We start from the raw sequence: 230,686 nt of genomic DNA, 5'->3' as shown, positions 1-230,686 counted from the left end.
CAATATTCAAATAGAAATTCCCTTCCAGTGATCTTTCTGGATTTCACCTTTTGAATTCCTTCAGCAGAATCTTCGAGAAATGTTTTTTCTAATAGATTGTTGTCAATAATCCAATTCAAGTACATTCCAATATGTGTTCCACCGTTTTCTTTTGGAAGACCTTTAGGGAAATCCCCGCCATAATGCCAATTGGCTTGATCAATCGATGCCATTTAGTTTGATTTAATGTGTTATTTTTTTTCTTTTGTCAATTTCAAATTCATCGCAATAATAGTTTTCTGAAACTCCTTCGTATTCCAATCCGTAATAAAAGTCTGAATACCACTCCTGAAAGCTTTTTGACAGATAAAGATTTTTGCTTTTTATCATGCAGAATAAAGAGTTTCCGCCCTTTTCGTACCCAGAGAAAAGGCACCCGAAGCAGCAACGCAAGTGTTTTTTGAGCGGAGTATATATTCTGTTGAGTTGTCGAAATATCTCCTCCAACCCCTGCCAATCTTCTTTTATATCGATATTTTCAGATTCATTGAAAAAATGGATTTCCTGACTCAATTCCGAGTAGTTAACTACAAAAGTGAATGAAGTTTCTTTGACTGCATCTTGTTCAATGGTAAAAATCGGGAGTTTAAATTCCAGCTCAAAATCGGTTATTTCGTCGAATTGAGTCAAGTCAAAATCGAATTTATTTCCAAATTGATCAAAAGATTCTTCCGAAATTTCCCAATGCTGGTTAAGTTTAATACTATTCTCCAACGTATATCCATCAATGTTCAGGGTAAGGGAGGACCTATCTTCAAATTCCAGTTTTGCATTTAATGGACCATTTTTAGTTCGGATAATAGCGTTTGGGTCTAGCAGCATGGGTGCATTTTTAAATCAACAGAGTTTATTTTCATCGCTTATTCAGCATCAAACAACTCGTCAATCATCGTTTGAATTTCTTCACCTCGTTCAAGTGGAACAAGGGCAATTGGGTTGCTATCGCTGTCCAGGGGGAATTGCACAATTGCAAAGTCGTATTCTTCTAAACGCTCTTCTGCGTCAAAAATGAGCTCAAACATACCATCTGCGTCTTCGGCATCTTCTTCAGAAAACAAATCAGTCTCTATTTTCCCTTTGGAAAGTAGCTTAAGGGCGTAGTTTAATTCGTCCGAATCTGCTTTCCAATCTAATTCATAGAGAAAATCTTTTTCATCTAATTTGTCTAATAGGTAACACACCGTTTGCTCTTTGTTTCCGGGAACACTGATTCCTCGGTTGCTGAAATATTCCTCCTGATGCTTGTTGAAAAAGTCGCTGGGATTGGTATCTGATTCTAGTAATTCACTTGCTAAATGCTTGCTGAAGGATTCATCATTTGTAAGAGCGATCAACAGATTGAAGTAGTTTTTTTCGGTATTCATCGATTCGAGATTTCTAATTTGATTTAACTGTTTGGTTGGATTTTAATGCAATTCATTGTTAACCATACTAATATAGATAAAAAAGAAATAAACGACGTTATTCTGCTAAGTAAATTGGGTTCATAGCAAGATAAGACGTCTATCCTTGCAGATAAATCGATTTAAACTATTCAAAGCCAATTTTCAATAGAATGTTAGATTAAACTATCTGGAGCAGATTTTTTAGCATCCATTTTGAGCTGATACTCTTTTCGGATTTTCTGTGCTTCAAGAATTTCAGAAAAGAAAGGTTCGGTTATTTTTTTGATTTCATCTTCAGAAATATCAAGTAGATGTGCATTGTGAACCAATTGGAACCAAGGTCTATATCCTTTAAAGTCATAATTTCCAAAAATGATTACAGGCGTGCCTTTTATGTAAACGGTCGTTTTATCAGCAAGCACCCATTGGTTTGCCCAAGTGTATAAATACTTGGCATCTTCTTCACGAAGTCTTAAACAAGAATGAGAGGAAGGATATCCGGGTAAATCGTATTGATGCCAACCGATTCCTTCTTTGTTCATGATGTTGAAATTCCAGCGTAATTCCCACTCGTCGTTAAAGGTACTGATTGTCTTTTTAGCTTTCCAATTGGTAGAGAAAAGTCCCCTTGGCGTCTGATCTCTCTCTCGTCCCATATTTGTAGGTCCTGTATACACCAATTCCCCTTTTTCGTATGCTCCGAAAGTCTGTGTAGGGTATGAAAAAAAGATGATTTTGTCAATTTCCTTTAATGAAGAAACTTTCAATGGAAATGGAAGGTAATATACCAAATCACCACTTAAATCGACTGGTAAAATGACAGAATCCATTTTTAAAAAATTCAAGCTATCGGTTCTATTTACTGCAAACACAATTGCTCGTTGTTCGGAGGTAATAGTAGAATCTTGCAACCAGTATTTTGCATCACTTATTTTATAAGCGATTGTTTTCGGTTGTTTCCATCTTTGCAAAGTGGTTTTATCATTCGTTTCATCCGATTTTTTATTCGGCTGACATGAAACGAGAAAAGCAGTAATACTAATAACAAGGCCCCAATTTTTCATAGTTGATCTCTCTTTGATCTAAATCTCAGGCAAATTGTTTTAAAAAGTGTTACATAATTATTGGAATAGTGAATTGTTTGGTTAAAAATGATTAATTGTTGGGTGATTGGATTCTTTCAAATCAAAAATTATTTTACTTATTTTCATTCCATGAAATAGATTTACTTTATTCTTTTTGTTCTTTGTCTGTAAAGTGTTCGTTTACATTCGCTGCCGAAATCAGTAAGAATGGAGGATAATAGTATTTTCTTTAAGAAAGGTGTTTATAAAGTGTTTTTCAATGATCCGATAGACCGACTTCATGAAGTCCAGTTGGAGCATCCAGGAGTTGTATTTGAACTTACTTTGTGCCAATTGGAATCGGAACCTCGCGATTTGTCAGCAAAGAGACGTAAAATTCTAATTAAATCATTTCATCAGGCAGGATTGGATATGAATCGGATAGTTTTCGATTCTAAAACAGTTTATGTGAAAAATTTCAAAGATCATCAGCTTTCTCTTGAAGCAAATGTATTGGATTCTGTAGGAGCTATTCTGGAAGGGAAAGTACTTTCGCTAGATTAGTCTAGTAACTTAATAGAATATTAACATTTGTTTTTTCAACATTCGCCAATCAATTTCTTTTTTTTCACTAATTTCGCACCCATAAATTTTATACTCAAGGACTATGTCATACTTGTTTACCTCAGAATCAGTTTCTGAAGGACACCCGGATAAAGTAGCGGATCAAATTTCAGATGCGCTAATTGATAACTTTATGGCTTTTGACCCAACGTCGAAAGTCGCTTGCGAAACCTTAGTAACGACTGGACAAGTTGTCTTAGCTGGTGAGGTAAAAACGAATACGTATTTAGATGTGCAATCAATTGCGCGCGAAGTGATTCGTAAAATTGGTTACACGAAGTCTGAATACATGTTTGAAGCGAATTCTTGTGGAATTCTTTCTGCTATTCACGACCAGTCTTCTGATATCAATCAAGGAGTTGATCGTAAAGTTTCGAATGATGATTTTGAAGCGAAAGCAGATGCTCAAGGAGCAGGAGACCAAGGAATGATGTTTGGCTATGCAACGAAAGAAACAGAGAATTACATGCCGTTAGCTTTGGATTTGGCACACAATATTCTACAAGAATTGTCTAAAATCCGTAATAACGAATCTCATATCATCGGTTATTTGCGTCCAGATGCAAAATCTCAGGTAACTATCGAGTATTCTGATGACAATGTTCCACAACGTATTGATTCAATCGTAGTTTCTACACAACACGATGATTTCGGAGCAGAAGCAGACATGTTGAAAAAGATTAAAGAGGATATTATCAGCATCGTTATTCCTCGTGTAAAGGCGAAGTTGAAACCAGAATTACAAGCTTTGTTCAATGATCAGATCACTTACCACATCAATCCAACAGGGAAATTCGTTATCGGAGGACCTCACGGAGATACAGGCTTGACAGGTCGTAAGATTATCGTTGATACATACGGTGGAAAAGGTGCTCACGGTGGTGGTGCATTCTCTGGGAAAGATCCTTCAAAAGTAGACCGTTCTGCAGCTTATGCAACACGCCACATCGCGAAAAATTTGGTAGCTGCTGGATTGTGTGATGAGGTATTGGTTCAAGTTTCTTACGCAATTGGTGTTGCGAAGCCATGTGGTTTGTTCATCAATACTTACGGAACTTCTAAATCAAACTTGACGGATGGAGAAATCGCTAAGAAATGTGCTGAAATCTTCGATATGCGCCCTTATGCAATTGAACAACGTTTGAAATTGAGAAACCCAATTTACTCTGAAACTGCAGCTTACGGACACATGGGACGTAAGAATGAAGTAGTAAAGAAAACATTTACTGCTCCAGATGGAACTCAAGTTGTGAGAGAAGTTGAATTGTTTACTTGGGAAAAATTAGATTTCGTAGATAAAGTAAAAACTGCTTTCGGATTGTAAGAAGTAGCTTATTAAAATAATATGAATCCTGACTCGGCTTTGGCTGATGTCAGGATTTTTTTTTTGAGATTGATAATTATAGATCATTGTCCAATAAAAATAAATTAGAATTATTAAAATGCTTTTTAATAGAGGTATTGCAGACGATTCTTTAATTTCGAGACTTATTATTCGTGAAAATGATTTTGGATGAAATTTTTGTCGGATAACAATGTTACTTTTTGTTTTTTCAGACATTCACCTAAAAAGTCTGATATGAAAAGTTTTATTCCAATCCTATGTATTCTAATAACTACGTTTACAGCAATTGGCAGAGATGTGGAAAGTATCTTGAGCCAAAGAGAAGTCTCTAAGAATGTTTACCGATTAAAGATTGGTCTTGTTCCTGCCATTGTATTGCCAATGAGTTATGGAAATCACCAGCTTATTTCTGAATCTGACAAAGCGAAAATCCGGGAATCGAATGTGTTGAGTATCGATTTGGTGTATACGGATTTTCCGAAAGGACAGGATTTAACGAATTTGAACAGAATGCGTTTGCGAGAACTTTCGAAGCTTCGCAAAGAATTGATCAATGATGAACGTATTCCTTGGACAATCATCAAGCAAACAGGCTGTGAGAATGAAGAAGAGGCCCGAGTCTTGTTTCATGGTATTGTAATTCATTACAGAATAAAACAATCGGAAGCTGTTTCTGAAGCAGATCGTTCTTATTTTGGTGGATTGCCTAAAACAGGAGCTGAATTGAACAAGTTAGTATCAAAAGCTAGTCCGTATGGAATTAGTCTGAAAGATTCTACGGTGATTCAAATTTTGGAACGAAATAAGAATTGGAAAGACATGTTGGTTGTTGCGGATTTGACAGGAAGTATGTCTCCATATTCTGCTCAGTTGCTCGTTTGGTTTCAACTAAGAATGAAAGATGATCGTGTAAAGAAAGTAGTGTTTTTTAATGATGGAGATTTAACTCCTGATTCTAAAAAGCGCGTTGGAGAGATTGGTGGGATTTATCTTTCAAAATCTACAAAATACGAAGATGTTTTAGCCGCTGCTGAAAAAACGATTCGAGGCGGAGGAGGTGGAGATGGTCCAGAAAATAATTGTGAGGCAATTTTGAAAGGTTTGGAAGTCTTCCCAACGGCGAAAGAAGTTATTTTGGTAGCAGACAATTTTGCACCGATTAAAGACCGAGTTTTAGTTTCAAAAATTTCAGTACCTGTTCGGATTATCTTGTGCGGAACAGAGTTCGGTTATGTGAATACAGAATATTTAGATTTGGCAAGACGCACTGGTGGTTCGGTACATACGATGGAAACGGATTTGATTGATTTAGCGAAGAAAAATGAAGGAGATGTTGTGAGAATAGGAAAGCATTCCTATCGATTGATTAATGGAACTTTTGTTTTGGAGAAAAAAGCATAAAGAAACCAAAGAGCTTGTTACTTTTTGAGTAGGAATCATTATAAGAACAAGAGTCGGAAATACTCGAGTTAATAAGGGTAGTTTGGTGAAATCACATTCGTTATGCGGATGTGATTTTTTGTTGGAGTCAATAAATATCGAATTTCCAATTTGCCAATTCGCCAATTCGCAATATTACGAACCGACAGTCTTCATGGGTTTTTCAAAGCATTTTTACAACATTTTCGAAGCCTGAACTAGTTTCAATTCCCCATAAGTCACCTTGTCTCCCAATTCATCTTTAATTGCCCCCAAGCTTTTTCCTTCGGCTTCTTCTAAATAGGTTTCAATTTCACTGATTCGCTTTGGATCTAAAACGGCTGAGATGTCTATTTTTTCCTCCTGAATGAGTTTTGCAAAATGGCCTTCGATAGTGGATAAACCTAGTTGACGTTCATTGGCAATTTCTTCCATCGTTTTTCCTTCTTCGAATAATTCAAAGGTGATTTCGTACGTATTTTTCTTAACTACTTTTTCCTCCTTGATTTTCTTGGGTTTCACCAGTTCAATCACATCTACAAAATCTTCTTCCAGCATTTCATCCATCATCGAGCGATTTGCACGTAACTCTTGCTGAATACTGTGGCCTTTTGCGATCACATAGTTGGTTATTTCAGCTGATTTAACAGTCTCTTTGGTGAACGGTTTTCCATTTAAAATTGCTTCCATCAATAAACGAACTTTCATCAAGCGATGAACAACAGCGATTACTTCTTGTTCCACTTCTTCGAGTTCTTCCGAATAAGACTTCGTTTTTTTGATTTTAGCCAATTCGTAACGCCTTTTCATGATGGAGTAGACTTGTGCGTCCAATGGTTTGAAAAAGTACTGATAAGCAGCTTGAACGCGATCGTGAATGAATTCCCATTCTGGTTTTTCTTTTGAAAAAAGATTGGTTATCTGATTTTGAAATTTTCGAGCAGCATCAAACGTAGATTGAACTGTTTGCATCTGTGTGGCTACCCAAGAATGGTCTTTCCCTTTTTCCGTTTTTGGGCCTTGATTCTTAAATCCAATTTCAAACGTTGCCCATTTGGTGGTGTAATCATACCAATCGAAAGCTTGCTGTAAACTGGTGTAAACAAAACGTGCAGTTTCTTGATCCAGATACAACTGCATGCGCTCTTCTGGGGCTTTATTCGAAGCGTAGGAAACAACTTGTTTATCGTTTACCAATCCATTCATTGAAAGTGGCTTCAAAAGAACCAATCCATTAAGACTTCGCAAGCGTGATAACGCCACGTAAGCTTGTCCTGGAGCAAACACATTCGATATATCCAATACCGCTTTTTCAAAGGTTAAGCCTTGACTTTTGTGAATGGTTATTGCCCAAGCAAGTTTGATGGGGTAGTGAACAAAGGTTCCAAGGGTTTCTTCTTCAATTTCTCCTTTTTGCTCGTTTAAACTGTATTTAATATTGGTCCATTCGTACTTATCAACTGTGATACTGCGCTTTTCCTCTTTGAAAAAAACCTCAATTTCACTACTCGAAAGTGATTGAATAACTCCCATTTTTCCGTTGTAGAAGTTTTTCTCAAAAGAAATGTCATTTTTGATAAACATAATTTGAGCACCAACTTTCAGTTCGGTTTCCTTTTCCAAAGGGAATAAATGAGGTGGGAAATCACCCTTTATTTCTGCTGAATAAGTAATTGATTTTTCCTTCAACGAATTCAATGCAGTAGCATTCATCTGGTCTGCTTTGGAATTGTGTGTTGTCAAAGTAATGTATCCATCTTCTTTGGTTGAATCAAAAGCTGGATTTACATAATTTTGAAGCAATTCTTGATCGGCGTGGGTTACTTGATTGTTCCGTAAGTTATTTAATAAATCAATGAAAAGTTGATCGTCTTGTCGGAAAATTTTATCTAATTCAATGTAAACGGGAGCTTGTTCTTGCAATACCTGTGCATTGAAAAAGAAAATTCCATGGTAATATTTTTGTAAAACAGACCATTCTTCTGGTTTGATCACTGGCGGAAGTTGTAACAAATCGCCTATGAAAAGCACTTGTAATCCACCAAAAGGACTATTGTTTTTGCGTACATTTCGCAATGTCCAATCAATGGCATCCAATAAATCTGCCCGTAGCATAGAAACTTCGTCAATAATCAACAATTCTACATTTCGAATTAAATTTTGACGTGTTTTATTGAAGTGAAAATGACGTTTCAACGTTTCTTTCGACTCAAATTTGGTGTTTCCTTGAACTAATCCTTCAGAAATGAAATCAGGGATAAAAGAACTAAATGGAAGTTGAAAAAAGGAGTGAATGGTAACTCCTCCCGCATTTAGTGCTGCAATTCCTGTTGGGGCAACGATTACCGTGTTTTTATGTGTGGTTTCAACAATCTTACGTAGCAAAGTGGTTTTACCCGTTCCTGCTTTACCCGTTAAGAAAACCGGACTATTTGTTTGATTGATGAAGCGCTCTGTGAACTCAGCTGGATTGCTTATTGTTGTACTATTTTTCATGACTTACTTGAAGTTAAGCAAAAAGATGGCTTTCCACAAGTGATTTTGGAAAAAAACAACCTATTCTTTCAGAACTTGCTTGTAAAGATAATGGATACTATTGTCTAAGTAATGTTTGTAGATATAATAAGCATGATTATCTCGAATTTGAATCCGAAGTGGATAAATGTGCTTCTCCAGATTTGTCAATTGAACTACTTTTCCTGTAGATGGATCAATCTGTCTGAGAGTTACCAGTCCATCATTTTCGTATTTCGCATACAGTTTTGTTTTTTCTTCATTGAGATAAAGAGTGTTTTTCCAGTTTTCAAAATAATGATAGCTAATTTGAAACGTACGAATTAGTTTACCTGAAATAGAAAAAACAAATGCGCTGTCCTTGAAATGATCGAAAATAAAAATGGAGTCTTTGATTTCAAATATTGGTGCATACAAAGGTTTTGAAAGTATTTGAGCATAGAGTTGTTGGTTGTTCCATTTTCTACGATATACTTTTAATTCTTCAACGTCTTGTATGGTCATTTTATTTGGAGTCCCTTCTGAATTTTGAGCTACAATATCATTTTCTTTGGCATACTCATTGAGGCTTCTGACTTGTTTAAAATCTGTTGTTTGATATAATCTTGTGGGGTTTTTAGTGATTCGATTAATTCGGGTGTAAACCAACCTTTGATTATGTGATTCCATTGTTTTTACAATAAAAAGATTCTTGCTGAAAATTTCACAGGGACTCAAAATTCGCATAGCTTCCTCCACGGTAACTCCAGGAAACATTCCTATCGAATTACCAATGAATTTTAATTCGAAAATGCTATCGGCATAAACTAAATAAAAACTACCCATACAGTCTTCAAATAAATTCAGTGGGTTATTTTTGATTGGAACATCTACTACTTTTGAGCCTTCTGAATCTAGTCGTCTCAGATAGTAGTTCTGATTTTCTTTACAGGCGAATAGCATCTCTTCTCCTATGAGCAAATAATCAATGATGTGCGTATTCTTCTTTTGATATGCCCAAACAATTTGTGAACTGTTTACTGTTACTTCTTCCAGTTCTGTTACTTTATTTTTCAAAACAATAGTTAGAAACAAGGTGTCGGAAGTATGAATTGGAGCCCGAACAACTTCTTGATGATTTTTGTATAAAGAATGTTTAATCGTTAGTTGAGCAGGAAGTGAGTTGGAGTTTATTCTGATCGTAAAAACACCTTTAGAATTAGATCGAGCATTTTGTTGACCAAGTTGAATACTAGCTTCAGAAACAAGTACGTTTTGCTCATTGGTAATTTTTCCAATAATAGTTGTCTCCTGTCCAAAAGTGAATAGAGCAATGGAATTCAAAAATACCGAAACGAAAGCGAGCCTCAAAGCCGTTTTCAATTGATAGATGTAGTTCATTGAAGTTGAATATAAACAAAAAACAGGTTCATTTCCAACTGTTTGATTAAAGTGCTGGTTTGATTGATTTTAAAGAATGTTCAAATGTTCAAATGTTCAAATGTTCAAATGTTCAAAATTGATTTTAAATTCGTTGAACACCTAAAATGAAATTTTAGAAATACGCCACATATCCAAAATGAACTTTCGAATCTCGGAATAAAATGGGATTGGAGAATTGATGACCAAGTGCATAGGTGAGAGAAAATATTCCAATATTGGTTCCAAAGCATAAACCAGCTCCAAACCCTTTGGGAGAATCATTCACGTAATTTTGAACATTGCTTTCGTACCAACTTTGATCATAGAAAGCAAATAAGTAGGAATTCTGATCTAAAATGAAACGTGGTTCAATGGTAAAAGTAGCTCGATAAGTGCTGAGTAATTCGTCTTCCAAAAAGCCTCTTTGCGAGAGGTTTCCTCCAAAGCGTAAGAGTTCGTTTTGTTGGATATTATTGGTGTAAAACGTTTCACTAATGATTCCCGCTTTTATCACAAATCGTTTACCCAAGGATTGGTAATATTCAAATTGAAGTTTGCCGCCATAAAGTAGATAACTGCTGCGAATGGTGTCTTTCTGAAGTGTTCTTTTTCCAATATTTGCTTCAAAATAGAGAACAAATCCTTTTCGTGGATTTGGCAAATAGTCAACCGTTTGATTGCGAAAAGAAAGTCCGTAAGAATTACTTTTTGTAGTACCATATAAACCAGTGGTTGCTGCTCCCAATAAATTGGATTGTTGATTTTTATAGAATGCGGTTAGTGTTTTTCCACCAGAAACAAAATAAGTAACACCAGCGGTTGTTTTGAGTTCCAAAAATGTGGAGTCTCGCTTGAACAATGAAAACTGTCCGTCTAAACCAAAGGGAGTGTTGAATAAGAATGGATATGCTGCCTGAATCTTCAATTGTTGTGTTCCAGGTTGAATGGAGCGCCAATTAAGATCGAATAATTCTCCGTGTTTGAATGCGTTTTGTAACTTCAAGCGAATGTCACCAGTTATTTGATATTTCAGTTTTATTGGATCTTGCTGTAAACCAATTGTTCCATTAAACAAGGAAACTGGTTTTGTTTCAATGTAGAGATACAAATTTGCTCCTTCGGGGGTAAATAAAATCTCAGCGGGTTTGGTTTGTTTTACGAAAGTCAATTGGGTAAGTCTAGTCGTAATTAAATCGACTTGTTCTTGATTGTACCAGTCTCCACTTTCAATGTGTAGGAAATTTTCCAGGTATTTAGCGGATAATTTGACTTTAGTTCCCTTTACAACCAATTCATTCCATTTCACTCGTGAGTTTGTGGTGATGAGCAAATCGGCATAAAGCGTTTCTTTCTCCACTCTTAAATCTTCAAAAGATAGTTTTGCAAATGGGTAACCAGCAATTTCAAATTGATGGAGAATACGTTCTAAATTTCGGGTTATTTCTGCTGGATTTGGATCCAACGTTTCAATGGTTCGCGGACTGATTCCGATTTCACGTAATGCACGTTTACTTTTGTCGCTTATTTCCAGAATTAATTTTTTATAAGGTAACCCGAGGGTGAAATGAGCTTCTTTATGAAGGCTGTCGGTAGAGGTTATCGAATCGATTCCAAATGTTAAATATCCTTTTTTATAAGCTAAAAATTGGATTTCTTTTAACTGATTGTTGAGTGAAATTGAATCTGAAAATAGGAACTCTTTTTTTTTGCTAATTTTTTTGAACGCTGGATCTGAAAAATAAATTGTTTTTTGAGAATAAATTGAAGGAGACACCAAAAATAAGAGAAGGAATAAAATTCCAATCCACCATTTTCCCTCAATAAACCTTGTGAAATGCTTCAAATTCAATTATTTCCTGTGACAAATGTCAAGAATATTCTTTTATATAACGATGAAAGTAGTAAGTTTGTATAGAAGTTACAATTAGTATTCACCTTTAAAATTATAATCATGAAAAAATTACTTGGAATTCTAGCAGTTGCATTATTTGTTGTTTTGGCAAGCGCTTCTTGCAAATCAGGTGCGCATTGTGAGGCTTATAGTTCAATGAATGACCAAAATCAAACGACAGAGACGGTTAATCGCTAATTGTTAACAAACTGGTTGTTGAGGTTTCGTTTTAAAAGCTACATTTTCCAAAGTTCTCGTTAAAATAAAACATCTATTTTCAATTATTTCACAATTAATGAACATTGTGAACGAGCGGATGTGGATAATATTATATGTGAACTTCGGTTAAAAGTGATAGATTTGTAGTCATACAACAACAAACGAACTATAAAAACAAACAACAACTATGAAGAAATTTTTCACCTACGCAGCAATGGTTGCACTATTGGCAGTAGTTTTAGCAGCTTGCGGATCATCTCAAGGACATTGTGATGCATATGGAAGTGTTGACAATACAGAAAACGCTGATTTAGCATCGAAATAACAAAACAAACCAAAAGTCTCTTCCCACAGAGGCTTTTTTTATGTTTAGAGGTTTTTAGTGCGTAGTACAAAGTTTTGACCGAGATACACCTTTCTCACCTGTTCATCAGATGCCAATTCTTCGGCCGTTCCTGATTTTAAAATACTTCCTTCGAACAACAAATAAGCTCTATCAGTAATTGAAAGTGTTTCTTGTACGTTGTGGTCAGTGATTAAGATTCCAATATTTCGTTTTCTTAAATCAGACACAATACTTTGAATGTCTTCTACGGCAATTGGGTCAACTCCAGCAAAAGGTTCGTCTAACAATACAAATTTTGGATTAGTTGCCAAAGCTCGGGCAATTTCGGTTCTTCTTTTTTCTCCACCAGAAAGTCTGTTTCCTAAGTTTTTTCGAACTTTCGTTAAACTAAACTCTTCAAGGAGTTGTTCCATCTTTTCAACCCGTTCTACTTTCGAAAGATTCGTCAATTCCAAAATGCTTAGAATATTGTCTTCAACCGTTAGTTTTCGAAACACGGAAACTTCTTGTGGAAGATATCCAATTCCGAGTTGAGAACGTTTGTACATGGGATAATGTGTGATTTCAAGATCGTCTAAAAATACTTTTCCTTCATCTGGTTTTACCAAACCAACCATCATGTAGAATGAAGTCGTTTTTCCAGCGCCATTAGGTCCCAATAAACCAACGATTTCGCCTTGACTTACTTCAATGCTTACGCCTTTTACGACATTGCGACCTTTATAGGTCTTCTTGATATCATGTGTATGTAGTTTCACCTTACGAAATTACAATAATTAGAATATAAATGACCACCTTGCTCGAATTCCAAGTGGTGGAATGCCTTTATCGAGATGGGTGACTCTCCAAACTAAATCAACTCTTCCCAATTTTAAAATGTTTTCTATTCCGATAGATGCTTCAACATAAGGGGTGTCCCCAAATTTCTTCGTGAAAGAGGGTACAAGCATTGCCTCATTGTGCCTTGTGCTAATTGCTCCGTATGTAATTCGCGCGCCAGTAACCAAGCGTAATTTTAATTTTTTAATAAGTGGGATGCGGTCGAAAAATAATCCTTGCCAATGTTGTTCTATAAATCCACCAACATATCTGTCTGAAATAAATTCAAAGAAAGACATTCGATTGAAGGAAGTAGTCGATAACCAATAGGATTGACTTCCTTCATGAACCTTTAAAAACGGATAAGCAACTGTTCCGAAGATTGCACCGCAATTCACTCCGTATTTTATTCTCCCAAGAACTCCAATGTTTCTGCTGTGCTCCATGGCGAATTCCACTTTTTGATAAGTGTAATCACTGCCAAAAATTCCTTTTATTCCGAAAATTCCTTGAATGGATAAAATTGGAAATTTGGAAGGTAAGGTTGTTCTGTCAAAGTTTCCGTAGATAAACTCTTCGTCTTTACACCACCGAAGTCGCAAGGTGATTTCTGAACTTTGAATTTTACGAATCGTATCAATTCCTCCAAGATCATTTCGTCTTTGGTATGTTGCAAGTCCGAGTGCGGTATATTCTTTCCACTCAACTCCCGTAAAAAGCACGAAATCTTTTCCGAAATCTTTTTCTAGGTTAATTCCTGCTTTATCGACAAAGGTTAATTTGTCCAAAGGCCCCGTGCGCAATAAAGAGCCAAATGTTGACCCTACAGCTGCTGCAGTTGGAGAAATGCCAATTTGCTCAATGTCTCGATTTCCATAAATGATTAAGAGTCCTCGTTTTTTTGGCGTTATGTTGATTCGCGTGGTGAGCCCGTATTTAAAGCGTTCATCTCCAAATCCATAGAATAATCGACCTCCAAATTCAATGCGTTTTGAAAATGCATTTGAAGTTCTCAAAGAAATTCCCATGCGGAATTTTTCTACTGGATTATAAGAGAATAAGGTGTAAATGGAACCCAATTCTATTTTTCCCAACTGATAATATCCGGTTGCTAACATGTATGTAGCGTTCTTTAAAAATTTAAAAAACGGATCCTTATTCAAGGAGTCAACCATTTGATCAATTCCATTTTCCTGATTGTTTAAGGGTACATGTCGGTGAGCTTCCCAATATTTAGGGTCTCTAATTTTAGCACTGTCTGCAAATTCAACGGTATAATCACTTTTGTAATAATCTTCTGGTCGCTCCTTATTGATTACAAAATTCTTTCTGGTAGAATGTTTCCGTCCATAAAAACCATACAATTTCGTCCCTTTGGTTACCTTCATATCCAAAATCATTTTCTCTTCTGTAAGCATCCAAACTTCAGGGATTACTTGGCTAAAATGATGCTCCAAATAAAGATCCTGCACATAATTTATATTTGCCCATGGAGAAATATTTGCTTTAAATGTTTTGATGGCGTAGGTTGTGTCATTAATCCACATTTCGCCTTCAAAAGTCATATCACCAGTTCGTTTAGGGGTAAAACGCAATTTATAACACCAGTCATTATCGATAAACATACTATCTTCTAGGTAGAATTTGTAGTAGCTTCGAGCGAAATTTGCAGCTGGACTGATAAAGGATTTTTGAAAGATATTCAGGTAATTATCGTAGATATTGAAATCCAGATACATCTCACCCAAAAATTGATTGAGTTGCAAGTTTTCAACTCCAGAAATTCGAGTTGCAGATACTAATTCACGTTTCTTTTTTGGATTGTTCTTAAAGCTGAATTGAGAAATGTTTTCGGATAATAATACGGGAAGATACGTTTTGTCAGCATCCACAGAATCCAAATAATTCATGACTACATCTAGTCTTTTTACAATGTCTCGGTCTTTGAATTTATCGCCAATATTGTTAAGATCGAGTTGAATTTTGTTGTACAATTCATACTCGTATGATTTTAATTTTTCTTTATTATTAATGTCTTTATGAGCAACCACCTTTTTGTGTAAAGTAGTCGAAGGAAATTCATCGGGTGGCTTGATCGTTACTTCAGTAATATCTGAAATTGCTTCTGTTAATTGAATGTCAATTGTTTGTTCAAAATCTTTCTTTACGGCTTTTGTGACCAGTCTGAATTCGGGCATGAAGTAGGTGACGCTATCCGTGGCATAATAACTTTGCAACACATAGAACCCAAGACTATCTGTTAACGTTCCAATCTTGGAACCTTGAAACTGTACTCTAACACCAGGCATTCCTTCTCCACTTGTGGCCTCCAGAACACGACCAGAAACTTTTGTCTGTTGTGAGAAGACAAAGCTTTGAGTCAGGCAGAGTAGAAATAGAATTCTTAGTTTGAACATAGCTGGTATAAAACTAAGAAAAAGGTTTACAAATGCAATGTATTTTACAAAGGCTTATTCGTTATTTAATCGCGTTTTTTCAACACGTTTTACAACGAAAATTCCGATTTCATAAAGTAGTAAGATCGGAATACTTACAATTACTTGTGAAATGATATCTGGAGGTGTTATAATGGCGGCTAAAATTAGAACTGCTACAATGGCATGTTTTCTGTATTTTTTTAAAAATTCAGAAGAAACGAGTCCAATTTTTCCAAGTAAATAAGATACAATTGGAAGTAAAAAGAATAGTCCCGTGTAGAAAACCGTAGAAAGTATGGTGCTCATGAATGAGTTGAGCATGAAGTTGTTCTCAATGGAAGAGGAGAGAGTGAAACTACCAAAGAACTGGATACTCATAGGTGCAACCACAAAATAGCCAAACAAAATTCCTGTAAAAAAAAGTAGACTGACATAAAAGACGATGCCCTTCACCATTGATTTTTCATTTTGCTTCAGTCCGGGTTTTACAAATGCCCATAATTGATAGAAAATATAAGGGAACGCAACTACAATTGCACCAAGGAAACTCATCCAAATGGCATATCCAAATTGACCTCCTACTGCAGTTGATTGAATGTCAATCTGAATATCTTCTACGCAAATACCTAAATAATTGCAAAACCATTTGTAGGTAATGAAATTTGGACTCTTCATAGAAAGGAAAATATTGTCCATAATCCATTCTTTAAACCACCAGATTGCTATAGCTAAAACAAAAATTGCAATTGCACATCTAACAAGCCTCCATCTCAATTCTTCGAGATGCTGTAAGAATGACATGTTGTTTTCCTCTTCCATATGTGGTGCAAAGGTAATAATTCAATAAAATTTAGAGTAATAGAAATGTTAATAGTTGTTTTTTATTGATTTATCTTGTATTTTAGTAAGGTTGCCGATTTTATAGCGTTGTTGCGTTTTATTATCTGTAACTTCGATTAATAGTTTTAGGTAATTCTCTAATATTCAAACTTTATGGATCAATTCGATCTAAAAGAAGCACTTAGGAAGTTTTTTGGTTTTGATCAGTTTAAAGGACATCAAGAAAAAATAATTACAAATGTCTTACAAAAGAAGAACACATTCGTAATTATGCCCACTGGTGGTGGAAAGTCTTTATGCTATCAGCTTCCGGCTTTGTTATCTGAAGGTACTGCAATTGTAGTGTCTCCATTAATTGCCTTGATGAAAAATCAAGTGGATGCAATTCGCAATGTGAGCGATCACAATTCGATTGCGCATTTTTTGAATTCTTCGTTGAGCAAGACAGAAATCAATCGGGTAAAGGAAGATATTCTTGCTGGTAAAACTAAATTGCTTTATGTAGCTCCAGAATCTCTTACGAAACAGGAAAATATTGATTTTTTAACTTCGGTGCCAATTTCTTTTTTTGCGATTGATGAGGCGCATTGTATTTCTGAGTGGGGACATGATTTCCGTCCAGAATATAGACGATTAAGAGAGATTTTTGAGAAAATTTCCGATGTTGCGATTATTGCTTTAACAGCAACAGCAACTCCAAAAGTTCAGGCTGATATTCAAAAGAATCTCAATATGATGGATGCTGATTTATTTAAGTCTTCATTCAATAGGGATAATTTGTACTATGAAATCCGTGCGAAACAAAATGTGGAAAAGGAAATCATTAAATACATTCGTCAGAGAGAAGGTAAATCAGGAATTATTTATTGTCTTTCGCGTAAAAAAGTAGAAGAAACAGCTGAATTACTTCAAGTAAACGGAATTAATGCATTGGCTTACCATGCTGGATTAGATGCAACTACTCGTGCGAGACACCAAGATATGTTCTTGATGGAGGAGGTAGATGTGATTGTTGCGACCATTGCATTTGGAATGGGAATCGATAAGCCAGATGTTCGTTTTGTGATTCATCACGATATCCCAAAATCATTAGAGAGTTATTACCAGGAAACGGGTAGAGCTGGTCGAGATGGTGGAGTTGGTGAGTGTATCACATTTTACTCGTACAAGGACATTGAGAAATTGGAGAAATTCTTACAAGGAAAGCCTGTTTCTGAACAAGAAATCGGTAAACAGTTGTTGAGCGAGATTGTTTCTTATTCTGAAACATCTGTTTGTCGCCGAAAATTCATTTTACATTATTTCGGAGAAGAGTTTGATGAGCAAGGATGTCATGAAATGTGTGACAATTGTAAATTCCCAAGAGAAAAAATCGAAGGGAAAGAATTCGTTCATCAATTACTCCAAGCAGTTGATTTTCTTCAAGAACAACAAAAATCGAAACACGTTTGCGCTTTCTTAGCTGGAGGTGTAACGGCTGAAATTAAAAGTTACCGCCACGATCAAGCTCCATTGTTTGGTGTTGGGAAAGATCGTGATGAGCATTTTTGGAATGCTGTTATTCGTCAAACACTTGTTGCAGGTCTTTTATACAAAGACATTGAGACTTATGGAACGCTTAAGTTTACGGAAAGAGGAAGAGAGTTTCTTGCAGCACCTAAGCCATTTACCTTATTGAAACAACACGATTATTCAGCATCTGATGAGGATGATTCTATGGTTTCTCCTGGAAAAGGAGGGGCTTTCGATGAAGTGTTGTATGGCTTGTTGATTGATTTGAGAAAATCGCTTTCAAAGCAAAATAACATTCCTCCATTTGTTATTTTCCAAGAGCCAACTTTAAAAGACATGTGCTTTCAATATCCAATCACGATTGATGAGTTAACAAATTGTCAGGGAGTTGGAGCAGGGAAAGCACAAAGATACGGAGAACCATTTATTGAGATGATTCTCTCTTATGTGGAAGAAAATAATATTGACAGACCGCAAGATTTGGTGGTGAAATCCTTGATCAATAAATCGGTGTTAAAGGTTCAATTGATTCAAAATATTGACCGAAAATTACCTTTGGAAGATATTGGTAGAGCTCAAGGGAAATCAATGGATGAAGTCATTGAGGAGATTGAAGCAATCGTTTCTTCGGGAACTCGGGTGAATATCAATTATTACATCGATGATATTTTAGATTCGGATAATCAAGAAGAGATTTACGAATATTTCTCCGAAGCTGAAACCGATGATTTGACGATTGCTTATCATGAATTTGATGGTGATTACACGGAAGAGGAGTTGCGTTTGATGCGTATTAAGTTTATGAGTGAAATGGCTAATTAGACTTAAAGAGATTAGACCAAAGACATAAGACAGATTTGTCGAAACAAAAAACGGATGATTTTTTCATCCGTTTTTTTATTTAAATCTAAGTCTTTTGTCTCGCTTCTTAAATCTGAAAAGTCTTTTATACCGCTATCGGTGCTTTAATAGTCGGGTGTGGATCGTAATTCAACAATTCAAAATCTTCGTATTTGAATCCAAAAATATCTTTTACTTCTGGATTGATTTTCATCGTTGGCAATGGTCTGAAATCGCGTTCCAATTGCAATTTTGCTTGGTCCAAATGATTGGAATACAAATGCGCATCTCCCAATGTATGAATAAATTCTCCTGGTTTTAAATCACAAACCTGTGCTATCATCATAGTTAATAATGCGTAAGAAGCGATGTTGAACGGAACTCCTAAAAAAGTATCTGCAGATCGTTGATATAATTGACAGCTTAATTTACCATCAGCCACATAGAATTGAAACATCGTATGACATGGAGGCAAAGCCATATTATCAACGTAAGCAACATTCCATGCATTTACGATTAAGCGACGAGAATTTGGATTTTTCTTGATTTGATCTATCAAATTAGAAATTTGATCTATTGATCCGCCATCTGGAGTTGGCCATGAACGCCATTGATATCCGTAAACAGGACCTAAATCTCCATTTTCATCCGCCCATTCATCCCAAATGGAAACATTGTTGTCTTTCAAGTATTTGATATTTGTATCTCCTTGAAGAAACCATAACAATTCATGAATGATAGAACGAAGATGCAGTTTTTTTGTCGTCAAAACTGGAAAACCTTCCTCTAAATTGTAGCGCATTTGATACCCGAAAGTGGATAAAGTCCCTGTGCCAGTGCGGTCTCCTTTGAATGTTCCTTTGTCTAAAATGTGCTGTAATAAATCGTGATATTGTTTCATTTGACTGTTGAAATGAGAATTGGAATATTGAATTCGAAGTTAGGGATTTTAATAATAACGAATCTCATTTGGTTGATAATTCAGTTGCATTGTTGATTCAATTATCTATTTTTACTCAAAATAGATTGATGCGTTTTTGGTTATTATTTCTGGTTGTTGTTTTTTCATTCAACGGAAATTCGCAAGAGATTAAAAAGAAATACTTGGGAATTTACAGTGGTGAAATACCTTCCTATGCCTTGGAAATAGGATTGGAAGTTTTTCAAGTGGAGAGCACACCCATTCAACTTGAATTGAAACCAGCGGGTATTTTTATAGAGCGCTTGAATTCAATAGAAAAAACGGGAACCTATAAAGTCCTTCGAGAAGATAAAACAGGGATTTATTTGGAAGGACAGTTTGATGGACAATTCATTCCTGAGAGTTTCATTTTGTACAAAGCTGAAAAACGATTGGAACGGAAAGGAATTTATCCGCAACCAGAGGTTTTTCTCAAAAAGATTTAATTCTTCACAACTTTAATTCGGCTAATCGAACTTCCTTCCTGAATTTCAACCCAGTAAATTCCACCACTCAATGTGTTTGAAAGGTTGTTGATTTTAACCTCATTTATTCCATAAGTCGATGATTTTTCCTGAGATCCGATTTCCTGTCCATTTAGATTAAACAACTTGATAGTAGTATTGCTGATTCCTGCTGAAAACCAGGATACATGAAGCTCTTCCGTAAATGGATTTGGGTAAATAGATAATCCCGCAATTTCATTCTCAATGAATCCCAAATCACAAGTTCCTTGAATGTTATTGTCAATCCAAGTTGTGCGATCGAAAATCCATGATTTCATTGCAGCGATTTCTCCAGCGTAATCCGATGGAATTGGACTGGGATTGGGCCAGATGTAATAGCCTAATATTGGCCATTTGTCAAAATGCCGCACTTCAGCAACGTTTAAAAGGTTGGCAATTGAATCAATTTTGGAATTTAATGTAGGAATTGAAAGAGTAGTCTGGCGAAGGGTTGTCCATCTGCATTTTAGTTGTTTTTCAAACCAAGGATCTTCTAGCATGCGCCCCCACCAAGTTGGAATCTGAAATCCGCCAGAACAAGCCGTTGAATAGTCATATTGCCAGCCTGTATAATCGTCAGCATCACAATAATCTGCATTTAACCAAGCGAAGTTAAAATCCCACATAGGTCCCATTCTTAATTTGCCTCCTTTGGAATCTTTTTCCTTGTGAATAAATGTACTCAATCGATACCCGTCTACATTTTTACTGATTTCATTTAAAATCAGGAAATCTATGAAAGTTTCGGGAACACTGTAGTTTCTGTATCCAATAAGTGGGTCAGCAAATGAGGTACTTGAAAGAGCCGTTTCAAACGAATCAACGTATGCTTGAATATAATCTTTTTGCTGCGGTTGAATCTCGTCTGATTTTGGATAGTGGTATAAAAAATCAATGTTTGTTCCATCTTCAGATTGATAGGTCGAGGTCCAGCTGTCACTATTAGATCCAGTGGGTTTGTCAATTTTGATAATATAACCTCCAGTTAAATCGTCTCCAAGAATGTCTGTGGGAAGTAGTTTAGAAATAGCCACCCGATTCGGATCGCGCTTTATTTTTTCCATGGCTACATAGATTCCTTGATACTGATTGTTTAGTACCAACTCACAGAGAATCGTTCGAGAAGCATACTGGTTCATGTCATTAGCCAGTTGATAGGTTAAAATGTTTCGCATACATGTTTTATCAACATACGGAGCATATAAAATCCAATCATTTTCTATCGGCATTCCTAGAATAACGGTGTCTTTTGTCGTTCCATTAATATCTCTGGTTTCAAAGGCATACGATTTTTGAGGAAAGGCTCCTGATGATGAACCCCTGCGTTCGATTCCAATTTTATTGTTGTATCCATTTGGGAAATCTGTAACATGGTTTGTATTTCCCAAGCCATTATCAATTATTTTCAGGTGAGCTTCGATCTTCGGTTCATCAGGAATTGATTGATTATTGGTCGTGATAATAACAATGGGAAGGTTACTGCTTACAAATGGCTGATGGGTTGCTGGATTGTTCCCGAAGGTAATTGACCAAGAGTCCAAGGTTCCATTATCTCCACTTTCTGAATCAAACACACGTAATTTCCAGATTCCATTTGGATTTTGATTGTTGTTCATCATTCCAAGTGCATCCTGGGCTTGAAATACTCCAGTAAACGGAGGGTTTTCCATAAGGATTGAGGAGTTGGCATCTCCTCTTAAACAAGTAGTGTTGAAATTATTTCCATCTCCACCAATACTTGAGAAAAGGGTAATTAAAGTACCATCTGGAGCTTCTAGTCTTACAGTTAAATCCGCATCCCAAGTATGGGTTATGTCTAGGCAAACCTGTTCTAAACCAAAGCTTGCTTGATTGATCGAATTAGGTAAACCGCTAACGGTTACTTGTCTTGTTAATGTTTGATTGTCTTGAATATTTCCAGATGTACCATTGAATGTTTGACCAAAGGAAATAGTACTTAAAGCGAACAACAAAAAGGAGAGTAATGTCTTCATAAGTATATTAAGAGAACATTAAATTACTGTTAAATCGTTTACTAAATCGATTAGTGTGAAATTTCTGACAGTTCTTCTGGATTGTGTTTGTGTTTGAAAAACAATGCAAATAGGATTGCAATGACCAAAGCATACGCAGCAAAGCTTAACCAAATTGGACTCCAGTCAAATAGTGTTATCGCTTTTGAGAATTTGCCGTTTGGGGAGATTTTCACATATTGGGTTAGATTTGAAAAAACAGGATTAGATTCTTTAATCCCAAAATATTTCGTCAAACTTGAAGTCGTTTCAAACTGTAGAGTGAAAAATCTTTGTATGATGGCAGCACTAGCTAAACTTCCGATTACGGCTCCGAATCCGTTTGTCATCATCATGAATAAACCTTGAGCAGATGCACGAATTTTGTAATTAACGGTTGTTTCAAGATATAAAGAGCCAGATACATTGAAGAAATCGAAAGCCATTCCATATACAATACAAGAAAGGATAATCATCCATAATCCATCTGCAGGGTTTCCGTATGCCAGTAAACCAAATCGAAGTACCCATGCAAACATACTGATGAGCATCACTTTTTTGATCCCGAAACGTTTTAAAAAGAATGGAATTGCCAAAATGAATAAGGTTTCGGAAACCTGAGAAATCGACATCACGATTGTTGATTTCTCTACAATTAAAGAACCTTGGTATTTTCCAAAATGCCCGAATTCACTTACGTAAACATCTCCGAACATATTTGTTAACTGCAATGCTGCCCCTAACATCATCGAGAAAAGGAAAAACAGCGCTGTTTTGTAATTCAGGAATAGTTTGAAGGCATTCAACCCGAAAGCTTCAACAAGCGATTTTTTTTCTGACTTTCCGAGTTGTGGAGGGCATTTTGGAAGTGTAAATGAATATAAGCCAAGTAAAATACCAGCTATTCCAGCGATTATGAATTGATTGTAGGAAGCTTTGTTTCCAGTAAGGTTTACAAACCACATGGCGGCAATGAATCCAATTGTTCCCCAAACACGGATAGGGGGAAATACTTTAACAACGTCGTAATCATTGTTTTTCAATACGTGGTAACCGATTGTGTTTGATAAAGAAATGGTTGGCATGTAACATACCATGGCCAAAAAGATTACCCAGAAAAATTCATTTGAATTACTTGCAAATGGAATGAAACATAAGGTTATTCCTCCAAGGAAATGAAGAATTCCATATAAACGTTCGGCGTTGACCCATTTGTCAGCAATAATTCCAGTAATAGCTGGCATGAAAAGAGATGAAAATCCAAGTGTGCTGAAAACTGCTCCAAAGGCAACTTTATCCCATTGTTTTGTGGTAAACTAATAATTTGCAATTGTAATCAACCAAGCTCCCCAAACGAAAAATTGGAGAAAACTCATAACGGTCAAACGAAATTTGATAGATTTCCCCATAGTAGCAGATACTTAATGTTGGTTACGCGTCGCGTTTTGTGATTTCATCTCGAATTTTAGAAGCTAACTCATAGTCCTCGTTATCAACAGCGATTTGAATTTGCTCTTCTAATTCTTCTTTGGTCATTTTGGTGAATTCATTTTCATCTGAATCAGCAATTTCTACTTCATCATCGTCATCCATAAATTCGTCCGATAAAATACCTGCTGAAGAAAGAATGGATTCAAATGTGTAAATGGGGCATTCAAATCGCACAGCCAATGCAATTGCATCAGAGGTTCTAGCATCAATGTCTGAGAATACACCGTCTTTTTCACAAACTAATTTTGCAAAGAAAATCCCTTCTTGTAAGTTGTAGATGACAACTTCTTTCAGTTTGATGGAAAACGATTGCGCAAAAGATTTGAATAAATCATGGGTAAGAGGTCTTGTAGGAGTCATCTTTTCCAATTCAATAGCAATAGCTTGAGCTTCAAAACCGCCAATAATAATTGGTAATCGGCGTTTTCCAGCTGCTTCGGCAAGTACTAATGCGTAAGCACCACTTTGTGTCTGACTGTACGACAGTCCAATAATATCGAGTTTAATCTTGTCCATTCGAACGTTTTCCTTACGAAGGGTTTAAATAAGGAGGGAAGCATTGTAACGTGCTTCCCTCCGAGGATTACTTTCGTAAAAATAATTAAATAGATTAATCTTAGTGTGGTGTTGAACGGAATTTTTTTACAGCCTCCGTTAATTTTGGAAGTACTTCGAAAGCATCTCCTACAACTCCATAATCTGCAGCCTTGAAGAAAGGTGCTTCTGGATCAGTATTAATTACTACAATTACTTTGGATCCGTTCACTCCAGCTAAGTGCTGAATTGCTCCTGAAATACCAGCTGCAATGTATAAATTCGGACGAATTGCAACACCTGTTTGTCCTACGTGTTCGTGATGAGGTCTCCAGCCAATATCTGCAACTGGGCGAGAACATGCTGTAGCTGCACCCAATACTTTTGCTAAATCTTCAACCATTCCCCAGTTTTCAGGACCTTTCAATCCACGACCTGCTGAAACAACTAATTCTGCTTCTGGCAATGGAATTTCTCCTTCAGGAATTTTCGTTTCAACAACTTTGATAACTGAAGCTCCTGCTCCACCATCAAATGCTTCAACAGCACATGCCGAACCTGATTTTTCTGGTTGGAATGAGTTTGGAAGTAATGAGATAATTTTTGTAGCAGACTTTACGGAAACAAATCCGAATGCTTTTCCAGAGAATACATTCACTTTTACTTGTCCGTTTGCATTCGGAACATCAACCGCTCCAGAAATTAAACCTGCTTTCAAGCGAACAGATAATCGTGGCGCAACCGCTTTTGCTACTAAATCATGAGAGAAAACAATTAGTTCTGCTCCTGTTGATTCTGCTGCTTTTGCGATTAATCGCGTTACTTGTTGTGAATCTTCTGTTGAAACTGAGCGATCTACCAATACTTTTTGAGCACCGTATTCACCTAAAGTTCCTAATGTTGCATCATCTACAGAACCTGTTGCAACAACTGTAATTGTACCACCAATCTTTTTTGCGTAAGCAACTGCCTCTAGCGCGCTTTTCGCTAAGTGATTGGATGAATTGATATATACTAAAATGTTCATAATTCTTTGTTGTAGATTAAATAACTTTCGCTTCGTTGTGTAACAAAGCAACTAATTCGTCCATATTGTTTGGATCAATCATTTTTACAGCTGATTTAGCCGCAGGCAATCCATATTCAACATAAGCAGTCAATTCTTCTACTGCTGCAGGTGCTACAACTGTAAGTGGTTTTGTACGTGCAGCCATAATTCCACGCATATTTGGAATGCGTTGCTCTGCCATTCCTTTTGCACAAGAAACGACCAATGGTAAGTTTGCCTCAACAACTTGAATACCACCAACGATTTCTTGCTCCATACGAGCTGTTGTTCCGTTGATCTCTAATTTTGTTGCCAATGAAACAAATGGTAAATCCAATGCTTCTGCAATCATTCCAGCAACTTGAGAACCGTTGTAATTAATCGTCTCTTTACCTGTTAGAATCAAATCAAACCCGTTTGACTTTGCGTATTCAGCGATTTGAGTAGCTGTATAATAAGCATCTTTTGGATCTGCGTCGATACGAACTGCATCATCTGCTCCAATTGCTAAAGCTTTTCGAATAATAGCTTCGTCAGCAACATTTCCAACTGTAATGATTGTTAGATTACCTCCTAGCGTTTCTTTTAATTCCAATCCACGAACAAGTGCATACCACTCATCGTAAGGGTTAACAATGTACTGAACTCCATTTTCGTCAAATTGCTTATTCCCATCGGTGAAGGCGATTTTCGACGTTGTATCTGGAGATTTACTGATACATACAAGAATTTTCATAGTATATTTTTATTTAAAACAGATAGTATTGTTTTTTGAAAAATTAAACAATCATATTTTGCTTGTTAAACTTAGTTTCGCAACAAAAATAATCAAATCATCTAAGGAATGAAAATGTTATGCGCACATAATAGCGCAAGGTTTTGAACATTTTGTTCACGATTTACTGAAAATGTGTGTTCTTCGTATTCATTTTGGTAGGCTAGAAACGAATTTTAATTAATTTTGACACTGCTTTTAAGCGAAACAAAAAACGAAAAGAATGAAGACTGTTCAATTTAGAGAAGCACTTCGTGAAGCTATGTCAGAAGAAATGCGCCGTGATACTGGTGTTTTCTTGATGGGTGAAGAAGTTGCTGAATATAATGGAGCTTATAAAGTTTCTCAAGGAATGTTGGATGAATTTGGTCCAAAACGTGTAATTGACACCCCAATTGCTGAATTAGGATTTGCAGGTATTGCTGTAGGAGCTTCTATGAATGGTCTTCGTCCGATTGTAGAATTCATGACATGGAACTTCGCAATTTTGGCAGCAGATCAAATCATTAACTCGGCCGCAAAAATGTTGCAAATGTCTGGTGGTCAATATGGTTGTCCGATTGTGTTTAGAGGTGGTAACGGTACTGCAGGTCAGCTAGCAGCAACGCATTCGCAAAGTTTCGAAGCTTTTTATGCACATGTTCCAGGTTTGAAAGTGATTACTCCATCCAATCCATACGATGCCAAAGGTTTGTTAAAGGCTGCAATTCGTGATAACGATCCAGTAGTTTTCTTGGAATCTGAGAAAATGTATGGGGATAAAGGTGAAATTCCTGAAGGGGAATACATCATTCCGATTGGAGTAGGTGATATCAAACGGAAAGGAACAGATGTAACAATCGTTTCTTTCGGTAAGATCTTGAAGGTTGCTTATGAAGCTGCTGAGCTTTTGGAGAAAGAAGGAATTTCTTTGGAGATTATTGACTTGAGAACGATTCGTCCGATTGATTATGCATTAATCGTAGAGTCAGTGAAGAAAACAAACCGTTGTGTTGTTTTGGAAGAATCTTGGCCGTTGGCTTCTATTTCATCTGAAATTGCTTACCATTTGCAACGATATGCTTTTGATTATTTGGATGCGCCAGTTATGCGTGTTACACAAACAGATACGCCATTTGCATTTTCACCAACATTGATTGAGGCAGCATTGCCAAATGTTGAAAAATTAGTGAAAGCTGTAAAAAGCACTTTGTCTAGAAATTAATTAGTACGTAGTTAATATAAAAAGTAAGGGCGTCCTGCATATGCGGGACGCCCTTACTTTTTATATCTATTTTTTAAATCTCTGCGCTTGATGTTGGGAATGCGCGATCAACTTTTTTGAAAAGTCCTTGTAATACTTTTCCTGGTCCAACTTCGATTACTTCCGTTGCGCCATCAGCAATCATCTGCTGCATCGTTTGTGTCCAACGAACAGGAGCTGTTAACTGATCGATTAGATTTTTCTTAATTTCATCTGGATTTGTTACCGCAGAAGCTGTTGTGTTTTGGTAAACCGGGCAAATTGGGCTGCTGAAAGTTGTTGATTCAATTGCTTGAGCCAATTCTTCTCTCGCAGGTTCCATTAATGGTGAATGAAAAGCTCCTCCCACAGGAAGAATTAAAGCGCGTTTTGCACCAGCTTCAGTTAGTTTAGCACAAGCTTCTTCCACTGCTGGAATTGCACCTGAAATAACCAATTGTCCAGGGCAGTTATAGTTTGCTGCAACCACAACTCCGTCAATCGATTTACAAATGTCTTCAACCACATTGTCTTCCAATCCTAAAATTGCTGCCATTGTTGATGGAACTGCTTCGCAAGCTGCCTGCATAGCCAATGCTCTTTTGGAAACCAAACGCAAACCATCCTCAAAAGAAAGTGTTTTGTTTGCTACCAACGAAGAAATTTCGCCCAACGAATGTCCTGCAACCATATCTGGTTTGAAACTATCTCCCAAACACGCAGCAAGAATAGTTGAATGCAAGAAAATTGCGGGTTGTGTTACCTTCGTTTGCTTCAGTTCTTCATCAGATCCTTCAAACATGATCTTTTGAATGTCAAAGCCAAGAATTTCATTCGCTTTAGCGAAAAGTTCTTTAGCCAGGTCGGAGGAATCGTAAAGGTCTTTTCCCATTCCTGAGAATTGAGCACCTTGTCCGGGGAATACATATGCTTTCATAATTTGTTTTTTCGAGGTGGCAAATATAACAACTTCGTGAAATAAATATAGCTGGAGAAGTGAAGTGTAAATTGTAAGGTAGATATAAATGAAAAATCCCGCAGGTGTAAACACCAACGGGACTTAACTTTTCCTGTGAAAGGTGGAAGCCAATTCACAAGTTTTTTTAGAATAAAAAAGGAAGACTTGCATCTTCCTTTTATCAATGGTACTCGGAGCGGGACTTGAACCCGCACGCCCATACAGGCACAGGATTTTAAGTCCGGCGTGTCTACCAATTCCACCATCCGAGCTTGTTCCGTCGTGTCTGCCATCCCGATAGCTATCGGGACCACATCCGAGCGGAATTTAATCCAATCAACACAGACTGTGAAGATTTGAGCGGGAGACGAGATTCGAACTCGCGACCCCAACCTTGGCAAGGTTGTGCTCTACCAACTGAGCTACTCTCGCGTTATTTCAATTTTCCGAGGCATCTTTTTGCTTCGGGCGACAAAGATATAAAGTATTTTTAGATTACAAAGGATGAAAATTAAAAAGTTCAACTTAATTTTTTCTCAATTTTCTAACCAGGATTTAAAATGAGCAACCCGATCACGACTAACGATAATATCCTCAGAGGGTTGCGGTTTTAAAGTGAGTTTTAAGCGCCCGTTGAACCAGTTTGTTGTTGCTATCAATGACTTGATATGGATAATTACTTTCCGATTTACTCTAATGAACTGATTTTCATCGAGCATATCGTCAATTTGATCCAAAGAATAATCCACCACATATTTTTCTCCATTTAGCCCAATAAGCAATGAATTTCCGTTTTCCGATAAAAAATAAGCAATTTCTTCCGTTGAAATGTGAATGAGTTGATCTTTCTTTTTAATCACAAATCGACCTTTGTTTTTTGGAGTAGTAGCTTCGGTAAGTGCATTTAAGAGTTTCGAAAAGTCATTTTCTTTTAGCATCAGCGACTGGCATTTATGAATTGCCTCGGCCAAATGACTTTCATTGATTGGCTTTAAGAGGTAATCGACTCCATTAAATCGGAATGCTTTTACGGCATATTGGTCAAATGCAGTTACGAAAATGATATTGGATCGAATGACTGACTCTTTTAAAATCTCAAAACTGCTTCCGTCGGATAAATGAATATCCATAAATACAATATGTGGATGTGCATTTTTTGAAAACCAATCGATGGCATTTTCAATCGAATCAATAGTATCCAATACGATGATGCTCGAATCAATTTTGTGAATCAACTCCTTTAATCGTTCTGCGGCTGGAATTTCATCTTCAATTATGAGTATAGTAGTCATCTTTTTTTGAATAAGATTTAAAGTAAAGGTATTGAAACGGAATAATATTCATCGGTCGTATCTATGATAACGGCTTTGTTTGATACGAGCTGATAGCGTTTAATAATGCTAATATGTCCGAATTTCGAAGAGTATTCGTTGGTTCTTTTTGGCTGAAGGTTGTTTTTTACAGTAATATATTCCTCGCTTTCATCCGAATAAATGGTTACAATCAATGGTCTGCTACTTGAGATTACATTGTGCTTCACCACATTTTCAATCAGAATTTGCAAACTCAACGGAACAATACTTTTAGTATACAGTGAATTTGGGACATTAACGGTAAGTGAAATGTTTTTTTCAAACCGAACATTCAACAAAAACAAGTAAGCATTTAGCAGATTCATTTCATCACTTACCGAAACTGTTTTTTCATCTTTCATTTCTAAAATATAGCGATATACTTGAGAAAGATTCTGAATAAATTCTTGAGCTAACTCTGGTTTTTTCGGAACAATTGAGGCAAGTGTATTCAGTGAATTAAATAGAAAGTGAGGGCTCATGTTTGCTTTCAGGACATTCAACTGCGTGTGATAATTTTCAATCTTCAGTTCTTGAGTAATTGTATTTGACTGTTGCCATTTTTTGAAGAAGTAAACGGTTTCATAAATCGCCGTAATCATGTAAGTAACCAAAAGATTGCAAACGTAGCTTCTTACCAAGAGACTGGTGGTGATTTTTTCTTTTTCCGAAGAATAATGCAGCGAGATACAGTTTGAGACCCAGGTGAATCCAACGGTTACAAAAGTGATGATTAAAAAGAGAATGAAATAGCGTTTTGCAGAGGTATCGTTTTTAAACCACAAGCGAACGTAGATTGAAATAGCTCTGTTCAAATGCCAAAAAACAGTAGTTATTCCGATTGTGATGAACCAAGTTATTGTAAGCGCAATAAACTGATTGAATGGTTGTGTGTCGAAAAATACAGCCATAATGATAATGGAAAGAATCGGAATTCCGAATAAGCGCAAACGATTATCGTTGAATTGCAATAACTCCCTTCTTTTTTCACGACTTAAAAACATGCAATGACTTCTTTATGTAAAGTTAAAATAAGATTTTGTAAGTGACGTTGGGATAAAACCCAGTTTGGTATGTTGTTACAATTTGCTGAATACTTGGATTGTATGACTGTGTATACTTGTTTTTATGATTGGTTAAATTTTGCAAATCAATGGAGAAATGATTCGTTATTTTTCGAAGATTCAATTCATAAGTGAGTTTGAAGTTGGCTTTGAAGTAAGGTGAATTTTGAACTGAAAAAGCTTTTGTTTGGTCTCTCACTTCTTTTCCAGCGGCTATCGAAGCTTCCAGATCGATAGGTGTTTCTCTTCTTCCTCCAGCAAATGTAACTTGTGCATCGAATCTTAAAAGGGATTTTTTGCCTAATCTCAATTCATTTCCTGCTGCAAGGTTGAATACATAATTGGTGTTAAATGTTGTTCCTCGTTCAATGCGATCACTTCCTTTGTATGTTGATTCGAAAATGGATGAAGTAAACAAGATGTAGTATCCTCGTGTATATACTTTTTCAAGGGTCAATTCAATTCCGTAATTCTGGCCAGTTCCTTTGTTGACTAATCCTGTTTCACTAAGACTTCCAAAACCATCTCCAGCATTCAGCATGGAGTATGAACTCGATTGAACTTGAACCGGAACATCGTAAATATATTGGTAGTAAATCTCTGTTTTAAGTCTTAAGTTCCGTTGAATAAACCAATCATACCCAATCACATTTTGAAAAGATTTGGTGAAATCCATCTGCTTATTTGACAATACTTTTTCGCCATTAATTTCCTCTTCTTCAAAATAGGATGTCACAAATTGCATCTGACTGTGTAAGCCAGATCCTACTGAAAATGTGTGTTTATCTGTTAATTGATATTTCAAACCAATTCTTGGTTCGTCCGAATGTGAATTGTTTAAAAGGAGATGTTGATTGTGATATCCTGCATTTAAAGTCAGTTTATCCGTAAAACGATGCTGATACAATACATAGGTTTGTATTAAACTGGTGCCATTTCTGTAATCTTTGGACCGATTATATGCTCCTAAATTATTTTTTACCGAATCAGTTAAGTTGAACTGAATGTAATCGTAAATAACTCCAACGGTTAAGGTGTTTTTTGCATTGAATTTGTGGTTGACTTTATAATTAAGTGAATACTTTGTTTGCTGATTAGAACTTCCGTAATATCTCATTGGAGCAGTATTATTTGTTAAACTATCTATTTCCGTTTGGTCCTTCGTACTGCTCACTGCAATGACTAATTTTGAAAAGGTTTTTTCATTGAAAAAATAACGATGAGAGATGCCGATTATTCCAGTTTTTGAACGGATATTGGAGCGGATATTCTCTCCGAAATACAAGTTGTTTTGATCGGTGGAATCTGTTTCAAATTTGATGGAGCTAATACCTCCAATGCCAAAAAGAGAAAACCGTCCAGCTTTTTTGGTAGGAAGATCGACTTTAAAAGTGACATCTTGGTAATAGGGTACAGCAGCACCAGTTCCTAAATTAATGCCAATAGCTTTGATTAAAGCAAGTGTGGAATAACGGTAATTGACGATGTATGAGGCCTTTTTTCCTTTCGCGAAAGGGCCCTCCAATCCCAATTCGAAACCATTGAAACCGATTTGACCCAAGTATTCCCGTTTTTTTGTGTTTCCGTTTCTCAGCTGTAGATCAAATACTCCAGAAAGCGCATTGCCATAATCTGCGCTCCAGGCACTAGTCATAAAATCAGAATTACTTAGATTATTCAAGTTCAGCATACTTACTGGTCCACCAGTTGTACCCAATGTTGAAAAGTGATTGGGACTTGGTATGTCGATTCCTTCCATGCGCCATAATACTCCAGTAGGTGAATTTCCACGTATAATAATGTCGTTTCTGGCATCATTTGCACCACTTACTCCTGCATAGTTTTGGGCTACTTTGGCGAAGTCTTGTCTTGATCCAGCATATCTTCCAGCTTCTTCAATGGAGATTGTTCGGGTACTAACGGTTAACATTTCATTGATGCTTTTGCGTTTGTCGGCATTGTGTGTGATGACAACTTCATTAATCTGAACAATGTTTTCTTCCAGTTCAATAGCTAATTCAAGCTCTTTACCTGAAATAACTGAAATGTTGGAAAGACTGATTGTTTTGTAGTTGGTATAAGAAAATTGGATGGAATACCTGCCTACGGGTAAATTTTCGATGCGATAGTATCCGTCATCATTGCTGAGAGTTCGAATCATCGAATCGCCAACAGCTACTTCAACAAGTACACCTGGAATGGGTGATTTTGATTGTTTGTCTGCAATTGCTCCTTGAATTGTTTGAGAATAAGTAATGCTAGAGCTTAGAAGTGCGAAAAATAGGATCAGCCTCATAGTTTCTTTTTTCTACTAAAGTATAAAGGACAAATCTCCGACCGATTCAAATAAAAATGAATTGTAGTAAATCAAGGTTGAATTGTTGTGTGAAGTATTTCAATCGTTAAGCGGATGATTGAATGTGAATTAATAAATCAGGAAGTTACTCCAAAATGATAACTTTGTTTATGAAATTTTCGTACTTCAACTTTTGGCTTCGGAACATCGTGATTTATCTGTTCTTTTGCTTACTTGGGCTTATCATGGTACTTGTCGATGGTACCCATCAAATCCATGAAAAAGGGCGGTTTATGCATGTTGTTTTTAATGGTGGAGTTATGTTTGCCATTGCACATATTCAGGTATACATCCATAACCGATTTTTATATGAACGTTTTTTTAGTAAGCAAAACCTTAAATATTTTTTAGGGACGGTTTCTCTCTTTGCCAGTTATTTCCTAATCAATTACTTCACACCATTTACTTTTGTTTCAAATAGAGATGTGATAACGATGTGCATTTCCATTTTCCTCATTTATTTGGTGGGACTTGGTTTTTACTACATGCACAAAAATATTTCGGATAGGAATAGGCGGTTTTTGACTGGTTTGTTAGAGAAGGATGATGAAATTCGACATCTGAAAGCACAGTTGAATCCACACTTTTTGTTCAACGCATTGAATAATTTGTATGCGACCTCATTGACTGCTCCCAATGAAACTCCTGATAAAATTTTGGAACTTTCCGATTTGTTGCGTTATCAGATTGAATCGTCCAAAAAGGAACGTGTTCCCTTGTATGAGGAAATTGATTTCATTAAGAAGTATCTCAGTTATGAGCAAAATAGAAGCCCTAAATTGAATATCAGTTTACACAACAAAATAGCAATGAATCAATTGATGTTATCTCCCATGTTGTTTATGCCGTTCATAGAAAATGCGATTAAGTACAGCAGTGGAACTGAAAAGCCAACGGTTTCTTTGGAGATTAGTACAGATAAACAGCGCCTTACTTTTAAAGTTTGGAATAATTTTGACCCAGAAAGAAGGGAGTTCTCTGGCACGAATACAGGAATTTCAAATACGAAGCAGCGCCTTGAATTAATGTATAACAACAAACATGAATTGATTATTACAGATGCAGATGGTATTCATACGGTTGAATTGACGCTTGTATTGTAACGAAAATAGTATCTTGTAGAGATGAAGTACAAATGCCTTATAGTTGATGATGAAGCTCCTGCACATTTAGTGCTTCAGGCACATATTGGACGGACAGAACAATTGGAGATAATTGGAGATGTTTATGACGGGCAAGAAGCTTTGGAGTTTCTACGGAACAATCAGGTAGATGTTTTATTTCTAGATATCGAAATGCCACGACTTACTGGGTTGGAATTGTTGGAATGCATGCCTTATTCACCATCGGTTATTCTAACTACTGCTTATAGCAATTTCGGATTTGAAGCGTATCAAAATGGAGTAGTGGATTATTTGTTGAAGCCAATTTCTTATCCGCGATTTTTGAAAGCAATCAATAAAATTATCGACAGACCTTTACCTCGGAAAGAAGCCGATTTTTACCCGGAAATTGAGGTAAAGCATGAGGGCATTTTAAGAACAATCCAAACCCAAAATATTCTTTATATTGAAGCTGTAGGAAATTACATTCGTTTGTATTTAGCAACTGAAAAACCATTATTGATTACCCAAACTATGAAGTACATTTTATCTGTTCTTCCACCTCCTTATTTTATTCGAATCCACAAATCGTATATTGTTAAACGAGAAACAATCACTGAGTTCAAGAAAACAGAGGTACTGCTTTCCAATGGTACTGTTTTACCTGTTGGACGAAAATATTCGGTGCTCTTAGAGTAATTATTTCTTCTTTTGATATCAAATATACTTTGCGTTTCCCTCTGCGAAAATCTGCGCTATCTGCGTGAAATAATAAAAGCCCTCCACTGTGGCGAAAGGCTTCTGATTCTATCGGTTTTTAAATCAACCTATTTCTTAAACTCTTCCGAGTGTGTATAGCATTTTAGTATGAGCAGCAAGCGCTCCCCAAAACGATTTTCCAGTGTGATAAGGTAAATTGTATTCTGCTGCTGTTGCTTGAACAATTTTAGAAATTTTCGGATAATGAATGTGCGAAATCGACGGGAATAGGTGATGCTCTACTTGGAAATTCAATCCTCCAACAACGTATGAAATAACTGGGTTATTTGTAGCGAAATTCATAGTCGTACTCAGTTGATGAACCATGAAGCTATGCTCCAATTGATTGTCTGTAGGCATCGGATATTCATTTTCATCTGTTACGTGTGCCAATTGGAATACAACCGCCAAAGTTAAACCTGCTACAAAATGCATGACACAATAGCCTAAAACCCAATTCAAAAATGTCATTTCAGGAATTACGAAAAAAGGAATTAGCATATAACTGAAATAAACAAGCTTAGATAGAATAATAATGAATAGTTGTTTTCCTAAGGTTGTTCCTGCTGCCTGAACATGACCTTCTTTATTGTACCGAATTACTTGTTTAAAGTCTTTCACAGTACTCCACATTAAAGTCATTAATCCGTAGAAAAACCACGCATAGATAAATTGTAATTTGTGAATTGCTTTTTTATCTGAATAAGGCTCAAAACGCAAAACGCCAACAGGAGCAATATCTTCATCTAGCTCATGTACATTGGTGTATGTATGGTGAATAACGTTGTGTTGAGTTTTCCAATTTTGAGAGTTTCCAGCAAGGAAAGCCAAAGAGAAAAATCCTAATATTTTATTGAGTTTATCGTTTTTACTGTAGCTTCCGTGGTTTGCGTCGTGCATAACACTCATTCCAATACCAGCCATTCCGAATCCCATTAAAATGGCTAAAATAAGCCAGCTTAATTTAGAATCGAATACATTGAAAGTGATTAAGAGAAATGGAATTACATAGGCTGAAAACATCACGAAAGTCTTGATATATAACTTCCAATTTCCGTTTTTACTAATGTTATTGTCTTTGAAATAAGAATCAACTCGTTTTCTTAATTCTGATTGAAAATCTTTATTTGAGCTAGTATTAAATCTTACGTTTTTTGCCCCCATTGTGTTTTGTTATAAATTATATAACACAAAGGTGATCATCAATCGTGAATAAACATCACAAAAAGGGATATCACGCTTACTAAACGGATGAACGCCGTTTATCAGTTCTGTGCTTTTTAGGGTGCTTTAGTTGTTTTTAATCAACTAATTTTCGACTAACCTCCTGTTAACTTCTTGATTTCGTTCAACTTCATCAAAGCTTCAACCGGAGTCAAGGTATTGATATCAATCGAAATTAATTGATCGTGAATTTGTTCCAAAACAGGATCGTTTAGCTGAAAAAAGCTCAATTGCATGTCGTTTGAAGCTCCTGCTTGAATCACAACATCCTTCACATTTTTCATTTCACTAGAGCGGTGATTCAATTCCAGTTGCTCCAACATTAATTCTGCTCGTTGGATTACTTTGGTTGGCATTCCAGCTAGTTTTGCAACGTGAATACCAAAACTGTGCTCACTTCCCCCTTCAACTAACTTGCGTAAGAAGATGATTTTTTGCCCCACTTCTTTTACGCTTACATTGTAATTGTGAATGCGCGGAAATTGAACCGCCATTTCATTCAGTTCATGATAATGTGTTGCAAAAAGTGTTTTTCCTTTTGCTTGTGGGAATTCGTGAATGAATTCTGCAATGGCCCAAGCAATCGAAATTCCATCGTAAGTACTGGTTCCTCGTCCAATTTCATCCAATAAAATCAAACTGCGATCTGATAAATTGTTCAAAATACTAGATGTCTCGTTCATCTCTACCATGAAAGTAGATTCTCCGGAGGAAATATTGTCTGAAGCTCCAACACGTGTAAAGACCTTGTCTACAATTCCTAAAATGGCAGCATCTGCGGGGATAAAACTTCCCATTTGAGCCATAAGAACAATGAGCGCTGTTTGACGCAATAATGCACTTTTACCCGACATGTTTGGACCAGTAATCATGATGATTTGTTGTTCCTCTTTATCGAGATAAACGTCATTTGGAACATATTCTACACCTGCTTTCAACTGACCTTCAATAACAGGATGACGGCCATTTTTAATGTCGATGACATAGCTATCGTTGATGGTAGGTTTTGAGTAATTATTGCGAATAGCCAAATCTGCAAAACCTGTCAAGCAATCCAATTGTGCAATCAAGAAGGCATTTCGCTGAATAGCGCCCACGAAAGCGCTTAGTTTTTGCACCAATTCGAAATACAACTTGGCTTCAATGGCAGAGATTTTGTCTTCTGCGCCTAATATCTTGGTTTCGTATTCTTTTAATTCAGGTGTAATGTATCGTTCCGCGCTTACAAGTGTTTGTTTGCGAATCCACTCTTCCGGAACTTTGTCTTTGTGCGTATTTCGAACCTCCAAGTAATATCCGAAAACATTGTTGAAGGCAATTTTTAAACTTGGAATTCCTGTTTTTTCAGATTCACGCTCTTGCATCGCTTCCAAATAATCTTTCCCACTTTCAGAAATCGCACGCAGTTCATCTAGTTCCGAATGAACACCATTCGCAATAACTGGCCCTTTTCCCAACATTACTGCAGGATCTTTCAAGAGCATTCTCTCTACCAATTGAATAAACTCTTCGCAAGGTTCTAATCGTTGGGATAATTGCTGTAACAGATTACTCACACTGTGTGAGCAAGCATCTCTCAATGGCACCATGTGTTCTAAAATACGCGAGAGTACACGTAATTCTTTTGGATGAATTTTTCCAACGGCAACTTTTGAAATCAAGCGTTCCATATCGCCAATTTCATTTAGTTCATGTTCAATTTCAGCTCTCAGACTGTGCTTATCAGTTAGATCTGCTACTGCATCAATGCGTAAGTTGATTTGTTCTTCGTGCTTCAATGGCATTACAATCCAGCGTTTCAACAAACGATCACCCATGGGGGTTTTAGTTCCATTGATCACATTGAACAAGGTTTTTCCACCTTCGTTTAGGGGAGCAATTAATTCCAGATTGCGAATAGTGAAGCGGTCCAGCCACACATATTTTTCTTCTTCAATGCGCTGAATTTGGGTGATGTGCCCCAGTTTATCGTGCTGTGTTTCTCCTAAATAATGAAGAATTGCACCTGAAGCAATAATTCCGTATTCCAAATCATCGATTCCAAAACCTTTCATGGAATTGGTTTTAAAATGATTCGTCAATCGTTCTTTTCCAAAATCCGGAGTAAAAATCCAATCGTCTAATCGGAAGGTGTAGTATTTGGTTCCAAATAATTCTTGGAAAAGGGAATGCTTGTTTTTTTGATAGATGATTTCACTTGGTTCAAAACCTTGAATCAGCTTCGTGATATATTCGGTATTTCCTTGAGCGGTAAAAAACTCACCAGTTGTTACGTCTAAAAAGGCAATTCCGTGAATTTCTTTTCCAAAATGAATTGCTCCTAAAAAATTGTTGTGATGACCATCTAGAATTTTATCACTAAACGCAATTCCTGGGGTTACCAATTCGGTTACTCCGCGCTTGACAATTGTTTTGGTCATTTTTGGATCTTCCAGCTGATCACAAATCGCCACACGATGACCTGCGCGAACTAGTTTGGGTAAATAGGTGTCCAATGAATGATGTGGAAATCCCGCAAGTTCAATTTCAGAGGGTGATCCCGCTCCGCGTTTTGTTAAAATAATTCCTAAGGTTTTTGAAGCTGTAATGGCATCTTCCCCGAATGTCTCATAAAAATCTCCAACACGGAAAAGCAATAAAGCTTGAGGATGTTTTGCTTTAATTTCGTTGTATTGCTTCATCAATGGCGTTTCCGCTGGACCTTTTTCTTTTTTCGACACGTGAATAAGTTTCGTTCGTGTCAAAAATACGAAGTGAAGCTTGAGTTTGTGGAATTTTACTGTTACGAGTTTTCAACATAAGTTTAAACCAGACAATGTATTCCTGATTTTTGAATATAATTACCTTTGTGTAATGAATCGTAAATTAAAATTGTGGGAACTGGATCGTGTAGATGAGCAAACGTTCAAAACGCAGGAGAAATTTCCACTTATCATTATTTTAAACGATATCCGCAGTCTGAATAATATTGGTTCTTTCTTTCGAACTGCTGATGCATTCAACATTGAGAAAGTGTATCTGTGCGGGATAACAGCTCAACCCCCACATCGTGAAATTCACAAAACAGCTTTGGGGGCAACTGAAACGATTGATTGGGAATACCGACAGGATATAAATGCTTTAGTTGCTGAATTGAAGGAAGAAGGAATTGCTGTTTGTAGCATAGAGCAAGCAGAGGAGACGGTCTTACTTCATGAGATTTCTACATTGAAAGATCAAAGATTCGCTTTGGTTTTCGGAAATGAGGTGGATGGAGTAGACCAATCAGTTATTGATTCATCAAATTACATCATTGAAATTCCCCAATTTGGAACCAAGCACAGTTTGAATGTTTCCGTCTGCGCAGGAATTGTTTTGTGGGAGTTTGCGAAAAGATATATTTCTTAGCAAATTGAAAAGATATATTTCTGCTTTTCAATTTTCCAATTCTCCATTTTCAATTAGAATTATTCTATAATCGGATTGTAAATTCCATAAGTAAACGGATTATCTCGTCTGTAAATCACTTCAAAGGATTGAATAATTATGGGTTTTTTATCTCTATTCCAGATATAGGTGTTAAAGGTTGGATTATCGAATTTTAGGTAATTCAAATCGATGAATTTGATGGATTGAATAAGCGTAACAGTACTATCTGATTTGTTTATATTCTTTTGAATCGCCTCACTGGCAGAAAATCTAATAATGGAATCACCATCTTGCACATTAAGAACTAAAATGGGGTTCAGAGACAAATCAGAAAGTTTTAATTTCACGATGACATCAATGATATCGGAAGGTCTTTTTACAAATTCGCTCAATGGTTTTGCATATCCTGGCCCCCATTCTTCATCTGTTTCGAATCGATAACCAGCATTTGACCATTTATTCGGGTTGTATCCGTTGAATTGATTTTTGTTTTTGGAAATGGTTGCAAGTGGTTTTTCAGTTGGTTTTCCTTTTCCAACAAGTAAAGTCGACGCAGAAAAATAGTTTCGCTGCCAAATAATTTGCGGATATTTTTCAAGAACAATTGCTCTGAATGTTGGAGACATAGAAGAGGTTGCGCCTAAACAAATTTGATCATGAGATTCAAACTTTTCGATAAGTAGTGAATCCAACTTTTTTTCATTGAATTCAGGAGAAGTAATGAATAAATAAGAGTTTGGAATGATTATTTCCCCTTTTTCTGAATAAAACCGTGTTTTTGGTTCATCTGAAAAAATAATAGTGAAGGTTTTAGGATATTCTTTAGTTGCATCATTCGCATCTACAATCAATTGCTTAAATGGAGTTTTATAAAAAACCGTGTAGTGTTTTCGTTGGAAAATAAGCGCGAAGCAGTTTAATGAAAGAATAGTAATTACGAGAACTAAATTCATTCGCTTGGATTGTTCTTTTGCCCAGCCAAACAAGAATAGAAGTAAGAACGGATAAGCAAAAATAAGTACAGAAGTTTGCAATACTGGCGCAATAGATGTTGAATAGAAATATCCAATAAAGTAAACGGTAAAGAATAATATTCCACAGAAAAGAATCGCTTTTGAATGTTTCCTTACTGGTCGTCCTGAAATACGTGTCCAAACAATGATTCCAATATAAACAGCGATTAGTATCGCCGAGAATTGGAAGATATAGTGCACGTAATTAGCCAAAAAATCGGGTCCAGGTTTTCCTAACCACCCAGCTAAGCCACCCATTTTAAGTTGAGCGAAGAGAATTGTAAAATGTGGGGAATAGAGAATAATTGCAACTAGACAAAGCAGCAGGTACTTCCATAAATAATCTTTGAATGTGTAGATAATTCCAAAGATTCCAATTAAGCCAGCAGTCAGCATGCTGAAATGGTGATTGTAAGCACATAATGCTGCAGCAATTGGAAACCAGATTAAATGTTTGCGTGCGTAATTTTTAAAGAAGACGATTTCTCCCCAATGATAAGCAAACAATAAGGTGAAGAAAAATCCGCTGGTGTATGGTCGTGCAATTTGACTGTACATAATGGGATACTGACTGCTTGCAATAATTGCTGCTACGATTAAACCAACAGTCAGATTCGACCAACGTTTTCCAATTTTGTAAGCCAAGTAAACGCCGCCAACTCCAGAAAGAATAAAAGGCAATTTTACAATCCACTCTGCGGTTCCAAATAATTTGGTCCAGTAAAAAAGGAAAACTTGAACAAATGCAGGGTGTCCATCTATTTTTACTCCTTTTGCGATTAATTCACTGAAGGAATCAAAACGCGTGCGAAGAAGTCCGCTAAGCTCATCGTGGGTGTAAGGAATAGAGAGTAAGTCATAACATCTAAGTATAATAGCCAAAAGAATGATTCCAATAATGATGAAATGTTCTTTTAGAAAATCTGAAATACTTCGTTTACTTGTGCCAATCACTGGAATGCTTTTAACAAAAATAACAAAGCTTGGGGATTTTAAGTTTGACAAGTGAATTTCAATAGTCGGACAAGCTTGAATTACCATTTTTTAGCGATGTCAATCTAAGAAACAATCGTTATTTTTGTGCCTTCGCTGAAGCTACTGCATAAGCGTTGCATCACTTTATTATTTGAATAATGATTGAAACTGATATAATAATTATAGGTGCTGGACCTGTAGGTCTTTTCACCGTTTTTGAAGCAGGTTTGCTTAAATTACATTGCCACTTAATTGATTCTTTACCTCAGCCTGGCGGACAATGTTCAGAAATTTATCCAAAAAAACCGATTTATGATATTCCTGGATTTCCGTCGGTTTTGGCTGGAGATTTAGTGGATAATTTGATGGAACAAGCTGCTCCGTTTAAACCAGGTTTTACATTGGGTGAAGCTGCAATGACCATTGATAAAACAGAAGACGGAAAATTCATCGTCACAACGGTTAAAGGGACGAAACATTTGGCTCCAATTGTCATGATTGCAGGTGGATTGGGTGTTTTCGAGCCACGTAAACCTCCTATTTCAAACTTAGCTGATTTTGAGGATAAAGGAATTGAATACATCATCAAAGATCCTGAGTTTTATCGTGGAAAACGTTGTGTAATTTCAGGAGGTGGCGATTCAGCATTGGATTGGTCAATCTTCTTGGTGGAAAAGAAAATAGCGAAAGAAGTTGTTTTGGTTCACCGAAGCGCATCTTTCCGCGGACATTTAGATTCTGTGCAAAAAGTAATCGACATGGCTGAATGTGGTCAGATCAAATTAATTACAGAAGCTGAGGTTGTTGGAGTAGAGGGAGAAGGTTCTTTGAAACAGGTGAAAATTCAACACAACACTCAAGGAGAAATTTTACAGGAAACAGATCATTTTATTCCTTTGTTTGGTCTAAAACCATCTTTGGGTCCAATTGCCGATTGGGGATTGGAAATTGAGAAAAATGCCATTAAAGTGAATACCTTGGATTATTCAACGAATATCCCAGGAATTTACGCAATCGGTGATGTGAATACGTATGAAAATAAGTTGAAACTCATTTTATGTGGGTTTCACGAAGGAACGTTGGCTGTTCAATCTGCATTTGCACGTATTCATCCAGATAAGAAAAATATCTTGAAGTATACAACGGTAAATGGAGTTCAGGGGTTTTAAAATTTAATTCTTCATTACTTGATTTTTGAAGCGGCAATCGAATGGTGGCTGCTTTTTTTTGTTAGCTCATTTTTACAGATTAAATTTAATGAAGAGTTTAATAATCTATCAGACCAAGTTTTCTTTCATTTTTTACTGATACAACACCAATTTATTGTAAGGAGAGTAAACGTCTTATTATTTAGAATGAATAAAAACAAGGAAATGGCGATCTTAAATTTTTTTTTTATAAGTTTGAAACTGACTAACTTAAATTACTAAACCGAGAATTAATTATATACCATATCCAAATCATTTCAAAAGAATATTTCAGGTTGGAGACACTCTTTAAATAAATGAAATTGCTTAAGAATTAAATTCTTTACAGCTTTAGTAAGTCGTTTTAGTTTTGTATTAAAAAAATGGAGATGCTGCAACATCCCCATTCTCCAAAGACGCTTCCCTCGCATTGCAGGGCAATGGATTAGCGCAACTTTGTTACTGCATCGCACTAATGCAGCCTTCAAAGTTAGTTGTTATTTTAATAGTGCTGGCGGTAACCGAAAAGCAAGTATGAGTAGGAAGGAAAAAACATGAAAAAGTTAAATAATCTTGAAGTTTTCAAAATCAATCAATTAAATGATGTAACTGGGGGAGCATGGAAAACTAACGAAACAAGTTCTATGACTGGGGGTCAAGTTCAAACTGACACTTATTACATTTTAAAGAAAAATAATGAAACAGGTAATGACATTACAAACGAACCTAGTCATTACGATTATAATGTAGGTTAATTAGGTCTAAAGAGAGGTACATTTAATGTACCTCTCTTATTATCTCCAAATCAATGAAATATTTTAAAATAATAGTAATATTTTTTAGTTTTTTAATTTCCACAAAAGCATTCAGTCAATTAAATTATAGTTTTTACTATACATGTATTGACTCTGCAGAATTTTATCGATCACAGGGCAAAATAGATTCCACGAATTTATACTATCAAAAAGCATTCAGTGCATCTGTAGGATTTGATACGGATTATTCAAGTGCGATTTATCCATATTACTTAGAACATAAAATCTTGGATACTTTGTTAATTGCGCAAACTTTTTCTATTGGTGAAAGAAAAAAGGAAATTTTTGCCTTGTGCAAAAGAAGAAATATTCCCTTCTCCAAAAAACAACTCCGAAAAATTTATCGAGATCATAAGTTGAAACCAATTTTAAAACCAAAAATATTTAAATGGATGTTATTTCGGGATCAAATTGCTAGACGTTATTTTCCGAAAAAAGTGGATTATGTGGATAGCAAGAATGCAAAGATTTTAATCCGTTTTATGCACGATAGATCTGATTATTTTGATCGTAATAATCTAAGTATCAAAAACTATGGGCAATTGGAAATATTATTAATTCATGCTGGATGGAATAACCTAAGTTCTGAATTCAACACCATTCAAACTATGATAAAAGAAGGTAAATTGAATCGAATGGTTGGAGCTGCAATTGTAGAACGAGCTGCAATTTCCAAAGGTTATCTGTTCAAAATTGATTCTGAAGGTCATATCTTGGGATTAGACAATCAAAAACAACAACTTTGTAATTTTTATTATCCTAATATTTATTTTAATTATGGTCTAAAATATGATAGAAAAAACAAACAAGTTTTACTTCCCCCTTTTCATCCAAATTTGTCTGAAAAAGAAGTAGATTCATTGAGACAATTTTTATTTCTTTCCCCCTTAAACATGCTACAAAAGCAACAACAATATCGATTTTTGACTAGTGAAGAGTTTTGCAATTTTAAAAATGAATAATGGTACTTATTTTCAGTATTGAAAACGATCCATCAACAACGGCTGTTATTAATTGGTTGATGTATTTGAATAAAAAATTTATTCGATTAAACCCTGAGGATAAACTTCTTCTACAAACATTTGAAATACTTAATTCCAACAATATTTATTGGGAAGCAAAAGTCGGTGAGAATGTAATTAAATATTCTGAAATTTCAAGTGTCTGGTATCGAAGAGGTGGACTTAAAATTTTCGACTTTGGAATCGAAAGGAATTCTAATTTTCAATATGAGAATTATCTGGAAAATGAAATTGAAACAATAGAAAAAGCTATTAAGCATTCATTAATGAAAAAAATAGTTGTTGGGAATTTTGTTGGCGTAATAAATAAATTAATAGTTCTGATTGAAGCGCAAAAAACAGGTCTTTCCATTCCAAATACATCTATTGTTACTAAAAAAAGTGACCTAAAGGAATTTAGACAGTCAAAAGACCTTATCAGCAAACCGATTTTCGAAATTATGCCAATTGAAAACATAAATAAAACATCTTTTTATTCTGCTTTTACCGCTTTATTGAACGAAAATGACGTTTCAGAGTCTTTTTTTTACACTCTTGTTCAAGAACAAATTGTAAAAAAATTTGAAATAAGATCTGTTTATCATGGTGACATTTTCTATTCTTCCGCCATAATTAGTCAAAACAATGTACAAACTTCATTGGATTTTAGACATTATGACAAAACTAAGCCAAACCGTATTTTACCATTTACCTTACCTATTGAAATAGAAAATAAACTTCGTTTACTAATGAGAAAACTAGGATTAAATTCAGGATCATTCGACTTAATCTATTCTGAAAATGAATAAATTTGCTTTCTACCAACAACCAGACACGATGGACTGCGGTCAAATATGCCTTCGGATGATTGCGAAGCATTTCTTTGGAAAAATTAAATGGTCTAGTTATTGTAGTTGAAGTTTTCTTGTATAATACGAAATCATGTTTTCAAACGTTAAAAAGAAAAGCATTGGTTATAAAAGAAATCTGCAACAGCAGATTCGTAAAGACTTAAAATCATTCAATATGAAAATCAGTATCGCAATCGCATTAGTAATCAGCACGAGTTATTTGTCAACGGCTCAAACTCTCGGAAAAGCACTTTCACGAGGAAAAGAATTGACTACTTCTTCTACATCCAAAGGTTCTTTAACCAATGACGAAGTAGTAAGTGGTTTGCGTGAAGCATTAACAACTGGAGCGAAATCAGCAGCTAGTTCTGCAAGTTTATTGGACGGTTTTTATAAGAATCAGAAGATTTTTATTCCTTGGCCTCCAGAGGCAAATGAAATGAAAAGTAAATTGGTTTCCTTGGGGATGCAAACCCAAATCACAAAATTTGAAGAATCGGTGAATCGTGCGGCTGAGGAAGCTGCGAAAAGTGCCTATGATATTTTTGCTTCAGCAGTAACTGGAATGTCGGTTGGAGATGGTTTTGCAATCTTGAATGGAAGTGACACTGCAGCGACTCATTATTTGCGAGATAAAACTACACCTCAGTTAACGGAGAAATTTAAGCCAATTGTTAAGGCAGCAATGGATAAAGTGAAGGTAACCGAATATTGGAATCCTTTGGTGACGAAATACAATAAAATTCCTTTGGTTAAGAAACAAAATCCGGATTTGGAAGCTTATGTCACAGCAAAAGCAATCAATGGATTGATGTTGTTAATCAGTGAACAAGAAGCGAAAATCCGTAAGGATCCAGCTGCGCAAGTAACTGCTTTGCTTCAAAAAGTATTTGGAAAACGCTAAAAAGTAGTTAAACACCTTGGGAATGAATATTCTTTCGGGCATATTGAGTAATTTTGTAAAGCGATCAATTTGGTCGCTTTATTCCATTTATATGAAGAAAGGTTTAAATAGTTCAAACGAGATCTCTAAATTGAACTTTTAAACTTCTTTGAACACTTTTAGAATATGAAAAGTATTACAGTTACAGAATTGAAATCGTGGAAAGATGCAAACGAAGATTTCCAATTAATTGATGTTCGCGAATCGTATGAAAATGACATTTGTACCTTGAATGGTATTTTAATTCCAATGAACGAGGTTCCTGCGGAATTCAGACAAATTGATAAAGACAAAAAAGTAGTTGTTCATTGTCGTTCTGGAAAGAGAAGCGCAAACGTTATCCAGTTTTTGGAACAAGAACACGGTTATACGAATTTGTACAATCTAGAAGGTGGAATTTTAGCTTGGATTGAAGAAGTTGATCCTTCGATTGAAGCATACTAATAAAGTTAAAGAGTTCTAAAGTTGAAACTTTGAACCTTTTCAACGCTGCGCTGAGTCTTTAGCGCGAGTATTTTGAACATCTTTTGAACCTGTAAAGTGAATCGCAGAACAATCAATACCGTTATTATTCTTGGGATACTCTCTTTACTGAGTGTTCTTGGAATACAATTGTTTTGGATTCACAAAACAACAGAAGCTCAATTGATTACTGTTCAGATCCAAGAACGGGAAGACAGCTTAAATTTAAAACAGTTTTCCGAACGGGCGCATATTGCTTTGAGAGATGTATTGGAGCAACTCAATACCAAAGATGATATCAGCGCAAACTTGTATGGAACGGTCAAACAAATACGATCCAATTATTTTTCGGTAGATATTGAAGAAGAATTACATCCATATTATTTGGAGCAATTACTGAAAAGAGAATTCGATAATCAGAGCTTAAATCAGGATTTTGTTTACGGAATTTATGACTGTTATTCAGATTCCATTGTTTTTGGTAACTTGATTAAATACACCAAAGATTCTTTGTATTCGGTTACAAATAATGACTCGGTTGGAAAAACATCCAATCAGCTGAAATGGAAAACAGACGGACATTATTTCACCGTCCTTTTTCCAAATGTAAGTTCTTCCCCCATAGAGGTTTTGAAGACAGATGTTTCTCCTTGGATTTATCTGTTTGTGATTCTTTTTCTCTTGTTTGTATTTTTCTTATTTACGTTGAATGTCATTTTAAAGCAAAAACGACTTTCGGAAGTGAAAACAGACTTTATAAATAATATGACGCATGAATTGAAGACCCCGATTTCTACTATCGGTCTTTCTAGTGAATTGCTTTTACGTGGAAATTTTAAAGATGATCCAGAGCGCTTGCATCGGTATGCTGAAATTATTTACAAGGAAAATAAGCGTTTGGAAAATCAGGTGGAGCGCGTATTGAATGTTGCTAAATTGGATAAGGAAAAATTATCCTTAAAGAAAGAATCGTGTTCCATTCATGATTTGATTTTAGAAGCGAAAGACAGTTTTGATCTCAATCAGACAGATCAAGGTGGTGAAATTGAACTGGTTTTAGATGCGGTTAAAGATACCTTGATGGTGGATGAGGTTCATATTACCAATGTGGTTTACAATTTGTTGGATAATGCGGTGAAATACTGTAATCAGATTCCTCAAATTGTAGTCCGAACGTGGAACGATTCGAATGGCTTCAATTTATCTATTTCCGATAATGGGATTGGAATGAAACGAGAAGATATCAAGTTGATTTTTGATAAATTTTACCGCGTCCCAACAGGAAATTTACATGATGTCAAAGGTTTTGGTTTAGGACTCTATTATGTGAAGTTAATTGTGGAAGAGCATGGCGGAACTATTCAGGTGAAAAGTCAAATTGGAAAAGGAACAACTTTTACCATTAAACTTCCATTGAAGTGAAATCAGCTTATCTATAGGAAGTATGCAGGACCTCATTAATCGTGTTTTTTCCATTCAAACAGAAGAAGAGTTTAATCAATGTGCTTTGGAAGTGTTTCATTTCCAAAAGGAGCATGTTCCTGTTTACAAAACGTTTTTGGAGTTAATCAATAGACCTGAACCGAAACATTTCTCTGAAATCCCTCATTTGCCCATTGCCTTTTTCAAAAGCCATCAAATAATCGCTGAAAACAAAATGGCTCAGCAGGTTTTTAAAAGTAGTGGAACTACAGGGATGACCCGAAGCGCTCATTTTGTAGCGGACGTTTCTATTTACGAGCGCTCTTTCATTCCTACCTACGAACAGTTTTTGGGGAAATTGGAAGACCAAATCATCTTTGCTTTATTGCCAAATTATGTTTCTCAGGGAGAATCTAGCTTGGTTTATATGGTTGATAAATTGATTGAAGGAACGAATAATTCGCTATCTGGTTACTATTTGGAGAGTCCTGAAAGTTTATTGGAAGCCATTTCACAAGGGCAAAAAACGGGCAAGAAATTAGTTCTGTTTGGAGTGTCTTATGCTTTGCTCGATTTAGCGGAAATGAAACCAGACCTTCACGATGTAACGGTGATTGAAACAGGTGGAATGAAAGGTAAACGCAAAGAAATGACCAAAGAAGAAATGCATCAAGAATTGGTCGCTGGATTTCGTTGTGATTACATTGCTTCCGAATATGGAATGTGTGAATTGCTTTCTCAGGCTTACAGTGATAAAAATGGTATGTTCGAATTGCCTGCTTGGATGAAAATTTCTTTAAGAGAAGTGAATGATCCATTTGAATTGGTAAAAGAAGACAAAACAGGAGGTGTGAATGTGATAGATTTAGCCAATATTTATTCCTGTGCTTTCATCGAAACACAAGATTTAGGCCGAATGGAAAAGGGCAAATTAAGGTTGATGGGACGTTTTGATCACTCAGATGTGCGCGGCTGTAATTTGCTTGTTGCGGAGTAGATAGTTTTTAGTAGAGTCAAAGCCAACTTTTCACAATTCGGCATTCGTAACTCGGCATTCATAATTGTTTTTGTATTTTTGATAGGTAGTCATAATTGAAATAAATGGATTCAGCAATTCAGCATATTATTCGAACTCGATCAACGGAACTTTTTGATAAAGTAAAGGGATACAGAGAGCACATGCACCGTTTTCCCGAATTGTCTTATGCCGAATTCAAGACGATGAGCTTTGTTGCTGAGCAATTGGAAAAAATCGGAATTCCTTATCAGAAAGAAGTTGCAGGAACTGGAATTTTAGCAATAATCCGTTCTTCTAAACATACTGAAAATGATTCGTGTATTGGTTTGAGATCTGAATTAGATGCGTTGCCCATTTTAGAACAAAACAATAGTAATTACAAATCAGAAAATGAAGGTGTGATGCATGCTTGTGGGCATGATGTTCACACAGCTATTTTATTAGGAGCAGCAGAAATTATTTGGGAGAATAAAGAATTGTTGAAGCATCCGATTAAGTTGTTTTTTCAACCCGGAGAAGAGAAGAATCCAGGGGGGGCTTCTTTGATGATTGCTGATGGAGCTTTACAAAATCCACCAGTTCATGAATTGTTTGCACTGCATGTTTTTCCAGAAATGGAAACGGGTAGAGTAGGTTTTAGACCGGGATTGTACATGGCTTCTTGTGATGAAATTTATTTGACAATCAACGGAAAAGGTGGGCATGGAGCAACTCCACATCAAACCATCGATCCGATTATGGTTGGTGCGCAACTGTTGACAGGTTTGCAACAAATTGTGAGTCGAAAATGTGACCCAAAAGTTCCTTGTGTATTGTCTTTTGGGCATTTTGAAGCCATCGGAGCAACGAATATAATTCCAGAAAAAGCAATTTTGAAGGGAACTTTCCGTACCATGAATGAGGATTGGAGAAAGGAAGCTTTAGAGATGATTGCAAAACACGTTCATGCAACATGTGAGCAGTTTGGTGCAACAGCTGATTTGGAAATTTCCAAAGGATATCCTTATTTGGAAAATGATACTGTTTTGACTGAGAAAATGATTGCTCGAAGCACTAATTTCTTTGGAAAGAATAAAGTCGAGGAATTGCCTATTCGCTTAACTTCAGAGGACTTTTCGTTCTACGCACAGGAAATTCCAGTTTGTTTTTTCCGTTTGGGAGTTCGAAATGAAGAATTAGGCATTGTTTATGGTGTACATCATCCGAAATTTGATATTGACAGCAAAGCATTGATTGTTGGAATGCAAGCAATGTGTTTAGCTGCTTTTGAATAAGAGTTATGAAAAATTGGTTTGTACTAAGTTTGGTGTTTTTGTTGCTTACTTCTTGTGGAGATGAGAATGAGGTGCAACAAACCGAAGTTTACCAAATTCGATCAATCGGTACGCTTTCAACTACCGAGTATACGCTTGGTAAAATTATCAAGTGGAATGATGAAGGAGAATGGTATAAGTTTGGGGATCGTAAAATACTTTTGAGCTGTAAAGCTACAGTCAAAGCTGGAGTGAATTTGAACTCCATCAAAGATTCGGATATTCAGATTGAAGGAAAAAAAATAACAATTCAACTTCCACCACCTGAAATTGTATCTTTTGTTATGAATCCAGATCTGATTCGTACAGAAATGACCGATGTGAGTGGTTTTCGATCTGATTTTTCGCAAGTGGATAAATCGAAAGTTTTGCAGAAAGGAGAGGAGTCGATTCGAAAAGATCTCCGAAAATTGAATATATTGAATGAAGCGGAACGAAATGCGAAAACCTTCATTACAGACTTTTACAAGAATTTAGGATTTGAACAAGTAATCGTGCATGAAACGCCAAAGGATAAAAGAAATACGAACATTGATCGTTAGATTGGCGTTGATAGCAGGAATAGCCATTGCCTCATATTTGGTTTACAGACTGTTTTTCAAAGCCGAATCTAAAGAAGAGATCATTCTGGATGAAACGCCATTAAAAGTGGAGCAAATTCGGGCTATTTTGGAATTGAATACCCTTAAATTTCAGGATGAGGCGGTCGTTGATAGTGTGGAGTACTATCAATCTCAAGATGAATTTTATTCTGGAACACTTGATAAGCTATTGGATATTGATCAACTCAAAAATGGATTGAATCCAAGTGGCGTCAAACGAAGACTCACACTCATTGTTCGTGGGGAATTGTTATATGGTGTTGATTTGAAACGAAAAGATTTTCAATTTATCCCAAAAGGAGATACCCTGGAAATTTTAATTCCTGAACCAGAATTACTTTCAATTTCCTTGAATCCAAAAGGGACTGAAGTGTATTTGGAAAACGGTAAATGGAACGATTACGAACGAACGCATTTGCAGAAAAAAGCCCGCAATAAAATGATTGTATCAGGAAATCGGTTGAAATTGCCAGAACGCGCAAAAGCTCCTTTGGAAAAAGCCATCAGAGGGTTGGTTCGAACAGATAAAATAGTAGTTATTTCCTTCAGTAAGTAATTCAAGAATTTGAATTTTATTGAAGTCTCAAAATAAACCCATGAAAATAGCATTAATCGTTGCAATGGACAACGAACGAGGAATTGGAAAAAACAACGATTTGATGTGGCATTTGCCTGCGGATATGAAGTTTTTTAAAGAAACCACAACCGGTCATATTATCGTAACAGGTCGCAAAAATTACGATTCCATTCCAGAGCGTTTTCGTCCTTTACCAAACCGGGAAAATGCTGTTTTGACTCGAAATACCGATTACGAGGCTCCTGGTGCACTAGTTTTTTCGTCTTTGGAAGGATGTTTAAAGCACTATGAAAACGAAACTGATAAAACGGTCTTTATTATTGGTGGCGGACAGATTTACAAAGAAGCAATGGCCTTGGATATCGTTGATGAACTATTTATTTCTCATGTCGATCATACTTACGGCGCAGATACATTCTTTCCGGAATTTGATGAATCACTTTGGAATACGGAAACTGTTTTTGAGCAGGAAGTGGATGAGAAGCATGCGGTGAGTTTTCAGGTAATGAAGTATGTCAAGAAATAACCCTCGTTGTTAATTAGCTGATTGACAAAGTTGTTTCGTTATATAACGAAAACATGATATCATGAAGTTTTGTTGAAACATTTCCTCATTTTGTTCAAAACCACCTTGTCTTCCCATTGCGCATTCACTAACTTTGCTAGTTATGAAGTTGTGTATTGCCGAAAAGCCATCCGTTGCTAGAGATATCGCAGAAGTCATTGGTGCAAAACAGCGTCATGATGGCTTTTACGAAGGAAATGGTTATTGGGTAACTTGGACTTTTGGTCATCTTTGCACACTCAAAGAGCCACACGATTATCATGAAAAATGGAAATTTTGGAAGTTAGAAGACTTGCCCATTATTCCTGAAAAATTCGGAATCAAACTCATTGATGATGCAGGTGTGAAAAAGCAATTCTCCATCATTGAAAAGCTCGTTGCTAATTGTGATGAGGTTATCAATTGCGGGGATGCTGGACAAGAAGGAGAATTGATCCAACGTTGGGTTTTGTCGAAAGCAAAATGCAAAGTTCCTATGAAGCGTTTGTGGATTTCTTCACTTACCGAAGAAGCGATTCGAGAAGGATTTCAATCGCTGAAAGAAGGTGAACAGTATAAAAACTTGTATTCTGCCGGAAGTGCACGAGCAATTGGAGATTGGTTATTGGGAATGAATGCAACGCGCTTGTTTACGAAGAAATTTGGTCAAGGAAAAGCTACATTATCCATCGGTCGCGTTCAAACGCCCACTTTGGCAATGATTGTTGGTCGACAAAAGGAAATTGATGCTTTTCGCTCTGATGAATATTGGGAGTTGAAAACGAATTATAGAGAAACAGAATTTTCGGCAGTTATTGACCGTTTGCAATCTCAAGAGCGAGCAGATAAAGGCTTGGCTTATTTGAAAGAACATCCTTTTGAAATAACTTCCTTCGAACAAAAAGAGGGGAAAGAGGGAAATCCGCGTTTATTTGACTTAACGTCTTTGCAAGTGGAATCGAATAAGAAAATTGGAAATTCGGCAGATGAAACCTTGAAGCTCATTCAAAGTTTGTATGAAAAGAAATTGGTGACTTACCCAAGGGTCGATACTACTTATTTGAGTGAAGATTTGCATCCGAAGATTGAGGGAATCATGAAAGGATTAACCTATTATTCCCGATTCACTGAATCTCTGTTGAATAAGCCAATTCCAAAGGCGAAAACGGTTTTCGACGATAAAAAAGTAACCGATCACCATGCAATTATTCCAACAGGAATTCAACCCAATGGTTTGAGTCATCCAGAGCAGCAGATTTACGATATGATTGTTCGCCGATTCATTGCTGCGTTTTATCCCGAATGTAAAGTTTCGAATACAACTGTTTTAGGGAAAGTTGGACAAATTGAATTCAAAGCTACTGGAAAGCAAATTATCGAACCAGGTTGGCGTGTTGTTTGGGAAGAAACGAAAGACTCTGATTCGGAAGGTAAAAAAACGGTTGAAAAACCAGAGCAAACGATGCCTCATTTTGAAGAAGGGGAAAGTGGGCCGCATGAACCATTTATTCACCAAGGAAAAACAAGTCCTCCAAAAGCGTATACCGAAGCAACTTTGCTCAGAGCAATGGAAACTGCGGGTAGAATGGTTGATGATGAGGAATTGCGCGATATGATGAAGGAAAATGGAATTGGTAGACCAGCAACTCGAGCGAATATTATTGAAACCTTGTTTAAACGCAAGTACATTGAGAAAAAACGGAAAAACCTGATTCCAACCAGCACTGGAATGGGTTTAATCGATACAATCCAAAGTGAACTTCTGAAAAGTGCTGAATTAACAGGGCAATGGGAACGTAAATTACGTTTGATCGAGAAAGGCGAATACGATTTGGAACAATTCAAGCGGGAATTAATGGTTATGGTGCGCGAATTAACGGATGAGGTGATTTTTTCTCAGGCTCCAATTCGCATTCAATTGCATAGCGATACGCCAGTTCAAGTGGTGAAGGAAAAGAAAGAACGCAAGAAGGTCGAAAAGCAATCTATTGAGGATCTTGATTGTCCGAAATGTAAATCGGTCAAGTTGATGACGGGTAAAAAAGGTGTTGGCTGTAGTAATTTCAAGGTGTGTGGATTCATGGTTCCTTTTGAATTACTTGGAAAGAAACTAACCGAAAAACAACTCATTGATTTGATTTCCAAAGGAAAAACGGGTAAAATGAAAGGTTTAGCTATTCCAGGTTCTCATCAAGTCATTGAAGGGTCGATTGCTTTGGATGAAAGTTTCAATATTACGGTTCTTTAAACATGCATCAAGCGCTGCATTAAGAGTTCTTTGCGCGACTTTGAAACTGGAATTTGCGCTCCATTTTCAAGAACCAAGGTGTTGTATTCCTTCTGATATTTAGTAATGAATTTCAAATTCAATAGAAAAGAATGGTGAACCCGCATAAATTTTGATTCGGGCAACATGTTTTCAAAAACCTTTAAATTCTTGGAACTTGTAATGTGCTCTTTGGTTGTTTGAATCATTGTGTATTTTCCATCCGCTTTTAAATAAAGAATATCTTCAATTTTCAAAAAAGTGATTGCATCAATTCCTGTTATACCAATGATATCTTGATTTATTAAAGGATCATCTGTTTTTGTTTGAGTAGTTTCTATTGACTCGCTTGTTTGAGAATCCACGTCGTAAATACGCTGAATGCAATTCCTTAAATCTGCTGAATTGATGGGTTTCAATAAATAATCAAAAGCACCTTTGCGAATCGCAGAAATGGCATGCTCATCGTAGGCAGTAATAAAAACAACTTTCGTTTCAAAGGGAATCTCATCCACTAAATCAAAACTAGTTCCTGATTGTAATTGAATATCTAAAAAAGCTACATCGATGGTTTTTTCATCAAATGCTTGTTTCGCTTCTTCTAATGTTGCAACGCTAGCAGCGATTTCAATCGAAGGATCAATTTTATTTAGCAAAGCGGCTAAACCTTCTCTGCTAATCCGGATATCATCAAGTATAAGAACCTTCACTATTTTAAGAATTCATTAATTTTCAAGCATTTCTTCAAGTACCAGTGGAATTTTAAATATAACAATTGTTCCACTATTATCAGGCTTGTCTATAATTTCAAAGATAACTGAATATTGATATTTTGCCTTCAATAAATTAATCTTGTCAAGAACCATATTCCAACCATGTGAAATGTGATTTGCTCGATAGGTGTTTATTCTTTTTGCTTCTTGTCTCCCAATCCCATTGTCTTCAATTTTCAAAATAATGGAATCATTTTCTTTGTAACCTTTGATAATCAATTTTTTGTCTCCTTTTTTATGAGTTAATCCATGAACGATTGCATTTTCTACCGTTGGTTGAATCAAGAGTGTTGGGATTTTTAAATGAAGAAGATTTTCGGGTATTTTTACTTCAACATTTAATCCTTCTTCAAATCGGAAGCGTTCTACAGAAATGTAGGATTTGAGTAATTCTACTTCATCTCTCAATGTAATGAATGAATGATCACTCTGTTGCAAAAATTTCCGAAGTAACCCCGAGAAATCACTAAGAGCAAACTCTGCTTCTTCTTGTTTTCCCATCACAATTAAGTATTGAATATTGTTCAAACAGTTGAAAATAAAATGCGGATTCATTTTTGCCTGAATTGCTTTTAACTTCAATTCAAACATGGTATTTTTGTGCTCACTTTCCTTTAATTCTTGGTCTTTTGAAATCTGAATGCGCTTATAGGTCAAGAGAAAGATGAGCAGAAAAACTAATCCAAAAGCAACTAATCGAAACCAAAGGGTCTCGTAAATATGCTTTTCAATCTTAAACGAATAACTTATTTCGCGGGGATTTTGGTCATTAAAGCCATCTATTCCACGCATGTAAACGGTATATTCTCCAGGAGGAAGCATTCGAAAACTGATTTCTCCTTTCTTGGTTGGAACGCTCCACATTTCCTTTAAATCGGGGCCTACTAATTTGTATTGATAATAGAGATTGTAAAAGTTTGTAAAATTCGGACAGTTGAATTTCAGATTGATTGTATGTGTAGTTCTTGAAAAGACGTGATTACTTAGTTTTTGAATTTTATCATTCACTAAAATTTCTTTTAGAAATGGTTTTAGCTTCCGGTATTTTGGAATTTCTAGAAAACAGACAACTAGTCCTTGTATGCTCGGAAAATAAAAATGTTTGTTATCGGGAGTGAAATAATTATTTTGAAAACCTCCGTTGAACTCCGTATTAAGAATTCCATCATCATGACCTACGCGGAATGGAATTAGAAAATTGATTTTATGTTGGATAAAATCCTCCATTTTTTTCTCATTGATTACATACAAACCATGATTTGAAGAGATATATAAGTTCCCTTTTTTGTCAGGAGCTAAAGTGAAAATGTCGTTATCTAACAAACAATTTTTCATTCGATTGATGGAGAGAAGCTTTTTATTGTCCCAATAATACAATCCTCCACCGTATGTTCCAATGTAAAAAGTTCCATCTTCTTTTTCGTGAAAAGAACGAACCTCTTTTCCGCTTAACCCATTTCGAATACCAATTTGATTTTTCAGCTGGAGATCTTCCGAAAAAATATAGAATCCATTTTCACCGCCAACAAGAATGTCTCCATTTTTTAATTGATAGATGCAAATGACTAATCCGATTTTTTGTTTTTTAGCTATTTGCTTCAAGCTTTTTTCGTTGGTTCCTACTGCTAATCCATCTTCACTTCCGATCCAGATTCTTTTTTTTCGATCTTGGAACATTGCCAATATTGGAGCGCCATAAAAAGGATCTTTGATTTGTCTAATGATTTGGTGGTTTCTGATTACAAATGCTCCTGATCCCCATGTTCCAGCCCAGATTTCTCCATTAATAGTGGCAAGTGTAGAAAAGTCCGTGTGAAAATTGATGTATTTAGATAACGAATAGTTTTTTAAGGCGAAAATACTTGAAAAAGTTCCTGAAATAAGTAGTTCATCCTGTTCATTTTTAACAATAGAACTCAACGAAGATTCTTTGAGAACACTCTCATCAAAAAATGAAATACACGATTTTTCTTTTATTTGGAAAAGACCTTTATTAGTGGTTCCCGCAAACAAGAAGTTTTCATCTGTATTATATTCCAAAGATAAAATCAATTTGGTTGGAATATTTGAATTTAATGATTCAAATAGGGAATGCTTTTTATTGCGGTAGAAAAGGCCTTGATGAGAGGATACGAATGTTTCACCAGCTGGGCTAAATGCGATATCTGTGAATAAATAATCCGCAGTGTTCTCTTGAAAGGATTCAATTTTAAGTTTTCCATTTTCAAAGGAGGTGAGGCTGCTTACTCCCAGTAAATAATATTGTCCAGTGTATTGATTTTTTTTAGATTTCGAAAAAATTTCATTTGTGAGTTTTACCCACTTGCCCTTGATGAGAAAAAAACTTCCTTCTAAATTTGAATAAAATGGAGTGTCGTCGGCAATTCCACAACCAAGAATTGTTTTTTGAGGACTTATTTTGCTGATGAGTCTGCTTTTTGTTGATCCAATCTTTGCAATTCTGAATTCATTCTTCTTAGTAATGAAAATGAGCGAATCATGGTGCATTTTGGCTATTTGGTTCTCATCTTTGAACAATTCCTTCGTGTATGGTGAAATAATATATAATCTTGATTTAAGATCTAGACCATAAAGAATGTTCGTTTTTTCATCAATGTATAAATCCCCACAGAGCATTTTACGACTTTCATCTGTTGGATTGATATCTGAAAAGCTTTGACCGTTAAATTCAACTAGCCCATTCGCTGTTCCAATAATTAAAAGTCCATGTTTGTTCCGAATCATCGAAGAGATTTGATGCTGAGGAACTCCATCTTCTGTTCCAAAAACTCGAATGGTAAAGGGAGAATTGTAATCTAATGTAGATTCGATTAATTTTCCAAGTGGTTGAGCATTCGCTTTTTGATTGAGACAGGTAATGAAAAAAAATAGAAATACGAGCCAAGAATTGACTTTGAAAGCTCTCATACAACTGTTTAATTTCAGTAACATCCTGCTAAAGTAATACTACTGTATCAATTTTTAAGATTTAACTATACGTAGTGAATTCCTTCTGATTTATTGATAGTTGCTTTTATCAAGGATTGTGCAACGCGGGACGCATGGATTCCTCGGTATTTTTTTGCTTTTCCAAACAGTAGTGGACTGATGATAAAGGAAAGCAGTTGAACGAGTTTATCACGAATACTTCTTTCTTTTCGGGGACCAATCAAAAATGACGGGCGAATAAAAACGGTTGTTGGAATTCCAACAGTAGAGACACCACTTTCCATCTGTCCTTTTGTACGGAGGTAAAAATTAGAGGATTTTTCGTTGGCACCAATCGATGAAACGATTCCTATGTTTTGTACCCCTGATTTTTTGCAGAACTTGCTAAATGAAATCACAAAATCGCGGTCTATTTGTTGTTGCTTTTCTTTGCTTCCAGCTTTTCGAAGAGTTGTTCCAAGCGCACAGAATCCGATATCTATTTTTTCAGTGACTTCCAATTTCTCGATGTCTTCGAAAGCAACAAGTACAACTTGCATCTTTGGATGACCAAATCCCAATGGATTCCGTGCCAAGACAAGTACTTTTTCAGTACGAGAATCATTCAGTAGTTGAATGAGAAGTTCATTTCCTACCAAACCACTTGCTCCAGAGATACAAATTGTCATGTACTAAATTTACAGGATTATAATGTGAAAACTAGTTTATTGCGATGAAAATTGCTGCTTCGGATTCTTCTCCTTGTCTCGATTTGTCGTCATAGACTTCGTAATCGTAGGTATAACTTCGATTTAACGATTTATCTTGGTCCCAAATTGATTGCCACGTATCAACGATTGCCTGTGGAAATTCGCCTTGAGCAAGAAACGGTTGAAACTTCCCACCTTCAAATTCTTGACCAACCAATCCTTCAGGTATTTTCTCCAAAGAACTTACTTTTACGCCAAGGAAACAAGTGTATTTACCAGTGTAATCACTTTCATAATTGGTGTAAATGCACAAAATATCAGAGTCGAGTTGATTGGGGATTTTAGAAAGTAAATTTTCTGAAATAAATTGTCCCCAAAGTGCTCCAATAGCTGAAGAAGCTTCACCTCCCTGATTGGATGTTTCTACTGAAATTCCGATGATTTTGAATCCTTTTTGCTGAATCATGTTTGAATGTGTTGTCGAATGAATAGTGTGAGTAGATTACTCCACCGTTAATTGATGCTTGCTATCTAAGTTTGTTCGTGGGTCAAAATGGAATTCAACATATTTTGCTTCGTCCTTTTTTCCTTGGATTTGAACGCTAGATCTGCCCATTTCTAGCGAGTTATCATCAAATGCTTTTGCGGTTAATTTTCCTTTGAAATTTTCGTTGAAAATGACGTAAACAATCAACAAATTATCAGTACCAAGAGAATCGCTTGCAACTTGTGTTTTTCCACATTCAATTCCTTTGGCCGCCAATTTAGAATCAATAGTAATATTTACATCAAAGGCTTTTTGAACTCCTTTAGAAGCTCCTTCGATGAATTCGCCAGCTGTTTGTCCAGCCGCATCACCAGCTTTGTTGATGTTTTCTTTGATTGAACTTGATGAACAAGCTGAAAGTAAGATGCAAGAAGCAAGGAATAAGACTGTTTTCATAATTTACTAGAAATGCTGTTTTGGGGATGAATTTAAGTATTTCCTTCGAAATAAATGTAGCGCTGATTGATCTTTCAGATGATGCTCTGCACGAGTGCTTTTTCTGATAAGTTACTCGGTACTTTATCGCAGAGATTCAATCCGATTTAGTTCCTCTAAAAAATGCACTTTTTCTCGTGGTTGCTTTTCACGTTCCTTTTGTACGATGACTTTTTCTTGATCATTCAAATAAAAATTTTCATCTCCATTAATTATTTTATCGAAATAAATAATTAATCCAGAACCTTGTCTACCATTAACTTGAGTTTTTCCATACTCGGAGATTTTAGCAGCTTCCTCCTTTTGTCCCATCCAGAGCTTAATTCGAGCTATCAGAAGAGTTTTTCCTGATAATCGGTATTTATCGAATTCGGAATTATCCGTCGTTAAATCACTCAATGAAATTTTATCAAACGGAGAGGGAAAGTCATTAAATAACTCGAAGTATGGCAATGCATCTTCAATAATCATTTTATAGATCAATTCAATTGACTCTTTTGTTTCTGATTCATTGGCTCCATAATCAACCATTTGCTTCCCATTTTCAAGATGAAGAGAATGCCTTGTAAAACAATCAATTGTTTTAATTTTTGTGTAATCTATCGGTTGATGTATACTGTCAGGCAAAAAATCAAGATGAACACCAATTTCAACATAACCTTCACCACCATACTTACTGCCAAAGAGCTGTATTGTGTGAATGTAATGCCCTGATGTTTTTTTGAAGTTACCTCCGCTACCTTTAAATCCTAACTCTCTTAACTTTGGTGTGAGATATTTAGTAATACTCTTTTTGAATTCAGAACTTTTGATATTATGATATAAAATTTTAGATGTTATCTCGCTTCTTTCCTTCTCTGAAAGTTCATTAAAAGTCCAATACCTCTTTGGTAGGTTATGACTTTTTTTATTTGAACGGAAAAATTTAAACATGTCAATCAATTTACTGTTAACGTTTTCGGGCTTTGCGATGGGCGGGTTTTTAGTACAAAAGCTCAATAGAATTACTGCTGTTGAGCCTTACACAAATGTTTCATAGAAGCACTTCATCCGCCACATTGCCAAACCTATGTTACCTGCTGCTGCCATATTCTACAATATTTTGGCAGTTAAATATTCTATTCGCTCTTTCGAACAATATAAATTTATGCATTCTTTAAAAAGATTGCTTAGTTCGCTGTTGTTTTTAAGATTGATTTTACCATTAAAGATTTCAATAGTATCGTCAGCAAGTATTCCAATAATTGTTCTTACAATTCTATTTTTAGTTGAAGCGGTTAGTTTTCTTCCTAAGTATTCAATTAGGATAGGCAATGCTTTTTTATTTAAATCTGTTTTTGTGACATCTCTAAAATGCAAACACAACGCCTCTAAAATTTTTGAAGTTTGTTTGCTCTCAAGTAGTGGAAAAATGTAGTCAAATTTATTATCTTTCTCAATTCCTGATGTCCAAATAATAGCAAAAGTCAAAAGTTCTTTGTCTTTATGATTGTAGAATTTATACAATTCTGTTTCTACTCTTGGGTCTTTGAAGTAGCGATCATATGCAGAACCTAATGTTATAATTACATCTCTTACAATTTTTAGATTTTCATCTTTTAATGCTGGGAAAAGTAATTCAAATGTTTTCGGATACCTGAAAAGCATACCTCTAAAAACGCTTCCCTCATCTCTTGCTAATTTGCTAAAATGCTTTGCAGAAGAAATTCTTAATGCTTCGTCTTGTGAATAAAGATCATCAAATTGTTCTTTGTTTTTTGTGAAAATTTCAGGTTCAGGAATAATGTCAAAATAAGCGTTCTGTATTTTAGTGTCAATGTTTTTTACAAAACCGTTTTCTAACAAAAGGTTGATTGCATCAAAATATGAAACATAATATTCATTGTCAAACCAACGATATTTTTCGTAATTGGTTTTATTAGTAAAATCCTGCTTACCATTTTCAATAAGTTCTCTCGCTTTTTCAATTACTTTTTCAGAGTTCATTTTTTTGATGATATTTTGGTAAATGGTTGCTGGTAAAGGTTTTTGGCTATACGCAGTGGCGGTTTAAGACCACATACTTTTCACCTTTGACCAAAAATTTGATTTAATTACGGATTTTCCTTCTTGCACTTCATCTGCCATTGCCGTATAGCCAATGTTAGCAGTAGTGTTTTCTTTTCCTGTTATTCCTTTACTGTTAAAGTCGAACTCGACATCTTGTTGGACTGTTTTTATTCCCTTCATTTTCCAAATTTTACTATAAAAAATGCCAGAAACGGGAACATTTGTTCTCAATTTATAAATGCTTGATTCAGTATCAAAATCGATAAAAGTCCATTGGTTTAAAAGTCTCCCAACAGCTGCTGAAGAATATCCTTTTGCATTGAATAAACAGAAATAGTCAGATTTAGTAATCTCTTCCATAGGTTCAAAGCCGAATACCTCACCTGGTGAAACAATCTCGAATATCTCGTATTCCTTGGTATCAATTTTATAATTGATGATTCTTTGAACTCTGTCTGTTCTCGATGAAACTATTAATCTAATTGTTGTTGGGTTTGTCCAATACGCATACTCGATTTCATTAGTCTTGTATGGTATCTCAATTTCTACAGTTCGATTACTATCACACTCAAAAATGAAGATTTGAGTGTAACCTGTGATTAACACTTTTTCTGTGTCAGGAGCAAACTGATTACTCATTAATGCTCCTTTTATATTTAATTCTTTTTTAGTTAAGTTTTCGGTGTCCACAACGATGAGAGATGGGTTGTCAAGGATAGGACAAGTTGGTATTAAACAATATCTGCCACTGAAAGAAAATGCATCATATTTATTAGGTGAAGTCGCTAAAAAGTTTTTCGTCAATATTTTGGTTGAAACATTTTCTTGGTTTTTATAAACAGATAGGTCACTTGCCCATAACCCCATTCTTATTTCATCTTCTTCTGAATACTTGAGTTCAAATCCATTGCCATTTGAGTATGACACAGGTTTTGGATTTGAAAATTTCTGTTCAATGTATCCAATGATATTTATTCCGTCTTTCTTCATTTAATATTACCGCTAACGTCAGTTCGTCTAAAAACCCATTTTAAGATTCTAAACAATCTGTTTTTTGGATAAATATACCTGTTTTAAGAGCGCTGTATAACTTGTTTCACAAAATGTTTCGGAGTAAATCCTTTCTTTAAAATCTTCGCAAATCGTCTTGAAATGGCTGCTCAGAATCAAAAATAGAAAACCAAGTTCTCTTAAGAAATTTTTGAGTGCATTTTGGTCAAGTAAATTGAATATTCGACGCAAATTGTATGCAAAAAAATCCGTTTGACTCCGATCTTTTCCTTGAATGAATTACAAATGTTGAACCTTGCACAAATGTTTCATAGAAGTACTTCAACCGCCATATTGCCAAACCGATGTTGTGCGTTCGTTATTTTTCTTTCGTAAATGGCCATGAATAAATTTCTGTCAAGTCAATTTTAAAGTCTATCTTTTCTCCTTCTTGGTAAAATTCTATATCCTGTAAATATTCTAAACTCGAAATATTCTTCTTTTTTGGATACTTACTCAAATCAGTCATTAAGCGTGAATTACGTTCGATTGTCATACCCTCTAGATAAAAAATGTCTAGTTCAGTTCTATCATAAAATTTCCTTGATAACGGCTTTATAATACTCTTTTTATCTCTTTGATATCTAATCACCATATGCACTAAATCAAAACCATCTGCTTCTGAACCTAAGTCCAATAATAAGAATGTATCTTTTCTTTGGCTATTAAAATAAACATGAATATTTCCATTATACCCAACACGTCCATTGGAATAATAAATATTATGCAAAGCACAAATGTCCAATTCAATACCCAATGACTGTCTCAATATTTTAAAATCTTCAGTTTCATCAATAATATCGTCATCTTCACTAAGATAATCAACGAATGAATTCATTTCAACCGTTAATTGTATTTCCGAAAATTCCATATATTTCTGTCGCTTTTATAATGACGCACAACGTCAGTTCGTCTAAAAACCCATTTTAAGATTCTAAACAATCTGTTTTTTGGATAAATATACCTGTTTTAAGAGCGCTGTATAACTTGTTTCACAAAATGTTTCGGAGTAAATCCTTTCTTTAAAATCTTCGCAAATCGTCTTGAAATGGCTGCTCAGAATCAAAAATAGAAAACCAAGTTCTCTTAAGAAATTTTTGAGCTCATTTTGGTCAAGTAAATTGAATATTCGACGCAAATTGTAGCAGGTAAAAATCAATCCAACATCTGCAGTTGCATGTTTCATTGTCTTTTTAGTCATCACATAATAAAAATCCCATTGACGCTTTATGACACCGAACGGATGTTCCACGATTGCTTGTCGTTTGCGGTAAGTTTCCATGTTTCGTTGAAGTCGTTTTTTGTTTGCGTCAATTAAATCCATGTGTTCCGAACGCTCGATGAAACGCCCCGTTTTATTGCGTGTGCATTTTTCAAAAAGACTGCATGTCAAACAAGCTTTTGTTTTATAGTGTTTTACGCGGTTGATCGTTTTCCCGCTTGCCTTGTTGTACCAACGACCGTTTGTGGTGAGCAACTCTCCAGCTGGACAGGTATATTCATCGCGCTCCTTATTGTAGTTGAAATGTTCTACATCAAAGGAAATATCTGGAGCATGTGAAGCAACATCAGGGAAAGCTACCAATACTTCTACCCCTTGTTTGTGTGCGTAATCGAATTCGGTTCCAGTATGATAGCCTTTATCGAAAAGTATTGTGAAATCTGATTTTCCAAGAATGGTTTTAGCCCTGCGAGCCATTGCACCCATGGCTTTTGAATCGTTTTTATTGGTGACCTTAAAATCAATTGGAATGTTGTGTTTTGCATCAACGGTCGATTGAACATTATATGCCACCTCAGTTATGTTATTGCGCACAATCATTTGTCTGCTGTCGGGATCGGAAGTTGAAATTTGTACTTGTCCAGTTTCGTCGAGTTGCTTTTTATATGCTTCGTATTTGTTCTTGTACTGCTTGTGCTTATCGATTTTAGCGTTGATTTCCTGCTTTTTCTCCGCTGTTAAATCATTGTCTTCACTTGCCAGGATAGCACTGTATTCATTGAGTTTGTCGTCAATATAAGCAATATGACGCTCAATTTTCTTTTCGTTAAAGTTGTTTTTCTTCGAGTTCTGTGCACGCAACTTGGTTCCATCACCAGCCAGTAATTTTCCACCAATCAATTCAAAGTTTTTGGCAAGCGAAACCGTTGCATGAAACACTTTTCGGATAGCTCTTGGGTTATCTTTTCTAAAATTGGCAATCGTATTGTGGTCGGGCGCCAAACCTTTCATGAGCCACATCAGTTCAATATTACGTTTGCATTCCTTTTCCAATTGTCGGGATGAACGAACACGGTTCAAATACCCATAAATAAAGAGTTTCAATAAATCAGCGGGGTGGTAAGCTGGCCGACCGTTCTCTATAAACGACATATCGAAACCATAATCTGAAAGCTTTATGGCTCCAACAAACAAATCGATTAATCGCACTTCATTGTCTTCTGAAACCGCTTGATCTAAACAGAAAAACTCTGTCTGATTTCGATCTTTTCCTTGAATGAATTTCATACTTGAAGATAGCTAAAATCAGTTTTTTGGCAATCAAAAAAGGTTGATTTTTATGAAAATTCGTTTCTGGAAAAAGGAAGGGTTTTTAGACAGTTTGACGTTCCGGCGCTTGGCGAGGTTGCGAACTTCGGAACTGATTATTTTCGGTTAAATATAAAATTTGTTGCGAAATGTAAACGTGAATTTACCACAAAATTCGCAATCTCGCCAAACGGCTGTTACCTGACGTTTTTTCTTATTTTCCGAAACATCTTTCTGACTTTTTCATCGCTATCAAATTCCATTTCGGTTAATATTTCTTTAGATAAAACACCATTTTCATTTAGAACCTCTAAAATATCATCACGATGTAATCCACAATTCATTTTGTGGTATATTTTTTCTAAAGGTTCTTTGCATTCTTTTGTTTTATTTGCTTTGTAAATATCTAAAAAACCAAATACGATTGAATGTATATAATCGTAATCGTCTGATTTGTCTGCGATATCATTTAAAATTTTATAATCTCCAATTTCGTAATTGCCAACTAAAAGATTTAAGTAATCCGTAGTATTCTTTTCGGATTTAAGTTTTTCAATTGCAATATCTCTAATCTCTTTTGCAGAAAAATATTGTAAACATTCAAAAACATATTCATTCAATCTTGAATTTTTCGGACTTTTACTATTTGCAATTTTTAGGATTGGTTTATAGTCAAAAGGAAATTTTCTTTTTGAAAAGAAACTTAAATAGTGTACTTTTCGAGTAATGTTTTTCTCGATTAAAAATTCATTTGCCAATTTTTCAACATCAAATACTGAAAGTTCATTTGCTTTTTCACTTGAAATAAAGAAAAATTTTTCAGTATCGATTTTTTCTTTAACAATTTCGTAAGTAAAACGTTTAGTTTTTTTTCTTCTTGGAATTTTCCATTTGTGTTCTAATATTGATTTATAAAAAACTTCAATAAATATATTTTCTTTACTAGCTTTTTCAATTTCTTTGTAAACATCTATTTGTTTATTATCTTTTTGAAAAGAGTCAATTCTCCAACTTTCTTCATAATCATCTACATCTTTACTTAATATTTCTCCAATAATTTCTGCATATTTGAGTACTCCATTTAAGCCATCAATTTCCATCATTTGACTTTGTCCACAAATTTCATATCCATCAATAATATTTTTTTCAAAGCGTTTGTATAAAGCATCTTTTGCCTTTAAATTACCCTCTTTATGAAATAAAACTGCTAAATCACACAATTGGTCAAGTCCATAGTCATCAGTTTTTTTACTTACAAGTTTAGTCAGAATTGTAGAAGTGATTTTTTCTCTTTGCTTTGATTTTTGGATTAATTTAAAAATATAATTTGCGCGACTTCCTTCGGATTGGGCATCATATGCGAAATTCTCAACAGCACCTTTTACAATTAAATCACTAAAATCAATTGAAGGATTCTGCTTCAGAATAAGATATGTTTTTCCTGTTCCAAGTTTTAAGGAATTTAAGAATTGATTTCTAATCTCGTCGTTTTCGGTCATAAAATGTCAGGTAACTTATTTATTGACGAATATAATCAAAATAAAATCCATTCTCTACCTCCTAATTTCTTTCCATTTCAAAATTTTCTCGAAAAATAATTTATTTTAATTTTTCATTTAACTAATTGTAAATCAATTTAAAAAACGATTACAACCACTTGTAAACGAAAAATATTCGACAGTAATTGGTTAATAACCGAAACTAATTTTTGCACTGCCACAACTTTGCATCATCAAAACGGTTGATAGTCAATCGGATCAAATTTTTTTACAAACGTTAAAACAAACAAGTATGAACACGCTAAAAAACAAAGTGAATTTAATCGGACGATTAGGAGCGAAACCTGTAGCACAAACTTTCGACTCAGGTGCAAAGAAAATGCGTTTATCTGTAGCGACTAATGAGCGCTTCAAAAACAAAAAAGGGGAGTGGGAGGATAACACTCAATGGCATACCGTAATTGCTTGGGGGAAATTGTGTGACCGCATTGAAAAAGTACTCGACAAAGGTTCTGAAGTAGTTATTGAAGGACGGATTGTTACTCGTTCTTACGAAACAAAAGAAGGCGAAAAACGCTTTTCGACTGAAATTGAACTCAATGAATTTGTAGTTCTAAACACGAAAAAACAAGAAACCAATTAATCTGAAGACATATGAATACCACTATGAAACAAGATCAGATTCTGCACATGAATCATGTAAATATCATTGGCAAAATAAGTTCTGAACCGAAAGTGAGCTTATTGCCTGGAGGACGAAGAGTTGTGAATTTTTCCCTCGCTACGAAAGAACATTATTTGGATAAAGAAGGAAATCTTCAGATCAAACAAGACTGGCACCGCCTCACTGCTTTTGGCAGATGGGTAAATATTCTGGAAGAATTGTGTGCCAAAGGAATTAATGTGGCGGTGGAAGGTAGGCTGGTGAGCCGGTTTTATAAAACGGAGTCGGGAGAACGGAAAATGTTTTCCGAGATCGAAGTCAACGACTTAATCATTTTATAGACATGTTGCGAAATCAAGTTACCTTGGTGGGGCGTCTGGGATCAGACGCCACCATCACCACTTTCGAGAATGGATCCATGGTTGCACGTTTCCAATTTGCAGTTGAAGGTGAGAAGAAAAACGCTGACTCCGAGAAAGGATTGTTTTACCGCATGTTTGCTTGGGGAAATACCGCAAGCTTCCTGACGAGTTACTGTCAGAAAGGTTCAAAATTGGCCGTTTCTGGAAGATTAGTCAATCGAACGTACATCGATAAAGAAGGTTTTGCAAAACGCGTTACCGAAGTTGAAGTTCGACAAGTTGTTAAGTTTTGAATAGCCCATATTCTTTTTTTCTTAACGATATGCAGTCAAGCGGGAGTCCTACAGTGGATTCCCGTTTTTTCTAATTATAGATTATTTAAGATTAGTAAAAAAAGAGGAGGCTTATTTTTTCGTGAAAAAGGTCTTTTTTGATTCTCAAATTTTTTAAGCGGACAAAATCCCAATTACCCGACAGAGAAATTCAAACATCGAAGTAATGATTTTTATTCACTCAACAATTTGTATTCTGTAAGAAAAAGCCTTCAGTTTCTGTAACTGATCTTGGAAAGTGTTTTCCATTTGAGGTCCTGACCTCGTCTTTCCTTAGATCAGTGAGAAAAGGAAGGCTGCTTGAAGGATGTAATTGGGATCAAGGCAGTTTTGCTTACTTTTTCTGCCTTGGCAAAAAGTAAGAATAAGATTGTCGTATAGGTGAATATTTTATCGGGTACTTATTATTTTCAATCTAATCTTCGTTTTGATGTATCTTGATTCCGGAGAATAAACAGCGATTATGTAAATGTTTATATTTTACCCCCGTTAACAGATACTTTTAGCCATTCATCTAATTCTTTAGGCGTTTTACACAATTTTTTCAAAAACCTAGAAATTCCGTCTAATTTTGTACAATCAAACTCATGACGCATTGAAAAAAATAGTACTTCTCATCTTCTTCTTTATCTCGTATTTGGGATATTCTCAAAATATGACGATTAAAGCAAATGTCGTTGATACAAATACGCAAACTGTAGTTAGAAACGCAGTAGGTATTGTGAAACGTGTCCGCGATTCTGTTTTATTGGATTTTAAACGCTCGGACAAATATGGTCACATGGAGTTTACACTTCCAATCGACACCGTTGAATTCACCATTATTCATCCAGAATATGGAATTTTTAGAGCGTTCTTTTTCGGCTCCAAAGAAACCAATGAATTCATTATGGATACTTTAGCGATGCCAGATAAAAGTACGGCCTTGGATGAAGTTCTTATTTATGCAAACCGGAATCCAATCTATTACCGAGGAGACACCTTGGTTTATGTTGCGGATTCATTTAAGGTAAAGGAAAATGCCGTCGTAGAAGATTTGATTCGGAAATTGCCAGGAATGACCATTGATGAAAATGGAAAAATCAAAAATCAAGGGAAAGAAATTGGACAAGTACTTGTTGATGGGGATGAATTTTTTGGAAATGACCCTACAATTGCAACGAAAAATTTAGCAGCAAAAGGAGTTCAAACTGTTGAGGTTTATGAGAAAGATGCTGAAGATGGTAGTGATGAAAAGGTTCAGGTACTCGATTTGAGACTCAAGGATGAAGCCAAGAAGGGATATTTCGGAAAAGTCAATCTAGCTGGTGGACTTGATAAGTTTACACCTGTCAATCGCGGGTTTTATGAAGGAGAATTTCTCCTAAATTCATACAATAAGAACCGTAAAATGGCGGTTTATGCACTGGGTTCAAATACTCCAAAAACGAATTTGAATGGAAGTGATATGTATAAATTTGGGTTATCGGAAGGTAGAGACTGGATGGCTGAAAACGATGATTTAGAGTCTTTTAGTGGTGGTGGACAAGGTGAAAATGAAGGTATACCAAATACATTTAAAGGTGGTTTTTATTTGGATCAAAAATTCAATAAAGGAGCACGTGTTCGTTTGAATTATGCCTTCTCTCAATTTGGAGTGAAAACACAAACAAATAGTCGATCCCAATATTTGTTGACAGATACTTCGTATACAACAGACTTGAATAGTTATACCAAAGAATCGTATTTGCAGCATCAAGTTGGCATTAAGTATTCTCAGCGTATTGATTCCTTGACTCGTTTTGAAATAGAACCGAAATTTCAATGGAATAAAACAAATCAAAATTCACTTTCTAGAACAGAATTCTTGTCTCAAAGAGATACCTTGACAAGATATACGACTATTGATAACGGAACGGAGGCTATTGGTTCTAATTTGAATACGACTTTCAGATTGTATAAGGATTTCAAGAATAAAAACAGAAAACTGATTGCTCGCTATAATTTTGTTGGAATCAATAATCGATCAGATGGAACTTTGTTGTCTCAAGATATCAATGCGAATACAGATACCGTGAATTATTCATTCGATCAGTTGAAGCAGAATAGAAGTAATTCAATGGCTCACACGGCTTATGCGGATTATTTCGAACCACTTGGCAAAAGATTCAAATTGGAATTTGATTATGAATTTTATGGAAACAATAACAGTCAGCGAAAAACAACCTTGAATCCAATTAGTGGAGAGTATGTAGATGTTGATACATTGTACTCGAATCAATTTAAAACAGACAGACAACAACACAGAGCAGGAGCCTTTTTAATTTATGAAAACCCCAAATTGCGCGTTTCTGTTGGCTCACGTTTCCGAACGATTGATATCGATAATAGAAACATCTTTACAGATTCAATAATCAATCAAAATTTGAATAATGTATTGCCACGAATTGTATTCCGATATAAGTTTAGTCAAACAACTCGAGTGATGATTCAATACAATACGAACTCTAGTTTGCCTTCGATTGATCAGTTGCAACCAGTTCTAAATAATGCGAATCCGAACTTTGTTCAAATTGGTAACTCTGGATTGAGACCGAATTATTCACATACGGTAACGGGTAGTTTCAATACTTGGAAAGGATTATCTGGATTCTATATGTATTCTGGATTTAGTTATTCTCACATTAAGGATAATTTCAGCTCCAATACAGTCTTTAATCAGTTTGGAGGTTCCATTTCACAAGCAATCAATGTAAAGAACTCTGACTTCTTGTACTATTGGGCTGGAGCAGGAATTCCGATTAAACCTATTAAGGATTTGAGTTTGCAAATCAATGCAAATGGTAATTTCACATCTACTCAAAATCAAATCAATTTTATCAATAATGATACTAGAAATACAGGTATTGGAACTGATTTGTCTTTGAATTACAATGGTGATTCATTGCGTTTCGAAGTGGGTGGTGGATTTGATTACAATGTTCCTTTCAACTCGTTGACAACACAATCCAATCAGCCTTATACAACTTATAATATTACTGCTGAAATTGATTGGACTTTGCCGTTTAGACTGTTCATTAAAACAGATGCAACATACAATATCAATACTGGAAGAACGAGCGGATATAATGTCAATTATGTGATTTGGAATGCATCATTGCAAAGAGCGTTCACGAAAACTGGAAACTTATTGTTCGGAATTGAAGCGTATGATATCTTGAATCAAAACATTAGCAATTTTCGAACAGTTAATAATAACGTGATTGTGGATCAAAGAACGAACATTATTCGTCGATACTTCATGGCAAAATTGACTTATAGATTTAATAATTTTAAAACAAAAGAAGAAGATGGGAATGGCTGGTATTAGAGTTTTGATCCTGCTAGGAATGGTTTTCTTAGGTGGGGAAGTACAAGCGCAATTGGTTCGAGAAGGTAAAATTACATACGAAAGACGCACGAACGTTTGGAAGATGTTTGATGATGACCGATTTAGACAAATGATTGGTGAAAAGAACAAAATTAAAACAGAGGAATTTAGCCTGTATTTTAATGATACGGTCTCTTTGTTTTCGTTCATTACTCCAGATCAACCAGATCCGCAAAGTTGGATGACGCTTAAGAATACGGTTTACAACAAATTCAACGAACATAAACGATTTGTGTATATGGATATGATGGGAAATTCAATGACTGTTGGAGATTCACTGATTAAACATACTTGGAAGATTACAGACAAGACCCGAAAAATTGCTGGTTATGAGTGTACACGTGTGATTTGGCAAAAAGACGATTCAACTCGTATTTATGCTTGGTATACAACGGATATAATTGCAACGGTTGGACCTGAAAACATTCAAGGATTGCCCGGTGCTGTTTTGGGTTTAGCAACGGAAGATGGAAGTATCGTTTATTTTGCTAAAAAAGTGGATATTATTGCTCCAACTCCTGAACAAATTGCGCAACCTAAGAAGAAAGGAAAACTAACTACTCAAGCAGAATTGATTGCTGATTTGACTGAAAAGTTAAAAGGACAGCCAATGGGTGATAAGATAATTACAGGTTTGTTTTTCTGGTAGAATAATTTCAGGTAGATATTCAAAGCGCGGGTCAAATGACTCGCGCTTTTGTTTTTAATCAATGTCTAATATCGTAAGCTTGGCAAATTTCAATAAGAGTGTTTTTGCTCCTGCATGAGGGAAGAAAATTGTAGCTTTTCGATCAACTCCTGCTCCTTCTAATTTTGTTACTTTTCCTTTTCCGAATCGCTCGTGCTCTACATTGTATCCCACTTTTATGTCGATGTTTTCATCTCCACCACCTGGTTTTGAAGTCAATTCCGACATACTTTTTAAACTTTTCGAAGCGCCGCTTTGTCCACTCATAGAACCAGGCATCCTGTTTAATCCACCTGTAAACGGTTTGTCAAATCCCCCTCTTCCCGAATTGAGTGATTTCCCACCACCGCCTTGGGACGTTCCATAAGCGGTTTCAAAACTCAAATAGTCTTGATTGATTTCTGAAATAAATCTACTTGGTTCGGAGGTGATTAAATTTCCCCATTGAAAACGAGATGCAGCATAAGAAATCGTACAGTTCTTTTCAGCTCTAGTTACAGCAACATAAAACAAGCGTCTTTCTTCTTCCAATTCTGTTCTCGAATTGATGGAAAGTTGAGATGGGAATAAATTTTCTTCCAATCCAACCAAATAGACGTGTTTGAATTCCAATCCTTTACTGGAGTGAATAGTCATCAAACTAATCTTGTTTTTATCTTCTTCTGTTTCGTTGTCTGCATCTGTCAATAATGCAACATCCATCATGAAATCGGCCAATGTTCCAGGGTCTTCTTCTCCTCGTTGAACCGTAAATTCTTTGATGGCTGCTAATAACTCTTCAATATTTTGATAGCGTTCAACTTCTTCTGGACCTTTGTCTTTTTCGGAATACAATTCTTTTAATATCCCCGAACTTTTTGCAATGGTTTGCGCTAATTGATATCCGTTTTGTGATTGCAATTGAGCAGTAAAGCTTTGAATCATGATTACGAACTCCGAAATTTTTTGCTTGGTAGCACTTGGAATAGAAACAGGATATTTTCCAAATTCAGAAATGATATCCCAAATTGCTACATCGTGATGGTTTGCGGCAATGATGATGTTTTCCCAAGACGTCTTTCCAATTCCTCGTTTTGGGTAGTTGATCACGCGTTTTAAGGCTTCTTCGTCTTTTTGATTTGCTGTTAAACGGAAATACGACAAAAGATCTTTGATTTCTTTGCGTTGGTAAAATGAAAGGCCACCATAGATTTTGTAAGGAATATTCATTTTTCGCAAGGCTTCCTCAAATGCCCGTGACTGTCGATTGGTTCGGTATAAAATCGCGAAATCTGTCCAGTCTCCTGTTTCTTGATGTTTGACATCAAAAATCTTATTGGCAATGATTCTTCCTTCCTCGTTATCTGTCATTGCACGAATAACGCGAATCAAGTTTCCTTTGTCGTTATTCGTCCAAACGTTTTTCTGGATTTGTTCCTTGTTTTTTGAAATGATGCTATTCGCCGCTTCTACAATATTTTGGGTACTGCGGTAGTTTTGTTCCAGTTTATAGAGTTTGTAATCTGGATAGTCATTTCTGAAATTCAAGATGTTTTGAATATTCGCTCCGCGGAATGAATAGATACTTTGAGCATCATCCCCAACCACACAAATATTTTCAAAAACAGCGGCTAGTTTCTTTACTATTAAATATTGCGCAAAGTTGGTATCCTGGTACTCATCAACCAAAATGTATTTAAACTTATGTTGGTAATAGGAAAGAACATCCGGAAAATCGCGCAAAAGGATGTTAGTTTGATACAATAAATCATCAAAATCCATTGCTCCCGCTTTGAAACATCTTACTGCATAAGCTTTGTAAATCCGAGCCAATTCTGGTCGTTGACTAATCTTGTCTTCCTCCATGATTTCCGGATTATGAGCATAATCGTCTGCCGAAAGTAAATTGTTTTTCGCCGCAGAAATACGCCCGTAAACCATACTTGGTTTGTAGATTTTATCATCTAGATTAAGTTCTTTGATAATATCCTTCAGTAAACTCTTGGTATCTTGTGTATCGTAAATGGTGAAGTTTTGTGGGTAGCCCAATCGATCTGCATTGATCCTCAAAATTCGAGAAAACACCGAGTGAAAAGTACCCATCGTAATGTTTTTTGCCTCGCTGGAACCAATAATAGAACCAATTCGTTCAGTCATTTCCTTTGCTGCCTTATTGGTGAAAGTCAATGCCAAAATATTAAACGGATCTACTCCACGATCAATCATAAAAGCAATTCGCATGGTAAGTACTCGTGTTTTCCCCGATCCTGCTCCAGCAATAACCATCGTTGGGCCTTCAAAGTTCTCTACTGCAACGCGTTGACTTTCGTTTAATCCATCCAAATAATTCATATCTACAAAGTTAGAACATTGCAGCTTTTAAACTAGGATATCGGAGGGGTAATTTCTGTAAAAGTTTAAATTTGATCAAAAATGAGGGATATGCTGAGAATTAGTTTGACCTCGTTTGGATTCACTGTTATTTAGAGCAAACAATTTATTATACTGAAACACCAATAATCAACACATCATCAACTTGTTCTAAATTTCCTTGCCATTTTTTCAATTCACTAGCAAGAATTTCCCGCTGCTCGATAAATGATTTATGACAATTTTCAAGTATGATTTGCTCCAATTGTTTTACTCTGAATTTCTTGCCTTTTGGTCCGCCAAATTGATCTGCAAAGCCATCCGTAAGCGTATATACTGAATCGCCTTTTTGAAGTTGTATGGTTTGTGTGTTAAATGGTGCATTGTTATGGTAAAACCCGCAGGGTTGTCTATCCGCTGGAAATTTTTCGATCACTGGATTTTCTGAGTTTTTTCTAACAATGTAGACACTGTTGTTTGCTGATGCATATGTTAGAATATTGTTTATTTTATCAATACGACAAATGGTAATATCCATACCATCTTTGGATTCACCAGCTCCACCATTTTGATTCAAAGCATTAATTATTTTTGCTCTTAACAAGTTGAGGACTTCTGCAGGATCTTCAATTTTCTTTCCGGCAATGATTTCCTCTAAAAATGACAATCCAAGCATGGTCATAAATCCACCTGGAACTCCATGTCCGGTGCAATCACCAGTAGCATAATAAACAACATTTTCAGTCTCATAAATCCAATAAAAATCACCACTTACAATATCTTTAGGCATGTAGTAAACAAAACTTTGATCAAAAGCAGCATGAAATCGGTCTTCCCTTGGAATGGATGCCATTTGTATGTTTCTGGCATAACTAATACTATCTGTAATTTCTTTGTTTTTATACTCGAGTGATTTGTTTTGTTGTTCAATCTCTACATTTTGCAATTCTAATTGTTGTTTGGAGAATTCTAAATCCAACCGACTTTTAATTTCATTATAGGTTAATTTATATCTTGAACGGATCAAAAACAAACTAAACAGTAACACCGTAAGTGTCATTAATCCTCCGTTTATAACAAATTCGCGAACAGTTAAAGAACTATTGAGACTGTAAAAAACAACATTACTAACAACTGTTATTGTCACCAATATCCAAGATAACCATCCTTTCCAAAGAACCAACATTCCTGTTCCAATAAACAGCACCATGTAGGCAAATGTATGCTCTTCGAAATGAGCCAAATCCATCACGCTCCACATGTATGCATTTTGAATGGAAATTCCCGAAACCAAAATGAACATGCACAGATAAATACTTACTTTTAATTGATTTCTAAAAAGTAAGATTGCAATACTTGCAACAGAAACTCCAAGCCTGAATCCAAAGAATGAAACAAAATAATTAGGCTGAACAAAATAGTCGCTAATAGCCCAAACTAAGTTTAACAATAATCCAACCCAACAAGCAATAACGTGAGTTTTCTCAGTAGATTCATAAAATGCCTTCCGAACGATTGAATCAGAAATGTTATTTGTTTGCATACTAATTTCTCGAACAAAATGATGAATTTAATCATTTGTTGTTTTCTATTACGTAATTCAAGATGTTTTGGATTTTGAAAAGGAATAAATAATTCAAGATTAAATGAATTCATTCCTTTTGAAAGCTAACTTTAGGGATTATTAATTACAATTAAATTAAAGGAAATGGCTGTTCAAAACAAATCCAATCACAGAAGATTGTCACCAATGTATCATGGAGTTCTATTATTAATGGTTTTATCAGCGATAGTTATTTCGTTGTATTCTTTTATAAAAGCAATTTCTAATTCAGAGGAGCTACTTCTTCCACTTTTGTTGGTAATTCATTCATTTGTTTTTCTTATTTTAATGTTACTATCTCGAACATTTGCTTTGAAAGCACAAGATAGAGCCATTCGGGCGGAGGAAAGTTTACGCCATTTCATTCTTACAGGAAAACCCATAAATCCAAAATTGCGATTGGGTCAAATCATTGCATTGCGTTTTGCCTCAGATGAAGAATTAATCGAATTGACTGAAAAAACGATTACTGAAAATTTGAATCAAAACCAAATTAAGGGACTTATCAATAACTGGAAGGCTGATACACATCGGGTGTAATTTATTGTTTTTCATAATCTAAAGAATACGAGTTGCTTAGATTTGTAATTTTGATTGTTTATTCCTGATGAAATAACTGTCTATTATTGAAATTTTACAGTTCTTTTTCTCGGTAGCTTTTCGGATTTTTACCTCGGTATTTTTGAAACAATTTATTCATGTGACTTGAATCATTAAATCCTACCCTCACAGCAATTTCTTTGATCGATATACTACTTTGTGTTAAGAGTTTTTCCGCAGTTTTCAATCGTGTTTCTGTAATCATTGATTGGAGCGAATTTCCAGTGTGTTTTTTTACAAAAATTCCAATGTAATTTGGCGACATCTTCAAGAATTCGGCCAATGCTTTTTGAGAAATTTTTTCAGAGTTGCCAATCTCACTTCTGATGTAATAAAGCAAGCGATCAATAGCAGTTTCTTCATAAGCTGGAAAATTTTCCGTTGACAATGGAACTACGTTTCTAAGAACCACTAGTAAGATTGCTCCAAAAAGTTCACTCGATATTTGTTTTGAAAAACGAGTAGGAGCTTTGAATTCTACTAAAAGTTGACGGCATAAAAGATGAATAAACTGCTTGTCGCTAGAAGATTTAACAATACACTGCGTTTGATTCCGAGCTAAAAGCAATAGTTCTTTTGTTTTTTTTGATTGTTGATTTGGAGTAAGCAAGTCATTCTTCTCATCTAGTAATGCTTCTGTAAATTTCAGATAAGTGAAAAGCGTTTTTTCTTGGATTTCAAATTGATGATAGTCATGAGGTGTGAGGAGAAAAATATCATCCTTTTTGTAAGGAAATGTAACATCATTTACCATGTGAAAACCACTGCCCTCTTGGATCAATATCAATTCATAGAAATTGTGCGTGTGAACCGCATGTGGCCATTTTTCCAGTTCTACTTGAAAGATATTTAATGATTGGGTACTAAACAAACGTTTCATCGACTTGTTTTTTTACAAAAATAGGATGTTTTTTTACAATTTATTTGATTCTATTTCAACTAATTTTGATTTATAAAACATGATATCATGATATTACGAAATTCAACACTATTAATGGCAATTCTGGCAATCGCCATTTCTTCTTGCAGTTCTAACTCGAATGACACAGAAAAAAAATCAAAAAATCAAAAAAGTTATTGGCCAAATGATGCGCGTTTGGTGATTTCTTTTTCGATGCAATTTGAAACAGGAGGTCAGCCAGCTGGAGCAGAAAGTCCTTTTTCAGAAAGTCCATTACCTGCTGGAGCTCCAGATTTACCCGCTGAAAGTTGGTACAGATATGGCGCAAATGAAGGTGTATACCGCATGCTTGATTTGTGGAAAAAACATGGGATTCATGTCACTTCTCATGTTGTTGGTGCCGCTGCTTTGCGTTATCCTGAAGTAGCTAAAGCAATTGCAAATGGCGGACATGAAATTGCTGCTCACGGCTTTGCTTGGGGAAATCAATGGGATATGTCTTATGCGGATGAGTTGGCTTTCGTCAAAAAAGGAGTTGATACTGTACAAGCGATTACTGGTCAAAAAGGTATTGGTTACAATTGCAATTGGTTGAGAAGAAGTCCAAATACGTTGAAAGTATTGCAGGATTTGGGATTTTTATATCACATAGATGATTTGAGTCGCGATGAGCCTTTTGTGACGAAAGTGAGAGGGAAGAATTTTGTGATTATTCCATATACCCTCAGAAATAATGATATCGTAAATGTGGAAGGAAAACAATGGAGTCCGGATCAATTTTTAGCGCAATTAAAAGCAGAATTTGATCAATTGTATGCTGAAGGTGCTTCTAAAAGAAGAATGATGAGTGTGAGTTTACACGACCGAATTGGTGGAACTCCTGCTATGGTTCATGTGGTAGAGGAATTCATTCAATATGCAAAAAAGAAACAAGGTGTTGTTTTCATGAGAAAAGATGAAATTGCTAAATTGGTTCAAAATGATCCAAATACGCCCGTTGATAATTCAGAAGCTAAATACAATAATTAATAATTTAGATAAAACAAATAAACTCAATCGTATGAAAGCAATTGGAATTACGAGTTCATTACCTATTAGCGAACAAGACAGTTTTCTACAAGTTGAATTAGAAAAACCAACTCCTACGGGACGCGAATTGTTGGTAAAAATAAATGCCGTATCGGTAAATCCGGTAGATTTTAAAATTAGAGAATCTAGTTTGAAGGGAAAAGTTTCTGATACACCTAAAATTTTGGGCTGGGACGCTGCTGGAATTGTAGAAGAAGTAGGCGATAAAACCTCTCTTTTTAGAGTAGGAGATTTGGTTTATTATGCTGGAGATATCACCAAACAAGGAAGCAATGCCGAATATCAAGTAATTGATGAACGAATTGTTGGAATGAAACCAACTTCACTGAGCGATGCTGAAGCTGCGGCTATGCCCTTAACAACATTAACAGCTTGGGAAATTCTCTTTGATCGCATTCGAATTAGTTCTGAGAAAGATAAAGGAAAAAGTATATTAATCATTGGTGGAGCTGGTGGTGTAGGATCAATCGCCATTCAATTAGCTAAAAAAGTAGCTGGATTAACCGTTCTTGCTACAGCTTCAAGACCCGAATCGATTGCTTGGTGCAAAGAGCAAGGAGCCGATTTTGTAGTGAATCACAAAGACTTGGTCAACGAAGTTAGAAATACTGGTTTTCAGTATGTCGATTTCATTGTGGATTTTGTAGACACAAATAGTTATTGGGATTTGATGGCTGAATTAATAAAGCCTCAAGGTCATATTGCATCAATAACTGGAAGTTCAGCGCCTGTAGTTTTGAATAAATTGAAAACCAAAAGTGCTTCTTTTTCCTGGGAATTTATGTTTACACGCTCTTCTTTTCAAACAGAAGATATCGTGAATCAACATCATATTCTCAACAGTGTATCCGAATTAATCGATCAGGGAGTGATAAAACACACCTTAAATGAGACGATTCAAGGATTAACTGTAGATTCCTTTAAACAGGCACACACCAAGCTAGAAAGCGGTAAAACAATTGGAAAAATTGCCATTACTTTTTAACTAAATCACATTCATAACATGAAAATCGAACTTTTATTTGAACCATATTCTTTCGGAGATAATTCCTTAAGCAATCGGTTTGTAATGGCTCCAATGACGAGGTCTAGAGCTTCTCAGCCAGGAGATGTTCCCAATGCTTTGATGGCAGAATATTACCAACAACGGGCTAGTGCTGGACTAATAATTACAGAAGCAACCCAAGTTTCTCTTCAAGGAATGGGTTATGCAAAAACACCAGGTATTTATTCGATAGAACAAGTTGAAGGTTGGAAATTGACAACAGCAGCAGTTCATGAAAAGCAAAGTAAAATTTTTCTACAATTGTGGCATGTTGGAAGAGTGAGTAGTTCTAAAGTAAATGGATTACAACCAATAGCTCCATCTGCAGTAATTGCAAAAAACACTTCGGTGTATATTTTTGATGGAGCCCCCAACGGTGATGCAACTTTTGTTCCTGTTGAAGAACCGCGTGAAATGACAACTGAAGATATTAAAAATGTGATTTCAGAGTTTGCTCAAGGAGCTAAAAATGCAATGGAAGCTGGTTTTGATGGTGTAGAAATTCACGGTGCAAATGGCTATTTGATTGACCAGTTTTTGCGAAGCAAGTCCAATCTTCGAAATGACGAATATGGTGGTTCCAAAGAAAATAGAATTCGAATATTGGTTGAAATCACGAAGGCTGTTGTAGAAGCTGTAGGGAAAGAAAAAACGGGAGTTCGTTTATCGCCTTTCATTCAATTCAAAGACATGGAAGATCCTGAGATTTTGGAAACAATAATGCTCGCAGCGGAGGAATTGAATAAATTGGATATTGCTTATTTGCATTTGTGTGAAGCAGATTGGGATGATGCACCAAGTGTTCCTGGAGATTTTAGAAAGGAATTGCGTTCCAAATTTAAAAACACCATCATTGCAACTGGAAATAAAACTCCTGAAGAAGGAGAACAATTAATAGCAGAAAAGTTAGTCGATTTAATTGGTTTTGGACGAAAATTCCTAACCAACCCTGATTATCCAGAGCGCGTAAAAACCAATTCCAAGCTCAATGAGATTTCAGACAATCATACCTTATTTGGTGGCGGAGATGCCAGAGGATATACAGATTATCCTGCAATGATCTGAGATAAATAATTGAAATGGTAGTTCTAAAGGCTGCCATTTTTTATTTTTGATGGATTTCAAAGTGAAAAAATGCAAGTATATAAAGTTTTTATTTCAGGAGTTTTCCTCTTTTTTTTCGGAGGCTCATATTCCCAAATCAATGGAATTCATCCTATTTCAAACGATTACCAAAAACCGACTGACAGCTTGGTTCTCCAAAAGCTTGAAAAATGGCAAGATCAGAAATTTGGAATCATTATTCATTGGGGCTTATATGCCGTTCCAGGAATGATTGAATCGTGGTCTATCTGTTCGGAAGACTGGATTACCAGAGATACAAATTCTTCTTACGACGAGTACAAAAAATGGTATTTTGGACTAAAAGACTCATTAAATCCAACCAAGTTTAATCCAGAGAAATGGGCTGAAATATCGAAAAAAGCAGGAATGAAATACTTGGTTTTCACTACAAAACACCACGATGGTTTTTGCATGTTTGATACCAAACAAACGGATTTTAGTATTGCTCATGGACCTTTTGCATCTAATCCGAAATCAGATGTGTTGAAACACGTTTTTTCGGCTTATCGTGATCAGGGATTTATGATTGGAGCTTATTTTTCGAAGCCTGATTGGCACAATGAAAATTACTGGTGGCCGTTGTATGCAACTCCAGATCGAAATAATAATTACGATACAAGAAAATATCCATGGCGTTGGCAGCAGTTTGAGGATTACACCTTCAAGCAAATTCAGGAAATCGCTACTGGTTATGGAGGAGTAGATATTTTGTGGTTAGATGGTGGCTGGGTGAGACCAAAGAACACCATTGACGATGAAGTTTTGATGTGGGGTATGCCTATTCCGCAATGGGATCAGGAATTAGATATTGCGAAAATAGCGAAGATGGCCCGAACAAATCAACCAGGAATGATTGTGGTTGACAGAACTGTTCAAGGACCGTATGAAAATTATCAAACTCCTGAGCATACAATTCCTGAGAAACGAATCGATAATCCGTGGGAAACATGTATGCCATTGGGAAATGATTGGGGATATGTTCCGAATAACAACTTAAAATCCGCAGACCGTGTAATCCAGACTTTGGTAGAAGTGGTTGCAAAAGGTGGAAACCTGCTTTTAGGTGTTGGTCCAAAACCAGATGGGACTTTTCCTGTCGATGTGGAAGAGCGATTAGTAGAAATTGGAAAGTGGCTGGATGTGAATGGAGAAGCGATTTATGGAACCCGAAGTATGTTTCATTACCAAGAAGACAAGGTCTTTTTTGCGCAATCAAAAGATGAGAAAACGGCTTATTTGTTCATTCCTTCAGATTTGGCTTTGCGCAAAGTCACTTGGACGATTAATCTTCCTAAAAAAGGAGCCAAGTTGATTTTTATCCCAACAGGAGAAGTCATTCCGTACAAAATTCTAGATCAGGAAGTCGAATTAACCTTATCACAAAAATGGCTTCAAGCAAACAAGAATAATCCAGTTTGGGTCTTCAAATTCGAGTTGGCTACTGAATAGTCAAAACAGCTTTTAGTTGTAAATCTCTTGAAGAAGAGCCAATGAGTAATTCATAATTTCCAGATTCAATGATTTCTTTTAAATCGGGTGAAATATGTGTGAATAGTTGTGGATTCAGGGTGAAGTGAATAATTTTACTTTCTTTTGAGTTTAGAGAAATGCGCTGAAAACCTTTGAGTGCAATAATTGGTTGAGCTTGCGCACTTCCTTTGCTTTTAATGTACAATTGGACTACTTCTTCTCCAGCTCGTTTTCCAGTATTTGTCAATTTGAAAGAAAGATCAACGGATTCATCTTTGGTAATGTTATTTTCAGCCAGTTTCAAATCAGAATAGGAAAATTGGGTATAACTCAAACCATAGCCGAATGGAAAAAGCGGTTCGCCACTCAAATTGTAATAATCATCGCTTCGACCTGTTGGTAAATGATTGTAAGTCAATGGAAGCTGTGCCTCAGAAATGGGAAACGTAATTGGTAATCTTCCTGCAGGATTTATTTTTCCAGTTAACAAATTTGCAACTGCTAAACCGCCAGCTTCTCCAGGATACCACAAACTCACAATCGCATCTGCATCTGAAATCCACTCATCCATCGTGATAGCACTTCCACCAACCAATAAAACAATCATGGGTTTTCCTGTTTTGTGTAATTCTTGGATTAATCGTTCTTGATTTCCTGGCAAACGCAATGAAGCTCTGTCTTGAAATTCGCCTTCATGAATCCCCACTACTATAACTGCTACATCTGCTTTTTTAGTAGCTTTAATCGCTTTTTTCAGCTCTGAATCGAAGGAGCTGTTGATCGAATAATTCCAAATCAGACGAATCTTTCCATTGCCTTTTGGCTCTTTGAATTCAATACGAATCGGATACTTTTTCCCTTTCACAAAATCAATCGGAATTAAATCTTGGTGGTAACTAGTCTTTTCCCAACGATCGATTACAATTTTGTCATTCAAATAAAGTCGGTAACCATCATTTCCTTCCAATCCGATATCTATCTTTCCAGATTCTGGGGCAATTAGATTTCCAGTCCATTTTACCGAGTAGAAATGATTCTCCAATTCGTTGGAAGGCCCATAAAGTGTCCAGTTAAAATCGATTTGTGAATCAGTTCGGGAAAGCACAGGATTTCCAGTGAAATTCACATTGTCGAAATACAAACCAATCAATCCGTTTCCAGTTTCATTTTCCAAATACTTGTCGTAAATAGGCGTGAAAAGTGTGTCGGAATAACTAACGGTTTCTTGATAAGTGATTTGAATGGAATCTCCTGCAATTGCTTTCAATCCGTCCAAAATACTTAAAGGGTTATTTCCAGGGCCGCTGTATCCACCCAATCTTGGTTGACTTGCATCCATTCCGAAAAGAGCAATTTTGTGAACAGACGGATTCAAGGGCAATACCTGATTTTTGTTTTTTAAGAGTACAAACGATTTTTCGGCAGCTTGTTGAGAAAGCTTCTTTCCTTGAGATGAAATTGAATTCGATGATTTTGGGATCGTGATGTATGGTTTTTCAAACAACCCCAATTCAAATTTGGCGCGTAATACTCTTGAAACAGCATCGTTTAATCGATTGCTATCCACCAATCCCGATTGAAATGCAGGATAAAAGAGTGCCGCATGATTGTAATCCGTTTGGAAAATGACATCCAATCCACCATTGATGGCATGCGCGCCACTTTCAGCATAAGAAGAAGCTGTATTGTGCAAAACAACTTCACCACCCACAGCATTTGCATCCGAAATCACAAAACCTTTAAAACCCCATTGTTTCTTTAGTTTTTGGTTCAAGAGCCAATCATTTGATGAGCAAGCTGTTCCGTTTAGAGAGTTGTAGGCTGTCATTATTGAACGAGCACCACCTTCACGAATAATTCGTTTGAATGGAATCAGATGACTTTGTTCCAAATACCACTCACTCAGATGAATCGGATAACTGTCTCGTCCACCATCACCCACATTCGCGATGAAATGTTTTGGGGTGGTAATAATTCCTTGTTGTTCAAATGATCGAATAAAAGCCAATCCAATTTCACTGGTCAAAAAAGGATCTTCCCCATAAGTTTCTTCTGTTCTTCCCCAACGAACATCGGTTGCGAGATTTACAACTGGAGAAAGAATCTGTCGGATTCCACGCATTTTGCATTCTAGTGCAATCTGTGTTGCTACTTGATGAATGAGCGTTGTGTCCCAAGTTGCTGCCAATCCGATTGCTTGCGGGAATGCAGTAGCTCCATGTCGAACAAGTCCATGCAAAGCTTCATCAAATGGAATAATCGGAATTCCTAATCGTGTTTGTGTAACAAAATATGCTTGTAGGCGATTTACTTTCTTGGCTAGAATAGTTGCATTTTCAGTGGTGTTGTAATTGAGTAATTGTCCTCCTGCATCACCTCCTGAACCTGCGCTTATTTGCAAACCAAAAATTCCGTGTTTCAGTTTTTCGTTCGTAGTGTCGCCATCTGACGGAATCATGAATACTTGCCAGAATTTTTCTTCGGGTGTCATTCTGCTCAACAAGTCTTTTACACGTACATCAACGGATTGAGTTGAATCCTTGTAAAGTTGCCCAAATGTATTTGTAATCGGAATTAGTAAAAGAAAACAGAGGAAATACTTCATGTAACAAAATTACATTTTTTGTATGGAAAGCGATTGTTCAAGTAGTTAATATAAAGGGAAGGGATTGAAATGGAGCTGATTACAACGGAAAGGTTAAAAAAAATGTTTTTATCTTTTAATAGAAAATCATATATTTGATTAATCAATCTAAATACCATGAAAAACTTTTTATTAAGTTCCATCCTTGTCTTTGTCTCTCAATTTAGCTTTTCGCAATTGATGCGTAGTGAAGTATATGATTTTTCTATAGGGAATTACTATGGGATAGTTATAAAATCGAATGCCCCTTCTAGCGGTATACAATCGCCAATTATATCAGGTTATCAAATGTTTCATATCCTTACGAAAGAACTTTCTGTTACTGGTGATTCAGTTACCTATTCAGCTCAAAGACAAACGTATATTCCAGCGCTGCCAAATGGATCGGGTGGAGCTACTCCTCCCAGTTATTCAATAGATACTTTCACATTTATGCATAAGCAGTTAAATACAACATATTCCCCAGAAATTTGGGATCATGTTTTTGGAAATACAGCAACCCATTTTTGGGATAGCGACACCAATGAATGTTATAATTCACTTGATGTGTTAATTCCTTCACCTTGGTGTTTCAATAATTCTGGTCAGGCCAATCATTTTGGAATGCACATCGATAATGGGGATTCTTGTAGCCTTGAGCCGCTGATATCTGATTACTATGCTTATTCTCATGCAGGCGGCCCTTATGGAGGGAAACAACGTCCTGGAGATCCTACAGAATTCGCTATTTTGTATGAGTTATTTTATGTGGTTCATGATGGCGTGGAATGTGGACAATTTCCAGATTTCTTTTTAGGTACCTCTGAACTTTCTGTTCCGACTATTATGATTTATCCAAATCCAGTCTCCAATGTGTTGAATCTGGAAGGTTTAAAGATTCAATCGAATGCTCGTATTTGTGAGTTGAATGGAGCAATTTTAGCTCATGAAATTCCAGTGGTTGATAACCAAATAGATATTGAGTTTTTGCAACCTGGATTTTACTTGCTTTATCTTCAGAGTGAGAATGGGGCGTCGTTTGTTCAACGATTTACTAAACTGTAAATTCGATTAGCGACCTCTATTTTCGTTTTTTGATTCAGGAGTTTGATATAAAAAAAACTCTATGGTTACTTTAACCAAATGCGAATTAAGAAAGCAAGTATACGAAGTTTAGGTGTTTGGCTAATTTCATGATAGACTGAAATTTTAGATTTAACGAATGATTATAGCTTTATATATTGACTTTTACTATAACCTAACTTTCATTTGGCACTCCAAGAATGACTGCTAAGAAAATATAAAAATGAAATTTCATTCAGAATACTTCTTACCTTTGATTTGAGCGCCCCACTTCTCAAGGGAAAACAATCCGATAGCAATCGGCACCCCAAGAGCTTCTGTAATTAGTTCGTAAACGGTTTTAATTCAAAAACATGAAAAGTGTAATTACAGGTGTCGGAAGATATATCCCGACGATTGTCAAAACAAATGCTGACTTCGCCCTTCATAAATTCTATGACGAAAATCAAGAACCTATTCCTTTGAATCCGGAAGTTATTGCACGTAAATTTGAATCCATTACTGGGATTGAAGAAAGAAGATATACCACTTCCGATTTGAATTGCTCCGATATGGCAACCATTGCTGCTGAAGATGCGATACAAGATGCTGCTTGTGATAGAGAAACCATTGATCAAATTATCGTGGCTCACAATTTTGGTGATGTGATCAAGCATACGATTCAAACAGATATGATTCCATCCATTGCTTCCAGAGTAAAACATAGTTTAGGCATCAAAAACCCTAATTGTGTTGCCTACGATATCATTTTTGGTTGTCCAGGTTGGCTCCAAGGATTAATTCAAGCTCATGCATTTATGCAAGCAGGAATGGCAAAGAAATGTTTAGTGATTGGTGCGGAAGCATTGAGCCGCGTATTGGATCAGCATGACAGAGATAGCATGATTTTTTCCGATGGGGCAGGGGCGACCATTGTGGAGATTCAAGACTCCAATTCTGGGATTCTATCCTTTAGTGCTCAAAGTCATTGCGAAGATGAGGTCACTTACCTGAATTTAGGGAAATCAAACTTTCCTGAATCAGATCCGCGTATTCGGTATGTGAAGATGAAAGGTCGAAAAGTGTACGAATACGCAATCAAGAATGTGCCTTTAGCCATGAAAGATTGTTTGGACAAGGCAAACGTTTCGATTACAGATGTGAAGAAGATTTTCATTCATCAAGCCAATGAAAAGCTAGACGAAGCAATAGTTCGTGAATTATTCAAACTTTATGAAGTTTCAGAAATGCCAGAACATTTAATGCCCATGAATATTCACAAGTTGGGGAATAGTTCTGTTGCAACGATTCCTACTTTGTTAAGTATGGTGAAACGCGAAGAAATGAATGGATACACCATATCGGAAGGAGATATTGTGCTTTTTGCTTCTGTTGGAGCAGGAATGAATATCAATGCGGTTTGTTATAGGGTTTAAATAGAGCTCACTTTCGTTTTACAAGATCAGATCTTGGCCTTCTCTAGAAAGACGGGTTCTTTTTTAGTTCGGAATGTTTCGGTTGGCTGTTATTTCAAATGTCGAACTTTAAATTGTTGTACGATATTTTGGAAATAACTTGTTACAATTGTATTTTTGGAGCTCTTTAAGATAATCATAAGTTTATGAAACCTAAATTTTTAACGCTTTTACTACTACTTATAGCGTCATTTGCGAATTCCCAGTTGAACTTTTCGCAGCACCATATTGATTACGGACAGTCATATACTGTTCGAGAGATTCTAAATGCCGATTTGAATAATGACGGTAAGATTGATATCGTTAGCATTTCAGACGTGAATACAATCTCTTGGTTTCAAAATTTGGGTGGGGGATTATTCTCTTTTATGAAGATTATCACAACTACCGAAGATAATTTAAGAGATATTGCAACTGGTGATCCAGATGGAGATGGAGATTTTGATGTATTTTATGCGGCTGCAAACAGCAATACCGTTGGATGGTATGAAAACTTAGGTAATGGAACATTTAGTAGTATTCCGTTGATTATTGATCATGTTCTTTCTGGAGCAACCACCGTAAATATCGATGATGTAAATGAAGATGGATTACCAGATTTGATAGCCACTTCGCAGTTGAGTAATCTGATTGTGTGGTATAAAAATCTTGGGAATAATGCATTTTCGATAAAAAATGAGATTTCCGGTTTTACAGGACCAAATAAGGTTCGTTTGGGAGATATTAATAACGATGGCAAGCTGGATTTGTTGGTGTCCGGAATTAGTTACCATCTTACTGCATTTTTAAGGACTGGACCGGGCACTTATGATTTTGATGTTATTATAGGCTCCTCTTCTCCAATTGTAGATGAAACATTGCTAATGGATATTGATAGCGACAACGATCTGGATGCAGTTGTTGTTAGATCTATAGGAACGCGAATATACAAGTATGACGGGAGCGGATTTGCGGTTAACCCAATTAATTTGCAAGCAAATACTGGGATTACTGCCATGGCATCTGGAGATATTGATCTAGATGGGGATCAGGATCTTGTTATAGGAAGAAGTTTTAGCACTACGATTGCACTTGCTTATTTTTCGAATCCAGTTGGCGGATATATTGGAACGACAGGAAGCCCCACACTTTCCAACCTTTCTGATGATATCCGCTCCATACAGATTGCAGATTATGATCAGGATGGGAAACCGGATATTATGGCGGGTCTTCCTGTTAATGATCGTATTGTTTGGTTTAAAAATCCTGTGGTTTTTAACAATATGTGGAGTCTTACAGAAATTACCACAGAGGTTCGATCACTTTCAAAGGTATTATTTGAAGATATGGACAATGACGGGGATGTTGATGTAGTGACTTTTAATAGCGAGGCTGCGTGTAACCGTTTAGATTGTCAACGAATATCCTGGAATGAGAATCTTGGCGGAGGTCATTTTTCGCGACAGAAGGTGATTCTGATCAAGGGAAGTGCGGTAGCAGATATGACTGAGATGGATGTGGTTGATGTAAATGGTGATGGAAAAAAGGATATCACAATACGGGATATTACTTCTGATTACACGCATTGGATCAAAAATAATGGATCAGGCAATTTCTTGCTTAACTCATCTACAATAAGCGGCGATAATTTTGGCACCAATGAATTTGGTGATCTTGATGGAGATGGTGATCAGGATCTGGTGGGAATTGATATGAATGATCTTCATTGGACTCGAAATGATGGCAACGGAAACTTTCAAAGTGTTCCTACGATTATTGCTCAAAGTCCAACTTTAGGGTTATTGACCCAGTTGTCAATTCTGGATATTGATCATGACGGTGACCTGGATTTGGTAACAGCCGGTAATAGTTCAATCAGCAAGTATACCAATAATGGGACGGGTACATTTTCTGTGCCTGTATCTATTGCATCCAATGTGGAGGCCCGGAATGTTTTGATGGCGGATATTGACGGAGACAATTTGAAAGACTTGTTGTATTTTACATTGACGCCTAATCAGGTTGTTTATAAGAAGTCGTTGGGTGGAGGTAATTTCGGACCGACCATTGTTATTGAGAGCTTTACAGGATTTGTCAATTCGATCTCTTCCGGAGATTTTAATGGTGACGGAAATGTTGATTTAACTGTTAACGCTGAGCATGAGGTGTACTTATTAACCAATCTGGGATCGGGAACGTTTGCTTCCAGGGAGTTTGTTGCGAGTGTATTTCATGCCAATGGGGTAACTAAAATAATAGATGTTGATCAGGATGGAGACAAAGATATGATGCATTCGGCTAACTCTGAAGATCGTGTTTTCTGGAGTGAGAATAAACTCAATGAATGTTTGACTAAGCGGGTGGAAATTAATGATACGATTTGTAGTTCGGAATCGTACATCTTTAATGGAAAGACTCTGCTTTATTCAGGAACGTACGTGGATACTATTCCTGCATTCGGAACTTTCTGTGACAGTATTGTTACACTGAATCTCCGTGTAAATACCACAGGTTCGTGCGCTGTACCGTCACTTCCGTGTTCGGAACTTTATTTTTCTCAATACATTCACGGATATGCGAATGACAAGGCGTTGGAAATATATAACCCTACAAGTCATCCGATTAATTTGACAGGTTACAGTATTCGGCATTTCAATACAGGTGGTACAACTTACGGAACCATAAATCTTACTGGTGTATTGCCGTCGAATAGTGTATTTGTTGTTTCAACGATCAACTCTTCGGCTGCAATTCTTGCCCAGGCTGATATGACTACAAATGTCCTTAATTTGGATGGAAATACCGCTATGGGCTTGTTTAAAGAGAATGTCTTGATCGATATCATTGGTCAGTTAAACAGCACCCCGATTGAAGGGTGGGGAGTTGCTCCCAATTCAACATTTCTTCAAAATTTGGTTCGAAAGTCTACAGAAACAACAGGATACATTAATACCTCCGGGCCATATATTACAGCAGATCATTTTACGGGTTACCCCCCAAATTCGACCACTAACCTTGGGACTCATACCTCTGATTGCGCAGCACAGTTGTGCAATACGCCCGGGATTAACAGCGTTTTCGAATCGATTTGCCCTGGAAGTAGTTATAATTTCCATGGAAACATCATCTCTTCTCCAGGAGTTTATTACGATACATTGGCAAATTTTTCCGGATGCGATAGTGTTGTAAGACTGGTGTTAAGTGTGCCTCAGAATTATTCGTTTTTATCGGCTCAGGTTTGCCCCGGAGACAGTTATTCTTTTGATGGCCAGGTGTTGACTACACCAGGACTTTACCTCGATGATTCTGATCCGTGTGAAATTATTAGACTTACATTGATAAACTCTCAACCAGCCGTCAATACAATTAATACAACAGTTTGTTATGGAGAAAGCATTACAGTGAATGGTGTTATTTATACTAGTTCTGTATCGGGAGACGTTCAGCTTATCAGTAATGGAGCGGTTAACGGATGTGATTCTACTATTATTGTAAACCTGACAGTACTTCCTCAAGTTCATGGAACAGCGTCTGTTGAGGCTTGTGATACTTATATGTGGATTAATGGAACGACTTATAATGCAAGTAACAATACTGATACATACTTGATTCCAGGAGGAGCTGTTTCAGGATGTGATAGTCTTGTTCATTTGAATTTAACAGTTGGACATGCGACATATGCTATGGATACTAAAACTGCATGTGGCTCATATACATGGATTAATGGTGTAACTTATGCCAGTTCGAATACTACAGCGACTCATATGCTTACAAATGCAGCTGGATGTGATAGTATTGTTACACTGAATTTAACGGTTAATCAGCCTCAACACTCAACAGATGTGCGTAATGCATGTTCTTCTTTAACCTGGATTAACGGTGTTACTTATAGTTCAAATAATTCTACTGCAATTCATACCTTGCAAGGTGCTGCATCAAATGGTTGTGATTCAATTGTACATCTAAATCTTACGATTCTTAATAATCAAAGTAATGATGTAATTGCTTCATGTGAACCTATTGTTTGGATTGATGGAAACACTTATTCCAGTTCTAATAACACAGCTACTGTTGTGCTTCAGAATACTGCCGGCTGTGATTCGACTGTTACATTGCAATTGACAATACCACAAATTAATGTAGCTACTTCTGTTTCAGGTCTTACAATATCAGCTGTTTTAGGAGCAAACACTACATACAAATGGATGAATTGTTCTCTTGGGACATTAATCCCTGGAGCGACGAACCAAACCTATACTGCAGCAGTTAATGGAGTATATGCGGTAATTGTAACCCGCAACGGATGTAGTGATACCTCAGCATGTATCACAATTTCGACAGTAGGTTTATCTGAACTAACAATGGAAGTTGGGATGCAAGTTTTCCCAAATCCAACTTCTGATATATTGAATGTAAACCTTGATATTGCAGGTGAAATTATTATCACGGATGCAGCTGGGAGGATATTAATGGAGTCGAAAGCTGATACGACTCATTTGTTTGATGTAAGTGATTTGGCATCTGGAACTTACTTCGTCAGGAATGGTAATGTAATTGTTCCATGGGTGAAGCAATAATGATGGATACACCATATCGGAAGGAGATATTGTGCTTTTTGCTTCTGTTGGAGCAGGAATGAATATAAATGCAGTTTGTTACCGTGTTTAGTTCCAACCTTTTATTGAATAGTGTATCATCGTAAGTGTTGACCTGATAAATCTGCATTATGAAACAAACCTTACTTATCCTTTTTACAATACTTAGTTTATCGGCTTTCTCTCAATCCACTAATTGGATAAAGGGTCACGGTGTTTGGCACTACGATTGGTTTTATCCTGGTATTGATGGTTCAATGAGAATTGAGACCATGAACGACACAGTTATTCAAGGGCACACTTGTCAGAAATTGAAGTGTGATAAGCATACTAAAATGAATACAGATCCGAATGGGGGATTTGTTCATTTAATAGATACAGAATACAAATTCATCTATTTTGAGCAAGATACAGTTTGGTTTTGGAATGCAAACCAGTTCAAGGTTTTGTATGATTTTACTGCAGCAGAGGGGCAATCAAGATTGATAGATGTTGGTGTGCAAAATCAAGAATGCAACGATAGTTCTTATATATTAATTGACACAGTTTATAATAGCACTCTAAACGGAGTAAATGTAACCCTGTTTCAAACCCGTGATTCAAGCTCCAATTCTATTCAATATGGAGGATTGATTAATTCTCATTTTGGAATGATGGATCTTGTTTCAGCACCTTCACATTTTTTGTTTCCAGTTACAGGTTGGTGCAGCAGTTCTCCAAATGATGGAATTTTTTACAAATTGCGTTGTTTCCAAGACGATTCTTTAACATATAATCCAGGAAATGTAGATTGTGAATATTATACTTACTTGAGTTTAAATGAATCGGAGTTAACGAAAGTATCCGTTTTCCCAAATCCATCTTCAGGAATGTTTGAGTTGTCGTCTGAAATTCCATTAAATAAAATTCGCTTAGTGAATCTACTGGGTTCAGTTTTGAGAGAATTTGATTCGAACGTTACTTCACAACAAATCGATTTGTCAGATTTACCTCAAGGAACCTATTATTTGAACATTGAAAATTCGAATGGAGAGCATCTTGTTAAAGCTCTCCAACTTTTGGGAAGATAAACGAAGCCTATTTTTTATCCTTCTTAAGGATGTCTATCTGATAGGTGCAATATTTGAGGCCTTTTTTTGAATTGCTAATCCATTTGGCTCCGTATGTGTTATTCAGCTTTGAAAAGATCATAATGGACTTATCATACCAAATAATTGCAGTTTCATAGTTTTTAATATCATTCGTGTTCTGACTTGTTTTCCAAGCCTTGTTGTAATAAGCATCTCCGACTTCGGTAAGGTTGGCATTAATTGGATTGAAATTGTAAGTGCTAATTGCAGACATTACTCTGCGATCCAAACTGTCAGCAGCTAAATAAGTTTTTAAACTATCCAAGTAATTGTAGTTGGGAAGCGTAAGTTTCAGCATGTCTTTGACAGAATCATTTGATGTGAAACTTGTCATTGTAATTGGATTGTTTCGGATTTGCCATCTAGGATCACCTGGAAGGTGGGTCATAAGAAAGTAATTCGGATCAGCAAATATTTCCTCAATTTTAAGTTCTTTGAAAAACATAAGTGAGCCTTTCACCTGATCAACATATCCACAAGACCAAGTTGCATCAACAAAAAGATATTTACCATCAACCTTGACAATGTTCCAAGCATGATCTGGAGATTGAAAAGGCTTCTTTTTTGAATAACCATATCCTTTAGAATAACCTGAAACAATATGACATTCTATTTGAACAGATTCGCACATTTTCTGCAAAAGTTCCGCATAATTTTGACAAACACCTTTTCTCGAGACTAAAATTTTAGCTGTTTCAGTGGTTTTCCCTGAGACATAACTTTCTGTATCATAGGAAATGTTTTCAGCTATCCAGTAACAGAACAATTCAACTTGTTGTGTCTGTGTATTCCCTCCTTTAGAAAGATAATTCACCAATGATTTTAAATCTCTGGATGTTTTTTCAGGACAAGCTTTGGCATAGTTGTTTAGTTTTGTATTTACTTGATCTAAAGCGAGTGAATTATGAACGACGAAGATTAAAAAGGAGATTAGTATAAATCGCATGGGTTATTTTTGATAATTAGATTCAAAAATAAGTCAAATCTTCGAAACTATCTTCAGGTATTAATTTGATAAGGATAAATATGCTATCAACACTAATTTGTTCAAAAACAGCACTTTTTTACCAAACTACTTGCATTCTAAGATTTTCTCTCTATCTTTGCACCCCTCAAAGTGTGTTCTTTGGGGAAAGAACTATTTATTAATTATCAAAATTTGAGTACTGTATGCCAACTATACAACAGTTAGTGCGAAAGGGAAGGACTGCGGTAGTAAAGAAGTCAAAGTCAGCGGCTTTGGATTCTTGCCCGCAGCGCAAAGGAGTATGTGTACGTGTGTACACCACTACACCTAAGAAGCCGAATTCAGCTATGAGAAAAGTAGCGCGTGTTCGTCTTACCAACGGTAAAGAGGTGAATGCCTATATCGGAGGAGAAGGTCACAACTTACAAGAACACTCTTTAGTGTTAGTTCGTGGTGGAAGGGTTAAAGATTTACCAGGGGTTCGTTACCACATCGTTCGCGGTGCGGAAGATACTGCAGGTGTTGAGGGCCGTTCACAACGTCGTTCTAAGTATGGAACGAAACGTCCAAAAGTTAAGAAATAATTAAACTCTTGAAGAGATGAGAAGAAGAAAAGCGAAGAAAATTGCCATACTCCCAGATCCAAAGTTTAATGACGTTGTTGTAACAAAGTTCGTTAACAACTTAATGTATTCTGGTAAAAAGAATTTGGCATTTAAAATTTTCTACGATGCATTAGAGATCGTAGATAAAAAATTAGAGGATCAAGAAGGTTTAGAAGTGTTCAAAAAGGCATTAGATAACGTAACTCCATCTGTGGAGGTTCGTTCTCGTCGTGTTGGTGGAGCTACTTTCCAAATTCCTACTCCTGTTCGTGAAGGACGTAAACAATCATTAGCTATGAAATGGTTAATTGGTTACGCTCGTAAACGTAATGAGAAATCTATGGCTGGTAAATTAGCCTCTGAAATTATTGCTGCTTCAAAAGAAGAAGGTGCTGCTTTCAAAAAGAAAGAAGATACTTTAAGAATGGCTGAAGCGAATAAAGCATTTTCACATTTTAGATTCTAAGAAATGGCAAGAGATCTTAAATTCACAAGAAATATTGGTATCGCAGCTCACATTGATGCTGGGAAAACAACAACTACTGAGCGTATTCTTTACTATTCTGGTGTAAACCATAAGATTGGTGAGGTTCACGACGGTGGTGCTACAATGGACTGGATGGAGCAAGAGCAAGAGCGTGGGATTACCATTACTTCTGCTGCGACAACAGTAAATTGGAAATATAGAAACCAAAATTATCACATCAATATCATTGATACTCCAGGACACGTTGACTTTACAGTTGAGGTGAATCGTTCGTTACGTGTATTAGATGGGTTGGTATTCTTGTTTTCAGCAGTTGATGGTGTTGAGCCTCAATCTGAAACAAACTGGCGTTTGGCGAACAATTACAATGTTCCTCGTATTGGTTTCGTTAATAAAATGGACCGTCAAGGAGCTGATTTCTTAAATGTGTGTGCACAGGTTAAAGAAATGTTGGGTAGCCATGCTTTGCCATTACAAATCAATATTGGTGACGAAGATAACTTCAGAGGAGTTGTTGACTTAATCAATTTCAAAGGAATTGAATGGAACGAGCACGATATGGGTATGACTTTTCAAGAAGTTGAAATTCCTGCAGATATCGTTGACGAAGCAAGACGTTTAAGAAGTGAATTATTAGAAGCAGTTGCTGAATTTGATGAGACTTTGATGGAGAAATTCTTCGAAGATGAGAATTCATTGACTGAGCGTGAGATTTTAAATGCATTACGTGCAGCAACAATCTCTGGAAAAGTAGTGCCAATGATGTGTGGTTCATCTTTCAAAAACAAAGGTGTTCAAGCAATGTTGGATATGGTAATGGAAATTCTTCCGTCTCCATTGGATAACGGTTCTATTGTTGGAATCAATCCAAAAACAGATGAAGAAGAAGAGCGTTTACCATCTTACGATGCTCCATTTGCTGCATTAGCATTTAAAATTGCAACGGATCCTTTCGTAGGTCGTTTGTGTTTTATTCGTGCTTATTCAGGTAAATTACCAGCTGGTTCTTACGTTTACAATACTCGTTCAGAGAATAAAGAACGTATTTCTCGTATCTTCCAAATGCATGCAAACAAGCAAAATCAAATTGATGAGCTAGGTGCTGGAGATATCGGTGCAGTTGTTGGATTTAAAGATATCCGTACAGGAGATACTTTGTGTGCAGAAGGACATCCAATCATTTTGGAATCAATGAACTTCCCAGATCCAGTAATTGGTATTGCAATTGAGCCTAAAACTCAAGCAGATGCTGACCGTTTATCTAATGGATTGAATAAATTGGCTGAAGAGGATCCAACGTTCCGTGTAAATACGGATGAGGAATCTGGACAAACAATTATCTCCGGAATGGGTGAGTTACATTTGGATATTATTGTAGACCGTTTGCGTCGTGAGTTCAAGGTAGAAGTGAATCAAGGAGCTCCACAGGTAACATACCGTGAGGATATCACAGTTGCTATCGATCACCGTGAGCAATACAAAAAACAATCAGGTGGACGTGGTAAATTCGCAGACATCGCTGTTAAGATCGGACCTCAAACAGATCCTGAAAAAACTGGATTGGAATTCGTTAACTCAATCAAGGGTGGTAACATTCCTCGTGAGTTTATTCCATCTGTTGAGAAAGGATTTAAAGAGTCTATGAAAAACGGAGTTTTAGCTGGATTCCCTGTTGAAGCAATGAAAGTAGAATTGGTTGATGGTTCATTCCACGCTGTCGATTCAGATTCATTGTCGTTCGAAATGGCAGCTAAAATGGCTTACCGTCACGCATTGAAAAACTGTAAACCAATCTTGTTGGAACCAATCATGAAATTAGAAGTGATTTGTCCGGAAGAGAATATGGGTGACATCGTTGGTGACTTGAATCGTCGTAGAGGTATGATGAAGGGTATGGATGACAAAGCAGGAGGAAAAGTTGTTAGGGCTGATGTTCCTTTGTCTGAAATGTTTGGATATGTGACGCAATTGCGTACGTTGTCTTCAGGACGTGCAACTTCTTCCATGGAATTCTCTCATTACGCAGAGGCTCCGAAGAACGTAGCAGAAGAAGTTATTGCAAAAATTAATGGAAAAGTTTCCGCTTAATACAAACGAGTAATGAGCCAAAAGATTAGAATTAAATTGAAATCATACGATCATAACTTGGTAGACAAGTCTGCTGAGAAAATCGTAAAAACAGTTAAAGCAACAGGAGCGGTAGTTAGTGGTCCAATTCCACTTCCAACTCACAAACGTATCTACACAGTATTGCGCTCTCCACACGTTAACAAAAAAGCGCGTGAGCAGTTCGAATTGTGTTCTTACAAACGTTTGTTGGATATCTACAGTTCTTCGTCTAAAACTGTTGATGCATTAATGAGATTAGAACTTCCTTCAGGAGTTGATGTAGAAATTAAAGTGTGATGAAACTTTTGGTTGTGGGGACGCGACGCATCGCGTCCCCTTCAATCCAAAAATTTACATCACTTTAATAATTTATAATTTATAATTAGTAAAGTATGCCTGGAATTATTGGTAAAAAAATCGGAATGACTAGCGTCTACAGTGCCGAGGGTAAGGCAACGCCATGCACAGTAATAGAAGCTGGTCCTTGTGTAGTAACTCAGGTTAAGACACAAGATCGAGATGGGTACGAGGCAATTCAATTAGGATTTGGAGAACGTAGAGAAAAAAACACTCCAAATGCATTGAAAGGCCACTTCAAAAAAGCGAATACGACACCAAAATCAAAATTGGTGGAGTTTAAAGGTTTTGACGGACTTAATCTTGGAGATGTAGTAGATGTTCAATTGTTTGAACAAGGTGAATTCGTTGGAATTGCTGGAACATCTAAAGGTAAAGGTTTTCAAGGAGTTGTAAAACGTCACAATTTTGGTGGTGTTGGACAATCGACTCACGGTCAACATAACCGTTTGCGTGCTCCTGGTTCAATTGGTGCTTGTTCGTATCCTGCACGTGTATTCAAAGGAATGCGCATGGCTGGACAAATGGGTAACAAACGTGTAACCGTTGAGAACTTAGAAGTATTGCGTGTCTTGGCTGACAAAAATTTAATCGTAGTGAAGGGTTCTATTCCAGGGCCTAAAGGTTCAACTGTAATAATTCAGAAATAATGGAAGTAAAAGTAATAGATAGCAAAGGAAAGGCTACTTCCAAAAAAGTAACCTTATCAGACACGATTTTTGGAATAGAGCCAAATGATCACGCAATTTACTTAGATGTAAAGCAACACTTGGCGAACCGTCGTCAAGGAACGCATAAATCGAAAGAAAGAGCTGAGATAGCTGGATCTACTAGAAAGATTAAAAAACAAAAAGGTACGGGTGGTGCTCGTGCTGGTAGTGTTAAATCTGGTACACGTGTAGGAGGTGGACGTATTTTCGGACCACGCCCTCGTAACTACCACTTCAAATTGAATATCAAATTAAAGCGTTTAGCACGTAAATCTGCTTTCGCTTATAAAGCAAAATTAGATTCAATTTTAGTGTTAGAGGATGTAGCTCTAGCAACACCTAAAACAGCAGAATTCAAAGCGATGTTATCAAGCTTGAACTTGTTAAACGAAAAGGTGTTGATGATCGTAGGATCAGGTAGCGATAATGTTTACTTGTCTTCACGTAACCTACAACGCGTTAAAGTTGTATCTGCTGATTCAGTTAATACATATGATGTATTGAATGCGAAGAAAGTTGTATTAACAGAAAGTTCAATCGAAGTAATCGAAAAGATTTTAAATTAATTGATGATGAGTACTATTATCAAAAAGCCAATTATAACAGAGAAAGCAACTGCCGGAAATGAAAACGGTATTTTCGCTTTTGAAGTTGATCGCAAGGCGAATAAATTGGAAATAAAAAGAGCTGTCGAAAAGATGTACGGAGTTCACATTGTGGATGTACGCACACTCACTTATGGCGGTGGAAAATCCTCTACGAAATTTACGAATAGAGGTGTCGTTGAGCAAAAAAGTCGCGTATGGAAAAAAGCCATCGTAACTGTTGCCGAAGGAGAAACGATTGATTTGTTTAATAATTTTTAAGTAGAAACTGATGAGTCTTAGAAAATTTCAGCCTATCACTCCAGGGCAAAGACACAAGATCAACAGTACGTATGCTGAAGTAACAACGAATGTTCCTGAAAAGAGCTTAGTTGCGAAGAAAAGCAAGTCTGGTGGTCGTAACAATGATGGTCGTATGACCATGCGTTACATCGGTGGTGGACACAAGCAAAAGTATCGTATCATTGACTTTAAACGCGACAAGCACGGAGTGCCAGCGGTAGTAAAGACAATTGAATATGATCCAAACAGAACTGCGCGTATCGCGTTGCTTTATTATGTGGATGGAGAGAAACGTTACATCGTTGCTCCAGAAGGATTGAAAGTTGGTGATACAATCGTTTCAGGTGCTGGTGCCGCTCCAAATGTTGGTAACGCATTATTTTTATCCGATGTTCCTCTTGGATCTGTGATCCATAACATTGAGTTGCAACCTGGAAAAGGTGGTGCAATTGCTCGTGGAGCAGGAACATATGCTCAATTGAACGCTCGTGATGGTCGCTTTGCGATTATCAAGTTACCTTCAGGTGAGACTCGTATGATTTTGACTACTTGTATGGCAACTATTGGTGCTGTATCGAATGGAGAACATTCATTAGTAGTTTCTGGTAAAGCTGGTCGTTCTCGCTGGTTGGGTCGTCGTCCACGTGTACGTGGTGTTGTGATGAACCCAGTTGATCACCCGATGGGTGGTGGTGAAGGACGTAACTCCGGTGGTCACCCTCGTTCTCGTAATGGTATGCCTGCTAAAGGATACAAAACGCGTTCGAAAAAGAAGTATTCAGATAAGTTTATCATCGAGAGAAGAAAAAAATAAGGTATGAGTCGTTCGTTGAAAAAACCACCTTTTGTACACTATAAGTTGTCAAAAAGAGTGGATGAAGCACACACAAGCGGAAGCAAAGCAGTAATCAAAACATGGTCACGAGCTTCTTGCATTACTCCTGACTTTGTTGGGTTAACGTTTGCAGTGCATAACGGGAATAAGTTTATTCCTGTGTTTGTAACCGAGAACATGGTTGGACACAAGTTAGGTGAGTTTTCACCAACTCGTAACTTCCGTGGGCATGGTGCTAACAAAAAGGATAAAAAAAGATAGTTTAATATTCAAGTGACATGGGCGCTAGAAAGAAATTAAGAGCTGATAGTATAAAAGAAGAGAATAAGTCAATCGCTTTTGCGAAATTGAACAATTCTCCTATTTCTCCTCGTAAAATGAGATTAGTTGCAGATCTTGTACGTGGAGTTGAAGTAAACAAAGCTCTAAACATATTGCAGCACAATGCGAAAGACGCATCGTTAAGTTTATCTAAGTTATTGCGTTCTGCAATTGCTAACTGGGAAACTAAAAACGAGGGTAAAAGCATTGAAGATGAAAAATTAGTGGTGAAATCTATCGAAGTTGGTAGCGCAGGTATGTTGAAACGTATTCAAACTGCTCCTCAAGGTAGAGCTTACCGAGTTCGTAAAAGATCAAACCACGTGACTATCGTTGTTGATGGTTCAAAATAATTGAAGGAAAATGGGACAAAAAACAAATCCAATTGGAAATAGATTAGGTTTCATCCACGGATGGGAATCTAACTGGTACGGTGGAGATAATTACAAAGATAAAATCATCGAAGATGATAAAATTCGTAAGTATTTACACGCCCGTTTATCCAGAGCAAGTATTTCGAAAATCATCATCGAGCGCACCCTCAAGCTCGTTACTGTAACAATCAACACGGCTCGTCCGGGTGTGATTATCGGTAAAGGTGGTCAAGAAGTAGACAAATTGAAAGAAGAGTTAAAAAAATTGACGAAAAAAGAGATTCAAATCAACATTTTCGAAGTGAAACGTCCGGAATTGGATGCTCGCTTAGTAGCTGATGGAATCGCTCGTCAAATTGAGGCTCGTATTTCATTTCGTCGCGCTATCAAGATGTCTATCGGTTCAACCATGAGAATGGGTGCCGAAGGGATCAAAGTGAAAATTTCAGGTCGTTTGAATGGAGCTGAAATGGCTCGTTCAGAAATGTACAAAGATGGACGTACTCCGTTACATACGTTCAGAGCTGATATCGATTACGCAGTAGGTGAGGCATTAACTACTTACGGTTTGATTGGTATCAAAGTATGGATCTGCAAAGGTGAAGTTTATGGTCGTCGTGATCTTTCTCCAAATGTTGGAATGGCTGCTCAAGGTTCAAAAGGTGGTGCGCCATCTGGAGATCGCGATAGAGGAAACCGTCGTCCAGCTGGAGGAAAAGGTGGAAACAACCGTAAAAAGAAGTAAAAACACATTAAAATTTTCAGAAGATGTTATCTCCAAAGAGAACCAAATTTAGAAGAGTTCAAAAAGGTCGTAATCGTGGTGAAGCGCAACGCGGATCAACAATTGCATTCGGATCTTTTGGACTTAAAACATTGGAGCCGGGATGGATCACATCACGCCAAATTGAAGCTTCTCGTATCGCAGTTACGCGATTCATGAAGCGTGAAGGTAAGGTGTGGATTCGTATCTTCCCAGACAAACCGATCACCTCTAAACCTGCGGAAGTACGTATGGGTAAAGGTAAAGGTGCTCCTAGTCACTGGGTGGCTGTTGTAAGACCAGGTCGTATTATGTTCGAAGCGGACGGAGTTCCCTATGAAGTTGCTAAGGAAGCACTTCGTTTAGCTGCTCAAAAACTTCCAGTAAAATGTAAGTTCATCGTTCGTAACGATTATGTTGTACCAGGAAAATAATTGACAGATGAAACAACGACAAGAAATTAGTAAACTTTCAGTTGATGATTTGAAAAAGCAAGTGTCAAGCGAAACGGAAAGATTGGCGAAAATGAAATTAGGACATAAAGTGACTCCACTTGAAAATCCACTTCAAATTCGTGACGTTCGCAAGCATATTGCTCGTTTGAATACAGAATTGAGAAAACGTGAAATTCAGGCCTAAGGCTTGAAAGTAAAAGAAGCTTGAAATGGAAAAGCGTAATTTAAGAAAAGAACGTATTGGGACTGTTACTAGCGATAAGATGGAAAAATCTATCGTGGTTTCTGTAGAAAGAAAAGTAAAACACCCGAAATATGGTAAGTTCGTCAAAAAAACTACTAAATTTGTAGCCCACGATGAAAAAAACGATTGTAACATTGGTGACACCGTTAAAATCATGGAGACTCGTCCCTTGTCTAAAAACAAGAATTGGAGGTTAGTAGAAATTTTAGAAAGAGCTAAATAATAATTAGTTGCAATGATACAACAAGAATCAAGACTTGCAGTTGCGGATAACTCCGGAGCAAAAGAGGTGTTATGTATCCGCGTTTTAGGCGGTACTAAACGTCGCTATGCTTCAGTAGGAGATAAAATCGTAGTAGCTGTTAAGAGCGCAATGCCCTCTGGAGCCGTAAAAAAAGGATCGGTTGCCAAGGCGGTTGTTGTAAGAACACGTAAGGAGGTTCGCCGACCTGACGGTTCTTACATTCGTTTCGATGATAACGCTTGCGTTATCTTGAATCAGGCGGGGGAAATGAGAGGAACCCGTATTTTTGGACCAGTAGCTCGTGAGCTTCGTGAAAACAATTACATGAAAATTGTTTCACTTGCTCCCGAAGTACTTTAATCAGTAGTGAAGTCATGCAAAAGAAATTACACATCAAAGTAGGCGACACTGTTAAAGTATTAAGCGGTGAGTCTAGAGGTCAAGAAGGAACAGTATTGACTATTGACAGAAACAAAGAAAGAGCTACAGTTGGTGGTGTGAACGTTGTAAAACGTCACACAAAACCAAGTGCTTCAGAGCCACAAGGCGGAATCGTCGAAAAAGAAGGAACTATTCATATTTCCAACTTAATGGTGGTTATCAAAGGACAAGCTAGTCGCACCGGCCGTAAGGAAGATGCTAAAGGTAAGTTAGTTCGTTATTCTAAAAAATCAGGAGAGGAGATCAAATAATGAGTTATTCACCAAGATTAAAGAAACAGTACAGAGAGGAAATCGTTCCGACACTTACTGAAAAATTCGGGTACAAAACCATTATGCGTGTACCTAAGTTAGAGAAAATTGTTATCAGCCAAGGTTTGGGTGATGCAGTTGCTGACAAGAAAATTGTAGACAATGCGATCGCAGATGTATCTCGTATCGCTGGTCAAAGAGCAGTAGCTACGATTTCTAAAAAAGACGTTTCAAACTTTAAATTACGTAAAGGAATGCCAATTGGTACGAAAGTTACTTTGCGTGGGGATAAAATGTACGACTTTTTAGATCGTTTTATTTCTGTAGCTTTGCCACGTACTCGTGACTTCCGTGGAATTAATCCAAAAGGATTTGACGGACGTGGAAACTTCAATTTAGGAGTTAAAGAGCATATCATTTTCCCTGAAATCGATATCGATAAGGTAAGTAAGATTTTAGGAATGGATATCACTTTTGTTACATCTGCTGAAAGTGACGAAGAAGGAAGAGCTTTGCTTGATGCCTTCGGATTCCCATTCATCAAAAAATAAGACAATGGCTAAGGAATCAATGAAAGCGCGTGAGCGCAAGAGAGAAAAAATGGTAGCTAAATACGCAGCTAAAAGAGCTGAGTTGAAAGCTGCTGGAGATTGGGATGCATTGCAACAATTGCCTGCGAACTCTTCGAAAGTTCGTGTACACAATCGTTGTGGGTTAACTGGTCGTCCTCGTGGTTATATGCGTCAATTTGGTGTTTCACGTGTTACTTTCCGTGAAATGGCATTGGCTGGTAAAATCCCAGGGGTTAAAAAAGCAAGTTGGTAAAAGTCTCCCGATAAAGGTTATCGGGATTGAAACTCTACCAAGTAATTAATAAAAGAAAAAGGACATGTATACAGATCCTATTGCAGATTTTCTAACACGAATTCGTAATGCGAGTATGGCTCGTTTGAAAACAGTGGAAATCCCTGGTTCAAACACAAAGCGTGCTATGACAGCAATCTTGTTTGATCAAGGTTACATCGCGAATTACAAATTCGAAGAAGATGACAAACAAGGTGTGATTAAAATCGCATTGAAGTACAACCAATCAACAAAAGTTCCAGCGATTACTAAGATAGACCGTGCGTCTCGTCCAGGTCTTCGTAAGTACTCAAGCGCGACAGAAATGCCACGTGTATTGAATGGTTTGGGAATTGCTATCGTTTCTACTTCTCGCGGAGTAATTACGGACAAAGAAGCAAGAAAAGAAAACGTTGGCGGAGAAGTTCTTTGCTACGTATATTAAATTAATGTAGAGATGCAGATTGTGTGAAGTTCACCTTTCGTAATCCATAATTAAAAAAGTAATGTCAAGGATAGGTAAATCCCCAGTAACAATCCCGAGTGGAGTTGAAGTAAAAGTGAACGGTACTACAGTTACCGTAAAAGGCTCAAAAGGAGAACTAACACAAGAAATTGATTCTTGTATCACAATCCAGATTGAAGGTTCTGAAATCACTTTTATCCGCGCGTCTGATGCGCCAGATCATAGAGCAAAACATGGTTTATACCGTGCGTTATTGTTCAATATGTGTGCTGGAGTATCCGAAGGGTTCAAAAAGGAGTTAGAAGTAATCGGAGTAGGTTACCGTGCAACAGCAACTGGTCAACAGTTAGAGTTAGCATTAGGTTATTCCCACCCGATTGTGATCGAACTTCCGAAAGAAATTAAGGTATCTGCAGATACTCAAAAGGGTAAGGCGCCATTGGTAACATTGGAGTCTTACGATAAACAACTTTTGGGCCAGGTTGCTGCCAAAATTCGTTCCCTTCGTAAACCAGAGCCGTATAAAGGAAAAGGTATTCGCTTCTTGGGCGAAGAGATTAGAAGAAAAGCTGGTAAATCTGCAGGTAAAAAATAATTTTAAAAGTTATGGCATTTAGTAAATTAAACAGAAGAGCAAAAATTAAAAGAAGAATCAGAAAGAAAATTTCTGGTACTACTTTAGTGCCTCGCCTATCTGTATTTCGTTCAAACAAGCAAATCTATGCTCAATTGATTGATGATACAAAAGGTGTAACACTTGTCGCTGCTTCTTCTTACAAAAACAAAGCTGCTGAAAAGAAAAATAAAGCTGATCAGGCTGCTGTTGTAGGAAAAGAAATCGCTTCTAAAGCGGTGAAGGCTGGTGTAGAATCAGTAGTGTTTGACCGTAATGGGTATTTATACCACGGTCGTGTTAAATCATTAGCTGATTCAGCTAGAGAAGGTGGACTTAAATTTTAATCATCATGGCAGCAATTATAGGAAATAGAGTAAAAGCCTCTGATATAGAGCTTAAAGATAAATTGGTATCTGTGAACCGTGTGACTAAAGTAACAAAAGGAGGTCGTACATTCAGTTTCTCAGCTATCGTAGTTGTTGGGGATGAGCACGGTATCGTAGGTCACGGTCTTGGTAAGGCGAAAGAAGTAACAGAGGCGATTACAAAAGGAATCGATGATGCGAAAAAGAACCTTATTAAAGTTCCAATCCTAAGAGGTACAGTTCCTCACGCTCAAAAAGGAAAATTTGGTGGAGCAGAAGTTTTATTGAAACCTGCTACAAATGGTACAGGAGTTATCGCTGGTGGTGCGATGCGTGCAGTTTTAGAATCTGTAGGTGTTCACAACGTATTGGCAAAATCTCAAGGATCATCCAATCCACATAACGTTGTTAAAGCAACTATCAATGCATTAGCGTCTATGCGCGATGCTGCAGCTGTTGCACGTCAACGTGGAATTAGTATGGACAAAGTTTTTAACGGTTAATAAAAAATAGTATGGCAACGATTAAAATAAAACAAGTTCGCAGTGCTATCAAACGCCCGGCTCGTCAAAAAAGAACGATTCAAGCGTTAGGATTTAGCCGTTTGAACCAAGTAATTGAGAAAGAAGCAACTCCACAAATTCTTGGCATGATCAAGAAAGTTGAGCATTTGGTACAAGTTGTAGATTAATACTTTAAAACGAATTATCCATGAATTTAAATAATTTAACACCTGCGAAAGGATCCGTTCTATCTGATAAGAGAATTGGTCGTGGACACGGTTCTGGTGGTGGTGGTACTGCTACGCGCGGTCACAAAGGAGCGAAGTCTCGTTCTGGTTATTCTAAGAAAATTGGGTTCGAAGGGGGACAAATGCCGTTACAACGTCGTGTTCCTAAATTCGGATTCAAAAATATCAACAGAGTTGAATACAAAGCAATCAATTTGGATGCTATTCAATCTTTGGTTGAACGTAAGAATATAACTGATATTACTATCGAAGTACTACGTGAAAATGGGTTGGTTTCCCGCAATGACTTGGTGAAAATCCTTGGTCGTGGTGAACTTAAATCTAAAGTCACAATCAGTGCTCACAAGTTTTCTTCTTCTGCGAAAGTAGGAATTGAAGCTCAAGGTGGTAGTATTTCAGAAATCTAATTAACTTTGCCGACATTTTTTTTATGAAACGGTTTATACAAAACATAAAGAACATCTGGAAAGTAGAAGAATTGAGAAAGCGTATCTTATTGACGCTTTCTCTAATTCTTATATACCGTATCGGATCGTTTATCATGTTGCCAGGAGTTAATGCTGAAGCAGTTCTAGCTAATGCATCTCAAAAGAATGGCGACAACGTACTTGAATCTCTATTATCGATGTTCTCTGGAGGTGGATTTACCAATGTGTCTATTATGGCGCTAGGTATTATGCCTTACATTAGTGCATCGATTATCATGCAACTATTAGGTATGGCAGTTCCTGCTGTGCAAAAAATGCAAAACGAAGGTGAATCAGGTAGAAAACAAATCAATACGTATACGCGTATTTTGACGATTATAATTTGTGCTGTTCAAGCTCCAAGTTATATCTCTTTGTATGCTTCTAGTATTCCAGGTGCATTACCTGCTGAACAAACCATGTTATGGTGGACAACAGCTGTGTCTTGTATGGTTGCCGGTTCAATGTTTGCTGTATGGTTGGGTGAGCGCATTACTGATAAAGGAATTGGAAATGGTATTTCTCTATTGATTACTGTAGGGATTTTATCAAGACTTCCATCTTCATTTATAGCTGAAATGGCTGCTAACAAAGATTTTCCATTGAAAATTGTGTTGGAAATCATCGTATTCATGCTTATCGTATTAGGAACAATCTTGATTGTTCAAGGGGTACGTAAAGTTCCATTGAATACTGCAAAACGAGTAGTTGGTGCAAGAGCTGTAGATGAGCAAGGTGCTAGAAACTATTTACCTTTGAAGGTGAATGCTTCTGGTGTTATGCCAATCATCTTTGCTCAGGCAATTATGACTATTCCAGTAATGATTTTCTCACAGCAAAAAGATGGTGGTGTTATTCAATACGCTTTAGGTGATACTCATGGTATTCCTTACAACGCATTGTTAGCACTTTTGATTATCGTATTTACTTATTTCTACACTGCAATTATGATCAACCCTCGTAAGATGGCTGATGACTTAAAACGTAGTGGAGGATTTATTCCAGGAGTACGTCCTGGTGATGAGACTGCTGAGTATATTGACTCGTTGGTATCTCGTATTACTTTGCCCGGATCTATGTTCTTGGCTTTGATTGCGATCCTACCTTCAATAGCATATGCTTGTAACATTACCTCAGGTTTTGAATACTTCTTCGGAGGAACTTCATTACTAATTATGGTAGGAGTAGTTTTAGATACCCTTCAACAAATTGAGTCTTATTTATTGAACCGTCATATGGATGGATTAATGGAAGGGTCTCGTGTTAGAGGTAGAAGAAGTATAAACGAAATGTCATCAGGTTTCTAGATTATGGCTAAACAGGCATCAATAGAACAAGACGGAACAATTATCGAAGCATTGTCAAATGCAATGTTTCGTGTCGAATTAGAAAATGGACACGTTATTACGGCTCACATTTCTGGGAAAATGAGAATGTTTTACATTAAAATTTTACCTGGGGATCGTGTGAAAGTTGAAATGTCTCCGTATGATTTAACTAAAGGACGTATTTCTTTCCGCTACAAATAATTTGTAAGAAAGAACTCCGATAAAACAGCAAAATATGAAAGTAAGAGCTTCAGTAAAAAAGCGATCTGTAGATTGTAAGATCGTAAAGAGAAAAGGAAGAGTTTACGTGATTAACAAAAAGAATCCTAAACTAAAACAAAGACAAGGGTAATTATGGCACGTATCGCAGGTATAGATCTACCAAAAAACAAGAGAGGTGTAATCGGTTTGACATACATCTTCGGAATTGGTCGTAGCACGGCTAAGAAAGTATTAGTTAATAATGGAATTGATGAGAACATCAAAGTACAAGATTGGAATGACGATCAAATTGCTTTGATTCGTACTGCAATTTCTGAGATTAAAACAGAAGGACAGTTGCGTTCTGAAATCCAATTGAACATTAAACGTTTGATGGATATCGGATGTACTCGTGGAATTCGTCACCGTGCTGGTCTTCCGTTAAGAGGTCAACGTACGAAAAACAACTCTCGTACTAGAAAAGGTAGAAGAAAAACAGTTGCTAACAAGAAAAAAGCAACTAAATAAGAAACCGCGAACTAGCGGTTGATATTAGCAAACGTTAGAGCGGCTAAATTTTTTTAAAATGGCAAAAGCAAATCAAAAGAAGAAGAAACAAGTCAAAGTAGACGCAGCGGGTGAAGCGCATATTCAAGCTACCTTCAACAATGTGATTATTTCTTTGACAAACAACGCTGGTCAAGTTATTTCTTGGTCATCGGCTGGAAAAATGGGCTTCAAAGGTTCTAAAAAGAACACTCCTTATGCTGCACAAGTTGCTGCTGAGGATGCATCAAAAGAAGCACATGACTTCGGATTACGTAGAGTTCGTGTATTTGTGAAAGGACCAGGTGCTGGTCGTGAATCAGCTATTCGTGCAATTCACAATCATGGTATCGAGGTAATCGAAATCATTGATGTAACTCCACTTCCACACAATGGTTGTCGTCCACCAAAAAGACGTCGCGTTTAGTAATTAGTATTTTAATTTAAAGGGGAATTGATTATCGAAGGAAAGCCTTAATTCATAATCCCCCTTTTTACATTTTATAGTATGGCAAGATATACAGGACCAAAATCGAAGATTGCTCGTCGTTTCCGCGACCCAATTTTCGGACCAGACAAAGCGCTGGACAAAAGACAATACGGACCGGGACAACACGGACCGAACAAACGTAGAGGAGGAAAACAATCGGAATACGCAATCCAATTAGGTGAGAAGCAAAAAGCGAAATACACTTACGGGATTTTAGAGCGTCAGTTCTCGAATTTGTTTAAAAAAGCATCAGGCATGAAAGGTATTACAGGTGAAAACTTGTTGCAATTGTGTGAAATGCGTTTAGACAATACAGTATACCGTTTAGGTATTGCAAATTCTCGTCGTGCTGCTCGTCAGTTAGTAAGTCACAAACACATCGTTGTAAATGGTGAGGTGGTTAACATTCCATCTTATACATTGCGTATCGGTGATGTAGTAAGTGTTCGTGAGAAATCAAAATCTCTAGAAGCAATTACTTCATCTTTGACAGCTTCAACTAACAAGCGTTACGATTGGTTAGATTGGGATTCTGCTACAAAATCTGGAAAGTTTTTGAGCATTCCTTCTCGCGATATGATTCCTGAAAATATCAAGGAGCAATTAATCGTCGAATTATACTCTAAATAATCAATTAATCATTGAATTGCAGCCAAAGGGTTTGAAAGAATTTCTTCAATCTTTTTACCGCGCAACTGTGAAACAATTAAAAAGAAGAATATCAAATGGCAATTTTAGATTTTCAAAAGCCTGACAAGGTAATTATGATCCAGTCGGACGAGCGTAAAGGACAATTTGAGTTCCGTCCGCTTGAGCCAGGATACGGTATCACTGTAGGAAACGCATTACGTCGTATTTTACTTTCTTCATTAGAAGGGTACGCTATTTCTTCAGTACGTATCGAAGGAGTGGACCATGAGTTCGCAACTTTGAAAGGTGTTGTAGAGGATGTTACTGAAATCGTGTTGAATTTGAAACAAGTTCGCTTCAAACAACAAATCGAAGGAACAGATAATGAAACAGTTGTTGTTTCTATCTCTGGTCAAGATAAGTTGACAGCTGGTGATTTGGGTAAATTCACTTCAGGATTTCAAGTATTAAACCCAGATTTAGTGATTTGTAACATGGAAAGCTCTGTTAAATTAGAGTTGGAATTGACAATCATTAAAGGACGTGGTTACCTTCCTGCAGAAGAGAATAAATCAGGTAACGCACCTTTTGGTACGATTGCGATCGATTCAATTTTTACTCCAATTGTAAACGTAAAATACACGATTGAAAATTACCGTGTAGAACAAAAAACGGATTACGAAAAATTGGTTTTAGAATTGACTACTGATGGTTCAATTCATCCAAAAGATGCTTTGAAAGAAGCTGCAAAGATTTTGATTCACCACTTTATGTTATTCTCAGATGAGCGCATCACTTTAGATAGTGAAGTGAAATCGGAAACAGAAGAGTTTGATGAAACATCATTGCACATGCGTCAATTGTTGAAAACAAAATTAGTGGATATGGATCTTTCAGTTCGTGCACTTAATTGTTTGAAAGCAGCAGACGTTGAAACACTTGGCGATTTGGTATCTTACAACAAAAATGATCTCTTGAAATTCCGTAATTTCGGTAAGAAATCATTAACTGAGTTGGAAGATTTAGTTGATTCAAAAGGATTGAACTTCGGTATGAATGTAGCGAAGTACAAATTAGATAAAGACTAGTAGCGCAATTAAATTTTAAATAATGTCGTGATAGGTGGCTAGATTGATGCGATACTAGATCTAGCTAACCGTTACTTACGAAATTAAATGTTATGAGACACGGAAAAAAATTCAATCATTTAGGAAGACAAACTGCACACAGAGCTGCAATGTTGTCTAATATGGCTTGTTCATTAATCGAACACAAACGTATTTCAACTACAATCGCTAAAGCAAAAGCTTTACGTGTTTATGTTGAGCCTATCTTGACAAAATCAAAAGATGATACAACTCACAATCGTCGTACAACTTTCTCTTACTTGAAAAGTAAGGAGGCTGTAACTGAGCTTTTCAGAACAATTGCTCCAAAAATTGCTGACCGTCCAGGAGGATACACACGTATTATCCGAACAGGTTACCGTTTAGGAGATAATGCTGAAATGTGTTTAATCGAGTTGGTTGATTTCAACGAAGTTTACACATCAGGTGAAAAGAAAACAACTACACGTCGTTCTCGTCGTGGTGGTTCGACAACTGCTAAAAAAGCAGATTCTCCAGTTGCTGAAGTAACTGAAGAAGTAGCGGTAGCAGAAGTTGTTGAAGAAGTAAAAGCGGAAGAAGTTGCTCCAGAGGCAGCGGCTCCAGAAGCAGAAGCTGATTCGACTGAAGAAGAGAAAAAAGGTGAAGAGTAAGAGAAAGCATTGCTTTCGATTTGACTGGACAAACGTTAGTGCAGTCAGAATACGATTTATTCAATCTTAAATTAGTATAAAAGGGTGTCCAGTTATTAACGGATACCCTTTTTTTATGAACTATACTTTTGAAGTTGGAATAGAAATTCTAATTTTGCAAAAACAATTTAGTATATGGAAGAACGCAAGCCTGCGCTCCTGGTCCTGGAAGATGGAACAGTATTTTACGGCAAAGCAACCGGGAAAATTGGAACAACAACTGGTGAAATTGCTTTTAACACAGGGATGACTGGTTATCAAGAAGTATTTACTGATCCTTCCTATTATGGTCAAATACTAGTCATGACGACTTCTCATATTGGTAATTACGGTGTAAACCCAATTGAAGTGGAGTCTGAAACTGTAAAGATTGCTGGTTTAGTTACCAAAAAATTTGCCAACAACTTTTCAAGAACTTCTGCTACATCTAGTATGCAAGATTATTTAGTGGAAAATGATAAAGTTGGTATTACAGATATCGATACACGAGCATTGGTTCGACACATTCGTCATAAAGGTGCAATGAATGCAATTATTTCATCTGAGATCTTAGATGAAAAAGCGCTTCAAAAACAAGTAAAAGAAGTTCCGTCAATGGATGGCTTAGAGTTGTCTTCAAAAGTTGCTACAAAAACAGCTTATGAAGTTGGTGATTCATCGAGTGAATTCAAAGTTGCCTTACTCGATTTTGGAGTGAAGAAGAATATTATCCGATGTTTGGTAGATAGAGGTTGTTTTGTGAAGGTTTTTCCAATGAATGCAACTGTCTCTGAATTAAAAGCATTTAATCCGGATGGTTATTTATTGTCGAATGGCCCTGGAGATCCGTCAGCAATGCCTAATGAAATTTCTCTAGTGAAAGAATTGGTTGAATTAGGAACACCGATATTCGGAATTTGTTTAGGTCACCAAATCTTAGGATTAAGTCAAGGCTTGAAAACAGAGAAAATGTTTAACGGTCACCGAGGAATCAACCATCCAGTGATGAATTTACTGACAGGAAAAGGAGAAATCACCTCTCAGAATCATGGATTTGTGATCGCTAAAGAAAGTGTAAAAGCGAATCCAAGAATTCAAGTTACACACGAACATTTAAACGATCAAACGATTGCAGGAATCATGTTGACAGATAAACCCGTTTTTTCTGTTCAATACCATCCAGAAGCATCTGCTGGACCGCACGATTCACGCTACCTATTCGATCAATTTATAACCAATATGCAACAAGCGAAGCACTAAGCTTCTAAATAAATCAAAAACATGAGTTATATCGCACGCATTGTCGGAAGACAAGTTTTAGATTCAAGAGGTAATCCAACGGTAGAAGTAGACGTTTACACAACAAATGGTGCTGTTGGAAGAGCTGCTGTTCCTTCAGGTGCTTCTACAGGAATACATGAAGCTGTAGAATTACGTGATGGTGATAAATCTTTTTACTTGGGTAAAGGGGTTTTGAAAGCTGTTGAAAATGTGAATACCATTATTGCTGACGAGTTGTTAGGAATGGATGTTTTTGATCAGAAATTAATTGATCGTGTCCTTATTCAATTGGATGGCACAGATAACAAATCGAATTTGGGTGCGAATGCGATTTTGGGGACTTCTTTGGCCGTTGCTAAAGCTGCAGCTCAGGAAGCAGGTTTAAGTTTGTTTAAATACGTTGGGGGAGTTGGAGCAACAACAATGCCTGTCCCAATGATGAATATTTTGAATGGAGGTTCACATGCAGATAACTTGATTGATATTCAAGAATTCATGGTGATGCCATTTGGAGCATCTTCATTTTCAGAGGGGCTACGCTGGGGAACTGAAATTTTTCATCACCTAAAATCAGTGTTGAAAGAGAAGGGATTATCTACAAATGTAGGTGATGAAGGAGGTTTTGCTCCGAATTTAGGATCAAACGAAGAGGCCATTCAGGTTGTTTTACAAGCAATCGAGAAAGCTGGATTTAAACCAGGACATGATGTTCACATTGCTTTAGACGCAGCATCTTCTGAATTTTACAATGCTGAGAAAGGGTTGTATTTGTTCGAATCAACTGGAGATTCTATGACATCGTCTCAAATGGTTGATTACTGGGCTGATTGGTGCAAGAAATACCCGATTGTTTCCATTGAAGATGGTTTGGCAGAAGACGATTGGGCTGGATGGAAAGAAGCAACAGATAAATTAGGAAACAAAGTGCAATTGGTTGGAGACGACTTATTCGTTACCAATACAAAACGCTTATCTCAAGGAATTGAACAAGGAATTGCAAATTCAATTTTGGTAAAAGTGAATCAAATTGGTTCGTTAAGTGAAACAATTGAAGCGGTTCAAATGGCAACTAGGAATAGCTATACATCTGTTATGTCACACAGAAGTGGTGAGACAGAAGATAATACCATTGCAGATTTAGCTGTAGCTTTAAATTGCGGACAAATTAAAACAGGTTCAGCATCGAGAAGTGATCGTATGGCTAAATACAATCAGCTATTGAGAATTGAAGAAGAATTGGGTGAAACTGCTTATTATCCAGGTAAAAACTTTCGATTTTTATAAGGACATATTCAAATCAGATTTATATAAGGAGACTAATTAGTCTCCTTTTTTGATTTTTAACAAAATGTTCATAATTAGTTTGTTTTATTATCCCTAGGCAACCAAATTGTCATTATTTCGTTTAGAAAGCAAAGCATTATATTATGAAGATTTTAATACTAAGTATTGTTTTTGCGCTAAGTGCGTTTGTCGGTAATTCTCAAACAAGCACGAACCAGAATAATGGACCTGTTTACTTTGCACAATGTATGGTGAACATAACAAACCAAAATGATTTAGTAGCATTGGAAAACCAATTACGTGCCATTCCTTATGTGGGGGTTGTTCGAGTTGATATTCCAACACATCGATTATTTCTAGTTACCCGAGATTTAAGTGCGTTAACACCAGCGGATTTTGCATCTTGGATGGGTACTTATGCCACTTCTTATACTTGCTTGCAGATAGGTTTACAAGGAGTTGATCCAATCACCCCATATCCATTTACTAACTGTTCTGAAAATTAATTCCGATGAAAGTACTTTTATATTTTTTATTGTTGTTTTGTTCAATTGGGGCATCTGCTCAAATGGCAGTGAATTGTAATTTAGCGATACCAGGCTGTTCGAATCCTGATTTTGATATTACGGGTGCTCAACCACCATATAATACACCAGATTTTGGTTCTGGAACGATTTCAAATCCAAGTACAAATCCTCAAGGAGTAAACAGTGGATGTCTATTATCTGGTGAAACAGTTTCAACATTTATTACAATTAATATTGTAACTAGCGGAACTTTGGAATGGTCGATTATTGGATTGAATTCAGGAACTACTACACCTTCAAATTCAGGATGTTTTGACTGGATTATGTGGGCAGATAGTCCGTCAAGTACTACAGATGGTTGTGCGGGTATTAATGGTAACACCTTACCTCCAGTTGCTTGTAACTGGAACGGTATGTGTAATGGAAATACAGGGATGTCAGCTCCAGGAAATTATCCTCCTGGTGCTTCTAATACGAGTTATCAACCGCCATTAACTGTAACCGCAGGGCAAACAATTATTCTATGTTTGTCAAATTACAGCTCGGTAGGTCAGGATATTAATTTTAATTTCTTTGGAACGGCTTCTGTAGTTTGTGGAGTTTCTGCAGCAGATCAAACAATTTGTTTGGGGAATTCTGCTTCAGTAACAATTGCTACACCAGGTTATACGGCTCCTAGTTTTAACTGGTTAGTTACTACAGGAGTAACAAATCCTTCTGCGGGTACGACAACCGTTAATCCAACAGTTACAACTACTTATTCTGTAGTGGTAAGTCAACCACCAATGGGCGGAAATCCAGCATTGCAGGATACTGCGACATTTACCATTACAGTAGTAAACCCGCCAGCACCAAATGCAGGTCCTAATCAAACAGTTTGCTTGGGACAACCTATCTTGTTAACAGGGAGTGTTGGAAGCACATCAAATACCGCAAACTGGCAAGCAATTGTTCCACCAGGATTAACACCTGCTGCAACAGCATCTTTTTCACCGAATTCCAGCTCAATGAACCCAACTGTAACGGTTAATCAGCCTGGAATTTATAAGTTTGTTTTAAGAGAAACAAGCACATTGTGTGGTATTGTGCGAGATACCGTTTTTGTGACTGTTTCGCAATTGCAACTTGCATCTGCAGTTACAAATCCAAGTTGTTTTGGATTTAGTGATGGTACAATTACTATTACAAGTGTTGGTGCAAGTGAATATAGTTTTAATAATGGTGTAACTTGGCAAGCTTCTAATACACTAGGAGGTTTTGCAGCAGGAACATATAATGTGTGTGCAAGAAACACCTTGGGTTGTCAGAAATGTACAACAGCAATTTTGACTAATCCGGCTGAAATTGTGATGTCAGTTTCAAATGATACAGTTATCTGTCAAAATGGTACGGCTACAATTTGGGCTAATGCGATAGGTGGAGCTACTTCTACTTCAGGTTATTCCTATCATTGGGATCACAATCCATCATTATTGGCTAGTACTCAAATTAATCCTACAATCGATGCTTATTATCCCGTTCAGGCTCAAAGTAATTTGGGTTGTTGGTCAAATAAAGATTCAATCTATGTTACTTTGAATCCAGTATTAACTGGTGTTCTATCTGTTGATGCATTTACGTGTCCTGGTTACGAAGATTCATTAACTGTAACGGCTTCTGGTGGTATTGGTGCTCCATATACAATGACTTGGTCAACAGGACAAACAGATGTTGGAACTGAAAGCACGATGAATGATTCGCCTTTAATAACAACAACCTATACTGTAACAATTGATGATGTTTGTGAAACAACACCGATTACTTTAACAGGTCAAATTATAGCTTATTCTGTTCCTATTCCGCAAATTTCAATTGATATGACGCCTAAGTGTGAACCTGCGGTGTTTGTTCTAAAAAACACAACAGATCCAAATATGTCTCAAAATACCATTTGGAGAATCACTAATGGTGATGAATTTATCGATGTAGATTCATTGAATACATCTTCTACGATGAACGGAACATATGACGTACAGTTAATTGTTACTTCTCCTGATGGGTGTATCGATTCAACTACATTCACGGATACATTGGTTGTTATGCAGACTCCGGTGGCTGATTTTAAATGGAGTCCAGATCCAATAACGATGTTCAATACCCAAGTGTTATTCACGGAATACTCCTTGTATGCAAACACTTATGAATGGAGTTTCCCAGGAGCTTCACCGAATAGTTCTACAAATAATGATCAAACGGTTTTGTATCCTGATGGTCAAACAGGAACTTATTATGTGACTTTAATTGCAAAATCATATTTAGGGTGTGCTGATACAGTAACTAAAAAGGTTGTAATTCTTCCTGAAGTAATTCTATATGCTCCAAATACATTTACACCAGATGGAGATGAATTTAATCAAACATGGAGAATACACATTGAAGGAATTGATGAATTTGATTTTGAACTTCAAGTGTTTAATCGATGGGGCGAAATGGTTTGGGAATCTCATGATGTAAACGCTTCTTGGGATGGTACTTACAACGGTCAATTGATTCAACAAGGAACTTATACGTGGTTAATACGCACAAGAGAAATCATTTCAGATAAGAAATATACTTGGAATGGAACTGTCAATATTATCAAATAGATAATTGATCCGTAAGATAAAGGGCTATTCGTTATTCGACGGATAGCCCTTTATTGTTTTAGTTAGGCTCATATTTCTTAAATTTGCAGAATAATTCTGTTTTATGACCCTGAACGATTTTCAAAACGATATCCAATCTGGAATTCCAGTTAATTTACCCCCTAAAAAAGAATATGAGTTAGGGATTAATCACGCTCCTAAAAGAAAAGAAATTTTATCTGCAGATGAGAAGGTCTTAGCTTTGAAGAATGCTTTACGTTATTTTCCACAAGAGCACCACGGAGTATTAGCGAAGGAATTTTCAGATGAACTGGAAACCTATGGTCGTATTTATATGTATCGTTTCAGGCCTGATTATAGAATGTATGCTCGCCCAATTGATGAGTATCCAGGTAAATCCATGCAAGCGAAAGCAATTATGCTCATGATTCAGAATAATTTGGATTATGCTGTTGCTCAACATCCGCATGAATTGATTACTTATGGCGGAAATGGTGCTGTTTTTCAAAATTGGATTCAGTATCGTTTAACAATGAAGTATTTGTCTGAAATGGAAGATGATCAAACTTTGGCGATGTATTCAGGGCATCCAATGGGTTTGTTTCCATCTCATAAAGATGCACCACGAGTTGTAGTTACTAACGGAATGATGATCCCCAATTATTCGAAACCAGATGATTGGGAAAAGTTTAACGCTCTTGGAGTTACGCAGTATGGTCAAATGACTGCTGGTTCTTTTATGTACATTGGCCCACAAGGTATTGTTCATGGTACGACTATTACGGTTCTGAACGGATTCAGAAAGATTAAAAAGAGTCCTGCAGGATCTTTATTTGTAACTTCAGGATTAGGAGGAATGAGTGGAGCGCAACCAAAGGCTGGAACAATTGCAGGCTGTATTACTGTTTGTGCAGAAGTAAACCCTAAGATTACAAAAATTCGCCATGAACAAGGGTGGATTCATGAAGTAATTGAAGACTTAGATGAGCTAGTGTCACGCGTTAGGAAAGCGCAAGAATTAAAAGAAATAGTTTCGGTTGCCTATTTGGGAAACATTGTGGATGTTTGGGAGAAATTTGACCAAGAGAATGTTCATATTGATTTGGGATCTGATCAAACATCATTACACAATCCATGGGCTGGTGGATATTACCCTACTGGGATTTCTTTTGAAGAAGCAAATCAACTAATGGCTGAAAATCCTGAGTTGTTTAAGATAAAGGTTCAAGACACGTTGGTAAAACATGCTGCTACAATCAATAAGCATACTGCTAAAGGCACTTATTTCTTCGACTATGGAAATGCCTTTTTATTAGAAGCTTCAAGAGCTGGTGCAGAAGTAATGGCTGAAAACGGGATTGATTTTAGATATCCATCTTATGTGCAAGATATCATGGGCCCCATGTGTTTTGATTATGGTTTTGGACCATTTAGATGGGTTTGTACTTCGGGAAAACCAGACGACTTGCAAAAAACGGATGATATTGCTTGTGCGGTTTTAGAGAAAATGAAACAAGAAAGTCCAGCAGAAATTCAGCAACAAATGGCAGATAATATTCAATGGATTAAAGGAGCTCGTGCAAACAAATTAGTTGTTGGTTCTCAAGCACGTATTTTGTATGCGGATGCTGAAGGAAGGACAAAAATTGCTTCGGCATTCAATGAGGCGATTAAAAGAGGTGAAATAGGTCCAGTTGTTCTGGGACGGGATCATCACGATGTTTCAGGAACCGATTCTCCTTATCGAGAAACTTCCAACATTTATGATGGTTCTCGTTTTACAGCTGATATGGCGATTCAAAATGTGATTGGAGACTCTTTCCGTGGCGCAACTTGGGTTTCTATCCATAATGGAGGTGGAGTAGGTTGGGGAGAGGTTATCAATGGCGGATTTGGAATGTTGTTGGATGGCTCTGAGGATGCTTCTAGAAAATTGAAATCAATGCTGCATTGGGATGTCAATAATGGAATCGCACGCCGCAATTGGGCTCGAAATGAGGGTGCTATTTTCGCAATCAAACGCGCTATGGAACAAGAACCTAAGTTGAAAGTTACAATCCCTGAATTAGTAGATGAAGAACTCTTGAAAAGCTTGAAATAATTTAGTCTCTATAGCTGTAGGAATGAAAAACAATGAGAAGGCTGTGATTGAGTAAGAGTCTTTTCAATTTACAAGACTTTAATCCCAACTCGTCTGTTGGCTTGTTCTTCAGATGCAAATTGAGCATTTGGAAAAATAGGCATGGTATTTCCAAGGCCGATAGTTGTTAATCTGTTTTTGTTTATACCGTTGTCCACTAAGTATTGGTAAACTTTTTTTGCCCTAGCTTCAGATAATTTTTGCCCATCAAATGTATTTCGCCATTGGAATGAACATGTCCTTGTATTTCGATATTGACACCAGCATTCAATGCTAAAAAATCTTTCAGTCGTCTTAGTTTAGTTTCTGCACTAACTAAAAATTCAGAGCTTCCTGGTGAAAATTCAATTTCATCAATTTGCATGCTTTTTCCTTGTCCAAGTGGTTCTAGCCAGATTACAATTTCATTTTCGGTAAATGCGGATACGGGCTCTTCTCTATCAATAAAAAAATAACCTTCGGCATCTACTTGGATGAGTACTTTTCCAGATTTTGTTGCCGTGAATTTGAAATCTGATCCTTGATAACTTGCTGTTATTTGCTTTAACCCAATAATTGTGACATTCGAAATAATAGGTTTTCCAGTTTCGTAATCTCGAATGAGTATTGTTAAACTAGATTCATTTTCTTTTGTTCTTAAGTCGAGTAATTTACCCCCTTCAGAAGCTTCTTGAAGTTCATAGTTTACGGGTTCTAACTCAAATGAAACGTCTATAAAATCTTTTACTTTCGAATCAGCAATAAAGCAGATGATAATTTCTTTACCAGCAACTAAGTCGATAGGATAGAGGGTGTTTTCTGAGACAACTAAATCTAATCCAATTTCTGAAAAAGGTTTCGATATAATTCGTTTTATTTCAGCTGACCCTTTTTTTATTTCCTCACAGGGGTAAATTGTTTCACCCTCAAAGACAATCATTCGAAATTTAGTTGTTGATTTAGCTTTTAAGGTAAATCTTCCGTTAAAAGTAGCCTTGAAGGAGCAAAATAAGGAGTTGTTTTCAGGAATGTCCTTTAATGAATTATAGGTTTCAAAATCATTTGTTTTACCTCCTTTACCAGAAAATTGCATCCGACAATCGCCTACTTTCAGAATGTTTACAGCACCTGTACAATCCGAAATAGCATCTGAGCTTTCGAAATGATGTTGGGCAACCAAAAAGTTGGAAACTAGTATCAGAAATAATTGGAGAGTATATTTCATTACTAACAAATATAGTTTTTTTTAAACTTTCAACTAAAAAATATTTTTTCAAACTAATGAAACGTTTAATAATCTTATATGTGTGTTCCTGCTTATTGTTTCACAGTTAACTGAGCTTTTAAGCAAGTGCGGAGATAAAGGAAGTTAATTGTAGGGAAAATAGCTATCACACGAATATCATGTGTTTTTCCTAGTAAGCTAAAATCGCCGCTCTTCCTTTGTAAGTTCTTATCGATTCCCTTTTTTAAATCATTGAATTGAGAAGTGAGGTCGAGTTTCGTTGCTTTTTCAAGTTCGGTATATATTCGATCTGAAAATAACCAGGATGCGCTTTTAAGTAGTACGCTTTTTGTTTTTAAATCATAGGTCAGATTACTTAATTCAAGAATTTTCGATTCATTGTTAAAAGTAGGTGTTCCTTGGAGGTAAAGAATTCCATTTTTAGTTCCACTAAACTGGATTGTTAAAAGAATTTTATTCTGGTCTAAACCACTTATTCGGGCACTATTGAATTCAATGTGATTTTTTTTAAAGTCTAACTTTTTACCTGTGATTTGCTCTGAAAAAAGAGTGGATAAAGAATCATAATTCAATTCGAAATCTGTAAAGAGCTCAAAAGTATCTTTTGGTGCTTTAGCAAGTATTTTGAGTGGTGGTAATTCGGTAGATACTGGTTTTGTTGAGTTTTGATTTAAATAGGTTCTACTATTTAACACCAATGTAGTATACAGTTTATTGTTTTCTAATCGAGGTTTTACCAAAGCAAGTGATAAAGGTTCAAAATGAATAAATCCTAAATAAGGAATTTGAATTGTTTGATTCATATTCTTCCAAAGGTCTTTCGCGTCCTTTTGGAACGATATTGTTTCTAATTGTTTGTCTGTTTCCTCACATTGCTTTTTCAATGTTTTACGAACTTCTTTAATCACCTCTTCCGTTGCGTCAAATCTAAAAAGAGTTACTTCACAGGGATTTAAAGATTTCAATTCATCAATACTCGTTTTTGTTTGCAAACTATAATTTTCACTAATTCCTAGTTCTGTTGACAAACGAATGCGTATTTGAGGCTTATCCTCTTTTATTCCACAAGAAAATGGAATGATTGGTGAAATACAAATGGGTTTTGAACTTAGAAGATCTGTGCAACTCGCGCAGTATTCCATTTTTATCCAATACGAGCCATGAAGTTCGGAGAGTAATTTATTATTGGATGTTCGAATATTGAAGGAGTCTTTTTGAAATTCGTAATCGTATCGAATACCGCTGCAAGGTTTATCCGAACCACGTGTAAATTTGGGGATTTTCGCGTTTGCTTGTGTTAAATAGCTTGTTAGGCTCATTTCTATTGGAACAACAATTTCTGTTGTAATTGGCGCCAATACTGGGGGATTTTCAATTACTTGCTCTATTGGTTTTTCCGGCTTTATAGTCCCACAAGAAAAAATCAAAAATAAATGGATGACAATTAATAAAGAACCAGCCTTTGATTTAAAAAAATTCACAACAATTCATTTTTAGATAATTTTTTCAAAATTAAGATTAACTTCAATTCATGAAGAAGATTTTATTTTTAATTGGTTTATCTGTCTTTTGCCTATCTTGCAATAAGACTAGAACATGCACTTGCTCGGATGGTTATCAAATTTCAATGAGTGCTTCAAAGAAGAATTCTGAAAAAGCGTGTGATAAGTTAGAATCTACTACCATTAGTTGCGACTTGAAATAATTTTTAACTTTTTTTTGGTATTGAGAGTCTTGAATAATTTTTTTTGTATATATTCGTAACGTTAATTTATTTAAATAACCTTCAACTTAAAAAGAAAAGTATGAAAAAAATTATGTTAGTTGCTGCAGTAGCAACATTTGCAATTGGATTGGGTTCATGTAAGAAAGAATACACATGTGAGTGTTCTTACACATTTGGTTCAGAAACATTGACTAGTTCTTCTAAAATTACAGCTAAGAAAAAAGATGCTGAAACTGCTTGTACAGCAAACCAAGTTTCAGGATATACTTGTAAAATTAAATAATTCGTCAAGAAATATTTTAAACGGGGAGTCTCAAAGAGATTTCCCGTTTTTTTTTCCTAAAAAATCCCCAGCATCAGATATGTTGGGGATTTTGTTTTATAATTAAACCTAGTCTGCAATAAACCGCTTTTCAATTGATTATTCAGACCAGGTTTTAAGATTGAAGGATTTATATCGAATCAATAATACTATTTAATGTCTTACTTGGTCTCATTGCTTTCGTTACCAATTCAGCATTTGGTTTGTAATAACCAGCAACGTCGATCTTGTGCCCTTGAGCGGCAATTAATTCACTATTAATCTCTGCTTCTTGTTTTGTCAAGGCTTCAGCAACTGGAGTGAACTTCGTTTTCAAATCCGCATCGTTGTTTTGTGCAGCCAAAGCTTGTGCCCAGTAAAGTGTCAAATAAAAATGACTTCCACGGTTATCAATTTCACCTACTTTACGTGCTGGAGATTTATCGTTTTCTAAGAATTTCTCTGTTGCAGCATCTAAAGTTTCTCCTAAAATTTTTGCTTTAGCATTTCCTGTTGTTTGAGCCATGTGTTCAAAAGAAACAGCCAATGCTAAGAATTCACCTAATGAATCCCAACGTAAGTAGCCCTCTTCCAAGAATTGTTCTACATGTTTCGGAGCAGAACCTCCGGCACCTGTTTCAAATAAACCACCTCCATTCATTAACGGAACAATGGAAAGCATTTTTGCGGATGTTCCAACTTCTAAAATTGGAAATAAATCTGTGTTATAATCACGTAATACATTCCCAGTAACAGAAATAGTGTCCAATCCTTTTACGATGCGCTCCAAAGAGAACTGAGTTGCTGCGTCAGGAGATAAAATACGAATGTCTAACCCGTTTGTATCGTGATCTTTTAAATATAATTCGACCTTTTTGATTAATTCAGTATCGTGAGAACGATTTTTGTCTAACCAAAATACTGCAGGAGTATTGCTCAAACGCGCTCGAGTCACAGCCAATTTTACCCAGTCGCGAACAGGTGCGTCTTTTGTTTGACACATTCTCCAAATATCTCCATTTTCAACCGTGTGCTCCAAAAGCGTTTTTCCGTCAGCATCTACAACACGAACTGTACCATCAGCGGGGATTTGGAATGTTTTGTCATGTGAACCATATTCTTCAGCTGCTTGAGCCATTAATCCAACGTTTGGAACTGACCCCATGGTTGTTGGATCCAAAGCTCCATTTTTCTTACAGAAATCAAAAACAGTTTGGTAAATTCCCGAATAACATCTATCTGGAATAATCATCAAGGTATCTTGTAATTTTCCTTCTTTGTTATACATTTTTCCTGAAGTCCGAATTGCAGCAGGAACAGATGCATCTACAATCACATCACTTGGAACATGAAGATTCGTGATTCCTTTTTCAGAATTCACCATTGCAATCGCTGGATTTTTCGCATAAACTGCATTAATATCTGCTTCAATGGCTGCTTTTTCAGCTGCAGGAAGCGATTCAATTTTAGCATACAAATCACCCAAACCATTGTTTGGATTAATTCCCAATTGAGCAAATTGAGTTGCGTGTTTTTCGAAAACGTCTTTGAAATAAACAGAAACTACATTTCCAAAAATAATTGGATCTGAAACTTTCATCATGGTAGCTTTCAAATGAACAGAAAGCAATAAGTTTTTTGCTTTTGCTTCTTCGATTTCTGCTGCAATATATGTACGAAGCGCTTTTTGATTCATCACTGAAGCATCGATGATTTCTCCTGCTTTTAGTGAAGTCTTTTCTTTCAAAACGATTACCGTTCCGTCTTGGGCTACTAATTCAATTTTTACGTCTGTTGCAGCTGGAACGACCACTGATTTTTCACTTCCGTAGAAATCACCGTTTGGCATACTTGCTACTTTCGTTTGAGAATCTGCAGACCAAGCCCCCATTGAATGTGGGTGTTTTTTCGCATAATTCTTAACGGCTCTTGGAGCTCTACGATCAGAGTTTCCTTCACGAAGAACAGGGTTTACAGCACTTCCTTTGATTTTATCGTATTTTGCTTTTGCCGTTTTTTCTTCTTCTGTAGTTGGATTTTCCACAAAGTTTGGAACCTTGAAACCTAATTTTTGCAATTCAGCAATCGCTTCTTTCAATTGAGGAATAGATGCTGAAATATTCGGCAGTTTAATGATGTTTGCTTCTGGAGCAGTAGCCAATTTACCTAATTCTGACAATGAATCTGGAACTCTTTGCGCATCTGTTAAACTTTCTGGAAAACTAGCTAAAATCCGTGCTGCCAAGGAAATATCTCTCGATTCTACTTCGATTCCTGCCGTTGAAGCAAATGCTTTAACGATCGGTAAAAAAGAATAAGTTGCTAAAGCGGGAGCTTCATCAGTAAGTGTATACAGAATTGTTGAATTTGAATCTGCCATAATTTGAGTATTACAATTGATTATCGCTGCTGAAGAGTCATTCTCAACAGAGCAACGCAAATTTAATGGTTGAAGATTGGATTGTCAATAAATATGCAGGTTAATTTTGAAGAGTTTGGAGGAGTAATTTAAAACGGAATAATCAAAAAGATTAAATCATTGATTATGAATGTTTTAATATGGAATCTGTTCACAAAGTTGTGAACACTCTAATTTTCAAATTCGGGTAGTTATGGGTCAGATTTCTCATCCAATTCGCTTCAAATATTCAGTCATTTTAGCAAGGGCTTTTCCTCGGTGGCTCATGGCGCTTTTTTCTTCGGTAGTCATTTCTGCAAAAGTTTTGTCACTTCCATTAGGAACGAAAATGGGATCGTAACCAAATCCGTTATTTCCGCGCTTTTCGTGAATGATTGTCCCGTCAATTCGACCTTCGAAAAGATGTACTTTGTGATGAATATACAAGGCAATAATGGTTGTAAAATAGGCGCTGCGATCGGATTGTTGATCTAATTTCTCCATCACCAAATCCATATTGTCATTCGCATCTCGTTGCGGACCAGCGTAGCGAGCGGAATAAACCCCAGGTTCTCCATTTAAACTTGGAACAATTAAGCCGGAATCATCTGCAAAACAAGGAATGTTCATTTTATCCGCTAGGAAAGTGGCTTTTTGAATCGCATTTCCTTCAATTGTATCAGCAGTTTCAGGAATTTCATCGTGAAAATGAATTTCTTTCAAAGAAATCAATTGAAAGCCATGAGGAAGAATCGCATTTATTTCAGTTAATTTATGCTCGTTGGAGGATGCGAAAAGTAGTTTCATTCTTTTTTTTGAGTCAATATACATTTTTTCTAGGAATTAAATAACCTAGATGCATTGAAACCAAAATAATTTTTGAAAGAATTTGAAAAATGGGAAAAATTTTCAAATCCAACGTGTAAATAAACGTCGGATGGTCGAATATTTGTTGATTGAAGGAGATTTTTCGCCTCTAGAAGTCGTTGTTGCTTCAACCATCTCTCTGGAGATTCCTGAAAAATTTTCGTGAAATCACGTTTAAATGTGGAAAGACTTCGTCCGGATAACCGCGCAAATTCTACCAAAGGAATATTAAACAAGTAATTCTTTTGCATAAATGCCTCCAAATCAATTTTAAAGGGTTTACTGAAGTCGAATAGAAATCCGTAAAAGGATTGATCCAATCGAAGTAATAGTTCCACAGCTTCTTCAGTCTTCAAAGCAGCCATCTTGGAAGTGAAAAAATCGGGCTTGTCAAAATAGGGAAGGAGTGATTGGAAAAAACCGCTTATAAATGATTCTTCTGGAATTTCATATAAGTGATTACCCGTAAAACGTTCTTGAGCTGGAAGACTATTTTGCAATGCAAATTGCTGTAAATAGTCTTCCGTCAGGAAAATGGTAAAGGATTTGAAAGGTTGCCCGTCCAATGCAGGATGCTTACGTGTTTTCAATAAGGTATTCTTACGCATGATTCCCATTTTTCCTTCTTCGAAGAAGCGCGATCCTTCTGGGGTGAAAATTTCCATTCTCCCAGATATCACAATACTTAAGGCGTGATTCACCACCAATTGCTCGGTGCCAAAATGCTGTTCATGAACACAGGAAAACAGCATGTTTTCTTGAATTTGATCAGCCATCACTTCGGAAGTTGACTCAATAATAATTTATCCATTGTTCTGTCTCCCAACCAACGACGAAAGAATAACACGGGTTTAGCCATGTATCCTCCAACATAACGTGTTTTTGGTTTTGGAGCAGCGATTGCTTTTGAAACTAAACGGGAAATCACTTCAGGTTCTGCATTTTTTGAAATAGTGGTTTCAAATGCTTTTTTGAATTTAGTTGCCATATCGCTGTAGGCAGTATTTTGAGTCGTCTTGGTCAGGTTCTCGTAAGCGATGGTTGCCCATTCTGATTTCACACCTCCTGGTTCGATGACAACGACATCAATTCCGAAAGGTTTCACCTCGGTGCGCAAGCTGTCACTCATTCCTTCTACGGCGAATTTACTTGCGTGATACCAAGCACCAAAAGGAGTTGCGATTTTTCCTCCAATGGAAGAAATATTAATGATTTTTCCACTTTTTTGTTTGCGCATAGATGGAAGAACTAACTGGGTCATGCGGGCCAAGCCAAAAACATTAACATCGAATTGACGTTTCGCCTCTTCCATAGAAACATCTTCAACCGTTCCATAAGAACCATATCCAGCATTATTTACTAGTATATCAATTCTTCCTTCTTGGTCTAGAATAGTTTGAACACATGATTTCATCGATTCATCGTTGGTAACATCCAAAGCAATGGTTTTGACTCCTTTTGAGGTTAATTCCTTCAATAAATCAACTCTTCTTGCAGCACCATAAACAATGTGTCCTTCTTTTGCTAAATCTTGTGCGAATACTTTTCCCATTCCAGAAGAAGCACCCGTAATTAAAATGACTTTTTTCATATAGTTAAATTTTATAGAACAAAGTTCAGTCTAATATACGGAAATGATCTTGGCTAGCGGCTCATTTTTTTTTGCTCAGCGGCTCATTGTCCAGTTCCTCCTTTAGAGGAGGATTAAGGGGGAAGATGGAGATGGCTTTATTTTTTAATTTGCTCGTTTATTTCTGATTTTCATTAAAACTGATCATCCAATTGATGCCAAATTTATCTGTCCACATTCCGAAGTAATCACCCCAAAAGGTCTTGTCCATGGGCATAGTTACTTTTCCGCCTGCAGATAAACCGCCAAACAAGCGATCTGCTTCTTCCTTGCTGGCAGCATTAACAGAAATACCAAAATTGTTTCCTTCTTTGAAATGTGTAGCCCATTCTCCACCAGTATCACTTCCCATTAGGCTTGTTTCCTTACTGATTGGTAATTCAACGTGCATGATTCTTTCCGCCATTGTCGGATCCAATTTATTTCCGCCTTCCTGAGGCATGTCTTTGAATTTTCCGATATATTCGAATTCTCCTCCAAAAACCGATTTGTAAAACAGAAACACTTCCTCGCAGTTTCCATTAAAAGTTAAATAAGCATTTACTGTTGCCATAATTTCATTTTTTAGTGCTTTTCTGTTTGATCCAAGCTATCTGTTCTAGCGAAAATTGATCATTCAAAAAGAACATGGTAGGGCAGGTATAATTATTTGTTGCAATAAGTAATCCTTTTTTTTGAATGACAATTTCCTGAACTGCATTCCAATTTATAACTGTTTCACTTGAATCGGATGATGTTTTTATTCCTTCGTTGGAAAAAATGTATGTGGTGATGCTGTATTTGAATTTCTGCATTTTTTTTCGCAGTTTGAAAATATACAATTCCAGATAAGCAGCTGTTATTAAACAACCAATCCCGATTCCTGTTCCTAAATGGTAGTCGGAATAGCTGTGATTTCCATTAAAACTGCTGTGATTCGTGTAACCAGAAACGAAACCCAGAAGCAAACATATTGAGCTCAAAAACACTAAAACCAAACTGAGATATCGAAAAATGAATACCATTCGTTTATTCATTAAATCAAGTTTAACTTTTGCTGTTTCAGCGGTATCAACAATAGTTATTTCCATCCCTTTTATTGTTCACTTAACTCTTTTACTTTTTCCAAACCAAGAGGAAATTTCTTCTTCATGTATTCAATGTGGTCATTGGTTACATCAATTTCTACTTCCAATTCAGTCATGGTTGCATTGATTTCCATCAGACGATAAATCTCAAAGCAACCTGTCCAGTGTTTACTTGATTCGTTGAGTTCTTGTTCCTGAAAATTACTAATTTCTCCAATGTGCTTGAAAACAACCAGTTCATTTTCTTTGAAGAAAACCACATCGCTATACATTCCAGTTCTATCAGTTGACAAAAAATGAATACGTCCATTTTGTTTTAAATCACCGTTATAAGATAATCCTTCACCAAAAGGTTTCGTCCAAATTTTATAACTTTCCTCATCCCACAGTATTTCCCAAACACGTTCTTTTGTTGCGTTGATATTAATCGAGAAATGAAGTTTTTCAATCAGATACAGGTAATTTCGAAGAGACGTTTTTATAATTGCATCCCAGCCCATTTGATAACTTTCAGGAGTAAAATTTGAACCCGCATCTGAAAATGAATCCAAGCCTTCATGTCGCAAAATCAATCGTGAATGTAGTTCATCAATAGGTTCAACGATCCACGTTAGAATAGATGACCCTTTGGATTGATTCGGATGTTCCCAAGCATGAACAAATTTCTTTCCTTTTTCAAATTCCAACACGGTGCAGTGGTGTAAATACTTCCGAGCCTCTGATTCATAAAAATCAAAGCTCTCACCAACGGTTGTGGTAAAGTGAGGAATGTGAAAGTACCATTTTTTAAAGTGTGACGGATTCGTGATAGCTTCCCACAAGTCGCGAGCAGGGACATCAAAATCCATCATTGTTTCAACTGTAGTATTTTCCATAATTTCTTTTTTAGATACAAGGACTCTAGAATTTTGGATATTATACTCCAGATTTTCAGTCTTAAAGTCTTAATATCCAATTGTTATTTCCCCCAACGTTCAAACCACATGAGGTATGAAAGCAAGTACCAAATTTTTACACCGTATTCTTTTCGTCCTTCCAAAAAAGAGTGTTTCAATCGTGAGATTTCTCCCCAATTAAAAAGTCCGGTTTCAGCTACTTTTTTTTCAGATAAATAGGTTTCAAGTAGATCTCGGAGCTCATTTTTGAGCCAGGATTCAATCGGAATGGCAAATCCCATTTTGGGTCTGTCCATCATCGATTGCGGAATGTATTGATGAACGATTTCTTTCAATAGCCATTTTTTGGAACCATTTCTAATTTTATAATCATCGGGTAATTGAGCAACGTATTCGATCAAACGGTGGTCGAGTAAAGGCTCTCTGCTTTCTAAACTGACAGACATCGATGCGCGATCCACTTTTTGAAGAATATCATCCAATAAATAGGTTTGATAATCCATTGCTTGTGCAAAAGCCAGCGGACTGTGATTGGTTAATTCTTGACTATCGAAATAAGTTTGAAGTGTTTCAAATTTTTGAGTAGAGATTTTGTTGATTTGCTGTTCTGTGAATAATTGGCTTACGCTAAGCATGATGTTTTGATCGCTTGTATCGCGAAGAATTGACTTCGTTTTTTCGTAGCGTTGAGCAAAATTGTATTTGTTTTTGAGAACAGGAATTGAATCTGCAGAAACAAGTTCCATCACACTTGCCAAACCTTTTCGAGCGAAAGAAGGAATTTTATTCAATTTTTCACCGTATTTCAAGATCATTTCATAGCGATTGTATCCTGCAAATACTTCATCACCGCCATCAGCACTTAGCGCAACGGTTACATGTTGTTTGGCAATTTTTGAAACCAATGTTGTTGGAATTGCACTTGAATCGGCAAAAGGTTCATCATAAAAATAGGGGAGTTCTGCAATTAAATCGATTGCTTCTCTTGCAGTACATTCCGTTTCTGTGTGATTTGTTTGCAATCTTTCCGCAACTTCTTTAGCGAAAGGAGCTTCATTTAACCCAATATCGGGAACTGAAATGGTAAAAGTGCGTAAAGCCTCTGTTCGATCTTTTTGTAAAAGGGCAGTGACACAAGCACTGTCATATCCGCCACTTAGAAAAACACCCACAGGAACATCGGAAACCATGCGGTATTCACAAGCTGATTTTAAAAGGTTTTCAGCTTTCAGCTTAGCTTCTTCAATTGAAACGGCAAGTTTTGGTTTGTTGTAATAATTATACACATTCCAATATTGCGTTGGTTCGCTTTTGAAATTATTCAAAGAAGTTTTGATGAAGTGTCCAGGTTCCAATTTCGAACAATAGTCAAAAATGCAATGTGGAGTAGGAACACTTCCGTATTGCAAATAGGCGTGAACAGCTTTTGGGTTTATTTTCTTTTCGAATTGAGGATGCTTATGAAAGGCCTTTAACTCCGAGGCAAAAAGAAATAAACCATTTTTTTGATAGATAAATAACGGTTTTACTCCAGCTCGATCTCGTGCAATGAATATTTCTTCTGATTTTGAATCATACACTACAAATGAAAACATCCCGATGAATCGATCCAAGCATTTTTCGCCCCATTCGCTGTAAGCATGCAGAATCATTTCGGTATCTGATTCAGCCAAAAAGGAATGGCCTAATTTTTCAAGATCACTTTTGATTTCTTTGAAATTGTAGATTTCACCATTAAAAACAATGGTTAATTGATTCCATGTCATGGGTTGTTTCCCCAATTCGGAAAGTTCGAGAATAGAAAGTCGTCTGTGCCCAAGTCCAATTTTGTAGTTGGAACCAACTTGAATAAATGTGCCAAATCCATCAGGTCCACGATGCTCCAAAGCATGCGTCATATCTTCCAAATCTTGTTCTGAAGAAGCTCCTTGGAAGTCAATAAATCCTGCTATTCCACACATGTTTTTTTCTTGCGTTTAGTCATTTTTGAGTAACTAGTAAAGATATGAAAAAGACTTTAAGATATTCGGATTTTAAGACATTAAGACTGGAAAATCTAACAAAATAAAAGTCTTATAATCTTAAAATCAGGAAGTCCTAATATCTGACGAAAGCCTGTTCAAAACTCTTTTCATAAATCTGGAAAGCTCCGTGTTTATTGAAATGCCTTAATCCTTAATTTTAGAGTATCATTTAAAACCCTTCAAAAAATGGAAAACACACAAAAATTACAAGAAGAAATCACAGTGCTAGAAGCACAGTTGACGGGTGACATGTTTGCAGATATGGACATCAAAGACAAAATTCACAACCTTAAAATGCAAGTAGAAGGAGTTCGTCCAATGGATAGCTACATCGAATGCGTTGGATGTGGTTCGTAAACAGAAATTCTAGTAAAAAAGTGAAAGGTGTTCAATGGGACACCTTTTTTTGTTTCTAAATCAATCAATTTGGATTTGATATTTGTTTAACAGTCCAACTAAACCGTTTACTGAAAATTTTGCCTTTTTGATTTTGTTCTTTTCTGGATCAATTTGAAAATGAAGCGCAGTTCTGAAATCTGTTTTCTCCAAATTTGTTTGATGAAAGACCGCATGCATCAAATCACAGGTATCAAATAAACCATCGCTTAGATCCGATTCCGTAAAATCGACTTCTTGCAATTGCGAGCCAATAAATTTGATTTTAGGAAGTTTGCATTGATAGAACGAAGAATGGTTCAAAGTGCAATTCTCAAAATGAAGTGATAGTCCAAATTGATTTGCATTATCGAAGCGTAAACCTAGCATTTTGCAATCCGTAAAGTGTACATCTTGAAAAGAAGTGTTGGAAATTAAAGCCAAACTGAAGTTGCATTCCTGAAATTCACAATCAATGAACTTGAATTTGGAAAAATTGACACTTGAAAAGTCACAATGCTTGAAAATACAGTTTTCGTAATCACCAGATTCGAGTGAATATTGAATGGGATTGAGTTTGCTGAATGTTTGGTCTGAATGAAGGAGAGACATAAATTGAAAATTAACATGCAAAAGCCGAAAATCGGGTTAAAGACCAGCATTTTTTGAACGCGTTGAACTTTTTACTCTTTTTGAACTTTGAAAAAAAACAACTTCAAAGGTACCTGATTAAAATGGATTAATGAATGGCTTATTGAACCAATTTCAAGTAGTTTTCTTTCCAAACATCGACACTCCAAAGCTGCTGAATGGATTGCGTTGCATATTTGCCAAATTCTTTTCTAAGCTTCTCGTTCTCCAATAAAACACGTATTGCTTGTTCCCATTCTTGGGTGGTTTCTGCAATAAAGCCATTTTTTTCGTGTTGAATTATTTTCGTATTTACGCCAACTGGTGAAACAATTGATGCCATTCCGAGGGCCATGTATTGCAAGGCTTTGAATCCACATTTCCCTTCCGACCAAGCGTCCAAAACCAAAGGCATAATTCCTATTTGAATTTCTGATAAATCTTCTATTTCTGTTTCTGCCTTCCAATCTTGATAAACCAAGGATTTCAACTCATAATTGGGTTTTTTATTCGAAATTACTTTGAATTGAAACTCGAACTCGTGTTCAAGCTTTCGTAAAATTGGAACTACAAAATCCAGATAATGCATCGTGGAATGTGTTCCAGTCCAACCGATAACCGGCTGTTTTTTCTCTTGATTGACCAATTTTGTATGTTGGTTTTGTGTATCGATGGTTGTAGGGATAACCTCTACATTGGAATTGAATTGACGTGCATAAGTGGCGAGAAAATCATTCCCAGCACTCACTTTTGCGGCCCATTTGATGAGAAAATGCACTTTCCAGTAACATTTTAGTTTTTGAAAACGCGCATTTGCAGAACTGTAATTAGGAATCCAGATGGCATCATCGAAGTCATACACGTATTTTTTGCGCATGATTTTCACTAAGATCCATTCGAAAACTGGCGGGCCTAGATGTGTCATTTCACGGTGCATGAAAATGTGCTTAGCACCAATTAGTTGAAATAAGAGAATCCAACGACGGAGAAAATTGTAGTTCAGATCGAGGAATTTCTGAATGAATCGCCCCTTTTTGTAAAGTCTATCCCAGCTTTTTTGTGTGTGAAATGAATGGTAGTGAATCTCAAAGTTGTTTTCCTCTAAAAAAGGTAAATATTGTTCAAACCGAAAACGTTGTGAAGGTGCTTCTCCTTTCGGATAAGGAGCAATAATATGGAGTTTATTCAATTTCACAGAAGCAAAAATGGGCTTTTTTTTCGAGATTGTCTGAAAAGAAAATTAACCGACAAACTGGTCATAGATCTTAAAATAAGATTCGACACCATGATCCAGTCCGAAATATTCCTTCGCGCCAAGCATTGTCTTTTCACGGTCAAAAGTTGCGAAGTCTAAGGAGAACGAAGAAATAGTTTCTTCGGTTGTGTCTTTTAGAACCAATCCAGCATTGTAACGTGTCACAATTTCATCGGTATCACCAACTCCAGCATTGCAAATAAGTGGAATTCCCATAGCCATTATTTCTCCTTGTTTTGTAGGTGATGAAGCCTTTTTAGAGTAACTCGGACGGATAAAAAATATGGAGCAATCAAAGAGTGAAATAAAAGCGGGAACTTTATGGTGTTGAGCTTCTACTACTCGAATTGCATCTGGGGAAATTTCCAAATTTTGAGCCTCAAAGTGAATAGTTGCTGGCGATTCTTTCGTTACAAAGAGGAAAACGGCATTTTGCTTTAATTGAAGAATGTGTTTAAATGACAAAAGCATTTCGCGCAATTGATACCAAGTTCCAATAGATCCAATGTAGCCAACTACATATTTTTCTTTGAGCTTATATTCTGTTTTCTTTTTGTAGGTATGATCTGAATTTATTTTTTCAGGATTGAATAAGTTCAAATCAACACAGCACGGAATGACGGTTATTTTTTCTACGCTAACCTGTTGTAAGTTCCAAGATAGAATTTCTTTTTTTCCAACTTCAGTCAAACTGACAATCGCATCGCTTTCTTCAAAAAAATGTTTTTCCTTCTTTTTGAAATAGGAATAGATGAATTTGAAGAGTGGATTTTTGAGATTCCAGATTTTACCTTCCACTCTTTCATCTGCCCAAAAACCACGCATGTCGAATAGAAGTTTAACACCTTTGTCTTTTTTCAATTGAAGGCCAATCAATGCACTAATATAACTTCTACAATGCACCAATTGAAAGTGTTTTTCGGTATGTAACTGAAATGTTAATTTTTTCATTCTCCGAATATCTCTTAATGTTGAAATAACGGGAGGTTTTTTGGTGTAGATAAGCGGTTTCCATTCAATGCGATGTTTTGTGCAAAGCGCCTCTATCTTGCTTTTTTCAGATGAATAGCGTTCTGGTTTTTCGAAACTGATGAGTGTGAACTGAAATCCTTTTTTACTCAATCCAATCAAATAGGGAAGCACCTGACTTTGACCAAGCGGATCAGTCATGCCGTCGTAAGACAAGTAAAGGACATTCTTCATTTCAGCTTTCAGTATATAACTGCTTGTTAAGTTACGTCATTTAATGAGATTGTTCAAAATAATCTGAATTCCATCTTCCAATGCTGTAAAGGGTTTTCCAAGCAATTCCTTCATTTTAGTAATATCTGGCTGTCTTCTAGTCATATCACCCTCTTCTAAAGACGGTAGATGGACAATTTTGGATTTAGAATTCGTTAGTCGAATAATTGTTTCCGCTAATTCTAAAACAGTGACAATTGTTCCATTTCCAATGTTTGCCACATCATTAATCATTAAATCCGCCTCCATTGTTTTAATACAAGCATCCAAATGGTCTTCGATGTAACAAAAAGTACGCGTTTGAGAACCATCTCCGTAAACAGTAATGTCTTGATTAGATAGTGCCAATTGAATAAATCGCGACATCACAAAGTCTGTACTTTGCTTTTGACCGTAAGTATTGAAAAAACGGAAGATGGTATAGTCTAAGCCATATTCTTGTTGGTAAGAGCGAAAATAAGATTCACCTACATTTTTGACTACTGCGTAAGGCAAGCGAGAATTTAAAGGTGTAATTGTTTCATGTTGAGGCAAATGAACTGGTTCTCCGTAAACCTCTGAAGAAGATGCATAAAATACACGTGTTACACCTGTACGTTTTGATAAGTCTAGAATATTTCGAATTCCATAAATATCATCCAATACCATGATGGGGTTTTCCAATGTGCGTTTTACACCAACAACTGCAGCATAATGGAACACATAATCAAAGTTGTATAAACTGAAAAGAGGAGCAATCTCTTCAAAGTTGTTTACATCTCCGTGAATGAATTTACAATTTTCATGTTGCGGAATATTCTCCTTTTTTCCAGTAAGGAAATTGTCAATTAAAACTACAAAATAATTGGGGTTTTGAAGTAATCTGTCAGCGAGAGATGAAGGAATGAAACCAGCTCCTCCAGTAATAAGTATATTTTTTTTTGACTGATTCATTGTTGTTTTTTTGGAAATAAAAAGCGATAAACGCTATAGACGAAGTTAATCCGCTTTTTTGAATTCGGAAAATCTTTATGTGTTAAAGGTTTTTGCTGGAGAATAAAATCGAATTCTTCCAACGAAATTTGTAGCTTTTTACAGATGAAATACTTTTCTCTTTCAATTGTTTCCACATTGTATGGGAGTGATTTGAGTTGTTCTAATGCTTCTTGTCTTGTTGTTTGCCCAGAGCATATTTGTGTTGATAAAGTTGCTCTTCTGTAATCGAATCCAAATTTAACGGGCATGATGTATGATTGCCAAAAACGGGTGTATCTCGATTCATGATGCTTTACCTTTGGAAAAGTACAATTCAATTCTTTTTCAAGGATTTTTTCCGCTTCATTTTTGGAATAATTCAAATAATTCAATGGATAATAAATTTTCACCCCTCGAATTATTTTGAAGTAAAATTCATCCCATAACCCAAATCCAGGTATCTTTTTCCGAGATACTTTGCTGTGATTCTGAACAATGTGATTATAGAGTTTCATATCCTTCATCACATGGTATCCCCATTGCAAGGGAAGAATTCCTTCTGAAGAATAATTTCCACCGGACAAAATTGTTTTTACACCGTATTTTTTTGCCAATTGATGCAAAGCTGCAGGAATTGCTAAATCGGTTGGAATCTCAATATCTACAATTGAAGACCTCAAAAAAGCCAATTGAATCTCCCTGAATTCAGACCAATCAAGCACAACCGTTTCTAAATCGAGTTCTAATTTGGTTGCAATGGTTTGAATGTTTTGAACTGCTAATTCGGTATTCCATCCATTGTCTAAATGTACCAAAAGTGGATTTAAACCATTGATTTTTGCGAAATAAGCGGTGTATGAACTATCCAATCCTCCACTCACGCCAATAACGCAATCGTATTTTGATTTTGTGTTCTTCTTCCCTGAAATTAGTTTTATCAGTTGATCTAATCGTGTTTTATCGGAACTGTTTTTCTGAATAGTAGGAAGAATATTTTTACGAAAATCCAAACAGTGATTACAAACTCCTTCCACATTAAAATAAATGTCGGGATCACTTGTATCCATTACGCAATAAGTACACTGTTGGTATTGCTTTATTAGCATGCCACAAAATTAACAGCATCTGTTTATTAATTTGCATTTTTAGTAACTAAAAAACAAGTAGATGTGCTTGATGAATATTTGGTAAGATTAGGTGAAGGTTTGGAGATGTTAAAATATCAGATGTTTCAATGTCGCCCAAAATACGCGTTGATTTAAAGCTCTTTTGTGTTCGCGAAGTGCTTTTTTTAGGTAAAATAATCCTTTGCGTTTGTGTCCATTATAAGCCAAATCAACCGCTAAAATCAAGTAGTTTCTCATTACGAAATAAGAGTAATCGATTCCTAAAAATTCTTTTAATTGCTTGTTAGTATCAATGTATTTCAGAAAGGTAAGAAAACGCAGTTCCAACTTGTCGGGGTCTGTCATTGTATTGACACTTCGTTCATCGTGTTGAATTAAGTAAGAAGTTATTTCGGCCGATTTAACAAAGGTATATTTGGCTAGTAATCTCAACCACAATTCATAATCTTCGCTGGCGCTTAAATTTCGATTTTCGATAAATGGATTTTCAAGTGCGATATCTCTTCGGACAATAACGGGGTTGCATGCAAGATAATTACCTTCAATTAAAAAGTTTTTTCTTTTTCGTTGTCTAGAAGAATAAGAGGATTGAATAGTTGTTGTTTTTCCAGTCGTTTGATCTTTTATTTGATACATGACATGAAGAACTTCTGGTTTGTTATTTTTCTCAACAAGTTCTTTGATAAATGACACATGATTCGGTAGCATTTCATCGTCGCTGTCAAACCAATTGACATAATTACCTTTTGCTAATTCGGTTCCTCTATTTCGGGCAGCTCCGCGTTCGCTGTTTGGAATTCGGTAATATTTTACTTTCTCAGAAAGATAGGGTTGAATAATTTCTTCCGTATTGTCAGTGCTCCCATCATCAATAATAATTACTTCAAAATCATCACAAGTTTGATCCAAAACACGTTGTAGGGTATTCTCAATCAAATGTGCGCGATTATATGTTGGGATGACGATACTGAGAAACATATTATTTGGAATAAAGTCTTTGAAGCTGTTCAATATAGGTTTCGAAGCTGAACAGTTCATTGACACTTTTCTGCCCGTTCACACGTAATTTTTCACGAAGCTCTTTATCTTCCAATAAACGGATAATGGAATTTACTATTGCTTCCGAGTCTTCAAATGGAACAACCAATGCATTTTCTTCATTCACAATAAATTCTCTTGCAATACCACTTAACGTGAAAATTGACGGGACTCCGGCAGCGAGTGCTTCTACATATGTTTGTCCAAAGGCCTCGCAAGTTGGATTTATTGGAACATGGAGGTAGATATCGAACAATTGATACAAATCAAAAACGTTGTTTTCAAAAGAAACAATCTGAACGTTTTGTTTTGGTATCTTCTTTAAAAGCTCATTTATTGTTGAAGAATAATCGGCATTTTCTGAGGCTCCGAATAAAGCTAATTGTGCGTTTGGATATTGTTTCAAAAGACTTTCAAATGCAGGAATTATATATTGAATTCCTTTTAATTCTAAAAATCGTGAAATAACTCCAATAGTTGGGCTCAAGTTATCTGGATTGTATTGCTTTTTAATGCGTTCAACCTCAAGCAAATTTGGATTCGAAAACCGCTCTAAGTCAAACCCATGATGAATGATCTCTCTTTTTGACTTAGGAACGCCTTGCTTGCTTAATAAGTCATCTATGTTTTTGGAAATAGCAACTATTTTGGTGGCTAAGCGGTTTTGAATTTTGTCGATTAATCGTTCTTTCCAATGGGTTTTCAACGGTTCTCCAGAATGTCTTGTGAACATTCGCGTTTTAATTCCTGAAAGTTTTGCAGCCCATAATCCAATCCAATTCGCATGAGCTAAGTGGCAGTGAACTTGTGTAATGGATAGTTCCTTCAAGAATCTGCGGCAAGTTCGGATTGCTTTTCCAGATTTCCACAAGCTTTTAGTTTCGATGGTTTGAACAAGAAAGCCATTTTCCATCAGAAAATTATGTAATGCCAAGTTGGTACAGTTAATCAGAATATAGGAAACATTCGTTCCTTTATTTCGAAGCGCAAGTGCTGTCTGCTCAAAATAAACAGCTTTATCAATATCCGATATAATGTAGCAAATGTTCAAAAAATACCAATTTGAGGCTAAAATACTTGTTTATTCCCTTAGATTTCCGCATTTGATTAAATTTACCTATTCGACTTGTATTGAAAATGAATGGGGAAGAGAAATCGTCAAACAATATCTCGCAAAATTTTCTCATCCGTTGATTCAAGTTCCTGTATTAGGAGAAATTATAGTATATGGTTGGTTTACCAATTAAGGCCGCAAATATTATCTTATCACACTGTTTTTCCTTTAAAATCCTTTAAAATTGTTTGGACAATGGAAGTGCTAGCATTTCCGTCACCATATAGTTTTAAATCAAACTTTAATTTTTTTTGAGTTAATTCTTTATAAGCCAAATAAATTTTTTCTGGATCATTCCCAGTTAGAATAGCATTTCCTGATTCAATTAATTCTGTCCACGGAGTTTCATCCAACATTATAATGCTAGGTTTTTGGAGAAAATATGCTTCTTTCTGTACTCCTCCCGAATCTGTCATGATAAAAGAAGCTGTGGATTCAAGATAAATCATTTCGATGAAAGACACAGGAGGGATCAATAATATGTTCAACTGTTTAATCAGGGACGATAATTCGTTGTTTTTCTCAATTATTGCTTTGGTTCTTGGGTGAACTGGAATTACGAAAGATTTGTTGAATTCAACGGATATGCGCTCAATTGCGGTAAATATTCCATATAATTTATTGAAATCATCTACGTTGCTAGGTCGGTGAATAGTTACAAGAATAAATGTTTCAGGTAACTTGTACTTCGCTTGTATTATATCTTTTTTTTGCTCACTGATGGCTGAAAAATATAAAGTATTATCGTACATAATATCTCCAGTAAGAAAAACTTTTGGTTGATTAAAGTTTGCGACTTTTACCTGATTGTTGTGGATAATGCTTTCCTTTTTCAATGATTCTATGCCTGCTATCGTAGGTACAAAAAGCATGGAAGAAAGGTGATCGCAAATTAAACGATTTACTTCTTCCGGGAAATGTTTGTTGTATCCTCTAACCCCAGCCTCAATATGGATAATAGGAATAAATAATTTAACTGCAGTTAGGCATGCAGCAAGTGTTGAATTCGTATCGCCATAGGTAATTAAGGCATCTGGTTTTTCTTGGAGAAGGACCGATTCGATAGCAAGCATCATTTTTGCCGTTTGAACAGCGTGGCTTCCCGAACCAATTTCTAAATTATATTTTTCCTTTGGAATTTGTAATTCATCAAAAAACACTTGTGACATGGCAGCATCATAATGTTGTCCAGTGTGTACAATTATTTCATCAATTTCGTTGTTAAAATGTAAGCGAATTGCTCTTGAAATTGCTGCGGCTTTTATCATTTGTGGCCGCGCACCAATAATTGTGACCAATTTTAGCATAATTTATCTCCTTAATCTAAATACTATTTTTTGAAGTTCAATGTTAACATATTTTGAACAATTATGAATCGAAAGTTTTTTTAATCAAATGCCAAGGCTGGAAATATACTCCAATAATATCTTAGATTGATTTTCGCGTGAGTAGAATAAGATTGCCTCTGGTTTACCATTGTAGTTAATAAATCCATTTTTAATCCATTCATCGTATTGGTCTTGGATATAGGAAGTGATTTGATCGGTTGTGCTAAATGACTCCCCTGCATTGGTTTCTACTAATAATTTATCTAAGACATCACCAGTTGATGGTGCAATAATAATGGGACGTTTGGCACCGAGATATTCGAATATCTTTCCTGAATACACCCCAGATAATCCAATATATTCAGGTTTCCAAACGATGTGACTTGCTTCAAGTGCTTCAAGTGCTTGAGCTCTTGGAATTCGATTGGTAATATGTAAAAATTCGCTTGGGATAGCTTTTCTAATTGCAGTACCAACTTCTGGGATGACATCTGTGCCTAGAAAATTGAATTTGACTTTAGGATTTGGATTATTTTGAATGAATTTTTGAAAGGACTCCAGAAATAGTTCATATTCATGTTCGGGGTAAATTGAACCAAGAAGTGTGATATGGAATAACTCGCTTTTTAGGTTTTCTAAAGGGATAAATTGACTGAAAATCGATTGTTCATACCCGTTAAAGATCACTTTATATGGTTTTCCGGTTGCCTTACCTAAGTAGCTGGTTATTTCATTGTTTACACCAACGATCGCGGAACATTTTTCAAGCGATCTTTTCATCGATTTCATAATAAAACGATGAATGAAAAGATCTCTGAATGGGATTTTAAGCGAGTTGTTTAATGTAATGGTATTTTCGAAATCCCTAAAATCGGCAATGTATGGAATAGTGTATTTTCGATTTAATTCTGAAGCTAAGGAAACCAAATTATTTGGTGGAGCACTCACCAAAATCAAATCTGGAGTCCAATTTTCAATTAGTTCACATGCTTCCTGAAAGAAATCATCAAGAACTATTTCAGTTTCCATTTCACCTCGCCAGAGCTTGAATAAAGTTTTGAGCTTATTCTTTTTCCTGATTTTTGAAATGTAAGGAATTCTAATTACATCGAGTTTTTCATTTATTTTCTCTGTTGTTTTTGATTTTTCATTCGAACTGAGGTAATCATTCCAACTCTTTTCATTTCCCTCCCATTGTCTGGTGAGTACCTTTACTTCGTGTTCAATCGAAAAATCATTAGCAAATGCCGCGGGTCTATATGCCGCTATTCCATTACATGGAGGATAAAAGTATGCGATTATTAATATTTTTTTCATTCAAATTTATTTAAGAGATACGATCTCCAGGAGGCGTTTATGCCAGCATTCTCTAACCATTCATTTTGCGGCGGTTCGAATCCCACTTTTTCTTTTCTCCAACAAATTTCTTCTGGTAAAACTTCTTCAAATGTGACACGCATAATATATTTAGTCCATCCCAGTTTTAGCTTGAACTCATCAGGAAGAGAGAAACAAAATTCTACCAATTCATGGAACAAGAAAGGTAAGCGAATCTCTCTGCTATGTGCCATGGAATTTCGGTCAGCATAACGCAACAGGTCTTGCAAGGGACCGCGCATAGTACTATTGTAAAGATGTTCGTTTAACCTTTTTACAGCTTTATTGGGTTTTATCTTACCTTTTACTTCGTAGTAGTTTAATCTTTTTATCAATGCTTTTTTCAGGCCAGTATGAGGTGTGTGAAAATCAATAAAACGATGCTGTTCTTTGATTCTTTTGCGCGAAAAAAAAGGTTTTTCGTGGAATAAAGATTGCAGGTAATCGGAGTAATAGTTAATATATCCTGCAAGAATTTCATCAGCTCCCTGGCCGTCAATCAATACAGTAACATTCTTTTCCTTTGCTAGGAGTTGAACGCGGTATTGTGCGTAAATGCTGGCACTTCCAAAGGGTTCTTCTTGATGAAAGCACAATTGTTCAATATCACTTGCCATTTCCATGCCTGTCGGCCAGGTATTGTAGGATTCAAAACCTGTTTTTTCGATTACCTTCTCAATGAAATAACCTTCGTCTTTTTTGAAGTCCTTGAATCTGGCTGAAAAAGTAAGTGGAGTAACCTGTTGCTGATGGGCGTAGGGTTTCATATTACAAACAATCGAAGAACTATCCAAACCACCGCTTAGGCTTGTTCCTACGGGAACATCGGAACGGAAACGCCGGGTAAGACTCAATTGAAACAGGCGATTGAACTCGATGCATGCATCCTGAAAGTTCAGTTTGCAATCTTGCTTTTTCCAGTCGATATCGTAATACTTTTGAATTTCATGCGATCCGTCCGGTTTGACTTTCATCCAGTGTCCATGTTCCAAACGCCAGATAGCTTCATAAAAGGTTTCGTTGATGTTTTCGGGAAGATGGACAGAACCTGTCTTTTCAAAATGAGTAAACAGCCGGTCATTCTTCTTTTTAGGAATGGAAGCTGCCCAAAGTGCTTTCATTTCAGATGCAAAATAGAATTGATTGTCATGAAAACAATAGTGAAAAGGCTTTTCTCCAAAACGGTCTCTGGCACAAAACAAAGTTTCATCCTTAGCATCCCAGATTGCAAAAGAGAACATCCCATCCAAATCCTGCAGACAAGCCTCTTTTTTTTGGTCGAATAAAGCAAGCAAAACTTCAGTGTCTGTATCAGAAGTGAAGGAATAACCAGCTTCTGTCAGTTGTTGTTTTAACTCAATGTAATTGTAAATTTCACCGTTAAATGTAATCGTATACCGATCCAGGTAATGCATGGGCTGTTTCCCTTTCTCCGAAAGATCAATAATGGAAAGCCTTCTGTGACCCAAGGCAACCTGGTTTTTTTCATCGATCCAATGTCCTTCACCGTCAGGTCCTCTGTGACGGATACTGTCAGTCATGAGTTTAATTTCGGATACAAATTTATCCGATGGAGTAAAAGATACGATTCCCGAAATACCACACATGTATTGAATGCTTGATTGAAGTTACAAATTTAAACTTTGTTTTTTCTGGTTTTAAAATTGCTGTAAAATTGTTTGATTGCGTCAAATGATTTTCGGTCCCAGAGATAAAGTGCTATAAAACCGGAAATAATGTATCCGATGATTAAAATTCCTTTGATAATGATATTGATATAGGTCACATCTGTTTTAATCAGAAGATATAGAAGGTACAGCCCGAATGAGAACCCGCAAAGTGAAAGAACGAGTATCATTTTATAGGGGATGTGGTATCTTTTTTGAGCTGAGAAATAGACGTAAATAGGAATGATCATATTCCCGATAATCATACTGATGGCAGTTCCCGTTTTTCCATACATAGGTGTTAACACAACTAATAGACCTGTTGTCACTGCGGCAGACAATAATACCGATATAGCCAAAGGTTTATTGTTTTTTACAATTCCATTTCCAATCCCAATAATGTAAACGTAACTGTAAATAGTTGAATTAAAAGACAAGAATCCGGCGACAAGGTAAGCATCATAATAATTGGGTGTTGTAAAAACAACGAGTAGCTCATAAGCAAACAAGGCAAGTGAAAGTGCTATCAGGTTTGCAATGATCGTGTAGGCAGTTAGAACGGTACTGTAAACTTCTTTTGCATTATCCTTTTTGATAATGGAATAAGCAAAGGGGCCCCAAGCCATTTGGAAAGAACTGGTAAAGAGCGTAACGGCTGAAGAAATGGTTAATCCAAGTTGAAAAATTCCGACTTCCTCTAAATCATAAAAATAGTCCAATACAAAGGTTGAAGAACTATTGATGACCCAAAAGGCTATGGATGTAGGGATGAGTGGGAGTGCAAAAACCAGCATTTCTTTCAATCTTTTCCCTGACAAATACTTCATGGAGATCCATGATCTGAGCAGGAAAATGCAGTAGATACTTGCCACTGAATTGCTGATGACTACGGCATAAAAGACACCAATAATTCCGGACCGTTCCATTAAAACGAAATAGATCGTGAGCCCGATCGTTAGTAAAGAGTAAAGCAGGCTGAATACAACTGTGTGAACTGCTTTGCGCTGCATTCGAAGCCAGTTTTGAACAATAATTGGTAAAACCCCTGTAAATACACTGATTGCAGAAATAATAAATAAATCCGGATCGTTTGTGTGTAATAGTTTCTTACTGAGGAACCCGGAAAGAAGGATGATTCCTGAGCAAACGACAGTTGTGATCAGTAATTGAAACCAAAACCAACTTGAAATGGTTTTTTTACGGTCTTCCAGATCTTCCGTATCGTAAAACCAGCGTGCAGCCGAATTGTCTAAAGCGAAAACCACAAAGATGCCCACGAAAAAGAAAAAGGAATTGATGATATTGATCATCCCGTAGTCTGAAGGCTCAAAAATATTCGTGTATAATGGAACCAGGAAAATCCCGATGAATTTGGTGACAATCCCACTGATCCCATAAATGGCACTTTCACCAACTAGTTGCTTTAATAATGATCTCATTGCTGGGTATCGTTAAAAATGTCAACTAATTGAGCGGCAATTTTATCGGAATCATGATACTTTTCAATAAAATTCCTGCTTTTAATCCCAGTTTGATTTCGCAATCCTGGATCGGATAGAAGACGGACCAGGTTTTCTTTCAGATTGCCGGGATCTGTATTTATGATCGGACAATCCAATGGCAATCCGAGTTCGAATAATTCCGGTAATAAATAGCACATGACAGGTTTTCCGAATGCCATTGCTTCGCAGGCAGCCATACCATAGCCACCACAAATGATTTGATCCAGAAAAATGTCAGCCGTTTGCATTTCTTTCAGTACCTGGTCTCTTGACATTCCATGCAGGTAAACAAAGTCGAAATCATGCGTTTCTTTTAATTCGGATATCACTTTTTCAATGGTTGGTGTGCCTTTGGCAATCGGGGCAGAGGGAGAGTGAACAATCTTCGGTCTTTGAATGGATATTTCAGGAAATGCAGGTGAAAATTTTTTAATCTCAATTCGCTGGAAAAGGGTTTTCGGGAGAGGAAACAGATCCTCCCGAATGTACAATTTCATTTCCGGAGCAGCAAGTGCCTGAGCTTTATAGTTGGAAAATTTGAGTTGAACTCCGTTTTTCCGATCAGAAGATTCCAGGTCTTTGTACTCGTAGCCTTTATCGAATGTCTCGTCAAACCATGGATTTATTTTTCGCAATTTTTCAGGGTCCCGAATATCGCTGCCCATCCATTCAATAAAAATCGGTTTTCCTAAAGAATAGGCTAATTTCAAATCTTCTTCCTCCAATAAACTATCCCACAGGTAATAAACGACATCTGACCATTGAATGAGTTTTTTTATCCGTCTTTTGAATGTCAGTTTATGAAGCAGGAATGCAAAGGGCTTTTTTTTTGAAACGTAAAGAGGAATATAAGTGCCAAATTCATTTTCCGAAACGTAGTGGTGTTTTGAGGTTGTAATGTATTTTGCCTGTATCCCTTTTATTTTATTGAGGGAATTTGCCAATGTCGAATGAGAGGAAGCTAAGTTATGAATAAGTAAAATTTTCATTTAGTAAAACCCTTAGTTTGATACGATATTAATCCCAGTCAACATTAATCATGTTGTTTCTATGTAACAAATCAGAATAGAGTTGTTTACAAGCGTCTGCTCTGCCGTCAATTGCCCTTTGAATTTTTTGCCAGGGACTCATGACTTCTTCTGTCCACCATTCACAATGCGTAAGCAGATGCAATTTTCGGAATTTGGATCGAATTACATCTTCCATTCGTTCATAACGCCAGTAGCCATTACTGTCCGAACAGTATTTCATTTCTTGTTGAAAAAAGTCTGAGTAGCAGTTGATCAATCCTGCATATTCCGGTTTTCTGCAGTTTAATATGAAAGCGTTGGTATTATGAAATGAGAACGAGTGGATTTTCACCTTAAATAACGATTCCAACAGCAATTTTTCTTCGTTAAGGTGAAGGCGAATTTCATCCTCTGTTTGAATATCGTAAAAATGCGTATCGAAATGAACCCCGACGTCATGTCCCAATTCAATAATTTGCCTGATTGAATTAAATGCTTCTTTTTCGAATACGTTATAGAATTCGCTGTGCAAATGGATAAAGTATGTTGTCCGAACACCTTCGGCATTTTCTATTTGTGCGCATCTAAGTGCTCTTTGAGGGGAAAAATCGATATCATGTCTCAATAGAATAAAATTATCCTGATTTTCAAGTTCATGATATAATTTGAAATCGTAATTTTCCTTGCCTATTCGTATTAGATTTTGATAATTTGCAGTTGTAAAATCATCAAAATAGTATTTTTCCCTGTTCGTCATAATGGAACAATTAGTGCGTGATTTTTTTAGCCGGGTTTCCATACCAAACTTCATTCTCGCCAACGGAATTAAGCACCGCGCTACCCATTCCAATCAACGAGTTAGAATCAATTATAATTCCATTTTTGATAGTAGAACCGGCGCCAATGTAAACTTGCTTTCCGATTTCAACATTTCCTGCTACCAAAACATTTCCGCAGATAATACTTCCTGTTCCAATATGAGAATCATGATGAACGGTTGAGTTTGCAAGTATAATTACGTGGTCATCAATAGTGGCATTCGGACCAATTGAAACTCCCGCAGAAATGAATACATTCTTCCCGATCTTGGCATATTTTGAAACAACGGCACTTGGATGGATAACGGTTTCCCATAAGACGTCGCTGTTGAATCTCTGAATAGTCTCCAACCTATTCTGATAAGATGCAACGCTTCCGTGAACACTAATCAAGTGAGGTATGCTAACTTTTTGAAACTCATTTCCTGAAATAACAGGAATCCCATGAAAATTTTTGCCAATGTGCTCTTGATTGTCGGATACGAAAACGATGTTGGAAATGTCATCAATGCAATCCAAAACCTCTAAGCCCGAACCGCTGTATGGAAAGATATATAGCTTATCCATTTGTGGCTTGTTTTAAAATGATGCAAACTTGTTTCAGATCCGAACCATTCAGGCGCTCATACAAAGGTAAAACCAATCCTTTCCGGTTTGCTTTTAATGCGTTTGGAAATAAATCCGCACAATTCAATTGATATTTACGTTGGTAGAAGGTTTCATTTGGAATGCATTGTGCTCCAAGATTAACACCTACACCTTCTTCTTTCATTTGTTGGATTAGTGAATCCCGGTCAATGTGCTCTGGAACTAAAACATGAAATGATTGCCATGTATGAACATAGTTTTCAGGAACGGTTGGCAAAACAAAATCCGTATCCTGAAGTTCTTTAAAATAAATTTCTGCAAGTGCTTGTTTTGAAGACAGAATCTGTTCAAACCGTTGAAACTGACTTAATACCAGGGCTGCCTGAATATCTGTCATCCGGTAATTGAATCCAGCTGCTACGAAATTCATTTTTCCATCTCGCGCATCAATTCCATGATTCCTTAATATCCGTAATTGGGATGCAAGCGCCTCATTATTGGTAACCAATAGTCCTCCTTCACCCGAAGTAATTGCTTTTCGGGGATGAAATGAGAAAGACCCCAAATCTCCAGATGTGCCTGCAAAAATTTGTCCTGTTTTTGCTCCCAAAGCACAAGCTGCATCTTCAATGACTGCAAATTGGTGTTTTTTAGCGAGCTCATTAATAACTCTCAGGTTGCAAGCTAATCCAAATTCATGAACCGGAATGATTGCTTTTGTTCTTGAAGTGATTTTTGCTTCAATTAAGTTTGGGTTGATATTGAAAGTTTCCAATTCAATATCGACAAAAACAGGTGTTGCACCAACTAGTTCAACCACGTTTGCTGTTGCAACATAAGATAGGGCAGGAACAATCACTTCATCACCAGGGCCAATTCCGAGAACAATCAATGCGAGATGTAAGGTTGCGGTTCCGTTAGAAACGGCAATAGCATGTTTTACTCCGAGATAAGCTGCGATTTGCTCTTCCAAAGCTTCCACCTTTTTTCCCTGAATTAACATTCCCGATTGCAGTACCTCAGTAACGGCATCAATATCCTGTTGCTGAATATCGGGAATCATTAAAGGAATAAAAAGATTTTTTTCCATTCTTTATAGTGATTTGAAATATTCTGCTGTGCGAATAATTCCTTCTTCTAAATCTACTTTTGCTTTAAAACCAAGCAATTCTTCGGTTTTTTTGACCGATGGAATACGTAATTCAATATCTGCAGAAAGTTGGTCTCTGAATTTAATTTCAGATTTCGAGTTTAATACGCGACAAACTGTTTGAGCTAACCCCAAAGTTGTAATTACTGCGCGTGCATTTCCAAGATTGAAACTTTCACCCACCGCTTTCGGATTTTCCAAGCAACGCATCAAACAATCTACAAAATCATCTACGTAGCACCAAGCTCTTATTTGGCTTCCATCTCCATTGATAAAAATCTCTTCGTTTTTTAAAGCTTTTTTGATGAAAATTTGCATAGCACCTTCACCTGTTTGTCCTGGGCCATAAACGTTGAAAGGCCTTACTGTAACCGTTGGTAATTTGTATTGAGCGTGGTAAGCATGCGTTAAATGTTCGCCTGCTAATTTGCTAACGGCATAAGTCCATCGTGCTTCTCCTGCAGAACCGGAAACAGTTTCATCCTTTTCAGTTGATTTGAAAGCCATTGAACCAAATATTTCGGAGGTCGAAAAATCAATAAAGCGATCACTAACTTGATTGATTCGTGCAGCTTCCAATGCATTAGCAGTGCCAATCATGTTAACAGTCATGGTTTTGACAGGGTCTTTAATTACGGTGTCAATACCTGCGATTCCAGCAGCATGCACAACGATTTCTGCACCTTCCATTGATTTTGTAAGTAGTTCCTTGTCAAGAACATCTCCTTTAATAATGGTTAGATTTTTATGTTTCGCGAAGATACTATTGCTAATTGTATCTCGGTGGAAATTATCAAAGACAATAATGGTGTTTTCTTCAATTAGGTTTGAAATAAGTGTGTTGGCGATGAATCCAGCGCCGCCAGTTATAAAAATTCGTTTATTTTTTATCATTTGTGTGCAGAAATAAATCCATGGAACTTATTTTTTATGATCCATTGGAGTAGCCAAATTACACAAAAATCTGCACTTTGTTATTGCGCAAACATTAATTTGGTATACAGATTAAGTCTGTTTGATAGTCTAATGACAGAATCGATTTCAAATCACTAAGACCTTCTTTTGTACTTATTTTATAGTTCAATGATTTAAGCTTCTCTAATGATTCTTCAATATCTCCACCTTGTACTTGAATATTTTGGACGCTATATTCAAAAATTAGTATTGGTCTAAAGCGTTTAATTGTTTCTTCTGCTCCTTTCAAAACCTGTAACTCAAAGCCTTCGACATCAATTTTGATAAAATCAACGAATGAAATTTGATACTCGAAAATAAAATCATCCAGTGACGTAACGGGTACAGAAATAGTGTCTTTAGAATAATTAGACGTCATACGAAAACCTCCACTATTTGAAGGGCTATGCTGCACCATGTTTAAAGTACCTTTTTTAAAGCTCAACCCCAAATTATAGGCCTTAATTCCGTTGTTTTTATTCAGAATAATGTTGCTTTCAAGCTTGCTAAATGTTCTGGGGTATGGCTCAAAAGCATAAATAATCGGTTTTAACTTTTTTGCTTTTTGCATGGTGAACATATTAAAAGCTGTTTGACCAATATTGGCTCCAATATCGAAAATAGCTTCTGACTTTTGAAGATAGTTAAGTACATAATCGCTTGAGTCTGACTTACAGTAGAAATAGACCAACCATTCCTGATAGTCACTTAAATCCAATTGATACCATATACCTTTTCGTTTTACTGTGCGAATTGTTCCAGGTTTATAGTGATTATTGGAAGGTACCAGTTTGAAAACCCAATTTCTTGCATTGGATAATAGAATGATTCCTATTAGCAGATTTTCTGCAATTTTATTTTTGAGGAGTCTTTTCATGAACGATTATTAAACAAATTGGTGCTTCAATTTTAAAAAATACTTTTCGAAGTAGTTGTAGCTGATTATTGAAATAAAGTAGGTTAGCAGAAGACTGATTATCGGCTCAATTACCAAAACTGTCCAAAAAGTATCCTGATGAAATAGTGATTTTGTGAATGTAATTGTTATCAGAATTGCTAAAAAATGCAGGCAATACATCCCGTATGTGTATTTCCCACTCTTTATAAGTAGTTTAAAACGAGATAGTCTAAAAATTCCATTTATATTGATTGCCTGATCCAAAATAATCCATGACATCAAGATTGAAGTGAAAATTCGTTCATAAGGGATAAGGTTGTTATTCCATGCTAGTATTTCATCCCTAACAAAGAAGTGAACTGCAAAAGCAAAGTACGGTAACACTTGAGTAACAAGTGAGCTGGAAATAATTCGATTCTGAAGTGCTTTATAACGAATGATTAGCCATGCAACAAATGATCCGATTACTAAATCATTCATGCAAGATAAGGTGTGAAACTCAATATGGTAATAGTTGTTATGCGTAATTCGATATCCTAAACTTGCTAAAATTAAGGTGCTGAATAGAATCCAGTAGTGTTTAACAGGAAGTAATGACAAAAGTAAAGGCCAAATCAAATAAAATTGTTCTTCGATGGAAACACTCCAAAGAACACCCAGAATTGAAGCGTCAGGCCTACCATTTGTGATAAAGTCGAAGTTGCTGGTAAAGGTCACATAGTTGATTAAATGAGCAGTTTCTTGGGATGTTTGTCCAAAATGAGATTTAATAATGGGAAATAAAAAGAAGCCAAAGAATACGCAGAAAAAATAAAGAGGCCAAATTCGTAAGACTCTCCGGATCCAAAAATGAATAACATTTATTTTTTTAGTATCTTGTTTTTCAACGATTAACAGATAAGTAATGAGAAACCCACTTAGTACAAAAAAGAAATTGACTCCCAAATTTCCATTAGAAAACAATCCAACCTTGACAGTATAATAGGTTTGGGAGTTTAATACCGTTAAGTTCTGACTGGTAAAGCTGTGAAAAAAGAACACCATCAAAAAACAAATTGTTCGAAGACCGTCCAGATTTTTAAAATAGATCGTGCTTTTTTTCATGAGATACCTATTCAGAGATTGTTAGATTTTGTTTCCTATTTCTATCCACTTTACTGAATATATATAATAAGAAAAATGGCAGAATTGGAGCTTTAAGCCTTGCAAGCACACCGAATAAGCCTGAAGTCAAACCAACAAAATAGGCTAGAATAAGCACAAACAAAAGGCTGAAGATTAGGAAATTTTTTGTCTTAGTATCGTCTATGAGATTTATTAGATTCGCTTTTTCCCTTCTTCTACGAAAGATGGATAAGGTTAATGTCAGGAAAATAGAACTTTCAAGGCCATTTATTACCATTAAAGCATTGTCAGCCTCCCAAAGAAATGGTCTGTAAATCGTTGTTAAAATTGCATTGGGTATAACTGTAACCATGGTTGTAGAATTGACTTCTGAAATCCCTAAATTATAACGTTTTCCAGTATAGTTGGTGTTGTTTTGGAAATCCAAATAAATTGTATTAGCTGACTTTGTTAAGTTTTCAGATGTGAATTCCCCCAAAAATGAAGCGCTGCTCATAAAAAAAACAATGCTTGATAAAGCAATTGAAATCCCAAAAAGACGAGTTAGAAATTTTGTAATGGCTGGTTTGTTTTTGTTTAATCTGAAAACAAAGAGGATGAATACGGGAATTAGAATAGGTAACAAGAGAAAAGAGCGAGTAACATAAATAAACGACAATCCAATGAGGGTACTGATGATGACTATAAAACTAGATTGTTTGTTTAGAATTTTGAAAATTCCCATGATTACAACTAACAAACTGGCATAGGTGACTGAATCTTTCATGATTCCTGTACACCAAAAGCCAACAGTTGGAATAAACAAAATTGCATATGCAATATATTTACTTTGAATGCTAAGGTATGAATTCAGAAAGCGAAAGAATTTCCAAGAAATTATCGTAGTAAGAATTGAGTAAAACAAGTTTAATGCGAGATAACTCTTGAAGGAGAAAAATGATAATGGACTACTTAATTTACAGATAAACCAAGAGTTTGGCTCATTATAAATCCACATTGGGGGCACTCCAGTTTTCTGGTTGTAGTAATGGGGGATATAATCTTTTGTTGGGGAAGAGAATATCTCCGTTAGATAATCCAAGGGAGACTCATAAAATAAATTATTTAAGGTGTCAGCTCCTTGCCAGTAAGCAGTCGTATCTCCTCCTCCATAGTTATATACATAGACATAAGCCATAGCGAAACCCATAAGTATTTTCCAGAAGAAATGAGGCAGGAAATAACGGTATTCTGGGTTCTCCTTGTTTTTTAAGTAGATTAGAATAGTAATTAGACTAAACAGAATAAGGTATGCTGAAAAGAATATCCAATCATATAATGTAAACTGAGTATACTTCATGACCTACTGATGATGATAAGGTTCATTCTTCAAAATCGTCATTGCGCGATAAACTTGTTCGATGAAAAATAAGCGAATCATTTGATGCGAAAAGGTCATTTGAGAAAGGGATATTTTTCCATTTGCTCGTTGGTAAACGGAATCGCTAAAACCATACGGTCCGCCGATCACAAAGTATAGCTGCTTTCCACCGCGATTAAATTGATCTTGTAGGTACTGAGAAAACTCCATCGAACTGAATTCCTTACCACGTTCATCCAATAATATTAAAGTGTCAGAAACTCCAATTTTATCCAGGATTAATTCTCCTTCTTTTTGCTTGATTTGTGTTTCAGATAAGCTTTTTGCTTGTTTAATATCTGGAATTACTTGCATTTGGAACGACAAATAATGGCCAAGCCTTTTCAGGTATTCTTGTTCTCCATCTTCTAGAAATTTCTTTCCTGTTTTCCCAATACAAAGTAGCGTTACCTGCATGCAACGAAGATACGAAAATTGTGATTAGTGTGTTCCTTTCGATGAATTAGTGTCTGAGAGAATTAAATAAAGAGTTCAGTTTTAATTGTTCTAGCGTTTTAATAGATTTTTTTTACGGATTCTCATTTTAGGCATTATATTTGTTCATGGCCAGTGATAAATTGTCTGAATTATGAATTTTATTTTATCCTTAATTGCTTCCATCATTTGTTCCTTAAGTGTACTTACTGATGCCAGTTTTTCGGCAGTAGAGCAAGCTTTTGGACGAGAAGATGCTACTAAAATTATTTCTTACGGAAAAGATAAAGTGTTACTTCAAATTCAGGGAAAAGAAGGTGTTTATGCTCAGTCACAAGCCACTCAATTATTGAAAGATTTCTTTAATCGCAAACCAGTTTCTAGTTTTCGTTTCACCTTTAAAGGGAAGGAAAGCGATGATTCTCCATTGACAACTGGAATTTATACTTCTAAAAGCGAATCTTTTCGCGTAACGATTAAGTGGAAGCACATTGGTTTAGATTTACGTATAGAATCATTGTCCATCGAGTAAGTCAGAACTTAAAAGAGAGAAAAGTTGATTGAAACACTTCGACCTGCTCACTTTTTACTTCTCAATTCTCGCTTTACACTTTTTACTTTTACCTTTACGTTATGTTTGATGAAATTGTAAAAAATGCCTTGCAAGAAGATTTAGGAGATGGAGATCATTCCTCTTTAGCTTGTATCCCTCAAAATGCTTCTGGAATTGCTAAATTATTAGTGAAAGATACGGGAGTTTTAGCAGGTGTGGAAGTTGCTAAGAAAGTGTGCGAATTGGTCGATTCAACATTGGTTTTTGAAGAGTTATTGTCAGATGGCGCTTGGGTAAAGCCTGGTGATATTGCCTTTTATCTGAAAGGAAGTGCTCAATCTATTTTAGGTGCAGAACGGACATTGTTGAATTTTATGCAGAGGATGTCTGGTATTGCGACTCAAACAAAAACGTATGTTGATTTATTAGAAGGAACGAATACAAGGTTGTTAGATACTCGAAAAACCACTCCAGGAATTCGCTACATGGAAAAATGGGCTGTAAGAATTGGAGGTGGTATGAACCATCGATTTGCCTTGTACGATATGATTATGTTGAAGGATAACCATGTTGATTTTGCAGGTGGAATCCGTGAAGCAATTACTCGCACGCATGATTATTTAAAGGCTACAGGGAAAAGTTTGAAGGTAGAAATCGAAGTGCGTAATATTGCAGAGTTACATCAGGTTTTGGAAGTTGGAATGGTGGATCGAATTATGTTGGATAATTTTACGCCACCCTTGTTAAAAGAAGCAATCGAAATCATTGATGGTCGCTATGAAACGGAGGCATCCGGAGGTATAACAAAGCAAACCATTCGCTCTTTCGCTGAAACGGGTGTTGATTTTATTTCTGTTGGTGCACTGACTCATAGTTTCCAAAGTTTGGATATGAGTTTGAAAGCGACATTTTAATTTAGCTTGAATTAATTCAGGTCAATTAGCATCATACAAATATCATCCAATTGTTCTTCTTTACCCATCCATTCGAGTAATCCTTTTTCAATGTTCTTCAAATGAGTTGTTGGATTTGAATCAAATTTGTCGATAACCATTTTCTTAAGGCCAGGGGTTTTTAATTTTTTGCCCGTTTTTTCTCCGAATTGGTCAATACACCCATCCGAGAACAATAAGATTCGCTCATTTGGGTGATAAGTCATCTCATGTTGCACAAACGCCAAACTTGATTCTGATTTCCCTACGGGTCTTTTCGTTGGAGGAATTACTTTTATTTCAGTCTCATTTAGAATCCAAAGCGGATTATTTGCACCACAAAAACGCATGATTTTTTTCTCTGAATTGAAACAGACAACGGATATGTCCATTCCATCTGAAAGCTCCATCCCGTCTGTCAGTAAATAGTTTCTCAAATAGGTGCTCACTCGCGTTAATAAGTCTGCAGGATCTGCTTCTTCCAATAAACGAGAAGACTCATTTAGAGCATTCATACATAAAACGCTCATCATTGCTCCAGGAACACCATGACCAGTACAATCTGCAACGGCGACGAATTTCCAAATATCTTCACCAATTCGAATACGTTTAATCCAATAAAAATCACCAGCTACAATGTCTTTAGGATAATAAAAAACATTCAGATTAGGAATTAAGTTTGTATAGTATGAATTACTTGGTAACAATGCATTTTGAATGCGTTTTGCGTATAAAATACTACTTGTAATTTCTTCGTTTTTATGTTCCAATTCATTTCGTTGCTGAATAACCTCTTTCGTGCGTAAATCAACCTCGGCTTCCAATTGAATGTTTAGATTTTCTTTCAATTCATTGGCTTCAGCGAGAACAGAGATGGAAGCATCATTCATTAATTTGAAACGTTGTAGAATTGCAAATGTTAAGATGATCATTTCAACTGCGAATCCTATTTGTAAGCCATTATCTGCGAGAAATGAGTTTGGAATGATTCCAAAATTCCGAAGTACAAAAGCAAATACTGAAATTTGTAGTACAGAAAAAGCGACTAAGTATGATTTTGCTGTTTTTGAACCAGTCCTTAAAGTAATGATGAGTGGATAGATGATAAATAAATTCAGAATCAAGGTGAGTGCATTAACAGTAATGGCTGAAATATTCATGAAAATTGTTCCAGGAATCAAGCTGATACAAAGGTTTATCAATAACGATATTTGAATAAATCGCACAAAAGGAAGTATTCGAGGAGTATTTTGCTTTAGTTCGAGGAAACGATAAGTAAAATTCAAAAAGTAAAATACACCCAAGGTTGCAAATATCGGATTTGCGCGATTTGAGATAAAGAATTGATCTGTCCAGAGCCAAGTTGTTCCAAAGCCAAGTAATGACATTTGGAGTAGGGTAAAGGAAGCTCCGTATAAGGTGTAGATATAAGCAATGCGCTGCCGAAACAATACTCCAATAGCAAGGTTGAGAATAATAATGAAAATCATTACTCCAAAAAGCAAGCCATAGAAAACCTGTTTATTTCCGTGTTTTACTTGAATATATGATCCTTTTTCAAGCGAACTTTGGAAGTAAAATTGCTCACCGCCATTATTTACGCGAAATAAGAAACCATTGGTACTATGTGGATCTAGTTTTAATGGGAAAATCAATTCTCGATTACCATTATATCTCCAAGCAAATGGTCTTTGATCTCCACCTTTCGAAACCGGAATAAACGTATTGTTTCCAATACGTTTGTAAACATCCACTTCGTCAATGATTGGATTACTTAATTTAAGCATACGAATCAATCGGGAATCGGAGATGTTTTTTGTTTCGAAATAGAACCAAACATCTTTTGTTTCGAATCCCAAATTTACCATGCGTGAATTCACAGGTTTAAATTCGTTTAAATGACTTCGTATTTCTTGAAGTGAAGAAGTTTTTTGAGGTGCAATGAAGTAACTGATTTGTTGTTCTTCTAATTTTATAAAATCGTCATTAGAATTAATAATTACTTGCGCATTAGTAACAACTTTAACAAGCAATAACAGAGATAGAACGAATAATTTTCTCACTACACTAAATTAGTAAAACATTTCAGCAAACTACATACGCTAAATGTAGAAGCTTAGATTCTAAATTAAATATAAAAACATTTTGAATAGTGATTATGAATAAGTTAGTTGTCTAATAATTCATCTTCATCTGTTTTATCCTTCTTAAAAGGATTTACGAAGTAGGAGATACCAGTTATAGCAAGACCTACTATCAAAATGTGAGTAGCGTATTTTAAGTGTGTGGTTTTCGCTACAAACCCAATAAAAACAACTAATGAACCGATCCAGAAAAGCAAATTAAAATCCTCCCATTTATCTTCCGTAATAAATGTAAATTGAAGAAGACTTAAGACTAATCCAGCTCCTCCAAAAACATAGAATCCTATTCTAATTGCTGTAAAAAAACCGTGTGTATTATGAGTGAATAAGAGGATAGCGCAGATAATTCCTAAAATATAAAAGATATTAGAAAGTATTTTAATCTGCTTAGCCTTCATATAATTATAAATCAGAAATTTCGTAAAAGGTACAAATTTCTTCACAGAAAGCTTCTAATCGATGATGTTCTTTATTTGCGAAGATGAGTTTCTGGCATTTTGGCAAACTTTCCGCAATTCGTTTTACCATTTGAAGGATAAGTGGATCTTTACAAAGAATGTCAGCGTCATCAATAATTACTAAGCTTAACTGGTTGACATGAATTCCATTTTGAGTGTAAATTTCGAGTAGTCTTTTTGGATTTCCGATTAGAATTTCAGCTCCTTCAAAAATGGCATTTCGTTGTTCAATGATTTTGCCTTTATTATCGGCTATTTCGATTGTGACATCTGTTCTTTTCATGAGGTTTTGAAAGGACTTCACTTTTTCGCGAGCACTTTCCCAGGTAGGGGTAAACCACAATACTCTTGGAGAACCTTCGAGCATTTCAGGGGCTCTCATAAAAGAAATATAATGCAGGCCTTGGATTAATTCATCGTCTAATGCGGTAAAAAATAACTGATTTTTACCTTGTTTGGAGAGTTTGACTAATTTCTCTTGTTTTTCGGTATATGCTTCTAAACCTGATTCGACTAGTGTGTTTTCAAGTCGTTTATTTAATTCTTCAAACTTCATTCTACAAAATAAGGCATTTTATTTCGTATTTGGGCGAGTTAAAGTAAAGACTCCATCTATGACGGTGTAATTCCATCCAGTAAGTTTCTTGAAAAATTGAACGTAACGTAAAAATAAAACGGATCTTCTGTTTGATAGATGATTACTTTCTGAAACAGGAACAAATTCGATACTTTGACAGTAGGTAGTGTGTTCTATAAAGTCTATGAGTATATCAATCACTGTTGCCATTACTTTATACACATCTCCAGTATTCATTGTTTGGTATTCATCTCGGTCTTCACTTCGAAGACTTAAGTCAACGATGTAATTAGTGATTTGATTGTTTTTTTGGACAAATTGTACGCTATATTCATCGCCAAGTGAGTTTGTGAAGGAATATTCACGAATACCAATGAATGCAGGTCTTTGAAAGGGGTATGGAGTAGCAAAAGTTTTGAATTGACTCATAGTTGTGAAAATACTAAATTATTACCTATTTTAAGAACGTGTCAAAAAAATAAAAGCCCCGATTCCGTGTTTACGGAATCGGGGCTTTTTATCTAAAAGTTGAATCTTTATTTAGTAAACGACTACTCGATGAGTAGATTTAGCAGCACCTTGAATAGCATTTAAGATGTAACATCCTTTTGCGACATTCATAGGAACATTCACTGTTTGAACACCTGAAGAAGCAGGTACATTCATTGTTGAAATAATTGCACCTTTCAAATCCATTACGATTAATTGCATTCCAAGTTCACTGTTTGGAATTTCAACAGATAAATCGGATCCTGAAGCAACTGGATTGGGAGCGATTGTAATAGATGATGTAACACCATTATCCTCGATTCCTAAAGTCCCAGAGATGTTGAAATTATCGAAATAGAAATTCGATGAAAAATCAGAAGTAAAGAACTCAAATTTGAATCTTGTTTTATTATCAGAAGCTGTAACAGAATAAGTGTAATTTTTAGTTTTCCACTGTAAATTATTGTTAGGAACGTAATCTTCATTTCCAACATACCCTGCTGAAGCTAACTCAGCTCCAGTAATTACTCCTTTTTGAACCCATGTTTTACCACAATCTCTTGAGTAGTAAACAATCAATTTTTCAGTAATATTAGTAGTTACATTTGCTTTTGTTCCATAAGCATAATCAAATGAAATATTCACATTTGAAGTGTTTCTTAAATCGAAAGCAGGCGAAATTAAATAGTCTTTTGAGTTTCCAAGACGGTCATTATAAAACCAGTCTTCAGTAAACTCTTGTGCTGTATTCAATCTAAAGTTGTTTAATTTGAAACAAGCTGTATTATCACGTCCTCCTGAAGTAACACGGTGAAAAAACGGGGAGTTTTCTTCTGGATTGTTAACAATCCAGAAATCAGCATTTTGATTGAAATTATCAGAGCGAGGACCATAATAATCAGCCCAATCTCCTTGAATATAAATCATGTGGTCGATTGTTTTTGTGTCTGATCCATTTGCATTGGAAACTTTTAGAGTCACCGGGTACCATCCTGCTGCAGCATAAGTTACATTTGGAGGTGTTTGAGATGTTGAACTTGATGGACTTCCTCCAGGGAAACTCCATTCCCATGAAGTTATAGTAGCTTTCCAAGATGCATCTTTAAAAGCAATTGGATTGTTAACACAAGCAGTCATTCCAAATGCATTTGGACCTATGTTTGGAGATCCAGCGTTCACATCTACGTAGAAATCAGCTACTGGAATAGATGTAGATGGTAAAATTGTATCTGTTCCCGTTAATACTAAATTATCATGAGTATATAAGTTATTACGAGCGCTTGTTTCTTGATCCAATACATTGTTCATAAATGAACATTGCCCTCTGGTGAACATTACGGAACAATATGAATAATCCATGTAATTTTGAGCATTATCTACTGGATTGTAAGAAGGTCCCCAATATGAATTTAAGACAAGTGTGTCATTACATGAGTTTAAACCCAATTGACAAGTAGTCATACCAATACAGTTTGGTGTATCTCTAATACCATCATCCTGATTACAGCTGCTAAGTGCACCAGGATCATTATCGTTCCCCCAAGTGTGAGCTAAACCTAAGTAATGTCCAATCTCATGAGTTAATGCTCTTGAGTATGGCACAGTACCTGTACCAATACTTCCAACGTAATTGTGTAAGATGATAATACCATCTCTCCAAAATCCAGACCCAGTTACCCCTGTTGGGTAATAAGCGTAGCCTGCAGTTCCTGATGAACCAATTGTACCCGTTGTCCAAACATTTAAATATTCATCACGATTCCACTGGTTTAATTTTGAATAATCATCTGCTAGGTTTGTATTGTGATTGAAAATGTGCTCAATCCCATTAGTGGGGTTTCCATAAGGGTCAATTGTAGCTAAACGGAATTCAATATGCGCATCTCCAATAATGGTATCAAATGGAGATATAACAACACTCGTATCAGCATTTTTTTTGCGGAAATCTCTATTCAGAATTTTAACCTGATCGATTACTTGCAAATCAGAAATATTTTCTTCGCCATATTCATGAACAATATGGAAAACGATAGGAATAATACGAACAGTAATCGCTTTTCCATTAACAATTCTGTTTTCAGTGTAGCGATTCATTAGTTTCTTGTAGTCAGCTTCCAATCCTGGATTCTCGGCATACAATTTTTGCATTTGTGTATGGCTTCCACATTTGAAATGGTTTTCCTGAGCAAATGAATTCCCAGTTGAAATCATTCCTATTAGTGAAAATACACTCAAAAGTAATTTTTTGCGCATGTTTAACAATTTAATAGATTCAACATTGTTTTTCAACTTAATCGTTGCCTTTTCGGATAGAAAAAGCGGTGTGTAGACATTTGAATTTGAGAGCTGTAAGTTGCTTTGTTACCTAATTAAGTAGCATGTAATCAGACAGTTGTACTGGCTGACGCGATGCGTAGCTCCTAGTTTTCGTAGTTCACACTGGGTAAATATAATTCAATTATTTATAACACTCGAATAATATGAGATCTCATTTATTAAAGTGTATTTGGTGATGATTAAACGGTCTTTTTTTCCTTAATCAATTATAAATGAGGATCTTTTATAGCTTTCTATGTCTAGTAAAAAATCACTATTTTCTTCAATTTTAGTGCCTATTACGATCACATTGGCGCCAACCTTTTTATAAGATTCTATTTGTTCAATGGATCGAACTCCTCCGCCAACAATAATCGGCGTATTGATTTTTTGTTTTAATTCTTCAATCAGATTAACTGGGACAGCATTTAAGGCGCCGCTCCCCGCATCAAAGTAGGTTAATTGCTGGCCCATTAAGTATCCAGCAATGCTTGTTTTTAATGAAATACTTGTGTTTTGACTTGGAATTGGAGTTGTTTGACTGACATATGCGACAGAAGTCATTTTTCCTCCATCAATTAATAGGTATGATGTGGGAATTACTTCGATACCCATCTCTAAAACTTCTTCGGCGCATGTTACATGATGACCGATTAAAAAATCTGGATTTCTGCCAGATAGTAGGTTTAGAAAAAGCAATGCATCGGCTTGTTCGCTCAATTGATTGCTCGACCCAGGAAATAGAACTACTGGGATTTTTGAGTGTTGTTTCAGAAATGAAACTACTTTTTCTATTTCTTTTCGGGTAACTGTACTTCCTCCAACAAAGAAAAAATCAATGTGTGCAAATTCCGCTTTTTTAATTAATTGAATTAAATAATGCTCGTCTTTTGTTTTGTCAGGGTCTATCAATAAAGCCAGTTGCCCACTTTTTGATTGAATTCTTTTAAGGATGTTCATGGAGTAGTTTTCCGTTGTCTAAATTGCAAGTTATTAAAAAATGTTGAAAGCTTTCAACATGTAATTCATATTCATAAATTCCTGATGTTTTAGTAATCTTCCCATAAATGCGATTCTGCCGTTTGGAAACAAGAATGTCTTCCTTGAAAATTAATTTTTTTCGATCGGATAACTTATACAAGCATTCTTTTAGTGACCAGAGCGCTGTCATATCCAGAGAGTTAGTCGTGTCAAATAGTTGACTTTCTTCAAGTGTGCAGAATTTTGATGAAAGCTGAACGGATTTATCCCGAACTTCCTCTAAATCTAAACCTACTTTGTGGTCTTGGCAAATTGCTATTCCAACATGGGATCTTGAGTGTGAAATTGATAAGTAGCCAACACCTGATATTTTTGGTCCACCAGTAGTGTCATATTCAATGGATGCTAAACCGAATAACTGATGCTTTAAATAACGTGATGCAGCAAATTCCAGCTTTTTTAAGGGGTGTTTCAACTCTTGTAATTTTTCTTTTTCAGAATTGTTTAGATCCAAAATATAAGATTCAAATAGCTCAGAATCGATTTCCATTAAATAAATAGAAACAGCATTTAAATTGATAATCGAAATATTAGACATGCAGCAAAAGTAAGTCAGAATAGTAATTATCGAACAAAAAACAGTTTAATTTTCACATGATAAGTCTTAAAAATAAGGGGTTTTGCGGAAATGAAAAGTTAATAAAGAGTTAACGTTCGTTTAGGAGAAAGAATGAAGAAAAGTTTTTTAGGAAATGTTAACAAATCGAAAATTACTATATTTACACGCTTTGTTACAATAAAAATGATGTAAAATTAAACTGTACTTATGTTACGTAAACTCAACTTGTTAATTGCAAGTATCTTACTGACAATCTCTTACGGGTATTCTCAATCAGGTTTGGGAACTGTTCGTGGAAGTGTTGTTGACAAGAACAGCAAGGAGGCAATATACGATTGTATCGTTGTCGTCAAGCAAAATGGAACAGTTAAGGCGAATACTACCACTGATACAGATGGTAAGTTTCAACTTAACGCGTTGTCTCCAGGTTCCTATGATGTTGAGATCAGTAATCCAGGTGAAGGTTATCAGCCAACGGCAATTAAAGGTGTTGTTGTAAATGCTGATAGAATTACCTTCTTGGATAATACTGCTCTTGGACTTCCTTCCGATGTAAAAGACATCGAGGAAGTAGTAGTTGTAGCCTATAGGATTCCATTAATTAATAAAGATGGTGGTCCTTCTGGGGGAACTGTTACTAGAGAGGACTTTGCGAGAATGCCTATTCGTACTGCTGCAGGTGCCGCAGCTACCATTGGAGGTGTAAACGCAAAAGAAGGATCAGATGAAATATCTGTTCGTGGATCTAGATCCGATGGTACTTATTTCTACATTGATGGTATCAAAGTTCGAGGGTCTTCTAACTTGCCAAAATCAGCAATTGAAGAAGTTTCTGTTATTACAGGAGGTTTGCCAGCAAATTACGGTGACGTAACTGGTGGTATTATCGCTGTAACAACAAGAGGTCCGTCTGCTAAGTATTTTGGTTCGATTGAGGGAGTGACTTCAGGGTTCTATTTTAAAGGAAAAGATCCAGATGGTTATGATGGAAAAGTGATTGGATTGGATAAGTTCGGTTACAACTTGGTTGAAGGCTTGATTTCCGGACCGCTTTTGATGCGTAAAGACTCAACAGGTAAGAAAACAAAACCTATTTTAGGATTCTTGTTATCTGTAAATTACACCAATGAATTGGATGATCGTCCTTTATACGGAGGTTCTTATAGAATTAAAAAAGAAGCAAGAGATAACTTGTTGTCAAATCCTGTAAGAGCAAGTGCTACTGGTAATGGAACTTTTCACAATGCAAATTATTTAAGAGCAGGTGATTTTGAGAAAACTGCATGGAGAATGAATGCTGCTCGTTCATCCCTTTCTGCGTCTGCAAAAATTGATATAAACACGGGGCCGTCTGTGAATTTAACTTTTGGAGGTTCATTGAATTACTCATTTGGTGATCAGTATAGTTATAGTAATTCATTGTTGAATTTTGCAAACAATGGAGTGTTTAATCAATTAGATTATCGGGTATACGGTAGATTCACTCAACGTTTCTCTAATAATAAAGAGGGGTCTAGTTCTAAAGTGAAATCAGCATTCTACTCGTTAATGGTTGATTATTCAAAAACTAAATCAGAACAATACGATAGAAAACATAAGTTTGATTTGTTTAGTTATGGACATGTTGGGAAGTTTGATAGATTGTACAGAACAACCTATCAGTTCAATAATTTAGATCACAATTACTACCAAACAGCCGTTCCAGAAGAATACTTAGTTCAATTTCAAGCTTCTGAAACAAATGCGGCTCTAGCAGCGATAACAACAAATTACTTTGAAGCATTCCGAAATGATCCTGTTGGACATTATGGAAAATTAGATGAGGTACTTGGTGGTCGTGCTCTAAGAAATGGGGATGTTCCAGATGCAGTATATGGAATTTGGAATAATATCGGTAGTCCTAATAATTCATTTGGAAGAAATGAACAAGATCAGTTCCGTATCACAGGATCAGGTTCTGTTAACGTTGGAGACCATTCAATTTCATTAGGATTTGAATATGAGCAACGCTGGGATAGAGGCTGGGGAGATGGAAATACATCATTGACTGGTCCTATTCAATTATGGACTTTGGCTCGTTTGAAAGCGAATAGTCATATTAAAGAATTGGATTTGTCAAATCCTACAATCGTTGATTTTGGATCTTACCAACAATATAGCTATGATCGCTTGAATATTGGTAATGCATTCCTTTCAGGAACTGGTGAATATGGAGGAGAGCGTATCAGTGACCAACAAGGTTTCTTTGATTACAATTTACGTAAGAAATTAGGATTTGATCCTGCGGGAACAGATTTAATTAATATTGATGCGTATGATCCAAGTGTTTTCAGTTTAGACATGTTCTCCGCAGATGAATTGTTTAATCAAGGTAATAACTACATCAATTACTATGGTTATGATCAAACAGGTAAAAGAGTTAAAGGAAATACAGATATTGAAAAATATTTTAATGACTTTGATGAAAACGGGAATTACAAACGTTTTATTGGAGCTTTCCAACCTGTATATATTTCTGGATACATTATGGATAAATTTGCATTCAAAGATATCGTCTTCAACGTAGGTGTACGTGTGGATGTATTCGATGCAAATCAACCAGTATTGAAAGATAAGTATTTGGTTTACTCTGCAAACAACGTGCGTGAAGCTAAATCTTTGATTGATGCAGACCCTGCTAAATATTCGAATATGGTTATTCCAACTACAATGGGCGATGACTATGTTGTATATGTGGATGATTATTCTAATGCAGGTTCTATTAAAGGTTTCCGTAATGGTGATCAGTGGTATGATGCAAATGGTATTGCGATTGAAGATCCTAAATTAATTAAAGGAGCTGTTGGTATTTCACCTTGGTTGAAAGATCCAGCTGCATTTAAGAGCAAAAAAGTAAACGCGAATGTGTTTGAAGATTACAAACCGCAAATTAATGTGATGCCGCGTATTGCATTTTCATTCCCAATTTCGGATGAGGCATCTTTCTTCGCACATTATGATATCTTGACAAAAAGACCTACAAGTGGTAATCGTTTTAATCCAATTGATTATCAATTTATTCAGTCTAGATCAAACGTAATCAACAACTCAAACTTAAAGCCTGAGCAAACAATTGATTACGAAATTGGTTTCCAACAAGTATTAACAAAAACATCGTCATTAAAAATCTCTGCATTTTACCGTGAACAACGCAATAATGTACAATTAATGAATGTGTTTGAAGCATTCCCGAATACTTATAGAACTTACGGAAACCGTGATTTTGGTACAGTAAAAGGTTTGACAGTTACGTATGATTTACGTAGAACAGGAAATATACGTATGACTGCGGCTTATACCTTACAGTTTGCTGACGGAACAGGTTCTGATGCAACTTCAGCTCAAAGTTTGTTAACAGGTCTTCAAACAGCAGGTTTGCCAAACTTGAGAAGTGTTTTCCCTTATTCATATGATCAACGTCATGCATTCGCTATTACGTTTGATTATCATTATGGTGAAGGAGCGGATTATAACGGACCTATGATTGGTGATGCTAAAATATTGGAAAATACAGGTTTAAATCTTGTAACAAATATTTATTCTGGATCTCCGTATACATCACAAACGAATATTACAGGAGATGCATTACAAAATCCAAATGCTTCAGGTATTTCAGGAACAGTTAATGGATCTCGTTTGCCTTGGCAGTATCGATTGGATTTAACAGTAGATCGATCTTTTGGCTTGAACTTCGGAAAAGAGGGTAAGAAGAAATCAGCATATTTGAATGTTTATCTTCGAGTTACCAACCTTTTCAATACAATGAACGTTCTTAGTGCATACAGAGCAACAGGGAACTGGAACGATGATGGGTACTTAGCTGCGGCTCAATACCAAACATCTATTCAGAATCAATTGGACGAACAGTCTTTTAGAGATTACTACAATATGAAAGTAGCTAACCCGTACAATATTAGTATTCCTAGAACTATACGTTTAGGGGTTAAGTTTGATTTCTAAGAAAAAATTAATTAAAGTATGAAACGAACATTTAAATACTTATCTCTTGCAATTACGATGTGTTTCGTTGGCGAAGCCAGCGCATATAATCATGATTTTGAGAAAAGTGGGAAATCAGGTGGTAAACCGAAGCCCACAGTAACAACAAAGGCTGCCAATTGTGCACCTGCTAATTACAGCAAAGTAATGGATTTTAACGACGTTAGTTGTCGTTTGGAAACCGGAGGTTTGTTGTTCTTAGACCGATCAAATAACCTCGCTACTTATACTGTTCCTAAGAAAAAAGGAAGTGAAACAGCTGTTACAGTAATTTATGCTGGAGCATTGTGGATGGGAGGACGAGATATTAATGGTCAGCTAAAATTGGCGGCAGTTAAATTCCGAAACGAAGGAAATGATTTTTGGCCTGGTCCGTTAACAGTGAATTTTGGGTCTGGTAATTTCAATCCGAATGCTCCTCAAGGTGATACAGCTAGACGTGATTATGGTGCTGGATCAATTATACCAGAAGAATGTCTCTTGTATGACAACATTTTTACCATTACTAAAGCTGGAGTAATTGGATTCATTACTTTTAATGAATGTACGACTGGTGATTGCCCTGCTCCATCCAATGAAACCTTGGCTCAAATCAATGCATGGCCAGGAAATGGAAATGCAAGTTTAGGTGAAGATCAATTTTTGGCTCCCTTCAAGGATCTAGATGATGACTTTGTTTATGAGCCTTCAGATGGTGAATATCCTTGGTACGATGATATCTTAGGACGTAATGACGTTCAATGTGGAGCGGATAGACGTGTTACTTTGTTTGGTGACGTTACTAATTGGTGGGTATTTAATGATAAAGGAAATATTCATACGGAATCACAAGGTGAACCAATTGGAATGGAAATTCATGCTCAGGCTTTTGCATTTGCAACAGATGATGAGATCAATAAAATGACTTTCTATAACTACGAGTTGATCAACCGAGGTACACAAACGTTGTATGATACTTACTTCTCCCAATACATTGATGCGGATTTAGGTAACTACAATGATGATTATGCTGGTTGTGATGTAACACGTGGATTGAGCTACATGTATAATGGCGACTTGAACGACGAACCAAATGCTGGTCGTCCAGGTTTTGGACAAAACCCTCCTGCAATTGGTGTTGACTTTTTCGAAGGTCCTTATCAAGATGCAGATGGATTAGATAATCCAGGACCAGTTGTTAATCCAGCTACGGGACTTTTAGTTATTCCTTCCGTTTCTAGTGCAATTGCTAATAAAGGGATTGTTTACCGTGGATTAGGTATTGGATATGGAGATACTATTGTAGATAATGAGCGTTACGGTATGCGTAACTTTACGATTTATACGGGTCAAAATGCACCAGCAGGACAATCTGATCCAACATCTTCTGTTCAGTTTTACAATTATATGCAAGGATTGTGGCAATTTGGCGACCAGTTGTATTATGGTGGTACAGGTTTCCCTGGAGCCCCTTGTGTTTCTTCAATCGAAACAAATTACATGTTCCCAGCAGATTCAGATACTTTACATTGGGCAACAGAGGGTCAAGATCCAGGATTTAACTGGTCTGAATTTGAGCCATGTGGATTGAATTCAACATCAAACCCATCTGGTGACCGTCGTTTTGTACAGTCAGCAGGACCGTTTACTTTAACGCCAGGAGCGGTAAATAACATTACGGTAGGGATTGTTTATGGGAGAAGCTTTCAGGGACAGATTTTCTCTTCCGTGAATGCTCTAAAAACAGCAGATACAAAAGCACAAGCATTGTTTGATTTGTGTTTCCGTATCTTGGAACCACCAACAGCACCTGTAATGACTTTCCAAGAAATGGGGAATGAGTTGATTATCATGTTAGATAATCCAAAAACATCCAATAACTTCAAGGAAAAATATACGGAAGAAGATTTAATTGGTATCGTTGACCCAGCAACAGGGGGAATTGTTTATGATAAATTCTATCGATTTGAAGGTTACCAAATTTATCAATTGAAAGATGCTCAGGTAGGTATTACAGATTTGGATGATGATCAGTTTGCACGTTTAGTAGCACAGTGTGATATTAAAAATGGAGTAAAACGCTTGATTAACTTTGAATTTGATGAGCAACTAGGTTATTCATTCCCAGTAGAGAAAGTAAATGGTACTGATGCAGGGATCAAGCATACCTTTAGAGTTACAGAGGATTTATTTGCTGCAGGAGATCGCCGCTTAGTTAACTTTAAAACGTATTACTATATCGCAGTAGCTTATGGTTACAATAGTTATAAAGCATATGATCCAAGTGATGCCCAATATTTAGATGGGCAGAAAAAACCATACTTACGTTCACGTATTAATGCAGATGGATCTACGTTGCAAGGAGTTCCAGCGGTTCCTCATAAGATAGCACCAGAAGCGGGCGGATCTATAGCAAATTCTATCTATGGTCAAACGCCACGTATTACGCGTCTAGACGGAACAGGAAATGGTTCTAGATCCTTGGAATTAACAACAGCATCTGAGGATGCGATTGTAGCTAATGGCTTCAAAGATAAATTGGAGTATGACTACAATGGCGGTCCAATCAATGTGAAAGTTGTTGATCCCTTAAATGTTGTAGGCGGTTACTTTGAGTGTAAATTCCGTAATTATGTTGGTGTTTCAGGAAATGGAATTACCGAGATTAAAGGAATTGACACATCTAGTTGGGTTATTAACAGGTATGATACAGAAGGGGGTAATTTATTGGATTCCGTAACATCGGATGTAACGATTAAACAAGGGAATGAGCAGGTAGTTCCCAAATGGGGAGTTTCGATTGAGATTTTCCAAGATAAGTACTACTACCCTGTAGCACCTAATTCAGCTTTTTATTTGTACACAGATCCCTTGTCTTCGTCGATTTCGTATTCAGATTCCACAAAGCGGTGGTTGGATTTTGTAGAAGATGATGCATCCTTGACACCACGAAACTGGTTAAGAACGGGGACTTATGCCCCTGTTCAAGCAACAGATTGTGATACTTGGGGAGGCGCGACTTATTTGAATCCATGTTGTTTCCAAGATGAGATAGGTCTTGATCCAAAGGAGAAGTACAACAAATTATTGGGTGGCGGAGTAGGTCCACACAAGTTGACAGGTTATCAATGTGATTTCATGCCATTGGCTTATCCGACAAATTATGGAGGAATACCGATTGCTCGTACTAATGCATCGATCAAATCGTTACCTAGCGTAGATATCGTTATGACTCCAGATAAGACAAAATGGACTCGTTGTGTGGTTGTAGAACTAGGTCGCGATGCGAATTTGAATCAAGGAGGAGGTTTACCAGGTCGTCCTCGGGCATCCGCATCAGTAGACAAGAATGGAAATCCTGACGGAACTCCAACTACAGGTATGGGTTGGTTCCCAGGTTATGCAATTGATTTGGAAACAGGCGCACGTTTGCACATGGCTTTTGGAGAGAATTCGTTCTTAGGAGGAGACAATGGAGCAGACATGGTTTGGAATCCATCAAGCAGACAGACAGACGGAAATGGGTTGTATGTAAATGGAGGTAACCAACCGATTTGGGTATTTGGAGTAAACATCAACAATGAGGGTTGTCCTTATTACGATGGCACGAACACGTGGGTTTACGATCAATTCCAAATAGCAACAAATACTTCCTACAAGAAATTGTATACAAGTTTGATGTGGATTGCTAACACGATTACAGCACCAGGTCATAGCGTTTTGGAGTCCACAGCACGATTGAAATTGCGAGTAAACAAGCAATATGCTGATTTTACAGCAACGGGACTTAATGGAGGTAAACCAATGTATTCTTGGTCGATGAATGATTTACAAACCACGACAGGAAGTAGAGATGCTTTGGCAAGCGCATTGGATTTAATCAATGTTGTTCCAAATCCTTACTATGCATTTTCTGAATACGAGCGAAACAGAGTTGATACGCGTGTTAAAATTGTAAACCTACCAGATCAGTGTACGGTAACAATCTACAACGTGAGTGGAAAAATGATTCGTCAGTATAAGAAAGACAATCCAGTAACAACGATTGACTGGGATTTGAAGAATTCTATCGGAGTTCCAATTGCAAGTGGAGTTTACTTGATTCATGTGGATGTTCCAGGAGTTGGAGAACGTATTGTTAAGTTCTTTGGTGGAATGAGACAAGTCGATTTAGAAACTATTTAATCAATTCTGTTAAGCAAAACATATGAAATCGATTAATAATATTATAAGATGTACAGCATTGGCTGGAGTAGTGATGAGCTACTCCAGTGTATTCGCTGGAAACGAAGATCGTGTTGGTTCGGCAGGTGCGACACAACTATTGGTTAATCCATGGGCAAGAAGTCTTGCTATTGGGGATGCAGGTGTTTCTCATGTTAATGGTTTAGAAGCAACATTTACCAATATAGCGGGTTTAGCATTTACTGATAAAACGCAGATTAAGTTTAACAGAACAAACTGGATGGGCAGTGCTGGTATTGCATTAAATGCAGCAGGTGTCGCACAAAGAATTTCAGCTTCTTCAGTTATAGCAGTCTCAATTCAATCTATGAATTTTGGAGATAATCTGATAACGACTGTGGATTTACCAGATGGAAATCAAGGTACTTTCTCTCCGAGAATGAACATATTTAATGTTGGATTTGCTCATAGCTTTTCCTCGAGTATTTATGGAGGAGTTAACTTCAAGGTTATTTCTGAAAGTATTTCGAATTTGAGAGCTACTGGAGTTGCATTCGATGCTGGTATCCGATATGTTACTGGTGAGCAAGACCAAATTAAATTTGGAATTGCTCTAAAGAATGTTGGTCCTGTAATGAAGTATAAAGGTGATGGGCTATCAGATCAAGTTAATATTTTGGCTACTGGTGGTATTGCAACTTTGGAGCAACGTTCTGCAACCTATGAATTACCTTCTTTATTGAATATTGGAGGATCTTATGATTTCAATATGAATGAAAAGAATAAGTTAATTCTAAGTGCAGCATTTACAGCTAATTCATTCCAAAAAGATCAATACCGTTTAGGTTTAGATTATGGAATGACATTAAATAGAGTAGCATTCAATATTCGTGCGGGTTATATTGCAGAGAAAGGAATTTTCAAAACAGAAAATCGTTCAAATGCATTGACTGGTTTAACGGCAGGTTTCTCTGCTGACGCTTTAGTTGGTAAAAATAAATCGGCTTTGGGATTGGAGTACGCAATGAGATTGGCTGGAGTATTTGGAGTAATTCATACATTTGGAGCTACTATTAGCATTAAATAAGCTCATTAGATTAATATTTTTATTTGAAACAGGAGAGTCAATTTGACTCTCCTGTTTTTTTTTGACTCAACTTGCACAGACCTCTATTTTAGCTTGCATATATTTAGACGAATTATCTTGAATTTCACCAACCATTTTTCCATTGTTTGCGTTCATCATAATATGAGAGAATCTAACCCATTCTTTACATGTGAACTTAATATTTTAAAGGGGGGCAAATTAATTTCCAAGTAAAAAATATTACTATGAAACGAACATTTAAATACTTATCTCTTGCAATTACGATGTGTTTCGTTGGCGAAGCCAGCGCATACAATTATGATTTTGAGAAAAGTGGGAAATCAGGTGGTAAACCGAAGCCCACAGTAACAACAAAGGCTGCCAATTGTGCACCTGCTAATTACAGCAAAGTAATGGATTTTAACGACGTTAGTTGTCGTTTGGAAACTGGAGGTTTGTTGTTCTTAGACCGATCAAATAACCTTGCTACTTATACTGTTCCTAAGAAAAAAGGAAGTGAAACAGCTGTTACAGTAATTTATGCTGGAGCATTGTGGATGGGAGGGAAAAACATTAATGGTCAACTAAAATTGGCGGCAGTTAAATTCCGAAACGAAGGAAATGATTTTTGGCCTGGTCCGTTAACAGTGAATTTTGGGACTGGTAATTTCAATCCGAATGTTCCTCAAGGTGATGCTACAACACGTAATTCTGGTGTTGGTGCGATTACACCAGAAAGCTGTCTCTTGTATGACAACATTTTCACAATTACTAAAGCTGGAGTAATCGGATTTATTGTTTGGAATGAATGTACGACGGGTGATTGTCCAGAACCATCCAATGAAACCTTGGCTCAAATCAATGCATGGCCAGGAAATGGAAATGCAAGTTTAGGTGAAGATCAATTTTTGGCTCCTTTCAAGGATTTAGATGATGACTTTGTTTATGAGCCTTCAGATGGTGAATATCCTTGGTACGATGATATCTTAGGACGTAATGACGTTCAATGTGGAGCGGATAGACGTGTTACCTTGTTTGGTGACGTTACCAATTGGTGGGTATTTAATGACCAAGGAAATAGTCATACGGAATCACAGGGTGAACCAATTGGAATGGAAATTCATGCTCAGGCTTTTGCATTTGCAACAGATGATGAGATCAATAAAATGACTTTCTATAACTACGAGTTGATCAACCGAGGTACACAAACCTTGTATAATACTTACTTCTCCCAATACATTGATGCAGATTTAGGAAATAATGCAGATGATTATGCTGGTTGTGATGTAACACGTGGATTGAGTTACATGTATAATGGTGATTTGCTTGACGAACCAAATGGAGGTCGTCCAGGTTTTGGACAAAATCCTCCGGCAATTGGTGTTGACTTTTTCGAAGGTCCTTATCAAGATGCAGATGGGCGAGATAATGTGGGGCCTGTATTTGACTCTATTTCAAATAAATGGGTTAGTCCAACTGTATCTCAGGCATTATTGGATACGGGTATCGTTTACAGAGGACTTGGACTAGGTTATGGTGATGGAATTGCTGATAATGAGCGCTACGGTATGCGTAACTTTACGATTTATACAGGGAATCTTGCACCAATAGGGCAAGCAGATCCAACATCTTCTGTTCAGTATTACAATTATATGCAAGGATTGTGGCAGTTAGGAGATCCATTGTATTATGGAGGTACAGGTTTCCCAGGCGCTCCATGTGTTTCTTCAACAATCCGAACAAATTATATGTTCCCAGCAGATTCAGATACTTTGCATTGGGCAACAGAGGGTCAAGATCCAGGAGCGAGCTGGTCTGAATTTGAGCCATGTGGATTGAATTCAACATCAAACCCATCTGGTGACCGTCGTTTTGTACAGTCAGCAGGACCATTTACTTTAAAACCAGGAGCGGTAAATAACATTACGGTAGGGATTGTTTATGGAAGAAGCTTTCAGGGACAGATTTTCTCTTCCGTGAATGCTCTAAAAACGGCAGATACAAAAGCACAAGCATTGTTTGATTTGTGTTTCCGTATCTTGGAACCACCAACAGCACCTGTAATGACTTTCCAAGAAATGGGGAATGAGTTGATTATCATGTTAGATAATCCAAATACGTCCAATAATTTCAAGGAGGGATATACCGAGACAGATTTAATTGGAATCGTTGATCCTAATGGACCTGGAGATACCTTGCCAAATGGCAATCCAATTATTTACGACAAAGACTATCGATTTGAAGGTTACCAAATTTATCAATTGAAAGATGCTCAGGTAGGTATTACAGATTTGGATGATGATCAGTTTGCACGTTTAGTAGCACAGTGTGATATTAAAAATGGAGTAAAACGCTTGATTAACTTTGAATTTGATGAGCAACTAGGTTATTCATTCCCAGTAGAGAAAGTAAATGGTACTGATGCAGGGATCAAGCATACCTTTAGAGTTACAGAGGATTTATTTGCTGCAGGAGATCGCCGCTTAGTTAACTTTAAAACGTATTACTATATCGCAGTAGCTTATGGTTACAATAGTTATAAAGCATATGATCCAAGTGATGCCCAATATTTAGATGGGCAGAAAAAACCATACTTACGTTCACGTATTAATGCAGATGGATCTACGTTGCAAGGAATTCCAGCGGTTCCTCATAAGATAGCACCAGAAGCGGGCGGATCTATAGCAAATTCTATCTATGGTCAAACGCCACGTATTACGCGTCTAGACGGAACAGGAAATGGTTCTAGATCCTTGGAATTAACAACAGCATCTGAGGATGCGATTGTAGCTAATGGCTTCAAAGATAAATTGGAGTATGACTACAATGGCGGTCCAATCAATGTGAAAGTTGTTGATCCCTTGAATGTTGTAGGCGGTTACTTTGAGTGTAAATTCCGTAATTATGTTGGTGTTTCAGGAAATGGAATTACCGAGATTAAAGGAATTGACACATCTAGTTGGGTTATTAACAGGTATGATACAGAAGGGGGTAATTTATTGGATTCCGTAACATCTGATGTAACGATTAAACAAGGGAATGAGCAGGTAGTTCCCAAATGGGGAGTTTCGATTGAGATTTTCCAAGATAAGTACTACTACCCTGTAGCACCTAATTCAGCTTTTTATTTGTACACAGATCCCTTGTCTTCGTCGATTTCGTATTCAGATTCCACAAAGCGGTGGTTGGATTTTGTAGAAGATGATGCATCCTTGACACCACGAAACTGGTTACGAACGGGGACTTATGCCCCTGTTCAAGCAACAGATTGTGATACTTGGGGAGGCGCGAGTTATTTGAATCCATGTTGTTTCTCCGATGAGATAGGTCTTGATCCAAAGGAGAAGTACAACAAATTATTGGGTGGGGGAGTAGGTCCACACAAGTTGACAGGTTACCAATGTGATTTCATGCCATTGGCTTATCCGACAAATTATGGAGGAATACCGATTGCTCGTACTAATGCATCGATCAAATCGTTACCTAGCGTAGATATCGTTATGACTCCAGATAAGACAAAATGGACTCGTTGTGTGGTTGTAGAACTAGGTCGCGATGCGAATTTGAATCAAGGAGGAGGTTTACCAGGTCGTCCTCGGGCATCCGCATCAGTAGACAAGAATGGAAATCCTGACGGAACTCCAACTACAGGTATGGGTTGGTTCCCAGGTTATGCAATTGATTTGGAAACAGGCGCACGTTTGCACATGGCTTTTGGAGAGAATTCGTTCTTAGGAGGAGACAATGGAGCAGACATGGTTTGGAATCCATCAAGCAGACAGACAGACGGAAATGGGTTGTATGTAAATGGAGGTAACCAACCGATTTGGGTATTTGGAGTAAACATCAACAATGAGGGTTGTCCTTATTACGATGGCACGAACACGTGGGTTTACGATCAATTCCAAATAGCAACAAATACTTCCTACAAGAAATTGTATACAAGTTTGATGTGGATTGCTAACACGATTACAGCACCAGGTCATAGCGTTTTGGAGTCCACAGCACGATTGAAATTGCGAGTAAACAAGCAATATGCTGATTTTACAGCAACGGGACTTAATGGTGGAAAACCAATGTATTCTTGGTCGATGAATGATTTACAAACCACGACAGGAAGTAGAGATGCTTTGGCAAGCGCATTGGATTTAATCAATGTCGTTCCAAATCCTTACTATGCATTTTCTGAATACGAGCGAAACAGAGTTGATACGCGTGTTAAAATTGTGAACTTACCTGATCAGTGTACGGTAACAATCTACAACGTGAGTGGAAAAATGATTCGTCAGTATAAGAAAGACAATCCAGTAACAACGATTGACTGGGATTTGAAGAATTCTATCGGAGTTCCAATTGCAAGTGGAGTTTACTTGATTCATGTGGATGTTCCAGGAGTTGGAGAACGTATTGTTAAGTTCTTTGGTGGAATGAGACAAGTCGATTTAGAAACTATTTAATCAATTCTGTTAAATAGAATGATCCTATTTGGCTTAAAAAACAAGTTAAAATAAGAGAAATGATATTGTTTCGATAGATAAAAAAACATATATTTGTTGTAACAGGAGAGTCCATTGGGCTCTCTTGTTGTTATTTATAGCTTATAACAGAATAAAAGATTATGTCAGATTTCGCATATTATACAGAAGAAGGCCTTAAGAAGTTGAAGGATGAATTGCATGAAATGAAAACAGTTCAACGTCCGCGTATATCAGAACAAATTGCTGAAGCAAGAGATAAAGGAGATTTATCAGAGAATGCTGAGTATGATGCAGCAAAAGAAGCTCAAGGGTTGTTGGAAATGAAAATTTCAAAGATGGACGCATTGTTATCCAAAGCTAGAATCATTGATAATTCAATCATGGATAATTCAAAAGTGTTGATTTTGTCTTGTGTGAAGATAAAAAATGTCAACAACGGGATGGAAATGGAATACACGATTGTTGCAGAAAGCGAAGCTGATTTGAAATTAAAGAAAATATCAATCGATTCTCCTATCGGAAAAGGTCTCCTTGGTAAGAAAGTAGGTGATGTAGCTGATGTTCAAACACCAAATGGAATCGTGAAGTTTGAAGTAATGGATATCACAAGGTAATGGCAACCATCTTTTCAAAAATCATTTCAGGGGAAATACCTTGCCATAAAATTGCAGAGAATGAGAACTTCTTAGCATTTTTAGATATTATGCCTTTGAGAAAAGGACATGCTTTGGTTATCCCCAAAAAGGAAATAGATTATATTTTCGATATGGAGGATGATGAACTTGCTGATATGATGATTTTTGCAAAATCGATTTCTCATAAAATTAAAAAAGTGTTTCCTTGCCGCAAAATTGGGGTGACAGTTATTGGTTTGGAGGTTCCACATGCACACATTCATTTGATTCCAATAAACGGAATAGCCGATATGAATTTTGCACAAGAAAAAATGACTTTGAGTAACGAAGAGTTGGCTCAAATTGCACAAGATATTCAAAACGCATAATTAATGAAGGGAAATATCTGGTATATTTTCTTATTCCTCCTTATTGGTTTTTCTTGTTCTGAATCGCAGAAAACAATACGTGTTTTATTTGTAGGTAATAGCTATACCTACCGAAACAACATGCCGAAGCTTTTTGAGGAAATTGCAAAGTCAAAAGGGGATGATATTTCAGTGACACACATAACAAGGGGTAAATACACCTTTTATCTTCAAGCAAAACGAAAAAAGCTCGAACGTGCACTTCGAAAAGAGAATTGGGATGTCATTGTGTTGCAAGGTTCCTCTAGAGATATGCTAAGAGATTCTGTTCGATTTAAAGAAAAAACTTTTCCTGCTTTAGATAAACTATTAGGGTTAATTCACACAACTCAAAAACAAGCCAAGGTTTATTTTTATATGACTTGGCCTTATAAAAATGGGGATAGAAAAATAAAGCGCTTTGCTAATCCTGACTCAATGCTAATGGCTGTTTCAGATGGATATTCTAATCTTAGAAACAGGTATAAAACCCCCGTTATTCCAGTGGGAAAAGTTTGGAGGGCATATAGTTTAAAGTACCCAAAATCAAACTTGTATGTGAGAGACAACTCTCATCCGTCTTATTCAGGATCATACTTAGTTGCGTGTACGATGTATTCCGTAATTATTGGAAAAAGTCCTGTTGGAGCTAGTAATGTTTCTATTTATGACAATACTGAATACAGTCAGATTCAGTATTTTATAGGAAAAGAATTTAAGACAAAAGACTTTAATTTTTTTTTGAAAGATTCCATTTAATCAATCAGATATTATTTCGTTGAATTTCCCCTCTTTACCTTATTGGATACAGTGATAATTTTCTTCAACTTAAAGTTGTTGCAATTTTGCCTCATGTGAAGAGTTACGGTGTAAGTTCCTGTCGTTTTGTAATAATGTTTCGGATTCTTTTTAGTCGATGTTATTCCATCTCCAAAATCCCAATAATAGTCGCCTTTATTGTTGCTTACATTTGTAAACTGTGCAGCCAACCAATTTTCCTTAACCTTAAAATCAAGTATTGGGGTTTCTTTAATGTTAAATACCCTTGTTTGATTCAGTTTATAGAGATTCAAATTTTTCAATACAATTGCTGCAGCCGTTTGCTCAATGACCTTCCAGTAGGTACTATCTACTCGTTTTGGTGCTGTTCCACCAACAGGAGACTCTTTGAAAATAGACGTATATGCGGTGCAGGCAGCTGTAAAACTACCTAATGCATTTGGGTGATAACGATCTGTAAAATATAAGTCAATGGTAGGATGCATTTCACGGATATTCTTCCAAACCATTCCAACAGGAATAAGAGGATAATTTAAGGAATCACTCATTAGCATATATCCATTGGAAATACGTTGTTGCATTTTTTCGTAGGTGTCATTTGCAGGCTGTTCTGGATATCCTTTTTCATATCCCCAAGTCATGTAAAAGTAAATTTGAGCACATGGGCTTGTTTTGAGCAGACTATCAATGAGTATTTTGGCATATGGAATAGATTCTGTGCGTATCACAGAGCTGTCCTCAGCAAATTCACGCGAAAAGCCTTGGATTAAGACATAATCCCATTTGCGTCTTTTCATTTTAGCATAAGTACTAGGTCGTTCACTATGTGCTTTTAAAGTACTTCCACTTACCGCAATGGAATCCGCATAAACGTTTTTACCTAACGAATTTGCTAAGTGTTCGAAAATCTTAGGCATATTATTCATATGCGTAAAACTATTTCCAATAAATAAGACATTCGTCGGTTGTTGGGCTACACAACAGCCCGTCAAAAAAGAAAAAAATAGAGCTAATTTATTCATTTAGACGTTTTTTTCGTTTCGGGTAAAAAATCCCAAAGACTTTGTAATAAGTTTCTGTTAATGGTTCAATATACTTCACCATGAATACAAATACAGTAATGAAAAATGCTGAAATTGAGATTGCTACCCATGGATCAAATTGACGATGATACCATGCTGATGGATCAAGGCCTATGCCAATAATTCCACCGTAAAGAATAATCACATGAACAATGTATACGGGGAAAGTCGTTTGACCCATTTTCAGGAATAAAGGAGCATTGATTTTAAAGTTAGCATCGACAAGCATCAACGTTCCTAAAAGTATTGCAACCTGCCCCATTCGGGCAAATCCTGTTGTGTTGTTTTCAAAGCAGCCATGCCCTGTTAATCCAATCCAATCAGTCAATTGATCTAATTCATGAAAGAGTGATTGACCGACAATATTGAAGAACAAACCGATAAGAATAAATGTGATTCCAAACCACCATTTACGAACATTACGTTCAAATTGTCTGATAATTGCTCCAATCATTCCCCCCATCAATACATAACCGGAATAACGCACGAAACTGAAATCAGAAAATTGACCATAAATCATGTTTTGAACGAATTTAGGAGCCCCACTAGGAATAAATGCACTTGGATCTTTCGCAGTTTTGATTCCTTCAGATACTCCATACAATTTGATGTGTTCTTTCAAGTATCCATAAATAACAAAAATGACCAATGCTGCAATCAAATAGTATAGATAAAGAGGTCCTTTTTTGATGAGCTTATAAATTCCAAAAACTAAAAGCAGGAAGAAAATTCCGAATCCGATTGACTGTAGAACATGAAATGCTTGAAACCAATCTAAATGATATACAAAACCGCGTGTTCCACCTTTGAATAAATCTTCGAACCCGTAGTACGTGTCTCGAGCAAAAGTAATCAGGTCAAATTGAATGAAATACCCCCAAAATAAAAGCATTCTCACCCGTCCAAATCCTTTTTTTACACGTTCGTTTTGAAAGAAAGGCTCGTCTGTAGATCGACTTAATAAATAGATAAATACAACACCTGTTACCGCAAAGAATAGAGGAGAGGTAAGTCCGTGAAGATTGTGCCAAAAACTGAAAAGCCAATTGTTGTCATCGCGGTATCTATCTGCCAAAGCAGAACCTGTGAAATGGCCCTCAAGCATCATTAGAATGGCAATAGAGCGTGCCATATCTATAAACTTTAACCGAGGACGAGCCGCTAATGGCAGCGAACCATTTTCTAGTGACATAGTTTGAATTTACGAGCAAAGATACATTTTATCCCGATTTCTATAGGGATTCAAATCAATAAATTCTACTTAGGTGTTTCTCCTAACACCATTAGCTTAATGGGAGTTGGATATCCTTCAAAATAAATGAGAATGTGGAAGGAGAAAATGCCATCAGGGAGCTTTTTGATAGAAGTTGCTTGAATCACCGAATTTCCTTTGGGTGAAATACTTTGGTTGAAGGTGAAATTCAGGTAATCGCCTTCTGTTTTGATGGCACTAATCTTTAAATTTTTCGCATGATTGTTGTACACCGAAAATTGAATTTTTTGCTCCGTTTGTTGAATTTTACCTAGAGTAATGACGTTTGGAAGGCAATCCACAAAGAAGAATATGGAGTCCGTTTCTAGATAGCTCACACTTTGGATTTCAATTTTCCGCTCTCTTGCAGCTGCTCTAGAAAAAACGGAATTTTTCACGTCATTTGGATTGTCACTCGTAATCTGATTGGCTGTGTATTCGCCAAATGGAACTCCTGCAAGTTCCAATTTTCCTCCATTGGACGATGTGCCGTCTAAATAAGGCGCAAAAATACCGTTGTCATAAACGCGTAAATAATTATTCAATGACATGATACGTCTTTGAGTTAGAGCTACGTTGTATTCCGTTTTCGCTAAGGGAGAAGCAAATCCGCGTACGTTCAAACGAATTTGAAATCCTTTTTGTAATTCCTCTAAAAGCAAATTTTGAAATAAGGTCAAATCTTTCACTCCTTGCTCTACATATTGTAGGAAGAAACTTTCAATGTCTTCTTCTGCCTCAACAATTTTTTCGCCACTCAATCCTTTTGCATATTCCTTTCTATATTCGGGGAGCATGGCAATGTAATCGTTATAACTACTGATGTAATTGACCTTTGTTGTTGGTTCTTTGGAACGCGGATCAGGAACGTCATTATGGAAGTAAAGAGTTACGGGTAAGCGTTTATTCAACTCCGCCAAGGTTTCTTTTTTCGTTTCTGGAATGATAATTCGAGGGTGTTTGAATCCGAAAATGTCGCTGCAACACGTTGGATTTTTTACGTATTGAACTCCAATTCGATTACTTGAAACGTACATACTGTCTCTGTCTTCGAAATAGTACAAATCATTTGCAGAACTATTAATCGGAATCCCCAAATTTTGAGGTTCTCCAAATCGGCCATTTTTAAGTTCCAAATAGAATACATCGTATCCACCAAAGCCATCGTACCAGGAAGAGGAGAAGTACAAGCGTTTCTTTTCGGCATTGTAAAAGGGACTAATATCGTTGTCTAATGAGTTCGCGGCATTCAAAGCCCTTACTTTTGAGAATTGATTTCCATTGTTTTTGATGATGGAGTAGTACAAATCCATTCCTCCTTTCCCGTCTTCTCGGTTGGAGGAAAAGATCAACCATTCTTCATTTTCAATCACTGCGATGACTGGAGTTGTATTATTTGTTCCTGGTTCATTGATGATTTCTCCCAAGGGATTTGGATTGGACCATTTGCCGTTTTGGAAAGATGAAACCCAAATTTGACAATTAAATTGACTTTCATTTCCTCCGCAATTGCTGTAATAGAATCGCTTTCCATCTGGAGAAAAACAGCCATTTCCTGTATTTACATCCGCTTTGTTGAGGGTTTCTAATAATCCAGGATTAACTTCTTTCAAACTGTCTTTCCAAGCGGTAAAATAAAGGCGGTTTTTATAATTATCATCCAGCATTTCTTCCCCTACATTTTCCTTTTTACTGCGCATGGAAGAGAGTACAAACTGTCCTTGAGAAACAGTATGTCCAAATTCTGAATTGACGGTATTTAATCCCTTTGGAAGTTCTATTTCCTCCAAGTCTAAAGTGTCTTTTAGTGCTGTTTGTGCCCATAAACACGATTCCAATTCCCGCTTTGATTTCAGGTAATTGTAGGTTCGTTTGTCTTTGGCATATTTCTTTTTAGCTCGTTTAAACAATTCAATAGCTTCTGCGTAATGACCATTTTGCTTCTCCATCAATGCCCATTGCAACAAACTAGATGGGTAAATGGCAGTTTCTTCCTTTTCGTATACTTTTTTGTAATAATAACTTGCCTTGCGGTAATCCTTGTATGCTCGCAGGGATTCTGCATATTTCCAAAGAATACTCACACTGTTGGAATCGAGTTCCAGCGCTTTTTCATAGTATTGAAGCGCATAGATATAATCTCCTTTAGCATATTGCTCATCCGCAAAATCCAAATACTTGCCCAATAAATTTTGACCAAAGCTAGAAAATGAAATGAGTGCAAAAAAGACTAAATATAATCTGGGCATACGCGGTGAATGACTTTTTTGGGTTTGAAACGAGTAATGATATATTCTGCTGAAATCTCTAATCCGCCACGAGCGGTACTTGCTGGAATTAACTTGGAAATATTGGTATCGTAACTAATTGCAACCGACCAGTTTTGAATGGCTAGACCAACACGAACAACCACGGCGTCTCGGGAGCGAAACCACAATCCACCATCAACTGCTCGGTAAGTTCCTAATTTGTTTATTAAGGTGTAGCGAATTTGTGATCCTAGAATGAGCTCTCGGTATTTTCCTTGAATATTAAATCCAATTCCTGGTACAATTGCAAGTTCTCTTGTAAGTGCATGATCTACTTGAGAAAAAACACTAACTCGAATATCACGAAGTACTTTTGAACCGTAAAAACCTTGATTTGGACGGTTTAGATTATGCCCACTCAGTCCAGTTTTAATGGAATTATGTTTCCCGTAATAGAAAGAATGGACAACTCCTGCGGCACTTGTTACATTTGCTCTACTATCGTTTTGATAGGCTTCATTGGTTGGTAAGCTTGCATCGAAAATGAGTCCGTTAAATTGATTATCGAAATAGAACTTATCCATATTGACCTTTCGATAATTTAATCCAACTTGAATTCCAACACTCAGCGTTTGCGATGAATCACTGGTTAATTTCAAGTTTTTAGCAATACTTCCAAGGAATTCCATTGTTTGGTAAAATCCATCACCAACATTGTCGTGAAAGAAGAGTGCTCCAAAATTAATTCCTTTCTTTTTCCATTTCATATCACCAGCAAAAGCAAAGGTTTGGAAAGGGACAGTTACGCTTCTCCATTGATCTTTGTAATTACCAGTGAGCCGGATGTCTCCAGCGAATAAACCAGTGTTAGCCGGATTTTGATAAATTGGTTGACGGTTCAAATGAGAAAAATGAATGTCTTGAGCAAATAAGCTAAAACTACATGCCAATCCGAAAAATCCTGTAAGTAGGTATGAGTATCCTTTTCTCATTAAATCAAATATACAATAAAATCAATGAAGGGTCAACTTCAATCAACTAATGAATAGAAGATGAATTAAATTGGGTAATTTCGTTAGAATGAAAGGGAAGTATTTTTTTATCATAAGTTTTGTACTGTTGCTTTGTTCATTTAAAGGCGATGGATTAATTGAAACAGTCTATCCTGATTTATTAGGAGACTACGAATTTTACAAATCGGTTGCAGACCGCTCTGTTTCTTTTGCGAAAGACGACACGAATCAATTTACAATTGTGATTAACAAAAAAGACCAAATTATCTTCAGTAAAAATGGTAAGAAGGAGCGCAAGATGAAATTTTCAAGAACTAAAATGCCTTTTTTGGATGATCCCAATCACATTCTTTTTGGAATAAATAATAGTTACGAGCCGTTGTTTTATAAAGCAGACACCATTGTTGTTCAAAGTTATCCGATTGAATATCAGGATAACTACTTCATTAAGAAAAAAAGTTAAGGTCTTTGAAGTGTAATGGTGTTTTTAGATTCAGAGAAGAAATAGGTTCCGTTTTTATACTTCACTTTTCGCTTGATTGTTCCTTTGTCTGAAACGAATAAAACGGTATTGTTTGCCCCCACAAATTCCTTTGGAACGGTGAATAAATTTTCATCGAGATTAATGATGAAATACTTGGGTAAATTTTTCGGAGTAACCTTTTCACGGAGTGTAATTGCATAGGTAATTTGATGGTCTTCTTTTTTTAAAATGTGTTCCCCAAGAACAGGAGTTCTAACAGCAAAGTTTGTTTCGATTTTTTGTTGAATGGACTTTGTTAGTATAAAAGAAGCTTTTGTAGTAACTGTTGCTTTTTTAGGATGATAAGAAATTAAGGGGGTATTCTTCTTTACGTTATCATCAGTGTGGGCATATACTTTTGTAATGAAACCATCTTCTTTGCTTACTTGAAAGTAGTTTTTGATTGAAAGTTCTTTCTTTATAATTGTTTGATAAATTTCTTGGATTTGCGTCTTTTCAATAAATTCAGCCTCCTCTTTATATTCAATTTTAGGGAAATTAGGCATTAATTTGTCGGGGCTAAGTTTGTTTGCAAAATCACGCCATTTTTTCTCAATAGCCTGCAAAGATTTCGGAGCGTTATTGAAAGCATTTGTTATTTCATCTTTTAAAGTTTCCTTTTCACCACTGATTTCAACAAAAGCATCGTAATCATCAAATTGAACGATGAGACTGTTTTTTTTGAGTTCAGGATTTTCCAACAGACGTTCCAATTTACCAGTTCTTTGTGCTAAAATGATTCGCTCTGGAATGTCGAAATCTAAGAATACAGTATCTCTTTGCTGATTTCCAGAAAGTGTTAGTCTATTGGGAGTTTTCTCATTAGAACCATTTTCGTCTTCTGTAGAACACGCTGAAAGATTCAATAGAATAGGTAAAAAGACAATAAATTGACAAAATTTCATACCGTGCTTTTCATAAAGATACAACCTAAATTTAGAATAGTTCATGAATTGTGAATAGTTGAAGAATGAATGTTAATAACTTAGTTAACATTTAAGTAACATGTTGTGAAAAAAGGAGCTTCTTCCCACCTAAATTTGTAAGAACGATATAATGCAGGCCTATGCTAGGGACACTATTAAAAAAGAGATTGTCAGACACACAATTAGCGAATGTTTTCTTAAATGGAATCTTCGAAATAGTCGACAATGGATTTGTTGAGGTTGCAGATCTAATTAATGAGGATTTAGCGTTTGTTTCTTCGCCTTCGATTCCGGTTGAACGCAATGGACAATTCACAATGATAGTTGTCGTTGCGAATATTTCATCTTTAGAAACAACTTTTGAAACCGTTCAAGCAACTCGGATTGAGAAAATCATTTTTGAACAAATGGGTTCTTTGATGGGGGTATCTGCTGTTGATGCAGAATCGAAAGTTAGAGAATATCAGAAATTTATGCAGCGAATCAACCATCCTTCAAAAAATATGGTTTATGCGATGTCTAAAGCAGTATTCCAAAAATATGATTTGAATGATTTTCAAGATGAATACTTCAAACGCTTACAATCACCCAATCCGCTATTCCTCAAACGAATGGATCAAATCATGATTAACTTCCTGTGGGATTGGGATTCCTTCTTTAAGAAATACAAAATTGATGAATAAATGAAATCCCGGAAATCCGGGATTTTTTGTTTATGGGGCTTTCCTCTGAGGTGAACTCAACCGATTTTTGATTGTGAATCAAGGAATAAAACTTGAAACCTCTTACAAACGGTTTAAGAGGTTTGAGTGTAGTTGATACTTTTTTGCTAAAATAATATAGCTTTACAAAATGAATATATTTTACTTAAATAATTATATTTCAATTGTTTAAGTTTTTTTATTTTTTTTATTTTTCAGTTTTTATTTTCATTAGCTTCTAATTTTATCGATTTTAAAGGAAAAATATATACTAAGCAATTAACTATATCTTTTTTTGAGATGCATTCATTTTTTTGTCTCTTAGCTGTGCTATCCAAGTTATTAACGAAAATTCAAAAGAGAAATGAAACATCTACTACTTTTTGGAGCTATCTCATTCTGTATGAGTTCTGTTTTTGGACAAGGGCTCCCATCTTATGAAGGTGGGTTAAAAGTGAAATTAAGCGAAGACGGATCAAAATATATCCGATTCATAACTTGGCATCAGGTTTATTTAAAATACAATCAGAATAACGATGGAAGTACTCTTGCGGGGAAACCAATCAATGAATCGTATGATATTGCTTTAAGACGGTCTAGATTCTTAACGTATTCTCAATTAGGTGATCGGTTTTTGATTTTAACCCATTTTGGAATTAATAATCAAAATACGTTTAGTGGAGGTGTTTCGTCTGTAAATGGAAAGAAGCCCCAAATGTTCTTGCATGATGCATACGTTGAATACACTGTTTTTAAACGTTTTTTAAACATTGGTGGAGGATTGCATTACTGGAATGGAGTTTCCAGGATGGCAAATACCAGCACCTTAAATTTCTTAGGACAAGATGCTCCGATTTTCAATTGGTACAATATTGATAAAAGCGATCAGTTTGGACGCTATTTGGGTGTGTTTGCAAAAGGGAAAATAGGTAAGTTGGATTATCGTGTATCCGCAAATGATCCTTTTCAAGCGAATGAAGCGAAAGCGATAGCCACAAACGTTTCTGATTACAATCCTTATAATCGTTCTTGGAGTACGGCTGGATATTTTAACTACGCATTTTTGGAAGAGGAAAGTAACTTGCTTCCTTTTATGGTTGGAACATATTTGGGTACAAAGAAGGTGTTCAATATCGGAGTAGGATTTGATCATTGGAAAGATGGTATGTGGCACCGAAATGACGCAGGAGATACCGTGACTCAAGATCAACTTCAACTTGGAGCGGATGTGTTTTTGGATATGCCTTTGTCTAAAAGGAAGGATGCAATTACTTTTTATGGAAGTTACTACAATTACAATTTTGGAAAAGACTATGTAAGACACATTGGAATATTAAATACCGCAGATGGAGGTGGTGCTTTGCGGGGAAATGCTTTACCAACTCTTGGAACAGGACAGATATTTTTCGGACAGGTTGGTTATTTGTTACCCGAATTTAAAATGAAAACTCGTTTTCAAGTGTGTGGATCGTTTTCACATGCTCGATTTGTTGGGCTGCGCAATGCAGCAGATAATTTAGTGCCTGTAAATACGCTAGACGCAGGATTGAATATTTATTTAGCAGGACATCATTCGAAGGTGACACTGAACTATCGGGCACGTCCTGATTTTACAAACATAGAAAGTGTGAATTATAAAAATGAGGTAACTATTCAATTGATGGTTTACCTATAAATTGATGTATCTTTCAGATAAACGAAAAAGATGGATAAACGTAAAATTCAAACGAGCTACTTTTTGCTTGGGTTACTTGGTTTCGTTTTGTTTAATTATCCAATCATTCATTTGATGGAAGGAAAAGTTTGGTTGGGAATTCCGGCTTTGCTGATTTATTTCTCTGGGGTAGTGTTATGCATCAGTGTGGTCGGTTTTCTCATTGCCAAACGAATTAAAGAATGAAAAACAAGTTCAAAGTTGAAAGAGTTTAAACGTTCAAAGAGGATTAATTTGAACCCTTTTAATTGATTGAACTATTTTTCATGTAAAATGAAAAATTAAATGAGTGGCTTAATTGTTTTAGTCATAGTGGCGTATCTAGCAATGCTGTTTTTCGTGGCATATAGGATAGATGCGTCTACTAGATTGAGATTGAGAGTTGCGAATTCCCCCACTATTTACGCGCTTTCCTTGGCTGTTTATTGCACCGCATGGACATTCTTTGGAAGTGTAGGAGGAGCTTCAGCGTATAATATTCAATTCCTCACTATTTATATTGGCCCAGTTATCTTGATGCCGTTTTTGTGGTTCATTTACCGCAAGTTTATTCGTATCTCGAGAGCTCAGGGAATTTCATCGCTTTCTGATTTTATTGCCAATCGCTACGATAAAAGTATTGGCTTGAACCGTTTAGTAGCTATTCTTTTAATGTTGGGAATTATTCCCTACATCGCACTTCAAATTACGGGAATTGATAAGGCTATCGAAACAATCGTGACTAACAATGGAACGGAGCAGAATGATTGGCTGAGTTACGTTGATACCAGCTTTTTAGTGACACTCGGATTGGGGTATTTCATCATAATCTTCACTACGAAACGCTTTCAAGAAAAAGAACAAAATACAGGATTAGTTGGTGCAATTGCGCTTGAATCCATTGTGAAATTGATTGTTTTTTTATTCTTCGGAGTTTACATTGTTTTGTATGCAAGTGATAAGCCACAATTGTTTGCAGATTTTGATGCAAGTAAGTTAAAGTTGAATCCGAATAATGATTATGGACAGTGGTTTGGAATGATATTTTTATCCGCTTTGGCCTTTTTGTTTTTACCACGTCAGTTTGAATTGGGTGTGGTTACGGCAGCAAATGAACGAAAAGTAAAAAGAGCTATTTGGATGTTTCCAATTTATTTGTTGTTGATCAATTTATTTGTAATTCCAATTGCTATTGTTGGGAATAATATGTTTGCTGGACATAAAATGAATCCCGATATGTACATGCTTTCTATTCCGATTCATTTGAATAATGGATGGATGGCTTTGTTGGTTTTGTTGGGTGGATTCTCTGCTGCAAGTGGAATGATTATCGTTGCAACACATGCTTTGAGTAAAATGGTTTCGAATGCTATTCTGATGCCAAGTTTTATCAATAATCGCTTCGTTTTGAATCGTTTTAAGGATCGAAATCACAAAATCCCCGTGTTTTTTAGACGCTTGAGCATTTTTGTGGTATTGCTATTGGCGTATTTGTATCACAAGTTAGTTGTTGCAGACTTCACGTTAATTTCCATTGGATTAGTTTCATTTGTAGCTGTTGCACAATTTTCTCCAGCTATTCTTGGAGGAATTTTTTGGAAATTGGGGAATAAATATGGTGCAATTATTGGAATTTCCCTGGGTTTTTCTGTTTGGTTGATTTTTTTGATTGGACCTACCATTCTAAATTTAAACGTACATGGGGTGTTTGGAACTGGACATCATTCTATTCGCCCAGAAGGTGATTTGATCACTACCGTTTTATTTTGGAGTTTGTTGTTGAATACGTTGGGCTACATTGCAGGATCTATTTTGACGAAGCAAACTGCTTTGGAGCAAAATCAAGCAACACTTTATGTAGATATCATGAATTATTCCACAGAGGTGGATTCAGGAGTGGTTTGGAAAGGAACGGCCTTTTTTCCAGATATTAAATCGCTTTTGTCACGATTTTTAGGCGAACGAAGAGTAACTGCTGAATTGAATCATTTTGCGCAAAAGCAAGGAATTAATTTGGAAGATCAGGATGAATTGGATTCGAGATTGATTGGGTATTCGGAGAAAATGTTAAGTCCGATTGTGGGCGCTTCTTCTGCTAAAATTTTGATTTCATCGGTGGTGAAGGAGGAAAAGTTATCAATGGAAGATGTGGTGAATATTTTGGAAGAATCTCAAAAAATCATTGCGGTAAACAAAGAATTACAGCAACGCACAGATGAGTTAAAACGCGTTTCTGAAGCTTTGAAATTGGCCAATTTCAGAATGAAAGAAAATGATTTGTTGAAAGATGAATTTTTGTATACAGTAACTCATGAAATGCGCACTCCTTTGACCTCCATAAAAGCACTGAGCGAATTGCTTTCAGATGAAGAAGATGCTATGCCTGAGGAAATAAAAAAGGAGTTTTTGAATACGATCTTGAAAGAATCCAATCGCATGACCCGTTTGATTTCTCAGGTGTTGGATTTGGAGAATTTTGAATCTGGAAAGCATCAATTAATCATTGATAAGGTCGATATTTCGGAATTGATGCAGCATTGTTTGCAATCATTAGATGGTGTTTTCAAGCAAAATAATATTCAAGTCTGTATTGATATTGAGGAAAACCTTCCAGATTTGGAAGCAGATCATGATCGAATTACACAGGTCGTATTGAATTTGTTAGCCAATGCTGCGAAGTATTGCGATAAAGAAAGCGGGAAAGTGTGGGTGGATATTTCTCGAATAGGTTCTTTGCTTCAAGTGAAAATTGCCGACAACGGGCCAGGTGTTATTCCGGAATTGCGTGAAATTATTTTTGAGAAATTCTTTCAAGCAAAAAATCAAACCATGCGAAAACCAAAAGGAAGTGGTTTGGGATTGGCAATTTCAAAAAAAATCATTCAACTTCATGAAGGAAAAATTGGTGTGAATACAAATGACCCTGAAGGATCGGTATTTACCTTTAGTATTCCATTTACCCAGAATAGAGATTAAAGAGTATGACAGGAAAAAAGATATTGATAGTAGACGATGAGCCCAACATTGTATTGTCGTTAGACTACTTAGTGAGGCGGAAAGGGTTTGTACCTCTAATTGCGAGAAATGGTATGGAAGCTTTGAGTGTGGCAAATGAACATACACCAGATTTGATAATCTTGGATATCATGATGCCTGATATTGATGGATATGATGTGTGTCAGACAATCAAATCGAATCCGAAATTTAGTCATACAAAGATTATTTTTCTTTCCGCAAAGTCACGCCCTGAAGATATTTCGAAAGGATTAAGTATGGGGGCAGATAAATATGTGACCAAACCATTTAGTACCAAGCAACTATTGGTAGAAATCATTGAATTGCTATAAACTAAAACTAAATAAAACTGGAACTATGAATAACATGCAAATTAAATCCCTGGAAGAATATCATGAAAAATATGCTTTGAGTGTTTCTAATCCGGAAGGTTTTTGGGAAGAGATTGCCAATGAATTTCAATGGATGAAGAAGTGGGATAAAGTTCTTGAATGGAACTTTACTGAGCCCGATATCAAATGGTTTAAAGGTGCAAAGCTCAATATTACTGAAAACATGTTGGATCGTCACTTGGAAAAACGCGGAAATAAATTGGCGTTAATTTGGGAACCAAATGATCCGAAGCAACGTTTCGTGCGTTACACTTATCGTGAGTTGTATGAACAAGTTTGCGTGTTCTCAAATGCATTGAAAGCACAAGGTGTAAAAAAAGGAGATCGTGTTTGTATCTACATGCCGATGATTCCAGAGTTATCAATCGCTGTGATGGCGTGTGCTCGAATTGGAGCTATTCATTCGGTGGTTTTTGCAGGGTTTTCTGCAAATGCTTTGGCAGATAGAATTGAGGATGCGCAAGCAAAATTGATTATTACTTCTGATGGCTTGAATCGTGGTCCAAAGCAAATTCCAGTGAAACGAGTTGTGGATGAGGCATTAGAAAAAGTGGAGTGTGTAGAGAAAGTAATCGTTTTTGATTGCTTGGGCTGGTTGCCTCATATGGAAGAAGGAAGGGATATTTGGTGGTCTGATGCAATTGCTGGTCATGAAAAGAAATGTGTGCCAGAAGAAATGGATGCAGAGGATCCGTTATTCATTTTATACACTTCAGGTTCTACGGGAAAACCAAAAGGCGTTGTTCATACTTGTGGTGGTTATATGGTTTATACTGCATATTCCTTTCAGAATGTGTATCAATATGAAGAAAGTGATGTGTTTTGGTGTACAGCAGATATCGGTTGGATAACTGGACATTCATACATTGTTTATGGACCTTTACTTTGCGGAGCAACTACTGTTATGTTTGAAGGTGTACCAACTTATCCAGATGCGGGTCGTTTTTGGCAAGTAATTGATAAATATGGGGTGAATCAGTTTTTAACTGCTCCAACTGCAATTCGCGCATTGATGGCTTGTGGAGATGATCATGTTTTGTCATATAGTTTAGATTCCCTGAAAATAATCGGAACGGTAGGCGAACCAATCAATGAAGAAGCTTGGAAATGGTATCATTTACATGTTGGTAAAGGTCGTTGCCCAGTAGTTGATAACTGGTGGCAAACTGAAACTGGAGGAATTATGATTTCAGGAATTGGAAATATTTCGCCTCAAAAGCCGACGTTTGCTGGTTATCCTTTACCTGGAATACAACCCGTTTTGTTGAACCAAGAAGGAAAAGAGATTGAAGGTGCGGATCAAGAAGGTTATTTGTGTATCAAATTCCCGTGGCCTTCTATCTTAAGAACCACTTACGGAGATCACGAGCGTTGTCGGGTTACTTACTTCTCGCATTACGATGGTTATTACTTCACAGGTGATGGTGCAAAACGAGATGAAAATGGAATGTATCGAATCATTGGACGAATTGATGATGTAATCAACGTTTCAGGTCACCGTTTTGGAACTGCCGAAATTGAAAATGCAATCAACACCAATAAGTTAGTCATTGAATCTGCAGTTGTGGGTTATCCACATCCTGTGAAAGGTCAATCTATTTATGCTTTTGTTGTTTGTGAACACGAAGTGCCGGTAGAAGAACAGGAGTTTGCACGCGCAGAAATTTTAGAATCAGTAGTTTCGGAAATTGGTAAAATAGCTGTCCCTGAAAAGATTCAATTCGTAACAGGATTACCCAAAACACGTTCAGGAAAAATCATGCGACGCATCTTGCGTAAAATCGCTGAAGGCGATATGACAAGTATTGGAGATACTTCCACATTGCTAGATCCTTTGGTGGTTGATGAAATCGTGGAGAAGGCGTTGTAGAAATTAAATAGAGATTTATATGAGAATTCCCTTTTGCATTTTAAAGGGGATTTTTTCTATTTCAGTGTCTGTTCGGAATGGTTAACAATACGTTTGATATTTGAAGATATTTTTCGATGATGTTTTCTTCCGTTTTGAAAAATTTTCCTTTTGATGTTTCAAATAATTCTCCATTACTTAGGATGCTGTCTTTGGTTCCGTTTCTATTCTTAAAAAGTATTTTTATTGATTTTTGGTATTTCCAAATTCCTTTTTGGTAAGAAGCTTTTCCAATCATTTGAATAAACATTTGGGAATCGTCTAACGGAATTGTGTCTGATTTGATTAATAATTGAACCTGAGAAATAGTTCGAGGATTGGCATAGTCCCCGAGTGTGATGTTTTTATTTTGATAAGCTATAAATGATTTTTTTGCATTTAGAAAATAAGGAGTGAAAAAACCAATTCCAATAATTGTAATAATTATGGTAATGACCACCCTATGTAACCCAAAATGATCAAAAAACATATTTTATTGTAAATTTAGGGTATTAATCATTAATTCACTATTCTATGTATCCAAGTAAATGCCCCACGTGTCAAAACACAGCCTTTGAATTATCCAGTCAAAAAGTTATTGGATTAGATAATCCTCTAGTATTTGTTCAATGTTCTAATTGTCGAACCGCAATAGGTGTGTTAGAAAGGGTTAACATGGGGCAAAAACTGGATAATATTTCTAAGAAATTGGGGGTTTCGGAATTATAATACCTTCAGCTGTTGTTGTTTCATGGATCTCTGAAAGCATTTTTTTAGAAAGTTCAGCATTATAGGGTATGTTCCTTTTAAAGGATGACAATTCGTGCAATATATTTTCCACAATATTTTCAATTTCTTTAATAGAAAGCCCTTCTACTGACTTAAAGAAGTCATTTGTGACTTTAAATCTTAACTCCTTATCATATTGATAAGGGATGTTCTCTGCGTTTGGTATTCTTTCTTTCATTTCTTCATTATTAATTGTTGATACTCTAATCTGACGTGCATAGCTTTCTTTAGCACTGTGTCAAATCTTTCTATTTGATTGTTATTGTATTTGAACACCACTTCGTTTATATAGCGTTGTAAGTGATATTTTGATATGCTGTGGTATGTATTTACAAGGTTCTTTTTTAGCATGCTCCAAAATCCTTCAATAGTATTTGTGTGTGCATCTGCGATTACATATTTTCCTTGTGAGTGGTTTACAAATTTATGAGTGTAATTAGCTCTTAATCTTCTATAAGGACGATATTCATCTGTATAAACTGTTGATGTTTTAGCAACTTTCGATTCAATGATTGGTATGATAGTATTTCCATCTAATCTAGGAACATGGATAGCATACACTTGTTTATTTTCTCCTCGTTCAATTATTCCAAGTATCCCAGCTTTTGTCTTTGTGCTTCTTCCTTGATTGTTTGGCGTTTTCTTATCCTTATGCTTGTTCTTTTCAAGTCCGCCGAATAAGGTTTCATCAATCTCAACTTTTCTCTTCTTTAACTTCCTTTCTGATTGTGTGAATGTCTCTCTTATTCTATGAAGCATAAACCAAGCTGATTCTTGGCTGATGTTTAATTCTCTAGCTAATTGGTGAGAACTTATTCCTTTGGATGAAGCACAAAGGTGAATAGCTATAAACCATTTTCTAAGTGGTAGTTTAGAATTGTGAAATATTGTTCCAACTCTTACACTAAATTGTTTGCGACAACCATAGCACTTATAGCGCTTTGTTTTTCCTTTAAGAGAATTTACTCTTTTACTATTACAATAAGGACATTCAGGATTTTCACCCCAACGAGTAAAAGCTAAGTACTCTTCACAAACATTTTCCGTTGAGAAATAATCTAGTAGTTGATAAAGACTTGAGAAACCTTCCATAAGTGAGCGATTATGTAGGGGTAATGCTCAACTATTAAGAAGTAACGAAATTATTAGTGTTTTGAAGGAATTTTTTGAATGTTACTTACAAAGGCGTCAAATTCAGTCATTAATTCACCTAAAGAACAACCAAAACCTTTGGCAAGTTCACTTATCCAAAATATAGAAGGACTAACTTCACCTCTTTCTAAGCGAGAAATGTTTTGGAAGTCATTATTGATCTTCTCTGCAAGATCATTTTGAGTCCAATTCAAAGACTTTCTCTTTTGTTTTATAAACTCCCCGAATAAACTGTCAAACTCATTCTTATCCATTCTCCAAAGAGAGAATATTTAAAAAGTTTGTTACTAATCAAATTTGATGAATTATATTTACAAACTAATCAAAAATGATTAATATGAAAAAACTAATCTTATTCACAGCACTTATTACTATTAGCCTTTCCTGTAAAAAGAAAGAACCAGAACCAACACCTCCAGCACCTGTAACAAGCATAGGAGCTGTTTATCAAGGTGGGATTGTGTTTCAATTAGATGAAGACGGGCAACATGGCTTAATCATCACAGAACAAGACATTGATACATGTAAATGGACTAATGAAGTTGGCAATGCTTCTTCTTTTAAGCTGTGCTTTTCACAAAGTTTTAAAGACCAAAATTTAGGTTCAGGTGGACAGTATGTTGGTGCAGGGTCTGCATTTACACAAAGAATTATAGATTCTTTAGGAACTACTGGTGTGTATGCTTCAAAAGTTTGTCAAAACTTAGTACTTAATGGATATTCAGATTGGTATCTTCCTACCTATGGAGAATTATATATTGTAATCAACTCTGGTGTAATTACTGAATCCACTTATACAAACAAAATCTACTGGACTAGTTATGAGGAAAACAAACCCTCAGCTTTGACCGCGAAAATAAAATCTGGTGGAAATGTATTAAGCGGTCAAGCTTACCAAAAGAATGTTCTTCTTCCTGTAAGAGCAATTAGAAAGTTTTGATATGAAAAATTTACTACTCATAATTACACTTCTATTTACATCTAATATTGGATTTACTCAAAACAATTACTCTCCGAACAAGGAACAGTTGATGTTACGAAATAATAGAGCAAACGAAGTGATAACAATGCTCCATATTCTTTCAGAAACTTACAAAATGAAGACTTCAAAATACGGAGATAATATCCCTACACAACTAAGTCAGTATTATCATCAAGTGAATATAGAATTGGAAAAATGTTATCGGTATAACTTAGAAAACGAAACTACTTGGATTCAAGTGAGGGACTTCTATATTAAACACAAGAATACCATGATGTCTTGGTAATAAATTCAATTTCATATGCTGTCAAAAAACTTCAAAAAATTTCTATTCTTTTGGGTTCTAATTCATTCCATAATGTATTTCTGTTATCTATTTGAACTACATCCTAAAAGTAGTTATGATACAAGAGTTAAATATGAGCTTATGGACGGAGGTCTTACAACTATTCATACTCACTACTATCTTACCCCTGATGCTACTTCACAAGAGGAAGAAGAGAATTTTTACCCATTCCATGAATTTATAGAGGAATCTTGGGGCGGTGGATATGAGTACTGTAAATTTGTTGGTGTTTTTGGTTACTATGGTAACTATGAATACCTTTTGTATGTTGTTCTACCCCTCTTCATATTTTTAGCTGTATGGGTATATAGGACATTTATAAGCCCTGTTCCATACAAAAATATCCAACAAAAACCTATTAATGAAACTCCAAAAATAATATCTCGGGACACACCTAAACCAAAAGAAAAATTAGAAATAACTGATGCAAGAATTCTACTTATTATCTTTCTTAGTATGTTGTTGGTAGGAATTCTCAACGCATGCTAATAATCTAGTATATTCACAATTTAAAACAACTATTTATGAACGAAGAAAAACTAATTGAAATCATCAAAGTTCAAAACCAACTACTGAACATTCTTATTAAAGAGTATAATAAGAATAAGTTTCTTACTCCTGAAGAAAGAGAGAAAGTAAATGGTTTACAAAAGTCTTTAGAAAGCCTCAATAAAGAGATCCCACAGTAGAAAACTCTTAAAATTAAGGTAGTCCTCACAGGTTTTGAGAGAATTTAGTTTTTCCAAAAGTTTCTTTGCTTTTGGTGAATCTTTTGTCTCAAGGTACTCCTTAAATACCACATATTCATAATTTTCTTCAACTGGTGGAGAAATGTATTTTTCCATAATTTCATATAATTAAAAAAGGACTCTAAATTAAGTCCTTTACTTGTTAATATTAAATTTCTTATACTTTTATAGAGTGTAGAGAAGGTGTTATTCACGTAACATGTCTCGTTATGTCTAATGAAAAATTTCTACTTCGGTATAAATCTTTTGAGATTGAGGTAAAGTGTAAAAGCCTAACTCATCTATTGTATAGACTTGCTCTTGTAGTGTATTCGCTTACACATGCATTAGTTCTACTTTTTACCTGAGTCATTAAGGCGGAGTTTACTAGTGAATCTTACTCCGCCGACTCTAACAAAGTGAGAAAAAGATTCTCGCCCTTCTCTACACCTTTTTAGTGGGTTGGGTTATATAAACTGGTCATTACCATAATTATACTGATAACAAGAGGTTTCTTGCTTTGAATCATTATCCTTGAGATTAAGTAATTAATCGTAAGAATGATGATGGATAAAGCTCCGACCTTGATAAATATGCTTATCGCTACATGATTTGCTGTTTCCAGTGCTTTAATTGGCCCTGAACGCCCATTTATTAGGCCGTAACTAAGAATTGCTGTTATAGCAATCAAATATGTAAATATTGAGTTTAGAACAATTAATAGTAGAATCCCTATTTTACGTTTCATTAAACGTAAATATACTAATTTTCGATGCTTAGGATCTATGCTATTTAGGATCTCCTGATCCGATATGTTATTTTATATTAAACAAAGAAACACCTCCATTTCTGAAAGCGTTTCTTTGTTTAAACATGTAGATTTATTTTTCGTCGTCATATTCGCCTTTCAAAGCGTAAACCCCGAATATCGCTAAACCTAAAACAATAAGTGGCGTAAGAATACAGAGAATGATTATTCCAAATACCAAATCATCCTGGCTTCCTGTTGAAAACTTGGGTAGTCCAAATTTCATAACACAGAAATATGCTGAGAGAGCGGCTAGTAATAGCCAAACAACTCCTAAAACTCTTTTTACAATGTTCATAATGTTTTGTGTTTTAATTAGTTTGTTACTTGTTCCGGTTTCTTGTCCTTTACATAGATCAATCCTATGATGAAACTTACACCTGCAATGATAATTGGATACCATAATCCGTCGAGATAGAATTCTTTTGCCCCTGTGGCTTGCGATTGAGTTACAAGATAAGTCGAAATAGCAGGCAGAAGTCCCCCAAAAATTCCGTTTCCTATATGGTATGGTAAAGACATCGAAGTGTAGCGAATTTGTACAGGGAACATTTCTACCAAGAATGCTGCAATTGGACCGTAAACCATTGTCACGAAAATGACCTGTATAAATACGAGGAAGGTCAGGAACCATTTGTCGGAGCTTGGAATGTTGATTGATGTTTTTGTGTCAATACGCGGCTTTCCAGCTGCAATAATTACTTCGTTTTCCTTGTCTAAGTGAACTGTTTTCTTCTGATTCCAAACTGTTCCGTCTGAGTAATTGGTTGTTGTTGCATACAGCGAATCTGTCCCACTAGCAACTAAGGTCGCAGATGCATCGGTTTTTGTTGATACAATCAATTCCTTTTTGTTCTCGACGTTCGTGCGCTCGTACATTAATCGATAAATTGGACGGTAACAAATGATTGCTAAAAGCATTCCAGCAAGCATGATCTTTTTTCGACCGATTTTATCTGACATCCAACCAAAGACAACGAAGAATGGGGTTCCAATTAGAAGTGCAATTCCCATGAGTGTATCTACTTGCTGCGCGTCAATGTACATGACTGTTTTGAGGAAGCTCATGGCATAGAACTGTCCTGTGTACCAAACAACACCTTGTCCCATGGCAACACCAAATAATGCAAGGAGTACGAATTTGAAGTTTAACTTGTTTCCAAAACTTTCTTTGAGCGGATTTTTCGAAATTTTCCCTTCTGTTTTTGCTTTTTCAAATTCGGGTGATTCGTGCATTTTCTTGCGAATCAAATACGAGACTAAGACCATCAAAATTGAAACCCAAAATGGAACGCGCCATCCCCAAGTATCAAATTGTTCTTCACTCAAAGCTCCACGGGTTACCAAAATAACCATCAATGAAACGAATAATCCAAAGGTTGCGGTAGTTTGGATCCAGGATGTCCAATATCCGCGCTGATTAATTGGTGAGTGCTCAGCTACATAAGTTGCAGCTCCGCCATATTCTCCACCAAGTGCGAGCCCTTGAAGTAATCGAAGTACTAAGATTAAAATCGGAGCAAAAACCCCAATGCTTTCGTAGGAGGGTACACAGCCAATTAAAAAGGTTGCTCCACCCATCAAGAGCAAGGTGACCATGAAGGTGTATTTCCGGCCGATTAAGTCGCCCAGTCGTCCAAAGAACAATGCTCCAAAAGGCCTCACAACGAAACCTGCTGCAAATGTTGCTAAGGTGGATAGGAATGCGGCTACAGGATTATCTGCAGGGAAAAATTTGGTGGAAATAACCACCGCCAAGCTTCCGAAAATGTAGAAGTCGTACCATTCAATGAGGGTTCCGACAGAGGAGGCGGAAATCACTTTCCAAATTCCTTTAGTAGATGTATTGTTACTCATGTCTTTTCGAATTACAGTTTAAAAGTTCGTAGTAAAAACAATGTTGGAGTTCCGGAAGCTCACTTCTTGTTTTCGTTCTACCAATATTCCGTAATTCAGACTGAAGAGAAAAAAGAGTTATATATTTTTGTAAACAGTATAGTTAATCTCTGAAGCGCTCCCATTTAATCAGCATGAATTTATCGCCAAGTTCTGTGATGATCATTCCTGCTCCGGTTAAGAATTCCTTGTTTTTCAATTGCTCCACAAGTTCTTGATGTGTAATGATTCGGTAGGTTGGATGATACATTCCGTCGTTTAATCGTTTGATTTTGTAGTGCCTTACCCAGTTGGAAACTGTGACGTGTGAAACGCCAATAATGCGTTCGATTTCCCGATAACTCAATCCTTCCAGATACAACTGAAGTGCCTTGGTGATGTAGTAGTCATCGATCTTCTTTCCGATCTTATCAACCGTAAAGTTGTAAGAACATTGTTTGCATGTATAGCGCTGACGGCTATTCACAATACCACTTTTAATGATTTTAGGACTTCGACATTTTGGACAACTTTCAATTTTCATTGGAGACTATTTTATTTTTGCATAAATATAGTATTTTAGCGATGTGTTGTCAAGTTTGATCGTATAAAATCATGATTTAGAGTTGTTAAAAGAAACGACCCGCACTACTCTAAAGTCATGCGGGTCTTTATTCTATTGAATTTTAAGATTTTATTTATCCTCGTCTTCTCTCTAATAAGATCATCATCATCAATGAAAGTACGATGCATTCGTCTTCGCTTGCATTGTTTGTAGGTCCTATTTTTTCAAGAGAGAACTTTCGTCCAAACATCGATGCATTTTTCTTCAATCGCATCACTTTAGATCCATCGGGTCTTCCCACGATATACTTCGGATTGAATACGTATCCAGTAAACATTCCCAAAATAGGAATTTCACTGAATAAAGTATCAAAAACCTTGGTCCAAGCATTTTCTTCCATGATGTGAAAAGCCAGATGCTGATTTTGATCGTATACATCGTAACGTGCTTTCCAAATAGAAGCCCATCCTTTGCGTGCAACACGACCTTTGTCGACTCCGTTTTTATCTGTAAAAATATACGCTGCTGAAAAGTCAATCCATTTATTCGCCTTAATTGTGAATTCTAGATTCTTCTTACTAGTGTCTGTAAAAACTTGAATCTCGTCAATGAATTTGAACATTTTTTGACGCACATAAGCCAATGTTGCGGAACTGGAATCTTCAATTACGAAGTCATTGGACATGGTTCCTATTTTGAAGCTAAACTTTAACGGATAATTTAGATTTTTCAGATCTACATTCTTTTGAGCGAAAAAGCTCATGTTGTCTAATAATTCACTCATTTCAATTTGGATTTATAGTTTTTTTCGTACGTTTTAATCCAGTCTTCTGGAGTTATTTTAGTTACTAATTGACCGATTAATTCAAAGGGAATCTGATCTGGTTTCTTAAATCGAACGCAGCTTTTTCCCATGTCTAATTTAGTTTTACTGACTTGTTGGTATTCATTCACAAACCAATTTAACAATTCAGGATCTGCATACATTCCCATGTGATAAAATGCAATGAAGTTTTTTTGTGATGCAAAGCTGACGAAAGGCAATGGTAATTTGGGATCACAATGATACCCATCAGGATACAACGAATGTGGAACAACGTATCCAATCATTCCGTAGCTGATACATTCTTCAAAACCTTTTGGAATATTGTCCTGAATCGTCTTTCTAAGCTTGATTAAAGCATCCTTTCGTTCTTCTGGCGCATTGTTGATTAATTCCTCTGGTGTTTGCATCAATTTGAATTTTTACACCAAGTTAGCTGTTTTTATGAATACTTCAACTGTTATTGTTTTAATAACGAACCATTAAAAACCAACGACTAATACTTAATCAATAATTATTTTATGAGTTGAAATCGATAATAAGTAAAATCCGTTTTCGAATATGACAATCCTTTGTCCACTTTTTGGCTGTTCTCAAAAACCGTTTTTCCGCTTGGTGTAGAAAGAGTCAATTGATAGACAGTTTCCGTTTTTGAATTGATTAGGATGCTTAAATCGGTAGAAGCTGGATTTGGGAAGGCTTTTACAATTTCTGCATCATTCATTGATTGTTGTTCAATTGCTAATGGATTGGAAGATTTAATGGAGCTGTTATCATGTATTAATTTTACACGGTAGTATCCGATTTCATTACTGATGGGTTGAAAGTCTTCAGATTTATAACTAACGGCTTCCATGCTGAGCCCTTGTGGGTCCATCGAACCAATTGAATGAATAATTTGTGAATTCAGGAATAATCTACCTGGTTTAATTGTCTTAAAATCAAATCTTTAAATTCATTTAGACATATTGACATAAACAACCGCCTTCGTTTCGAAGAATTCTCCTGAAAACATCTTTTGCAATGAATGGATTTTGGATGGTTGCTTAACAGGTGCCATTTCTTCTTTCAAATCACCTCCTTTGAGGTATAAGATTCCGTTTGGAAGCGGGTTTTTATTTTCTTTTAAGAACTTTCCTTTCGTCCATGGTAAAAAAGCAGGCATTGCTGTTACAGCTCTGCTTACAATAAAATCAAACTGTTCTTTAATATCTTCTGCTCTCGCATGAGTACCGCAAACATTTTTTAAATCTAAAGCTTGTGCAATTTCATTTACCACTTTGATTTTTTTTCCAATTGAATCTACCAAATGAAATTGAACTTCTGGAAATAAAATCGCCAATGGGATCCCAGGAAAACCACCACCAGTACCAATGTCTAAAACGGATGACCCGGGCGCAAATTCCATGATTTTTGCAATTCCAAGAGAATGAAGTACATGGTGCTCGTAAAAATCAGCTGTGTCCTTGCGGGAAATTACATTGATTTGCGCATTCCAGAATAAATACAATTCCTCCAATCGTTCGAATTGTTTTTTTTGAACGGCTGTTAATTTTGGAAAGTATTTTTCGATTAGCTCTACGCTCATTTTTATATAGATAAAAGACATTAAATGAAAGACTCAAGAAGATTAGTGTATCTGATCTTGAGTCTTTTGTCTAAAAGTCTTTTTATTATCCTTCAATTAGTTTACCAAGCGCATTATCGAAAATATCCTTTGCTTCAGTGATAAATCCGAAATGCTCATCGTCAACCATCATTTTTCCTTTTGTAACATGACCAAGTAAGGTGTAATTCACACCACTTCCCATCATGAATTCAATGAAGTCTTCTTCTGTTTCTTCTGAAACTGTTACAACAACACGACTTTGGGCTTCACCAAATAAGAACGCATCTTCACGTACTTCCGAATCAGTAACGATATCGAAACCAAGTCCACGTGGCATAGACATTTCAACCAATGAAACGAATAATCCTCCGTCAGCACAATCGTGAGCTGCGTTAATTAATTCAGTGCTGATCAATCCTTTTACAGCTTCTTGCAACGCAAATTCTTTTTCTAGATCGAAATGCGGAGCTGGAGAGGCTTCAATTTTGTGGTATTTTGCCAAGTATTCAGAAGATGAAATGTCATTAACACAATCTCCAAGAATGAAAATCAAATCTCCTTTTTGTTTGAAATCCAAAGACATGATTTTTGATTTATCTTCTACAACACCGATCATTCCGATAGTGGGAGTTGGGAAAACTGGAATCTCTTTTCCGCCAATGTTACTTTGGTTGTAGAAAGACACATTTCCACCTGTTACTGGTGTTCCGAATTTCAAACATGCTCTTGACATTCCTTTGATTGCTCCAACAAATTGCCAGTAAGATTCTGGATTGTATGGGTTCCCAAAGTTCAAACAGTTCGTAATAGCACTTGGAATTCCTCCCGATACAACAATATTACGAGCTGCTTCTGATACTGCAATGGCAGTTCCAATTTCAGGATCTGCATTCACATAACGTGAATTACAATCAACCGTCATTGCTAATGCCTTCTCTGTTCCTTTCAAATTTACAATTCCTGCATCCGTCGGACGATTGGTGGTCATTGTTTTTGTTCCAACCATTGAATCGTACTGTTCGTAGACCCAACGTTTAGAAGCGACATTTGGCTGACTCAACAAGAAGAACCCAATTTCTTTTAGGTTTTCAGGTTGTTTCACAGAGTCAATAGTGAATTTTTTATATTCTTGGTAATATGCTGGCTCGGAATATTCACGTTGATAAACAGGTGCTCCACCGCCAAGAACCAATGATTCAGCAGGAACATCTCCAACTAATTCACCATTCATGTAATAGCGAACACGACCATCATCCGTAACAGTTCCGATTTCTTCCGCATGTAAATCCCATTTGTCAAAAATGCGTTTTACCACATCTTCTTTTCCTTTTTGAATTACCACTAACATACGCTCTTGAGATTCAGAAAGAAGAATTTCATAAGGCAACATATTTTCCTGACGAGTAGGAACACGGTCCAAATGGATTTCCATTCCAACACCACCACCAGCACTCATTTCACAAGTTGAACAAGTGATTCCTGCTGCTCCCATATCTTGCATACCAACGATTGCGTCTGTATTTGCCAATTCCATTGTTGCTTCTAAAAGCAATTTCTCCATGAACGGATCACCAACTTGAACAGATGGTAAGTCAGAAGCGCTTTCTTCTGTAATATCTTTTGATGCAAATGCTGCCCCAGCGATTCCGTCTTTACCTGTAGATGAACCTACAATGTAAACTGGATTTCCTGGTCCTTTTGCTTTCGCGGAAATAACTTTCTTCGTATCAATGATTCCTGCAGAGAATGCATTCACCAATGGGTTTTGATTGTAAGATTTGTCAAAAAACACTTCACCACCAACGATAGGAATACCAAAGGCATTTCCGTAATCGCCAATTCCTTTGACAACTCCTTTGACCAACCATTTTGTGCGAGCTTCTGAGATATCTCCGAAACGCAATGAGTTCAATTGTGCAACTGGTCGAGCTCCCATCGTAAAAATATCACGGTTGATTCCTCCAACTCCTGTTGCTGCTCCTTGGTATGGCTCTAATGCAGAAGGATGATTATGAGATTCAATTTTGAATACACATCCAATTCCTCCACCTAAATCTACCAATCCAGCATTTTCTTCACCTGCTTTTACCAACATGTGTGGACCATCTTTTGGTAATTGTTTTAACCAGTGGATGGAGTTTTTATAAGAACAGTGCTCAGACCACATAACAGAGTATACTGCTGTTTCTGTGAAATTTGGTGTGCGACCCAAGATTCCTTTGATCATTTCAAATTCATCTGCACGCAACCCTAATTCAACTGCTTGCTCTAATGTAGCTTCTTGCTTAATGGAAGTACTCATTTTGTTATAACTTTGATGCAAAAGTAATCATTCCTCGGTAATTCCGAATGACAAGATTTCCACAGTCTGAAAGATCTTGAAAAAATAGGATTTCGGCATTCGTAATTCGTAATTCATAATTACCTTAGAGCCCGCATGGTATTTACACTTGTTCTGATTTTTTTTACGTGGTTTGTTTGGAGGCTCAAAATCGTAGATTTATCGCGAACAAACCTGTTGGCTGGTTGGGGAATTAAAGTCTTGTTTGGGATCCTTTTCATGGTTATTCATACCAAATTATATGGTATTGGTGAAATCACAGTGGATTGGGAAGAATACATGGATGATAGTGTGACTTTAAATCACGTTGCCTATCAATCGATTGGCGATTATTTGAAATTTTTGCTTGGATTCAATTCTGAAGTAGATGTTGACTATTACTTGGCGCATACAAATCATTGGTCGGCAGGTGATTTGGATTTAATGAATGATTCCCGAAATGTTTTGCGATTGAATAGCTTGATTGTTTTCATTTCTCAAGGAAATGTCTATATCCATGTTTTGTTCTTTTCTTTTTTCTCTTTTTTAGGATTAAGAGAAATTTTTAATGCGTTTAAGAATCGAATTTTCTACAAGAAGCAATTGTTTTGGTATGCTCTCTTTCTGTTTCCAAGCTTAGGTTTTTGGACGAGCTCGATTCTGAAGGAGCCTTTAATGATTACCGGATTTGCCTTAATTCTAAATGGGTTGCTAGGAGAATTGACGTTTAAATCGCGTGTGTGGAGATTTGCTCTTGGGTTTGGATTGATGCTTTCGTTTAAACCATATGTTTTAGCTTGTTTATTGTTGGCTTTGCCAGTTTACTTTTTAGGGAAGTTCGTTTTTCAAAAACGCGTTTTGCTTGCTCCTGTTTTCATGTTGGGATTGGTGATGTTGATGTTTGGAATATCTTCTAGTTTGAGGTCGAATGTTACTCATCGGTTAACGCGGATGCAATTTGACTTTATGAATGTTGGAAGGGGCGGTGTTCATGCAAATGCTGATTCTTGTTATTATTACTTTAGAACAGATCAATATGCTGATTTGAAGTTTTTAGATCAGGGTCAATTGCAAGTTTTAAAGCCGGTTAAGGCAAAGAAGGTGACTTTTGGAATGTCTTATCCATTTGAAGATATTACCTTAAAACCAACTGATGGGCCTTGGAGAATTGATTTCATTGGAACGGAATGCGGTAGTTATATCGAATTAACTCCAATCAATGCTAATTTTGGTCAATTAATCAAGAATATTCCAGAAGCACTTGTTAATGCTTCTTTTAGGCCAGTAATTGGAGATCCAGGTGGCAGACTGAAATGGGTGAATATTTTAGAAACTTTCGGATTATTGATCCTTTTTTTGTTTGGGATTTGGCGCAATCGAAAACACAGATCTTCGGAAGAACGAAACGTTATTGTTTTTCTGCTAGTATTTTCAATTATTTTACTGGTTCTGATAGGTTGGACAACTCCGGTTTTAGGAGCCCTAGTTCGATACAGATTACCAGCATACCTTGCAATCTTTTTAATTTCAGTGATGGGGTCAAAGCCATTCAAATTTAAGACATGAAGAAATACATTTTTATTACAGGAGCAACTGCAGGCTTTGGAGAAGCCACTGCTCGGATTTTTGCAGAGAACGGATGGAATTTAATATTGACAGGCAGAAGAGCCGAACGTTTGGAATCACTTAAAAACGAATTGTCAAAAAACAAGATAGATATTGTTTTGTTGAATTTTGATGTGAGAAGTGAAGATCAGGTCAATCAAGCAGTTGGTTCTCTTTCAGAGGATGTGAAGAACAATCTTGCTGTTTTAGTTAACAATGCAGGTTTAGCGGTTGGTCGGGGCTCTATAGATTCGGGACTTACAGATGATTGGGATCGGATGATTGATACAAATGTAAAGGGTTTGCTTTATGTAACGCGGGCAATTTCTCCGATTTTAAAGAAAAATGGTTGCGGGCACATTGTAAATATTGCCAGTATTGCGGGAAAAGAAGTTTACGCAGGAGGAAATGTGTACTGCGCTACCAAACATGCGGTTGATGCTTTGTCGCGCGCTATTCGAATGGATTTAGTTCACGATAATATCAAAGTTTCAAATATTGCTCCAGGAGCTGCTGAAACAGAATTTTCGATGGTTCGATTCAAAGGAGATGAACAAACAGCCAAAAATGTTTACGATGGTTTCGATCCTTTGATGGCTGAGGACATTGCAGATGCCGTTTATTACGTGTGTTCTAGGCCCAAACATGTTTGCATCAATGACTTGGTAATTATGCCAGCGGCTCAAGCTAGCTCAACAGTATTTCATAAAATTCATTCATAATGCGTTATTTTTTAGTTTGTTCAATTCTCCTTATCGGAGTTTCCTGCATGAAAGGCAAGTCGGTTGATTTGGTTATTCACAATGCGAAAATCCACACGATGGATGATAAAAATTCCATTGCGCAAGCAATTGCAATAAAGGATGGGAAGATTGTGGAAGTTGGTCCCGATCGGCAAATCATGAATAAATACAGTGCAGATGAATTCATCGATGCGGAAGGGAAGGATGTTTTTCCTGGCTTTGCCGATGCGCATGGGCATCTAATGAGTTTCGCGCGACAAAAGCTTTCTGCGAATTTGGTTGGATGTTCTTCTATGGAGGAATTAGTTGTTTTGGTTGAAAAGTATTCCCAGAGAAAAGAACGGTCAGTTATTGTTGGTGGAGGCTGGGATCAGAGTTTGTGGAATAATAAAGACTTGCCGAATAATAAACTGTTAAATGAAAAATTTCCTCAAAAACCAGTTGTTTTATATCGAATTGATGGTCATGCTGTTTTAGTCAACGATGCCGCATTGAAGAAATATGGGATTGATGAAACAACACAAGTAGATGGTGGGGCAATTTTGAAGAATGCTGACGGAACTTTATCAGGTGTGCTTTTGGATAATGCAATTTCATTGGTGAGTGACAAGGTTCCTGATTTTTCTGATAAGGAATTAACCGGAGCATTATTGGAAATTCAACAAGAATTGTTCGCTTATGGAATTACCGATGTGCATGAAGCGGGGTTGTCAACGCACGATTTTCAATTAGTACGAAATTTGGTTAAAAACAATCAATTGACTATTGGGGTTTATGGAATGCTTTATCCAACAGCCGAAAATGCTGCATTTGCTAAAAAGCATGGTTTTTTGAAAGAGAAAAATTTGCTTGTTCGTTCATTCAAGGTAATCGGTGATGGTGCGCTAGGTTCGCGAGGAGCTTTATTGAAACAGCCTTATTCGGATGATCCACACAATCATGGATTGTTAACGACATCACTTGAAGATATGAATCGCTATTCTTCTTTGGCGGAGTTGACAGGATATCAGCTAAACATTCACGCTATTGGAGATTCGACTAATCGCTTGGTGCTTGATTTAATAGTGGCATATTCGAAAACAAAACCAGATCATCGTTGGCGAATTGAACATGCTCAAGTGTTGGATCCGAAAGATTTTGAATTATTGGCGGGTTCAGGTGCTTTTCCTTCCGTTCAACCAACACATGCGGTGAGTGATCAGCGTTGGGCAGAAGCGCGACTGGGGCGTGCACGATTAAAAGGAGCTTATGCTTACAATAGTTTGTTGACGAGAAGTGGTATGCTTGCAATTGGAACTGATTTTCCAGTGGAAAATATCAATCCGTTTTTAACAATTCATGCAGCAATCAATCGCAAGAATGCAGAAAATGATCCAATAACGGGTTTTTTAATCGAGGAAGCTTTGACAGAAGAGGCTTGTTTGCGTGGGATGACTATTTGGGCAGCTTTTGCAAGTTTTCAAGAAAAGACAAAAGGAAGTTTGGAAAAAGGAAAAGAAGCGAATTTGGTCGTTTTGGAAAATCCATTTTTAACCAAGGGGATTTATCATCCTAATTTTGCGTACTTGACTTTTTTAAAAGGAAAAAGAGTGTTCTCGATGGAATAAAAAAAGGGTCCGTCGGCAAACGAACCCTACAAACCAAAAAACCAAAAACGATCAAACACAAGTCAGTAATTCTTTGTAACTTTCCAACTAGTTCATGAATTGCACTTGATCGAAGTTAGAAACTATATTCCCACATCGTAAAAGTAAGAAGTCATGAGAGAAGTGTGCTTAGTGAAAAAACAAACACAGGTTTTGGATGAATATTTTTGCGCTATTGCTTAATTTTTAATACATATATTGTGAGTGCTATTACAACCGATATGAATGATGTAAAACGACTTTTTGACGTTCCTGCGTATCAATTGAATAAATTCCCTAATGCGGCCATGTTTGTTACAAAAATGGAAGGCAATTGGGTTCCTATGACTACCGACGAATTTGTAGCACTTGCCAATCAAATTTCAAAGGGACTTGTTGAATTAGGTATTTCAGTTGGTGAAAAAGTAGCGATAGTATCGCCAAACCGTGTAGAATGGAATATCTTGGATATCGCCATTCAACAAGTAGGAGCCATTGTTGTTCCAATTTATCCAAATATTTCAGAGAATGACTATGTCTATATCTTTAACGATGCTGGAATCAAGCATGCCTTCGTTGGCGGTATTGATTTAGCGCATAAGATTCAAGGGGTAGCTTCGAAAATAAGTAGTTTGGAGAAAATTTTCACTTTTGATAAAATGGATGGTTTCGCTCATTACAAAGAGTTGGTTGAGCTGGGAGCGAATCTTCCTCAAAACACGATTACTCAATTGAAGGCGAATGTGCGTAATGAGGATTTAGCAACAATTATCTATACTTCAGGAACTACAGGCAATCCGAAAGGGGTGATGTTGTCGCACAATAACCTTCTTTCAAATGTACTTGCGTGTAAACCAAGTATTCCTGCAGATGAGAATTCTAGAGTGTTGACGTTCTTGCCGGTTTGTCATGTTTACGAACGAATGCTTCACTATTTATATATGTACTGTGGTTCTTCAATTTACTTTGCGGAATCAATGGACACAATTGGAGAGAATATAAAGGAAGTAAAGCCTCATGTATTTACAGCTGTTCCACGTTTGTTGGAAAAAGTGTTCGATAAAATTATGGCAAAAGGCGATGAGTTGAAAGGATTCAAGCGTCGTATTTTCTTCTGGGCAATTGCTGTTGCTGAGAAATATGATACCGTTGGTATGGGATTCTGGTACAATTTCAAATTGAGTATTGCCCGGAAACTGGTCTTTTCGAAATGGAGAGAAGTTTTAGGTGGTGAAGTGACTGCTATTGCATCTGGTTCAGCGGCATTGCAGCCTCGTTTAGCACAAATTTTTCTAGCAGCAGGAATTCCAGTATTAGAAGGGTATGGTTTAACAGAGACTTCTCCTGTGATTTCTGTGAATTGCTTGAAAAAAGGAATTCGCATTGGAACTGTAGGGCCGCTTATTGATGGGGTGAAAGTGAAAATTGCTGAAGACGGTGAAATATTGGTGAAAGGTCCAAACGTGATGATGGGATATTACAATTTACCTGACAAAACAGAAGAGGCAATTGATCAACAAGATTGGTTCCATACAGGCGATATCGGAATGTTTGTGGAAGATAAATTTTTGAAAATTACCGATCGTAAAAAAGAGATTTTCAAAACTTCAGGAGGGAAATACATCATTCCTCAGGCGATGGAAAATAAATTTAAAGAATCGCGTTTCATTGAACAGATGGTAGTGCTTGGTGAAGGACAAAAATTCCCTGCGGCATTGATTGTTCCAAGTTTTAGCTTTATCAAGGAGTGGGCAACGCGCAAACAAATAGACGTGTCTAAAGCAACAAATGAAGAAATTGCAGCAAATCCCCAGGTGATTGAACGCATTCAGCAAGAGGTGGATAAATTCAATGCTGGATTTGGGCATTGGGAAATGATTAAGAAATTCCATTTGTTGCCTAAAGAATTAACCACTGAAGGTGGAGAATTAACACCAACTTTGAAATTGAAACGTAAAATAATCAATGAAAAATTTGAAGCAATTATTAAAGGGTTTTATACTGAATGATAGATAATTGGAAGTGAATAAAAAAGCCTCAATTTTTTGAAGATTGAGGCTTTTTGATGTTTTAACTATTTTAGTTTATTTTGTTTTTCTCGCATCACCACTTAAGTCGAGCTTTCGTTGTAATTTATATTCACCTTTGCGGTTAATCAACTCAAAAGAAAGGTAAACATGTCCTTCTCCAGGGAATATTTTATCGGTAATCGTTTGCCCGTTGCTCAAAGTCAGTGTTAGAACGTTCGTTCCGTACTCTGTGTCAAAGGTAAGATTTGAGCTGTTTTCAGAGTTGATGATTTTACCATTTGCAGCTAATTTGAAGCAAATTCCATTCGTATTGAAAATAACTACTTTCACGGGAAGATTATTGATCTTCTCAAAAGCTGGGCATAGGTTCACATTTGTGTTGACTACGGGCGCTGGTTCAACATATCCTACTTTTTTAATAGTAATTTGTGGGACGTCGATTTCTTTCAACGAATACATTTTGAATGCTTTTGATAAGTCTATACCCGTTATGGTTTGTCCAATATCAGCAATTGAAAATTTCGATTTGAATTTATCATCAGCAATGAGGGCTACTTTGCCTGCTTTATCGCGTTTAAACTCAATCGGAAGGGCTGCATTAGCACCTTTTCCAGTAATCTTGGTAATATCTAAAAGGAGCATTCCTTCAAAAGAGTTTGTTTTTAGTAGGAGTTCTCCGTTCCAACTATCTTTTTTAAAGGTTAATCCACTAACGGAAAGATTGCCAATGCCATTAAGGTCAATTGATTGATCTGTATTTGTTGATAAATCAGTTGGGGTTTGAAATTCAGTTTCTTGATCATTAACAAGAACTTTTGGGAATTCAATTTGGATTTTATCTTTTTGATAATCTGCATTTCCAACAAGGCGAATAGTTCTTCGAACTTTGTCATTGGGGTCTACAACAATTATTTCGTCGTTCTTTGGATAGTATACTTCCTGATCTGAGAATGCAATCGTTATTTTAGAAAGCTCAAAAACTAGAAACTTATCAGAAGTTTTGTTTTCAATTGTAAAGGCAAATTTGAATTCGTCTTTTGCTGCAACGATATCTTTAATTTCAATGGAGTAAGCTTTTTCCCGAATCATTGGCGGTGTTACATATTCATTTTGAGCGATAACGAAACTAGATGTTAAGAGAATTAATAAGGTGGTAAAGATTTTTTTCATGCGTATTTTTAGAAGTTGTAAATATTTGAGATGTAATAATTTTGCCACTAATTTAATCTTCCAATTTGAAAATAACAAGCGTTATTGTAAAGTTAGATACTAGAATTTTTTATATTGAATCCTTGGTTTGCGCCATCATTTGCGCTAAGAAATCTCTTGCTCTAAATAACTGTGCCTTTACAGTTCCCAGCGGAAGATTTAATTCTTCAGCAATTTCTTCGTAACTCAATTCTTCAAAGTATCTTTTTTCAATCAGCTCACGATAACGTGGTTTCAGCTTACTTACCAACTGACGCATGTGCTTTACCTTTTGGTTGTGAATGATGTGCTCTTCAGGATCTCTGGTGTCCGATCTAGCGTCAATTCCAACGGCTTCTCCATCTTCATTGGTATAGCCCGTATCCATTGAAGTCAACTTGATTCGTTTCTTGCGGATAAAATCAATACAATTGTTGGAAGCGATTTTGAATAACCAGGTAGAGAATGCAAAACTTGGGGAATATTGATCTAAGCGACTAAATGCCTTTCCGAAAGCTTCAATGGTCAAATCATCTGCATCGTCCGAATTGCGAACCATTTTCATCATCATGAAATAGATAGATTCACGGTATCGGTCCATTAATTGCGCATAAGCACCTTGATCGCCACCCCGCGCTTTATCAACTAGAACTAAGTCAATTCTAGCTTTATCCGATAAATGATCTCCAACTACTTCCATTTCGAAGAATTTTTTTGCAATGCTGAATAATAAAAAAATGGAAGTATCAAAACATATACGATGTCAGTAATAGGCAATAAAGCAATGAAGCCTGGAGATTTTAATTTGTTGAAGCAAAGCCCCAAAAGCCACCATTTTATCACTGTTACAAAACCAAAACCAATTAAGGCATGAATCCACCATCCACTTTGTAACACCAAAAGAACAAAAGATATCAGCATCAAAATCAGTGTGAATGGATATATTCCTAACATCGCTTTCTTGAAAACCTTGTATCTTGGAGATGTAGTGTAGTGTCTAGACTTCTGAAGCACAAAAGATTCCCAATTTTCTTTCGCCTCGCTGTATTGAAATGTATCTGGATCTAACTGGATTGTGTAGTTGCTTTTCTTTGCAGCTTCTTGGATAAATAAATCATCATCACCGGACATTAAAGAATAATGAGATTTAAATCCGTTGGTTGATTTAAAAACTTCTTTCGTGTAGGCCATATTCCTTCCAACTCCCATGTAGGGGATTTTATTCACAGCCATGGAAAAGTAATTTACGGCAATCATTGTGGTGTCGAAGCGAATAATCTTATTGATTAATCCTTTCTTCTTGGTATATGGACCATAACCCAAAACAATTTGTTTCTTTTCGCTAAATCGTTCTACCATTTTACGAAGCCACAAATTACTAGCGGGTGTACAATCTGCATCGGTTAGCACCAAATGTTCATAACGCGCCTTTTTGATTCCCAAAGTCAATGGAAACTTCTTGCTGGGCAATAAATGCTTACTTCTTTCAACCTCCATCACAACTAAGTTTGGATATTGACGGCCCAAAGCATCCAGAAGGTATTTGGAATCATCCATGGATTGGTTATTAATGACTACCACTTCAAAGGGAGCAGGATAATCTTGTTCCAATATTTTGGGCAAGTTCTCATACAAATTGTCTGATTCATTGCGAGCTGCAATAATAATTGAGACGGAGGGCAAGTCCATTTTTACTGGCTTGCTCTTCCAAAAAGCTAGTCTCCCAAAGAAAAGTACGGAATATATTAACTGTATAGCTAATAGTCCAGCAAAAATCCAAAAGATATAAAATACGCCTGTTTCCTGTAATTCTGGGATAATTTTCATTAATATGTCTTCTTCGCTTACAAAGATGGGGCTCTTTCCTAAATACACTTATCTTTGCAACGTTTATTTTTCAACACAATTATGCACTTTGAACTGAAGCACACCGATCCGCACTCGAAAGCTAGAGCTGGACTTGTTCACACAGACCATGGAACGATTGAAACTCCGATATTTATGCCTGTTGGAACTCAAGGAACAGTGAAGGGCGTTCATCAACAAGAATTGCGGGATGACGTACAGGCTCAAATTATTTTGGGAAATACCTTTCATTTGTATTTGCGTCCAGGTTTGGATGTGATTGAAGGGGCTGGTGGATTGCATCAGTTTATTGGTTGGGAACGTCCAATTTTAACCGATAGTGGAGGTTATCAAGTGTATTCATTGGCGACAAGTCGAAAAATAACAGAAGAGGGCGTTCGTTTTCAATCTCATCATGATGGAAGTTACCATTTTTTCTCTCCAGAAAGAGCTATCGATATTCAACGTTCGATTGGAGCAGATATCATCATGGCTTTTGATGAGTGTACGCCTTATCCATGCGATTATAATTATGCGAAACGCTCCATGCACATGACGCATCGTTGGCTGAAGCGTTGTATTACTCAAATGGATTCAACAGAACCTAAATACGGATTCTCACAAGCGTTATTCCCAATTGTTCAAGGAAGTGTTTACCCCGATTTGAGAAAGGAATCTGCTGAATTTATCGCTTCGCAAAATGCAGAAGGAAATGCCATTGGTGGACTTTCTGTGGGTGAACCAGATGAAGATCTTTATAGTATGACGGATTTGGTCTGTTCTATTTTACCAGCGGATAAGCCACGTTATTTAATGGGTGTTGGAACGCCAGTAAATATTTTGGAGTCGATTGCTATGGGTGTTGATATGTTTGATTGTGTGATGCCATCTCGAAATGCGAGACATGGAATGTTGTTTACTTCTGAAGGAACGATTAATATTAAGAATCAGAAGTGGAAAATGGATTTTTCTCCATTGGATGTGAATGGCACGGCTTATGTAGATCAGGTGTATTCGAAGGCTTATTTACATCATTTAATCAAAGCAAAGGAAAATTTAGCGATTCAGATTGCAACGATTCATAATTTAGCTTTTTATTTGGCGTTAGTGAAGGAGGCTCGTGCTCGAATTTTGGATGGTACGTTCCGAAAATGGAAAGATGAACAAGTAAAAATACTAGGGAGAAGGATTTAATGCTTAAAATTTTAGATCGATATATCATCCGAAAGTTTCTTTCAACATTCTTTTTTATGTTGGGAATTATCATGCTTTTGGCAATGGTTTTTGATATAGCCGAGCGATTAAGTGATTTTATTGAGAAACAAGCATCTTTCAAGGCGATTGTTTTTGATTACTATTTGAATTTCTTGTTGTACTACGGAAACACCTTCTCTTCCATGATTGTGTTTATTGCGGTGATTTGGTTTACGGCAAAAATGGCTCAGGACGCTGAAATTATTCCCATGCTTTTTAGTGGAAGACCATTTATTCGGATCATTCGCCCCTATATGATTGCCGCAACTATTTTGATGCTTTTGTCGCTTGTGTTAAATCATTTTGTCTTACCACGGGCAAATCGTGTGCGATTGGATTTTGAAGAATCGTTTTACAGAGATCGATTACTTGTGGAAAATTACAATGCGGAATTTCCGGGAAACGAATTGGTACATTATTCCACTTATAATTCGGAAGAAAATATGATCAATGATTTTGTTATTGAACGGTATGATTCTCAAAATCGTTTGATTCATTTTATGAAGGCAAGAACAGCTTCAGTCATTCCGGGAGTGAAAAGGTGGCGTTTAACGGACGTTTTTGAACGGAAAGTTTCTTATTCTGATACATCTGGAACGTCTAAAGGCGAAATGGAAAGCATCATTCAAAAGCATCAATTGACCGAAAATCATTTGAAAGACACTACACTTCCTTATAATGTGGATGATATTGCTGTTCGAGACAATGTGGTGGAAGCGATGACCTTCAGAGAATTGTCATCCTTTATTGCAAAGGAAAAAGCGAAAGGAAATCCAAGTGTTGCAATGTATGAGATTGAATTGTATCAGCGGTCGAGTTATCCATTTGCAACCTACGTATTGACGCTTATTGGAGTAAGTGTGTCTAGCAGAAAAAAACGGGGTGGAATTGGAATCAATATCGCAATCGGATTATTGTTTGTGTTCATTTATATTTTCGCCATGAAGATTACTACAGTTGCTGCAACTACTGTTGGTTTTCCATCTGTCGCTGCTGTTTGGCTTCCAAATGTGATGTTTGGAATTTTGGCATTATTCCTTTACCGTATTGCGCCAAAGTGATGAGAATTTGGTTAGTTATACTGTTGTTTATTTCAAGTTCAACCGGATTTTCTCAAATCGTAAATATTGAAAATAGACGTATTTACGATGATACTTCTGGGTGGAGCGGCTCCTTGGATGCTGGTTTTGCAGTAACTCAAAATTCATCAGATATTTTATATTCGGGAAATTTAAGACCTCGGGTTCAATATAAAACGAGAAAGAATCATTTTTTGTTAATTTCTGATTTGAATTATGCGGGATCGAATAAAACCACTTATGCAAATTCTGGAATGTCTCACTTTCGCTATGCGAGAAGAATTAAAAATAGCGCATGGAAATGGGAGGTATACACCCAGATTCAATACAATCAATTATTGAATCAACGGGTGAGGTATTTGATCGGAACGGGACCTCGTTGGAAATTTATTGACACCAATAATGTGCGTTTCTTTGCCGGAACATCTACCTTTTGGGAATACGAAGAATTAACGGAGGATGGAGTGATTAACAGTGATTTTCGATGGAGTAATTATTTGAGCTGGTTTATCCGAACTAAATCGGGATTTAGTTTTTCTGCAACCACTTATTATCAGCCAAGATGGGATAAGTTTAATGATTTTCGTTTCTCGGGGAATTACGCGATTAGCCAAGCAATCACGAAACGGTTGGATATGCGTATCGAATTTAACTTGTTTTATGATAGTGCTCCTCCAGCCAATGTAAGGACCACTGTTTTTAGCTCCTCGGCGGGTGTGCATCTGCGTTTGGGAGAGTAAATTCCTTATGATATCTAGGTGTTTTTAATGTTTTTCCATCTTTCAAAACTCTTTTTTAACATTCATTGAGGTTTTTGTTGTTTTATTCAGAGTATCTTGATAGAAGTAAACACTAAAAAACGGATATTATGAAGAAGTTAATTTTAGGAGTTTCAGCAATTGCATTGCTGAGCTTGGCATCTTGTAAGAAAGATTATAATTGTGAGTGTACTTACCAAGATACAGGTAGTATGACAATTACAGAGAACAAAACAGTTAAAAATTCATCTTTAGATGATGCGAAAAAAACCTGTGATGGTTATGAATCTGATGGGTTTGTTACAAAAACATGTACGCTTCTTTAAGCATCTTGGTTTTAATAGCATATTTAAAGGTTGCAGATATGTAGCCTTTACCTTATGAAGTCCACGTCTTGAAAATCGTTGATCGAATCATTTTTAAGACGTGGATTTTTTGTTGAATAGCAACTAAAAATTAGTTGATGTATCCACCAATAGAGATGTGAGTTCTTTTTCCGACTCGTTTGAAATCGAACCCGTCATAAATTTCGTTCTCTTGAATCAGAGAATCGACTTCTATGGAATAAAATTTCCAATCGTTTTCATCTCTTTCAAGTTTGTATTGTTTGTTCGAAATAAATCGCAGGTAATTGGTGTCGAATCCGTTGTCCAGAAAGTTCTTGGCTAGCCATTTGGTTGTTGCCATTAGATACTCTTGGTTTTCAAAAGCAGCTTCATTTGTTCGGTATTCAGCTGAATAACCAAAATGATTACAGCCACCGACATGTAGAAGCAAAGAATCTCCTTTGGGGAATTTGACAATTGCCTGATCATTATTTTTATCCCATGAAAAACGAATTTTTGGATTAAACTTCAATAAGATTTCAGAAGTAAACTTGTAAGTACTGGTGTCAAAAACACACTCTGATTCAATGTTGTCTGAATAGCCATTGTTTGAATCAACATTTGACTCCGTTTCTTTTTCATTGGAAACGATTGATTTGTTTTCCTTCTTTTCTTTTTTTTGCTCAGAAGAGCAAGCAACTGAAAAAATGATGATGGAAAGTAATAGAAAAACACTTTTCATACTAAAACTGATTTTTAAAATTCATCCAAATGATTGTGAACGGCATCTTTTCTTTTTGTCAGTAAATATAAAATAAGCAGAATAACAGCGCAAATAAAGAAACCAGTACCAGAAATAGAGGTCGCAATTAGTTCATTTTCATCCCCGATTTGATCTGTTAGTTTGGTTCCAATAAACACACTTAAGAAGCCAAAACAAGATAAGGCTAATCCAGAAAAAGTTCCCATGTATTTCAGTGGAGAATACTGAAGAATCAAACTCAAAAATATGGGTGCTACAAGCACTTCTCCAAGTCCGATGAGAATGAAATAACTAATCATGAAAACGGGATTGTCAATTTGACTGCTTTCTATTGTTAAAATTGCGGCAATAATTGATACGGCAGCAATTCCAAAGCCAATTGTTCCTTTTAACAAGGACGAAAATTGAAACCGATTCCAAATAATTCCAAAAATGAGGGAAGTAATAAGTGGAATTAATGCGGGGATTAAAGTGATAATCAAACTGGAGTTGCCTAGCGTAAATCCGCTGTAATTCAAGCTTGACATTGATTGGTTGAGGATTCGTTGGAATAGGAAATAAAGAAACAGACCTAAAATAGATCCGAAGATAATTTCGTAAACGCGACTTCGTGGCTCTAGTGACTCTTTGTTTTCCTCTAGCGATTCTTTTGTTGGTTTTACCAAAAAAACAAACCCGATGATTAGGAAGAAACAAATGATACAGGATATAAATCCGCTTTTGAATGATTCTGTAAAGTCTAAGAATCCAAATGCTAACGGAGCTAAAAACGAACCAAGGTTAATAGCAAAGTGATTGAATGTTAAAGCTCCATCAAGCTTGTTTTTCTTGGTCGAATAGAGTTTGCCAATGGATTTTAGAATCGTTGGAGAGAATAGTGCCTGGCCAAGGATGAAAACGAACATTCCTAGATAAAAGAGCCCCAATTGTTCTTGCATAAACAGGATAATTCCAAGTATTTGAAGTCCACAGCTGACGAGGATGGAAACTTTTTCGTTCAAGACAAAATCAACGATCAAACCACCAAAAATTCGTGCAAAAAGTAGGGCCATCGAAAATGTTAGCAAAAGCTCTGAAGCATCTTCGTTGTATAGTTTGATTGCATCGCTAATGAGGTAGCTATAAACAAAGGCTTTTAATCCGTAATAGGCAAATCGTTCTAGAAAAAGCATTCCATTTAGGATGCTGGATTGTTCTAGGTAGTAGTAGTTTTTAGTCGGCATTTTATTTGATCCACATTAATTTTTCGCGTTCAACTTTTAAACGCATAAATCCAAAAGCAACGGTTAGCAAGTGGCCTTTTATTTCTTCAACGGTTCCGCTTTGCTTAGTTTCAATCATTTTCACAGTTGAACCAACAACGATTTTCTCTTGTTGGAGAATATCTTGTTCAACTTGCTGCGTTTTTCGTTTTTTAGCAGTTGGCTTTTCTGGTTTTTGCTGCATCAACTCCACTTTGCGTTTCGCGTCTTCGATTTTCGATTTCTCTACCAAAAGGTATTTTCTGACATCTTCTAATAATGGATTATTGGCATCTTTTTTTCGTGTTCTCGTTTGATAACGATCGATGAAAGACTTCATTTTCTTTCCGGAATTGATATACAGGTTGTTTTTTTCTGCTAAATCTTGTTGTGTACGTAGTTTTTCATCGATTCGTTGCTTTTTCTCAATAAATTCTTCGCGCGCATTATTAGCAAGCTGCTGGGCTTCAATGTGTTCGTTATTCAATCGTTGCAAATACATTTTCTCCCGATTCAACTCGTTCAATAGATGATCCATATTTACTCGATTCTGATCTAATTTTCCTTTTGCTTGCTCTATTAAATCCAGAGGAATGCCATTCATTTGAGCAACTTCAAACGTAAATGAACTTCCAGGTTGCCCCATGGAAAAGCGGTAGATAGGTTCTAAGGTTTCTGTATTGAAAAGCATGCAGCCATTCACCGCGTTCGGAAGTTGGTCTGCTTTGAGTTTGATGTTTGCGTAGTGAGTTGTAATGACTCCATACGATTTTCGTTTGTATAGTTCTTCGAAGAAAACTTCAGCCAAAGCGCCACCTAGTTCTGGATCGGAACCTGTTCCAAACTCATCCAATAAAAGTAAGGTTCTTCGGTTGGAAGTTTTTAGAAAGTATTTCATCCGCTTCAAGCGATAGGAATAGGTGCTCAACTCATTTTCGATCGATTGATTGTCACCAATATCGGATAGAACTTGCTGGAAGAAACAGAATTTACTGTTTTCGTGGACTGGAATGAGCAATCCCGCTTGGAGCATGATTTGTAGAAGCCCAATCGTTTTTAAAGTAATTGATTTTCCACCAGCATTTGGTCCTGAAATAACTAACATGCGGCTATTTGTATCCAATATTAAGCTTTGTGGAAGGGTTACTTTTCCTAAGTTTTTATTTGTTTTCCAGAGAATTGGGTGAAAAGCATCAATTAATTCAATGCGTGTGTTTCGAACAATTCCAGGAAGGTTGGCATTCAAATCGAGTGCAAGTTTTGTTTTTGCATTGATAAAATCAAACTCGGTTAATAGGCTTTGATATCCTTGAATCAATGGTAGATGATGAGCGATATCACGTGTTAATTCTTGTAAGATTCGGAAAATTTCTTTTCGTTCATCGTCCAAAGACATCTCCAACTCATTGTTCAACGGAATATTGATGGAAGGTTCAATGAATGTCAAACTTCCTGTTTTCGAGGATCCAACAGCAATTCCACCTACTTTTCGCTTGTGTGTAGATTGAACAGTGAGAACTCGTCTGTCATTTACAAATGCTTCTTTGGTGTCACCTAAAAGTCCTTCCTTTAAATAACGGCGCATTTCCTTGTCAAAATTGCGGTTGATTTGATTTCTCAACTTAGCGATTTGTTGACGGATAGCAAAAAGCTCGGGTGATGCATCGTCTTTGATTTGTCCTCTTCGATCAAAAACTTTCTCAATTGCCTCAATCAACTCTCTTGTAAAGTAAACGGTATTTAGAATTGCAAAGAGATTTGGATAGTCTTGAGAGCGTTTATCGAAAAAGTGAAGAATGTGATTTACCAATTCGGATGCGCGTGTAATTCGTACAAATCCTTCTTGTTGAAGTACTGCATTTTTAATTGGCAGCAATTTGATTTCGCTCAACAATTCTTCAAAATCCAAGGCTGGAAAAGATTCTCCTTCAATACGAATACGTTTAAATTCATTGAGTCGGAGCAATTCAAATTCAATGGCATCAAAATCATTGTTTGGAGCTAGATTTTCCAATCTTTTTTGAGCTGTTGAACCAATGCTAAACGCAGCCAACCATTCTCTGATTTGGTTAAATTCTAAATCGTGAAGTGTTTGCTGATCAAATCCTTTCATGGTGTAAAAATAGTGGCAATTTGGAAGCTGACAAACGAGAAATAACGAAAAGAACCCGCTTAAACAAATTTTTACCACAAATGCACAAATTTTTGAGACGCCTACCGGTCGTCTCTTTTGTCGTTCAGGGGCGACTGGTAAGCGCCCCTTTTCATTTGCGCATTTGCGGTAAAAAAAAGATGGTGTGATTAATTTGGTGGTTTTTACTTAAAGTAATCCTCCAAAATTCTATTTTTACGTTCAAAATTTAGACTATGAAACTTCTTTCTTTTAATGTAAATGGAATTCGAGCAATTGCAGGGAAATCTTTTCTCACAGATATGAAAGAGATGCAAGCAGATGTTATTTGTTTACAAGAAACTAAAGCAACTGTTGAACAAGTATTGGAAACTGTGAATCCTTTGGATTATCCATTTGTATATGCCAATGAAGCGGGACGAAAAGGGTATTCTGGTACGGCGATTATTTCGAAAGTGGAGCCATTGTCAGTTGTTTACGATATGGGGGTTTCTCATCACGATGAAGAAGGGAGGGTGATTTGTGCTGAATACGACAAATTCTATTTAATAACCGTTTATGTTCCGAATTCAGGAAGTGAATTGTTGCGTTTGCCATACCGTAAAACGTGGGATGCTGATTTTTTGAGTTATTTGAAAAATTTAGAAGCCAAGAAGCCAGTGGTAGTTTGTGGCGATTTCAATGTAGCACATAAAGCAATAGATTTGGCTCGACCAAAGGCAAATTACAACAAATCTGCTGGATTTATGCAAGAAGAGATTGATGGAATGGATGCCTTTACTGCAAATGGATTAGTTGACTCGTGGCGTGCAAAAAATGGTGATGAGGTGAAATATACCTGGTGGAGCTACCGTGGTGGAGCAAGAGAGAAGAATGTTGGCTGGCGGATTGATTATTTCCTGGTGTCTGAAGGCTTTGTTCCTAAAATAAAAGAAGCAACTATTCATAATGAAATTTTTGGCTCCGATCATTGTCCAGTTGGTGTGGAGTTGAGTTTGTGATTGCGAATCATATAGATCACAGAGGCGCATAGAAAATCTATGTGACCTATATTTTTATGCGGTTCAAATATTGAGTATGTTCCCCAAAATGAAATCTCTTTTTTCAAATTGAAATAAATCGCCGTTTTGGTGTGAGATATTGTTTTTTGAAACCGCCTTCTGAAAGTCTTTCTGTGTTTAGGGTTTAAGTTTTTTTGTGAGTAGTAAAACCCCGCGGGGCATGGATTTGGGCAATTGTATTCCAAAACAAACAAACTATCAACATGAGAAAAATTACAACAATGCTTTTAGCAGGCATAGCAATGTTCGGGATGAACGTTAATGCACAAGAAGACTACCGTGAAAATTTTAAATTCGGACTTAGGGTAGGGGGTAATTATTCCAATGTATGGGATGAGAAAGACCAAGATTTTGAAGCGAAAGGTAAGGTTGGCTTTGCTGGAGGCGCTTTCATACATATTCCAATTGGAAAATATTTGGGTGTTCAACCAGAGGTTTTGTTTTCGCAAAAAGGATATCAGGGGTCCGGTACTTTTTTAATGCAGCCATACGCCTTTAAACGTACAACGAATTACTTAGAAGTTCCGCTGTTATTTACAATTAAACCAGCATCGTTTCTTACAATCGTTTTGGGTCCTCAATATTCCTTTTTGTTGAGTCAAAAAACGGATTTTTCAACAGGAACTTTTGGAACTTCAGAATTTATTGAATACGACAACGACAATATTCGAAAAAACACACTTGGGGCAGTTGTTGGCTTCGATATAAATATCACTCACTTTGTGGTGTCTCCGAGAGCTGGATGGGATTTTCAAACGAACCTTGGTGATGGTTCCTCATCTACTCCACGCTATAAAAATCAATGGCTTCAATTAACCTTGGGTTACAGATTCTAAGTTATTGCCTATTGATTTGGGAAGAGTCTGTCTCCGATAACTATCGGGTGTCGGGCTCTTTTTTGTTCATAACATGTTGATTAACTTTTGGTAACTTATTCTTTAACTTTCGTTCTAAAGGCAACTTTTGAATCTGTATCTTTGTCCTCATGGAAGAACAACAACCAAACAATTCCCGTAGGGTAGGAGCTCGTACCAAGAATGCTATTTTACCGCTTGCAAATGAAATGGGGAGAATACCACCCCAAGCAATTGATGTAGAACAAGCTGTTCTTGGTGCTATGATGTTGGATAAAAATGCAGTAACTGATACCATTGATATGTTATCAGCAGATAGTTTTTATGATCCAAAACATGCTTTTATCTATGGAGCTATTCGAGATTTGTTTGGAACATCTAATCCAATTGATTTATTGACAGTTGCAGAAAGACTTAAGTCACGAGGTGAATTGGAGGCTTCTGGAGGTGTTGTTTATTTGTCTTCCTTGACACAACGAGTTGGTTCAGTTGCTCATATCGAATACCATGCGCGAATTATTTCCCAGAAACACATTCAACGTGAAATCATTCGGATGTGCTCAGAAACATTGAGAGATGCTTACGATGAAACGTCTGACGTATTTGAAATGTTGACAAAAGCGGAGGGTGCTTTATTCTCGATTGCTGAAAATAATATGAAAAAATCGGTTGCTACCATGAATGTGGTGGTGAGTGAAGCGATTAAAGAGATAGAACAAGCTGCTAAAAATAGTGATGGACTTTCAGGTGTGCCAACTGGTTTCCGTAAGTTGGATGAAGTGACTTCTGGTTGGCAGCGTTCGGATATGATTGTAATTGCAGCTCGTCCTGCAATGGGTAAAACAGCCTTCGTATTGTCGATGGCTCGAAATACAGCGGTCGATTTCAATATGGGAGTTGCGATTTTTTCCTTGGAGATGTCCTCTGTTCAGCTTGTAAAACGTTTGATTTCTGCAGAAAGTATGATTTCAGCAGAGAAATTAAGAAAAGGAAAACTCGAAGAATACGAATTTCAACAGTTGTATTCACGGGTTACAAAATTAGCCGAAGCGCCTATTTATATTGATGATACGCCTGGATTAAGTGTATTTGATTTACGTGCAAAATGTCGTCGATTGAAAATGCAATACGATATTCAGATGGTCATAATTGATTATTTGCAGCTAATGTCTGCTGGTGGTGGAAAAGGAAGTGGGAATCGCGAGCAGGAAATTTCAACAATTTCACGTTCCATTAAGGAGATTGCGAAGGAGTTGAATATTCCAGTAATTGCATTGTCTCAGCTTTCACGTTCGGTGGAAACAAGAGGTGGTGATAAACGACCAGTTTTGTCGGATTTACGTGAATCTGGAGCAATTGAGCAAGATGCCGATATCGTGGGATTCTTATACCGTCCAGAATATTACGGGATTACAACCGCTGAAGATGGTTCTTCCAATGAAGGTGTTGGTGAAGTCATTATTGCAAAGCATAGAAATGGTGCTTTGGAGAATGTCCGAATGCGTTTCGTTGGAAAGTATGCGCGCTTCGAAAATATGGAAGATCAATACAACAGTGCTCCAGGAAATGACTTTAATCCGAATGCAATGAGTGCTGGAATGTCGATGAATCGCAGTTTTGATGAGTCACCACGCACGATTACGCTTGGAAGTAACATGAACAATGTTCCTGATGAAGATTTTAAAGGGCCTGATGAAACCCCATTTTGATTCCTTTCACAATTTATGTTGAAAATCCAGCATTAGTTAATTTTTGAATTAATTTTAGTGCATACACAAAAATGAATGATGAAATTTTTCCTAGCACTTGCATTTTTAATCGTTGTTAAAACAGTTTCAGCTTCTTCTATTTTAGTTCCAATGGATGAAAGACAAAGCAATCATTTGAAGGCTTATGGTGTTTCATTCTGGGTACTTGAAAATAATGTAGTAATGGAATGGCTCTTGAATTATCGAGGTGGTTCTTTTTTGTTTCCGCATTTGCGAACGATTGAGGAAGAATTGATTATTCGGGGAGTTAGTTACGAGATTGTTGCTGACGGACAAGTGAATGCAATTCGAACAGAAATTGCGAATCCAGAAGTGAACATGGAAATTGTACAACTGGAAAAAGCTCCTAAAATTGCTGTTTATACTCCTAGTAGTTCCTTGCCTTGGGATGATGCAGTGACAATGGTATTGGATTACGCAGAAATTCCTTATGATAAAATATACGATTCAGCGATTGTGATGGGGATTCTTCCGAAATACGACTGGCTGCATTTACATCACGAGGATTTCACCGGGCAATACGGGAAATTCTATGCTTCCTTTCATCGAGAATCTTGGTATGTCAATCAGGTGGCAGATGCAGAAAGAGATGCATCAAATCTTGGTTTTGCAAAGGTCTCACAATTGAAGTTAGCAGTCGCCAATAATATTCGAAATTTCGTCATGGGCGGAGGTTTTTTATTTACGATGTGTAGTGGAACAGATAGTTTCGATATTGCACTAGCTGCACATGAAACAGATATTTGTGAACGGATGTTCGATGGTGATCCGAGAGATCCGAATTGTCAGAATAAATTGGATTACAACATGACTTTTGCATTCAAGGATTTTATCTTAGTTCAAGATCCGATGGTGTATGAATACTCCAATATTGATGGAACTGAAATGCACCGTCTGCCAGCAAATCAAGATAAGTTTACTCTGTTTGATTTCTCAGCTAAATGGGATGTTGTTCCAGCCATGTTGACTCAATGTCATACCGATGTAATTGATGGTTTCATGGGGCAAACAACCGATTTTAGAAGAGATTTGATTAAGTCGAACGTACTGGTACTAGGAGAAAACAAAGCTCTGAATACCGCTCGATACATCCATGGAGAAATGGGACAAGGAACTTGGACATTCTACGGAGGCCACGATCCAGAAGATTTCCAGCACCGAGTAGGCGATCCTCCAACGGATTTAAACTTGCATCCGAATTCACCAGGTTATCGATTGATTTTGAATAATATTTTGTTTCCTGCAGCGAAAAAGCAGAAGCGGAAGACGTAGTTGTTATATTGAATTACGAATTACGAATTACGAATTACGAATTACGAATTACGAATTTGAACCTTTAATTATTCTCTGCACTCACTTTGACTTACTTTCCAATGTCTTAATAATAGACGTGAGGATTTTCAGGAGCTCTTCACATCCTTGAATTAGTTTTGCTGCTACTTCAAATTGTAAATACTTTGTTGTTTCGAGCAACTTTAGCCAATAAAGGGTTTCATTCGTTTCTTTTCTTGAAATCTGAAGTTTATGTATAAAATCTTTTGAAGACTGACCTCGAATGGCTTCTGAGATATTTGCACCGATTGATGTTCCAGAACGCAAAAGTTGTTTGGAAAGAACGAATTCTTTCTTGTCGAATGCTAAGTATTTATAAGTTTCTATAATTTGTACTGCAAAGTCAAAGCTTTTCTTTTGAATAATATTTTCTTTCATATGAATAGTGTTTCTTATTTAAGATAATAAAAATTGTGAATTGATTCATTAGGAATTAGGAATTAGGAATTAGGAATTAGGAATTAGGAATTAGGAATTAGGAATTTTCCCCTCTAAAAATCCAAAAACTTTTTTTTACGTAAGTAGATTATTAGTAGTATTTAGATGAAATATTTGAATTCAATATTTCTCTAATTTTTGTAGTGATTTGGTTAGGTTCGGTAATGAAAACTCCGATTTACTTTGGTGGATCGGAGTTTTCTTTTTTGTAAAAAAGTATAAAGTCTTAATCTCCTGAAATCCTAACGTCCTGAAATCTTTGTATCTTTGCCCCAACTTTTTACAAAAACAAACATAGCATGCAACTGTGGAATACATTTAGTAAGGAGGAATTAGAGCAAAAATTGCGCGAGGCAGGTCATGAATTTGTGACAATCTCATTCTATAAGTACGCAAAAATTGCCAATCCTCAAATTTTCAGAGATTACATCTACCAATTGTTGAATAACAATCAGGTATTGGGTCGTATTTATGTCGCACATGAAGGGATTAATGCCCAAATTTCGGTGCCAACAAATCGCTTGAATGAATTTCGGACAGATCTTTATTCAATTGACTTTTTAAATGAAGTTCGATTGAATATTGCCGTTGAAGAAGAAGGGGCTGAGTTTCCTTTCTTGAAATTAAAGGTGAAAGTTCGAAGCAAGATTTTAGCAGATGGTTTAACCGATGAATCTTTCGATGTAACCGATATCGGAAAGCATTTGAAAGCAGAAGAATTCAATGAGTTAACACAAGATCCGAATACGATTTTGATTGATTTCAGAAATCACTACGAACACGAGGTTGGTCATTTCAAAGGAGCAATTCTTCCAGATGTAGATACTTTTCGCGAATCTTTACCGATTATTGAAGATGCTTATTTGAAAGGAAATGAGGATAAGAACATCGTGATGTATTGCACAGGTGGAATTCGTTGTGAAAAGGCTTCAGCTTGGTTCAAACACCGCGGATTTAAGAATGTTCATCAGTTAGAAGGTGGAATCATTAAGTATGCGAATGAATGCAAGGAAAAAGGGCTTGATAATCGATTTATTGGAAAGAATTTTGTGTTTGATGAGCGGAGAGGTGAACGGATCACGGATGACGTCGTTTCAAATTGTCATCAATGTGGTGAGCCCGCAGATGTACATGTGAATTGTGCGAATGAAGCATGTCATTTACTCTTTATTCAGTGTGAAAAATGTACTGCGAAATATGAGAGTTGTTGCACACCCGAATGTCAAGAGATTACTCATTTGTCATTTGAAGAGCAAAAAGCATTGAGAAAGGGGCTTGAAAACAGCAATAAAATATTCAAAAAAGGACGAGCAGAGCATTTATTGCAGAAATTGAATCAATAAAACCGTTATCTTCGAGCATCAAAATCAACTCACGTGGAATTAGCAATTGACTGGAACGTAGATTCACAATTAATTAAAGGATGGTCTACTCCAAATTTATACGGATTATTGTTCGTAGGAGGAATGATTTTCGGATACTACATCATTCGAAAAATGTTCAAATCAGAAGATATATCTGAAAAATATTTGGATAAATTATTGTTGTATGTAGTGCCAGCAACTATTATTGGAGCACGTTTAGGGCATGTTTTTTTCTATGGACCTTGGCATGATGGATATAATGCACAAGGATACTTTGAAAAAGGTTACTTGGATCATCCTTTGGAGATATTGAAAGTTTGGGAAGGTGGTCTAGCTAGCCATGGAGCCGCAATTATGATTTTGATAATGCTTTATATTTACTCCCGACAAGTAGTTAAACGTCCTATGTTGTGGATTTTGGATCGTATTGTTGCGCCAATTGCAATCGCAGGATGTTTTATTCGATTAGGAAATTTAGTCAATCATGAAATCATTGGTACACCAACAGATTTGCCTTGGGGATTCAACTTCAATCACGCATTGGAAGAGGAGTACTTAGTAAATGGGAAAGTTGTTCCGCGTCATCCTAGTCAGTTGTATGAATCGATTTGTTACCTGATTTCATTCATTGTTTTATACCGTATGTATTGGAAGACCAAAGCGAAATTCTCTCCAGGGAAAATTTTCGGGGTATTTATGGTTATCATTTGGACGGCTCGTTTCTTTATTGAGTTTATTAAAGTTGGGCAAAATGCAAACGATGAAGTTTGGATGCTGAAAACTGGACAGTGGTTGAGTATTCCTTTTGTATTGATCGGACTTTATTTAACCTTCCGAAAAGTTCCTCCAAAAGAACAAGCAAAATTTGACGAAGCGGTAGCAACACCACTTCCTTTAAAATAAGTGAAAGCCTCGATAGTGATTGTCGAGGCTTTTTTATATCCGAATTTTATGATATCGTTATATTACGAATTATAGATATTAATCACTTTGCTGGCTTATTTATTTGTTGAATTGCAGAACAAATAGCCTTCCTGAAATTCCAATTTCATTCCTCCAAGTTTTTGCTGTACCTTTGTGCCCCTTTTAGTATTGAATCGATTTCATGAAAACAAAAACACTTCGAAAAAACAAAGTCAACGTAGTTACACTTGGATGTGCCAAAAACACCTTTGATTCAGAGGTTTTAATGGCGCAATTGAAAGCCAATAAATTTGAAGTGGAACATGAGGCCAAACAAGATGATTCTGAAATTGTCATTATCAATACGTGTGGATTTATCGACAATGCAAAACAAGAATCAATTGATACTATTTTGCGTTATGCGGATGCTAAAAATGAAGGACTCGTTGACAAAGTATATGTTACGGGTTGTTTGGTTCAGCGTTACAAAGACGATTTAGAACAAGAAATTCCAGAAGTAGATGCATTCTTTGGTACCAGAGATTTGCCTCGCTTGTTGAAAACATTAAAAGCAGATTACAAGCACGAATTGGTTGGAGAACGTTTATTGACAACTCCTTCACATTACGCTTATTTTAAAATAGCTGAAGGGTGTGATAGACCTTGTTCATTTTGTGCCATTCCATTGATGCGTGGAAAGCATGTGTCTACTCCAATGGATCAGTTGGTTGCATCGGCAAAAAGCCTTGCTGCTCAAGGTGTGAAAGAAATTTTGTTGATTGCACAAGACTTAACCTATTACGGATTAGATATTTACAAAAAGAGAAATTTAGCTGAATTGTTGGATCAATTAGCGGCTGTGGAAGGAATTGAATGGATTCGTTTGCATTATGCCTTTCCTGCTGGGTTTCCGATGGATGTACTAGACGCAATGGTTAAATATCCAAATGTGTGTTTGTATTTAGATATGCCTTTGCAACACGGTTCAACAAAGATTTTGCAATCAATGCGTCGTGGAATTAC

The 230,686-nt window shown here is 36.4% G+C and carries 213 protein-coding genes, 2 tRNA genes and 1 pseudogene (2 of these 216 only partly in view); 113 read left to right on the top strand and 103 right to left on the bottom strand.

What is annotated here, in order from left to right; genetic code table 11:
- The 4 genes from FLUTA_RS04325 to FLUTA_RS04310 all read right to left on the bottom strand — a co-directional run.
- On the bottom strand, positions 1-212 hold the start of the coding sequence (locus FLUTA_RS04325; protein WP_013685635.1) for a DUF7832 domain-containing protein. 244 nt of this gene lie to the left of the window's left edge; only the first 212 of its 456 coding nucleotides appear in the window; its start codon is at positions 210-212; its stop codon lies off the left edge, out of view.
- 10 nt (positions 213-222) lie between these two features.
- Positions 223-861 carry a hypothetical protein gene (locus FLUTA_RS04320; RefSeq protein WP_013685634.1) on the bottom strand — a complete coding sequence of 213 codons (639 nt, stop codon included), beginning with the start codon at positions 859-861 and terminating at the stop codon, positions 223-225.
- 38 nt (positions 862-899) lie between these two features.
- On the bottom strand, positions 900-1,403 hold the full coding sequence (locus tag FLUTA_RS04315) for a DUF6630 family protein (RefSeq protein ID WP_013685633.1): 504 nt from the start codon (positions 1,401-1,403) through the stop codon (positions 900-902).
- A gap of 194 nt (positions 1,404-1,597) precedes the next feature.
- On the bottom strand, positions 1,598-2,488 hold the full coding sequence (locus FLUTA_RS04310) for a L,D-transpeptidase (RefSeq protein WP_013685632.1): 891 nt from the start codon (positions 2,486-2,488) through the stop codon (positions 1,598-1,600).
- Positions 2,489-2,716: 228 nt separating this feature from the next.
- Here FLUTA_RS04310 and FLUTA_RS04305 point away from each other — a divergent pair, with 228 nt between their 5' ends.
- The 3 genes from FLUTA_RS04305 to FLUTA_RS04295 all read left to right on the top strand — a co-directional run bounded on the left by FLUTA_RS04305 (position 2,717) and on the right by FLUTA_RS04295 (position 5,858).
- The gene (locus tag FLUTA_RS04305; protein ID WP_013685631.1) at positions 2,717-3,052 is read left to right on the top strand and encodes a hypothetical protein; all 336 of its coding nucleotides are present in this window, start codon (positions 2,717-2,719) and stop codon (positions 3,050-3,052) included.
- 103 nt (positions 3,053-3,155) lie between these two features.
- Entirely contained in the window at positions 3,156-4,436 is a 1,281-nt protein-coding gene (gene metK, locus FLUTA_RS04300; protein WP_013685630.1) for a methionine adenosyltransferase, read from the top strand.
- 255 nt (positions 4,437-4,691) lie between these two features.
- Positions 4,692-5,858 (top strand): hypothetical protein, encoded by a 1,167-nt coding sequence (locus FLUTA_RS04295; RefSeq protein WP_013685629.1) that lies wholly within the window; start codon positions 4,692-4,694, stop codon positions 5,856-5,858.
- Positions 5,859-6,071: 213 nt separating this feature from the next.
- Here the strand turns inward: FLUTA_RS04295 and FLUTA_RS04290 are convergent, their stop codons facing one another.
- The 3 genes from FLUTA_RS04290 to FLUTA_RS04280 all read right to left on the bottom strand — a co-directional run bounded on the left by FLUTA_RS04290 (position 6,072) and on the right by FLUTA_RS04280 (position 11,634).
- Complete coding sequence (locus FLUTA_RS04290) at positions 6,072-8,372, bottom strand: helix-turn-helix domain-containing protein (protein WP_013685628.1); 2,301 nt, start codon at positions 8,370-8,372, stop codon at positions 6,072-6,074.
- Between the two features lie 60 nt (positions 8,373-8,432).
- The gene (locus FLUTA_RS04285; RefSeq protein WP_013685627.1) at positions 8,433-9,770 is read right to left on the bottom strand and encodes a hypothetical protein; all 1,338 of its coding nucleotides are present in this window, start codon (positions 9,768-9,770) and stop codon (positions 8,433-8,435) included.
- 154 nt (positions 9,771-9,924) lie between these two features.
- Complete coding sequence (locus tag FLUTA_RS04280) at positions 9,925-11,634, bottom strand: BamA/TamA family outer membrane protein (RefSeq protein WP_013685626.1); 1,710 nt, start codon at positions 11,632-11,634, stop codon at positions 9,925-9,927.
- A 108-nt stretch (positions 11,635-11,742) separates the two neighbouring features.
- Between FLUTA_RS04280 and FLUTA_RS21535 the strand changes: the two genes are divergently transcribed.
- The gene (locus FLUTA_RS21535; RefSeq protein ID WP_013685625.1) at positions 11,743-11,880 is read left to right on the top strand and encodes a hypothetical protein; all 138 of its coding nucleotides are present in this window, start codon (positions 11,743-11,745) and stop codon (positions 11,878-11,880) included.
- A gap of 208 nt (positions 11,881-12,088) precedes the next feature.
- Positions 12,089-12,226, top strand: a complete 138-nt coding sequence (locus FLUTA_RS21530; RefSeq protein WP_013685624.1) for a hypothetical protein — start codon at positions 12,089-12,091, stop codon at positions 12,224-12,226.
- Positions 12,227-12,270: 44 nt separating this feature from the next.
- On the opposite strand, the gene lptB is transcribed toward FLUTA_RS21530, so the two are convergent.
- Genes lptB through tatC form a run of 3 tightly spaced genes read right to left on the bottom strand, consistent with a single transcriptional unit; the run spans position 12,271 to position 16,323 of the window.
- Complete coding sequence (lptB, locus tag FLUTA_RS04275) at positions 12,271-13,005, bottom strand: LPS export ABC transporter ATP-binding protein (protein WP_013685623.1); 735 nt, start codon at positions 13,003-13,005, stop codon at positions 12,271-12,273.
- Positions 13,006-13,023: 18 nt separating this feature from the next.
- Positions 13,024-15,483 (bottom strand): DUF5686 family protein, encoded by a 2,460-nt coding sequence (locus FLUTA_RS04270; protein WP_013685622.1) that lies wholly within the window; start codon positions 15,481-15,483, stop codon positions 13,024-13,026.
- Positions 15,484-15,537: 54 nt separating this feature from the next.
- Positions 15,538-16,323 (bottom strand): twin-arginine translocase subunit TatC, encoded by a 786-nt coding sequence (gene tatC, locus FLUTA_RS04265; RefSeq protein ID WP_013685621.1) that lies wholly within the window; start codon positions 16,321-16,323, stop codon positions 15,538-15,540.
- Between the two features lie 174 nt (positions 16,324-16,497).
- Here tatC and recQ point away from each other — a divergent pair, with 174 nt between their 5' ends.
- Positions 16,498-18,678, top strand: a complete 2,181-nt coding sequence (gene recQ, locus FLUTA_RS04260) for a DNA helicase RecQ (RefSeq protein ID WP_013685620.1) — start codon at positions 16,498-16,500, stop codon at positions 18,676-18,678.
- A 124-nt stretch (positions 18,679-18,802) separates the two neighbouring features.
- Here the strand turns inward: recQ and FLUTA_RS04255 are convergent, their stop codons facing one another.
- On the bottom strand, positions 18,803-19,597 hold the full coding sequence (locus FLUTA_RS04255; protein WP_013685619.1) for a thymidylate synthase: 795 nt from the start codon (positions 19,595-19,597) through the stop codon (positions 18,803-18,805).
- Between the two features lie 128 nt (positions 19,598-19,725).
- Between FLUTA_RS04255 and FLUTA_RS04250 the strand changes: the two genes are divergently transcribed.
- Positions 19,726-20,103 (top strand): hypothetical protein, encoded by a 378-nt coding sequence (locus tag FLUTA_RS04250; protein ID WP_148235388.1) that lies wholly within the window; start codon positions 19,726-19,728, stop codon positions 20,101-20,103.
- Here FLUTA_RS04250 and FLUTA_RS04245 read toward each other — a convergent pair.
- The 5 genes and pseudogenes from FLUTA_RS04245 to FLUTA_RS04225 form a co-directional block, all read right to left on the bottom strand.
- A complete protein-coding gene (locus FLUTA_RS04245) occupies positions 20,100-22,157 on the bottom strand; it encodes a CotH kinase family protein (RefSeq protein ID WP_013685617.1) in 2,058 nt (685 codons plus the stop codon). The two genes, FLUTA_RS04250 and FLUTA_RS04245, sit on opposite strands and share 4 nt — an antisense overlap.
- Positions 22,158-22,207: 50 nt before the next feature.
- Positions 22,208-23,584: pseudogene (locus FLUTA_RS04240) on the bottom strand (nucleoside permease).
- A gap of 22 nt (positions 23,585-23,606) precedes the next feature.
- The gene (locus FLUTA_RS04235) at positions 23,607-24,182 is read right to left on the bottom strand and encodes a bifunctional nuclease family protein (protein WP_013685616.1); all 576 of its coding nucleotides are present in this window, start codon (positions 24,180-24,182) and stop codon (positions 23,607-23,609) included.
- Positions 24,183-24,282: 100 nt separating this feature from the next.
- A complete protein-coding gene (locus FLUTA_RS04230; RefSeq protein WP_013685615.1) occupies positions 24,283-25,227 on the bottom strand; it encodes an electron transfer flavoprotein subunit alpha/FixB family protein in 945 nt (314 codons plus the stop codon).
- A gap of 16 nt (positions 25,228-25,243) precedes the next feature.
- Entirely contained in the window at positions 25,244-25,984 is a 741-nt protein-coding gene (locus FLUTA_RS04225; protein WP_013685614.1) for an electron transfer flavoprotein subunit beta/FixA family protein, read from the bottom strand.
- Between the two features lie 262 nt (positions 25,985-26,246).
- Here FLUTA_RS04225 and FLUTA_RS04220 point away from each other — a divergent pair, with 262 nt between their 5' ends.
- Positions 26,247-27,227, top strand: a complete 981-nt coding sequence (locus tag FLUTA_RS04220) for a pyruvate dehydrogenase complex E1 component subunit beta (RefSeq protein ID WP_013685613.1) — start codon at positions 26,247-26,249, stop codon at positions 27,225-27,227.
- A 73-nt stretch (positions 27,228-27,300) separates the two neighbouring features.
- Here the strand turns inward: FLUTA_RS04220 and fabD are convergent, their stop codons facing one another.
- The 6 genes from fabD to FLUTA_RS04190 form a co-directional block, all read right to left on the bottom strand.
- Positions 27,301-28,182, bottom strand: a complete 882-nt coding sequence (gene fabD / locus FLUTA_RS04215) for an ACP S-malonyltransferase (RefSeq protein WP_013685612.1) — start codon at positions 28,180-28,182, stop codon at positions 27,301-27,303.
- A gap of 206 nt (positions 28,183-28,388) precedes the next feature.
- A tRNA-Leu gene (locus tag FLUTA_RS04210) sits at positions 28,389-28,475 on the bottom strand.
- Positions 28,476-28,562: 87 nt separating this feature from the next.
- A tRNA-Gly gene (locus tag FLUTA_RS04205) sits at positions 28,563-28,635 on the bottom strand.
- Positions 28,636-28,739: 104 nt separating this feature from the next.
- Positions 28,740-29,495 (bottom strand): LytR/AlgR family response regulator transcription factor, encoded by a 756-nt coding sequence (locus FLUTA_RS04200; protein WP_013685611.1) that lies wholly within the window; start codon positions 29,493-29,495, stop codon positions 28,740-28,742.
- A gap of 17 nt (positions 29,496-29,512) precedes the next feature.
- Positions 29,513-30,559, bottom strand: coding sequence for a sensor histidine kinase (locus tag FLUTA_RS20520; RefSeq protein WP_013685610.1), 1,047 nt, complete (start codon positions 30,557-30,559; stop codon positions 29,513-29,515).
- Positions 30,560-30,581: 22 nt separating this feature from the next.
- Positions 30,582-32,915: a TonB-dependent receptor gene (locus FLUTA_RS04190; RefSeq protein WP_013685609.1), complete on the bottom strand. Its 2,334-nt coding sequence runs from the start codon at positions 32,913-32,915 to the stop codon at positions 30,582-30,584.
- A gap of 170 nt (positions 32,916-33,085) precedes the next feature.
- On the opposite strand from FLUTA_RS04190, the gene FLUTA_RS04185 reads away from it, so the two are divergent.
- On the top strand, positions 33,086-34,078 hold the full coding sequence (locus tag FLUTA_RS04185) for a sensor histidine kinase (RefSeq protein ID WP_013685608.1): 993 nt from the start codon (positions 33,086-33,088) through the stop codon (positions 34,076-34,078).
- Positions 34,079-34,099: 21 nt separating this feature from the next.
- Positions 34,100-34,777 (top strand): LytR/AlgR family response regulator transcription factor, encoded by a 678-nt coding sequence (locus tag FLUTA_RS04180; protein WP_013685607.1) that lies wholly within the window; start codon positions 34,100-34,102, stop codon positions 34,775-34,777.
- Positions 34,778-34,912: 135 nt separating this feature from the next.
- Here FLUTA_RS04180 and FLUTA_RS04175 read toward each other — a convergent pair whose 3' ends face one another.
- The gene (locus FLUTA_RS04175; protein WP_013685606.1) at positions 34,913-36,001 is read right to left on the bottom strand and encodes a fatty acid desaturase family protein; all 1,089 of its coding nucleotides are present in this window, start codon (positions 35,999-36,001) and stop codon (positions 34,913-34,915) included.
- Positions 36,002-36,156: 155 nt separating this feature from the next.
- Positions 36,157-38,781, bottom strand: a complete 2,625-nt coding sequence (mutS, locus tag FLUTA_RS04170) for a DNA mismatch repair protein MutS (RefSeq protein ID WP_013685605.1) — start codon at positions 38,779-38,781, stop codon at positions 36,157-36,159.
- A gap of 133 nt (positions 38,782-38,914) precedes the next feature.
- Here mutS and FLUTA_RS04165 point away from each other — a divergent pair, with 133 nt between their 5' ends.
- Positions 38,915-39,448, top strand: a complete 534-nt coding sequence (locus FLUTA_RS04165; RefSeq protein WP_013685604.1) for an RNA methyltransferase — start codon at positions 38,915-38,917, stop codon at positions 39,446-39,448.
- Between the two features lie 59 nt (positions 39,449-39,507).
- Here FLUTA_RS04165 and FLUTA_RS04160 read toward each other — a convergent pair whose 3' ends face one another.
- Complete coding sequence (locus tag FLUTA_RS04160; protein WP_013685603.1) at positions 39,508-41,523, bottom strand: glycosyltransferase family 39 protein; 2,016 nt, start codon at positions 41,521-41,523, stop codon at positions 39,508-39,510.
- A 92-nt stretch (positions 41,524-41,615) separates the two neighbouring features.
- Between FLUTA_RS04160 and FLUTA_RS04155 the strand changes: the two genes are divergently transcribed.
- The 14 genes from FLUTA_RS04155 to FLUTA_RS04095 all read left to right on the top strand — a co-directional run bounded on the left by FLUTA_RS04155 (position 41,616) and on the right by FLUTA_RS04095 (position 54,440).
- Positions 41,616-42,626: an NAD(P)/FAD-dependent oxidoreductase gene (locus FLUTA_RS04155; RefSeq protein WP_013685602.1), complete on the top strand. Its 1,011-nt coding sequence runs from the start codon at positions 41,616-41,618 to the stop codon at positions 42,624-42,626.
- A gap of 572 nt (positions 42,627-43,198) precedes the next feature.
- Positions 43,199-43,399, top strand: a complete 201-nt coding sequence (locus FLUTA_RS04150; protein WP_013685601.1) for a hypothetical protein — start codon at positions 43,199-43,201, stop codon at positions 43,397-43,399.
- Between the two features lie 53 nt (positions 43,400-43,452).
- Positions 43,453-44,421, top strand: a complete 969-nt coding sequence (locus FLUTA_RS04145; RefSeq protein ID WP_013685600.1) for a hypothetical protein — start codon at positions 43,453-43,455, stop codon at positions 44,419-44,421.
- Entirely contained in the window at positions 44,421-45,269 is an 849-nt protein-coding gene (locus FLUTA_RS04140; RefSeq protein ID WP_013685599.1) for an ATP-grasp domain-containing protein, read from the top strand. The genes FLUTA_RS04145 and FLUTA_RS04140 overlap by 1 nt, the downstream gene beginning before the upstream one ends.
- Positions 45,262-45,378 (top strand): cysteine peptidase family C39 domain-containing protein, encoded by a 117-nt coding sequence (locus tag FLUTA_RS22015; RefSeq protein WP_148235387.1) that lies wholly within the window; start codon positions 45,262-45,264, stop codon positions 45,376-45,378. Before FLUTA_RS04140 ends, FLUTA_RS22015 begins: the two co-directional genes overlap by 8 nt.
- 108 nt (positions 45,379-45,486) lie before the next feature.
- Positions 45,487-46,215 (top strand): DUF4197 domain-containing protein, encoded by a 729-nt coding sequence (locus FLUTA_RS04135; protein ID WP_043024068.1) that lies wholly within the window; start codon positions 45,487-45,489, stop codon positions 46,213-46,215.
- Positions 46,216-46,380: 165 nt separating this feature from the next.
- On the top strand, positions 46,381-46,698 hold the full coding sequence (locus FLUTA_RS04130) for a rhodanese-like domain-containing protein (protein WP_013685597.1): 318 nt from the start codon (positions 46,381-46,383) through the stop codon (positions 46,696-46,698).
- Positions 46,699-46,794: 96 nt separating this feature from the next.
- Positions 46,795-48,138 (top strand): sensor histidine kinase, encoded by a 1,344-nt coding sequence (locus FLUTA_RS04125; RefSeq protein WP_013685596.1) that lies wholly within the window; start codon positions 46,795-46,797, stop codon positions 48,136-48,138.
- A 22-nt stretch (positions 48,139-48,160) separates the two neighbouring features.
- On the top strand, positions 48,161-49,135 hold the full coding sequence (locus FLUTA_RS04120; RefSeq protein WP_013685595.1) for an acyltransferase: 975 nt from the start codon (positions 48,161-48,163) through the stop codon (positions 49,133-49,135).
- 104 nt (positions 49,136-49,239) lie between these two features.
- Positions 49,240-50,430, top strand: a complete 1,191-nt coding sequence (locus FLUTA_RS04115) for a M20 metallopeptidase family protein (protein ID WP_013685594.1) — start codon at positions 49,240-49,242, stop codon at positions 50,428-50,430.
- A gap of 5 nt (positions 50,431-50,435) precedes the next feature.
- Complete coding sequence (locus tag FLUTA_RS04110; RefSeq protein ID WP_013685593.1) at positions 50,436-51,011, top strand: DUF4230 domain-containing protein; 576 nt, start codon at positions 50,436-50,438, stop codon at positions 51,009-51,011.
- Positions 50,968-51,627, top strand: coding sequence for a DUF4230 domain-containing protein (locus FLUTA_RS04105; RefSeq protein ID WP_013685592.1), 660 nt, complete (start codon positions 50,968-50,970; stop codon positions 51,625-51,627). The genes FLUTA_RS04110 and FLUTA_RS04105 overlap by 44 nt, the downstream gene beginning before the upstream one ends.
- 40 nt (positions 51,628-51,667) lie before the next feature.
- On the top strand, positions 51,668-52,174 hold the full coding sequence (locus tag FLUTA_RS04100) for a dihydrofolate reductase (RefSeq protein ID WP_013685591.1): 507 nt from the start codon (positions 51,668-51,670) through the stop codon (positions 52,172-52,174).
- 142 nt (positions 52,175-52,316) lie between these two features.
- Entirely contained in the window at positions 52,317-54,440 is a 2,124-nt protein-coding gene (locus FLUTA_RS04095; RefSeq protein WP_013685590.1) for a type IA DNA topoisomerase, read from the top strand.
- Here the strand turns inward: FLUTA_RS04095 and FLUTA_RS04090 are convergent.
- From FLUTA_RS04090 to FLUTA_RS04040, 11 genes are all read right to left on the bottom strand, one after another.
- Complete coding sequence (locus tag FLUTA_RS04090) at positions 54,437-55,168, bottom strand: LytR/AlgR family response regulator transcription factor (protein ID WP_013685589.1); 732 nt, start codon at positions 55,166-55,168, stop codon at positions 54,437-54,439. The two genes, FLUTA_RS04095 and FLUTA_RS04090, sit on opposite strands and share 4 nt — an antisense overlap.
- Before the next feature lie 15 nt (positions 55,169-55,183).
- Positions 55,184-58,159 carry a sensor histidine kinase gene (locus FLUTA_RS04085; RefSeq protein WP_013685588.1) on the bottom strand — a complete coding sequence of 992 codons (2,976 nt, stop codon included), beginning with the start codon at positions 58,157-58,159 and terminating at the stop codon, positions 55,184-55,186.
- Between the two features lie 65 nt (positions 58,160-58,224).
- A complete protein-coding gene (locus FLUTA_RS04080; protein WP_013685587.1) occupies positions 58,225-58,848 on the bottom strand; it encodes an NAD(P)H-binding protein in 624 nt (207 codons plus the stop codon).
- Positions 58,849-58,879: 31 nt separating this feature from the next.
- Positions 58,880-59,335 (bottom strand): GyrI-like domain-containing protein, encoded by a 456-nt coding sequence (locus FLUTA_RS04075; RefSeq protein ID WP_013685586.1) that lies wholly within the window; start codon positions 59,333-59,335, stop codon positions 58,880-58,882.
- Positions 59,336-59,371: 36 nt separating this feature from the next.
- Positions 59,372-59,812 carry a hypothetical protein gene (locus tag FLUTA_RS04070; protein ID WP_013685585.1) on the bottom strand — a complete coding sequence of 147 codons (441 nt, stop codon included), beginning with the start codon at positions 59,810-59,812 and terminating at the stop codon, positions 59,372-59,374.
- Between the two features lie 123 nt (positions 59,813-59,935).
- Positions 59,936-60,784, bottom strand: a complete 849-nt coding sequence (locus tag FLUTA_RS04065; protein WP_013685584.1) for a DUF4304 domain-containing protein — start codon at positions 60,782-60,784, stop codon at positions 59,936-59,938.
- Positions 60,785-60,943: 159 nt separating this feature from the next.
- A complete protein-coding gene (locus FLUTA_RS04060; protein WP_013685583.1) occupies positions 60,944-61,837 on the bottom strand; it encodes a hypothetical protein in 894 nt (297 codons plus the stop codon).
- Between the two features lie 63 nt (positions 61,838-61,900).
- Complete coding sequence (locus FLUTA_RS04055; protein ID WP_013685582.1) at positions 61,901-62,890, bottom strand: hypothetical protein; 990 nt, start codon at positions 62,888-62,890, stop codon at positions 61,901-61,903.
- A gap of 379 nt (positions 62,891-63,269) precedes the next feature.
- Positions 63,270-63,821 carry a hypothetical protein gene (locus FLUTA_RS04050; RefSeq protein ID WP_013685581.1) on the bottom strand — a complete coding sequence of 184 codons (552 nt, stop codon included), beginning with the start codon at positions 63,819-63,821 and terminating at the stop codon, positions 63,270-63,272.
- A gap of 63 nt (positions 63,822-63,884) precedes the next feature.
- Positions 63,885-65,459 carry an IS1182 family transposase gene (locus tag FLUTA_RS04045; protein WP_013685580.1) on the bottom strand — a complete coding sequence of 525 codons (1,575 nt, stop codon included), beginning with the start codon at positions 65,457-65,459 and terminating at the stop codon, positions 63,885-63,887.
- Positions 65,460-65,677: 218 nt separating this feature from the next.
- Positions 65,678-66,979, bottom strand: a complete 1,302-nt coding sequence (locus FLUTA_RS04040; RefSeq protein ID WP_013685579.1) for a hypothetical protein — start codon at positions 66,977-66,979, stop codon at positions 65,678-65,680.
- A gap of 292 nt (positions 66,980-67,271) precedes the next feature.
- Between FLUTA_RS04040 and FLUTA_RS04035 the strand changes: the two genes are divergently transcribed.
- From FLUTA_RS04035 to FLUTA_RS20515, 5 genes are all read left to right on the top strand, one after another.
- A complete protein-coding gene (locus tag FLUTA_RS04035) occupies positions 67,272-67,622 on the top strand; it encodes a single-stranded DNA-binding protein (protein ID WP_013685578.1) in 351 nt (116 codons plus the stop codon).
- 11 nt (positions 67,623-67,633) lie between these two features.
- Positions 67,634-67,984 (top strand): single-stranded DNA-binding protein, encoded by a 351-nt coding sequence (locus FLUTA_RS04030; protein ID WP_013685577.1) that lies wholly within the window; start codon positions 67,634-67,636, stop codon positions 67,982-67,984.
- Positions 67,985-67,986: 2 nt separating this feature from the next.
- Complete coding sequence (locus tag FLUTA_RS04025) at positions 67,987-68,298, top strand: single-stranded DNA-binding protein (protein WP_013685576.1); 312 nt, start codon at positions 67,987-67,989, stop codon at positions 68,296-68,298.
- 634 nt (positions 68,299-68,932) lie between these two features.
- Positions 68,933-71,686 carry an outer membrane beta-barrel protein gene (locus FLUTA_RS04020; RefSeq protein WP_148235386.1) on the top strand — a complete coding sequence of 918 codons (2,754 nt, stop codon included), beginning with the start codon at positions 68,933-68,935 and terminating at the stop codon, positions 71,684-71,686.
- Positions 71,673-72,395, top strand: a complete 723-nt coding sequence (locus tag FLUTA_RS20515; RefSeq protein ID WP_169312057.1) for a GLPGLI family protein — start codon at positions 71,673-71,675, stop codon at positions 72,393-72,395. The genes FLUTA_RS04020 and FLUTA_RS20515 overlap by 14 nt, the downstream gene beginning before the upstream one ends.
- Before the next feature lie 54 nt (positions 72,396-72,449).
- Here the strand turns inward: FLUTA_RS20515 and FLUTA_RS04010 are convergent, their stop codons facing one another.
- Entirely contained in the window at positions 72,450-74,765 is a 2,316-nt protein-coding gene (locus tag FLUTA_RS04010) for an ATP-dependent helicase (protein WP_013685573.1), read from the bottom strand.
- Between the two features lie 148 nt (positions 74,766-74,913).
- A complete protein-coding gene (locus FLUTA_RS04005) occupies positions 74,914-76,326 on the bottom strand; it encodes a PP2C family protein-serine/threonine phosphatase (protein WP_013685572.1) in 1,413 nt (470 codons plus the stop codon).
- A 165-nt stretch (positions 76,327-76,491) separates the two neighbouring features.
- Between FLUTA_RS04005 and FLUTA_RS04000 the strand changes: the two genes are divergently transcribed.
- Entirely contained in the window at positions 76,492-76,926 is a 435-nt protein-coding gene (locus FLUTA_RS04000) for a DUF6526 family protein (protein ID WP_013685571.1), read from the top strand.
- Positions 76,927-77,020: 94 nt separating this feature from the next.
- Here the strand turns inward: FLUTA_RS04000 and FLUTA_RS20510 are convergent, their stop codons facing one another.
- Positions 77,021-77,866 (bottom strand): AraC family transcriptional regulator, encoded by an 846-nt coding sequence (locus tag FLUTA_RS20510; protein ID WP_013685570.1) that lies wholly within the window; start codon positions 77,864-77,866, stop codon positions 77,021-77,023.
- An 87-nt stretch (positions 77,867-77,953) separates the two neighbouring features.
- Here FLUTA_RS20510 and FLUTA_RS03990 point away from each other — a divergent pair, with 87 nt between their 5' ends.
- The 4 genes from FLUTA_RS03990 (at position 77,954) to FLUTA_RS03975 (ending at position 82,595) form a co-directional block, all read left to right on the top strand.
- Complete coding sequence (locus tag FLUTA_RS03990) at positions 77,954-78,916, top strand: polysaccharide deacetylase family protein (RefSeq protein WP_013685569.1); 963 nt, start codon at positions 77,954-77,956, stop codon at positions 78,914-78,916.
- A gap of 31 nt (positions 78,917-78,947) precedes the next feature.
- Positions 78,948-79,961 (top strand): zinc-binding alcohol dehydrogenase family protein, encoded by a 1,014-nt coding sequence (locus FLUTA_RS03985; RefSeq protein WP_013685568.1) that lies wholly within the window; start codon positions 78,948-78,950, stop codon positions 79,959-79,961.
- An 18-nt stretch (positions 79,962-79,979) separates the two neighbouring features.
- Positions 79,980-81,086 carry an alkene reductase gene (locus FLUTA_RS03980; RefSeq protein ID WP_013685567.1) on the top strand — a complete coding sequence of 369 codons (1,107 nt, stop codon included), beginning with the start codon at positions 79,980-79,982 and terminating at the stop codon, positions 81,084-81,086.
- A 69-nt stretch (positions 81,087-81,155) separates the two neighbouring features.
- The gene (locus FLUTA_RS03975; RefSeq protein ID WP_013685566.1) at positions 81,156-82,595 is read left to right on the top strand and encodes an alpha-L-fucosidase; all 1,440 of its coding nucleotides are present in this window, start codon (positions 81,156-81,158) and stop codon (positions 82,593-82,595) included.
- Here FLUTA_RS03975 and FLUTA_RS03970 read toward each other — a convergent pair.
- Entirely contained in the window at positions 82,585-85,221 is a 2,637-nt protein-coding gene (locus FLUTA_RS03970) for a beta-glucosidase (protein ID WP_013685565.1), read from the bottom strand. The two genes, FLUTA_RS03975 and FLUTA_RS03970, sit on opposite strands and share 11 nt — an antisense overlap.
- Before the next feature lie 156 nt (positions 85,222-85,377).
- On the opposite strand from FLUTA_RS03970, the gene FLUTA_RS03965 reads away from it, so the two are divergent.
- From FLUTA_RS03965 to FLUTA_RS03950, 4 genes are all read left to right on the top strand, one after another.
- Complete coding sequence (locus FLUTA_RS03965) at positions 85,378-86,304, top strand: T9SS type A sorting domain-containing protein (RefSeq protein WP_013685564.1); 927 nt, start codon at positions 85,378-85,380, stop codon at positions 86,302-86,304.
- 371 nt (positions 86,305-86,675) lie between these two features.
- Complete coding sequence (locus tag FLUTA_RS03960) at positions 86,676-87,737, top strand: 3-oxoacyl-ACP synthase III family protein (protein ID WP_013685563.1); 1,062 nt, start codon at positions 86,676-86,678, stop codon at positions 87,735-87,737.
- Positions 87,738-87,922: 185 nt separating this feature from the next.
- Entirely contained in the window at positions 87,923-92,332 is a 4,410-nt protein-coding gene (locus FLUTA_RS03955; RefSeq protein ID WP_013685562.1) for a T9SS type A sorting domain-containing protein, read from the top strand.
- A 149-nt stretch (positions 92,333-92,481) separates the two neighbouring features.
- Positions 92,482-93,420 (top strand): T9SS type A sorting domain-containing protein, encoded by a 939-nt coding sequence (locus FLUTA_RS03950; RefSeq protein ID WP_013685561.1) that lies wholly within the window; start codon positions 92,482-92,484, stop codon positions 93,418-93,420.
- A 7-nt stretch (positions 93,421-93,427) separates the two neighbouring features.
- On the opposite strand, the gene FLUTA_RS03945 is transcribed toward FLUTA_RS03950, so the two are convergent.
- The gene (locus tag FLUTA_RS03945) at positions 93,428-94,426 is read right to left on the bottom strand and encodes a transglutaminase domain-containing protein (protein ID WP_013685560.1); all 999 of its coding nucleotides are present in this window, start codon (positions 94,424-94,426) and stop codon (positions 93,428-93,430) included.
- A gap of 224 nt (positions 94,427-94,650) precedes the next feature.
- On the opposite strand from FLUTA_RS03945, the gene rpsL reads away from it, so the two are divergent.
- From rpsL to FLUTA_RS03760, 37 genes are all read left to right on the top strand, one after another.
- Complete coding sequence (rpsL, locus tag FLUTA_RS03940) at positions 94,651-95,031, top strand: 30S ribosomal protein S12 (RefSeq protein ID WP_013685559.1); 381 nt, start codon at positions 94,651-94,653, stop codon at positions 95,029-95,031.
- Between the two features lie 16 nt (positions 95,032-95,047).
- Entirely contained in the window at positions 95,048-95,518 is a 471-nt protein-coding gene (rpsG, locus tag FLUTA_RS03935; RefSeq protein WP_013685558.1) for a 30S ribosomal protein S7, read from the top strand.
- 3 nt (positions 95,519-95,521) lie between these two features.
- Positions 95,522-97,627: an elongation factor G gene (fusA, locus tag FLUTA_RS03930; protein ID WP_013685557.1), complete on the top strand. Its 2,106-nt coding sequence runs from the start codon at positions 95,522-95,524 to the stop codon at positions 97,625-97,627.
- A gap of 12 nt (positions 97,628-97,639) precedes the next feature.
- Positions 97,640-97,945: a 30S ribosomal protein S10 gene (gene rpsJ / locus FLUTA_RS03925; RefSeq protein ID WP_013685556.1), complete on the top strand. Its 306-nt coding sequence runs from the start codon at positions 97,640-97,642 to the stop codon at positions 97,943-97,945.
- A gap of 95 nt (positions 97,946-98,040) precedes the next feature.
- On the top strand, positions 98,041-98,655 hold the full coding sequence (gene rplC, locus FLUTA_RS03920) for a 50S ribosomal protein L3 (RefSeq protein WP_013685555.1): 615 nt from the start codon (positions 98,041-98,043) through the stop codon (positions 98,653-98,655).
- On the top strand, positions 98,655-99,281 hold the full coding sequence (gene rplD / locus FLUTA_RS03915; RefSeq protein ID WP_013685554.1) for a 50S ribosomal protein L4: 627 nt from the start codon (positions 98,655-98,657) through the stop codon (positions 99,279-99,281). Before rplC ends, rplD begins: the two co-directional genes overlap by 1 nt.
- A gap of 6 nt (positions 99,282-99,287) precedes the next feature.
- On the top strand, positions 99,288-99,581 hold the full coding sequence (gene rplW, locus FLUTA_RS03910) for a 50S ribosomal protein L23 (RefSeq protein WP_013685553.1): 294 nt from the start codon (positions 99,288-99,290) through the stop codon (positions 99,579-99,581).
- Between the two features lie 10 nt (positions 99,582-99,591).
- Complete coding sequence (gene rplB, locus FLUTA_RS03905) at positions 99,592-100,416, top strand: 50S ribosomal protein L2 (protein WP_013685552.1); 825 nt, start codon at positions 99,592-99,594, stop codon at positions 100,414-100,416.
- A 3-nt stretch (positions 100,417-100,419) separates the two neighbouring features.
- The gene (gene rpsS, locus FLUTA_RS03900) at positions 100,420-100,698 is read left to right on the top strand and encodes a 30S ribosomal protein S19 (protein WP_013685551.1); all 279 of its coding nucleotides are present in this window, start codon (positions 100,420-100,422) and stop codon (positions 100,696-100,698) included.
- Between the two features lie 17 nt (positions 100,699-100,715).
- Entirely contained in the window at positions 100,716-101,111 is a 396-nt protein-coding gene (gene rplV, locus FLUTA_RS03895) for a 50S ribosomal protein L22 (RefSeq protein WP_013685550.1), read from the top strand.
- A gap of 10 nt (positions 101,112-101,121) precedes the next feature.
- Entirely contained in the window at positions 101,122-101,877 is a 756-nt protein-coding gene (gene rpsC, locus FLUTA_RS03890) for a 30S ribosomal protein S3 (RefSeq protein WP_013685549.1), read from the top strand.
- A gap of 23 nt (positions 101,878-101,900) precedes the next feature.
- The gene (gene rplP / locus FLUTA_RS03885) at positions 101,901-102,329 is read left to right on the top strand and encodes a 50S ribosomal protein L16 (protein WP_013685548.1); all 429 of its coding nucleotides are present in this window, start codon (positions 101,901-101,903) and stop codon (positions 102,327-102,329) included.
- A 7-nt stretch (positions 102,330-102,336) separates the two neighbouring features.
- Entirely contained in the window at positions 102,337-102,534 is a 198-nt protein-coding gene (rpmC, locus tag FLUTA_RS03880; RefSeq protein ID WP_013685547.1) for a 50S ribosomal protein L29, read from the top strand.
- Positions 102,535-102,559: 25 nt separating this feature from the next.
- Positions 102,560-102,817 (top strand): 30S ribosomal protein S17, encoded by a 258-nt coding sequence (gene rpsQ / locus FLUTA_RS03875; protein WP_013685546.1) that lies wholly within the window; start codon positions 102,560-102,562, stop codon positions 102,815-102,817.
- Positions 102,818-102,829: 12 nt separating this feature from the next.
- The gene (gene rplN / locus FLUTA_RS03870; protein ID WP_013685545.1) at positions 102,830-103,198 is read left to right on the top strand and encodes a 50S ribosomal protein L14; all 369 of its coding nucleotides are present in this window, start codon (positions 102,830-102,832) and stop codon (positions 103,196-103,198) included.
- A gap of 14 nt (positions 103,199-103,212) precedes the next feature.
- Positions 103,213-103,530, top strand: coding sequence for a 50S ribosomal protein L24 (rplX, locus tag FLUTA_RS03865; RefSeq protein WP_013685544.1), 318 nt, complete (start codon positions 103,213-103,215; stop codon positions 103,528-103,530).
- Complete coding sequence (gene rplE / locus FLUTA_RS03860) at positions 103,530-104,081, top strand: 50S ribosomal protein L5 (RefSeq protein WP_013685543.1); 552 nt, start codon at positions 103,530-103,532, stop codon at positions 104,079-104,081. Before rplX ends, rplE begins: the two co-directional genes overlap by 1 nt.
- Before the next feature lie 4 nt (positions 104,082-104,085).
- Positions 104,086-104,355, top strand: coding sequence for a 30S ribosomal protein S14 (gene rpsN / locus FLUTA_RS03855; RefSeq protein ID WP_013685542.1), 270 nt, complete (start codon positions 104,086-104,088; stop codon positions 104,353-104,355).
- A gap of 64 nt (positions 104,356-104,419) precedes the next feature.
- Positions 104,420-104,818 carry a 30S ribosomal protein S8 gene (gene rpsH / locus FLUTA_RS03850; protein WP_013685541.1) on the top strand — a complete coding sequence of 133 codons (399 nt, stop codon included), beginning with the start codon at positions 104,420-104,422 and terminating at the stop codon, positions 104,816-104,818.
- Positions 104,819-104,879: 61 nt separating this feature from the next.
- The gene (gene rplF, locus FLUTA_RS03845) at positions 104,880-105,434 is read left to right on the top strand and encodes a 50S ribosomal protein L6 (RefSeq protein WP_013685540.1); all 555 of its coding nucleotides are present in this window, start codon (positions 104,880-104,882) and stop codon (positions 105,432-105,434) included.
- Between the two features lie 11 nt (positions 105,435-105,445).
- A complete protein-coding gene (rplR, locus tag FLUTA_RS03840; protein WP_013685539.1) occupies positions 105,446-105,799 on the top strand; it encodes a 50S ribosomal protein L18 in 354 nt (117 codons plus the stop codon).
- A 5-nt stretch (positions 105,800-105,804) separates the two neighbouring features.
- Positions 105,805-106,323, top strand: coding sequence for a 30S ribosomal protein S5 (gene rpsE / locus FLUTA_RS03835; protein WP_013685538.1), 519 nt, complete (start codon positions 105,805-105,807; stop codon positions 106,321-106,323).
- Between the two features lie 11 nt (positions 106,324-106,334).
- The gene (gene rpmD, locus FLUTA_RS03830; protein ID WP_013685537.1) at positions 106,335-106,511 is read left to right on the top strand and encodes a 50S ribosomal protein L30; all 177 of its coding nucleotides are present in this window, start codon (positions 106,335-106,337) and stop codon (positions 106,509-106,511) included.
- A 20-nt stretch (positions 106,512-106,531) separates the two neighbouring features.
- Complete coding sequence (gene rplO / locus FLUTA_RS03825) at positions 106,532-106,978, top strand: 50S ribosomal protein L15 (protein WP_013685536.1); 447 nt, start codon at positions 106,532-106,534, stop codon at positions 106,976-106,978.
- Between the two features lie 23 nt (positions 106,979-107,001).
- Positions 107,002-108,345 (top strand): preprotein translocase subunit SecY, encoded by a 1,344-nt coding sequence (secY, locus tag FLUTA_RS03820; protein WP_013685535.1) that lies wholly within the window; start codon positions 107,002-107,004, stop codon positions 108,343-108,345.
- 3 nt (positions 108,346-108,348) lie between these two features.
- A complete protein-coding gene (infA, locus tag FLUTA_RS03815) occupies positions 108,349-108,567 on the top strand; it encodes a translation initiation factor IF-1 (protein WP_013685534.1) in 219 nt (72 codons plus the stop codon).
- Positions 108,568-108,601: 34 nt separating this feature from the next.
- Positions 108,602-108,718, top strand: coding sequence for a 50S ribosomal protein L36 (gene rpmJ, locus FLUTA_RS03810; protein ID WP_013685533.1), 117 nt, complete (start codon positions 108,602-108,604; stop codon positions 108,716-108,718).
- A 2-nt stretch (positions 108,719-108,720) separates the two neighbouring features.
- On the top strand, positions 108,721-109,095 hold the full coding sequence (gene rpsM / locus FLUTA_RS03805) for a 30S ribosomal protein S13 (protein ID WP_013685532.1): 375 nt from the start codon (positions 108,721-108,723) through the stop codon (positions 109,093-109,095).
- Between the two features lie 58 nt (positions 109,096-109,153).
- Complete coding sequence (gene rpsK, locus FLUTA_RS03800) at positions 109,154-109,540, top strand: 30S ribosomal protein S11 (protein ID WP_013685531.1); 387 nt, start codon at positions 109,154-109,156, stop codon at positions 109,538-109,540.
- Positions 109,541-109,621: 81 nt separating this feature from the next.
- Positions 109,622-110,233 (top strand): 30S ribosomal protein S4, encoded by a 612-nt coding sequence (rpsD, locus tag FLUTA_RS03795; RefSeq protein WP_013685530.1) that lies wholly within the window; start codon positions 109,622-109,624, stop codon positions 110,231-110,233.
- A gap of 95 nt (positions 110,234-110,328) precedes the next feature.
- Positions 110,329-111,321, top strand: coding sequence for a DNA-directed RNA polymerase subunit alpha (locus FLUTA_RS03790; RefSeq protein ID WP_013685529.1), 993 nt, complete (start codon positions 110,329-110,331; stop codon positions 111,319-111,321).
- Between the two features lie 92 nt (positions 111,322-111,413).
- Positions 111,414-111,992: a 50S ribosomal protein L17 gene (gene rplQ / locus FLUTA_RS03785; protein ID WP_013685528.1), complete on the top strand. Its 579-nt coding sequence runs from the start codon at positions 111,414-111,416 to the stop codon at positions 111,990-111,992.
- Between the two features lie 174 nt (positions 111,993-112,166).
- Positions 112,167-113,270, top strand: coding sequence for a glutamine-hydrolyzing carbamoyl-phosphate synthase small subunit (gene carA, locus FLUTA_RS03780; protein WP_013685527.1), 1,104 nt, complete (start codon positions 112,167-112,169; stop codon positions 113,268-113,270).
- 21 nt (positions 113,271-113,291) lie between these two features.
- Positions 113,292-114,575, top strand: coding sequence for a phosphopyruvate hydratase (eno, locus tag FLUTA_RS03775; RefSeq protein WP_013685526.1), 1,284 nt, complete (start codon positions 113,292-113,294; stop codon positions 114,573-114,575).
- Between the two features lie 143 nt (positions 114,576-114,718).
- On the top strand, positions 114,719-115,081 hold the full coding sequence (locus tag FLUTA_RS03770; protein ID WP_013685525.1) for a hypothetical protein: 363 nt from the start codon (positions 114,719-114,721) through the stop codon (positions 115,079-115,081).
- Positions 115,082-115,086: 5 nt separating this feature from the next.
- Positions 115,087-117,726 (top strand): T9SS type B sorting domain-containing protein, encoded by a 2,640-nt coding sequence (locus FLUTA_RS03765; RefSeq protein WP_013685524.1) that lies wholly within the window; start codon positions 115,087-115,089, stop codon positions 117,724-117,726.
- A gap of 103 nt (positions 117,727-117,829) precedes the next feature.
- Positions 117,830-119,827, top strand: a complete 1,998-nt coding sequence (locus FLUTA_RS03760) for a urocanate hydratase (RefSeq protein ID WP_013685523.1) — start codon at positions 117,830-117,832, stop codon at positions 119,825-119,827.
- Between the two features lie 68 nt (positions 119,828-119,895).
- Here the strand turns inward: FLUTA_RS03760 and FLUTA_RS21800 are convergent, their stop codons facing one another.
- The 3 genes from FLUTA_RS21800 to FLUTA_RS03750 all read right to left on the bottom strand — a co-directional run bounded on the left by FLUTA_RS21800 (position 119,896) and on the right by FLUTA_RS03750 (position 122,572).
- Positions 119,896-120,024, bottom strand: a complete 129-nt coding sequence (locus FLUTA_RS21800; protein ID WP_245545464.1) for a hypothetical protein — start codon at positions 120,022-120,024, stop codon at positions 119,896-119,898.
- A complete protein-coding gene (locus tag FLUTA_RS21365; protein WP_013685522.1) occupies positions 120,024-121,070 on the bottom strand; it encodes a hypothetical protein in 1,047 nt (348 codons plus the stop codon). Before FLUTA_RS21365 ends, FLUTA_RS21800 begins: the two co-directional genes overlap by 1 nt.
- Positions 121,071-121,162: 92 nt before the next feature.
- Positions 121,163-122,572, bottom strand: coding sequence for a DUF4403 family protein (locus tag FLUTA_RS03750; RefSeq protein WP_013685521.1), 1,410 nt, complete (start codon positions 122,570-122,572; stop codon positions 121,163-121,165).
- A gap of 324 nt (positions 122,573-122,896) precedes the next feature.
- On the opposite strand from FLUTA_RS03750, the gene FLUTA_RS03745 reads away from it, so the two are divergent.
- Complete coding sequence (locus FLUTA_RS03745; RefSeq protein WP_013685520.1) at positions 122,897-123,100, top strand: hypothetical protein; 204 nt, start codon at positions 122,897-122,899, stop codon at positions 123,098-123,100.
- 169 nt (positions 123,101-123,269) lie between these two features.
- Here the strand turns inward: FLUTA_RS03745 and FLUTA_RS03740 are convergent, their stop codons facing one another.
- From FLUTA_RS03740 to asnB (FLUTA_RS03700), 8 genes are all read right to left on the bottom strand, one after another.
- A complete protein-coding gene (locus tag FLUTA_RS03740; RefSeq protein ID WP_013685519.1) occupies positions 123,270-125,498 on the bottom strand; it encodes an NADP-dependent isocitrate dehydrogenase in 2,229 nt (742 codons plus the stop codon).
- Between the two features lie 246 nt (positions 125,499-125,744).
- Positions 125,745-126,323, bottom strand: a complete 579-nt coding sequence (rdgB, locus tag FLUTA_RS03735; RefSeq protein WP_043024064.1) for an RdgB/HAM1 family non-canonical purine NTP pyrophosphatase — start codon at positions 126,321-126,323, stop codon at positions 125,745-125,747.
- 29 nt (positions 126,324-126,352) lie between these two features.
- Positions 126,353-127,159 (bottom strand): helix-turn-helix domain-containing protein, encoded by an 807-nt coding sequence (locus tag FLUTA_RS03730; protein WP_013685517.1) that lies wholly within the window; start codon positions 127,157-127,159, stop codon positions 126,353-126,355.
- Complete coding sequence (locus FLUTA_RS03725) at positions 127,159-127,974, bottom strand: oxidoreductase (protein WP_013685516.1); 816 nt, start codon at positions 127,972-127,974, stop codon at positions 127,159-127,161. Before FLUTA_RS03725 ends, FLUTA_RS03730 begins: the two co-directional genes overlap by 1 nt.
- 157 nt (positions 127,975-128,131) lie before the next feature.
- Positions 128,132-128,566, bottom strand: a complete 435-nt coding sequence (locus FLUTA_RS03720) for a VOC family protein (protein ID WP_013685515.1) — start codon at positions 128,564-128,566, stop codon at positions 128,132-128,134.
- Positions 128,567-128,570: 4 nt separating this feature from the next.
- Positions 128,571-129,083, bottom strand: coding sequence for a YcxB family protein (locus FLUTA_RS03715; protein WP_013685514.1), 513 nt, complete (start codon positions 129,081-129,083; stop codon positions 128,571-128,573).
- A 5-nt stretch (positions 129,084-129,088) separates the two neighbouring features.
- Positions 129,089-129,955, bottom strand: coding sequence for an SRPBCC family protein (locus FLUTA_RS21270; RefSeq protein ID WP_013685513.1), 867 nt, complete (start codon positions 129,953-129,955; stop codon positions 129,089-129,091).
- Positions 129,956-130,038: 83 nt separating this feature from the next.
- Positions 130,039-131,937, bottom strand: a complete 1,899-nt coding sequence (gene asnB, locus FLUTA_RS03700; RefSeq protein WP_013685512.1) for an asparagine synthase (glutamine-hydrolyzing) — start codon at positions 131,935-131,937, stop codon at positions 130,039-130,041.
- Positions 131,938-132,186: 249 nt separating this feature from the next.
- Between asnB (FLUTA_RS03700) and FLUTA_RS21525 the strand changes: the two genes are divergently transcribed.
- Positions 132,187-132,357, top strand: coding sequence for a hypothetical protein (locus FLUTA_RS21525; protein WP_013685511.1), 171 nt, complete (start codon positions 132,187-132,189; stop codon positions 132,355-132,357).
- A 60-nt stretch (positions 132,358-132,417) separates the two neighbouring features.
- Here the strand turns inward: FLUTA_RS21525 and FLUTA_RS03695 are convergent, their stop codons facing one another.
- The 20 genes from FLUTA_RS03695 to rlmH all read right to left on the bottom strand — a co-directional run bounded on the left by FLUTA_RS03695 (position 132,418) and on the right by rlmH (position 153,968).
- Complete coding sequence (locus tag FLUTA_RS03695; RefSeq protein WP_013685510.1) at positions 132,418-132,987, bottom strand: pentapeptide repeat-containing protein; 570 nt, start codon at positions 132,985-132,987, stop codon at positions 132,418-132,420.
- 139 nt (positions 132,988-133,126) lie between these two features.
- Positions 133,127-134,200: a glycosyltransferase family 4 protein gene (locus FLUTA_RS03690; protein WP_013685509.1), complete on the bottom strand. Its 1,074-nt coding sequence runs from the start codon at positions 134,198-134,200 to the stop codon at positions 133,127-133,129.
- A gap of 45 nt (positions 134,201-134,245) precedes the next feature.
- Positions 134,246-135,463 (bottom strand): glycosyltransferase, encoded by a 1,218-nt coding sequence (locus FLUTA_RS03685; protein WP_013685508.1) that lies wholly within the window; start codon positions 135,461-135,463, stop codon positions 134,246-134,248.
- Positions 135,464-135,499: 36 nt separating this feature from the next.
- Positions 135,500-136,435 (bottom strand): NAD-dependent epimerase/dehydratase family protein, encoded by a 936-nt coding sequence (locus FLUTA_RS03680; protein ID WP_013685507.1) that lies wholly within the window; start codon positions 136,433-136,435, stop codon positions 135,500-135,502.
- Positions 136,432-137,562, bottom strand: coding sequence for an N-acetyl sugar amidotransferase (locus FLUTA_RS03675; RefSeq protein WP_013685506.1), 1,131 nt, complete (start codon positions 137,560-137,562; stop codon positions 136,432-136,434). The genes FLUTA_RS03680 and FLUTA_RS03675 overlap by 4 nt, the downstream gene beginning before the upstream one ends.
- A 108-nt stretch (positions 137,563-137,670) precedes the next feature.
- On the bottom strand, positions 137,671-138,561 hold the full coding sequence (locus FLUTA_RS20505; protein WP_013685505.1) for a glycosyltransferase family 2 protein: 891 nt from the start codon (positions 138,559-138,561) through the stop codon (positions 137,671-137,673).
- Between the two features lies 1 nt (position 138,562).
- Complete coding sequence (locus FLUTA_RS03665; RefSeq protein ID WP_043023624.1) at positions 138,563-139,672, bottom strand: glycosyltransferase family 4 protein; 1,110 nt, start codon at positions 139,670-139,672, stop codon at positions 138,563-138,565.
- A gap of 215 nt (positions 139,673-139,887) precedes the next feature.
- Positions 139,888-141,042 carry a non-hydrolyzing UDP-N-acetylglucosamine 2-epimerase gene (wecB, locus tag FLUTA_RS03660; protein ID WP_013685502.1) on the bottom strand — a complete coding sequence of 385 codons (1,155 nt, stop codon included), beginning with the start codon at positions 141,040-141,042 and terminating at the stop codon, positions 139,888-139,890.
- An 84-nt stretch (positions 141,043-141,126) separates the two neighbouring features.
- Positions 141,127-142,380, bottom strand: coding sequence for a glycosyltransferase family protein (locus FLUTA_RS03655; protein ID WP_013685501.1), 1,254 nt, complete (start codon positions 142,378-142,380; stop codon positions 141,127-141,129).
- The gene (gene asnB / locus FLUTA_RS03650; RefSeq protein WP_013685500.1) at positions 142,377-144,047 is read right to left on the bottom strand and encodes an asparagine synthase (glutamine-hydrolyzing); all 1,671 of its coding nucleotides are present in this window, start codon (positions 144,045-144,047) and stop codon (positions 142,377-142,379) included. The genes FLUTA_RS03655 and asnB (FLUTA_RS03650) overlap by 4 nt, the downstream gene beginning before the upstream one ends.
- A gap of 29 nt (positions 144,048-144,076) precedes the next feature.
- Positions 144,077-145,546 carry a lipopolysaccharide biosynthesis protein gene (locus FLUTA_RS03645; RefSeq protein WP_013685499.1) on the bottom strand — a complete coding sequence of 490 codons (1,470 nt, stop codon included), beginning with the start codon at positions 145,544-145,546 and terminating at the stop codon, positions 144,077-144,079.
- Positions 145,543-146,598 carry a glycosyltransferase gene (locus FLUTA_RS20500; protein WP_013685498.1) on the bottom strand — a complete coding sequence of 352 codons (1,056 nt, stop codon included), beginning with the start codon at positions 146,596-146,598 and terminating at the stop codon, positions 145,543-145,545. Before FLUTA_RS20500 ends, FLUTA_RS03645 begins: the two co-directional genes overlap by 4 nt.
- Positions 146,599-146,626: 28 nt before the next feature.
- Entirely contained in the window at positions 146,627-147,376 is a 750-nt protein-coding gene (locus FLUTA_RS03635; RefSeq protein WP_013685497.1) for a hypothetical protein, read from the bottom strand.
- A 10-nt stretch (positions 147,377-147,386) separates the two neighbouring features.
- On the bottom strand, positions 147,387-148,004 hold the full coding sequence (locus tag FLUTA_RS03630; protein ID WP_013685496.1) for a DapH/DapD/GlmU-related protein: 618 nt from the start codon (positions 148,002-148,004) through the stop codon (positions 147,387-147,389).
- The gene (locus tag FLUTA_RS03625) at positions 147,997-149,115 is read right to left on the bottom strand and encodes a DegT/DnrJ/EryC1/StrS family aminotransferase (RefSeq protein ID WP_013685495.1); all 1,119 of its coding nucleotides are present in this window, start codon (positions 149,113-149,115) and stop codon (positions 147,997-147,999) included. The genes FLUTA_RS03630 and FLUTA_RS03625 overlap by 8 nt, the downstream gene beginning before the upstream one ends.
- A gap of 3 nt (positions 149,116-149,118) precedes the next feature.
- A complete protein-coding gene (locus tag FLUTA_RS03620; RefSeq protein WP_013685494.1) occupies positions 149,119-150,069 on the bottom strand; it encodes an NAD-dependent epimerase/dehydratase family protein in 951 nt (316 codons plus the stop codon).
- Between the two features lie 94 nt (positions 150,070-150,163).
- Positions 150,164-151,006, bottom strand: a complete 843-nt coding sequence (locus tag FLUTA_RS03615; protein WP_013685493.1) for an FkbM family methyltransferase — start codon at positions 151,004-151,006, stop codon at positions 150,164-150,166.
- Between the two features lie 9 nt (positions 151,007-151,015).
- On the bottom strand, positions 151,016-152,131 hold the full coding sequence (locus tag FLUTA_RS03610; RefSeq protein WP_013685492.1) for an acyltransferase family protein: 1,116 nt from the start codon (positions 152,129-152,131) through the stop codon (positions 151,016-151,018).
- 7 nt (positions 152,132-152,138) lie between these two features.
- Positions 152,139-153,491 (bottom strand): hypothetical protein, encoded by a 1,353-nt coding sequence (locus FLUTA_RS03605; RefSeq protein ID WP_013685491.1) that lies wholly within the window; start codon positions 153,489-153,491, stop codon positions 152,139-152,141.
- Positions 153,492-153,494: 3 nt separating this feature from the next.
- Entirely contained in the window at positions 153,495-153,968 is a 474-nt protein-coding gene (gene rlmH / locus FLUTA_RS03600; protein ID WP_013685490.1) for a 23S rRNA (pseudouridine(1915)-N(3))-methyltransferase RlmH, read from the bottom strand.
- Between the two features lie 172 nt (positions 153,969-154,140).
- On the opposite strand from rlmH, the gene FLUTA_RS03595 reads away from it, so the two are divergent.
- On the top strand, positions 154,141-154,518 hold the full coding sequence (locus tag FLUTA_RS03595; RefSeq protein WP_013685489.1) for a DUF4783 domain-containing protein: 378 nt from the start codon (positions 154,141-154,143) through the stop codon (positions 154,516-154,518).
- A 101-nt stretch (positions 154,519-154,619) separates the two neighbouring features.
- A complete protein-coding gene (nadC, locus tag FLUTA_RS03590; RefSeq protein WP_013685488.1) occupies positions 154,620-155,453 on the top strand; it encodes a carboxylating nicotinate-nucleotide diphosphorylase in 834 nt (277 codons plus the stop codon).
- Positions 155,454-155,464: 11 nt separating this feature from the next.
- Here the strand turns inward: nadC and FLUTA_RS03585 are convergent, their stop codons facing one another.
- The 7 genes from FLUTA_RS03585 to FLUTA_RS03555 all read right to left on the bottom strand — a co-directional run bounded on the left by FLUTA_RS03585 (position 155,465) and on the right by FLUTA_RS03555 (position 163,034).
- Entirely contained in the window at positions 155,465-157,534 is a 2,070-nt protein-coding gene (locus tag FLUTA_RS03585) for a 7TM diverse intracellular signaling domain-containing protein (RefSeq protein WP_013685487.1), read from the bottom strand.
- A gap of 104 nt (positions 157,535-157,638) precedes the next feature.
- Complete coding sequence (locus FLUTA_RS03580; protein WP_013685486.1) at positions 157,639-158,013, bottom strand: hypothetical protein; 375 nt, start codon at positions 158,011-158,013, stop codon at positions 157,639-157,641.
- 4 nt (positions 158,014-158,017) lie between these two features.
- Complete coding sequence (locus FLUTA_RS20495) at positions 158,018-158,629, bottom strand: DEAD/DEAH box helicase (RefSeq protein ID WP_013685485.1); 612 nt, start codon at positions 158,627-158,629, stop codon at positions 158,018-158,020.
- An 18-nt stretch (positions 158,630-158,647) separates the two neighbouring features.
- The gene (locus FLUTA_RS03570; protein WP_013685484.1) at positions 158,648-159,079 is read right to left on the bottom strand and encodes a hypothetical protein; all 432 of its coding nucleotides are present in this window, start codon (positions 159,077-159,079) and stop codon (positions 158,648-158,650) included.
- A 111-nt stretch (positions 159,080-159,190) separates the two neighbouring features.
- Positions 159,191-161,392: a M43 family zinc metalloprotease gene (locus FLUTA_RS03565; RefSeq protein ID WP_013685483.1), complete on the bottom strand. Its 2,202-nt coding sequence runs from the start codon at positions 161,390-161,392 to the stop codon at positions 159,191-159,193.
- 282 nt (positions 161,393-161,674) lie between these two features.
- Positions 161,675-162,415, bottom strand: coding sequence for a phosphoglycerol geranylgeranyltransferase (locus FLUTA_RS03560; protein WP_013685482.1), 741 nt, complete (start codon positions 162,413-162,415; stop codon positions 161,675-161,677).
- Positions 162,402-163,034 (bottom strand): 4'-phosphopantetheinyl transferase family protein, encoded by a 633-nt coding sequence (locus FLUTA_RS03555; RefSeq protein WP_013685481.1) that lies wholly within the window; start codon positions 163,032-163,034, stop codon positions 162,402-162,404. The genes FLUTA_RS03560 and FLUTA_RS03555 overlap by 14 nt, the downstream gene beginning before the upstream one ends.
- A gap of 228 nt (positions 163,035-163,262) precedes the next feature.
- Between FLUTA_RS03555 and FLUTA_RS03550 the strand changes: the two genes are divergently transcribed.
- The 7 genes from FLUTA_RS03550 to FLUTA_RS03520 all read left to right on the top strand — a co-directional run bounded on the left by FLUTA_RS03550 (position 163,263) and on the right by FLUTA_RS03520 (position 178,602).
- Positions 163,263-167,054: a TonB-dependent receptor gene (locus tag FLUTA_RS03550; protein WP_013685480.1), complete on the top strand. Its 3,792-nt coding sequence runs from the start codon at positions 163,263-163,265 to the stop codon at positions 167,052-167,054.
- An 18-nt stretch (positions 167,055-167,072) separates the two neighbouring features.
- Complete coding sequence (locus tag FLUTA_RS03545; RefSeq protein ID WP_013685479.1) at positions 167,073-171,257, top strand: T9SS type A sorting domain-containing protein; 4,185 nt, start codon at positions 167,073-167,075, stop codon at positions 171,255-171,257.
- 22 nt (positions 171,258-171,279) lie between these two features.
- Positions 171,280-172,344 carry a PorV/PorQ family protein gene (locus FLUTA_RS03540; protein WP_013685478.1) on the top strand — a complete coding sequence of 355 codons (1,065 nt, stop codon included), beginning with the start codon at positions 171,280-171,282 and terminating at the stop codon, positions 172,342-172,344.
- Positions 172,345-172,589: 245 nt separating this feature from the next.
- Positions 172,590-176,801, top strand: a complete 4,212-nt coding sequence (locus tag FLUTA_RS03535) for a T9SS type A sorting domain-containing protein (RefSeq protein ID WP_013685477.1) — start codon at positions 172,590-172,592, stop codon at positions 176,799-176,801.
- Between the two features lie 161 nt (positions 176,802-176,962).
- Positions 176,963-177,436 (top strand): transcription elongation factor GreA, encoded by a 474-nt coding sequence (gene greA / locus FLUTA_RS03530; RefSeq protein WP_013685476.1) that lies wholly within the window; start codon positions 176,963-176,965, stop codon positions 177,434-177,436.
- Positions 177,436-177,825, top strand: coding sequence for an HIT family protein (locus FLUTA_RS03525; protein WP_013685475.1), 390 nt, complete (start codon positions 177,436-177,438; stop codon positions 177,823-177,825). The genes greA and FLUTA_RS03525 overlap by 1 nt, the downstream gene beginning before the upstream one ends.
- A 3-nt stretch (positions 177,826-177,828) precedes the next feature.
- A complete protein-coding gene (locus FLUTA_RS03520) occupies positions 177,829-178,602 on the top strand; it encodes an SGNH/GDSL hydrolase family protein (RefSeq protein ID WP_013685474.1) in 774 nt (257 codons plus the stop codon).
- An 11-nt stretch (positions 178,603-178,613) separates the two neighbouring features.
- On the opposite strand, the gene FLUTA_RS21685 is transcribed toward FLUTA_RS03520, so the two are convergent.
- The 4 genes from FLUTA_RS21685 to FLUTA_RS03500 form a co-directional block, all read right to left on the bottom strand.
- Positions 178,614-179,645, bottom strand: coding sequence for a PKD domain-containing protein (locus FLUTA_RS21685; RefSeq protein ID WP_013685473.1), 1,032 nt, complete (start codon positions 179,643-179,645; stop codon positions 178,614-178,616).
- On the bottom strand, positions 179,638-180,897 hold the full coding sequence (locus tag FLUTA_RS03510; protein ID WP_013685472.1) for an acyltransferase family protein: 1,260 nt from the start codon (positions 180,895-180,897) through the stop codon (positions 179,638-179,640). Before FLUTA_RS03510 ends, FLUTA_RS21685 begins: the two co-directional genes overlap by 8 nt.
- A gap of 65 nt (positions 180,898-180,962) precedes the next feature.
- Positions 180,963-183,206, bottom strand: coding sequence for a tetratricopeptide repeat protein (locus tag FLUTA_RS03505; protein ID WP_013685471.1), 2,244 nt, complete (start codon positions 183,204-183,206; stop codon positions 180,963-180,965).
- Positions 183,188-184,198 (bottom strand): PorP/SprF family type IX secretion system membrane protein, encoded by a 1,011-nt coding sequence (locus FLUTA_RS03500; protein WP_013685470.1) that lies wholly within the window; start codon positions 184,196-184,198, stop codon positions 183,188-183,190. The genes FLUTA_RS03505 and FLUTA_RS03500 overlap by 19 nt, the downstream gene beginning before the upstream one ends.
- Before the next feature lie 88 nt (positions 184,199-184,286).
- Here FLUTA_RS03500 and FLUTA_RS03495 point away from each other — a divergent pair, with 88 nt between their 5' ends.
- Positions 184,287-184,682: a hypothetical protein gene (locus FLUTA_RS03495; protein ID WP_013685469.1), complete on the top strand. Its 396-nt coding sequence runs from the start codon at positions 184,287-184,289 to the stop codon at positions 184,680-184,682.
- Here FLUTA_RS03495 and FLUTA_RS03490 read toward each other — a convergent pair.
- Positions 184,679-185,647, bottom strand: a complete 969-nt coding sequence (locus tag FLUTA_RS03490) for a hypothetical protein (protein WP_013685468.1) — start codon at positions 185,645-185,647, stop codon at positions 184,679-184,681. The genes FLUTA_RS03495 and FLUTA_RS03490 overlap by 4 nt on opposite strands.
- A gap of 161 nt (positions 185,648-185,808) precedes the next feature.
- Here FLUTA_RS03490 and FLUTA_RS03485 point away from each other — a divergent pair, with 161 nt between their 5' ends.
- The 6 genes from FLUTA_RS03485 (at position 185,809) to acs (ending at position 193,339) form a co-directional block, all read left to right on the top strand.
- Positions 185,809-186,351 carry a hypothetical protein gene (locus FLUTA_RS03485; protein ID WP_013685467.1) on the top strand — a complete coding sequence of 181 codons (543 nt, stop codon included), beginning with the start codon at positions 185,809-185,811 and terminating at the stop codon, positions 186,349-186,351.
- Between the two features lie 382 nt (positions 186,352-186,733).
- Positions 186,734-188,044, top strand: a complete 1,311-nt coding sequence (locus FLUTA_RS03480; protein WP_013685466.1) for a hypothetical protein — start codon at positions 186,734-186,736, stop codon at positions 188,042-188,044.
- A gap of 30 nt (positions 188,045-188,074) precedes the next feature.
- A complete protein-coding gene (locus tag FLUTA_RS03475) occupies positions 188,075-188,269 on the top strand; it encodes a hypothetical protein (protein WP_013685465.1) in 195 nt (64 codons plus the stop codon).
- A gap of 99 nt (positions 188,270-188,368) precedes the next feature.
- Complete coding sequence (locus FLUTA_RS03470; protein WP_013685464.1) at positions 188,369-191,038, top strand: ATP-binding protein; 2,670 nt, start codon at positions 188,369-188,371, stop codon at positions 191,036-191,038.
- Positions 191,039-191,043: 5 nt separating this feature from the next.
- A complete protein-coding gene (locus FLUTA_RS03465) occupies positions 191,044-191,409 on the top strand; it encodes a response regulator transcription factor (protein ID WP_013685463.1) in 366 nt (121 codons plus the stop codon).
- A 25-nt stretch (positions 191,410-191,434) separates the two neighbouring features.
- Positions 191,435-193,339, top strand: coding sequence for an acetate--CoA ligase (gene acs, locus FLUTA_RS03460; RefSeq protein ID WP_013685462.1), 1,905 nt, complete (start codon positions 191,435-191,437; stop codon positions 193,337-193,339).
- A gap of 61 nt (positions 193,340-193,400) precedes the next feature.
- On the opposite strand, the gene FLUTA_RS03455 is transcribed toward acs, so the two are convergent.
- The 4 genes from FLUTA_RS03455 to FLUTA_RS03440 all read right to left on the bottom strand — a co-directional run bounded on the left by FLUTA_RS03455 (position 193,401) and on the right by FLUTA_RS03440 (position 195,552).
- Positions 193,401-193,847, bottom strand: a complete 447-nt coding sequence (locus FLUTA_RS03455) for a hypothetical protein (RefSeq protein WP_013685461.1) — start codon at positions 193,845-193,847, stop codon at positions 193,401-193,403.
- 210 nt (positions 193,848-194,057) lie between these two features.
- Complete coding sequence (locus tag FLUTA_RS03450) at positions 194,058-194,324, bottom strand: hypothetical protein (protein WP_013685459.1); 267 nt, start codon at positions 194,322-194,324, stop codon at positions 194,058-194,060.
- Positions 194,321-195,238 (bottom strand): IS1595 family transposase, encoded by a 918-nt coding sequence (locus FLUTA_RS03445; RefSeq protein WP_013685458.1) that lies wholly within the window; start codon positions 195,236-195,238, stop codon positions 194,321-194,323. The genes FLUTA_RS03450 and FLUTA_RS03445 overlap by 4 nt, the downstream gene beginning before the upstream one ends.
- 53 nt (positions 195,239-195,291) lie before the next feature.
- Positions 195,292-195,552 carry a helix-turn-helix domain-containing protein gene (locus FLUTA_RS03440; RefSeq protein ID WP_013685457.1) on the bottom strand — a complete coding sequence of 87 codons (261 nt, stop codon included), beginning with the start codon at positions 195,550-195,552 and terminating at the stop codon, positions 195,292-195,294.
- Between the two features lie 83 nt (positions 195,553-195,635).
- On the opposite strand from FLUTA_RS03440, the gene FLUTA_RS03435 reads away from it, so the two are divergent.
- From FLUTA_RS03435 to FLUTA_RS21515, 4 genes are all read left to right on the top strand, one after another.
- Positions 195,636-196,238, top strand: coding sequence for a DUF1566 domain-containing protein (locus FLUTA_RS03435; RefSeq protein ID WP_013685456.1), 603 nt, complete (start codon positions 195,636-195,638; stop codon positions 196,236-196,238).
- Position 196,239: 1 nt separating this feature from the next.
- On the top strand, positions 196,240-196,566 hold the full coding sequence (locus FLUTA_RS03430; RefSeq protein ID WP_013685455.1) for a hypothetical protein: 327 nt from the start codon (positions 196,240-196,242) through the stop codon (positions 196,564-196,566).
- Between the two features lie 141 nt (positions 196,567-196,707).
- Positions 196,708-197,115, top strand: coding sequence for a hypothetical protein (locus tag FLUTA_RS03425; protein ID WP_148235384.1), 408 nt, complete (start codon positions 196,708-196,710; stop codon positions 197,113-197,115).
- A gap of 35 nt (positions 197,116-197,150) precedes the next feature.
- Complete coding sequence (locus FLUTA_RS21515) at positions 197,151-197,315, top strand: hypothetical protein (RefSeq protein WP_013685453.1); 165 nt, start codon at positions 197,151-197,153, stop codon at positions 197,313-197,315.
- Between the two features lie 920 nt (positions 197,316-198,235).
- On the opposite strand, the gene FLUTA_RS03415 is transcribed toward FLUTA_RS21515, so the two are convergent.
- From FLUTA_RS03415 to purL, 8 genes are all read right to left on the bottom strand, one after another.
- Positions 198,236-198,460, bottom strand: a complete 225-nt coding sequence (locus tag FLUTA_RS03415) for a DUF6814 family protein (protein ID WP_013685451.1) — start codon at positions 198,458-198,460, stop codon at positions 198,236-198,238.
- A 17-nt stretch (positions 198,461-198,477) separates the two neighbouring features.
- Positions 198,478-200,019 carry an MFS transporter gene (locus FLUTA_RS03410; protein ID WP_013685450.1) on the bottom strand — a complete coding sequence of 514 codons (1,542 nt, stop codon included), beginning with the start codon at positions 200,017-200,019 and terminating at the stop codon, positions 198,478-198,480.
- 142 nt (positions 200,020-200,161) lie between these two features.
- A complete protein-coding gene (locus FLUTA_RS03405) occupies positions 200,162-200,581 on the bottom strand; it encodes an IS1/IS1595 family N-terminal zinc-binding domain-containing protein (RefSeq protein ID WP_013685449.1) in 420 nt (139 codons plus the stop codon).
- A gap of 154 nt (positions 200,582-200,735) precedes the next feature.
- Positions 200,736-201,386 carry an LURP-one-related family protein gene (locus FLUTA_RS03400; RefSeq protein WP_013685448.1) on the bottom strand — a complete coding sequence of 217 codons (651 nt, stop codon included), beginning with the start codon at positions 201,384-201,386 and terminating at the stop codon, positions 200,736-200,738.
- On the bottom strand, positions 201,383-201,835 hold the full coding sequence (locus FLUTA_RS03395) for a DUF1801 domain-containing protein (protein WP_013685447.1): 453 nt from the start codon (positions 201,833-201,835) through the stop codon (positions 201,383-201,385). The genes FLUTA_RS03400 and FLUTA_RS03395 overlap by 4 nt, the downstream gene beginning before the upstream one ends.
- A 104-nt stretch (positions 201,836-201,939) precedes the next feature.
- The gene (locus tag FLUTA_RS03390; RefSeq protein ID WP_013685446.1) at positions 201,940-202,302 is read right to left on the bottom strand and encodes a hypothetical protein; all 363 of its coding nucleotides are present in this window, start codon (positions 202,300-202,302) and stop codon (positions 201,940-201,942) included.
- A 78-nt stretch (positions 202,303-202,380) separates the two neighbouring features.
- On the bottom strand, positions 202,381-203,013 hold the full coding sequence (gene rsmG, locus FLUTA_RS03385) for a 16S rRNA (guanine(527)-N(7))-methyltransferase RsmG (protein WP_043023615.1): 633 nt from the start codon (positions 203,011-203,013) through the stop codon (positions 202,381-202,383).
- 85 nt (positions 203,014-203,098) lie between these two features.
- Positions 203,099-205,336 (bottom strand): phosphoribosylformylglycinamidine synthase subunit PurL, encoded by a 2,238-nt coding sequence (gene purL, locus FLUTA_RS03380; RefSeq protein WP_013685444.1) that lies wholly within the window; start codon positions 205,334-205,336, stop codon positions 203,099-203,101.
- Positions 205,337-205,471: 135 nt separating this feature from the next.
- Here purL and FLUTA_RS03375 point away from each other — a divergent pair, with 135 nt between their 5' ends.
- The 4 genes from FLUTA_RS03375 to FLUTA_RS03360 all read left to right on the top strand — a co-directional run bounded on the left by FLUTA_RS03375 (position 205,472) and on the right by FLUTA_RS03360 (position 211,336).
- Positions 205,472-206,920 carry a hypothetical protein gene (locus FLUTA_RS03375; protein ID WP_013685443.1) on the top strand — a complete coding sequence of 483 codons (1,449 nt, stop codon included), beginning with the start codon at positions 205,472-205,474 and terminating at the stop codon, positions 206,918-206,920.
- Positions 206,917-207,681 (top strand): SDR family NAD(P)-dependent oxidoreductase, encoded by a 765-nt coding sequence (locus FLUTA_RS03370; protein ID WP_013685442.1) that lies wholly within the window; start codon positions 206,917-206,919, stop codon positions 207,679-207,681. The genes FLUTA_RS03375 and FLUTA_RS03370 overlap by 4 nt, the downstream gene beginning before the upstream one ends.
- On the top strand, positions 207,681-209,309 hold the full coding sequence (locus tag FLUTA_RS03365; protein ID WP_013685441.1) for an amidohydrolase: 1,629 nt from the start codon (positions 207,681-207,683) through the stop codon (positions 209,307-209,309). The genes FLUTA_RS03370 and FLUTA_RS03365 overlap by 1 nt, the downstream gene beginning before the upstream one ends.
- Positions 209,310-209,569: 260 nt before the next feature.
- On the top strand, positions 209,570-211,336 hold the full coding sequence (locus FLUTA_RS03360) for an AMP-dependent synthetase/ligase (protein WP_043024053.1): 1,767 nt from the start codon (positions 209,570-209,572) through the stop codon (positions 211,334-211,336).
- A 75-nt stretch (positions 211,337-211,411) separates the two neighbouring features.
- Here FLUTA_RS03360 and FLUTA_RS03355 read toward each other — a convergent pair whose 3' ends face one another.
- The 3 genes from FLUTA_RS03355 to FLUTA_RS03345 all read right to left on the bottom strand — a co-directional run bounded on the left by FLUTA_RS03355 (position 211,412) and on the right by FLUTA_RS03345 (position 214,372).
- Positions 211,412-212,527: a hypothetical protein gene (locus FLUTA_RS03355; RefSeq protein WP_013685439.1), complete on the bottom strand. Its 1,116-nt coding sequence runs from the start codon at positions 212,525-212,527 to the stop codon at positions 211,412-211,414.
- Positions 212,528-212,636: 109 nt separating this feature from the next.
- A complete protein-coding gene (locus tag FLUTA_RS03350) occupies positions 212,637-213,245 on the bottom strand; it encodes an RNA polymerase sigma factor (protein WP_013685438.1) in 609 nt (202 codons plus the stop codon).
- On the bottom strand, positions 213,236-214,372 hold the full coding sequence (locus FLUTA_RS03345; RefSeq protein ID WP_052301335.1) for a glycosyltransferase: 1,137 nt from the start codon (positions 214,370-214,372) through the stop codon (positions 213,236-213,238). The genes FLUTA_RS03350 and FLUTA_RS03345 overlap by 10 nt, the downstream gene beginning before the upstream one ends.
- Before the next feature lie 81 nt (positions 214,373-214,453).
- Between FLUTA_RS03345 and tgt the strand changes: the two genes are divergently transcribed.
- From tgt to FLUTA_RS03325, 4 genes are all read left to right on the top strand, one after another.
- Positions 214,454-215,584, top strand: a complete 1,131-nt coding sequence (gene tgt, locus FLUTA_RS03340; protein WP_013685436.1) for a tRNA guanosine(34) transglycosylase Tgt — start codon at positions 214,454-214,456, stop codon at positions 215,582-215,584.
- Positions 215,584-216,705: an LptF/LptG family permease gene (locus tag FLUTA_RS03335; RefSeq protein WP_013685435.1), complete on the top strand. Its 1,122-nt coding sequence runs from the start codon at positions 215,584-215,586 to the stop codon at positions 216,703-216,705. Before tgt ends, FLUTA_RS03335 begins: the two co-directional genes overlap by 1 nt.
- Positions 216,705-217,463, top strand: a complete 759-nt coding sequence (locus tag FLUTA_RS03330) for a DUF481 domain-containing protein (protein ID WP_013685434.1) — start codon at positions 216,705-216,707, stop codon at positions 217,461-217,463. Before FLUTA_RS03335 ends, FLUTA_RS03330 begins: the two co-directional genes overlap by 1 nt.
- Positions 217,464-217,591: 128 nt before the next feature.
- Positions 217,592-217,807, top strand: coding sequence for a hypothetical protein (locus FLUTA_RS03325; RefSeq protein WP_013685433.1), 216 nt, complete (start codon positions 217,592-217,594; stop codon positions 217,805-217,807).
- 130 nt (positions 217,808-217,937) lie between these two features.
- On the opposite strand, the gene FLUTA_RS03320 is transcribed toward FLUTA_RS03325, so the two are convergent.
- Genes FLUTA_RS03320 through FLUTA_RS03310 form a run of 3 tightly spaced genes read right to left on the bottom strand, consistent with a single transcriptional unit; the run spans position 217,938 to position 221,924 of the window.
- A complete protein-coding gene (locus FLUTA_RS03320) occupies positions 217,938-218,549 on the bottom strand; it encodes a hypothetical protein (protein WP_013685432.1) in 612 nt (203 codons plus the stop codon).
- A gap of 14 nt (positions 218,550-218,563) precedes the next feature.
- Complete coding sequence (locus tag FLUTA_RS03315) at positions 218,564-219,793, bottom strand: MFS transporter (protein ID WP_013685431.1); 1,230 nt, start codon at positions 219,791-219,793, stop codon at positions 218,564-218,566.
- A gap of 1 nt (position 219,794) precedes the next feature.
- Positions 219,795-221,924 (bottom strand): endonuclease MutS2, encoded by a 2,130-nt coding sequence (locus tag FLUTA_RS03310; RefSeq protein ID WP_013685430.1) that lies wholly within the window; start codon positions 221,922-221,924, stop codon positions 219,795-219,797.
- Between the two features lie 254 nt (positions 221,925-222,178).
- On the opposite strand from FLUTA_RS03310, the gene FLUTA_RS03305 reads away from it, so the two are divergent.
- The 4 genes from FLUTA_RS03305 to FLUTA_RS03290 all read left to right on the top strand — a co-directional run bounded on the left by FLUTA_RS03305 (position 222,179) and on the right by FLUTA_RS03290 (position 226,898).
- Positions 222,179-222,943, top strand: coding sequence for an exodeoxyribonuclease III (locus FLUTA_RS03305; RefSeq protein WP_013685429.1), 765 nt, complete (start codon positions 222,179-222,181; stop codon positions 222,941-222,943).
- A 263-nt stretch (positions 222,944-223,206) separates the two neighbouring features.
- Complete coding sequence (locus tag FLUTA_RS03300; protein WP_013685428.1) at positions 223,207-223,839, top strand: porin family protein; 633 nt, start codon at positions 223,207-223,209, stop codon at positions 223,837-223,839.
- 149 nt (positions 223,840-223,988) lie between these two features.
- Positions 223,989-225,566 (top strand): replicative DNA helicase, encoded by a 1,578-nt coding sequence (gene dnaB / locus FLUTA_RS03295; RefSeq protein ID WP_013685427.1) that lies wholly within the window; start codon positions 223,989-223,991, stop codon positions 225,564-225,566.
- Between the two features lie 78 nt (positions 225,567-225,644).
- Complete coding sequence (locus FLUTA_RS03290) at positions 225,645-226,898, top strand: hypothetical protein (RefSeq protein ID WP_013685426.1); 1,254 nt, start codon at positions 225,645-225,647, stop codon at positions 226,896-226,898.
- Between the two features lie 81 nt (positions 226,899-226,979).
- On the opposite strand, the gene FLUTA_RS03285 is transcribed toward FLUTA_RS03290, so the two are convergent.
- Complete coding sequence (locus tag FLUTA_RS03285; RefSeq protein ID WP_013685425.1) at positions 226,980-227,336, bottom strand: four helix bundle protein; 357 nt, start codon at positions 227,334-227,336, stop codon at positions 226,980-226,982.
- Positions 227,337-227,695: 359 nt separating this feature from the next.
- Here FLUTA_RS03285 and trhO point away from each other — a divergent pair, with 359 nt between their 5' ends.
- The 3 genes from trhO to rimO form a co-directional block, all read left to right on the top strand.
- Positions 227,696-228,739: an oxygen-dependent tRNA uridine(34) hydroxylase TrhO gene (gene trhO, locus FLUTA_RS03280; protein ID WP_013685424.1), complete on the top strand. Its 1,044-nt coding sequence runs from the start codon at positions 227,696-227,698 to the stop codon at positions 228,737-228,739.
- A gap of 33 nt (positions 228,740-228,772) precedes the next feature.
- Positions 228,773-229,663, top strand: coding sequence for a prolipoprotein diacylglyceryl transferase (gene lgt / locus FLUTA_RS03275; protein WP_013685423.1), 891 nt, complete (start codon positions 228,773-228,775; stop codon positions 229,661-229,663).
- A 202-nt stretch (positions 229,664-229,865) separates the two neighbouring features.
- Positions 229,866-230,686: the 5' portion of a 30S ribosomal protein S12 methylthiotransferase RimO gene (gene rimO, locus FLUTA_RS03270; RefSeq protein WP_013685422.1), read on the top strand. It continues 493 nt past the right edge of the window; 821 of the gene's 1,314 nt are visible here — the first part of the coding sequence; its start codon is at positions 229,866-229,868; its stop codon lies beyond the right edge, outside the window.

Source organism: Fluviicola taffensis DSM 16823 (assembly GCF_000194605.1).
GTDB lineage: Bacteria > Bacteroidota > Bacteroidia > Flavobacteriales_D > Crocinitomicaceae > Fluviicola > Fluviicola taffensis.
This window is presented reverse-complemented; position numbering and strand designations above follow the sequence as displayed.

Bases quoted from the DNA above. Each gene is read 5' to 3' on its own strand.
- FLUTA_RS21525 (WP_013685511.1), top strand. From the start codon at position 132,187: ATGGAAAACACACAAAAATTACAAGAAGAAATCACAGTGCTAGAAGCA.
- FLUTA_RS04100 (WP_013685591.1), top strand. From the start codon at position 51,668: ATGAAAATAGCATTAATCGTTGCAATGGACAACGAACGAGGAATTGGA.
- rplV (WP_013685550.1), top strand. From the start codon at position 100,716: ATGGGCGCTAGAAAGAAATTAAGAGCTGATAGTATAAAAGAAGAGAAT.
- FLUTA_RS03615 (WP_013685493.1), bottom strand. From the start codon at position 151,006: ATGAAAAGACTCCTCAAAAATAAAATTGCAGAAAATCTGCTAATAGGA.
- rsmG (WP_043023615.1), bottom strand. From the start codon at position 203,013: ATGAGCGTAGAGCTAATCGAAAAATACTTTCCAAAATTAACAGCCGTT.
- FLUTA_RS04310 (WP_013685632.1), bottom strand. From the start codon at position 2,488: ATGAAAAATTGGGGCCTTGTTATTAGTATTACTGCTTTTCTCGTTTCA.
- FLUTA_RS03975 (WP_013685566.1), top strand. From the start codon at position 81,156: ATGCAAGTATATAAAGTTTTTATTTCAGGAGTTTTCCTCTTTTTTTTC.
- rpsJ (WP_013685556.1), top strand. From the start codon at position 97,640: ATGAGCCAAAAGATTAGAATTAAATTGAAATCATACGATCATAACTTG.
- FLUTA_RS04220 (WP_013685613.1), top strand. From the start codon at position 26,247: ATGAAGACTGTTCAATTTAGAGAAGCACTTCGTGAAGCTATGTCAGAA.
- FLUTA_RS03490 (WP_013685468.1), bottom strand. From the start codon at position 185,647: ATGAAATTTTGTCAATTTATTGTCTTTTTACCTATTCTATTGAATCTT.
- rpsD (WP_013685530.1), top strand. From the start codon at position 109,622: ATGGCAAGATATACAGGACCAAAATCGAAGATTGCTCGTCGTTTCCGC.
- FLUTA_RS04225 (WP_013685614.1), bottom strand. From the start codon at position 25,984: ATGAAAATTCTTGTATGTATCAGTAAATCTCCAGATACAACGTCGAAA.
- FLUTA_RS03315 (WP_013685431.1), bottom strand. From the start codon at position 219,793: ATGCCGACTAAAAACTACTACTACCTAGAACAATCCAGCATCCTAAAT.
- rplP (WP_013685548.1), top strand. From the start codon at position 101,901: ATGTTATCTCCAAAGAGAACCAAATTTAGAAGAGTTCAAAAAGGTCGT.
- FLUTA_RS04085 (WP_013685588.1), bottom strand. From the start codon at position 58,159: ATGAGAGCTTTCAAAGTCAATTCTTGGCTCGTATTTCTATTTTTTTTC.
- FLUTA_RS04130 (WP_013685597.1), top strand. From the start codon at position 46,381: ATGAAAAGTATTACAGTTACAGAATTGAAATCGTGGAAAGATGCAAAC.
- FLUTA_RS04250 (WP_148235388.1), top strand. From the start codon at position 19,726: ATGCGTTTTTGGTTATTATTTCTGGTTGTTGTTTTTTCATTCAACGGA.
- FLUTA_RS04030 (WP_013685577.1), top strand. From the start codon at position 67,634: ATGAATACCACTATGAAACAAGATCAGATTCTGCACATGAATCATGTA.
- FLUTA_RS20500 (WP_013685498.1), bottom strand. From the start codon at position 146,598: ATGAAAATTTTACTTATTCATAACTTAGCTTCCTCTCATTCGACATTG.
- tgt (WP_013685436.1), top strand. From the start codon at position 214,454: ATGCACTTTGAACTGAAGCACACCGATCCGCACTCGAAAGCTAGAGCT.
- FLUTA_RS04010 (WP_013685573.1), bottom strand. From the start codon at position 74,765: ATGAATTATTTGGATGGATTAAACGAAAGTCAACGCGTTGCAGTAGAG.
- rpsE (WP_013685538.1), top strand. From the start codon at position 105,805: ATGGCAGCAATTATAGGAAATAGAGTAAAAGCCTCTGATATAGAGCTT.
- FLUTA_RS04230 (WP_013685615.1), bottom strand. From the start codon at position 25,227: ATGAACATTTTAGTATATATCAATTCATCCAATCACTTAGCGAAAAGC.
- FLUTA_RS03950 (WP_013685561.1), top strand. From the start codon at position 92,482: ATGAAACAAACCTTACTTATCCTTTTTACAATACTTAGTTTATCGGCT.
- FLUTA_RS03445 (WP_013685458.1), bottom strand. From the start codon at position 195,238: ATGGAAGGTTTCTCAAGTCTTTATCAACTACTAGATTATTTCTCAACG.
- rpsC (WP_013685549.1), top strand. From the start codon at position 101,122: ATGGGACAAAAAACAAATCCAATTGGAAATAGATTAGGTTTCATCCAC.
- FLUTA_RS04140 (WP_013685599.1), top strand. From the start codon at position 44,421: ATGGTACTTATTTTCAGTATTGAAAACGATCCATCAACAACGGCTGTT.
- infA (WP_013685534.1), top strand. From the start codon at position 108,349: ATGGCTAAACAGGCATCAATAGAACAAGACGGAACAATTATCGAAGCA.
- rplO (WP_013685536.1), top strand. From the start codon at position 106,532: ATGAATTTAAATAATTTAACACCTGCGAAAGGATCCGTTCTATCTGAT.
- FLUTA_RS04050 (WP_013685581.1), bottom strand. From the start codon at position 63,821: ATGGAATTTTCGGAAATACAATTAACGGTTGAAATGAATTCATTCGTT.
- rpsM (WP_013685532.1), top strand. From the start codon at position 108,721: ATGGCACGTATCGCAGGTATAGATCTACCAAAAAACAAGAGAGGTGTA.
- FLUTA_RS03330 (WP_013685434.1), top strand. From the start codon at position 216,705: ATGAGAATTTGGTTAGTTATACTGTTGTTTATTTCAAGTTCAACCGGA.
- FLUTA_RS03630 (WP_013685496.1), bottom strand. From the start codon at position 148,004: ATGGATAAGCTATATATCTTTCCATACAGCGGTTCGGGCTTAGAGGTT.
- FLUTA_RS04295 (WP_013685629.1), top strand. From the start codon at position 4,692: ATGAAAAGTTTTATTCCAATCCTATGTATTCTAATAACTACGTTTACA.
- FLUTA_RS21530 (WP_013685624.1), top strand. From the start codon at position 12,089: ATGAAGAAATTTTTCACCTACGCAGCAATGGTTGCACTATTGGCAGTA.
- FLUTA_RS22015 (WP_148235387.1), top strand. From the start codon at position 45,262: ATGAATAAATTTGCTTTCTACCAACAACCAGACACGATGGACTGCGGT.
- FLUTA_RS03290 (WP_013685426.1), top strand. From the start codon at position 225,645: ATGAAATTTTTCCTAGCACTTGCATTTTTAATCGTTGTTAAAACAGTT.
- FLUTA_RS04070 (WP_013685585.1), bottom strand. From the start codon at position 59,812: ATGAAAACAGTCTTATTCCTTGCTTCTTGCATCTTACTTTCAGCTTGT.
- FLUTA_RS03990 (WP_013685569.1), top strand. From the start codon at position 77,954: ATGATATTACGAAATTCAACACTATTAATGGCAATTCTGGCAATCGCC.
- FLUTA_RS04180 (WP_013685607.1), top strand. From the start codon at position 34,100: ATGAAGTACAAATGCCTTATAGTTGATGATGAAGCTCCTGCACATTTA.
- FLUTA_RS04135 (WP_043024068.1), top strand. From the start codon at position 45,487: ATGAAAATCAGTATCGCAATCGCATTAGTAATCAGCACGAGTTATTTG.
- fabD (WP_013685612.1), bottom strand. From the start codon at position 28,182: ATGAAAGCATATGTATTCCCCGGACAAGGTGCTCAATTCTCAGGAATG.
- nadC (WP_013685488.1), top strand. From the start codon at position 154,620: ATGTTTGATGAAATTGTAAAAAATGCCTTGCAAGAAGATTTAGGAGAT.
- FLUTA_RS03450 (WP_013685459.1), bottom strand. From the start codon at position 194,324: ATGAAAGAAAGAATACCAAACGCAGAGAACATCCCTTATCAATATGAT.
- FLUTA_RS03390 (WP_013685446.1), bottom strand. From the start codon at position 202,302: ATGGACCCACAAGGGCTCAGCATGGAAGCCGTTAGTTATAAATCTGAA.
- FLUTA_RS03505 (WP_013685471.1), bottom strand. From the start codon at position 183,206: ATGCCCAGATTATATTTAGTCTTTTTTGCACTCATTTCATTTTCTAGC.
- FLUTA_RS03435 (WP_013685456.1), top strand. From the start codon at position 195,636: ATGAAAAAACTAATCTTATTCACAGCACTTATTACTATTAGCCTTTCC.
- FLUTA_RS03410 (WP_013685450.1), bottom strand. From the start codon at position 200,019: ATGAGTAACAATACATCTACTAAAGGAATTTGGAAAGTGATTTCCGCC.
- FLUTA_RS04175 (WP_013685606.1), bottom strand. From the start codon at position 36,001: ATGGGGGCAAAAAACGTAAGATTTAATACTAGCTCAAATAAAGATTTT.
- FLUTA_RS04285 (WP_013685627.1), bottom strand. From the start codon at position 9,770: ATGAACTACATCTATCAATTGAAAACGGCTTTGAGGCTCGCTTTCGTT.
- purL (WP_013685444.1), bottom strand. From the start codon at position 205,336: ATGAGTACTTCCATTAAGCAAGAAGCTACATTAGAGCAAGCAGTTGAA.
- FLUTA_RS03440 (WP_013685457.1), bottom strand. From the start codon at position 195,552: ATGGATAAGAATGAGTTTGACAGTTTATTCGGGGAGTTTATAAAACAA.
- FLUTA_RS04105 (WP_013685592.1), top strand. From the start codon at position 50,968: ATGAAACGCCAAAGGATAAAAGAAATACGAACATTGATCGTTAGATTG.
- FLUTA_RS04095 (WP_013685590.1), top strand. From the start codon at position 52,317: ATGAAGTTGTGTATTGCCGAAAAGCCATCCGTTGCTAGAGATATCGCA.
- FLUTA_RS04290 (WP_013685628.1), bottom strand. From the start codon at position 8,372: ATGAAAAATAGTACAACAATAAGCAATCCAGCTGAGTTCACAGAGCGC.
- FLUTA_RS04025 (WP_013685576.1), top strand. From the start codon at position 67,987: ATGTTGCGAAATCAAGTTACCTTGGTGGGGCGTCTGGGATCAGACGCC.
- FLUTA_RS03500 (WP_013685470.1), bottom strand. From the start codon at position 184,198: ATGAGAAAAGGATACTCATACCTACTTACAGGATTTTTCGGATTGGCA.
- rplX (WP_013685544.1), top strand. From the start codon at position 103,213: ATGCAAAAGAAATTACACATCAAAGTAGGCGACACTGTTAAAGTATTA.
- FLUTA_RS03400 (WP_013685448.1), bottom strand. From the start codon at position 201,386: ATGAGTGAATTATTAGACAACATGAGCTTTTTCGCTCAAAAGAATGTA.
- FLUTA_RS03520 (WP_013685474.1), top strand. From the start codon at position 177,829: ATGAAGGGAAATATCTGGTATATTTTCTTATTCCTCCTTATTGGTTTT.
- FLUTA_RS04055 (WP_013685582.1), bottom strand. From the start codon at position 62,890: ATGAAGAAAGACGGAATAAATATCATTGGATACATTGAACAGAAATTT.
- FLUTA_RS03725 (WP_013685516.1), bottom strand. From the start codon at position 127,974: ATGAAAAAAGTCATTTTAATTACGGGTGCTTCTTCTGGAATGGGAAAA.
- fusA (WP_013685557.1), top strand. From the start codon at position 95,522: ATGGCAAGAGATCTTAAATTCACAAGAAATATTGGTATCGCAGCTCAC.
- FLUTA_RS03430 (WP_013685455.1), top strand. From the start codon at position 196,240: ATGAAAAATTTACTACTCATAATTACACTTCTATTTACATCTAATATT.
- FLUTA_RS03335 (WP_013685435.1), top strand. From the start codon at position 215,584: ATGCTTAAAATTTTAGATCGATATATCATCCGAAAGTTTCTTTCAACA.
- FLUTA_RS04080 (WP_013685587.1), bottom strand. From the start codon at position 58,848: ATGACAATTTGTATCTCTGGAGCAAGTGGTTTGGTAGGAAATGAACTT.
- FLUTA_RS03790 (WP_013685529.1), top strand. From the start codon at position 110,329: ATGGCAATTTTAGATTTTCAAAAGCCTGACAAGGTAATTATGATCCAG.
- FLUTA_RS04040 (WP_013685579.1), bottom strand. From the start codon at position 66,979: ATGACCGAAAACGACGAGATTAGAAATCAATTCTTAAATTCCTTAAAA.
- FLUTA_RS04150 (WP_013685601.1), top strand. From the start codon at position 43,199: ATGAAAAAGTTAAATAATCTTGAAGTTTTCAAAATCAATCAATTAAAT.
- FLUTA_RS03535 (WP_013685477.1), top strand. From the start codon at position 172,590: ATGAAACGAACATTTAAATACTTATCTCTTGCAATTACGATGTGTTTC.
- FLUTA_RS03565 (WP_013685483.1), bottom strand. From the start codon at position 161,392: ATGCGCAAAAAATTACTTTTGAGTGTATTTTCACTAATAGGAATGATT.
- FLUTA_RS03675 (WP_013685506.1), bottom strand. From the start codon at position 137,562: ATGCTAATAAAGCAATACCAACAGTGTACTTATTGCGTAATGGATACA.
- FLUTA_RS21270 (WP_013685513.1), bottom strand. From the start codon at position 129,955: ATGGAAAATACTACAGTTGAAACAATGATGGATTTTGATGTCCCTGCT.
- FLUTA_RS03345 (WP_052301335.1), bottom strand. From the start codon at position 214,372: ATGAAAATTATCCCAGAATTACAGGAAACAGGCGTATTTTATATCTTT.
- FLUTA_RS03685 (WP_013685508.1), bottom strand. From the start codon at position 135,463: ATGAAGAATGTCCTTTACTTGTCTTACGACGGCATGACTGATCCGCTT.
- FLUTA_RS03540 (WP_013685478.1), top strand. From the start codon at position 171,280: ATGAAATCGATTAATAATATTATAAGATGTACAGCATTGGCTGGAGTA.
- FLUTA_RS03360 (WP_043024053.1), top strand. From the start codon at position 209,570: ATGAATGATGTAAAACGACTTTTTGACGTTCCTGCGTATCAATTGAAT.
- FLUTA_RS03495 (WP_013685469.1), top strand. From the start codon at position 184,287: ATGAAAGGGAAGTATTTTTTTATCATAAGTTTTGTACTGTTGCTTTGT.
- rpsN (WP_013685542.1), top strand. From the start codon at position 104,086: ATGGCTAAGGAATCAATGAAAGCGCGTGAGCGCAAGAGAGAAAAAATG.
- FLUTA_RS03320 (WP_013685432.1), bottom strand. From the start codon at position 218,549: ATGAAAAGTGTTTTTCTATTACTTTCCATCATCATTTTTTCAGTTGCT.
- FLUTA_RS04305 (WP_013685631.1), top strand. From the start codon at position 2,717: ATGGAGGATAATAGTATTTTCTTTAAGAAAGGTGTTTATAAAGTGTTT.
- rplE (WP_013685543.1), top strand. From the start codon at position 103,530: ATGAGTTATTCACCAAGATTAAAGAAACAGTACAGAGAGGAAATCGTT.
- FLUTA_RS20510 (WP_013685570.1), bottom strand. From the start codon at position 77,866: ATGAAACGTTTGTTTAGTACCCAATCATTAAATATCTTTCAAGTAGAA.
- FLUTA_RS03955 (WP_013685562.1), top strand. From the start codon at position 87,923: ATGAAACCTAAATTTTTAACGCTTTTACTACTACTTATAGCGTCATTT.
- rpmJ (WP_013685533.1), top strand. From the start codon at position 108,602: ATGAAAGTAAGAGCTTCAGTAAAAAAGCGATCTGTAGATTGTAAGATC.
- FLUTA_RS20505 (WP_013685505.1), bottom strand. From the start codon at position 138,561: ATGTTTCTCAGTATCGTCATCCCAACATATAATCGCGCACATTTGATT.
- rplN (WP_013685545.1), top strand. From the start codon at position 102,830: ATGATACAACAAGAATCAAGACTTGCAGTTGCGGATAACTCCGGAGCA.
- FLUTA_RS03620 (WP_013685494.1), bottom strand. From the start codon at position 150,069: ATGATAAAAAATAAACGAATTTTTATAACTGGCGGCGCTGGATTCATC.
- FLUTA_RS03765 (WP_013685524.1), top strand. From the start codon at position 115,087: ATGAAAGTACTTTTATATTTTTTATTGTTGTTTTGTTCAATTGGGGCA.
- FLUTA_RS03425 (WP_148235384.1), top strand. From the start codon at position 196,708: ATGGACGGAGGTCTTACAACTATTCATACTCACTACTATCTTACCCCT.
- FLUTA_RS20520 (WP_013685610.1), bottom strand. From the start codon at position 30,559: ATGTTTTTAAGTCGTGAAAAAAGAAGGGAGTTATTGCAATTCAACGAT.
- FLUTA_RS03555 (WP_013685481.1), bottom strand. From the start codon at position 163,034: ATGTCTAATATTTCGATTATCAATTTAAATGCTGTTTCTATTTATTTA.
- rlmH (WP_013685490.1), bottom strand. From the start codon at position 153,968: ATGCAGGTAACGCTACTTTGTATTGGGAAAACAGGAAAGAAATTTCTA.
- FLUTA_RS04190 (WP_013685609.1), bottom strand. From the start codon at position 32,915: ATGAGGCTGATCCTATTTTTCGCACTTCTAAGCTCTAGCATTACTTAT.
- FLUTA_RS03720 (WP_013685515.1), bottom strand. From the start codon at position 128,566: ATGGCAACAGTAAATGCTTATTTAACTTTTAATGGAAACTGCGAGGAA.
- FLUTA_RS04155 (WP_013685602.1), top strand. From the start codon at position 41,616: ATGATTGAAACTGATATAATAATTATAGGTGCTGGACCTGTAGGTCTT.
- FLUTA_RS04160 (WP_013685603.1), bottom strand. From the start codon at position 41,523: ATGGTAATTCAAGCTTGTCCGACTATTGAAATTCACTTGTCAAACTTA.
- FLUTA_RS04115 (WP_013685594.1), top strand. From the start codon at position 49,240: ATGGATTCAGCAATTCAGCATATTATTCGAACTCGATCAACGGAACTT.
- carA (WP_013685527.1), top strand. From the start codon at position 112,167: ATGGAAGAACGCAAGCCTGCGCTCCTGGTCCTGGAAGATGGAACAGTA.
- FLUTA_RS03980 (WP_013685567.1), top strand. From the start codon at position 79,980: ATGAAAATCGAACTTTTATTTGAACCATATTCTTTCGGAGATAATTCC.
- FLUTA_RS21515 (WP_013685453.1), top strand. From the start codon at position 197,151: ATGAACGAAGAAAAACTAATTGAAATCATCAAAGTTCAAAACCAACTA.
- rplW (WP_013685553.1), top strand. From the start codon at position 99,288: ATGAGTACTATTATCAAAAAGCCAATTATAACAGAGAAAGCAACTGCC.
- FLUTA_RS03365 (WP_013685441.1), top strand. From the start codon at position 207,681: ATGCGTTATTTTTTAGTTTGTTCAATTCTCCTTATCGGAGTTTCCTGC.
- rplB (WP_013685552.1), top strand. From the start codon at position 99,592: ATGAGTCTTAGAAAATTTCAGCCTATCACTCCAGGGCAAAGACACAAG.
- FLUTA_RS03945 (WP_013685560.1), bottom strand. From the start codon at position 94,426: ATGCGATTTATACTAATCTCCTTTTTAATCTTCGTCGTTCATAATTCA.
- FLUTA_RS03485 (WP_013685467.1), top strand. From the start codon at position 185,809: ATGCTAGGGACACTATTAAAAAAGAGATTGTCAGACACACAATTAGCG.
- FLUTA_RS04145 (WP_013685600.1), top strand. From the start codon at position 43,453: ATGAAATATTTTAAAATAATAGTAATATTTTTTAGTTTTTTAATTTCC.
- FLUTA_RS03635 (WP_013685497.1), bottom strand. From the start codon at position 147,376: ATGACGAACAGGGAAAAATACTATTTTGATGATTTTACAACTGCAAAT.
- FLUTA_RS20515 (WP_169312057.1), top strand. From the start codon at position 71,673: ATGGCTGGTATTAGAGTTTTGATCCTGCTAGGAATGGTTTTCTTAGGT.
- trhO (WP_013685424.1), top strand. From the start codon at position 227,696: ATGCAACTGTGGAATACATTTAGTAAGGAGGAATTAGAGCAAAAATTG.
- rplF (WP_013685540.1), top strand. From the start codon at position 104,880: ATGTCAAGGATAGGTAAATCCCCAGTAACAATCCCGAGTGGAGTTGAA.
- rplQ (WP_013685528.1), top strand. From the start codon at position 111,414: ATGAGACACGGAAAAAAATTCAATCATTTAGGAAGACAAACTGCACAC.
- acs (WP_013685462.1), top strand. From the start codon at position 191,435: ATGAATAACATGCAAATTAAATCCCTGGAAGAATATCATGAAAAATAT.
- FLUTA_RS03960 (WP_013685563.1), top strand. From the start codon at position 86,676: ATGAAAAGTGTAATTACAGGTGTCGGAAGATATATCCCGACGATTGTC.
- rplD (WP_013685554.1), top strand. From the start codon at position 98,655: ATGGAAGTAAAAGTAATAGATAGCAAAGGAAAGGCTACTTCCAAAAAA.
- FLUTA_RS03695 (WP_013685510.1), bottom strand. From the start codon at position 132,987: ATGTCTCTCCTTCATTCAGACCAAACATTCAGCAAACTCAATCCCATT.
- FLUTA_RS03570 (WP_013685484.1), bottom strand. From the start codon at position 159,079: ATGAGTCAATTCAAAACTTTTGCTACTCCATACCCCTTTCAAAGACCT.
- rpmD (WP_013685537.1), top strand. From the start codon at position 106,335: ATGGCAACGATTAAAATAAAACAAGTTCGCAGTGCTATCAAACGCCCG.
- FLUTA_RS03770 (WP_013685525.1), top strand. From the start codon at position 114,719: ATGAAGATTTTAATACTAAGTATTGTTTTTGCGCTAAGTGCGTTTGTC.
- FLUTA_RS03455 (WP_013685461.1), bottom strand. From the start codon at position 193,847: ATGTTTTTTGATCATTTTGGGTTACATAGGGTGGTCATTACCATAATT.
- greA (WP_013685476.1), top strand. From the start codon at position 176,963: ATGTCAGATTTCGCATATTATACAGAAGAAGGCCTTAAGAAGTTGAAG.
- FLUTA_RS03510 (WP_013685472.1), bottom strand. From the start codon at position 180,897: ATGTCACTAGAAAATGGTTCGCTGCCATTAGCGGCTCGTCCTCGGTTA.
- recQ (WP_013685620.1), top strand. From the start codon at position 16,498: ATGGATCAATTCGATCTAAAAGAAGCACTTAGGAAGTTTTTTGGTTTT.
- FLUTA_RS03305 (WP_013685429.1), top strand. From the start codon at position 222,179: ATGAAACTTCTTTCTTTTAATGTAAATGGAATTCGAGCAATTGCAGGG.
- asnB (WP_013685512.1), bottom strand. From the start codon at position 131,937: ATGTGTGGAATAGCAGGATTTATTGACTTCCAAGGAGCTTCTTCAGAA.
- rdgB (WP_043024064.1), bottom strand. From the start codon at position 126,323: ATGAAACTACTTTTCGCATCCTCCAACGAGCATAAATTAACTGAAATA.
- FLUTA_RS03470 (WP_013685464.1), top strand. From the start codon at position 188,369: ATGAGTGGCTTAATTGTTTTAGTCATAGTGGCGTATCTAGCAATGCTG.
- FLUTA_RS03605 (WP_013685491.1), bottom strand. From the start codon at position 153,491: ATGAAGTATACTCAGTTTACATTATATGATTGGATATTCTTTTCAGCA.
- FLUTA_RS03300 (WP_013685428.1), top strand. From the start codon at position 223,207: ATGAGAAAAATTACAACAATGCTTTTAGCAGGCATAGCAATGTTCGGG.
- FLUTA_RS03610 (WP_013685492.1), bottom strand. From the start codon at position 152,131: ATGAAAAAAAGCACGATCTATTTTAAAAATCTGGACGGTCTTCGAACA.
- FLUTA_RS03560 (WP_013685482.1), bottom strand. From the start codon at position 162,415: ATGAACATCCTTAAAAGAATTCAATCAAAAAGTGGGCAACTGGCTTTA.
- FLUTA_RS04165 (WP_013685604.1), top strand. From the start codon at position 38,915: ATGAATCGTAAATTAAAATTGTGGGAACTGGATCGTGTAGATGAGCAA.
- rplR (WP_013685539.1), top strand. From the start codon at position 105,446: ATGGCATTTAGTAAATTAAACAGAAGAGCAAAAATTAAAAGAAGAATC.
- FLUTA_RS03970 (WP_013685565.1), bottom strand. From the start codon at position 85,221: ATGAAGTATTTCCTCTGTTTTCTTTTACTAATTCCGATTACAAATACA.
- wecB (WP_013685502.1), bottom strand. From the start codon at position 141,042: ATGCTAAAATTGGTCACAATTATTGGTGCGCGGCCACAAATGATAAAA.
- tatC (WP_013685621.1), bottom strand. From the start codon at position 16,323: ATGGAAGAGGAAAACAACATGTCATTCTTACAGCATCTCGAAGAATTG.
- FLUTA_RS03465 (WP_013685463.1), top strand. From the start codon at position 191,044: ATGACAGGAAAAAAGATATTGATAGTAGACGATGAGCCCAACATTGTA.
- FLUTA_RS04060 (WP_013685583.1), bottom strand. From the start codon at position 61,837: ATGAACTCTGAAAAAGTAATTGAAAAAGCGAGAGAACTTATTGAAAAT.
- eno (WP_013685526.1), top strand. From the start codon at position 113,292: ATGAGTTATATCGCACGCATTGTCGGAAGACAAGTTTTAGATTCAAGA.
- FLUTA_RS03480 (WP_013685466.1), top strand. From the start codon at position 186,734: ATGAAACATCTACTACTTTTTGGAGCTATCTCATTCTGTATGAGTTCT.
- secY (WP_013685535.1), top strand. From the start codon at position 107,002: ATGAAACGGTTTATACAAAACATAAAGAACATCTGGAAAGTAGAAGAA.
- FLUTA_RS04005 (WP_013685572.1), bottom strand. From the start codon at position 76,326: ATGCAAACAAATAACATTTCTGATTCAATCGTTCGGAAGGCATTTTAT.
- FLUTA_RS03580 (WP_013685486.1), bottom strand. From the start codon at position 158,013: ATGAAGGCTAAGCAGATTAAAATACTTTCTAATATCTTTTATATTTTA.
- FLUTA_RS04110 (WP_013685593.1), top strand. From the start codon at position 50,436: ATGAAAAATTGGTTTGTACTAAGTTTGGTGTTTTTGTTGCTTACTTCT.
- FLUTA_RS04185 (WP_013685608.1), top strand. From the start codon at position 33,086: ATGAAATTTTCGTACTTCAACTTTTGGCTTCGGAACATCGTGATTTAT.
- FLUTA_RS04245 (WP_013685617.1), bottom strand. From the start codon at position 22,157: ATGAAGACATTACTCTCCTTTTTGTTGTTCGCTTTAAGTACTATTTCC.
- FLUTA_RS03285 (WP_013685425.1), bottom strand. From the start codon at position 227,336: ATGAAAGAAAATATTATTCAAAAGAAAAGCTTTGACTTTGCAGTACAA.
- FLUTA_RS03730 (WP_013685517.1), bottom strand. From the start codon at position 127,159: ATGGCTGATCAAATTCAAGAAAACATGCTGTTTTCCTGTGTTCATGAA.
- FLUTA_RS03745 (WP_013685520.1), top strand. From the start codon at position 122,897: ATGAAAAAAATTATGTTAGTTGCTGCAGTAGCAACATTTGCAATTGGA.
- FLUTA_RS04065 (WP_013685584.1), bottom strand. From the start codon at position 60,784: ATGTTTAAATTTTTCCGTTCAAATAAAAAAAGTCATAACCTACCAAAG.
- FLUTA_RS03350 (WP_013685438.1), bottom strand. From the start codon at position 213,245: ATGGAAGTAGTTGGAGATCATTTATCGGATAAAGCTAGAATTGACTTA.
- FLUTA_RS03645 (WP_013685499.1), bottom strand. From the start codon at position 145,546: ATGAGATCATTATTAAAGCAACTAGTTGGTGAAAGTGCCATTTATGGG.
- FLUTA_RS03655 (WP_013685501.1), bottom strand. From the start codon at position 142,380: ATGAAAAAAATATTAATAATCGCATACTTTTATCCTCCATGTAATGGA.
- rplC (WP_013685555.1), top strand. From the start codon at position 98,041: ATGCCTGGAATTATTGGTAAAAAAATCGGAATGACTAGCGTCTACAGT.
- FLUTA_RS04075 (WP_013685586.1), bottom strand. From the start codon at position 59,335: ATGATTCAGCAAAAAGGATTCAAAATCATCGGAATTTCAGTAGAAACA.
- FLUTA_RS04315 (WP_013685633.1), bottom strand. From the start codon at position 1,403: ATGAATACCGAAAAAAACTACTTCAATCTGTTGATCGCTCTTACAAAT.
- FLUTA_RS03415 (WP_013685451.1), bottom strand. From the start codon at position 198,460: ATGAACATTGTAAAAAGAGTTTTAGGAGTTGTTTGGCTATTACTAGCC.
- asnB (WP_013685500.1), bottom strand. From the start codon at position 144,047: ATGTGTGGTATTTCGGGAATCGTATCTTTTACTCCATCGGATAAATTT.
- FLUTA_RS03965 (WP_013685564.1), top strand. From the start codon at position 85,378: ATGAAAAACTTTTTATTAAGTTCCATCCTTGTCTTTGTCTCTCAATTT.
- FLUTA_RS04120 (WP_013685595.1), top strand. From the start codon at position 48,161: ATGCAGGACCTCATTAATCGTGTTTTTTCCATTCAAACAGAAGAAGAG.
- FLUTA_RS03680 (WP_013685507.1), bottom strand. From the start codon at position 136,435: ATGAATCAGTCAAAAAAAAATATACTTATTACTGGAGGAGCTGGTTTC.
- FLUTA_RS03310 (WP_013685430.1), bottom strand. From the start codon at position 221,924: ATGAAAGGATTTGATCAGCAAACACTTCACGATTTAGAATTTAACCAA.
- rpsQ (WP_013685546.1), top strand. From the start codon at position 102,560: ATGGAAAAGCGTAATTTAAGAAAAGAACGTATTGGGACTGTTACTAGC.
- FLUTA_RS03395 (WP_013685447.1), bottom strand. From the start codon at position 201,835: ATGCAAACACCAGAGGAATTAATCAACAATGCGCCAGAAGAACGAAAG.
- FLUTA_RS03760 (WP_013685523.1), top strand. From the start codon at position 117,830: ATGACCCTGAACGATTTTCAAAACGATATCCAATCTGGAATTCCAGTT.
- FLUTA_RS04255 (WP_013685619.1), bottom strand. From the start codon at position 19,597: ATGAAACAATATCACGATTTATTACAGCACATTTTAGACAAAGGAACA.
- rpsK (WP_013685531.1), top strand. From the start codon at position 109,154: ATGGCAAAAGCAAATCAAAAGAAGAAGAAACAAGTCAAAGTAGACGCA.
- FLUTA_RS03370 (WP_013685442.1), top strand. From the start codon at position 206,917: ATGAAGAAATACATTTTTATTACAGGAGCAACTGCAGGCTTTGGAGAA.
- FLUTA_RS03525 (WP_013685475.1), top strand. From the start codon at position 177,436: ATGGCAACCATCTTTTCAAAAATCATTTCAGGGGAAATACCTTGCCAT.
- FLUTA_RS03625 (WP_013685495.1), bottom strand. From the start codon at position 149,115: ATGGAAAAAAATCTTTTTATTCCTTTAATGATTCCCGATATTCAGCAA.
- rpsG (WP_013685558.1), top strand. From the start codon at position 95,048: ATGAGAAGAAGAAAAGCGAAGAAAATTGCCATACTCCCAGATCCAAAG.
- FLUTA_RS21685 (WP_013685473.1), bottom strand. From the start codon at position 179,645: ATGAATAAATTAGCTCTATTTTTTTCTTTTTTGACGGGCTGTTGTGTA.
- FLUTA_RS03475 (WP_013685465.1), top strand. From the start codon at position 188,075: ATGGATAAACGTAAAATTCAAACGAGCTACTTTTTGCTTGGGTTACTT.
- dnaB (WP_013685427.1), top strand. From the start codon at position 223,989: ATGGAAGAACAACAACCAAACAATTCCCGTAGGGTAGGAGCTCGTACC.
- FLUTA_RS04000 (WP_013685571.1), top strand. From the start codon at position 76,492: ATGGCTGTTCAAAACAAATCCAATCACAGAAGATTGTCACCAATGTAT.
- FLUTA_RS04045 (WP_013685580.1), bottom strand. From the start codon at position 65,459: ATGAAATTCATTCAAGGAAAAGATCGAAATCAGACAGAGTTTTTCTGT.
- rpsH (WP_013685541.1), top strand. From the start codon at position 104,420: ATGTATACAGATCCTATTGCAGATTTTCTAACACGAATTCGTAATGCG.
- FLUTA_RS21535 (WP_013685625.1), top strand. From the start codon at position 11,743: ATGAAAAAATTACTTGGAATTCTAGCAGTTGCATTATTTGTTGTTTTG.
- FLUTA_RS03715 (WP_013685514.1), bottom strand. From the start codon at position 129,083: ATGGAAATAACTATTGTTGATACCGCTGAAACAGCAAAAGTTAAACTT.
- FLUTA_RS04270 (WP_013685622.1), bottom strand. From the start codon at position 15,483: ATGTTCAAACTAAGAATTCTATTTCTACTCTGCCTGACTCAAAGCTTT.
- FLUTA_RS04035 (WP_013685578.1), top strand. From the start codon at position 67,272: ATGAACACGCTAAAAAACAAAGTGAATTTAATCGGACGATTAGGAGCG.
- FLUTA_RS03985 (WP_013685568.1), top strand. From the start codon at position 78,948: ATGAAAGCAATTGGAATTACGAGTTCATTACCTATTAGCGAACAAGAC.
- rpsS (WP_013685551.1), top strand. From the start codon at position 100,420: ATGAGTCGTTCGTTGAAAAAACCACCTTTTGTACACTATAAGTTGTCA.
- FLUTA_RS20495 (WP_013685485.1), bottom strand. From the start codon at position 158,629: ATGAAGTTTGAAGAATTAAATAAACGACTTGAAAACACACTAGTCGAA.
- FLUTA_RS03325 (WP_013685433.1), top strand. From the start codon at position 217,592: ATGAAGAAGTTAATTTTAGGAGTTTCAGCAATTGCATTGCTGAGCTTG.
- FLUTA_RS04320 (WP_013685634.1), bottom strand. From the start codon at position 861: ATGCTGCTAGACCCAAACGCTATTATCCGAACTAAAAATGGTCCATTA.
- FLUTA_RS03355 (WP_013685439.1), bottom strand. From the start codon at position 212,527: ATGAAAAAAATCTTTACCACCTTATTAATTCTCTTAACATCTAGTTTC.
- FLUTA_RS21365 (WP_013685522.1), bottom strand. From the start codon at position 121,070: ATGAAATATACTCTCCAATTATTTCTGATACTAGTTTCCAACTTTTTG.
- FLUTA_RS03375 (WP_013685443.1), top strand. From the start codon at position 205,472: ATGGTATTTACACTTGTTCTGATTTTTTTTACGTGGTTTGTTTGGAGG.
- FLUTA_RS03550 (WP_013685480.1), top strand. From the start codon at position 163,263: ATGTTACGTAAACTCAACTTGTTAATTGCAAGTATCTTACTGACAATC.
- FLUTA_RS03740 (WP_013685519.1), bottom strand. From the start codon at position 125,498: ATGGCAGATTCAAATTCAACAATTCTGTATACACTTACTGATGAAGCT.
- rpmC (WP_013685547.1), top strand. From the start codon at position 102,337: ATGAAACAACGACAAGAAATTAGTAAACTTTCAGTTGATGATTTGAAA.
- FLUTA_RS03545 (WP_013685479.1), top strand. From the start codon at position 167,073: ATGAAACGAACATTTAAATACTTATCTCTTGCAATTACGATGTGTTTC.
- FLUTA_RS04235 (WP_013685616.1), bottom strand. From the start codon at position 24,182: ATGGACAAGATTAAACTCGATATTATTGGACTGTCGTACAGTCAGACA.
- FLUTA_RS03405 (WP_013685449.1), bottom strand. From the start codon at position 200,581: ATGAAAATTGAAAGTTGTCCAAAATGTCGAAGTCCTAAAATCATTAAA.
- metK (WP_013685630.1), top strand. From the start codon at position 3,156: ATGTCATACTTGTTTACCTCAGAATCAGTTTCTGAAGGACACCCGGAT.
- FLUTA_RS04200 (WP_013685611.1), bottom strand. From the start codon at position 29,495: ATGACTACTATACTCATAATTGAAGATGAAATTCCAGCCGCAGAACGA.
- FLUTA_RS03595 (WP_013685489.1), top strand. From the start codon at position 154,141: ATGAATTTTATTTTATCCTTAATTGCTTCCATCATTTGTTCCTTAAGT.
- rpsL (WP_013685559.1), top strand. From the start codon at position 94,651: ATGCCAACTATACAACAGTTAGTGCGAAAGGGAAGGACTGCGGTAGTA.